This is a genomic window from Halomonas elongata DSM 2581, from assembly GCF_000196875.2.
GTDB lineage: Bacteria > Pseudomonadota > Gammaproteobacteria > Pseudomonadales > Halomonadaceae > Halomonas > Halomonas elongata.
Map to the genome: position 1 here is coordinate 2,037,753 of NC_014532.2, position 230,686 is coordinate 2,268,438.

Here is a 230,686-nt window from a genome sequence, read left to right on the forward strand (position 1 = left end):
AGGGTTACCATTACCGCCATTTCTTCGGCCAGGACCGCCACGCCCGGGAGCAGTTCCGCGACCACCCGGCCTACGCCCGCACAGTGCGCTTCTGCGACCACTGGGACCAGGCGAGTTTCGATCCCGGCTACGACACCCTGCCGCTCGAGCATTTCGTGCCCATGGTCGAGCGCGTCCTGAGCCGTCCGCCCTTCGGCGGCCTGCCCGACCCGATCGAGGAGAACGAGCCCCGATGACTTGTGCCCAGCGACTGATCCAGCTCCTCGAGGCCTACGGCGTCGACACCGCCTTCGGCATCCCCGGCGTGCATACCATCGAACTGTACCGCGCCCTGGGCGAGAGCCGGCTGCGCCATGTCACGCCGCGTCACGAACAGGGAGCCGGCTTCATGGCCGACGGCCATGCCCGGGCGAGCGGCAAGCCCGCCGCCTGCTTCATCATCACCGGCCCCGGCATGACCAACATCGCCACCGCCATGGGTCAGGCCCTGGCCGACTCGGTACCCATGCTGGTGATCTCCAGCGTCAACCAGCGCGCCAGCCTGGGGCGCGGCCAGGGGCGCTTGCACGAGATGCCCCACCAGCGCGAGACACTGGCCGGCGTCAGCGTGTTCAGCCACACCCTGCACGACCCCGAGGCACTGCCCGAGGTGCTGGCCCGCGCCTTCTCGATATTCGACAGCGCCCGTCCCGGCCCCGTGCATATCGAGATCCCCCTGGACGTGATGGGCGCCCCGGTATCCGATGCCCCCGTCACACCGACCCGCACCTACCCGCCGGCACCGGCTCCCGAGGCATTGACCAAGGCCGCCGAATGGCTCGGCGCCGCAGCTCGTCCGCTGGTGCTGCTCGGTGGCGGCACCGCCGATGCCCCGGACGCCGCCCGCGCCCTGGTCGAACGACTCGACGCCCCGGCGTTCACCACCATCAACGCCAAGGGCGTACTGGGACTCGACCATCCGCTGGATCTGGGCGCCACCGCCAGCCTGCCCGCCGCCCGCCGGCTGGCCCGCGAAGCCGACGTGGTACTGGCCATCGGCACGGAGCTCGGCGAGACCGACTATGACCTGGTCTTCGACGGCGGCTTCGTCCTCGACGGCCGCCTGATCCGGGTCGATATCGATCCCCAGCAGCTCGGTCGCAACCAGGCCGCCGACCTGGCCCTGCTCGCCGAAGCCGGCCAGGCCATGACGGCCCTGACCGAACGACTGCCCGAATCAGCAGGACGCGACGGCGCCGCTCGCGCCGAGGCCGTGCATCGGGAACTGGCTCTCGCCGAGGATCCCGAGCTCGTCCCCTACGCACCGCTCTTCACCACCTTGCGCCAGGCCCTGCCCGAGGCCATTGTCGTCGGCGACTCCACCGGCCCCGTCTATGCCGGCAACTTCCTGGCTTCACTGCCGGCACCGCGTCGCTGGTTCAACGCCGCCACCGGCTTCGGCACCCTCGGCTACGGCCTGCCCGCCGCCCTCGGTGCGGCGCTGGCCTGTCCCGATCGGCCGGTGGTCGCCCTGGTCGGTGACGGCGGGTTGCAGTTCGTGCTCGGCGAACTGGGCACCGCCCGCGACCTGGGCCGCCCCGTCGCGGTAGTGATCTGGAACAACGACGGCTATGACGAGATACGCCGCTACATGGCCGCAAGCGAGATACCCAAGCTCGGTGTCGACCTGGCCGCCCCCGACTTCCAGGCCCTGGCACAGGCTTTCGCCTGCCGCTACCGCCGCATCGCCGACCCGGCCACGCTTGGCGAGGCCCTGTCCAGCCTCAACGACACCACATCGCCACTGATCGTCGAGGTCGACGCCGCCGGCTGGGCCGACTCACTTTAGCGACCCGAACGCCCCGATCCTTTCCCTCTGAGGTGGAGATGGTTTTCATCTCCTCCCGGCAATCAGGAAGGCGCTGATTTATGTTGCGAGCGAAGAGAGGCTGGCCGCCGCCGGAACAGAAAAACCGCAGTTTACACGGGCGTAAATGAGGATTTTGAGTACCGCCGGCGGCCAGGATATCGAGCGCAGCAATAAATCAGTGTTTTCCAAGGAGACCTCCGAGATATGACGACCAAGATCCCCATCACCCTGACGCTGCTCGCCGGCCTGACCCTGGCCGGCCCCGCCACCGCTGCCGATCGCGACGACGAACTCCGCCTGGTCGTGCCACCCTGGCCCGGCGTGACCGTCAAGAGCGAGATCTTCGCACAGCTGATCGAACCGCTGGGATACACCACCAGCAAGCAGCAGCTCAGTTCGACGGTCGGCTACAACACCCTGCAGACCGGCGACAGCGACGCCTTTCTCGCCGGCTGGATGCCGGCCCAGCAGGAAAGCTACGACGCCGCCATGCAGGCCGGCGCCATCGTCGATCTGGGCAACAACGTCAACGGCGCCCGCATGGGCTTCGCGGTGCCGAGCTACGTCTACGAGGCGGGCATCACCAGCGCCGAACAACTGGCCGACCCCGAAGTGGCCGAGCGGTTCGACAAGACCGTCTACAGCATCGAGAGCGGCTCCACCGTCACCGACATGCTGAACAAGGCCATCGAGGCCGACACCTACGGGCTGGGCGACTGGAAGGCCATGTCCTCATCCACGCCCGGCATGCTCAGCGAGGTCGAAGCCGCCGTGGACGAGGATCGCTGGATCCTCTTCTACGGCTGGACGCCCCACTGGATGGTGCCGGAGTACGACACCCGCATCCTCGACGACCCGGAAGGCGTCTACGGCCCCGACAATGGCCGCAGCGACGTCAAGACCATCGTTGCCAAGTCCTACGCCGAAGCCAATCCCAACCTGACACGACTGCTCGACCAGTTCGTGCTCAGTGCCGACGAACAGAGCGACTTCATCCGCGAATACAGCCTCGAGGAACGCGAGCTGGAGGCCGTGGCCCATGACTGGCTGGTCTCGCACCCCGAGCGGATCGCCGAATTCCTCGAAAGCGTCAAAACCCGCGACGGCGGCAATGCGCTCGACGCCGTGGAGGCCAGCCTGTGACCACGCACCGCGACGAGGAAGCCATTCAGCGCCGCGACCTGGCCGCCGCCTATCGGCTGGTCGCGCTGGACGGCATGGACGACGGTATCTCGACGCATATCTCGGCGCGCCTGCCCGGCGAGCGCTTTCTGCTCAATGCCTTCGGCCTGCGCTTCGACGAGGTACGTGCCGACAATCTGGTCACCGTCGATGCCAGCGGCGACATTCTCGACGACCCGACCGGGCTCGGCATCAATCCCGCCGGCTTCACCATCCATAGCGCCATCCACGCGGCGCGCCCCGAGATCGATTGCGTGCTGCATACCCACACGGTGGCTGGAGTAGCCGTTTCCTGCCTCGAGGAAGGGCTGTTGCCGCTGAACCAGTGGGCGATGCAGTTCCACGAGCGCCTCGGCTATCACGACTACGAAGGCATCGCCCTGGACCTCGACGAGCGGCAACGACTGACCGCCCATCTCGGCGACCACATGGCGATGCTGCTGCGCCAGCACGGCTTGCTGAGCTGCGGTCGCAGCGTGGGCGAAGCCTTCCTGCGCATGCGCGACCTGGAGCGCAGTTGCCAGGCTCAACTGGCCGCCCAGGGCACCGGCCGCCCCCTGCGCCAGGCCAGCCCCGAGCTTTGCGAGCATGTCGCCCGCCAGTACGAGGCCTGGGCCGCCAGCCCGCAAGGCACCGACCTCGCCTGGCAGGCCGAGCTGCGCCGGCTGCCAGCCGAAGACACCCTCTCTCAGGCCATTCAGTGAGACTGCCATGCGTTATTCACGACTGACCGATCGCATCGCCGGCGAAGGTGCCGCCGCCTGGAACATCCACTACCGCGCCCTGGCGCGGCAGGAAGCCGGCGAGGACATCACCGTGCTGTCGGTGGGCGATCCCGATTTCGACACCCCGACGCCGATCGTCGAAAGCGCTGTGGCCAGCATGCGGGGCGGCGCGACGCACTACGCCGACGTCCAGGGCAAGCACAGCCTGCGCGAGGCCATCGTCGAGCGCTACCGCCGGCATGGCGTCGAGGCCGATCCCGAGCGTGTCATCGTCATGGCCGGGGCTCAGTGCGGCCTCTATGCCGTCGCCCAGTGCCTGCTCGATCCCGGCGACGAAGTGATCGTGCCCGAACCCTGCTACGTCACCTACGAAGCCGTACTGCGCTCCACCGACGCGACCATGGTGCGCATCCCGCTGCGCAGCGATGCCGGCTTCCGCCTCGACGCCGCCGACATCGAGGCGGCGATCACTCCGCGCACCCGGGCGATCATGCTCAACAGCCCGCACAACCCCACCGGGCAGCTCATCGACGCCGATACCTGGCACGCCATCGCCGAGCTGTGCCGTCGCCACGACCTGTGGCTGGTCTCCGACGAGGTCTACGCCAATCTGGTCTTCGAGGGAGAACACCAGTGCGCCGCCGCCCTGCCCGGCCTGGAAGACCGCAGCGTGGTGATCGACAGCCTCTCCAAGTCACACGCCATGACCGGCTGGCGACTGGGTTGGGTCCTCGGCCCCCGGGAACTGATCGCGCACCTCGGCAACCTGGCGCTGAGCATGCTCTACGGCTGCCCGGACTTCATCCAGGACGCCGCCCGGGATGCCCTGACCCGGGAGATCCCGGAACTCCAGGCCATGCACGAAAGCTACCGGGCCCGGCGTGACGCCGTCTGCGCGGCCCTGGCGGATTGCCCGGCCGTGGAGGTCATTCCCCCGGCGGCCGGCATGTTCCTGATGGTCGACATACGCGCCACCGGCCTGTCGTCCCAGGCCTTCGCCGACCGGCTGCTCGACGAACACGGCGTCTCGGTGCTCTCCGGAGAGGCCTTCGGCCCCTCCGCCGCCGGCTTCGTCCGGCTGAGCCTGACCGTCGATGAAGCCCGCCTGACCGACGCCTGCCGACGCCTGGCCCGCTGTGCCGAAACGGCACGCGACACGGCCGGCACCCTTTCCACCGTTCAATGAGTCGCCTATGACATCATCGCTCGACGATCACACTCCGACCGCCACCGCCGCCCCGGCGGTGCAGGCGCGCCACCTCGTCAAACGCTACGGCGACCTCGAGGTGCTGCGCGATGTCTCCCTCGAGGTCCCCGAGGGCAGCGTCACCTCCATCATCGGCGCCAGCGGGTCCGGCAAGAGTACCCTGCTGCGCTGCCTCAACCTGCTGGAACGCCCCGACCAGGGCGACCTGGCGATTGCGGATGAGGCGATCCGTTTCGACCGCAATCCCCAGGGCGACGTCGTCGGTCTGGACCGGCGCCAGCTGCAACGGCTGCGCGCCAAGGTCAGCATGGTCTTCCAGCAATTCAACCTGTGGCCGCACTTCAGCGTGCTCGGCAATGTCATTGAGCCCCCGATGCGGGTGCAGGGGCTCTCGCGCCGACGCGCCACCGAGGTGGCCGAGCATTATCTGGCCCGCGTCGGCATGGCCGACAAGCGCGACGCCTACCCGGCCTTCCTTTCCGGCGGCCAGCAGCAGCGCGTGGCCATTGCCCGTGCGCTCGCCATGGAGCCACGCCTGCTGTTGTTCGACGAACCGACCTCGGCCCTGGATCCGGAACGCGTCAACGAAGTGCTCGGCGTGATCCGCGGCCTGGCCGACGAAGGCCGCACCATGGTGCTGGTCACCCACGAGATGGCCTTCGCCCGGGAAGTTTCCGATCAGGTGGTGTTTCTCGACCGCGGCGTCATCGGCGTCGCCGGCACCCCCGAAGAGGTCTTCGACGATCCGCGCTGCCAGCGCTTCGCCGCGCCGGCCGCCTGATCCGCCTTCCCTTTCCAACAATGAGCAAGGAGAACACCATGCAACGCGCCCTCATCCCCGCCATCGCCCTTTCCATCGCCACTCTCGGCGGTGCCGCCCAGGCCGCCGAGCCGCTGCAGATCGGTATTTCCGCCGAACCCTACCCGCCCTTCACCTACACCTCGTCCGAAGGCGAATGGACCGGTTTCGAAGTGGAGCTTGGCCTGGCCATCTGCGAGGCCATGGAAGCCGAGTGCGAAATCCAGCCCACCGGCTGGAGCGGCATCATCCCCTCGCTCAAGGCCGGGCGCATCGACATGATCATGAACTCCATGTCGATCACCGAAGCCCGCCAGAAGGTCATCGACTTCAGCGATCCCTACTACTTCACTCCCGGTGCCTATGTCGCCGCCGACGACCTGGAACTGAGCCTGCCCGAAGGGCTGGACGGCCTGGTGCTGGGCGTGCAGAGCGCCACCACCAACGCCACCTATGCCCGACGCGCCCTGCGCGACACCGGTGTCGACACCCGTCTCTACGACCAGGCCGAGCAGGTCAACCGTGACCTGCTCTCCGGTCGCCTGGACGTGATCCTGGCCGACGAGATCGCCATGAACGAACTGGTCGAGCGCGACGAGGCCGAAGGCTTCGAGATCAAGGGCACCGCCCCGCATCACGAGGCCTACGGCGAAGGTGTCGGCATCGGTATTCGCCAGGGCGACAGCGAGCTGAAGGCCAACCTCAACGCGGCCATCGAACGGGTCCAGCAGGACGGCACCTGCAGCTCGCTCTCCGAGGAGTACTTCGGCACCGACATCTGCACTGGCTAAGCTTCGCCGCTACCCGCGCGATCCGAGCCGCCGGACAGCGACATCGCCCCGGCGGCTTCGCCATGTCATCACAAGCGAGGCACCGACCACGCCACCGGACGGAGATCCACCGATCCGGCGTTGAGTCGGCGCCTTACAAGGTGCTTTCGACCATGAACAACCATTCTCAAGAAGGATTGGCCGACTGGGCCGGCCCCATCCTCCAGGGCGCCCTGACGACCCTGGAGATCGCCGTGCTGGCCTATGCCATCGGCCTCGCACTGGGCCTGCTCGGCGCCAGCGCGCGTCTCAGTCCCTGGGCGCCGCTACGCGGCCTGGCCACGCTCTACTCCACGGCGGTGCGAGCCGTGCCCGAGCTGCTGCTGATCATCCTGCTCTACTATGCCGGCTCCCAGGCACTCACCGCCGTGACCAATGCCATGGGCTTTTCCGGCCAGGTGGCCATCAACGGCTTCGTGACCGCCGTGGGTGTGCTGGCCTTCGTTCAGGGGGCCTACATGACCGAGGTGCTGCGCGGCGCCATCCTGGCCATTCCACGTGGCCAGCTCGAGGCTGCCGATGCCTTCGGCTTCTCGACCTGGGCGCGCTTCCGGCGCATCGTCGTGCCCGCCATGCTGCCCAATGCCCTGCCGGGCATGTCGAATCTCTGGTTGATCCTGATCAAGGATACCGCCCTGATCAGCGTCATCGGCTACAGCGAGCTGTTCTTTACCATCCAGCAGGCAGCCTCCAGCACCCGTGCCCATTTCCTGTTCTACGCCGCCGCCGGCGTCATCTATCTGGCGATGACGTTGTCGTCCACGGCGCTGTTTGCGCGCCTGGAACGCCGCCTGCGTCGCGGCCAGCCGACCACCGAGGAGGCCTGACATGGACTTTTCCTGGCTTGGCGATCCTTTCTATCAGGAATACCTGATCGAAGGCTTCATCAACACCCTGTGGCTGATCGCCGTGTCCGCGATCGGCGGCCTCGCGCTGGCCGTGCTCGTCGCCATTGCTCGTCTCAAGGGACCCCGCCCCCTGGCGCTGGCCGTTCAGGGCTTCACGATCGTGATGCGCGGCACGCCGTTGCTGGTGCAACTATTCTTCTTCTACTACGGCGTGGGGCGATTGCTCGAGGGCATCCCCGGCATCCAGGACAGCGTCATCTGGCCGCTGCTGCGCGATCCCTTCTTCTACGGCGCCCTGACCTTCATCCTCAGCGTCGGCGCCTATTCCGGCGAGGTCCTGCGCGGCGCCCTGCTGAGCGTGCCGCCGGGCGAGCGCGAGGCCGGCCGCGCCTTCGGCCTGACGCCCCTGCAGGTCTTCACGCGCCTCTGGCTGCCCCGCGCCATCCAGCTATGCCTGCCGACCCTGACCGGCGAGATGATCCTGCTGCTCAAGTCTGTGCCGCTGGTCTCGACCATCGCCCTGATGGACCTGCTGCAGGCCGCCAACCTCATCCGCGACGAGACCTTCCTGGTATACGAGCCCCTGCTGTTGATCGGCGGCATCTACCTGGCCATGACGCTGGTGCTCACCCTGGTGCTGCGTCAGGTGGAACGTCACTTCCCCGGCATGCAGCCCGAGCGTGGCCGGGGATGGCTGCCTCGACGCCTCCCGCACAGTCAGAGAGAAGCCTCATGAATAAACTGACACGCCACTTCATCGACAACGCCTGGGTGGCAAGCCGTGCCACGCAATGCCTGGACGTCATCGATCCCTACCGCGAGACGCGCATCGCCGAGGTCACCGCCGGCGATCCCGCGGACGTGGATGACGCCGTGGCCGCCGCCCGTCGCGCCTTGCCCGGCTGGCGCGACCTCTCGGGCGAGCATCGTGGTGCCTTCATCGACGCCATCGCCGAGGCGCTCGAGGCGCGCCGTACCTCGCTGGTCGAGCTTTCCAGCCGCAACAACGGCAAGCCGCGAGCCGAAGCCGATCAGGATCTGGCCGACGCCATCGCCTGCTACCGTTACTACGCTGGCCAGGCACGGGCACTGGACGCGCGCCAGGGCGAGACAGTCGACACCGGCGAAACGGGGCTGGTGTCGCGTCGCTACCAGGACCCGGTCGGCGTGGCCGGCTTGATCACGCCCTGGAACTTTCCGCTGGTCAGCAGCGCCTGGAAGCTCGCCCCGGCGCTCGCCGCCGGCTGCACGGTGGTCTTCAAGCCCTCCGAAGTCACCCCGCTGCCCGAGCAGGCACTGGCCGAGATCGCCCTCGAGATAGGACTGCCGTCCGGCGTCTTCAATCTGCTCCACGGCGATGGACGCGGTGTCGGCGCAGCGCTGACCGCCCATCCCGGAGTCGACAAGCTGTCCTTCACCGGCAGCAACCCGGTGGGCGAGGCGGTGATGGCCGCTGCCGCCCGGGGAACGCGCAACGTCTCCCTGGAACTCGGCGGCAAGTCACCGATCCTGGTCACCGAGGATGCCGATCCGGCTCTGGCCACCGAGCTGGTATTGGCGGGGTTTGCCTACAACGCCGGCCAGATGTGCTCGGCCACCTCGCGGCTGCTGGTCCACGAAAGCGTGGCCGACGAACTGCACGCCCGACTGGACGCCGCCATCGCCGGGCTCGTCGCCGGCGATCCGCACGCCCCGTCCACTACCCTGGGCCCGCTGGTCAACGCCGCTCAGCGCGAGCGGGTGGAGGAATACCTGGCAACGGCCGAAGCCGAAGGGCTCGACCCCACCGCAAGGGCCCCGATCGCCCTGCCCGAGCACGGGCATTTCGTCGCCCCCAGGGTGTATCGGGACGTACCGGTCACCAGCCGCCTGTGGCAGGAAGAGATCTTCGGCCCGGTGCTGTGCACCCGTACCGTCAAGAACGACGACGAGGCGGTGACACTGGCCAACGACAGCGCCTTCGGCCTGGCCGCCACCGTGGTCGCCGGCACCACCGAGCGCGCCGAAGCGCTGGCCGGGCGACTCACCTCCGGCAACGTCTGGTGCAACACCCATCAGGTGGCCCCGCCGGGACTCGGCTGGGGCGGCATGAAGGGCAGCGGCATCGGCCGCGAACTGGGTCGAGCGGGGCTCGACGCCTACCTGGAGACCCGCTACGTCACCCGGCCTAGCTGAGAGCAGCGGCGCTTCGCCCGCTGAACGGACCGTCATGACGGCGGTCCGTTCATGGCGGACACGGCCTCCGGCGAGACCGGAATCGTCGGACCGGCCTTCAGCTCCTCAATGCCATCCATCCTGCTGCGATCACACGGGACGCTCCGCAAATTGCGGTAGATCATCATGAATCTCATCCCAGTTCGCCTTGCTGCCCACGAAGATATGGGCCACTTTTTCCAGGTCCGCATCATCATCCAGAGTTCCCACCCTAAGCCGCAGGACATCAGGCATCGACGAGCGCTGGCTATAGATCGGAGAGCCGCAATTCGAGCAGAAATACCGCCTGGCATCCTCTGAAGACGCGTGGCTCTTCAGTAGCTCGCTGCCCGCCTTCAACGTGAAGTCCGAGGCCTGGATTGCGGCATTGAGCGCAAAGGCGGTTCCATTCGATTTACGACATTTCTGGCAGTGGCAATACATCGCTTGGCCGAGAGGCCCCATCACTTCGTATTGAATCCCCCCGCACAAGCAACTTCCCTTTAGTCCCATTGCTCCTCTCCTTGAATGAAAAAACAAGCCGACAACATTACTCTCGCTTCCCACCTGCACCAACAGTCTCTCCGGTAGAGACATCCTGATGCCTCATCCGCGAGAATCACCCACCGAGGCGTCTCGACTATTTCGACCTGAGCGTTTGCCCAGCATGCCGCTGCCGATCAGTGCGCCGCCGCAGATCAGCAGCGCGGCCAGCAACAGGGTCGGGCTGGGCGCGGCCAGGCCGGCGGCGATCAGCACCAGGGTCGAGCACAGCGGCGTGGCATAGGACAACAGCCCCAGCAGGCGTACCTGGCCGCGCTTCATGCCGATATCCCAGGTGAAGAAGGCACTGCCCACCGGCCCTAGCCCCAGGGCCAGGATCGCCCACAGGTTGGCGCCTTCCGGCCATCCCGTGGGTTCCCAGGCCAGATGGCAGACGAATGCCAGCGCCGCGGCACCGAGACAGTTCCAGGCCACCGCCGTGGTGGGAATCCGCGCCAGCAGCCTGGACGCCACCGAATAGCCGCTCCAGATGAAGGCCGCCAGAAGCGCTACCAGGTAGCCCGGGGTGTACTCGCCGGACCAGTCGAATCCGTCGGGACCGACCAGCAGCGCCGCGCCAATGAATCCGCACACGCCGCCCACCAGATGAATGCCACGCAGGCGCTCACCCGGCAGCAGCCAGCCGGCCAGGATCACGATCAGCAGCGGCCACAGATAGCTGATCAGCCCGGCGTTGGCCGCCGGCGCGTTCTGCTGGGCGATGAAGTAACACAGGTGATAGCCGAACAGCCCGCCCACGCCCAGCAGCCAGCCCGCCGGCGGCTGACGGAAGGCCTCGGCCAGGGCACGCTTCTCGCCACGCAGCAGGAACACCAGCAGCGCCAAGACGCCGGCCAGGCCGAAGCACAGCGCGGTCAGCAGGAAGGGCGGCACCGGGCCGGCCCATTGAGTGAACAGCGCCAGCGTCGCCCAGCTCAGCACGGTACTGGCGCCCCACAGGGTGGCGCGGCGCGCCTCGGCGGGGGAAACAGCCGACATGTCGATTCTCCATTCGGGGTCGGCTGGGCAGTATGAAGGGCGAAGAAGGCTAAGACTTGTCGATTTCGGTCATCGGCGCCACCACGCCAGTCAACAACGCAAGACGGATAAGAACGACGCCCCGTGCCGGCAGGCGCTCAGGAGGACGACGCCTCGTCCATCCGCGCCTTCAGCAGCTGCATCTGCCGACGATAGTCGTTGGTGATCTCGCGCGCCTGCACCGGGTTGTTCACCACCTTGGGCGTGATCAGCACGATCAGCTCGGTGCGGTCGCGGTCGCGGGCCTCGCTGCCGAACAGCCGGCCCAGCCCCGGGATCGAGGACAGCCCCGGCACCCGGGTCTCCGACTCGGCGTTGTTCTGCTGGATCAGCCCGCCGAGCAGCACCGTCTGGCCGCTCTGCACCGCCACCTGCGTGGACACCGCCCGGGTCGAGATGCGCGGGTTCGACGCCGTCGAGCCGGCCGCGTTGTCGTCGGCATCGCTGACCTGTTGCTGGATGTCCATGTAGACCAGCCCGCCCGGATTGATGCGCGGCACCACGTCCAGGATCACCCCCGTCTGCACGTACTCGACGCTGCTCAGCGTGGTGTCGGCGTCCGCCGTGTTGACGGTGGTCTGATTGACCGGGATGTTGTCGCCGACCTGGATCTGCGCCTGCTGGTTGTTGAGCACCACCAGCGACGGCGCGGAGAGCACCTGGGTCAGCCCGCGGGTCTGCAGCGCGCGCAGCGCCACCTGCAGGTTGTCGCCGACGAAGGAGTAGAACATCGAGCTGCCACCCAGCGAGACGCCCCCCGCGCCCAGCGCCCCCTGGCTGCCGCTGGCGTTGGCCACCGACGGGTTCGAGGCGTTGCCGGCGAGCTGCCCCAGGTACCACTGCACGCCCTGATTGAGGGCGCCGGTCAGCCTGACCTCGAGGATGCGCGTCTCGATCTGCACCTGGCGCGGCGGCTGATCCAGCCGCTCGATGGCGGACTCGATCTCCTTCCACTGCGCCGGACGGGCACGCACCAGTAGCTGGTTGCTGCTCTCCTGGGCCGTGATGCGCGTCGACGCCGCCATCTCGCCGCTCGCGCCGCCGAGGCGGCCGTCGCCTCCGCCCTGCCGGCCGGGCGTGGCGCCCGGCGCCGACTCCGCGTCCGCATCCATCCCGGCTCCGCCGAGGCCGGCACCGGCCGCACCGCCGTCGCCCCCGTTCAGCGACATCAGGTCGGTGGTCTCGAGCCCCGGCGCGACCTCGGCCGCGTCCTGCGACGCATCGGACCGCTCGGCGGACCGGCCGGAGCCGTAGATCTGGCGCAGGTAGCCGGCGAGCTCCGATGCCTTGAGGTTGCGCACGTCGTAGACGTGCAGCTGAGGCTCGTTGCCGCCGCCCTCGTCGATGGCACGGATCCAGCTGCCGACCTCACTCAGGTAGTCGGGCTGCGAGGAGATGGCGATGATCGAGTTGGTGCGTTCGTTGGGCAGGAACCTGACCATGCCGGACAGCGGCATCCCGCCGCCCTCACCGAACACCTGGCGCAGCTGCGGCATCAAAGACGCCACCGAGGCGTGCTCCAGGCCGTAGACGCCGATCGACATGCCCTTGAGCCAGTCCACGTCGAAGGTGTCGATGGTGTCCTGGTAGTTCGCCAGCTCCTGCGGCGTGCCGGCCAGGCCGATGAGGTTCCGCGCCGAGTCCACCAGCAGGAAGGCATCGTCGCGCACGAAGGGCTCGAGCAGCGTCTGCATCTGGGTGGCATCGATGTAGTCGAGCGGATAGAGCCGCGCCGACAGCCCCGCCGGCGGATGGCTGATCGGCAGCTCGGGCACCAGCTTGCCGGCCACGGCCTGGCTGGCGGGCAGGATCTGGTAGCGATCGCCCTGGCGGATCATGGCGTTGTCGGTCCACGACAGCAGCGTCTCGAGGATCGACAGTGCCTCCCGCTCGCCCACCGGGCTCGAGGTGGAGAAGCTGACGGTGCCCTCCACCCCCTGCGCGATGCTGTAACTCTCGCCGAGCAGGTCGCCGAGCACCGAATTGATGACCGCCTCGATGGGCTGGTCGGTGAAGTTGAGGACGATCTCCCCCGCCTCGCCGTCGGCCGACGCGCGGGTGGCGTCCGCGCCGGTCGACGCGGACGCCGCCGGCACCGGGCGGCCGGCGCCCTCGATGATGCGCTGACGGGGCGACGTGCCGGCGGGCTCGGTATCGTCTTCGGCGGGCGCCGCCGGCTGGGGCGCCGGATCTGCGGCCCCGCGCAGCGCCTCACGGAGCAGGTCGGGATCGGCGCTCATCGGCTGTGAGGTCGTCGTGCAGGCGCTCAGGGAGAGCGCGATCGCCACGCCGCACAGCGAGGCGCACAGCGGGCGAACCGTTCGTATCGAGGGTCGCGTGAGGGTCATGATGTTCGGGTCCACGGTAAAGGAAGCAAGGGAAAGAAGCAGGACGTCGGCGCCGGTGGCTTGGCATAAGAGCCGGCGCCGCTCAAGGCGGTCTACAAGGGCTCGGGGCTTTTCATGTGCGCTCAGGGCTGTTCCATAGGCGCTCAGGGCTGTCCGGTATCCGGCAGCCGCACGGCCTCGCCCTCGTCGGGCGCCGGCAACCGCGGCATGGCGAGCGTCAGGGTCCGGGTGCGCTCGCCTCGCCGGAAGGTGGCGGCGCGGGCGGTCAGCCGGGCGAGGGTCCAGCCGCCCGGCAGCGCATCGCCCGCCGCCAGGCGGCGGCGCGTCGCCCCCGGCCCGCGCAGATAGGCCCAGCGCGTCTCGCCGTCGAGCACCACGCCGGTCAGCGTCAGGTCCGGCAGCGGATCGCGCGCCGGGATCCGGGCCTGGCGGTCAGGCCGCCGGTCCGGGCTGAACAGCGGATGCTGCCAGGTCGCGGCGAGCCGCACATCCGACGGCGGTGGCGGCGGCTCGGCAGCCGTCGTCGCGGGCGGCGGCGGAGCCGGCTCGGCGGCCAGCCAGTGCGGCGCGACCGGGGCGGTCAGCCGCCAGATCAACGCCGCGAGCGCCAGGCCGTTCAGGGCCACCGCCGCCAGCATCGTGGCGCGAAGCCTCATGCGCCCTCCTCCCGCGCGTCGGCCCGCGCCATGTAGCCCCGTACCAGCAGCTGCACCTCCAGCCGACCGGGACCACCACGGTCGGGAGCGTCCGAGCGACGACGGAGGCTCAGCCGGTCGATGAACAGCGCCGGCTGGCCGGCCTCCAGGGCCTTCAGCACCCGGGCCAGCGGCTCGATGGCGCACTCGAGCGTCAGCCCCGCCTTCACCGGCCGGAAGGCGTCGTCCTCGGCCGGTGTCGAGGGCGCGATGGGCGTTCGTCGGGCGACCTCGCAGCCGGGCCCGACCGTCGCCTGGGCCTCGACACGCTCGAGCACCAGCCGCATCAGCTCCGCCGCCGCGCCGTTGGGGTCCTCGCCCGGCAGCAGGCCATCGCGCCCGGCCGACGCGTGGCGCAGGCGCTCGAGCGTCTCGCTCAGCGCCTCACCCTGGGCGATCACACCGGCGTAGCGCGCCTGACGCTGCCGGAGGGTCTCGGCCTCCTGCGCCATGTCGTGCAGCGGGTCGACCAGCATCGCCTCCACCAGGGCCCAGGCGCCCCAGGCCAGAAGCGCCAGCAGGCTCAGCGCCGCGATCCGGCGTTCTCGCCTAGTCAGGGCTCGCATCGCCTCTTCCTCCTCCGGTCGATGGGTCGGCGGTCTCGCTCGCGACCAGCCGGGCGCCGATCGAAAAGCGCTCCTGGCCGGTCGCGTCGTCGGTCTGGATGACGCCCTGGAAGCGCACCCGCGTCAGGCTCGAACAGCCCTCGAGTCGCTGGACCAGCCCGCCGGCCCGAGCGCTCTGGCCGGAGACGCTCACCCGGTCGATGTCTTCCACCTCCAGCCGCTCGAGCCAGCTATCGTCCCCCAGGCAGGCGGTGAGCTCGGCGAGCAGCCCGCTCAGCATGGGGCGGCTCGCCTTGCGCTCCGCCAGGTAGCGAGAGGCGCCGGCGGTGTCGGCCAGCGACCGCCGCAGCCGCTGCACCCGGCTAACCTCGTCGCGCTGCGCGTCGACGGTGGCCCGCATGGCCTCCAGCGCCGCATGGCACTGGTGCAGATGCACCCCGACCAGCCCCAGCGCCAGCGCCATGACGCCGGCCCACAGCCAGCGTTCGAGCCGGGCCGAGTGCCCCCGCCCGGCGCGCGTCCCGGGCGGCAGCAGGTCGAGCCCCAGGCGTTCGCCGTCGCGATTCGTCGCGTCCAGCGCGCAGAGCCTCACGCCCCGCGCCCGGCACTGCGCCAGCATGGCCTCGAGCCGATCCTTCGCCAGCGCGACCAGCTCGACCTCGGCGCCAGCGGCCGAACGCTCCACGACCCGGGCGACGAAGTGCACCTCGTCCGGCGCGTACGGCAGGTAGCGGTCCAACTCGTAGCGCAGCACCCTGGCGAGATGGCGCGTCGCCTCCCGCGGCAGCATGAGCCGCTGGCGCATGACCTGATCCGCGTCCAGCACCAGCACCGCCGGCCGCGTGCGGTCGAAGGCCTCCGGCAGCGGCCAGGCGAGGCGCTGCACCGATTCGCGACGGCTCAGCCGCCGGGCGACGGCCGCCGGCAGCATCCCGGCCAACTCCGCCAGCCAGACGCGCCACCAGTGCCGCGCGAGGCTGTGGCACCAGCGCGTCCGCCATCGCTCGCGCCACTCGCCGAGCGCGTCGGTCATGCGGCGCAGGGCCGCGCTCATTCCTGCCATCTCAATACTCGATAGGGTTGGGTGCCGGCCGACGACGGCCGCAGCAGCAGCGTGACGGCCAGATGCGAGCGGAAGCCGCCCGCCAGGGTCGCCCGGACGTCGACGGTCAGGATCTGCCCCGCCCGCGCGGCCGCGCCCTCGACACTCGGCAGGTCCAGCGCGCTCACCAGCGCCGGCGGCGCCAGCGCCGGGTCCGGGCGCGGCATGCCGGACCACACGGTGATCAGCGGCCGCACGCAGCGATAGCGCGCGTAGGTCATGCCCGGCAGCGAGCGAAAGGCCTCCAGCAGGCGCAGGGGCTGGCGGTCGCGGCGCCGCATCAGGGCTGCGACCGTGTCGGCCGCGGCCCCCTCCCCGGTGCCGCAGGCGTTCAGCAGGCGGCGCACGTCGCTCGCCGGGGCGGCGTTGAGGTCGAGCTTGCCGCGCTCGCTGCGCACCCTGACGGCCAGCTCGCTGTCGTCGAAGGTCAGCCGGTGAAGCTCGCCATCCGGCCGCCAGCGGCGGGGCCCGCGCTCGAGCAGGCCGGCCACGGCCCGGGTCAGCCCGGCCTCCGCCGCCAGCGCCGCCCGGGTCTGGTGGCGCTGCCACAGCGCCTGCTTCTGCTGCAGCTGCACCGACACCGCCAGGCTGCCGAGCAGGGTGCTGGCCAGGGCGATCACCCACAGCACGAGGATGAGCGCCGCGCCGCGCTGCGAGCGCCTCATCCTGCCGCCCCGCCCGAGAGGTCCAGCCGCAGGTCGACCCGCTGGGTGATCCAGCGCGCGCCGCCGCTCAGGCGAAGGTCGATGCGCACGGCCCGGGGCAGCCGCCGCGGCCAGGGCCAGTCGTCGCGCCAGCCGGTGGGCTCGCCCAGCGGCGAGCGTCCGCGGTAGGTGAAATGCACGTCCTCGACGCCCTCGAGCAACCGCTGCGGCTCGCCCCAGGGCTCGAGCCGTTCGCCGACGAGCCGGGCCAGCGTCACCGTGAGGCGCCGGTCGGCGAACATCAGGCGCTGGCGACGGATGCCGCCGCCCAGCGAGCTGGGCAGCGGCGCGTAGAAGGTCATCGAGCGAGGCGCACCGCGGAAGCTGCCGGCCTCGTTCGACCCGGCCTCGCCCGCGCCACCGTCCTCGGCCCGCAGGGGCACCGTCTGGCTCAGCGAGTGGCGCAGGAAGCGCCGGGCGGCGCGGATCTCGTCGATCCGCTCGCTCTTGCGCTCGGCCTGGGCCACGGTGTGGCGGGCCGTCACCAGCGAGGTGCCCACCAGCCCCAGCATCAGGCCCAGCAGCACGATGACGACCAGCATCTCCAGCAGCGTGAATCCGGCCTCGCGCCTCACGGCGTCGCCTCCCGACCGCGCAGGCGCAACGTGGCGTAATGCGCCCGGCGCCGGCCGTCGACGACGTCGAGGTCCAGGCGATAGAGCACAGTGCCGGCCGGCGCCGACGGCTGCGGCGTGACCTCGAGCGTCCAGGCCAGCCCGTCCCAGCGGCCCTGCTCTCGCCCGGGCGTCAGGCGGCGGTCGTCGAACGCGTCCATCAGCGAGCGCGCCGCCGCATCGAGCCGTTCGTGGCCGGCGACCCGGGACAGTGAACGCGTGCTCTGCCCGAAGGCGCCGAACAGCACCGAGGCGGCGATGGCCAGCAGCACCAGCGCCGCCAGCATCTCCAGCAGGGTGAAACCGCGCGCCCGGCTCATGGCAGCTCGCTCAGCCGCACGCGGCCGGTCAGCCAGGCGACGTCGATGCGCCAGCGCCGGGCGTCGCGCTCGATCACGATGTGGCCGCCGCTGGCCGCGCCGTCGGGATAGAAGGCAAAGGCCGCCCCCAGTGCCCTGGCGGTGTGCAGCCGCAGGACGACGTCCTCGGGCCATGACACGGGATCCGCGCCCGGCGCCGACAGTCGACGCCCGGCCAGGTCGAAGGTCGCCCGCACCGGACGGCCGGTCGCGATGGCTTCCACCCGGGCCCCACGCAGGCCGGCCACCAGCCCGGACAGCAGGCGACGCTCCTGCGACGCCTGCAGGCCCCGGTCGAGGCCGATGGCCAGGACGGCCGCCGCGACGCCGATCAGCACGATGACCACGAGCAGTTCGAGCAGCGTGAAGCCGCGCGCCCGACGCGCGGGCCCGTCATGCCAGGGAGTGGAGACCATCGGTCTGCCTCACTCCCAGTTGCCGACATCGGCACTGAAGCCCTCGCCGCCGGGCGCGCCGTCCTGACCGTAGAAGATCAGGTCAAACGAACCGTGCTCGCCGGGGAAGCGGTAGCCGAAGGCGTGGCCGAACGGGTCGCGCAGGTCCGACGCCTTGGCGTAGGGCCCCATCCACTGCGCGTTCCCCTCGGGGGCGTGCAGCAGCTGATCGAGGTTCGCGGGCGGTGCGCCCATGTCCAGCGCATAGCTCTCGATCTTCATGCTCAGGCTGGCCAGCTGGGCCTTGCCGGCGCCGTACTTGCCCTTGTCGACGTTGCCGCCGACCTGCCTGACGACGATGGTGGCGATGACGCCCAGCAGCACGATGACGGCGAGCATCTCGAGCAGGGTGAAACCGGACTGGCGTGTCGGGCGGCGATGGGGCGATGGCATGGGGCGTTCCTCTATCGAAGTGAACATCAGGGATGGGCGAAACGAGCATCGGGCTGGGGGCGAAACGAGCGTCAGATATGGCTCGTCAGGCTCATCAGCGGGAGCATGATCGCGAACATGATCACCGCGACCAGCACGGTCATGACGAGAGTGAGCGTCGGCACCAGGGCCGCGAGCAGACGCTCGATGGTGCGCCGGGTCTCGACGTCGAACGTCTCGGCGACCTTATTGAGCATCTCGGCGAGCGTGCCCGAATGCTCGCCGACGTCGATCATCTGCACCGCCAGCTCGGGCAGCAGAGGTGGCGTCTCCAGTGCGGCGGCGAACCGCTCGCCGCCCTTGACCGCCTCGGTGGCCCGCTGCAGGTGATCGCGGATGGCGTGATTGACGCCGACGTCGCGGGCGATGGCCAGCGCCGAGAGCAGCGTGACGCCATTGCCCAGCAGCGTGCCGAGGGTGCGCGCCAGTCGCGCGGTCTCCAGGCGCTGGATCAGCGGCCCCAGTCCCCGCAGGCGCAGCAGCCATCGGTCCTGGGCCAGCCGCGTCTGCGGCCGACGCCGCGCGGCCAGCAGCAGCGTTGGCAGCCCGACCAGCGCCAGCAGCACCACCAGTCCCCAGTCGTTGAGGAAGCCGCTGGTCGCCAGGATGGCGCGGGTCACCGACGGCAGGGGCACGCCGAGATCGCGGAAGATCGGCACGAACTGCGGCACCACATAGGTAAGCAGCAGCGCGACGGAGCCGATCACGCCAACCACCAGGAACAGCGGGTAGATCATCGCGTTGATCACCTCGCCCCGCAGGTTCTGGCTGCGCTCGAGATCGTCGCCGAGCTGCGCCAGGGTCTCGTCGAGCACGCCGCTGGCCTCCCCCGCCCGCACCAGGCTGACGTAGAACGGCGAGAAGGTCTCGGCGTGTCGCGCCAGGGCGGCGGAGATCGGACGGCCAGCCTTGACGTCGTCGCGCAGTGCCTCGAGCAACGCCCGAGGGCGTGCCCCGCGCAGTTGGCGGTGCAGCGTCGTCAGCGCCTTGTCAAGCGGCTGGCCGGCGGCGATGAGCGTGGCGAGCTGCTGGGTGAAGCGGACACGCTCGGCAGGCGTGAAGGCGCTGGGGCGCCGGCGCTCGCCGAACAGGCGAGCGCCGCGCTTGAGGTCGAGCACCAGCAGGCCCTGCCCCTGGAGCTCGCGCGCCGCAGCGGCCTCGTCGGCGGCCTCGAGCCGGCCACGGTGCTGGCGGCCGTCGCCGTCCAGCGCCTGATACAGGAAGGTCGGCATGCTCACTCCCCGCTCGTCACGCGCAGGACCTCATCGAGCGAGGTGACGCCGGCCAGGGCCTGGCGCAGGCCATCCTCGTGGAGCGTGACCAGCCCCTTCTCGCGGGCGGCGGCCTCCAGCGTCGCGGCATCGGCGTGGCCCATCAGCAGGCCCCGCAGCGCCTCGTCCATGGTCAGCAGCTCGGTGATGGCGCTGCGGCCGCGGTAGCCGCCGCCCTCGGCGTCCGGATCGGGGCGGTAGAGCATGATCGGGCGCTCGTCGGTGTAGCGATCGAGGCGGTGGCGCCGGATCAGCTCCTTCGGAGCTTCGAAGGCGATGCGGGTCGCCGGGTCGAGCCGGCGCACCAGCCGCTGGGCCAGGATGCCCTGCAGCGTCGACGCCAGCAGGTAGCGCTCCATGCCCATGTCGAGCAGCCGGGTGATGCTGGCCGCGGCGCTGTTGGTGTGCAGCGTCGAGAGCACCAGGTGGCCGGTCAGTGACGACTGGATGGCGATGCGCGAGGTCTCCAGGTCGCGCATCTCGCCGATCATGATCACGTCGGGGTCCTGGCGCACGATCGAGCGCAGCGCCTGAGCGAACCCGAGCCCGATGGCCGGCTTGACCTGGATCTGATTGATGCCCGGCAGCTGGTACTCCACCGGGTCCTCCACGGTAATGATCTTGCGCTCCTCGGTGTTCAGCCCCGAGAGCGCGGTGTAGAGCGTGGTCGTCTTGCCCGAGCCGGTCGGCCCGGTCACCAGGAAGACGCCGTGGGGGCGCGCCATCATCCGTTCGATCCGCGCTCGCGTCTCGCCGACGATGCCCAGGCTTTCGAAGTCGAGGCTGACGGTCTCCCGGTCGAGCAGGCGCATCACCACGGACTCGCCGAAGCCGGTCGGCACCGTCGAGACGCGCAGGTCCAGCTCGCGGCCCTGGAGGCGGATCATGATGCGGCCGTCCTGGGGCAGGCGGCGCTCGGCGATGTCCAGCCGCGCCAGGATCTTCAGGCGCGAGATGACCGCCGCGGCGTGGCCCGCCGGCGGCGTCTCGCCCTCCGTCAGCACCCCATCGACCCGATAGCGGATCCGCAGCCGATCCTCGAAGGGCTCGACGTGGATGTCCGACGCCCGCCGGTCGACGGCCTGCTGCAGCATGAGGTTGACCAGCCGGATGACGGGCGCCTCGGAGGCCATGTCCTTGAGCTGCTCGATGTCGTCCTCGGTGGCCGGGCCGACCTCGAGCGAGGCGTCCTGCGCCTCCGCGGCCTGGCGATCCTCGCCGTGGACCCGGTCGATCAGCGCGTCCAGCTCGTCGTCGGTGGCCAGGCTCACCTCGAGCGGCCTCTGGACCCGGTAGGCCACCGCCTCGAGGCCGGGCACCGAGACCGGCACCCCGGCGACGACCCGCAGGGCCTGGCCCGCCTCGTCCACCGCGACGACCCCGTGATGGCGGGCGAAGCGCATCGAGCCGACGGGCGAGGCCTCGGCGGCCGCCCCCCCGTCGCACCAGCGCGGCAGCCCGCTCAGGGCGGCGTAGGCCGCGACCATCTCCGCGCTCTTTACCGCGCCGAGGCGCAGCAGCGTCCTGAGCCGCCCGACCTCGCCGTCGCCCCGGGACGCCTCCAGCCGCCGGGCCCGCTCGATGTCGGTCGCCGCGAGCGCACCGGTCTCTCGCAACCGGTCGCAGATCGCCTGCGTCGATGGAATGTCTGGAAGCATGGGAACACCACCCGAGACGCGCGTGGCTTCGCGACGAGCCGGCGAAGAACGCATGAACGAAATATTCGGTAAAAGCTGGAGCCTTCAGGGCGAAACGCCTCGAGCTTTTCACGACATTGATGCCGTGTTTTACGCCAGGCTTCGAGCGAAAAGGCGTCGCCATCACTTCGGCCACTCAGCAAGCATCGCCACTCGGCGCCAGAAGCTGTCTCCGAATGGCGTCACTCGAAATTGTCGAGATTGTCGACTCGCCTTCGGGGCCTTGGCGTCCGAAAGGCGAACATCCCTCAGGGATGCGCGGCACGTTAACACTCGTTAACCCTAACGGCAACTCGGTTTTAGTAACGCCATGCACACGCCGCAATAAAGGCCATAATACAGAAATATTTTCTTTAAAGATGACAAAAACAGTAAATTATTCCAAATCATACAGAGAACGACCATCGACGCGTCGCCGCAGAGGGCCTCATGCCCACCGACGCCGGCCATGATGCCGGCGGTCGACATCGCTAAAACCTAATTCGTATTAAGATCTTGATTTTTTCGGTTTGACGCTGAAGACTCTCGCCCAATCATGCCCCCTTTCTGGGGAGCATGATGAAAAATCATGACACCGTTGAGGGAATAATCTATGAAAAAGGTGCTACCCATCATCACTCTGTCGGTGATGATATCGACACCCGTTATGGCCAACCCTGGCCAGGAAAGCGAGCATGCCCACCAGGAAAACTGGCAGGAGGCCAGGGCGCATTATCAGGAAAAGAGGGATCGGATCTCCGGCGCCGACCGGCTGCCGAAACGCGACACGCCGCGGGACAACGCCTTTCTCGACGCCCCGGTGGACACCAGCGATTCGCCCGACCTGTCGTCGGACAACGTCTGCACCGAGTGCGATCTCTACAACGACGCCAGCCGCGACTGAAAGGATGCGACCCGTGACAACGACCGGAAAGACGCTGGGCCTCGGCCTCGTGGCGCTCGGCGCCCTGCAACCCGTGATCTCCCAGGCCGAGGAGGCCCCGACGGAATGGCAGCGCGTGGAGGCGCGCGTCGGCTCGATCCTCGACAACATGAGCCTGTCGGAGAAGATCAACTACACCGGCGTGGATGACGGCCACATGTTTCCGCGCCTCGACAAGTGGGGCATCGAGGGCACCGTCGCCTACGACTCCTCGCTGGGCGTCCACGTCAACAACGCCACCTTCGGCGCGCAGTTCCCGTCGCTGACGGCGCTGTCCGCCACCTGGAACATTGACCGCGCCGAGCAGTACGGCCTGGCCATCGGCTACGAGACCCGCCTGTCCGGCGGCCAGCAGATGCTCTCGCCCTCGGTGAACCTGTACCGCACGCCGTTCGGCGGCCGCGCCGCCGAGAATATCAGCGGCGAGGACCCCTTCCTCGGCGCGGTGATGGCCCCGGCCGTGGTCAACGGCATCCAGGCCCAGGGCATCCAGGCCAGCGGCAAGCACTACCTGGCCAACGAGCAGGAAGCCAACCGCCAGAACGTCGACATCCACGTCGACGAGCGCACGCTGCGCGAGCTCTACCTGCCGGGCTTCGAGTCGATGGTCAAGAACGCGGACATCGCCTCGATCATGTGCGGGTTCAACAAGATCAACGGCGACTACGCCTGCGAGAACCACCACCTGATCACGGACATCCTGAAGGGCGAATGGGGCTATCAGGGCTCGGTGATCTCCGACTTCAACGCCATCCACGACCCGCTCAAGGGCGCCTGGGCCGGCACCGACCTCGACATGCCGACAGGCCTGCAGTTCACCGAAGAGAAGCTGATGCCGCTGCTGTGGAGCGGCCAGCTGACCGAGGACGTCATCGACGACAAGGTACGGCGCAACCTGCGCGCGGTCATCAAGTACGACTTCCAGGAGAACATGAACACCGCGCAGCCGCTGGAGCATCCGGAATACGGCGCGCGCTCGGCGCTGGACACGGCGCGTGAAGGCATCGTGCTGCTGCGCAACGAGGACAACCGTCACGGCCAGCCGCTGCTGCCGCTGGACCGCGACGCCAAGATCGCCGTGATCGGCAACATCGCCGACGAGGCGCCGCCCACCCCGTTCGGCACGGCAAACGCCACGCCGGAGACCTACATCTCCGAGCTGGCCGGCCTGCGCCAGCTGGCCGAGCGCTCCTCTCGGGTGACCTACCTCTCGAGCATGAGCCTCGATCCGGAGACCGCCGAGTGGCACCTGCCGGGCGACAAGCCGAACCATGCCGGCGAGCGCGGCGTGAAGGCCGAGTACTTCGACAACGCCACGCTGTCCGGCGAACCGGCGGAGACGCGCGTCGAGCCGGGCGTGAACCTGAACTGGATGACCGGCACCAACGAGACCAGCACGGGCAGCACCTCGCTCTCCGACGTCTCGACCACCGCCGGCGACTTCTCGGCCCGTTTCACCACCACCATCGAACCGACCACCACCGGCCGCCAGGTCTTCAAGGTGCGTGCGGACGGCCCCTACAAGCTGTGGGTCGACGGTGAGCTGGTGCTGGAGAGCGACGGCGTGCCGTACTCCTCCGACGTGGTCAACGCGCTGGTGACCTCCGGTCAGACCCAGCGGCTTCGCGCCGGCCGCTCGTACGACGTCAGGCTCGAGTACCGCCGCCTGCAGGACAACTTCACCGCGGTGCTGGGCGGCCTGACCGGCGTCCAGATGAGCTGGGCCGCCATGCAGCCGCCGCACAACCTGGCACGCTACGATGCCGTGGTGGTCGCGGTGGGCAACACCAACGAGAACGAGGGCGAGGCCTCCGACCACGACTACGCGCTGCCCGACCAGCAAGCCGAGCAGATCGCCAACGTGGCCAGCGCCAACCCCAACACCGTGGTGGTGATGCACGGCGGCGGCATCTCGGACATGACGCCCTGGATCGACCGGGTCGGCGCGGCCCTGCAGGTCTGGAACCCGGGCCAGCAGGCCGGGCAGGCGCTGGCCGAGATCCTGTATGGCGAGGTGAATCCGTCCGGCAAGCTGCCGATGACCATCGATCGCGACATCAAGGACAACCCGAGCTATGCGTCCTACCCGGACCCGGCACTCTACCGTGGCGAGGACGCCCTGACCGAGATGGATTACAGCGAAGGCCTCTACGTGGGCTACCGCGGCTATGATGAGAAGTCGGCCACGCCGCTGTTCCCGTTCGGCTTCGGACTGTCCTACACCACCTTCGACTATGCCGACCTGCAGCTGTCGTCCAACGTGATGACGCCGGGCAACACCATCGACGTGTCGTTCACCCTGACCAACACCGGCGATCGCGCCGGCTTCGAGGTGGCCCAGCTCTACGTGCAGCCGCTGGACCCCAAGGCCGACCGTCCGGTGAAGGAGCTCAAGGGCTTCACCAAGGTGTACCTCGAGCCCGGAGAGAGCCGGACGGCGAGCATCCCGATCGATGCCCGCTCGCTGGCCTACTACACCCAGCGCACCGACAGCTGGGACGTGGATGCGGGCGACTACCGCATCCGCGTGGGCGGAAGCTCCGTGGACCTGCCCCTGAACCGGACGCTCACCACCCTGATGGACCAGCAGCTGACGACGCGCGACAGCAACCCGCTGCCGGCGCCGGTGCAGCAGGCCGTCCAGGTCGACCCCAGCCAGACCTACTGAGGCCGACCCCGCCGCCCGGATCGCCGGGCGGCGGGTGGAGCGGGCGCGTCACGCGCCCGCTCCCTCGCGCCGGATGGCCTCGGCCAGCCGGCGCAGATAGCCGTCGAAGACGGCGACCGCGTCCACCTCCCCCTGGCTGCGCAGCCACTGAATCTGCAACCCGTCCATCACCGCAAACATCTCGGTCACGACGGCGTCGACGTCGACGTCCGACCGCACCTCCCCCACCTCGATCAGCTGGCGCAGATGCCCCCGCGCGTGGTCATGGGTCAGCGCGAACTTCTCCTGCTGCCAGACATGCGCCGGATGCTCGCTGGACAGGCTCTCGACGTTGATCCGCATCGCCGCCTGGCACTCCTGGCGGCTCTCGACGCTGAAGCGCAGGCTCATGACGGCGAAGGCCACGAAGCCGTCGAGCGTCGGCGCCATCTCCAGCGCGGCGAACTTCTCCGTCACCCGTCGATCGCGCCGCGCCAGCAGCGCCTCGAGCAACGCCGTCTTGTTGGGGAAGTGATGCAGCAGCCCGACCGGGGTGATACCCACGCGCTCGGCGACGCGGCGCATCGAGGCGGCCTCGTAGCCGTGCTCGGCGAACACCGCCGTGGCGGCGTCGAGCAGCGCCTCCCGGCGCTTCTCCCCCTTCGGGGCGCGCCGGCGGCGGACCGGCCTGTCGTGGGACGTTTCGTATTCGACATCGGACATGGCGAGCGCTCCGGAGGTCTGTGATTACGGAAAGGATGTCAGGAAAGGCTGCGTGCATCGGGCGAGGCGCCAGCGCCGGTATCGGCGACGGTCGGCCGGGCCGGACGCGCCCGGCGCACCAACAGGGTCGCGGTGGCGATCGACGCCAGGGCGACCAGCGCATGGCCGCCCCACATGCCGAGCACCACGCCGCTGGCGCCGAACCGCTCGGCCCCCGCCAGCACGAAGGGCACCGTGCCCACCGAGGCGCGCAGCCAGGAGAAGAGGGTGATCCACCAGGCCCGGTCGAGGGTGATGAACACCGAGACGGCGATGAAGTCGAGGCCGATCACCAGCCAGGCGCCGGCCCCGACACGGCACAGCGTCTCGAACAGTGCCCGGGCCGGCGCGGAGAGCACGAATGCCTCGGCCAGCGCTGGCGCCGCCACCAGCAGCACCGCCCAGACGACGAGGCCGTGCACCACGACCAGCCTGACCGCCGCCATCACCGAGGCCCGGCCCGGGCCCGGATCGTCCCCGAGCAGATGGCGCGAGAACACCGGCACCAGCGCGCTCGGCAGCGCGAAGTAGAGGCAGTAGGCGACCTGCAGCACCCGATCCATCAGCGCCATGCCGGCCATGGCGGACACGCCGAACGCGGCCAGCTGGCCCAGCATGAAGGTGATGGCGAGCGGCATGGCCAGGTTCCCCAGCGTGTAGGGCAGGCTGATGCGGACGATCCGGCGGGCGAACCCCGCCATGGCGCGCCGATGGAGCTTGAGGTGCAGCCGCATCGCCAGGCCGACGCGCCGCTTCACCACCCACAGCCCCGCCGCGCCGCCGGCCGCGGCGGCCAGCAGCCCCGCCGTCCCGGCGCCCGGCAGCGCGAGATCCAGGCCGAGGATCAGCAGCGGGTCCAGCACGGCGAGCGTGCCGGCCGCCACCAGCAGCACGGCGAGCGCCCGGCGGCTGTCGCCCAGCGCCCGCAGCAGCTGCGCGCAGGCCTGGGTCAGCGCCATCGCCACCGACGACGCCAGCATCAGCCACAGGAAGGGCCGCGTCCCGCCGCCCGAGGCGGACGCGTCGCCCAGCCAGCCGACGATGGGATCGAGGAAGCGCCACTCGACGAGCGCCACCGCCCCGGACACGCCCACCGCGACGACCAGCAGCTGCGCGGCCAGGGCCGGCACCAGCCGCGTGCCGCCGGCCTCGACGCGCCGGGTGATGACGCGCCCGCCGGCCACGACGATGCCCGTCACCACGATGGAATTGATGAACATCAGCGTCTTGGCCACGCCCACGGCGGCGAGCATCGCCTCGTCGTGGAGCCGCGACACATAGGTAAGCGTCAGGATGTCGGTAAGGAACAACGCCAGCAGGCTCAGCGCGCTGGTGATGGACATCTCGAGCACGTCGCGGCCGATCGAGGCTCGCAGCTCGGGGGGAGAATCGTTCATGCGCAGGCGGACACGAAAGGAGGAAGCCGGTCGGCGAGCCCGGACCGTCTGCGACGCCGCGCCGGGTCGCCGCGCGAGGGCGCGATGATAGCAAGTTTCGCCGCCGCGACGCACGGCACCCCGACGACGACACCCCATCCAGCCGGTCGAACAGGAGGCGGGGCTGGAAGAGACCCGACACTATCTGGCGCTTCGTGAGGACAAGGACGACGATGAAACACTGAACCGCTTCCGAGACTGGTTCCTGGCCCAGGTCCAGGACTGAGACGCCACCCCATCACCGACGTCACGACATCCGGAAAGGTCAACGGGCCGCGTTCACACAGCGCCACGCGCTCGGCGTCTGCCCCTGCCAGCGCCGGAAGTGGCGGCTGAACTGGGCGCCGTCGGCGAAGCCGCACTGCAAGGCGACATCGGTGATCGAGGCATCGCTGGCGATCAGCAGCCGCTCGGCCTGCGCCAGCCGCTGCCGGGTGAGCCACTGCCAGGGCGTCAGGCCGGTGATCCCGGAGAGACTGCGGCGCAACTGCCGCTCGGAAAGATGCGCGGCTTCGGCCAGGGTGGCCAGGCTCCAGGGAGCGGCCAGGTCGGCCTCGACGACGCGAGTCAGCCGCGCCAGGTTGAAACGCGGCCCTGCCAGCAGCGGCGCGTCCGCCATCCGCGCCAGCAGGCCTTGATCGTTTCCACCCTGCACTTCCGCCACGGGAAGCTTCAGGAAGCGAATCCGCTCGAACAGCGCATCCAGGGCATCATCGCCCACTGCCATGTCCAGCACACGGCAGCGGTTGGCCGCCTCGATACCCAGATAATGGTGTGTGGCACCGGCGGGTATCACGCAGACGCTACCGGGCACCACGGCCGCCCCACGCCCTTCGACTTCCACGTCGACCCTGCCGGCCAGACCGACCAGCAACTGGTGGAAGCCATGGGTATCGCTGAGACACTCCAGCGGATAGGAGCGCTCCTCGCCACTTGCCACACCCACCATATCGGTCCCCCTGCCGGACAGCCATCGACGATGCCAGTATGCCGACGCGCCGGCATATCGTCGACGCCGTCCGGCTCGTTATACTCGCACCACAGTATGTGACATATACGCCGCCCCGAAACCTTGCGGGACCCGGGACCATCACGAAGGAGAGAAGGATGTTCGACAAACTCATGGCCGCGGTGGGCATCGGCAACGCCCGCGTGGACACCATGCTCGACAGTGACACCGCCGAGGCGGGCGGCGTCCTCAAGGGCGAAATCCATATTCATGGCGGCGAAGTGAGTCAGGATCTGGATGCCCTGGTACTGGATCTGGCCAGCGAAGCCATCAAGGAAGTCGACGACAAGAAAGTTCATCTGCCGCACTCCTGGGCGACATTGCGCCTCTCGGAGGCGATGACCATCGAGCCCGGCGAGCATCGTACCCTGCCCTTCGAACTGCCCCTGCCGCTGCTCTCCCCGCTATCGGTGGGCCGACAACATCCCAAGACCTGGGTAGCCACCCGGGCGGATATCGCCATGGCGCTGGACCCCCGCGACAAGGATCCGCTGCGCATTCTGCCAGGCCCCGTGCAGCGCGCCGTCTTCGAGGCCATGGAACAACTCGGCTTGGCGATGATCTCCGCCCCGCTTGAGTTGTCACGCAAGAATCCCGCCACCGGCTGCCTTCAGGAATTCGAGTTCAAGCCCACCGCGGGGAGCCACTTCAAGCATCTGGACGAGGCGGAAATTGCCTTCCTGCCCCCGTCTCGCGGCGGCGAGGGGCTGGACCTGCTGATCCAGCGCGACACGCGTGCCACCGGGCTCGGTTCATTGCTCTCCGAGATGGCCGGGACCGACGAGCGTTTCACGCGCCTCCCCCTCGAGGGCAATGAGACGACCGAAACGCTACGCCAAAAACTGGAGAGCGTCCTCACCTGACCTCGCTCATCGCCGGGTCAGACGGGGTTCCGCCAGACCCGGCGTTGCCACCTCGAGCGCCAGCAGGCTGCCCGCCAGCGGGTGTCGACGAAGCGCCTCTTCGTCCATGTCCTGGGTCGCGGTGGTGATATAGAGGGTTCGCAGATCGGCACCGCCGAAGGCCACCATCGTCGGGTTCGGGCACGGCACGGGGTATTGCGCCACGAGTCGCCCCTCGGGATCGAAACGCGCCACCTGGCCGCCGCCGTACAGCGCACTCCAATAGTGGCCGTCGCGGTCCACCGCGGCGCCGTCGGGCACGCCGGGCAAGTCGTGTGCCGCCAGGTCGACCCAGACCTCGCCTACGCCGATCTCGCCGGTCGCGGCATCGAAAGCATGGCGCATTACCTGGCGCGACGGTGAATCCGTGTGGTACAGCCAGCGACCATCCGGGCTGAACGCCAGGCCATTGGAAATGCGCAGCTCGAGCTTGGTGGCGACCAGGCGCTCATCTTCGAGACGGTACAGGGAGGCACCTCCCGACTCGGGATTCAGGGTACCGACCCAGAAGCGCCCTGCCGGATCGCAACGCCCATCGTTGAAGCGGTTGCCCTGGTCGCGGCCCCATTCGGGGTTGGGCGTCCCCAGCTCCCGGCGCTCGCCGGACGGCAGCGCCAGGTGCGTCAAGCCGGGAGCGGTGGCCACCAGCAGCCCCTCTCCGGTCAGTGCCACGCAACCGATCGTATGCTCGAAATCGTGCCGCCGCGGCGCTTGCCGGGAATCCGGCGACCAGGCATAGACATGGCCGCGATTGATATCGACCCAGTACAACACTTGGTCCTCGGCGGACCAGACCGGGCTCTCGCCCAGGCTCATGTCGAGCTCGAAGGCGACGTCCACGACATTCACTGGCGTTGTCATCGTTCTATCCATTCATCTCACCAAAAGTGACGCGATTATCCTTGCTCGGCAGCGCACCATCCAGGCCGCCCCCGACGACAAAAAACCACCCCGGCGTCATCAACGTCGGGGTGGGCACTTGATCCAGGAACCAGGCACTGTCCGAAACTAGGCGCGGCTGCGTCTCGTCTGCTTCCAGCGATCAAACAGCACCGCCAGCAGCAGGATGGCGCCACGTACCAGATACTGATAGAAGGTCGGCACGTTGAGCAGCCCCATGGCGTTCTGCACGCAGCCCATGATCAGCACCCCGACCAGCACGCCGGTGATCGAGGCGATCCCGCCGGAAAGCGCCACGCCGCCGAGCACACAGGCCGAGATCACGGCCAGCTCCAGGCCCAGCGAGGTGTTGGGGTCACCCAGCCCCATGCGCGAGGTCAGCAGGACCCCGGCGATGCCCGCGACCACGCCTTGCAGCCCGAAGACGATGATCTTCAGGCGCCGCACGTTGACCCCCGCCAGCGCCGCGGCTTCGGCATTGCCGCCGGTGGCAAGCACGTTGCGGCCGAAGGAGGTCATGTTGAGCAGCACGCCGAAGACCACGAAGCAGCCGATCATGGTCCACACCGGCAGGGTGAGGCCGAGGAAGGAGGCGCTGCCAAGCTCGAAGAAGGCCGGCACGGTGATCATCACCGCATCGCCACCCGACGTGATGTAGGCCAGCCCACGCACGAACTCCATGGCCGCCAGGGTGGCGATCAACGAATTGATGCCGAAACGCGCCACCACGAAGCCGTTGAAGGCACCCACCGCACCGCCGGCGGCCACGCCGCCCAGCACACCGATCACCACGCTACCGGAGGCAGAGGTAACCACGGCGGCCACCACCCCGGCGAAGGCCACGATCGAGGCAACCGACAGATCGACCTCGCCGAGTGCCAGCACCATCATCATGGTGGTGGAAATGGTACCGATCAGGGTTACCGACAGCAGCAGCCCGACCATGTTGCGACCGGTCAGGAAGTCGGGAATCATCACCGACAGCCCGATGAACAGCAGCGCGAAGATGGCAAACAGGCCCGAGGTGTCCAGCAGAGTGCGCAATGGCTTGGCCAGCCCCTGGCGTCCCTCGGGAAGGGGCGATTGGACACTATCGCCCTGGGCAGTCTTTTGGGTTGTCATGGAAGTCTCTCTCCAGCGTTATTCTCGTCAAGGGCCTCAGGCCGGCAGCGCCAGGCCCAGCAAGCGTTCCGGCGTGGCCTCGTCACGGGGCACGATGTCGACCAGCTCGCCGTCGCGCATCACACCGATGCGGTCACAGATGGCGCTGATCTCCGCCAGGTCGCTGGAGATCACCACCACGCCCTTGTTGTCCTCGGCCAGGTCGTACAACAGCGAGTAGATGTCGCGGCGGGCGCCGACATCGATACCGCGCGTCGGCTCGTCCATGACGAACAGTTCGATGCGTTCCGATAGCCAGCGCCCCAGGATCACCTTCTGCTGGTTGCCGCCGGACAGGTTGCTGATGCGGGTACGCGGCCCCGGCGTCTTGATGCTGAGCCGAGAGATGTAATCCTCGGTATTGGCCAACTCGCGACGCGGGTTGCGGAAGCCACCAAACCGCTTGAAGAAGCGCCGGCAACTGATGTTGAGGTTGTCGGTCACGCTGGCGATGGGAAAGATGCCCTGGGACTTGCGGTCCTCGGGGCACATGGCGATGCCGGCGCGGATCGCCTCGCCCGGTGAAGCAAAACGCCGCGCTTGGCCGTCGATTCTCACCTGCCCCTCGTCCGGCGATTCAACGCCGCACACCAGCCGCATCAACTCGCTGCGCCCCGCGCCGACCAACCCGAACAGGCCGAACACCTCACCTCGGTGCACCGTGAAGTTGATCGGCGCATTCACGCCCCGCCCCCGCAGGCTGTCGACCTCCATCAGGACATCGCCAGTGGCACGCGGCCGGTAACCATAGACATCGTCGATGTCGCGACCGACCATCTCGCTGACCAGAGTGTCGTGATCGAGCTTCGCCATGCTCTCGTGGGTGCGGATATGCTTGCCATCGCGGAACACCGTCACGGCATCGCACATCTCGAACACCTCTTCCATGCGATGCGTGACATAGAGCACGACCCGCCCCTCGTCGCGCAGCCGCTGGACGATGCGCTTGAGCTGCCGGGTCTCCTGCACCGAGAGGCTGCTGGTGGGCTCGTCGAAGGCGATCACCCGGGCATCGCGCAGCAACGCCCGACCGATCTCGATCATCTGCTGCTGACCGATGGACAGATCGCGCACCTTGGTGGCGGGATGCACAGAGGTCTCGCCCAACTCGGCGAGAATCTCCCGGGCACGTGCGTAGAGTCGGCGGCGATCGAGCATGCCGCGTCGTTCCGGCAACTGGCCGAGCAGCAGGTTCTCCGCCACCGAAAGGTTCGGCGACAGGGTCAACTCCTGGTAGATGATGGCGATGCCCTCGGCCAGTGCCTCGCGGGCATTGGCGAAGACATGCCGCTCTCCGTCCAGCCAGAGGGCACCCTCGCTGACCCGATTGACCCCGCTCAGCACCTTGAGCAGGGTCGACTTGCCGGCACCGTTCTCCCCCATCAGGGCGTGTACCTCGCCGGCCCGGGCAGAGAAGCTCACCCCGTCCAGCGCCTTGACCCCGGGAAACTCGACCGTCACGTTCTCCACGCTCAGGTAGGCGTCGGCGGCTCCGCCGACGTCCTCCTGCGCGACCGCCGCGGCACTGTCAGAGACCGAGCTCATCGCGCACCGCCTCCCAGTTGTCACGGGTCATCAGAGTGCCGGTGGTTTCGGTATTGGCCTTCGGCTTCTCACCCTCGGTGACCCAGGTGTAGAGGTTCTCCGCCGTCTGACGGCCATGCATGGTGGAGCTGACCGCCACGGTACCGTGGAAGCCGGTCGGCTTCTCCCGGGAAAATTCGGCAAAGGCCGCGCCGGAACCATTGATACCGACCCCGATCACGTCCTCGGCGGTCAGGCCGTACTGCTCGGAAGCCCGCACGCCACCCAGTACGCTCTCCTCGTTGAGGGCGTAGATCACCCAATGCTCGTAATCGCCATTCTTGGAGAAGACCGGCGAAGCTGCCGAGAAAGCACTGGAGGTGTCGGTGTTCTGCTGGGGAGCATCCAGGATATTGTCTTCCTGGAAGCCACGCTCGAGCAGGGCCTTGGTGGCACCGTCGGTGCGTTCCTTGGCCGTGGGCAGTTCATAGTTGGTGATGCGCAACGCCGCGACCTCTTCGGGATCCCAGCCGCGGGCCTCCATCTCGTCGGCGATGGCATTGCCGACCTGCTGGCCGATCTTGTAGCCCGACATGCCGAGATGCGGCACCGACTCCATGGGCTCGCCATCGGCCTTGACGAAACGATCGTCCACGGTCACCACCTTCATGCCGTATTGCTCGGCACGATTCATGATGGCCGGCCCCAAGCGTACGTCGGGCGGGCAAATGACGAACCCCTGGGCCCCCTGCGAATTGAGATTGTCGATGGCGCTGAGCACCTCCTGGCCGTCTTCGCCGGCCAGCCTGACCACCTCGAAGCCTTTCTCTTCGCCCAGCCGGGTGGCGGCATCCTGTTCGTTGATGAACCAGGCCTGTTCGGGCTTCTTGACGATGAAGCCCAGCTTGACGTCGTCCTGAGCCTGCGTCAGTGGCGACAGGGCCAGGCAGACACCGAACGTGAGGGGAGCAAGGATGGGAAAACGGGACATGGACGTCTCTCCTTTCGCCCTGGGAGGGCACTTGTTGTTGTAACGTGTCATGGAAGATGTCTCCGGCCTTATCATGCCTAGTGCCGGATGAGCCTCTACCCTATGCTGTCGCAACATAACCATCCAATGCGCGTATAATCAGCGTTTGATATCAACTTATATATCACTTTCGCGACAAGGGCCGGACCACCGCGGCCGGCAGCATCACGGGGCGGGCCCCGCTGCGACTAAAGTGTGCCACCCAAGGCCAACGACGCATGCGACGACGCCCCGGTAGAGGGCCCTACCGGGGCGTCGATGGCTGAGGGAGTGAAGATTTGCCTCCAGCGTCTTGCTGGACAGCGCCTACCCCTTGACGCCCGAGGAGATCATCACCGCCTCCGTCACCTTCTTCTGAAAGATCAGGTAGGCAATCGCGACAGGTGCCGCACCAAGCAGAGCCACTGCCATGACCCTTGCGTAGCTGACGCCAAATGTATCCCTGACCTGGGTGATACCCACCGGAATCGTCATCATGTCTTCCGAGGTGATGACGAGAAAAGGCCAGAAGAACTGGTTCCATGCCATGATGAAGGTGATGATTGCCAGCGCAGTGGTAATCCCCCAATTGAGTGGCAGATAGACCTTGAACAAAAGCGTGTATTCTCCCCCTCCATCGAGCAGCACCGCCTCACGCATCTCCTTGGGCACGGCATCGAAGAACTGCTTGTAGACGATGATGACGACCGGAACGATGAGCTGCGGCAGTATGATACCCGCCCAGGTGTTGACAAGCCCCATATCGTTCATCAGTACGAACTGGGTGACAACGAGTGCCTGGGTGGGAATCATGAAGCTGGCCATCACCACCCCATAGAGTATCCGACGGCCGGGAAAGCGCATCTGCGAAAGCGCGTAGGCACACATCATCCCCGAGATGAGTACCAGTACGGTGATGATCAGTGAGGTCCCGATCGAGTTGACGTACCATGTCAGGATACTGGTATTGAAAATCGACTCGACATAAGCCGTCAGGTTGAACATGTCAGGCAGAATGCCGGCGTTCTCACTTACCACATGGTCTTCATCGCGAATCGATGTGACAAAGGCCCAATAAAGGGGAAAAATCCAGATCGCGGCACCAATCAGCGTAATCGCCAGAAGAATCTTGTTCTCGAGCCATCGTATACTCAGATTAGAACCCCACCTCTTGGACGTAGCCAGTGCCGTATCGGCACGTTCGCTGCCTTGCATCCTTTGCACATTCATTTACGCCCCCCCATTCTCAGAAGTTGAAACTGCAGAACCGAGACGACCATGATGACGACGAACAGCACCAGCGCCACCGCTGAAGCATAACCGCCGTTATTAAGCTGAAAGGCTTCGCGATAGACCATCATCAACAGGACATACGACGAATTGAATGGACCACCACCGCTCAGCAGATACACCTGATCGAACAACTTGAGCTGCAAGATCAACTGGAGCGTCATGACCAAGGCGGTAACCGGCCATAGCAAGGGCCAGGTCACTTTCATGAACAACTGACGTCGAGAGGCCCCATCAAGCGACGCGGCTTCATAGAGCTCCTTGGGAATATTGCGCAGCCCCGCGATAAACAGCAGAACATTGAAACCGTTGGTCCACCAGATAGTGACGACTGCAATTGTAGGCATTACCCATGCAGGCTGTTTAAAGACAGCCACCGGCTCACCGACAAAATACTCTATAACCGGTTGAAGGATGCCGAACTGAAAATCAAGCATCCATGCCCATATCTGGGTTACCACCGAGACTGGAAGAATATAAGGAAGAAAAAAAGTCGCCAGAACAAGTGCCTGCATCCTTCCCGACAGCCGATTGACAGCTATCGCGATAGCCAGAGCAATCACCGTCGTGGGAATGACCGTCAGAAGGACAAAATAGCCATTGTTCTTGAGTGACGTATAGAAGAGGTTGTCTGTCAGCAGTTGTCGGTAATTTTCCAACCCCACCCACTCACCGGAGCCGATCAACGGCGCATTGGTGAAGCTAAGCTCTACCACGCGGATCATGGGATAGAGAAACACAAGACCAAAGATCAGGACAAAGGGTGCAATGAGCGTCATCGCCACCGCAATGTGCCTGCGTCTATTTGTTATCATAGCCAATGTTAATACTCCCCTTGAGCTTCTGTTCCGCGCCATCAATGTCGGCGCGGAACACGCACCACACTCATTAGTCGCGCAATGATTGAAGCTCGCTCTTCATTTGCTCGGCAGCCTGCTCAGGCGAGAGAAAGCCATGAATCGCCGGCGCTATGTTGTTGAGCGCCGCATCATAGACCGGCGAGGCAACACCGGCGATACTGGAACGAGGATCATAAGCGGCAATATCCACGAGCGAGGAATAAGTGGCATTGGGCTCCATCTGTCGGAACTCATCGCTTTCAGCGACAGGCGTATAAGCTGGGATATGACCGGCACGAGCCCAATCAATGGCTTGCTTTTCCATCCAGCCAATAACCGTCATCACGGCTTCACGCTTTTCTTCCGACATCTTTTCGTCACCCTGGATGGGAATGGCGAAGGCATGGCTATCGGCCCATACCGCCTCTTCATCCAACAGGGTCGGTACCTGCACAGCACCCCATTCAAATCCAAGTGTTCCGGCCTTCTCCATATCGATCATTGTGGGTACCTCCCACACGCCATTGACCTGGAAAGCCGATTTACCCGATGTAAATAGTGCTACGGAAGCTTCATATTCGGCATTCTCGGGCTGGTAACCGTTATCCCCCCAGCCCTGCATGATCTCGATTGCCTGTACGGCCTTGTCGAAGTTGTCGCCGGGCAACACCTCACCGTTCTCGATGAAGGCTCCTCCTTGCTGGCTGAGAAGCGTATAGAACATGCGCCAGACACCGCCAGGCCCCCCGGTCTGATATGAGAGTGGAGGCTGTGCCCCATTGTCCTGAGCAACCTTCAAAGCGTTATTGAAGTCGTCGAGACTCTCGATGCCTGTTAGCTCTCCATCATCATCGAGATATTCGGTCCCCTCGAGATAGCTCTTGTTGTAGTAGAGAACCACCGAGTGGATATCAAAGGGGACGGCATACAATGTACCCTCTTCATCAGATGCCGCCTTTGACGCCCGCTCAAAGAAATCACCACGTGACAGGCCAGCGGTTTCGAGGTCCGAATCGGTAATCGGCGTCAGAACGCCTTCGGAAAGAGCTCGAGGCAGGCGAGAGAGGTGATAGGTCACTACATCCGGCCCTTGGCCCACTGCAGCGGCCGTACGTACCTTGGTATAGAATGGCACCCCCCATTCGGATGTCGTACCATTTATCGTAATATCGGGGTGCTCTTCATTGAACTGGTCGATCAATGCTTTCATCCTCACACCATCTCCACCAGCGAAGAAATCCCACCAAACGACTTCCGTTTCCGCCAGCACTGGAGATGCAATGGAAGATGCCGCCGCGGCAATCAATATGGATTTAAATACTTTCATACGTCCTCCGTTGTAATAATTTATTGCTACCCGACTAGCCCAGGCATGCACATTACGAAAGTGGCCATCTTTTACCGCAAACGCTTTCCTTGCTTTGAAAAGACCATAACATCCTTGGAATCCGCCCAAACTTGAACGGACTCTCGTGCATGAAGTGCCCTCTCCCCGCGACGTTCAATCACGACCTCCTGGCCACCAGCCAGCCGTGTATACAAGTAGGCAACGCCACCGAGGTTCTCGGTCAATTCGACAGTGGAGGTAAAACCTCCCTCACGCATATGTAAATGCTCGGGCCTGATCCCCAACGTCACCGTCTGTCCTTCCTCGATCACACTCTGCGTGATATCCGCCTCGAGTGATTGACCGTTGGTTCCCTCGATCTCGGCCACGATGCCATTCACAGTTTTCCTGGTGACAACGGCGGAGAGGAAATTCATGGCGGGGGAGCCAATGAACCCGGCAACGAACTGGTTGGCGGGGTCATCATAAAGTTCGAGCGGTGGCCCAGCCTGTTGAACCACGCCGTCACGTAGAACAAAAATCTTGTCGGCCAACGTCATCGCTTCGACCTGATCGTGAGTCACATAGATCATGGTCGCTCCAATTTTCTGATGGAGTCGCGATAACTCGAGCCGCATCTGGACTCGTAATTCAGCATCGAGATTGGACAGCGGCTCATCAAACAGGAACACTTTAGGCTGGCGAACGATGGCCCGACCAATAGCTACACGTTGACGTTGACCGCCCGAAAGCTCGGACGGTTTCTTGTCCAGATGTCCTTCAAGCTTGAGAATATCGGCGGCTGCCCGGACCTGCTCGATCACCCTTTGCTTGGGAGTACGCGCCAGCCGCAAACTAAACGCCATGTTCTCGAAGACACTCAAGTGTGGATACAACGCATAGGACTGGAAAACCATCGAGACTTCACGCTTGGCCGGCTCAACCTGAGTAATGTCCCGCCCTTCGATATCGATGGCACCTCCACTCGTCTCCTCGAGTCCCGCAATCATGCGCAGCAGAGTCGACTTCCCACACCCGGAAGGCCCGACAAAAACAGCGAACTCCCCTTTTGAGATATCCATCGAAACATCATTGATGATCCGGTCATCACCAAAAGATTTATCAACAGAATGAAGACGAACTCCGCTCATGATCTTGCTCCTCGTCCCACGTCGAGCCGTACAACATGATAAGACAACGGTGAAAGCTTACCCCTTACCTGACAACCCTCGACGCCAACCCCTACCCCATCAAAGGGTGAAACGGCAGACGGCTTGTTCGGCCCATTTGTCTCCCGCAAATCAAACCCTTCCATCACCTTGTGCTCGATCACCCGTGCCGCATCGAAGCCATAAAGTGATAAATCGAGATCAGCAGTTTCTTCCAGGTGGCGATTCACCAGGAACAATGTAACCTTCTCACTCTTTTCATCATGCACTGCGGCAACATCGAGATAGTTCACATCATCAGCCACACTGCAATCATAGGTAGGCCCATCGACGGAGACATTTAGCGCTACTCCTCGCCCATACAGAGATGCGAATTGATAGGGATAATAAATTGTCTGACACCAGGCAATCCCACCCTTTTCAGCACGAATCGGGGCAATGACGTTGACGAGCTGGGCAATACAGGCAATGCGAACCCGGTCACTGCGTCGAATAAACTCATTCAGCAGGCCGGCGACGAATAATGCGTCCTCGAAATTGTAGTCCTCTTCAAGAAGATCGGGCGCTTCTGGCCAATCCCATGTTTGCCAGCGTCTTGAGTCCTCTTCACGCTGGTGATACCAGACATTCCACTCGTCGAAGCAGATATAGATATCGTTCTTGGCACGTTTCTTGGCCTTAACGAAATCTATGACGCCACCAATAGCCTGTATATAACGCCCTGTTTCCTCGATCTTCCCGAAGTAGTTAAGGGTATCGTTGCTCGAGTTACCAAAGTACTTATGCAGAGATATGTAATCCACATTTTCGTAGCACTCTTCGAGAACCTCACGCTCCCAATCGGGATAGGTCGGCATCTCATCATTGGATGAGCCACATACGATTGCCTCGATGTTCCCGTTGATTGCCTTGAGCGCCTTGGACGTCTCATTGGCAAGATGGCCGTATTCTCTGGCATTCTTTTGACCAACCTGCCAGGGACCATCCATTTCATTTCCCAGGCACCACATCCTGACATCATATGGCTTGTTTACGTCATGGCTTCGGCGAAGATCCGACCAGTAAGTCCCTGAGGGATGGAGTACATATTCAGCAAAATTCCGGGCATCTTCCAATCCTCTCGAGCCAAGGTTAACGGCAAGCATCATATCGATACCAGCCATCTCGGCCCATTGCGCAAACTCATTGATACCAACCTGATTGGTTTCCTTTGACCGCCAGGCCAGATCGAGACGAACGGGACGCTGATCCTTGGGCCCTACACCATCTTCCCACCGGTATGCTGAAACGAAATTTCCACCCGGATAGCGAATCGCCGGGATATTGAGAGCACGCACCAGCTCGAGAACATCCAGGCGAAACCCGTTTGAATCGGCTTCGGGGTGGCCGGGTTCATAGATCCCCGAATAGATTGCGCGCCCCATGTGTTCGATGAACGCTGAATAGAGCCGATCATCGATAGTACTGATCTTGAAGTCCCGGTGCAGCGATGCACGAATGAGCATAAAGCCCCTCCAGTGGCAACATTCAATTCAGGTCTCACGCGGCCCGCTCACACCGTCGGTTCCACGCACATGTTGTTATCTTCTCAGCCTCCATTACTACAGACTTACGACATAACCATCCAATAGCCTTATCGTTAGAAACTGATATCGATACATGTATCGATCACGGAAGAAGCACCGAAACAATGAGGTCAGCATCACCATGGAAATCACCACGCTGCGACTAAAGTTTATCGGTATACCTATGACTCTTTTTAACATGAAAGAATGCCTTGCAAAGAAAAAAGCCCGAGCTGTGGAAGACACAGAACTCGGGCTATAACAAGCACCTTAAACTCCCCACCATTAGTAACTTAAGAAGACTATAATAGTGGAGAAATACGGTGCTTTCTTGACAAGCCTGGGTTAAAAATAATACTTGAAGCGCAGTCGACCACCGTAGCGATCGGCGTCTCCACCATCGCTATCCTTCTGATCGATCTTGCTATAATAGGCCCCAAGATAGATATCCAGATTATCGATACCCATTACCTGGGCAAAGCGGTATGAAGTGTACAGAGTGTCGGAAGTATAGGTACCAGGCATGCTGACCACTTCAGCGCTTTCCTTGACGCTGTCGATATCGTTACGCGCGTGGATATAACCCAGGCCGAAATCATGCCACAGAGCATTGAGGCCCAGCGTCAGGTTTTCCTCCTCATGGGCATCCAGGTACGCCAGATTGGCATTGACGCTGAAATCGTCCAGAGAGTAGGAAAGCCGCGTACCATAGCCAGTACGGTCACTGATATCCTCGCCACGTTCATCGACGATGGCATCATCGACAACGTTGGTTTCCACCCCTGCGGCCAGTGTCCAGGGTCCTGGGGACCAGGCCATTACCGGTCGTACGATGAAGGAGTTCTTGGCATCGTTCTCGGGGTCGATGGCATAGCCGTGATACGTGTCGCTTGCAAAAAGGTTGGTGCGATCGCCAAACAGGGTCGAGATCTCGGCATAGAAGTCGCCGCGCGTCTGGCTGAGCAGTACCTGGCCGGAGTCTCCGCCACGACCGCGCCCTTCCTTGGCCTGATAGATGTAACCGTGGCCATCAGAGTACAGATCATTGGCGGTATCACCGCTGTATTCGACGAACACATCCTGGCCTAGCGGAAAAAGATCGAAGGCTTCGAAGCGCCCCACCTTGAGCTCCAGGCCGTTATCGCGATTACCAAGAGCCAGCCAGGCATCATCGACTCCCATACCACCGTCGGTGCCGACCAGAGGCTGCACCTTGAAGCGAGCGTAGTTCTGACCGCTGGTATGCTCACCGGCGGCCTCGAGCAGGATGCGTCCGGTCTGATTATATTCGTCGTTGTTTTCGAACTCCCCCTCCAGAAAGATCGGCCCTTCCTGGGAGTTCTGAGCATTGATATCAAGCTCAACATCGCCGCCAAAGGTTAATTTCCCCGACTCATACTCATGGACCACATCAGCAAATGCTGAATTTGCCAAAAGAACGGACAGAACTCCAACACATGGTTTTAATTGTATTTTCACTAGATACCTCTTTTATCGATTAGATTTGTTACATCCCCTGGATGATCCATATCCACAGCACTCCTTTCAGCTAGATTTCTTCAAACCACCTCCTTACGCTTATCAAGGACATAACTTCCCCATGAGGGGCAACCAAGCCCCTCAAAAAAGAGAAAATTATTTTTATCCGCACTCAACAAACCCACGCGTCGAGCCAACCGGGCAGGCTAACCTTGAACCTCGTGGTTCAAGGTGTCATCGCCGTAGTGGGTAGTAAGTAGTGGGTAGTGGACCGTGCACTGAGCTTAAAAGTCAGTTTGAAGTCGTCTCAGATTCGCCGGTCGTCGAGTTGGTAGAAAAAACGTACCGGGTCTGGCTTTGGTAGGTTTCCCCTGGCTGCAGCAACGTCGAAGGGAAATCAGGCTGATTGGGAGAGTCCGGGAAGTGCTGAGTTTCCAGGGCCAGGCCGAAGCGATGGCCGTAGGTCGTACCTCCCTTGCCGGTCAAGGAGCCATCGAGGAAGTTACCCGAGTAGAACTGGAGACCGGGCTCGGTAGTGAGCACTTCCATCACCCGACCACTGTGTTCTGCCTCCAGGCGAGCCGCTGTCACCAGCTCGTTCTCGTCCAGACCATCCCGGTCGAGCACGAAGTTGTGATCATAGCCCTTCCCTCTGGCCAGTTGGGTATTGTCGGCTTCGATGCGCTCGCCGATGGCCGTGGGCTTCCGGAAGTCAAAAGGAGTCTGCGCCACGGAGCGCAGTTCGCCGGTCGGGATCAGTCCCTCATCTACTGGTGTAAAGGCATCGGCATTGATCGTCAGGCGGTGATCGAGAATATCGTCGCCGTCGGCTCGTTCGCCGGTCACGCCATCGAGATTGAAGTAACTGTGCTGGGTGAGATTGACGGGTGTGGTGGCGTCGGAGGTGGCCTCATAGTCGACGATCACGGCATTGTCATCACTCAGCGTATAGCGAACCCGGGCCTGCAGTTCACCCGGATAGCCCTGATCCCCATCGGGGCTGGTCAGCGTCAGGATCAATCCCACGCCCCGCTCGTCCTCGACGGTTTCGGCCTTCCAGAGGCGTCGATCGAATCCTCGATCGCCACCATGCAGGTGGTTGTCGCCGTCATTAGTGGGCAAGGTATGCACCTTGCCGTCGAGGGAGAACTTACCACCGGCGATACGGTTCCCATAGCGTCCGATCAACGCCCCGAAATAGGGATTGGCCTGACGATAGGTCTCGGACAGATAGCCCTCCAATCGATCGAATCCCAACACGACGTCCTCGAATTCACCCTCGGCATCCGGCACCTCGAGGGCAACGATGATCCCTCCGTAAGGCGTCACGGAAAGGCGTGCTCCCTGAGCATTGGTCAGGGTATACAGCGCCACCTCGCTACCATCCGGCAGGGTACCGAAAGCGCCTTGTTCGATATTTCGCTGCTGCTCCATTCCCGTTACGTCCTGCTTTGTCTCCTGAGCGAAAGCGATACCGGCCACCAGCGGCAAGGCTGCCAGCAAGGCCCATGCTCCGTTTCGAATTTCGGCTCCTGAGCCACGTGCTGTCGAGGTACTTGGGAAGCGGTCGAATGCGATCATTTGTTGTTGTCTCCTTCCTGTAACATCCCACGGAATGTCGACCACATTAGACAGACGAGACATTAACCGCTAATAATGACTTATCGAGCCATTCATATACATTTGGTTATCACAATATGACACGTCGCTCCGCCATGGGTGAGTTGCCACCCGACTGGTTTCTCAAGGTAAGACTAAAGTTACGCCATCTGCAGTTGTTCCTGGCCCTGGACGACCACCGCAACCTGCATCGTGCGGCCGCCAGCCTTTCCATGAGCCAGCCCGCCGCCTCGAAGCTGCTCGGCGAGCTGGAGGAACGCCTGGGCGTGCGCCTGTTCGAGCGCCACTCGCGAGGCGTCGAGCCCAACTGGTATGGCGAGGTGGCGGTGCGCCATGCCCGCAATATCCTCTCCTCACTGCAACAGACCGGCGATGAACTCAATGCCCTCAATGCCGGCAATGCCGGTGCGGTCTCCGTGGGCACCGTGATGGCACCGGCGGTGACCCTGCTCTCCCGGGCTCTGGAGCGCGTTCATCGCCAGTTACCGGGGCTCAAGGTCAACGTCGATGTGGATGTCAGTCCGGCCCTGGTGCCCAGGCTGCTGGAGGGCGAGCTCGACATGGTCATCTCGCGCATTCCCGCAGGCTTCGACCCTGGTCACTTCGTCTTCGAGGAGATCGGCGAGGAAGCCATCAGCGTGGTGTGCCGCCGCGAACATCCCCTGGCGGATGTAGCCTCGCCGACGCTTGCCGAGATGACGGCCTACCCCTGGTCGCTCCAGCCACCGGGGGCCCTGATGCGTCAGCGTGTCGACCATCTCCTGATGTATCACGACCTGTCACCGCCGACGCGCATCATCAACACTTCGGACGTTCTGGTATCGCTGGCCCTGGTGGCCAACTCCGACACCCTGACCGTCACCAGTCGCGAAGTCGCCGAGCTGCTCTGCGACCCGCAGCGTTTTCGGGTGCTGCCCACAGAAGAGGCCTTGAGCGTCCAGCCCTATGGCCTCATCACCCTCCGCCAGAAGCGTCTCTCTCCCGGTGCCGCCGCCTTGACCACCCTGCTGCGCGAGGTGATCGCCGAGGGCTGGGCCGGATCGCCCTAGGCACTGTCCGAAAAGTGCCTACGCTCGGTTATACGACGTTGAAAATCCGCTCAAATGCTCATTTACTCCTTGAACGGTGCCACCGCTTCCCGATGCCCCAACATCATGGCATCCGCCACGTGCCGTAGCGGCGTGATATCCACATCGCTGCGTCCCGTGGTCAGCAGTTCGTGGAAGTGGGCATAAAGCTCCGGATATTCGCGCTCCGGCTCGTCGACCGCCACCTCGCCATCGAGCACCAGGCGACGTCCGCCACCCGACAGCTCGAGCCGCCCTTCTTCTGTCGTGATAGTCATCTCCCAGCGGGGCGGATCCTCATGGCGGAAATCGAAATCCGCGTCGAGAGGCACACCCGTGCCATCGCGCAGATGCAGCCTGGCGGCAATCGGCGTCTGGCAGTTCTCGGGCACTTCGAGCCTGGCTTGCTTCAGGAAGAAAGCGGTATCGAACAGCTGGGTGACGATCGACAAGGCATTGATACCGGGATCGAACACGCCCATGCCGCCGGCTTCCCAGAGCCAGGTCTGACCGGGATGCCAGACCCTGACGTCTTCGTGCCAGACGATCTCGATTCCCGTGACCCGGCGCTCGCTCAGCCACTGCCGGGCCAGCGGCACGGCGGGGGCGAAGCGCGAATGCCAGGCGGCAAAGAGCACGCTGCCACGCGCTTCGGCCAGGGCCTTCAGGTCCTCGACTTCGGCGAGGGTCGCCCCGGGTGGCTTCTCGAGCAAGACGGCCTTGCCATCTTCCAGTGCCTGGCGGGCCAGGCCATGGCGCAGGTGGGCCGGTGTGCAGATAGCCACGGCATCCAGCGACGGCTCCTCGGATAGCATCGCCTCCAGCGATGCATAACCGGGCACGCCCTCGAGCGACGTATGTGGATCGGCCGCGGCGACGAGCTCGAGACCCGGCGTGGCCTGAATGGCGGCGAGGTGCTGGTCGCGAACGATTTTGCCGGCACCGACCAGCCCCAGGCGAAATGAAGACATGAAACCTCCTGACCGACGAATGGAATAGGGTTTGCCAGATGCGGCCTGAACGTCGACGAGCGACGCTCAGACCGGGCAAACATCAGCGAAGAAGAAGCGCAGTTTACAAAAGGTAAATGGGCTTTGTGAGTTGAGGCTTGACGCCGTCATTACCGGGCGCCGTCGCTTTTCGTACAGACCTAGTGATTGTCGCGGGGCGGGCTGAGCCGCGCTACATCCCGATAGCCAGGCGCACCGCGCAGCGTCATGCCATCCGCCAGCGGCTCGACCAGCGTGCGCTGGATTTCCTGCCAGGGCGTCTGATGCGCCGGAAAGTCATAGCCACCGGCAGCCTCGAGACGCTCGCGACGCTTGGCCAGCTCGCTTTCGTCCACCTGCAGAGTCACTTCGCCGCGCCCCAGGTCGACGCGCAACCGATCGCCGGTCTCGAGCAATGCCAAGGGACCGCCGGTGGCGGCTTCAGGCGAGGCATTGAGGATCGAGGGCGATCCCGACGTGCCCGACTGACGACCGTCACCGAGGCACGGCAGCGACTCGATGCCCTGGCGAATCAAGGCCGCCGGCGGCTGCATGTTGACCACTTCGGCACCGCCGGGATGGCCCACCGGCCCCGCCCCGCGCATCACCAGGATGGTGCGCTCGTCGATGCCGAGCGCCGGGTCGTCGATGCGGGCGTGATAGTCCTCCGAACCGTCGAACACCACCACCTTGCCCTCGAAGGCCTCGGGATCATCGGGATCCTCGAGGAAGCGCCGGCGAAAATCGGTGGAAATCACGCTGGTCTTCATCAGTGCCGAGTCGAACAGGTTGCCCTTGAGGTTCAGGAAGCCCGCCTTCTCCACCAACGAATTGTCGAAACGCCGAATGACCTCGGTATCCTGAGTCTCGCGTCCCGCGACGTTGTCGGCCAGGCTCCGGCCGTTGGCGGTCAGGGCGTCGCCGTGGATCAAGTCATTGGACAGCAGTTCGGCGATCACTGCCGGCACGCCCCCGGCGCGATGGAATTCCTCGCCGAGATAGGCGCCCGCCGGCATCACGTTGGCCAGCAGCGGCACCGCATGACCGAGACGTTGCCAGTCGTCGTTGTCGAGCGCGACGCCGGCATGGCGTGCGATGGCGTTGACATGCACGGGCGCATTGGAGGAGCCACCCAGCGCAGAGCAGGTCACGATGGCGTTCTCGAAGGCTTCCCGGGTCAGGATGTCGCTCGGTCGCAGATCCTCCCAGACCATGTCGACGACGCGCTCGCCGGTCTGATAGGCGACCATGGCCCGCTCCTTGTAGGGGCCGGGAATCATCGCCGAGCCGGGCAGGCTCATGCCCAGCGCCTCGGCCATGGAGTTCATGGTCGAGGCCGTGCCCATGGTGTTGCAGTGCCCCACGGAAGGCGCGGACTCGGCAATTCTCGACAGAAAGTCGGGATAGTCGATGTCGCCGGCGGCCAGGCGCTTGCGCATCTCCCAGACGATGGTGCCGGAGCCCACCCGCTCCGCGCCGTGCCAGCCGTTGAGCATCGGCCCACCGGACAGCACGATGGCCGGGATATTCACCGTGGCCGCGGCCATCAGGCAGGCCGGAGTGGTCTTGTCGCAGCCGGTAGTCAGCACCACGCCGTCCAGCGGGTAGCCGTGCAGCACCTCGACCAGCCCGAGATAGGCCAGGTTGCGATCCAGCGCGGCCGTGGGCCGACGCACATTCTCATGGATAGGATGCAACGGGAACTCGAACGGCACCCCACCGGCGGCACGAATCCCGTCCTTGACGCGCTTGACCAGCTCGACGTGATGGCGATTGCAGGGCGTCAGGTCGGAGCCCGACTGGGCGATGCCGATGATCGGTCGTCCAGAGGTCAGTTCCTCCAGCGTCATGCCGTAGTTCATGTAGCGCTCGATGCACAGCGCCGTGGTGCCCGGATGCTCGGGATTGTCGAACCAGTCGCGCGAACGCAGCTGGTCTGGAGTGATCTTGTGAATAGTCATTGAAGGTCTCGTCAGCGACTGATCTCAGTCATTGGATCAGCACAATGTATTCGGAAACCCCGCGCCCCCTGCGATAGGCCAGCCCCCGTCAGTCGTGATACAGCACACTGCGCCCGCCATCGATCCTCGAGCAGGTCGCATCGATGAAGGGAGTCTCGTCTGAGGCCAGGAAGACCGCCGTCATGGCCACTTCTCGGGTGTCCCAAACTCCCCGGTGGCAGCGGACCCCCAGCTGCCGCCTCGCGAGCCAAGCACCACGGCGTCCATCGGATTACCACGAATTGCCTCCTCGCGTGTGCCGACACGCACCGAGGAACCCGGGCCACGAGAGTAACGGCTTCTCCTTTTCTAGTATATACATACAAAAGTATATGTTGAACAAATGACGGTAATGCTCAACATTTAAATTCGAATATCATAACTAACAAATGGATAACTAGAATGGCCATACACAAGCGCAACCACAATCGTGCTGCTCTAGAACTCACCAGGAACACAGCCTCCCGGTGGGCCGTGGGCGCCGCGGCGGCGTTCGCCAGCACGCTGGCACTAGCAGACGCCACTGCAGCAGGAAACGACTCGCCACCCTTTATCGTGCCGCCTGTCATGGTGTCAGGAAGTTCGATTCCTTCCCCTCCCGAGGGAAGGAGCATCGAGCGCGTCGAAGTCAGCGGTGACGCCCGTTATGAGAAGGGGAAGCTCCAGTCGAGTGGCGATGCACCCCGGGAGATCAGCCTGGCGGTGACGCTCGCCGATACGGCGGACGGCGACATGACCACCCGCCGCTATACCACTACTTTACTGCCCGCTGACTCGAGCCACGAGCTCTTGGCATTTGACCGCACACCGACCAGCTCATCGGAAGCCAACAACGCCGATATCGCCCTGAGCATGCACTTGGCGCTCGACGGAGAGCCGCTTTTTCATAACTACGGCATCTTTTTTCCCGAGGTCTCCGAAACGCCACCGCCGCTGGGCACCCATGACGAGATTCTGCACAGCCTTCGCGACCCGCATCTCGCCTATCTGGCAGACGGCAACTTCGGCATCATGGCCACCCGTACGGCGCGAGGTGGAGGCAGCGACGGCTCACAGGCTTCGTCGGTGCTGCTGGCGGTATCAGACGATTTGCTCGATTATCGAGAACTCGGACTGCTGGACCTGGGCGTGACTGACGGCGTCAACGACCCTGCCTTTGCCTATCACTCGGCGCTCGATCGCTATGTGATTACCTGGCGAAACGATGCGGGTACCGAGTACCACGCAAGCTTCGACGCATTTTCACCCGAGGCGGAGGTATCACCTCCCCAGCGCGGCAAGGTAACGCTGCCAGGGCGTGTCGCCAACAGCGATATCGCTGACTTCCAAAGCGGCAGCCGAACACCGATTACCCGCGAGGTCGCGGAGCAACTCACCACCCGTTTCGAGCCCATCCGGAACCTTGGCGCGAGGTTACCATCGCCCCTCCATGTCGAGCTCGATACGACCTTCGACGCTAAAGCGCTACCGGCACGCATCCTTCTGGACTACAGCGATGGTTCCACCAACTCGCTGGCCGTCGAGTGGGATGACGCCGACATCAATAACATTACCACTCAAACACCCGGGCGCTATCGCGTCCACGGCACACTCAAACAAGAGATATTTCCCACTCCGCTGGCAGATGAGCGGGCCGACCCCATGATCGTGCCCTTTGCTTTCGAGGGAAATGATTACTTTCTGATGGTCGCCACTAAAGACCTCAACCTGGACCCCATCAACAACGATGGCGAGCCAACCGGTATGCCGCTGCGTATGGCGCCCTCCATCAGTGCGCTGGCGGATACCCATGGCGGAGACGACCTCGAGGTGGATATCCTCTCGGCGGGTACGCTGGATGCCGAGGGCAATCCCATGACCGGCTGTTTCTGGGCACCGGAGATGCACCACATCGATAACCGCCTGTCGATTCTCTTCATGCCCTGCTACGACGGAGAGGATGGCCAGCCCGACATGTGGACCGGCCGCGCCAGTATTGTTCAACTCAAGCAAAATGACCAAGGCGAGCCTCTCGATCCACGCAATCCAGCCAACTGGACTACCGCCGAACAGGTCGTCCGGGCCGATGGATCCTTGCTCAACCCGCTGCAGGGCATCTCTCTGGACATGACCTTTTTCATCGATGAAGGGCAAGCCTACTACGCCTGGCAAATGCTCGGAGCGGTATATATCGCCACCATGGATCCTGATGATCCTACCCGCCTGACCAGCGAACCGACACGCATCATCGCCCCCCATTACGCCTGGGAGAACACCATTGCCGAAGGCCCCAACGTTTTCATCCGCGACGGTATCGTCAACATGCTCTATTCAGGCTCACTGGTAGGTGACACCTATGCCACCGGGCTGGCCAGAGCCACCTCGGGGGACGATTTGACCGACCCCGCCAGCTGGGAGCGCCTCAACTATCCCGTCCACAAGTCAGAACCCTACAACGGTGAATTCCTGCTCGGCACAGGCCACGGTGCCTGGTCGTACGATGCCGATGGAAACCAGATTTACGTCTTTCACGTGCGTACAGACCATCAGGACCTGGGCGGTCGAGATACCTTCGTGCAGCGCGTTCACTGGACCCAGCAGGGGCTGCCCCGCTTCAACATCGAAACAGAACATGAGCTAGCCCCGCAGTTCCGCGAAATCGCTATCGACGTAGTAGTGGGCGAACCCCAGGAGTCAACGGCACCTGGCAGTACGACATCATCTCAATAAACCGCTAGGTTCTTCGCAGATCACAGGGTTTGAGGCAAGGCGGGATATAGAGAGAGAAACGACGGTAAATCCGAGAAAACGTCAGCCCTATGGACGGCCACCGGATAGGTGGCCGTTTCCGACTCGATAAGCGGGTATCTCAGCTCGACTCTTTAGCGAAGAAAGGCACGGCGCCAGTTGAACCGGGCGTTGGGGGCACTAGTCAGCGTCCACCAGCTCGCTTTGGTAGTTGCCCAGCGCCGCGGAATCCACGGTCGGCCAGCCATCCGACCATTCGACCTCGGCAATTTTGAGCTTCTGCAGGCCCTGATCGGCTGCGTCGTAGGCGTGAAAGACCAGATAGTCCTGGTCATCAAAGCGGTAGATACTGTTGTGGCCGACGCCATACCACTCATCGTTACCTTCCAGAATGACCGTGCCACCGCCGGCGGCCATGTCTATGCCCTGCCGGTCCACGTAGGGCCCCTGAACGTTTTCGGAGCGCCCCACGGCCATGTGGTAGGTGCTGTCTTTCCCCTGGCAGCATTTGCCGTAGGAGACGAAGAGGTAATAATAATCGTCGTGCTGGAAAATAAACGGTGCTTCGATGTCGGCGGGACCGGCGTGATCATCCGGAATAAAAGCCGGTCGCTCCCGCTTGGCCAACGAGTACCACTGCTGCGGCTCGGCCAACTCAGTCATGTTGTCAGCGAGCTGCACCAGCTTGATGCCGCCCCAGAACGAGCCAAAGCTCATCCAGGGCGTATCCTGCTCGTCCACGATGATGTGCGGGTCGATGGCGTTCCACAGATCGCGGTTGGGCACCGACTGCAGCACGACGCCCTGATCCCGCCACGCATAGTCTGGGCTATCGGCGTCCAGCGTTGTGTTGGTCGCGACACCAATGGCCGATGTATTGCGGCCAAACGCCGACACCGAGTAGTAAAGGTAGAACCGACCGTCGCGCTCGATGATATCCGGTGCCCACAGATGACCAGCAAAGTCGGGCACCACCTCGCGGGCCCAGTCGGGCTCGGGGTCGAAGACGTGGCCATCGAGCTGCCACCGCTGCCGATCCGGTGAGCGGTAGATGGTGATCCCGGGCCCGGTGGAGAACAGGTAGTAGGTGCCCTGCTCCTCGGCCATTACCGGATCATGAATGCTCACCTCGGGCAGCTCATCGGCCACCGCAGCCAGGCTCATGGCGCCGCAAAGCGCAGCAGCACCGCTCAACGATATCAACCTTGCGGCTCCGGCCTGATAGCGCTGTTCGAACATCATCACTGCTCCCTTCACGGCCCCGTGTTGCATCAATTGATCTTGTGTTGCTCTACATACGGCGATCTCAGTGAGAGTGGCGCGGCACGTCGGCACCCCGGCAGCCCACCAGGAAGTCGAAGTCGCAGCCTTCATCGGCCTGCAGCACGTGCTCGATGTAGAGCTGACGATATCCCCCGCTGCTGGCGATCTGACGCGAGGCCTGGGTGGGATCGTGCTCGGCCAGGCGCGCCTGGAGTTCCTCGTCGTCGATGTCCAGGTGCAGCTTGCCGGCGTAGGCATCCAGCTCGACCCAGTCACCATTGCGCACTGCCGCCAACGGCCCTCCGGCCGCCGCCTCGGGAGCCACGTGGAGCACCACGGTACCGTAGGCCGTGCCGCTCATGCGCGCATCCGAGATCCGCACCATGTCGGTGACGCCCTGTTCGAGCAGCTTGGCCGGCAGGCCCATGTTGCCCACTTCGGCCATGCCGTGATAACCACGCGGCCCGCAATGCTTCATCACCAGCACGCTGTCGGCGTCCACGTCCAGGTCGGGGTCATTGATGCGCGCCTTGTAGTCGTCGAAGTCCTCGAACACCACAGCACGCCCACGGTGTGTCATCAGCTCGGGGGTCGCCGCCGACGGCTTGAGCACCGCGCCCTTGGGGGCCAGGTTGCCGTGCAGCACGCACATGCCGCCATCCTCGACCAGCGGGTTGTCGAGCGGCCGGATCACCTCGTCGTTGTACTGCGGCGCTTCGACGACGTTGTCCCACAGCGTCTTGCCGTTGACGGTCAGCGCATCCTTGTTCGGCAAGCGATCGGCCTCGCCCAGGCGACGCAGCACGGCGGGCAGTCCGCCGGCATAATAGAACTCCTCCATCAGGAAGCGCCCGGAGGGCTGCAGGTCCACCAGCGTGGGCGTGCCACGACCGATGCGCGTCCAGTCGTCCAACGCCAGGTCGACGCCGATGCGCCCGGCAATGGCCTTGAGGTGAATCACCGCGTTGGTGGAACCGCCGATCGCCGCATTGGTGCGAATGGCGTTCTCGAAGGCTCCTCGCGTCAGAACCTTCGAGAGGCGCAGATCCTCGTCGACCATTTCGACGATGCGATTGCCCGACAGGTGAGCCAGCACATAGCGACGCGAATCCACCGCCGGGATGGCGGCGTTGTGCGGCAGCGACACGCCCAGCGACTCGGCCATGCAGGCCATGGTCGAAGCCGTGCCCATGGTGTTGCAGGTGCCTGCCGAACGCGACATGCCCGCCTCGGCGGCCATGAAGTCGTGCATCGAGATCTTGCCAGCCTTGACCTCTTCGGAAAGGCGCCAGACCACCGTGCCCGAGCCGATGTCGCGCCCTTCCTGCTTGCCGTTGAGCATCGGCCCACCGGTAACCACGATCGTCGGGATGTCACAGCTCGCCGCGCCCATCAACAGCGCCGGCGTGGTCTTGTCGCAGCCGACCAGCAGCACCACGGCGTCGATCGGATTGCCGCGAATCGCCTCCTCGACGTCCATGCTCGCCAGGTTGCGGGTGAACATCGCCGTCGGGCGCAGATTGGATTCGCCATTGGAAAACACCGGGAACTCGACCGGATAACCGCCCGCTTCCAGGACTCCCTTCTTCACATGGTCGGCAATCTTGCGGAAGTGAGCGTTGCAGGGCGTCAGCTCCGACCAGGTATTGCAGATGCCGATGATCGGCTTGCCCTGGAATTCATGGTCGGGGATGCCCTGGTTCTTCATCCAACTGCGATACATGAAGCCATTCTTGTCGGCGGTACCGAACCACTCGGCACTGCGCAGCTTCGGCTTGCTGGAAGTCTTCGATGACGACATTGAGGTGACTCCTCGCGGCATTCCTGGGCGATGGGCCGGGCCCACCGATGATGTGACATGGACACTACGACGAGGCGCGCCAAAAGTACACACATACGAAAGTATATGTTGAACATATCTGAGTCATGAGCAACATTTCCCCTGCCCGTTGAACAGCAATGGGCATGCACCCGACACCCCAAGCTCCAGCACGAACGTCAACAACAACCTCCCTCAACGGAGAGATTCGATGCCACACCTGACCCCTAAACTGCTCCTGGGCGCCTCCGCCCTGCTGCTGAGCGTCACCGGCGCCCATGCCGCTGAGTACGAGTGGACCTTCCAGGCCTCGGAAACCGCCGGCGAACCGAGTTTCAAGGTCAAGCAGGAGTGGGCCGAACGCATCGGCACCATGACCGATGGCCGCGTCCAGATCGAATTGCTGCCCATCAATGCCGTGGTCGGCCCCACCGAAACGCTGCAGGCCGTCAGCTCCGGCATCCTGCAGGGCCACATGACCGATCCGAGTTACTTCTCCGGCCAGAACCCCGCCTTCGGCATGCTGGGCAACCTGGTCGGCGCCTGGAACGATCCCTACGACTTTCTGGAGTTCATGAAACAGGGCGGCGGCGAAGAGCTCTACAACGAACTCTCCGAGCCCTATGGCAGCCACTTGATCGGTGCTGCCACCTTCCCGCTCGAGTCCGTTCCCTCCACGGTGCCCATCGAAAGCCTCGAGGATTTCGAAGGCCTCAAGATCCGTGCCCCCCAGGGCATGGTCTACAACATCTTCGAGCGTATCGGCGCCACGCCGGTCAACCTGCCGGGCTCCGAGGTCTACACCGGCCTGGAAAAGGGCGTGATCGATGCCGCCGATTCCACGGTGCTGTCCAACAACGACGCCCAGGGGCTGCACGCCTTCGCCCCCTACCCGCTCTACCCGGGCTTCCACTCCATGCCGATGATCGCCGTGTCGATCAACAAGGACATCTGGGATGGCCTGCCCGAAGACCTGCAGACCACGCTCGAGACGGCCTTCGACGCCATGGCGTATGACCTGATCGCCCGCCTCAAGGAACAGGACATCGAGACCCTCGCCAAGCTTCGCGAGAATCCCGATGTGCATCCCTTCGACCTGCCGGCGGAAGAGCGCAAGAAGTTCCGCCAGGCCGCCGAACAGGAATGGAAGGAATGGGCCGGTCGCAACGAAATGACCCAGAAGGTCTACGACGCCGCGACCAGCTTCCTCAAAGCACGCGGACAGCTCTAAGGGCGCGCGCAGGAAAACGCTCGGCGGGGCTTGCCCCGCACTCCCGGGCCGGCCTCGCCGGCCCCTTGTCATTGTCACCACACCGCCCGACAACGTCGGCACGGAGTCAAGATGTCATCCACCCATGAGGACGCCGGCGGCCCTCCGACCGCCACGCCGCACGAGACGCCTCCCGACCCGGTACGCACTGCTTTCGACCGTGGCGTGGTGGCCTGTGGTCGCCTTGCCGCCTGGCTGGTGTTCGTCGCCATGGCGATCAGCGTCTATGAGGTGATCATGCGCTATGCCTTCGCCTCGCCCACCTCCTGGGTCCACGAGACGGTGGTCATGCTGGTCGCCGTGAGCTTCGCCTTCGGCGGCCCGGCGGCCCTGGCCAGCAATCGCCACATTCGCGTCAAGGTGCTCTACGACAGCGTCGGCCCGGTCGCCCGCCTGTGGCTCGACCGCTTCAACGATCTGGTGGCCTTCCTGTTCTGCGCCGGGATGACCTACGCCGCCTACACCATGTTCTGGGACGCCTCGCACAACCCGCTGGGCGAGTGGCAGCTGGAGCGTTCGGGCACCTCCTGGAACCCGCCGTTCCCGGCCTTCGTCAAGGGCGTGATCCTGCTGGCCCTGGCCATCATGTGCGTGCAGTCGCTGCTGCACCTGATTCAATCGCTGCGCGGCAAGCCCGCGCCCAAGGTCGACGACACGGAGGGCACGGCCTGATGGAAATCGCCGACGCTACCCTGTTGATGGTTGCGGCCATCTTCGCGCTGCTGGTGACCGGCCTGCCGCTGGCCTTCATCACCGGCTTGATCGCGCTCGTGTTCACCTTCGGCTGGTTCGGGGCCAGTGCCCTGCCGCTGGTCACCAGCCGCGTCTATGGCTTCGTCACCGAATATTCGCTGGTGGCGGTGCCAATGTTCGTGTTGATGGCCTCGCTGCTCGACCGATCGGGGATCGCCAAGGACCTGTTCAACGCCATGCGGGTCTTCGCCGGCCGCCTGCCCGGTGGCGTGGCGGTACAGACCATCGTGGTGGCCTTCTTCCTGGCGGCGCTGTCCGGGATCATCGGCGGCGAGATCGTGCTGCTGGGCATCCTGGCATTGCCGCAGATGCTGCGCCTGGGCTACGACAAGCACCTGTCGATCGGCGTGGTCTGCGCCGGCGGGGCGCTGGGCACCATGATGCCGCCGTCGATCGTGCTGATCATCTATGGCCTGATCGCCAGTGTCTCGATCGCCGATCTGTTCACCGCGGCCATCACCCCGGCGGTGATCCTGATGATCAGCTACATCGGCTATGTGCTGGTGCGCTGCCTGCGCAATCCCGCCATGGGGCCGCCGATGAGCGACGCCGACCGCGAGGAGGGCTTCGCCAACCGCTGGCAGGCGCTCAAGGCGATCGTCGTGCCGGGGCTGATCGCCGTGATGGTGCTGGGCTCGATCTATGGCGGCGTGGCCTCGGTGACCGAGGCGGCGGCCATGGGCGTGTTCGGCGTGCTGCTGGCGGTGGTGCTGCGCGGCGAGTTCTCGTTCAAGACCATGCACGAGAGCCTGGGCCAGACGCTGACCACCTGCGGCATGATCATCTGGATCGGCATCGGCGCCGCCGCGCTGGTCGGGGTCTACAACCTGATGGGCGGCAACCGCTTCATCTCGGGCATGATCATGGGCCTCGACGTGGCGCCGATCGTGATCCTGCTGGTGATGATGGCGATCCTGCTGGTGCTGGGCATGTTCCTCGACTGGATCGGCGTGGCCATGCTGACCCTGCCGATCTTCGTGCCGATCGTCGAGCAACTGGGCTACAGCCCGATCTGGTTCGGCATCCTGTTCGCGGTGAACATGCAGGTGTCCTTCCTGTCGCCACCGTTCGGCCCGGCCGCCTTCTACCTGAAAGGGGTGGCGCCGCCGGAAGTGAGCCTCAAGGACATCTTCGTCTCGGTGCTGCCCTTCATCGCCCTGCAGCTGTGCGTGCTGTTCGCGCTGCTGTTCTGGCCGAATCTGGCCATGTGGCTGGTGAACTAGGCGCCCCCTAAACCCAATAACGCCAAGGAATAAGGAAACAAGACAATGACGACGCGACGCCTGACCTACCTGGAAAAAGTAGGATTCGGCAGCGGGGACATGGCGATCAACATCGTGATTTCCTCGATGTTTCTGATCATCTCGTTCTTCTATACGGACATCTTTGGCCTGAAGCCGAGCCACATGGGGATTCTCTTTCTCGTGGCTCGCCTGGTGGACGCCATCACCGATCCGCTGATGGGGATCGTCACCGACAAGTTCAACAGCAAGCGCGGGCGCTACCGGCCGTATTTCCTGATCTTTTCGGTCCCCTTCGGCATTTCCGTGCTGCTGCTGTTCACCACACCGGACTGGAGCTATAACGCCAAGCTGGTGTGGGCCTATTCCACCTATCTGTTCGTCACCCTGATGTTCACGGCCGTGACGATTCCCTACATTTCGTTGATCGGCGTGCTGACGCCCGATCCCCAGGATCGGCTCTCCGCCAATGGTTATCGTCTCTTCTTCGCCAAGATCGCGGCCTTTCTCGTCACCATCATCGTGCCCAAGCTGGCCGAATACGTGGGCAGCGAGAGCCTCCAGTTCGGCTACCAGTTTGCCATGGGACTGATGGGCGGACTGGCCACCCTGCTCTTCCTGTTCTGCTATTCCACCACCACCGAACGGGTTCAGCACACCATCGAGGACAAGCCACTGCGTTCGCAGCTGCGCATCCTGAAAAAGAACGATCAATGGCTGATACTCTGCGCCGTCTGCTTCACCGGCACCCTGGGCTATGTCATGCGCAGTTCGGTGGCCGCCTACTATGCCAAGTATTACCTGGGCGCCGATGCCACCATGCTGTCGGCCTTTCTGACCACCGGGGTCAGCGCGGCGATACTGGCCATGGTCGCCTCGACATGGCTGACCAAGCGCCACTGCAAGATCCAGCTTTTCCGCTGGAGCCAGTTGGCGGTCGGCGCCTTGAGCGTGCTGATGTTCGTCGCCGTCGGCCCGGGGGATATCGTCCTCGCCTTCGTGCTGTACTTTCTCATTTCCTTCATCGTCGACCTGCATGCTCCCGTCTTCTGGTCGGCGATCGCCGAATCCGTCGACTATGGCGAAGCCAAGACCGGGCAACGCGTCTCGGGCCTCGCCTTCGGCGGCATTTCCTTCTGCCAGAAGGCCGGCATGGGCGCGGCAGGCTTTCTCGTCGGCCAGCTGCTGACCTATTTCAACTACGAAGCCAACGTCGAGCAGAGCGCCTTCACCCTGACCGGCATCGCACTGATGCTCTCGATCATTCCCGGGCTGTTCCACACCCTGATGGGCAGCTTCATGTTCAAGTACCGCATCACCAACCGCTACTACAACGCCATGCAGGACGGCGAGCTGGACGATACGACTCCGGCGACCGTTGACGCCAGGACATCATGACACCAGCACGGCAACAGGAGAACGCAATGAGCAAGTCTCTTGCCCCCTTGATCGAACAACGGGCGGACCCTTTCATCCACCGCCACGACAACGGCTACTACTTCATCGCCTCGGTTCCCGCCTATGACAGGCTGGAGCTGCGTCACGCCACCACCATCGCCGGCCTCGCCGAGGCCGAGCCGGTCACCGTCTGGGAAAAGGAAGACAGCGGCCCGCTCAGCGAGCTGATCTGGGCCCCGGAACTTCACTACCATCAGGGCCGCTGGACCATCTATTTCGCCGCCGCGCCAAGCCGCGAGATTCGTGACGGTCTTTTCCAGCACCGCATGTATTGCATCGCCACCAGCGCCAGCGATCCCATGCAGGGCGAGTGGAGCCATCCCCGACAGATCGATACCGGTATCGACAGCTTCTGTCTCGATGGCACCGCCTTCCAGCATGACGGCGAGCTCTACTATGTCTGGGCGCAGAAGGAAGCCAGCATCCCGGGCAACACCAACCTCTACATTGCCCGGATGGCCACGCCGGAGACTCTCGACAGTCCGCCGGTCCGGCTTTCCATTCCCGAGTTCGACTGGGAAACGCGAGGCTTCATGGTCAATGAGGGCCCCGCCGTGCTGATTCGACACGGCCGCGTGCTGCTGACCTACTCGGCCAGCGCCACCGACGAGAACTATTGCATGGGACTGCTGTGGGCCGACCAGTCCGCCGACCTGCTGAACCCGGACAGCTGGAAGAAATCGGCCAGCCCCGTGTTCACCAGCGACCCGCAGCGCTCGGTATTCGGCCCCGGACACAACAGCTTCACCGTCGCCGAGGATGGCGTCACCGACATGCTGGTGTATCACGCCCGTACCTATACCGAAATCGTCGGCGATCCACTCTGGGATCCCAACCGCCACACCTACGTCAAACCCATTGCCTGGGACGCCGATGGGTTCCCTCGCTTCGGCCGGCCATCGCTGGTGGAAACCCCGGAAGACGAGGATGAACTGGCGGGTTGATAGCACCAATCTCGCCTATATGTACAACATTTGGAATTATTTATTGAACATGCCATCCTGTCCCGCATGCAGCAGCGGCGACACGCCGAGGAGAACGAACCGATGCGCCTGATCCAGTGCCTGCACGAAGACCGCCTGCACGCCGCCCTGGTGGAAACCGAAACGACGGTGCGGCTCGCCGATACCGATACCTATCATCTCGCCCGCGACGCCATGGCATCGGGCCGCTCACTTGCCGAAGTCGTCGAAGCGCGCCTGACCGACACTCGCCTGGATTATGCCGAGCTCATCGACACAGGACGCCTGATGCCGCCGCTCACGCACCCGGATCCGGCGCATTGCCTGGTCACCGGCACCGGCCTGACCCACCTGGGCAGCGCCGACGCCCGTTCGGCCATGCATGCCAAGACCCAGGCCAACGAGGAAGACCTCACCGACTCCATGCGCATGTTCAAGCTCGGCGTGGAGAACGGCAAACCCGACGCCGGCGAGGTGGGTGCCCAGCCCGAATGGTTCTACAAGGGCGACGGCGACTGCGTGGTGCCGCCCGAAGCGCCACTGCCCTCGCCGGCCTTCGCCCAGGATGGCGGCGAGGAACCGGAGCTGGCCGGCCTGTATCTCATCGATGACGACGGTCGTCCACGCCGTCTGGGGTTTGCCGTCGGCAATGAGTTCTCCGACCATGTCACCGAGCGCTTCAACTACCTGTGGCTGGCCCACTCCAAGCTGCGCGCCTGCAGCTTCGGACCGGAACTGCTCATCGGTTCGCTGCCCGGCCACCTCGAGGGGGTCAGCCGCATCACTCGCGATGGCGAGACACTGTGGCAAAAACCCTTCCTGACCGGCGAGGACAACATGGCCCACAGCCTGGCCAACCTCGAGCATCACCACTTCAAGTATCCGGGTTTCCGCCGTCCCGGCGACGTGCATGTGCACTTCTTCGGCACTGCCACGCTCAGCTTCGCCGACGGCATTCAGCCGCGCGAGGGCGATCGCTTCGAGATCGAGATTCCGGCCTTCGGCCGCGCCCTGCGCAATCCGCTGACCCAGGAGACAACCAACAACGACACGGACGTTTCACCGCTGTAGGTACCATCCAGGCACTTATCCAGCCAGGTCGCTGCAGGCACCTGAAAATGCCTGAACAGCGTCCCATCGTTACCCATGAAAGGAGTGACCATGACTATAGAAGGCACGCAACTCATTGGACGTGAAGCCGTTCTGGCCACGGGCGAGGCCTTCCACGCCATCGACCCTTCCACCGGCGAGACACTCCAGCCGGCCTTCCCCACCGGCGGCCAGGCCGAGGTCGAACGCGCCAGCGAACTGGCCCGGTCGGCCTTCGACAGCTACCGCGAAACGGGTCTCGAGGCCCGGGCGCGCTTTCTCGAGACGATCGCCGACAAGATCGAGGGCATCGGCGATGAACTGATCGAACGCGCCATGGCCGAGTCCGGCCTGCCGCGCGCACGCCTCGAGGGCGAGCGCGGCCGCACCTGCGGTCAGTTGCGCCTGTTCGCCAAGGTCGTGCGCGATGGTGAATGGCTCGACGTGCGCATCGACCCCGCGCTGCCCGAGCGCCAGCCCATGCCGCGGGTCGACCTGCGCCAGCGCCACGTGGCCCTGGGGCCGGTGGCCGTATTCGGCGCCAGCAACTTCCCGCTGGCCTTCTCGGTCGCCGGCGGCGACACCGCCTCGGCCCTGGCCGCCGGCTGCCCGGTGGTCGTCAAGGGACACCCCGCCCATCCCGGCACCTCGGAGCTGGTGGGCCGCGCCGTGCAGGCAGCAGTCGCCGAATGCCAGCTACCCGAGGGGGTCTTCTCCCTGCTCCAGGGTGCCGGTAACGAGATCGGCCAGGCGCTGGTCACGGATCCGAACATCAAGGCCGTGGGCTTCACCGGTTCACGGGCTGGCGGCACCGCCCTGGCACGCCTGGCGCAGAATCGCCCGGAACCGATCCCGGTCTACGCCGAGATGAGTAGCATCAACCCGGTCTTCCTGATGCCCGAGGCCCTCGAGGCGCGTGGCGAAGCACTCGCCGAAGGCTTCGTCGGCTCGCTCAACATGGGCGCTGGCCAGTTCTGCACCAACCCGGGGCTGGTGATCGGCATTCAGGGCGAAGCACTCGATGGCTTCCTGGCCACTGCCGCCAAGGCCGTCGAAGCCAGCGGCACCCAGACCATGCTGACGCCGGGCATCCGGGATGCCTATGACCGCGGCGTGGCGGCCCTGGCGTCCAGCGACAAGGCGCGCGAAGTGGCGCATGGACAATCCAGCGACGCCCCCAACCAGTGCCAGACAGGCCTGTTCGTGACCAAGGCCGAGGACTTCCTCGCCGACGAGACGCTGCAGGCAGAAGTCTTCGGTGCCACCTCGCTGGTGGTGAGCTGCGCCGACCAGGACGAGGTCAAGCGCGTCGCCGAGCATCTCGAGGGGCAGCTCACCGCGACCCTGCAGATGGACGATGCCGACGTCGACTTCGCCCGTGACCTGTTGCCGACCCTGGAGCGTCGTGCCGGTCGCGTGATGGTCAACGGCTGGCCCACCGGGGTCGAGGTATGTCATGCCATGGTGCATGGCGGCCCCTACCCGGCCACATCCGACTCGCGCACCACCTCGGTGGGCAGCGCGGCGATCCACCGCTTCCTGCGTCCGGTGTGCTACCAGAACCTGCCCCAGGCGTTGTTGCCCGAAGCCCTGCGCGATGGCAACCCGCACGGCGTCAGCCGACTGGTGGACGGCCAGCGCGAGCACTGAGCCGACGACAGAAACAGGCGGACTATCGGGTCGGCGGCACCATCGGGGCCGCCGACCCCATCACGCCGTTCTTCACAGGATGACACTCCCATGTCTCAGGACAATCGACTCCCCGACGATCAGCACCAGGCCCTGCTGGTCGGCCGGGTCTGGCGCGATACGCCGGAAGGTCCCGCGCTGGTGATCGTGCGCGACGGCCAGGTCATCGACGTCTCCGACTCGGTCGGCAACATGGCCGACCTGCTCGACCGCGACGACGCCGCGCGCTGGGCCGCCTCCGTCACGGGGCCGGTGCTGTGCGATGTCACGACCCTGCTCGACAACTCCGAGCGTTCGCCGCAACTCGCCCCGCATTTGCTGGCACCTTGCGACATCCAGGCCATCAAGGCATGTGGCGTCACCTTCGCCGTCAGCCTGCTCGAGCGCGTCATCGAGGAACAGGCCAGCGGTGATCCGGGCCGGGCCGCCGAACTGCGCGACGAGCTGCAACGGCTGATCGGTGGAGACCTGTCGCGGATCACCCCGGGCTCCGATGAGGCCATGGCCCTGCGCGACGAACTCAAGGCGCGTGGTGCCTGGTCGCAGTACATGGAAGTCGGTATCGGGCCGGACGCCGAGGTGTTCACCAAGGCACAGCCGCTCTCCTCGGTGGGTTTCGGTGCCTGGGTGGGCCTGCATCCGGCATCGCACTGGAACAACCCCGAACCCGAGATCGTGCTGGCCGTGAACGCGGCGGGCGTGCCGATCGGCGCCACCCTGGGCAATGACGTCAACCTGCGCGACATCGAAGGACGCAGCGCCCTGCTGCTGGGCAAGGCCAAGGACAACAACGCCTCCTGCGCCATCGGCCCCTTCATTCGCCTGTTCGACGAGCACTTCACCATGGACGACGTGCGTGGCGCCATGGTCGCACTGCGCATCGACGGCGAGGACGACGGCTTCCGGCTCGAGGACTCGAGCGACATGCGCGAGATCAGCCGCTCACCGGAGGAACTGGTCGGCCAGACCATCGGCGCCCATCACCAATATCCGGATGGCTTCATGCTGTTTCTCGGCACCATGTTCTCGCCGATCCAGGATCGGGACGGGCCAGGTCAGGGATTCACCCACCATCCGGGCGACATCGTGAGCATCGCGACGCCACGCCTCGGCACCCTGGTCAATCGCGTGGGACGAAGCGATCAATTGCCACCCTGGACCTACGGCATTCGGCGTTGGCTGGCCGATCAGCAAGGCTCGTCCACCCGCCGAGCATGAACAGCGTCGGAGACGCCGAATCGGCCATTTCCGACTGGATTGCAGCCATGCCAAACCTAGGCTAGGATCATCGCCATTTCTGCGGAGCCCGTCAGTGCCAGCAACCTCCCGCCCTTCGCGTGCACGTCCTTCCATCGCCGAATACCTCGCCGAAGCCATCTTCTCCGGCCGCTATCGACCCGGCGATTTCGTTCCCAAGGAAGTCGACCTGGCCCAGCAATTCAGCCTCAACCGCTCGGCGGTGCGCAGCGATCTGCGCATGCTGGTCGATGTCGGCATCATCGAACGCATTTCGGGGCATGGTTCCAAGGTTCGTGACTACGAGGCGTGGAACATCCTCGATGCGCAGGTCACCGACTGGATGACGCGCTATGCCGCGCCCAACCCCAGAATCCAGCGAGAAATCCTCGCCTTTCGCCTCGACGTCGAGCCCTATGTGGCGATGACCGCCGCCCGGCGCGCCACCGCCCGCGACCTGGTCGCCATCGAGGAAGCCTTCGACGGCATGGGCAAGCACCTCAACGATGCCTCCGGCGACCCCCAGCGACGCCTGCACAGCGAGTACGACGTTGCCTTTCACGTCGCCATCTTCAAGGCAACCCACAACATCGTCTGGGCCCAGCTATCACACATACTGCGCCCCTCGATCCATCTGCTGATCGAGACGTCGAACATCAGCGCCACCGACCCCGAGGCCAGTCTCGAACGACATCGCCAGGTCATGGAAAACATTCGCGCACGACGCCCCGCCGAAGCCTTCCGCGCCGCCCAGGCGGTCCTGGCGGGTACCGCCGCGGCGCTGGGCATCGAACCGGGAGAAGGCACCCTGGGCGGCCACACCTTGCCACCCGGCGATCGAGACTGAGGCGCCCCCGGGACCGGGGAAGCACGGAGGCCGGCCCCTCTGCTGGCCTCGTCCGTCATGACGACCGAATCCCGCCAGTGACTCCGCCTGGATGTCACCATTGTTCATTCGAGCAGCCACGAAAAAGCCGCCTGATGCATTGCACCAGGCGGCTGATTCTCGAAAACTGTTGGTGGAGCCTAGCGGGATCGAACCGCTGACCTCAACACTGCCAGTGTTGCGCTCTCCCAGCTGAGCTAAGGCCCCACATGTACTCGCCGTTGCGAGAACGAGGCGTATATTATTCATCGAAACGCGAATCGTCAACCCGGGAATCAGCAAAATGATAAAAAACGTTACCGAGGCGCCATCGCCAATTCCACTTAACCTCATGTTATGCCAAGGTATGCGCAATTCAACGCAGGCTGTTCGGCCAGGATCGCGTCTCTTGCAACGCGGGCCATACCCCCGCATTCCGTCCACTGTACTGTTAGGAGTTCCTTCTTGATCAGGGTTCTCGTCGCCGATGACCATCACTTGGTGAGGACCAGCATCGCCCATCTGCTGAATGACGAACCAGGCATCAGCGTGATCGGCGAAGCTGCCGATGGCGAGCAAGCCATCGGTCAGGCCCGCCAACTCAAGCCGGACGTCATTTTGATGGATATCCGCATGCCCGGCATAGGCGGCCTGGAGGCCACTCGCAAGATCACTCGCCTGACCAGTGACGTACGCATCCTGGTACTGACCGCCTTCATCGAAGAAGCCTTCGCCCAGCGACTGCTCGAGGCCGGCGCCCATGGCTTCATCAGCAAGGGATCTCAGCACGACGAGATGGTCCAGGCGATCCGCAGCGTCTTCGGCGGAAAGCGCTATATCAGTCCCGACATCGCCCAACGCCTGGTGCTGTTTCGCATCGACTCCAACGACAACCCCTTCGACCAGCTTTCCCAGCGCGAGCTCCAGGTGGCGATGATGATCGTCAACTGCCAGAAGGTCGCCGACATCGCCGACCGCATGTTCCTGAGCCCCAAGACCGTCAACACCTACCGCTACCGCATCTTCGAGAAACTCGACGTGCATTCCGACGTGGAGCTGACCCACCTGGCTCTGCGATACGGATTGGTGGACGGCTTCAGCGAGGTGGACTGACCCAGCCGGTAACGGGTCTGATCTGATAGGATAAAGGCCGTTTCATCCGTTACCGGCATCCCGATGAGCTTCGATTCTCGCCAGTTCCTCGACACCATCACCGAGTCCCCCGGGGTCTATCGCATGCTCGACGAGCAAGGCGAGACCCTCTACGTCGGCAAGGCCCGGCGGCTCAAGGCACGCCTGGCCAGCTACTTTCGCGGTACGCTCAACACCAAGACCCAGGCGTTGGTCTCGCGCATCGCCGACATTCAGGTCACGGTCACCAACAGCGAAACCGAGGCCCTGCTGCTCGAACAGACCCTGATCAAGGAGCAGCGTCCGCCCTATAACATCCTGCTGCGCGACGACAAGTCCTATCCTTTCGTCTTCGTCACCGACCGGCATCCCTATCCGGCGCTGGAATACAAGCGGGCGCGCACCCGGCATGGCGATGGCCGCTATCTCGGCCCCTACCCCAGCAGTGGCGCGGTGCGTGAAAGCCTCTCGCTGATGCAGAAGATCTTTCGCATCCGCAATTGCGAGGACAGTGTCTTCGCCCACCGCAGTCGCCCATGTCTGCAGTATCAGATCGGCCGTTGCAGCGCGCCTTGCGTGGGCTACATCGACGAGGACGACTACCGCCGCGACCTGGAACACGCCGTGCAATGCCTGGAAGGCAAGAGCGAGATGGTGACCCAGGAACTCACCCGGGACATGGAGGCCGCCAGCCAGGCCCTTGATTTTGAGGAAGCGGCCCGCCTGCGCGACCAGATCCAGCAACTGCGCCAGCTTCAACAACGCCAGTTCGTCGACACCGGCAGCGGCGACGCCGATATCTTCGCCCTGGCAAGCCGCCCCGGCGCCCTGTGCATCTCGGTACTCTCGGTGCGCGGCGGTCGCTTGCTGGGCGCACGCCACCACACGCCGAGCAATGGTCTCGACCTGACGCCCGACACGCTGCTCGGCGATTTCATCAGCCAGTACTATCTCGGCCAGGCGCGCGAGATTCCCGCCGAGATCATCACCAGCCATGCGCTAACCGATACCGATCTGATCGCCCGGGCCCTGGAAACACGCGCCGGGAAACGCGTGCGTGTCACCGCACGGGTACGCGGTCACCGGGCTCAATGGCAGGAACTCGCGCGCACCAACGCCGAACAGCAGTTGTCCTCCCAATTGGCCAGCCAGAGCCAGCTCGCGCAACGCTTCGCCGCCCTGGGCGATGCCCTGTCGCTCGAACGGGTACCGGCCCGCCTCGAATGCTTCGATATCAGCCACAGCCATGGCGAGGCCACGGTGGCCTCCTGCGTGGTCTTCGACGCCAACGGTCCTCGCAAGTCCGATTACCGACGCTTCAACATCAAGAATATCGAAGCCGGCGACGACTACGCCGCCATGCGCCAGGCCCTGACGCGACGTTTCAAGCGGCTCAAGGACGGCGAGGGAGAAGCGCCCGACCTGCTGATCGTCGATGGCGGCAAGGGCCAGCTCAACATGGCCCGGGAGGTCTTCGCCGAACTCGGCGTCGAAGGCGTCGGCCTCATCGGCGTGGCCAAGGGCACGACTCGCAAGGCAGGCCTCGAAACACTATTCATCGAGACCCCTGACCGCACCCTGGATCTCGACACTTCCTCACCGGCCCTGCACCTGTTGCAGCATATCCGCGATGAGTCGCACCGCTTCGCCATCACCGGACACCGCACCCGGCGCGACAAGGCCCGACGAACATCGACGCTCCAGGACATTCCCGGGGTCGGGCCTCGTCGACGACGCGAGCTGCTGCGCTTCTTCGGTGGCCTGCAGGGTGTCAGGCAAGCCAGCCGCGAGGAACTCGCACGGGTTCCCGGCATCAGCGCGACACTCGCCGAGTCGATTCATCGCGCCTTGCATGGATGAGTGACGGCAAGGCGGATAGAATGGACGGGTTTTTTCCGGCATCTCCCCTTCAAGGCAAGGACCGCAGCTCCGATGAACATACCCAATCTCCTGACGTTGGCCAGAATCATCTTCATTCCGCTGCTGGTGGTGTTCTTCTACCTGCCCTTCTCGTGGAGCATGCCAGTGGCCGCCGTCCTCTTTGCCCTGGCTTCGGTGACCGACTGGCTGGACGGCTTTCTGGCGCGCCGTTGGGACCAGTCGACGCCGTTCGGCGCCTTCCTCGACCCGGTTGCCGACAAGCTGATGGTCGCGGTGGCCCTGGCGTTGCTGATCGAGCGCTACGACGCCAGTTGGCTGACCCTGCCGGCACTGGTGATCATCGGTCGCGAAATCGTCATTTCGGCATTGCGCGAATGGATGGCCGAGATGGGCAAGCGCGGCAAGGTGGCGGTCTCCTGGATCGGCAAGCTCAAGACCACGCTTCAGATGGTCGCCCTGCTGCTGCTGCTGGCCTTCGCACCGGGCACCCCCATCGCCATACTGGGCGTCGTCACGCTGTATGTGGCCGCGCTGCTGACGCTCTGGTCGATGGTCCAGTACCTGCGTGCCGCCTGGCCGCATCTGACTCGCTCGATGTAAGGGCGTCACGGAAAAGCGTTTGACAGTCACCAACTTATCCGTATAATGCGTCCTCGAGTCGAGCGGGAATAGCTCAGTGGTAGAGCATCGCCTTGCCAAGGCGAGGGTCGCGAGTTCGAATCTCGTTTCCCGCTCCATTCCTCGAGAATGGCAAGACTCCAAGAGGCTGGATGGCAGAGTGGTTATGCAGCGGACTGCAACTCCGTGTACGCCGGTTCGATTCCGACTCCAGCCTCCATTTCCCCTTCCCCGTATCATCTATCCAATCTGATCGACCCCCGCCCGGATGGCGAAATTGGTAGACGCAAGGGACTTAAAATCCCTCGGTGGCAACACCGTGTCGGTTCGAGTCCGACTCCGGGCACCAGACCGCTGATCGAGATTGTCTGACGTGTGTCCTCGAGAGCCCTGTCTCGTGCAGTTCTGGTATGCCCTGCTCCTCGAGAATGACACCGTGTTTGCTCAAGCCACCACCACGTGGTTGGCACCCGACTGTCCCTTTTGGTCCTCGGAGTACAAGAGCAAGCCATGAAGCGCTCCCAGATCAAGAAGCGCCCAACGTCTGATACCACCCTGGCCCAGCTCGAGTCGGAAGCCACTGAATATCGGGGGGCAAGACGGCCAGTGCCTACGAAGCCCGGGGAAATAGCCCATAGCTTTGCGGACAGACCCACCAGTCACACCTGCATGCCTAGCCTTTCCTCCCCGGCACGAGACACACATGAAAAAGCCCGCCTGATAAGGCGGGCCAGAGCATGAATAAAGTAACCGAACTGTCTTATTGCGTTCCGTTACGCTATCCGAGATTTCATTGCCATATCCTCGATACCCAAGCGTTCACGCAGGTACTGGGGTACCAAGCGACGTGACGAGATACGGTGACGAGGCATCTCCACGATTCGCGTCTCGATGCCATAGAGCGCCACGTATTCACTGTAGTTGCTGAATGCCTGGCGATCGACATAGTCGATGTAGGTTTCGGCCTCGGTGCCATTGGCAATCACCACCTCATGAGTATTCGTCTCGATGTGATAATAGGTGATCGCTGCAGGCATTTCACTCCACGGCAGGTAATCGATCGTGTCGTGATTGACCAGCACCCCCGCATTGATCACCAGGCCATCGATAATGACACCGTGGTTGGCTGTGAGGATGAGATCCTGATTGGGCTGCCCAGGCGCCAGAGCCCCTTCTTTGATCCGCACCGGCGTTTGCCCACCCGCAAAGAGACGATGAACGGACTGGCGACCGATCCACTTCACCGGCACCACCTCGCCACTGGCAGTTAACACCGGATCACCGATCGACAGCGACTCCACAGGTACCTCGCCATCGGGGGTAGCGATCATCGTTCCTGCGGCAAAGCAATTATGCGTATAGGTGCCACCTGAGAGATAAGTGTCCTGATTGGCTTTGAACTCCTCGAACTCGGCCTGCGTCATCTCGATACTGGCATTCACCTGGGTCGCAGTTACACCATCCCCTTGCGTGATATGCAAGGAGCCATCATGGTAGGCATCATCGGCGGTTGCGCCATCCAGGCTCCAGTCCCCACTACCGATATTGAGTTCATCCCCCGCCTGTATGTTATTGACGTCAAAGCTGGCGCTGTCCAGTAGCCCCACATCCGGTTGATTGAAGGTGAAGGACCCTTGTCCAGCCTCCGAATAATTGATGGTATAACTGTTTAGAGGATCACTTAGTGTGTCGAGAGTAGAGCCATCAAGCGTTATGTGGCTTGCACCCTCAATGTTGTAGGTGAAACTATTGAGCTGACTGGCATCCAGCAGATCCATGTCCATCGTCAAGTCACCACCGTTGGTGGCAGTGAAGGTGGGAGTCGAGCCAGCTTCAATGCTTGAAACTGAAGTGACTGTGGCAGTCACACCATCGACGATCAACTCCCCGCTTCCTAGTACGCCAATCTCGACGGTGTATTCCTGGTCTGGATCTCCATCGCTGTCCGAAATGGTTCTTGTTTCGTCATCACCCAAGTCAAACTGCAGAAGCGTAGCCATATAGCTCCCCCTTCTCAGAGTCAAATCTTGTAAATTATTGTTCGTCTTGCTGCGTCACATCACACACTATTCTGTGGAATGCGACTATCAACCTAGCACAGAAACCTTAGTTTTCTACAAGAGACCACCACGCAATTAACGAAAATCAAAAACCAAAACTCATGAGCACAAAAAACCGCCCTCAGGCTTTCAAGACAGCCGAAAACAAGACCTTATCGCTTATCTCTAGATCAAATAAAGAGCATGTTTTTTCAAGATAGACACGAGAACTGCATTGTCAAGCCACACATTAAATAAAAGTTACCTGAATTAACAATGCAAAAATTAAAACCCTAAATACTGAAAAAGTAAAAATGCGCTTATTTTACAACCGTTAATTTAGCCATGAATCAATAAGCTTATGAGACATAAAACACCGAGAACAAAAACAATTCCCATCTCCAGGATACCGCAAAAACAAAAGCCTGACGCGGACGCCAGGCAAACAAATCAGGGCAGCCATGAAGGATGGCTTCATGACATGAACAAGGTTGTACAAGGAAGGCTAATTACGCAAATTAACGAAACCTGATAGAATCACATCAATATAGAATAAAAAAGGTGGCGCTCATATAGCCAGCCACCTTATCCCTATCCTTAATTCACGCATCTGTTTTCCGGCATGCTCCTAGATGCACAGCGCCCCTGCCTCCCTAGGATAAGGCGGAAAGAACACTCCATCACCTCGAGCAGGATGGTGACCATTTCCCAGCTCGATAAGAGGCTCTGGATCAAGGCGAGCCGACTGGCAACTACAACCGATGATGGGTCAAGCAAGCCCCCTCACCCCGGAACCTTGCAGTTAAACATTCGTGGTCCATTGTGAGTGCGTCGTCCCCGATGTGATCATTGCCGTGGCGAGAGCCGACGGCATACACTGCCCAAAGAACACAATGACGCCAAGATTGCCGCCATGCTCGACATACCCACGACCAAACGCGTGGCGCTCGAACCGCAAACCGGTGAAGCCCTGCGTACTGCCTGCAGCTACGCTTCAGATCCTACCCATGCCGCGATGGAGTTGGCCGCCTCCCTCCGACATGCGCACCTGAGTGCCGTATTGTTTTTCTGCAGCACCGAATATCCACTGGAAGCACTCGGCGAGGCATTGCAGAACGTCTTCAGCGATGTGCCGGTAAGTGGCTGCACCACAGCCGGCGAGATCACGCCACATGGCTACAGCCGTGGCGGGATCGTGGCGATCGGCTTCGACCGACGCCATTGTGCTGTCTCCCAGGCGCTGATCGACGATCTGGAACATTTCGACTTGATCCGCGCTCAACGCCTTACCGACACTCTGCTCAATGACTGCCGCCAGCAGGCGGTGGCGCCAACCGGCGGCCACAGTTTCGCGCTTACCTTGCTCGATGGTCTCTCGAGCAACGAAGAGCAGGTATTGGCGACACTGGATGCAGCCTTGGGCAGCATCCCCAGCTTTGGAGGCTCCGCCGGCGACGATAATCGATTGGCACATACGCACGTCTTTCATCGAGGGCGCTTCCATGATCAGGCGGCAGTGGTGGTGATGATCAATACCGCACTGCCATTCGAGGTGTTCAGTACCCATCACCTGCGCCCGCGCCACGAGAAGCTGGTAGTGACACGTGCCGACTGCAGCCAGCGTACCGTCTGTGAGCTCAACGCCGCACCAGCGGCTGAAGAATACGCCCGCCTGGTGGGGTGCGACATCAGGGATCTCGGCGAGTCGGTCTTTGCTCGTCACCCTCTGGCCGTGCGGATCGGCGACGCCTATTACGTACGCTCCATCCAGCGGGTCAATCCCGACGACAGCCTGACCTTCTTCTGTGCCGTGGAGAATGGCATCGTGCTCACCGCGATGCAGCCGGCACCGCTCCTTGACGATCTGAATGCCGTATTCGATGGATTGACCGAGCGCTTGGGACCACCAACGCTGATCATCGGCTGCGACTGTTTCCTGCGTCGATTGGAAATCGAGGCACTGGACGAGTTGGCAGAGGCGTCACAGCTACTGAGCCGACAGAAAGTGGTCGGCTTCAATACCTACGGGGAACAGCACCATGGCATGCACATCAACCAGACCTTCACCGGGGTGGCTATTGGACACCCCCGGTCGCCAGGTGGAGTCTGAGCCGGCGGCTACCCCACGGGAAAGCGAGCTGCTCGCCGAAAACGACCGGTTACGACGCATCTGCAATGCGCTGATCGAACGCGTCGAATCGAGCGGAGCGGCAAGCGGCGCCCCCTATACCGCCTTCGAACATACGGTACTGCTCGCCGAACAGGTTCGCGAGCGCACCGAGACGCTGCACCACACCCTCGACGAACTCGGCCAGGTCAACACTCAACTACGCGATGAGATCAGCAGTCGGGTGAACATTGAAGAGCGCCTGCGCGAGGCCAAGCAAGACGCCGAGACGGCCAACTTGTCGAAGACCAAGTTTCTGGCTGCAGTCAGTCATGACCTGTTACAGCCTCTCAACGCCGCACGCCTGTTCACCAGTGCATTGGCCGACCATGAAGTACCCGAGGCATCGCGCACCCTGGTCGGCCAGATCAGCCGCTCGCTCAAGGACGTCGAGACACTCCTGGGCACGCTGGTCGACATCTCTCGCCTCGACGCCGGAGTACTCAAACCCGATATCGCCCCCTTCGCTGCCGGCGAGCTGCTCGATGCACTAGCGGAGGAATATCACCAGGTCGCGGCGTCCCAAGGCCTGACACTGCACTATGTACCTTGCAATGTGGTAATCGACTCCGATCTGCAGCTGCTGGCACGGGTAGTGCGCAACTTCCTCACCAACGCCATCCGTTACACCCGGCACGGCCGTGTGCTGCTGGGCTGCCGGCGACGTCCGCAGGGACTCGAAATCATTGTCGGCGATACCGGCCCGGGCATCGATGCCGGTCAACGCGAGGCGATCTTCCAGGAATTCCGCCGCGCCGATACCCGCGATGAAGGCCGGGAGCGAGGCCTGGGCCTGGGTCTGGCGATCGTCGACCGCATCGCTACCATGCTTTCTCATCCGCTGACACTGCACTCGGTGCCGGGGCACGGTTCATCGTTCTCGGTGCTGGTACCCTATGGCCAGTTGGCGGCAGAGCCAGTGACGCGGGCCCCGTCCGGAACACTGCCCGTCGACGAACGATTGGCAGGCATACGAGTGTGGGTGATCGACAACGACCCGACGATACTCGACGGCATGCAAGCGCTGCTCGGGGGATGGGGATGCCAAGTAGTCACCGCTGTGTCGCTCGACGCGTTAAGTCGAGCGACCGAAGATCAGGACGCCATTGGAGCGGATCTCTTGATTGTTGACTACCACCTGGACCAGCCGGGACCCAACGGCCTGAGTGTGGCACAGAAGCTATGCGAGACGTGGCCGTCGCTGTCGGTTCTGTTGGTCACCGCCAACCACGACGCAGCCATCACGGCTCGCTCCAGGGAACTGGGATATGGCTGCCTGCTCAAACCGGTCAAACCACTACGGCTGAAGATGCAGTTGCTCAACCTGCTCGAGCGTTGAGCCATCATGCCCTCCTATCCCAGCTCCCCTACTTCCTTCCGGGCCCCGTTCCGCGCCGGCACGATGATCCATGCTGATTCTTGGACATGCCGTGCAGATCCAACCTCATCTCTGTGCCAGTCCTCGCCCGCCAGCTATCTAATGAAAGAGCCCTGTCTCAGGGCCTAGTCTTTTCACCGCCATCAACGCGGCTGACGCATCGGTTGGGAGTGAAAAGCAAGGTCGTGCTCTCGGGCAGCGAGGATCGCCTGAATTCGGCTGTTGACACCAAGTTTATTAAGGATCGCCGATACATGAGTCTTGACGGTGGTTTCGGCAATGTTCAACTCACGAGCGATCTGTTTGTTGGAGTCACCGCAGGTCATGCGTTCAAGCACCTGCAGTTGCTTGGCAGTGAGCTGTGCCAGTGCTGAGCTCTCGAGATCGGCGGCCGGCTCGCAGCGTGAGGAGGCAACCGGGGTGGGTGGGCGGCGCAGGATGTCCGCCGGCAGATACATCTGTCCCTCGAGCACTTGCTGCAAGGCGGCTATCAAATCGTCACGTGGCGTCGACTTGGGGATGTAGCCCACAGCCCCCAGCCGAATAGCCTCAAGAACGGTCTCCCGGCCCTGTTCGGCGGAGATGATCGCGACCGGCAGCCCGGGCAAGGCCTCACGCAACTGCTGCAGTCCGGCCAGTTCTTGGGCATCGGGTAGCCCAAGATCAAGCAACAGCAAGTCCAGCTCGTCATGGCTTTCTGCCTGACGAACCGCTGCGGCCAGACTGTCGGCCTCCAGTACACGACTGCCTGGCAGAGCGGCGGCAATCGCTCCAACCATGGCATCGCGAAACATTGGGTGGTCGTCGGCAACCAGCAGAGTGTGCATCGCTCGGGCTTCCTCATCCGGCCTCCTACTGAAGGAGGAGGCTCTCTCCTGCCACGGAAGTATGTCGTATTACCGGAACGTGACCAAGACTCTCTGTGGCGATACCCACAATGATAACGTTCATTACAGGAGCACAACCATGATCTACGCCAATCCCGGTACGCCCGATGCCCTGATCAATTTCGACGCGCGTTACGGCAACTATATCGGGGGCGAGTTCGTGCCGCCGGTGCAGGGGCGTTATTTCGACAACGTCAGCCCGGTCAACGGCGAGGTGATCTGCGAGATCCCCCGTTCCGGTGCCGAGGACATCGAGCTTGCCCTCGACGCGGCCCACGCCGCCGCTCCCGACTGGGGACGAACCTCCGCCACCGAACGTGCCAACCTGCTGCTGAAGATCGCCCAGCGCATCGAGGATAACCTCGAGATGCTTGCCGTCGCCGAAACCTGGGACAACGGCAAGGCGGTGCGCGAGACGCTCAACGCCGATCTTCCCCTGGCCGTCGACCACTTCCGCTATTTCGCCGGCTGCATTCGCGCCCAGGAAGGCACGGCGGCCGATATCGACGCCAACACCGTGGCCTATCACTTCCATGAGCCGCTGGGAGTGGTGGGACAGATCATTCCCTGGAACTTTCCACTGCTGATGGCCACCTGGAAGCTGGCCCCGGCGCTGGCCGCCGGCAACTGCGTGGTCCTCAAGCCCGCCGAACAGACTCCGGCCTCGATCCTCGTGCTGATGAAATTGATCGGCGACCTGCTGCCTGCCGGCGTGGTCAATGTGGTCAACGGCTATGGCGCCGAGGCCGGCGAGGCACTGGCGACCAGCAAGCGCATCGCCAAGATCGCCTTCACCGGCTCCACGCCGGTGGGCTCGCACATCCTCAAATGCGCCGCCGCCAATATCATTCCTTCCACCGTGGAGCTGGGCGGCAAGTCGCCCAACATCTACTTCGCCGACATCATGCAGGCCGAGCCCGAGTTCATCGACAAGGCAGTCGAGGGGCTGGTGCTGGCTTTCCTCAATCAGGGCGAGGTGTGTACCTGCCCGAGCCGGGCGCTGATCCAGGAGTCGATGTACGACGACTTCATGGCCCGGGTGGTCGAGCGCACCAAGGCGATCAAGCGCGGCAATCCGCTGGATACTGACGTCCAGGTCGGTGCCCAGGCCTCCCAGGAGCAGTTCGACAAGATCATGTCCTACATGGATGTCGCCCGCGAGGAAGGCGCCGAGTTCCTTACCGGCGGTGACCGCGAAAGCTTCGATCCCGCCTACGACAAGGGCTATTACATCCAGCCGACCTTGCTCAAGGGGCACAACAAGATGCGTGTCTTCCAGGAGGAAATCTTCGGCCCGGTGGTCGGGGTGACGACCTTCAAGGACGAAGCCGAGGCGCTGGCCATCGCCAACGATACCGAGTTCGGCCTGGGGGCCGGGGTGTGGAGTCGCGACATCAACGTGGCCTTCCGCATGGGACGCGGCATCCAGGCCGGCCGGGTTTGGACCAACTGCTACCACCAGTATCCGGCACATGCCGCCTTCGGGGGCTACAAGAAGTCCGGCGTCGGTCGCGAGACCCACAAGATGGCCCTTGAGCACTATCAGCAGACCAAGAACCTGCTGGTCAGCTACGACACCAATCCGCTCGGTTTCTTCTGAGACAACGGCCTCACACCCCCAAAGCCTGCCGGGGCTGGCCAAGGATCATAGTCGATCGGTGCCAGGCCTGGCGGGCCCCGCCCCTGACAGCAGAGGAGACACACAGTGGACAGCACAATGAAATCCGCCGTCGTTCGGACCTTCCGCGAACCGCTGGTCATCGAGGAAGTCCCGGTACCGCGTCCCGGCCCTGGCGAGATTCTGGTCAAAGTCGCCGCTTCAGGCGTCTGCCATACCGATCTTCACGCAGCCCGTGGCGATTGGCCGGTGAAGCCGGAACCGCCTTTCATTCCCGGCCACGAAGGTGTCGGTCACGTGGTCGCCGTAGGTAGAGGGGTCCAGCACGTCAAGGAAGGAGATCGGGTCGGGGTACCCTGGCTATACTCTACCTGCGGGCACTGCGAGCACTGCCTCGGTGGTTGGGAGACGTTGTGCGAATCTCAGCAGAATACTGGATATTCGGTCAACGGTGGCTTTGCCGAATATACCCTGGCCCAAGCAGACTACGTCGGGAAGCTGCCCGACAACGTCGGCTTCGTCGAGATCGCCCCAGTGCTGTGTGCTGGAGTCACCGTCTATAAAGGCCTGAAAATGACCGACACCCGACCGGGGCAATGGGTGGTGATTTCCGGTATCGGTGGCTTGGGCCACATGGCAGTGCAGTACGCCCGGGCTATGGGATTGAATGTCGCCGCAGTTGACGTCGACGATGCCAAGCTCGCACTCGCCGAGCGGCTGGGGGCAACGATCACCGTCAACGCCATGCAAACCGACCCCGCCCGTTACCTCAAGCAGACGATCGGCGGCGCTCATGGGGCACTCGTCACTGCGGTATCGCCCAAAGCCTTCGAGCAGGCGCTGGGCATGATCCGTCGTGGCGGCACCGTGGCTCTCAACGGCCTGCCGCCGGGCGATTTCCCCCTGCCGATCTTTGACATGGTGCTCAATGGTATCACTGTGCGTGGTTCGATCGTCGGTACCCGGCTCGATCTCCAGGAGGCGCTGGACTTCGCCGGTGAAGGGAAGGTCCAGGCCACGGTGAAAACCGAAAAACTTGAAAATATCAATACGGTGTTCGACCAAATGACTCAGGGACACATCGAGGGACGCATCGTTCTCGACCTGGCAGGCTAAACCCTCCGGCGGAAACACTTCTGATCCGCCACATTGCCACCCATCGGGCAAGACATTTCCTGATGGGTGGTACTTTTTTGCCGATGGCGATTGGCACCAAGGCGATCGCTTGCGAGGAATGCCAGCACCAGGGAACACCCTCCCTCGACCATGCAACCCTACTCAGGCCGATACCCCACCTCGATATGCGTCTGCCCCGACAGCCGATAGATCGCAACATGCTCATGCAATGCTAGTGCCTTCATCCAGCGTCGAAAGTCGGATGGCGTGATATCTTCCGGCATACCTTTGGCAAAGGTGACGTCATCCTCAGCCGCCCGATATAACGTGAATCCGTCCAACCGATCTTGATAGAAGGCTGCGACGTCCTCTACGGCATCGGAGGTAGTCATCATGACGACAGGCACCGCTTCATCTCCAAGCGGTTCATCATCAAGACCAGGCATTCTGCTCATGTCCTGGTGGTGTGCCGTCAGTTCGTGGTTCGGATATAACGGGAGTGCCACCTTGTCCTGCGTAGCTTCGGCGTCCTGAGCCATGACGGCCTGAGCGTCCTCGAGGCCACGCATCGCCTCCTCGGGGGAAGAAGGGGAATGTGACGCGCCCTCGGCGTGGGTCTGGCACGACTGTAACTCGGCCTCCGATACGCCAGTGCGCTGTCGGGTCTGGCGACCGATGCAATCGCCAAAGGCGGCCATATGCTCTTGCTCTGCTGGGTAGAAGTGTTCCGCACAGGCTTGCACCACCTCCTCCGCGAGGCGTCCACATCGGGACGTCTCGACGCCCAGGCAGGAAGCCTGCTCCCCCTCCGCACAGGACTGTGTCAACTGTTCCCTGACTCGCTCGAGCCCCTGTTCACGGTCGATCGCGTAGGCGGGCACTGCCGTAATCACTCCAAATGCCAGGAGCAACAAGTATCTGCTTACCATCATGATTCAACACTCCTTATCGAGGCACCTCCCCGGACATGGAAGGCGATACAGGTGACAGCCACGAGAAAGTCCGTTCCAGAAAGGCACGGCCATGGCTCCGCTGCCAGACACCATGGGCCATGATGACTTTCTCGGGATCGTAAGCGAGCAGGCGGTGGATCGCGGCTCGCGCGACACTCCGGCGGATGGTGGACCACCGCACCTCGAGCGGGGCCTTCGGCGCCGCCTCGGTGATGCTCCACAGGCGGGCAATCAGCCGCTGCCACGGCGCCCAATGGCGCGCCAGGAAGTCACGGCTCAAGGCTTCGCTCAGATCGGCCAGCAGGACCGTACGAGATGGCCGATGGAAGAAGATCATCTCCTCAAGCAAGGGCGAACCGCGAAACTGGACGTGCTCGATGGTGCCACGCCAGGCAAGCGGTGGCATGTCGTCCAGGACGCCATCGAAGCGCAGGTCACGGCATTTCCGGACCGTTGACGGCAAGCCCCAAAGCTTGGCTGCCGGAAAGGCCACCCGCCATTCCTCCAGACCTAGATGATGAAGCTTGTTGGGGCTGACCAGATGCGCCACCGGCCCCAACCCCGACACCTCGGCCATCAGTTCGTCATCCAAGGGAATGGGCGACCATACCCATAACGTTCCATCTGGCAGGCGCACGATCACGCTGCGAGTGGGATAGGGAAATCCGTAAAAACTGACAATGGGGCCGTCCACTATCCAGATACCGTCGTCTACCTGTTCCAGCCGAGCCGCTCGAGGCATCGCTATTCTCCGCGTTTTCGGTATGAGGCATTCGGCCGCCAACTGTCCCATGGGGCGCGGCAGGCTTATCGGGACGGTCAAGGCGGTATCCAGCCTCCTCTGACCTCCAACCGTCATACCGTGTCAAACATGACCGTCGACAACGACTAACAACTCAGCGGTGGAATCACCCAAGGAGCGGATTCTATGAGGCCGCTGAGCGTCGAAATGCAGCGCATCCCCAGTATTGAGCGTGACACGTTCCGTCATGAAGTCGATTTCCACCTGCCCACGATGCACAAACAGGAACTCTTCACCCATGTGTTCCTTGAAAGCCGAATGGTTGAATTCGGTGTTCGGGTAGAGCATGAACGGAAGCAACTGATGTTCACTCACCCTTCTGGCCAACGACGCATAGGACAAACCGTCATTGTCATGGGTCAAGGTCCCGCGCTGCTCGGCACGCACGATGCTATAGCTCTGCTGTGTACCAGGCTCATCAGAGAACAGCTCCTCGACCTGGACGTTCAACGCCTTGGCCAATTTGAGCGCTGCGGCTATCGATGGGTTATTCAGCCCCCGTTCGACCTTCGACAGGTAGCTCTTGCTTAGCCCAGTCCCTTCCGCCAGAGCCTCCAATGTCACACCAAGTTTTTTCCTCAATAATTTCAATCGCATAGACGTCGCACTACCAAGCACTCTCAATTTCTGTTTGCGCATGACACATTGTGTCATATACGCTCCGATGTGTCATCAAGCTATAGCCTCACCTAGCAAGAAGCAGCACCTCGGCTTCACCACTCGCAGCGATAAGGACATGTTATGACGACCATGCAGACACCCAAAGATGAACTGGTCCGCAACGCTGAAAAGCAAATGAGGACCGGCCTCAGTGATAATACCTGGACCGACACCCAAAAACTGGCCTTGACCTGCCGGATCCTCTTCGACGGTGGGCACGACTCGGGACTCGCCGGCCAGATCACGGCTCGCGGCCCCCAGCCTGGAACCTATTACACCCAACGTCTTGGATTGGGGTTCGACGAGATCAGCGCCAACAACCTGTTGCTGGTAGACGAAGACCTCAATGTCCTTGAAGGAAACGGCATTCCTAATCCAGCGAATCGCTTCCATAGCTGGGTTTATCGAGCTCGTAACGATGTGAACTGCATCATCCATACGCATCCATTGCATATTGCAGCCCTATCGATGCTCGAAGTGCCGCTGGCTGTGTCACACATGGATATATGCCCACTCTTTGAAGACTGCGCCTTTCTCGAGAGTTGGCCAGGCGTGCCAGTGGGCAACGAGGAAGGCGAGATCATCTCTGAGGCCTTGGGCGATAAGCGCGCCATCCTGCTGGCCCACCACGGACAGCTGTCCACCGGGCAGTCGATCGAGGAGGCCTGCGTTATCGCCATGTTGATTGAACGCGCCGCCAAGCTACAGCTCTTGGCGATGTCGGCTGGCGAGATCCGCTCCATCCCGCCAGAGCTGGGCCGCGAAGCCCACGACTGGATTTCAAAGCCCAAACGCCATGGCGCCGCTTTCAACTATTACGCACGCCGAGCCTTGCGTCAGCACAGTGATTGTTTGAGTTGATCTATCACGAAGCTCTTGCCCTCCACTTTTTCGAATCCAGAGGAACCCACGATGTCTGCACAGGCCATTCACGGTATCATCGGTTACACCATTACTCCCTTTGATGCAGAGGGGCATCTCGACTTACCGGCTCTCGGCCATTCTATCGAGCGGCTGATCGAAGGCGGCGTTCACGCAATCGCACCTCTAGGCAGTACCGGCGAAGGAGCCTACCTCACTGAACAGGAGTGGGAGGCCGTAGCGAAATTCACGCTGACTCAAGTCAATCAACGTGTTCCTACGATTGTCAGCGTCTCCGATCTGACCACCGCAGGTACACTACGCCGTGCCCGATTTGCCGAAGAGCACGGTGCCGATGCCGTCATGGTACTGCCGATCTCTTATTGGAAGCTCAGTGAAGAGGAGATCTTTGAGCATTACCGTGCTGTGGGCGATCAGCTCGGCATTCCCATCATGCTCTATAACAACCCCGGGACCAGCGGAATCGACATGTCCGTCGATCTGATCATGCGCATCGTCAACTCGGTGGACAACGTGACCATGGTTAAAGAGAGCACGGGGGATATTCAGCGAATGCATCAGTTGCATCTGCGTTCACAGGGACAACTGCCCTTCTACAACGGCTGTAATCCCTTGGCCCTGGAAGCGTTTGTTGCCGGAGCAAAGGGGTGGTGTACTGCTGCCCCCAATCTCATTCCAGAACTGAACTGCCAGCTGTACACGGCCACAAGCGAAGGGCAACTGGACAAGGCAAAAGCCCTATTTTACCGGCAGCTGCCCCTGTTGGACTTCATCCTGCGTGGTGGCCTGCCCAGCACGATAAAGGCTGGCCTGCGCCTGACGGGAATTGAAGCCGGAGCCCCGAGACGACCGTTGAGCGCACTGAATGCCGAGGAATGTCGTCAGCTACAAGGGATGCTCAATGACCTGCATTGAAAGGCGACCTGCATTAGGGCAGCACCAGCTGCCCAGCAGGCATCCGCGAGAAAGAAACTAACCTTCCTGACCACCCGACATGTTCCCCATGTGTCCCGCCCCGCGGGGCACTACTCTGTCCAACAGCCGATTAGAGTACCGTCCTGCTCCCTATCATACTTATTCCTATTGACAGTTTCTCAATATGCCACAACACGGAGACGCCCCCAAATCGAGAAGTGATCATCGGGGGCGAAACTTTGTGGGGAGCAAGAAATGCTTAATACACTCTAACTGCCCAAGCGGCAGAAGACATGCTAGGTCGTTTCAGCCTCAAAGGCTGACATATCAATACCGAGCCGCTGACGCAAGACAAGCGGGAGCATGCGTCTCGCCGAGATCCTATGAGATGGCATTTCGACGATTCGAGTCTCAATGCCATATAAAGCAACGTACTCGGCATAGTTATCGAATGCTCGACGGTCGACATAATCGATGTAGGTTTCGGCTTCGATACCGTTGGCCAAAATCACCTCATGTTTCTCCGTCTCGATATGGTAATAAGTAACTAGTTCACCAAGTTCATCCCATGGCATATAGTCAATGGAGCCACCATTAACCAGCGCTGCAGCGTTAATCACCAGACCATCGACTACCAAACCATGACCAGCGGTGACCACCAAATCACGGTGCGGCTTGCCTTCACCTAGTGCTCTAGCCCGAATGCGTACCGGCTGGCGATCCGGAGCGGCCGTGGCATTGCTTACTGTATTGCGGCCAACCCACTTGATAGTGATGGTTTCGCCGCTGGCCGTCAGGATGCTATCGCCAATTGCCAACGTCTCAACGGCGACCTCACCTTCGGGGGTGTCAATTAGCGTGCCGGCAGCAAAACAGTGAACCGTATTGCCACTCGCTATCTTTTCTAGCATCTCTTGGATGTTAGACTGTTCTTCTTCGCTATCATATCTCCAGTTAAGAGAACGGTCGGCCAGATTACTAGCTATACTCTCTATTTTTCCCTGAACCTCAGCGCTCCGTGACTCATTTGCAATGTCTCCCGCCTTATCATATAACCTGGATAGCTGCATAACATTATCATAATCTGACTGGTAGTCCTGACCGTTAATACCACCATCAAATTCATTTACTTTATCTAGCCAATCATTTGGACTTCCAGGATTTTTCGGGTCTAAATCTTCAATTTTGATCACTTTCACACCCCAAACAAACGTTCGACTCAAGTAAGCGGCAGCCGCTCTCACCTTCATCCGACCGCTCCCAACAACTTCGCCTCGCGAATGCGATAAGCAAAGTTTTCCCTTGCCCCTTGGTCGGGCACTTCAATCGTAATAAAAAAAATAAGATTGTGAGGTCACAATGACCTCAAAATCGGACACACTGAAATCAAATCAAGACATCGCCCATATCCTCTGCTATGAGCGCATAGCTGATGCCTTTAACTTAGAACACAGGGAAGAAGGGTCTTATAAAACTTTGGATGTTTAGAGAATGCTTGCAACCATGCCGAACGAGATTGACTTATTGGTGACACCTGGGTTTAGCTCTCTTGAGATGGCTGGATTCTTATCTGCACTTAGTGTCGCAAATAAATACATGCTTAGCAATGGGCCTATAGAAGCCTACAGGTTCCGCATCATCTCTTATGAAGAAGGAATTGTCCCCTCTGATTCCGTCATGTGCGTATCGGCACAGAGCATAAACAATGCAGGGGAAGGATCCGACACCTTGGTTATTGCTGGGTCAAAGGATCACCATGAAAGCTTGCTCATTAACCCATATTCCTTTGGCTCCATAAAAACAACTTTTCCTAGAGCCAAACGAATAGCTGCATTGCTATCAGGAACCCCCTCGCCTACAAAGGAGTTTAATCTCCAAGAAAACAAGCCCAGCCAAACAAAAAACAACTTCGCCAACATTTCTTCTCATGTAGAGCTTGAATATGACTCACCCCAACTCAAGGAAGATAAGATATGGACATCTTACAGCCTGAGCTCAGCGATCGAAATTGCTTTAAAGCTTATCGCCATGGACTATGGCGATGACATGGCAAATAAAATAAAAAAATCAACTTCAATCTACAAGTATGACTTGGGTGGTATACCCCACAGTCCAGGCCGCGCCCTGGCCAGCGAAAAATCCACGAAAATCAGGGAAATACGAGAGCATATTGAGAGGAACCTTGATAAGGAACTAACAGTAGAAAATATTGCCAAGCGACATGCCATGAGCACCAGGAACCTAAACAGAATATTCAGTAAAGAAGTTGGCATTTCACCATCAATGTACATTGAGTTCCGCAGACTAGAAAAAGCTATCAACTTGATCATGGAAACAAATCTTCCTTTGAAAACCATTGCTTTCAAAAGCGGCTTCTCATCTAGCCAAAAAATGCGTAGATCATTTATCAAACATACCTCAATGACTCCTGGAAACTACCGGAAAAGTTATCATGCAGAAAACCAGCCTGACAAACCTCTCACTAACCCATTCGTGAGAGGTGAGCAATAAATGCATGTAGGTACATATATGGTAGATCGAGAATATGGTCAGTTACCCCTAAGAGGGAGCCTCACACGTGAACGGGTACGGTGAAGAGGCATCTTCGCCGCCTTGACAAGCATGGCGCAGACGAGCTCCAGGAATTGCGGGATTCCGACAGCAACATCTCGCCCCACCATGAGCCTGTATGGTGGGGACTTTAGGCCCGGATTCTCAATACTTTCTACAACATGGCCACACCCTCTGAGGATCTCTTTTCATCATCAGCATCAGCGCTGCATACAGGCAGACCAAACTCCTGAAATGCGGACCGAGCCGGCATACGATAATAGTTCCGACCGAGTAACTGATTGATGATGGTGGCATTGCGATACGCACCAAGCCCCAGATCGGGGGAGCCTACTCCATGTTGAAAGATCTCGGCATTCTGGATGAATACCCGTCCCGTTGATCCATCCCGACGGCGTGCGGTGAAGTCCGCCTCGACGATGGCATCCCCATGGGCATCGGTTTCCAGGATCGTCGACTTCAGCTCATCGAACCATTGCGGCCAGGCATGCCGGTAGCCTGTCGCCGCGACGATGGCATCACTCTCGACTGAAACGGTCTGATTCAGAGGCCCATGGCGCAGCGTGATCCGTAGCCTGTCCGAAGCCGTCTCCTCGACAGAAGTGACCTCGCAGTTCGCGGCCAGAGACAGGCCTGGGTCGCGCCCTCCGACCGAACGCTCGTACATCAGGTCAAAGACCTCGGCAATCGTCGAGAAGCTGATCCCCTTGTAGAGCAATCCTTGCCCCTCCACAATCTCGCGCCGCTTCTCGCGTGGAATGTCGTGGAAGTAACTCATGTATGCCGGAGTGAAGCACTCCTGCCCAAGTTTCGAATGCTCCATAGGATGGAAACCGGCTGAACGGGTAATCCAGCGCACCGCAGCACCGGCCTCGATCATTTCCGGGGTCAGCGCACGATAGAGCGCCAGAACACACTCGGCGGCACTCTGGCCCGAGCCCACCACCGTGACCTGACGGCATTTTGAAAGTTGCTCCTGCCAGTCGGCAAACATGGCTGAATGGATGAGGGGCGCCGACGTATGCGCTCTTGCCCATTGTGGAAGCCACGGAACCGTTCCGACTCCGATCGCAAGATGACGACTGCGGTAACGACGAAATTCTCCTGTAGTCAGCCGACTCTCAATGACGAAGGTATCAGAGCTTGCATCATGGCTTACGGAGGACACCTCCTCACCGAAACGGCAGGAAGAAAGCTGCCGGGATACCCACCGGCAGTAATGGTCATATTCTTCGCGCGGAATATGAAAGCTTTCATGGTAATAGAATTGGTAAAGCCGATCATGAACATGCAGATAATTGAGAAAACTCAGAGGGTTCGAGGGATCGGCCATGGTCACGAGGTCAGCCATAAAAGGGACCTGCAAAGTCGTACCCGGCAGCATCATGCCTTCATGCCAGCGAAAGTCGCCCTTTCGCTCCAGAAACAGGCTTCTGATACTCGAATGGGGAGCCAGCAGTGCCGCCAGCCCCAGGTTGAAGGGGCCAATGCCAACCCCTGCCAGGTCAAGTGGTTCTATATCCATCGTCCAGCTCCTTGTATGCATGCCCACAGCCAGAATTGCGACACGGCCGATTGCCGGTGAACTGACACTTCTCACCCCAGTCTCTCGACCGGAAAGTTTATTCCTCCAAGCAACCGGGCTGAGTGACCGGAGCCCGATCAAGCAACTGTGTGACGTCACCGGCATTGCGGCAGCGCGCCAGCAGTTGGGGCGATAACGTGACCGAGAATGCTTCTTCCAGCCGCGACGCGACGGTACGTAGGTGCTGTGGCCGCAAGCCGGCTTCGATGAAGTCGGAATGCGCTCCAAGGCCCGCGTCGGGAGCAAGCCCCAGTACATTGCGATAGATCGAGAGAACCTCGCCGGCTCGCGTCTCTTCCGTGACGGCCACTGCCGGCTGGTGTCCAGGTTCAGACTCAGCGCCGAGCAGCAGGCTGCGGGCATACCGGCGATCCGGCTTGCCGTTGGCTGAAAGCGGTATGCGGGGCACGGGCACAAAACGTGCCGGCACGTGTGACTGCGGCAAGTGCTGCCGCGCATGGTCGCGCAACTGGGCACTCGACAACTCGGCCCCATCTTCGGCAACGTAAATCACGCCAATGTTGCTGTCGCCCTGCCTCTCCTCGCCGTAGTTCACGGCCAGCACATGCCGAATGGCAGCATGGTGGAGCAATGCATTCTCGATATCTGGCAACGATACGCGCACACCGCGTATCTTGACGTAGCCATCGACACGGCTATCGAAGACGAGAACCCCATCACGACGAAACCGACCTCGATCGCCGGTGCGGAAGGCACGCACGCTATTACCTTTGTCATCCTGAATCGTCACGAAGTCGTTGTGCGTAAGACGTCCATTCTCGAGATAGCCAAGCGCGACATTGACACCGACCGTATGAATTCTCCCAGCCACCCCAACAGGACAATGCTCACCACGGTCGTCGAGCAGGAAATGGGCATTGCCGGGCAATGCTGTGCCATAAGGAATGGCGGCAACATCCTCGGCACCGATGTTGTACCAGATGCTCCAGATGGTTGTTTCAGTCGGCCCACCCAGGGAGACAAGGCGGGCCGCGGGAAGATATCGACGTAAATCGGCAATGACAGCCGGCTTGATGTAATCGCCACCTTGGGCAATCAGCCTCAGGCTCTGTAGTCCATTGCCCCGTCGACAGGAAAGCAGCATCTCGAGAATCGAAGGGACCGAGCACCACAGGGTGACACCATGCTGCTCGATCAGCCGATTCCAGCGCATTGCATCCTTCTCTTCTCCTGGCTCGGGAAGGACGAGGGTTGCCCCGGCAGCCAGGCTGCCCAGGATATCGAAAACCGACATGTCATGATGCAAGGGAGTGACGGAGATGAAGACATCGTCGGCCGTAACCTCCCATTCATCGAGCGTGCAGCCAATGACGTTCGCCGTGGCCCTGTTGGTCAAGACCACGCATTTCGGTTTCCCCGTGGTGCCCGACGTATAAAGATAGAAGGCTGGCTCCTCGCTCACAGACAGCGCTTCCCAGTCGAGGCACCCAATGAACGGCTCGGCAGCCAGGAGCTCTTGCGGCGATACGCTAGCCTGCCCTGTCTCCAGGCCCTCCGGCGCCACGACAAGACGCGGGAGGCAATTCGACAGTAGATAGTCGAGCCGGTCGGGTGGTGAAGCCGCGTCGATCGGCACCCATACCAGGCCCAGCAAGGCGCAGGCGAGTGTGACCGCTGTATGTTCCGGGCCACGATGCAGGCAGATGGCCACGACCTCGCCCTGCTTCAGCCCCCTCGCCTGCATGGCCGCCATGATACGACTCACCATGCCGCCCAGCTCGGAATAGCCGATATGACGATCACCGCTGATGATGGCCGTGCGGTGATTCCCCTCAGTAAGGATGTTGGCGGCGATCGACGGGAGAAACCGTCCGTGCTGCCGGTCCGCCTCGATGGCATTGAAATGATAGTGTCGAGTATCGATGATCGAGCGAGTCTCACACGTCAGGCAGCCCGCTGCTGATACGGCGTGAAAGGCCTTCTCCAGAGCCGTGAGAATATCGCTCACCATTTCGCCTTCCAGGGCTTCACAGGCGTAGTCGATGTCGAATACCAGGGCTCCCTCGGCATTGCAGGAGAAGCGGATATCCATGGCCACCTGGGGCGTCTGGGTCAGGCCTGTATGCAAGCGCATCGCACTGTCCTTGCCCGCCACTGGCCATGACAGGCCATTGGTGACGACAACAGGCAGGGTTGGCGCTACCCCCATCCGTTCGAACAGTTCCCGGGCGATATCGATACCGGAGTACGCCAGGTGTTCCAGCCCCTCGAGGATGTCATGCTGCAGGCTGGACGCCCGCTCTTCGAAGCCACCCTGCCCGGGTCTCCAGTGGACGGCAATGAAACTCGAGTGATTGGCATAGGATCCAGCATTCCCGGGCGCAACGGGGATCCCCGCGCAGAGGTCACCTTCGTCGAGCCAATGAGAGAGCACTTCGAAGACCAGTGCCATGATGACCGAGTTCTTGAACAACCCCTGGTGGGTACCGCTCTTCGACACTGCCCTGAAGACTTCGGGGGGTAACACACGGCTCTGACGCTCGAAACGGCTACTGGTGATCCGGTCGAGAGGACGGCGCCAGGGCAAACAAGGCGGAGCGGTCACGGGCGCGAGTTTCGCCTTCCAGTAAGCCATGTCATCTTCCCGCCGCGACTTGCCGTCCTCCTTGCCTCCAGCAACGGCTGGCCGAACGGGGCGCTCGCCCTCGAAGAGCTCTCGCATCAAGGCAGCAATGGACCAACCATCGAGGATCAAGGCATCGAAGCGCGTAAAGACGACCAGGTTATCCCCACCATCCTCCTCTGGCAGATGGAAGATGGTCACATTCCAGGGTGCAGCATGCTCAAGATCGAATAGCGCGTGCGTATAGCTGTCACGCCGGGCGTCGATATGCTGCAGAGCGTCCTGACGGGACATGCCACCGAGATCGATTTCTTCCAGGTTGAGGCGTGGTTCGTCGTCGACCCATTGGGTAAGCCGCCTGGCATCGATCCGGGTCCGCAACGCAGCATGTTGCCGTACCATATCGGCAAGGCGCTGGCGCAATACATCGGCAGCCAGTTGACCGCGGTACTCCCTGAACTCTTGCATGGCGACACCGCCAAGCGGCTGGCTCTTCCCTCTCCCCAGCAGGTAGGCCTGCTGCAATGAAGTCAGCGGCAATGCTTCCGAGCTTTCAGACTTACCCGTCATGACGACCTCTCCTTCGGTAACCACCCTGTTCCGGTGGAAGGATTCATCGAGTTTCCTTTCTCCGTCAGCAATCCCGCACACCAGGGAGGTAAACCGATTGAAAGCGGCGTTAACCCAGTGTTCGGGAAGCGCGTCCAGTCGGATGTCCCAATTGATGAGAATGCCGCCATCGACCGCAGCCACCTGAGCATCCAGCGCAACCTGCGGTCCTTGCGAGATGGTCCAGCCCATCGTTCCCAGGCTTCTCCGCACCCGCTCCGATAGCAGCTCGCCCTGGGGCAGATCCATGGCAGCGGTAAAGACGATGGGTGCAAGCTGAGGACTGCCATGGTGGCGAGACAGGTCTCGCATGACATTCACGCCGGCATAGGAAGAATGCGTCAACAAAGCGTTCAACTGCTCCGCGAGCCCTCGGCAAAGACCCGCCGGTGTATCCGCCTGATCGAGATCGACATCGAGAATCAACACATTCGAGAACTCTCCGACAGTTCGCTCGACGCCGGCGATGGTCGGTGCTCGCCAGAACATCGGGACATTGAGCCGAAAGCGCCGATCACCGGTCGACTGTCCCAGGCTGATCGCGAGCAATCCCAGCATCAATGCTGCCTGGGTCACCTGATGCTCACCAGCCAGCCGGCGCAGCGCCGCACGCTGCCCCGGCCCAAGCCAGCAAGCCAGACGTGTACTGCGAGGCTCCTCCGGAGGCATGTCATGAAGTGGCAGCGATGGCGCCGGAGATATTGATTCCAGTCGTCTGCTCCACCATTGGCGGTCCCGCTTGACCGCGACCCGATGATCGTCGCTGGCACGCATGCTGTCGTGCCATTCAAAGAAAGTCGGCGGTGACGCCACTTCCTTCTCAGGGTTCTCATAGAAACCCGCGAGATCCTCCATCAGCAGACAGAAGCTGGAAGGATCGATGGCAATCATGTCCGTATCCACATGCAGGCGCGTAGCCCCTTCGGGCAACAGACTGATGGAAAACCGGGCTGCCTGGCCATGCAACAGATCGAGCTTCTGGTGCGACCATTCATGCCGCTTGGATTCCAGCCGCTGCTCGACCTCCGAACGAGGCAGGTCGCGAAAATCGTCCACCTCCAGCAGCCCCCTAGGGCTGGCTCCACTCACCCTCTGCTGCCCTTCGGCAGTCACGCATAGCCTCAGCATCGGGTGAAGGCCGTATAGGCGCCCGAGCGCAGACCTCAAGCCCTCGACATCGACATGATGGCCATCCAGCTCGACATAGAGATGCGCTGCGACACCACCCATGAAGGCTGAATTGTGGCGGCCCGACCAACAGGCAGCCTGCATTGGAGTCAGTTCTCGCATCACTAAATCGCATTTGACAATCAAAATCATTTACATTTATAAACTCATTCACAGGGAGCCGTCAACGTCAACGTAGGCCTGCCGTCAGCGAGGCTGCTGGAAACACAACCGAATCTGCCAAAAGGGATCGACTCATGAGCGAGTACAAAGCGGTAGCTGCCGCCACCTTCAAGAGGCAGAACTGTTCCAGCAGCCACTCCTTTATGCGTCTAAGGAATAAAAGCGTGTCTTTCCTCCATGACACGCTTCTCGAGGAAAGGGGTAAGGACAAGGTCGACAAGCCATGCTCCAGCCCCAGCGCGAGTCATGACAGGCCTTCAACCAAGTACAGGAAGAGACAGGTTCAGAGCATCTGCCATGGAGTCCATGACCTGGCCTGATCTTGAAGGGAAAACTGACCTCTTCTGACTACACGGAGGCATGACCCCGTCATGTCGTAAGTACCTATCCAGAAGGAAGTAACAATGACCCTATCCATCGAGGACCACGGCAAGCTCGACGAATTCTGGGCCTACTGTGTGAAGAATCAGTATTTCAATATTGGATACCCGGAGTCCGCAGACTTCGACTACACCATCCTGGAGCGGTTCTTGAGATTTTCCCTCAACAACTGCGGCGACTGGTCGGAATATTGTAACTACCTTCTCAATTCCTTCAGCTTCGAAAAGGAAGTCATGGAGTACTTCGCCAACCTCTTCGCCATTCCTTTCGAAGAGAGCTGGGGCTATGTGACCAATGGGGGAACTGAAGGCAACATGTTCGGGTGCTACCTGGCAAGAGAAATATTTCCTGAAGGAACCCTTTATTTTTCCGGAGACACTCACTACTCCGTATCCAAGATAGCACGCCTTCTACGTATGAAGGCTAAAGCCATAAAATCAAAGCCTGATGGCGAGATAGACTACGATAACCTCATCAGCAGCATCTCTCTTGATGGCGAGAAGAACCCAATTATCTTCGCCAACATCGGCACAACCCTGAAGGGTGCTGTCGATGACATTTCCATCATACAGGAACGATTGAGCCAGGCCGGAATAGAGCGAGACAACTACTATATACATGCCGACGCGGCACTCAGCGGAATGATTCTCCCATTCACGGATAACCCACAGCCTTTCAGCTTTGCGGATGGCGTAGATTCGATTTCCGTTTCTGGCCACAAGATGATCGGATCCCCCATCCCCTGTGGGGTCGTCGTTGCTAAGCAGAGGCATGTTTCTCTTATCACCTCCAGAGTCGACTATATCCTGGCCGACGACAAGACGATCAGTGGTTCACGCAATGGACACACACCCTTGATGATGTGGACGGCAATGCGGAGCCACTCATTCTCCGATTGGCGAAACCGCATTACCCGCTGTCTGGACCTGGCCCAGCATGCCGTTGATTGCTTCCGTCAGAAAGGTATCAATGCCTGGCGACACAGAAACTCTATTACTGTCGTCTTTCCCAAACCGTCCGATGCATTATGCAAGAAACATTGCTTGGCTGCTTCCGGAGATATCGCCCACCTGATCACTACAGGCCACCATCATGACACCCATAAAATTGACACCTTGATCAGCGATATTGTGGCAGAAATTTGCCATCACCAGACCTCAGACGTGCAGGATAAAATCGAATCAACCAGCAATCATTCCTGGGCAGGAACTGCCTTCTGATCGACACTATTTTTTACGCAGACACATAGAGGCCACCCACCATGTTCAAAATGAAAACGAAACAACAACAGCAGAAACCGAAAAAATGGATCAACAAACTCCACACAACCGGATAGATCACCACCAAAAACAAAATCTCACTTCAAGCATCATGATGAATTTTCAAGATCATTCAACCGGAACTAAAAAATGTCTTTAATGCATCGCACGCCCCATCGCTCAAAAAATTCTCATGGAACGACTTTAACCAATACTTTTTTCATCCCCTGTGTGGCACTTTTCGCAGGGCATGCCATAGCCCAGGACGGTGAAGATTCCAGCAATGCAACAAAGCTGGACACCATTGTCGTCACGGGCGAGAAGATGGAAAGATCATTGCACCGGACCGCCAGTAGTGTATCTGTCATCACCGCTGATGATGTCGAGAGCGAGCCACAGGCACAAACGGTTCCCGATATTCTGGATGGCGTACCGAATATACTGTACACAAGCAAGACAGACGCACCGATAATTCGAGGCGTTGACACCAAAGGGCCTGTTAGAGCAGGGAATGCCTATCTGTCCAAACCGGTTCCACGAGCGACAATCAGTGTAGATGGCCGCTATCTCAGCTCGGCCGAATACGGCATCGGCGCCGCCACGCTGTGGGATGTCGACTCGATCGAAGTCTTCCGCGGGCCGCAGACTACCAGCCAGGGAGCCAATAGTATCGCAGGCGCCATTGTCATTAACACCAAGGATCCGACGTTCACCCCTGAATGGGGAGGCCAGCTATTATATGGTAGCGAAAACAAGCAACGTGCCTCCTTCGTCGCATCTGGACCACTGTCTGATGACTTCGCTGCACGTCTCGCCCTCGACTATAGCGGACGAGATACTTTCGTCTCCTACACCAACCCCGAGTTTACGGCGCACGACAAGGATCTGGATTTCGAGAATTTCAACGCACGACTCAAGGCTCTCTGGCAACCACTCGATATCCCCGGGATCGAAGCGAAATTCACCTTTTCTCACACGGAAGTTGATCGTCCATCAAGCGAACCTGTATCGAAACCATACAAGGATCATAATAGCGAAACCCTTTATGTAGACACTCAAGAGACGGTAAGCGACACAGCCATACTCGATCTTGACTATGATTTCGGCAATGATGTGCGCATCAGCAACCAGCTTCAATATTCTTCAGGGGAGTTTAATTTCTACTTCTCTCCACCGTTTTCCGGAACTGCGTCCCGGGACTTTGACAACATATCCAACGAGCTGCGCCTTAATTTCGGCAGCACGGAATCGGAATTCAGTGGTTTCTCCGGAGTTTACTATTCACACGAGAACTCCAAGAACAAGCTTGACAATAGTCTAGGATGGACCGATGCCGATATCACACAGGATAGCCTCGGTATTTTTTCCGAAGTTTCGTGGAGATTCATCGACGACTGGACGCTGACAGGTGGGCTACGCTACCAGCGTGACCGTATACAGCATGAAGGTATTGCAAGCTATGTTCCAGATGTCGATTATGCCTATGACGAAACCTTTGATGCGGTGCTTCCCAAAGTCTCCCTTGCCTACGATATCTCGGACGATGTCACCGTGGGTGCGTTGATCAGCAAAGGGTATGTTCCGGGTGGAACGGGTGTCGATTTCTCAGGAGGAAAATACTACACCTTCAATGAAGAAACCGCTTGGAACTATGAACTCTTCACTCGAGCAAACTTTCTCGATGATCGTCTCTTCCTCTCCAGCAACCTCTTCTATACAGTCTACGAAGACTCGCAACGTTCCGTCACCGATTACACTGACGATGGCCGGAGGAGCTCGATAATCGTCAATGGGGATGAAGCAAAAGCCTACGGCCTCGAGATGAATACTGACTATCAGGCAACGGATGCCCTTCGTCTGCATGCTGGACTTGGTCTCTTGAAAACAAACGTCAGTGAGTTCAATGACTCTCGAGGCTCAGAATTCGTTGACAATGAGTTTTCCCAATCTCCCGGCTACATGTTCAATATTGGCGCCGCATGGGATATCAATTCACAGTTCCGTCTGAGTGGGGACATCCGTCATACGGATGGTTATTTCTCGACCGATGATAACGACCCGAGCCTTCATGTCGATTCCTACACCCTTGCCAATGCCAAGTTGACGCACTACCTGACCGACAATATCGAGCTCTTCGCTTATGTCGACAACATCTGGGATGAAGATGCTCCGACGCAGAAATTCACCGACCGCTCTGCCGGGGTTTCTGCCTATATCGTATCTCCTCGTGAATTCGGGGTAGGGCTGAAAGCCAGCTTCTGATACAGCGATGCCGGCTATTTTCTTCCTTTTGTGGAGAAGTGGCCGGTATACCGTAGCCCAGTTTCCAGCCCACAGGACTCCTGTTACTCCTTCGCCCCCCTTTAATTTGGAACCCGCACCGATGATGGAAAATCAGCCAGAGAGCCAACCAGATTCCAGACTTTCCAACCATGAAGAATATATCTGGATGCAACAACAGAGCCCCGACAGCTCGTTGAGCGAGTTGCGCGCATGGAAACTAGGCGACAAGGTCGAACTATCCCGACTGCTGCAAGCCCTCCAGACACTGACGCAGCATTACCCCGAGCTCGATGCCCGCTACCGCTTCCGTGATGATGGCGAGCTGGTCAAGACGTACGCCGCCTCCACCAGCCCCAGAGTCGATCTCCGACAGGCACACACAACCTCGGACATGGCGCGTCAACTTGTGGAATGGCAGGAGGTTCATTGGGACCTCGAGAGAGTTCCTCCTTTCAAGGCAGCGATCATCCATTGCAATGAAGACGTCATCCTGGCACTTGCTGCCCACAAGATCCTGGCTGAAAGCTGGTGCGTTTCCCGCATTCTGCAGACAGTGTCCGGGCTCTACCTGGATGAGCCTCTTGCTTCTGCCCGACACGTCCTGCCTGCCGAACGGGTACCGGCGCTCCCTTCGAGCGTGGCGCCCATCCAGTGGTCTCGCAATGCCTCAGGGCATGCCATCCAGAGTCTCCAGACACCCTTGGTGCCTCTCGGCAGAGCCCGGTATCTGGCCCTGAAATACAAGGTCTCTCTATCGACACATGAAATCCCCCTTGCCCCTATCGCCAGCGAGGGAGTGGATATCACGACGCTCCGGGTCATCATTGCCACGCATTTTGCCCGCTTCATCGCCGAAACGGGACAACATGAAACGATCGGCTTGAGCCTGATCACTCCTGGGGGAACTCATCGGCTGACACTTCGCCCTGGCGATGGTGACGTGCTGGCACACCGCACGATAATGGAAACGATCAAAGGGCATGCCTCCTCCATCTCGGAACCTGATGATGCCCTGCCCTGGATCGAGATCAACCTGACCGGAGGCCTGACAAGCCCTGATGGCATCATCGATCAGGAACTGCTGATTCCCACCCGCGAGGCTCATACCGACTTCATGCTTGCCATCATGCCTGACCATGGGTCATCCATTGACCTCGTCCTTACCACCGGCCAGGCGGTTTCCTCGCATGCGGGCGTATTCCTCCTCGATCGCTTCCTTTGCCGATTGGCATCAGGAGAACCATCCGTGTCGGGCCTGGATACGCAGCCAGCTACCAGTGCCGAAGACACAAGAGAAGACGTCGCCGACCGGCTGGATATCGCCATGATTATTCTGGAGGAGTTTCGCACTACACTCGGCGCCCCCGAAATGCAGCAGGATGATGATTTCTTCGACTTTGGCGGCCACTCTCTGCTGGCAACACGCATCATCGGCCGTCTACTGGATTCGCACGGATTGGAAGTCAATTTCAATGACTTCTTCGACGCTCCTTCGGCAGAAGCGCTTGCCGCTCGGATATCGGTGACGAGAGCTGACTGCAGCCCCTCTCCTTCTCCCCCCCAGACTGTCGCTTCTTCCAAGGCTCCTCTCGCGCTGGCCCAGACCTCGTTATGGAAGGCCTATGCCGCTCACGACTTTGGCACTATCTTCAACCTTCCCTTCGGGCTGGAGTTTTTGGACGCCGTTGACGAGAGCCTGTTCGAACAGGCCTTCAGGGATGTGCTCAAGCGGCATGCAGGCCTGCGTACCCTGTTCTACCAGCAAGACGGCAGGACATGGCAGCAGGCCATTTCCATCTCGGAACTGGCCGATTATCGCTGGTTCTGGACCAGCCGCGAAAGCCAGGGCATCACCCTGCAGGACGAGGCTTCACACCGCTTCGATCTAGCGAGCGAGCTGCCGCTCCGCGTCCGTTTCCTGCGCGACTCGAAAACCGGGAATCAGGTTCTGTCACTGCTCGTTCATCACATGGCGATTGACGAGTGGTCTCTCAATACCGTGATAGACGACTTGCGACATGCCTATCTTGCTCGCAGCTCGGGCAGCGAACCCCTCTGGACAAGACCGGCTCCACCCTTCCACGACTTTGCCCATCAGCAGCACACCGCGGGAGTCGATCCAGGCCATCTTCAATACTGGAAGGACCGACTGGCCGGAGCCAACTCCCAACTGCAACTTTTCAGTGGAGATAAGCCGGAGGAGACCGAAACCGCCTCCCTGGCGGCGGACTGGATCGAACAGCCACTCACGCAGGAAATCAGCAATCGGCTCTATGCCATTGCGCGACACCACAACGTTTCGCTGTTCAATGTCATCTATACCGCCATTGCACTGACATTGCACAGCATCGGGCAGTCACGGGACATCGTCATCGGTACCTCCGCTTCGGGACGCACCGACCCGACGTTTTACGAGACGGTCGGCTACTTCACCACTATGGTCGCCCACCGGATCTCGGTGACGCCCGAAATGCCGATCGCCAGGCTACTCGACAACATTCAGCACCAGATCGGCGAGTCGATGGCCTATGCAGATGTACCAATCGACCTCATTCAACAGGCGCTAGGCATGGCAGAGGGTGATGGCCTGCCGTTCGAAGCCTATGTGCAGATCCACGCCAAGAATGCCCTGAATGGCTCCCTTGCCACCGCAGATGGAGAAACCATCAGGTACCGCCAGATCGATCCAGACAAGAGCGAGTCGATGTTCGACCTTCAGTTCGAAATCATGGAGGACAATATCGAAGGCGAAAATCACCTGCGCTTGGTGATCACCTATAACGCTGACCGCTACCACAAGGAGCAGGCCGAAAAGCTCGGTGCCACCATCCGCAAGACGCTCTCCTTCTTCGCCGAGCATGAGTTGCTGAATGCGCCGGTCAGCGAAGTGACCCTATGAACAGGTGACGACGTATGATGCCTGCCAGCCTGCCCTCCAAGGCATGGCTGGCAGGCAAACCAGTTACTACAGAATGGCCCTCGCGCTGCCTGGATCCGCTACCGGCGACCGATGCAGGCTCAGCCGCGGTAAGCCTTGAGAACATCATCCATGATGATGTTGAGTGGCGTAATGCTGGCCCCGGTGACATACCAGGCTTCCGGGTCGACGAAGATCACGCGATCATTCTTCCACGCCTTGGTTTCGCGCAGAAGCGGGTTCGCCAGACTCTCGGCATTCAGCACGGGGCGATGCTCCATCACGGCGGTACGATCAATGACGAAAAGGATGTCGGGATCGGATTCCTGAATGAACTCGCTCGAGATCGGCTGGCCATGTAGTCCTGTTTCAGGTGAGGTACTGGCTGGCTTGACGCCTAGAGTGTCAAATACGAAGCCATAACGCGAATTGACACCGAAGGAAGCAAAGGTGCCATTGTTGTGCATCACCACGAGGGCTTTTTCCGGACGTCCTTCCGTGACGTTCCTCACCTCCTCAGCCTTCTCCTCGAGCTCCTCGCCTTTTTCCCTTGCCAACTCCTGCTTGCCAAAGATCCTTCCCAGTGTCATCAGGTGGTCCCTGATCACCTCAATATACCCACTCTGGCTGTTACGATAGTCGACATCGAAGTGAAGCACCGGAGAAAACTGACTTATTTCATCATAATGATTCGCCTGGAGGGACGTCATCAATACCAGGTCAGGATGAAGCTCATAAACCTTCTCGATATTGGGTTTGACGATGAACCCCAGATCCATGACATCCGGATCATTCTTGTACTGGGACAGGAAATCAGGCACGAAATCCTTGGGAGCTCCCGCCACCTCGACGCCAAGCTGGTCCAGAAAGTCGAGTTCGTTCATATCGAGAACAGCAACGCGTTCTGGCCGCTCCTCGATCACCGTCTTCCCCAGGCTATGCTCGATAGTCATCGGACTGAAGGCACCAGAGGGATCGGTATGTTCCTCATCTTTCCCTGCCTGAGCGACACCAGGTGCCAGGGACAGCATGGCAACGGCCAGCGCAGCCGCTCGTCCACCACTCTTGATATTCTCGATCATCGTATTTCTCCTCTCGGGGTGAAGTAATTGCACAGACGTCCATTGCCATTGCTCAGGATCTCGAAATCCAGCGAATAAAGGTCGCGAAGCCTTTCCTTGGTCACGACATCATCGACGCAACCAGAAAAATGGATACTCCCTTCCTTCATCGCGACAATATGATCGGAATAGTTGGCGGCGAAGTTGATGTCATGGATGACCGTTACCACGGTTCTTCCATGGTCATCACACAGGCAGCGCAGGGCGCGCATGATCTGTACCTCATGCCGCATGTCGAGATTGTTCAATGGCTCGTCCAGCAACAGATATTCCGTCTGCTGAGCGATGGTCATGGCCAAGAAGGCCATCTGGCGCTGGCCACCACTCAACTCATCGATATAGGCTCGCCTCAGTGGGGCGAGCGACAAGAACTCGATGGCCTCATCGACGATGTACTGATCCTCACCGGTCAGGACACCTCGGTTATAGGGAAAGCGCCCGAAGGCGACGAGCTCCTCGACCCGCAGACGCAGGTTGAAGTCAGGTGACTGGCGCAAGGTGGCAACACGCTTGGCGTAATCGGCAATCTTGATACCCTTGACGCTCTCGCCATGCAGGCGGATATCCCCTCCGCTTGGCTCGAGGAGCCGAGCCATCAGCATCAGCAACGTCGACTTTCCAGCGCCATTGGGGCCAATGAGCGAAGTCAGACAGCCTGATGGGAAGCGAGTCTCGACCCCGGACAGTACCACCTTGTCGCCATAACGCTTGTGCAGGTTGGTGATCGTGATCATACGGTTCCTCGAGTGCGAACCATGAGCATAAGAAAGTAGGTACCACAGACCAGATTGATCAGGATTCCAATCGTGGTCTTGTAGTTGAAAACGTGTTCCACCATGAGCTGGGCGATGATGAACATGCCCGTGGCAATGGCACATCCCATCGGCAACAGGACCCGATGCCGTGGTGATCGGGCCAGCGCATAGGTGATATTGGCGACGAATATGCCCATGAAGGCCGTGGGGCCGATCAGGCTGGTCGAAACGGCCACGAGAACCGCAATCAAGGCCAGGTAGAGCTTTACCTTGGCCTGATAGTCCACCCCCAGGGAAATGGCCTGGTCACGGCCCAGAGCAATCACATCGAGCACCGGCAGGTCCTTGCGCCCCACCACGCACACGACCGCTACAAGAATGGCGGAATAAAGCAGGCGTTCAGGCTCCACCCGTTCGAAGGATAGCTGAGCGAAACCCTGAAAGATCGCGAACTCTCCGGGACTGATTCTGAGCTGGATGAACTGGGTGAAGGTACTGATCACCATGGTCAGGACAAGCCCGACCAGCAACAGAAAGAAGACGTTGTTCTTTCCCTGCCGGAACAACCATCGATGAATGGCCCAGGAGTACACCAGCATCAGTAGAATGGAAATGAAATAATTGGCGTTCTTGCCCAGTACCACCAGGCTCGAGACTCCCATCGTCAAGATCAGCAGAGACTGCAGCAGCAGATAGACAGCCTCATAGCCCATTATCGCTGGTGTCAGAATTCTGTTGCCGGCAATGGTCTGAAACATGATCGATGACAGCGCAACACAAACGCCACCAATGAGCATGGCAGCGAGTCGGGACAGGCGCTTGGGAATGATGTAGTCCAGGTCAAGGCCGGAGTTCACCAGCACAAAGGTCGCTGCCAGGATGACAAGCACGCCCCATACGAAAATCCGGTTATCCCACCGCATTATCTATTTTTCCAGATGATCAGTATCAGAAACATGAGCCCACCTATGCCTCCTGCCGTGAGCCCGATCGGAACTTCGAAGGGATAGATCAGCAGTCGACCGAAAATATCGCAGGCGACCAGGAGAGTAGCGCCCCCCAAGGCGACGATGGGCAGGGTTCGACCGAGATTGTCGCCGTAATAGAGCACGACGAGATTCGGCACCACCAGGCCGACGAAGGGAATGGCGCCGACCGTGATCACCGTAGCGGCCACGGTAGTCGAGACCAGCAGCAAGCCCAGAGTCACGGTCCCCGAATAACTCAGGCCGAGGCTGGTAGCCATGCTCTCGCCCATGCCCAACAGCGTGAAGCGATGCGCAAAGGCATAGGTCACGATGACGACCGGCAGTATCAGGTAGATGATCTCGTAGTGGCCTGCCACGACGCGGGAGAAATCCCCCATCAGCCAGCCCTGCATGCTTTGCAGAATGTTATTGCTGTAGGCGTAGAATTCGGCGGCAGCACTGAGAACGGCCCCGAACATCAACCCGATCACGGGCACCAGGACCATGTTCTTGAACTTGATCCGCCGAATGATGGTCACGTAGACCAAACTCGCCACGAAGCAGAAGGCCAGTGCGAACAGCATCCGGCCCAGCGGGCCCATGGCCGGCGCCAGGGTCAAGGCCACCAGGATCCCCATCTTGGCCGCATCGAGCCCACCGGAAGTAGCCGGCTCGACGAAACGGTTGCGCACCACTTGCTGGAGGATGACCCCACAGGTCGAGAGCCCGATACCGGCCAATACCAGGGCGGCAAGCCGTGGCAAGCGACTTGCCGTCAGTGTCAGCCAGGCATCGTCGGACATCGACAGCAACTGCACCAGGCTGACCTGCTTCACTCCCACCAGCAGCGAGACAAGGCAAAGCAGCACGAAGCAGAGCGACAACCCCCACCGCATCACGAGGTTGAACCTTCCACCACCCCGGCCACCGGCTGAATACGCCAGCCCTTGGCGGCCCTACGCTGCTGCAGGAATCGCGCATAGGGTCCGCCGCTGGCCTGCAGCTCGGCATGCGAGCCACGTTCGGCGACCTTGCCGTCATCCAGCACCAGGATCTGATCCGCCATTTCCACGGTCGACAATTGATGGGCAATGACGATCAGAGTCCGCTCCCCACGCAGTCGCTCCAGGGTGTCGACGATGACTCGCTGGTTCTCGACGTCCAGCGCGGCCGTCGCTTCGTCAATCAGCAGAATGGGCGCATCCTTGATCAAGGCGCGAGCAATCGAGATGCGCTGGCGCTCGCCACCGGAGAGTCGCGCGCCCCCCTCGCCGACAGTCGTCTCCAGTCCCTCCGGCAGGCGCGCGATGATTTCATCGACGCCGGCCAGTCGGGCCACCTCCATCAGCTCGGCGTCACTGGCCTCAGGACGACCGAGGCGAATGTTATCGGCAATGCTGCCCTGGAACAGGTAGCTGTCCTGAAAAATCTGGCTGATCTGACCGGCCAACGCCTCGCTGGAGATCTCTCGCACATCCACACCTCCCACCGATACGCTGCCGCCGCCGACATCGAAGAAACGGGCAATCAACCGCACCAGGGTGGTCTTGCCCGAACCGGAAGCCCCGACCAGCGCCGTCATGCTGCCCGGCTCGACACGCAGGCTGACACCACTGAGTACTTCGGGCTGCTCCGGCGCATAGCCGAAATGCACATCGCGCAGCTCGACCGAAGCATCGCGGGGAGCTTGCGGCCTGACCGCCTCCGGCAAGGGAGATGCCGACAGGATCCGGCCCACGGCATCGAGTTGATTGCGTGCACCACGCAGTGCTTCACCATACCCGGCCAGGTCCAGCAGCGGTTCGCTGAAGCGGTTGGCCAGAATCAGCGCCACGACCAGCGCAATGGCGGACGTCGGCTCCACCACCGCTCCCGGCTGAGCGCTCAACCCCAGGACGGCCGTGACCAGTAGTGCCGCAAAGACGGCCTGAATGACCCAGGTGTTGAGTACCACAGAGACCATCGACAGTCGGATGAGCCGAATGCCGGCACGGTGCTGACGTTCGATGGCCTGCTCCAGAAAGCGCATGCCACCTCCCTCGCCATTGAAGGCCCGCAGCACCGACTGCGCTTGGGCGAACTCCACCACACGCCCGCTGGTCTGCGCCGAACTATGATGATAATCGGCATCCGCCTGGCGCCCCAGGCGAGCGGCAAGCAGGAAGACAGCTGCCAACAGGGGCAGCGCCAGCAAGGCGATCAACCCCATCTGCCAGTGCAATCCGAAGAGCGCTACCACAATCACCAGCGGCGTCACAGCTCCGCTGATGACGGGCGTGAAGACATGCGCCGGCAACTGGGCCACTTCCATCAGGCCATGGGTGACGACATGGTTCAGCCGCGTCGTGTTATCCGGCGTGAACCAGCCAACTGGCAGGCTTGCGACATGGTCGCCGAGGCGTTGACGGGCCCCTTGCAGCACAGCAATACCGACACCGATACCGGCCTTTTCCACCTGCCGCCGCCACCACCAACTGGCCACCACGCCCACGACCAATACGATCAGCCACCCTGCGGCGCCAGCGCCATCCCCGGCCAGCAATCGGCTCAACACGGGTACCACGGCCACGATGCTCAAACCGCTCAGCACTCCATAGAGCACAGCCATCCCGACATAGCGACGAAAGACCGGAAGGTCCTCGCCCAGTAGCTTCATGAAAACCTTCATCATGCCTGCACCGCCTGTTGTTCCCTGCTCTCGTAACCACCCGACCGCCACAGCTGTGCATAACGCCCGTTACGCGCAAGCAACCCGGCGTGATCGCCCTGCTCAAGAATGCTGCCGTCCTCGATCACAATGATCCGGTCGGCATGCATGACGGTATCCAGCCGATGCGCGATCACCATCAGGGTGCGCCTCCGGGCAAAGCGCGACAGGGCCTCCTGCACGGCAGCCTCGCTCTCGGCATCAGCCGCCGCGGTCGCTTCATCGAGCACCAGCAACGGTGGGTCGAGCAGCACGGCCCTGGCAATGCTGACACGCTGCTCCTCGCCCCCCGACAACAGGGCGTCTTCACCAATCACCGAATCGTAGCCCCGCGGCAATTCCAGGATGCGCTCATGGATATTCGCGGCACGGGCTGCGGCTTCAATCTCTTCCTCGCTGGCCGACGGCCTGCCCAGGGCGATGTTCTCGCGCAGGCTGGCATGGATCAGGCGCACTTCCTGCAGCACGAAGCCGATGTGCCGGTACAGCTCGAGCGACTCGATATGACGCATATCGGCTCCCCCAAGGGTGATACGCCCTTCACTCGGATCGAAGAAGCGCAGCAGCAACCGGGCCAGCGTCGACTTGCCGGCCCCCGACGCACCGACAACAGCGGTTACCGTGCCCGGCTCCAGCGTGAAGCTGACATTCGAGATCACCCTGTTCTGGCCATCATAGGCATACCCGACCTCTTCGAAGCGCACTTCAGTACTCGCCGGGTGCTGCCGTTCCTCGGGTGAGAGCTGCTCCAGGGTGGGCGTTTCGAGCAGCGCCTGGACTCGCTGAGCCGCCCCCGTAGCATTGGCGACGCCATGCTCAAGAAATCCCAGCAGCATCAAGGGGGCAGAGATGCCAGGTGCCACCAGGGCGAACGGCAACACCGTCAGCGGATCTATCCAGCCCAAGAGAACGAACAAGGTGCCGGACATCAGAACCATCCCCAATACCGTGACCGGCGCAATCAAGGCATTGGCATTGGCCAGTGGCGCCACCAGCGGTTGGGTGAAATTGAGAAAGGCCCGCAGGAATTCATCAACCGCTTCACGGTAACGACTGTGCGCCTTGCCGCTCGCACCGAATGCCTTGACGACGGGAATGCCGTTGATGAACTCGACCACGGCGTTGTTGATCATCGTCTGGCCGGCCACGAAGTCGCGCATGCGCTCTTCACTGATGGACTTCTTGGCCGAACCGAAGATCAGGTAGTAGAAGGGGAACGGCAGCAACGACAAGATCGCCATGCGCCAATCGAGCAGGAACAGGTAAAGCACCGAGATGCCGATCGCACCGGCGCAGCGCCCCAGGGTCGTGTAGTAATGTGCGGTCAGCTCGTGTAGCGCACCGATGTCATCCTGGATGACCTGCTTGACCTCACCCGAAGCTCGCGTCGTGAACCAGCCCAAGGGAACCTGTGCCAGGCGCTTCGCCAGCGACTGGCGCAGATGGCGGGTCAGCCGGTTGTCGGCCAGGTGCACCAGGAACTCGCTGAGGGTCACCAGCGCCAGCCCCAGGAAGAGACAGACGAGACTGATGATGGCTGTCCACCAGAGTTCGCCGCGTACCGACGCCTCCATGTAGGCCGTCGATGTTCCGACCTCGCTGCCCCCCAGCATCAGGGTCGCAATATGCGCAATACCCGCCAGAGGCACCAGTGTCAGCATCGCTCCTGCAGCCGCCATCATGACGGCAACGACCAACCACCCCCGAATCGGGCGCAGCAGTCGACGGATGGGGTTGGATTGCTTTTCTCTACTCACTGTCACCTCGTCGCTCATCGCGTGTCCACGGTCCCTGTGGCTCGCCGCCCCTTTCAGCAGCGTCAACGGGCTTGTTCATTGGCACTCCCTCGCAGTGCAGTCGGTTCCGAAAGCAGGAAATGGCATGCCTCGCGGCATAGAAAGCCACCAGTTCGGCAATCAGGTCAGCGAGCCCTCACCGATCTAAAACGCCGACATCATCGGATGGGCACCGGACGTGTGGCTCATTCTCCATTTCCTCGCCTCCCCTTCCCCATTCCTCCTTCCTCATCCGCCCTGGAGCAGTTTTTCGCCCCAGGAGGATTGACAGGGCAGAGGACTCAGACTCTATTATTGAAAAACAATGATAACAATTATCATTTAATTTCCAATTTGAGGCAACAGCGATGCCACGGACACATGACGATGCCACGCGGTTACAGTTCGTCTCCCCGGAAAGAGGCCTCCATGCTTCGGGTGTGATGGCACGGATCACAGCGCCCGCCTGGGAGGGGTGGCAACCAGATGGCGACTTTCAGCACGCCATTCGCTCTACCATGGAACTGGCCCAACAGGCCGGCCAGCAGGCACCGATCGTCATGGGGGCGATCCCCTTCGATACGCGCCAGCCGTCTTGTCTCTATGTTCCCCGCCACTACGAGTGGAGAGAGCCGACACCATTGCCGGCAGATACGGGAGACAACGCCTCGGCCTCACTCGCCGAGGCCTCTGACATACCGCAGGAAGCGGCATTCAAGCAGGCCGTACGCCAGGCTATCGCCAATTTCCAGCACAGCGACATCCGCAAGGCGGTCCTGTCACGCATCCTCGAGTTGCGCTTATCCAACGCGGTGAATATCGACCAGCTGCTCATGCGCCTGCGTCGCCAGAACCCCGGGGGTTATCAGTTCCGTGTCCCCATGGCCGATGGCGCCACCCTGGTTGGCGTCAGCCCGGAGCTGCTGCTGCGCAAGGAAGGCACGGCCATCAGGTCCAATCCCCTGGCCGGTTCGGCCAAGCGTCAGGCCGATGACGAGCAGGATCGTGCAATGGCAGAACGCTTGCTGGCATCGGCCAAGGATCATCACGAGCATCGGCTGGTGATCGAGGAGATACGCCAGGTCCTCGGCCCCTGCTGCACCAGCCTGGACATTCCCGAATCGCCTTCGCTCATCGGCACCTCGGCGCTTTGGCACCTTTCCTCCAATCTCGAAGGGCGCATCGCGGATCCTGCCACCACGGCCCTGCAGCTGGCCTGCCGCTTGCATCCGACCCCTGCCGTATGCGGCTATCCCACCGAGTCTGCACGCAAGTTGATCGACCTGGTCGAGCCCTTCGATCGCGGCCTGTTCACCGGCATGGTGGGCTGGTGCGATGCCGAGGGTAACGGGGAGTGGGCCGTGACCATCCGCTGCGGCAGCATCAAGCACGACACCATTCGCCTGTTCGCCGGTGCCGGTATCGTCGAAGCCTCACAGCCCGATGCCGAATGGGCCGAGATCCAGGCCAAGCTGGGCACCATGCTCAATGCTTTCGGCCTCGATGCCTCGCAACTTGCCACACACTCCTGGTGTGACCGGCCCGCAGATGAGGTGGTGTCATGACGCTGCCCTTCACGCCCTGGCCCGACGAGATGGCCCGACACTATCGCCAGCAGGGCTACTGGATCGACGCCCCCTTGACCCGTGGTGTGGCATACCAGGCACACGAACGCCCCGATGCCATCGCACTGATCTGTGGCGAGCGCCAGTTGAGCTATGCCGAACTCGATCGGCGTGCCGCCTGCCTGGCGGCCAATCTCACCGCCCGAGGACTGGGCAAGGGAGATACGGCTCTGGTCCAGTTGCCCAATGTCGCCGAGTTCTACCTGGTATTCCTGGCACTGCTCAAGGCCGGTATCGCCCCGGTCAATGCACTCTTCAGCCATCGCCAACTGGAGTTGAGCGCCTACGCCCGCCAGGTGCAACCGCGCCTGGTCGTCGCCGCCCGTCAGCATGAACTGTTTGCCAATGACGACTTCCTGAGTGAGCTGCATCGGCTGTCCCCCCACCTCTCTGCCACCCTGCTGCTGGGAGCCTCCGACCGCGAGACGAGTCTCGAACACTGGCTGGAAGCCCCTTCCGAGACGGGCTGGCAGGAAAGCCACACGGCTCCCGACGAGGTTGCCTTCTTCCAGCTGTCCGGCGGCAGTACCGGCACACCCAAGCTGATCCCCCGGACACATAACGATTACGACTACAGCGTTCGTGCAAGCGCCGACATTTGTGGTCTCTCCACCGAAACGCGATTTCTCTGCGCCTTGCCCGCGGGCCACAACTTTCCCATGAGCTCTCCAGGGGCTCTCGGCGTCTTCCATGCAGGAGGTTGCGTGGTCATGGCTCCCAACCCTGAACCCCTCGGTTGCTTCGAGCTGATCGAACGCCATGCCGTCGACATGGTGGCCCTGGTCCCTCCAGCCGTAGCGCTCTGGCTGCAGGCAGCTCCCATGCATGCCAAGGCGTTGCGCTCGCTACGGCTGCTGCAGGTCGGTGGTGCCAGCTTTGCCGAGGCCACGGCCCGGCGTGTTCCCGAGGTGCTGGGCTGTCGCCTGCAGCAGGTCTTCGGTATGGCCGAGGGCCTCGTCAACTACACCCGTCTGGATGATGACGATGACCTCGTTTTCACCACCCAGGGGCGACCGATCAGTCCCGCTGACGAAGTCCGGGTAGTCGACGAACAGGGCGTCGAGGTGGACGACGGTGAGACCGGCATGCTCGCGGTACGCGGTCCCTATACCTTCCGCGGCTATTACAACAGTCCCGAGCACAATGCCCAGGTATTCGACGCCGATGGCTTTTACTACTCGGGTGACCTGGTACAGCGCATGCCAGGGGGGTACCTGCGCGTGGTTGGACGCATCAAGGATCAGATCAACCGGGGCGGCGAGAAGATTGCCGCCGAGGAGATCGAAAACCTGTTGCTGCGGCATTCCGACATCACCCATGCGGCCCTGGTTGCCATGCAGGATCCCCTGATGGGGGAAAAGAGCTGCGCCTTCCTCGTCGGCTCTGCCGAGCTGCGTCCTCCAGCTCTGCGTCAGTACCTGCGTGCCCAGGGAGTGGCCGAATACAAGCTGCCTGACCGGTTCCGCTTCCTCGATGCCCTGCCCGTCACGGCCATCGGCAAGATCGACAAGCAGCAGTTGCGCAAGCAACTGGCATCCACCACCACTTCACCCTCGCATTGAGAGAACACCATGGCCATTCCACACCTGCCCGACTACCCACTACCGACAGCCAGCGACCTCCCTGACAATCGTGCCGCCTGGCAAGCCGAGGCATCACGCTCCGTCCTGCTGATCCATGATATGCAGGAACATTTCATCGGCTTCTATGGCGATGACAGCCTTCTGGTCCAGCGCCTGATCGAGAATATCGTTCGCCTGCGCGACTGGTGCCACGAACAAGGCATTCCAGTGGTCTATACGGCCCAACCAAGTGACCAGCCACCGTCAGACCGCGCCCTGCTCAACGACTTCTGGGGTCCGGGCCTGACCGAGGCCGATCCTGGCCGACAGGCCATCGTCTCCGCCCTGACGCCAGCCGAAGGCGAGACCGTACTGACCAAATGGCGCTATAGCGCCTTCCAGCGCTCCGAGTTGCGCACGCTGATGCAGGAGTGGGGACGCGACCAGTTGCTGATCACTGGCGTCTATGCCCACATCGGCTGCCTGGCAACCGCCCTCGAAGCCTTCATGGTCGATATTCAGGCCTTCATGGTCGGCGATGCCGTGGCTGACTTTTCCGCCGAAGAACATCACATGGCCCTGAACTATGTAGCGTCACGCTGTGGTTGCGTGACGGCCCTCGGCGATCTGGTCGGCGATACCAGCAACCAGCCAAGCCGTGACTGGCTCAGACACCGCGTCACTCGACTGATCGATGGGGATGTCACTGCGGTGGCGGCCGACGAGAACCTGCTGGACTATGGCCTGGATTCGCTTCAAGTCATGAACCTGGTCGCCGAGCTCAAGACATTAGGGGTGACACTAAGCTTCGAGGAATTGACCCGCACTCCCACGCTCGAGGCCTGGTGGACGCTGATCGAGCAGAAACGCCTTGCCGCCTGACGGAGCACCGGGAATGGAAGAATCAAGATTTCGTCACAAGCGCGTGCTGGTTACCGGTGCCGCCAGCGGCATCGGTCGGCGCATTGCCGAACGCTTCCACGCGGAGGAAGCCGAGGTCATCGGGCTCGATCTCTGTATCGAAGAGCAGGAAACGCCCTTCCGCCTGCTCCAGCTGGATATCTCCGATGCCCATCAGGTGGCCACGACCTGCGCCCAACTGCAGGAGGAGTGTGCCGAACTCGATGTACTGGTCAACGCCGCTGGAACCTTGCGTCTGGGTGATACCGAGTCTCTGACGCTGGATGACTGGCATAGCTGTCTCGACGTCAACGCCAGTGGCGTGTTTTACCTGATGCGCCAATGGATCCCGCAGTTCAAGCGCCAGCGTAGCGGTGCCGTGATCAATATCGCCTCCAACGCCGCTCATGTACCGCGCATGGGCATGACAGCCTATTGCGCTTCCAAGGCTGCGCTGGCCAGCCTCAGCCACTGCGTGGGGCTCGAGTTGGCGCCTTACGGTGTCCGCTGCAACCTGGTCTCGCCCGGTTCTACCGATACCCCCATGCTGCGCGGCATGTGGCAGACTCCGGATGACTGCAAGCTTACGCTTCAGGGGCTCCCCGAACGCTACAAGCTGGGCATCCCCTTGGGCAAGCTCGCCACCCCGGACGACATCGCCACTGCAGTCCTCTTCCTGGCTTCTGACCAGGCAGGACACATCACCCTGCAGGATCTGGTGATCGACGGCGGGGCGACTCTCGGTGCCTGATACCATCATGTCGGCCGGCATGCCGAAGGCGTCGAGAGCGCCCCTAGTACGTGATTGGGCTATTCGGGCATGCATCGTCAGTGCGTTCCGGCACCACCGCCTCGGCCTCGACAGCGATCAGCCATTCCGGTTCGGGAAGGCCGTACACTATCAGCCATGAGGCAGCCGGCGGAGCAGCCAGGAAGCGATGCCGCAACACCTCGATCACCGCCTGTTGGTCATAGCGCGCGCACTCGGTCAGATAGATCCTCAACATGACCACATGGGAAAGAGTGCCGTCGAGACTCGACAAGAGACGCTCGACATTGTCCAGTGCCGCCTCGGTCTGCTTGGTCAGATCGGGGCCAGCCAAATTGGCCTCGGCATCGACCCCTGCTTGGCTGGAAATCAGTACCCGACAGCCTCCCTGGACCAGCACGGCCTGGCTGTGACCATCGACCAGAGTATCGGTCAGATCGGACGGATTCAGGGGCTCGCGCCTCACTCCAGACATCACTATCTCCTTGTATGCAGAACTAGAGGGCAATTTCATTCACCTTCGCCATTGGACAGCCGGAACCGTAACCCGGGTTCTGCCCGCTCGGCCGTGATACGCCAGCCGTGCGCCGCCGCAATCTCCTGGCAAATCGACAACCCCAGCCCTGCCCCGTGATCTCGCCGATGCGCGCCCCGCCAGAATCGCTCAGATAACAATGAAAGCTGGGCCTCATCGACGCCAGGCCCCCTGTCCCGCACAGTGACCGTCTCGCCCAGGATCTCAACACCGACGACTGTCTTGGCGGGTGCATGCTGAATAGCGTTCTCCAACAGATTCTTCAGCAAGGTAAAACAGGCCGAACGATCCGCTTTCCACGTCGCATTGCCAACAGCACGCACCTCCAAATGCACATCGGCAGCCTCCGCCATGCGCCCCAGGAAAGCAGCGACCTCCCGGGCTACTTCTTGCATCGGGACATCGGCGAAATGGTAGTTATGCATCTCGCTTGCTTCCGCCAGTCGCAGGAGCTGCTGCACCTGGCGTGACATGTACTCTACATCGCTCAACAGCGAGTCGCGGTCGTTCCTGCCATCGTCTCGTAACTCGATTTGCGCACGCATCAACGCCAGTGGCGTCTTCAATTCATGCGCCGCCTGGCCAAGAAATTCCTGCTGTACTCGATAGCCTCGTTCGAGACGTTCCAGGGCACGGTTGAAACTCTCCACGAGTGGGGCGATCTCCGAAGGAATCGCTTCCGTCTTCAGTCGAGCATCAATGGAGTGCGGAGAAATCGCCGATGCGGATTCCGAGACATCCCGTAACGGCTTGAGGGTATAGCGCAAAGTGATGTAGGCACATAAACCGAAGGCAATGAACAGGACACCGCCGAATATCATGACGCCCGCAACCACGTACGGGAAGGCAGCGCGATGGAGGAGATCCACGAACCTGGCACTGGCCGCAAACTGCAGATACCACGTTTTCCCTGCATGCTCGAGGGGCTCCGTGGCGCCATGAAAGGTGTTGCCCTCGTGTTCGAAGGTGAAAGTGCCGCGCTCCAACCAGAGAAGATCACCTTCAGCCGGCCAGAACGCCTCTCCCGCACTCGAGAAAACAGCCACGTCCCCCGATTCATCCAGAATCCGATATGCCGTTTCGCGCAGCGGGCCTTTGAACAACCAAGCGAGCTCGTTCAGGCGGTGCGAGTCGATCCCTACGGGCCTGTCATTGCTGTCGAACATGATATCGTCCACTAGCCCCTCAGCAGCATCGACCAGGTCCATTCGCGCCAGTACGTTACTCTGAAGCAGCACGACCACAGCAATTACCAGCAGCATGATGCTGAGCACCATTCCCGCCACATAGGCCAGCAGCACCTTCAGACTGATGCTATTCGGAGGCATCATCTTCACGAAGCACATACCCCAACCCTTTGACGTTGACGATTCGCTGGCACGAACCGATGGCGAGCAGCTTACGGCGTATGCGATGCAGTGCCACATCCAGGGCGTTCGGCGTGACCGCCTCACTCAGCCCCCAGGCCGCCGCTTCCAGCGCGCTGCGACGTACAACCTCTTCATGCTTGTCCAGGAGCAACTGCATGATATGCAGTTCCGACGGGGCAAGGGTGACGCATTCATCGTCGCAACATAATGCACCGGCCTCGGGACGCAGCATCAGATCGCCGCGACAGGAGTCCAGCGAATGGAACGTCACAGGGCGGCGCAGCAATGCCCGGACACGCGCCACCATCTCGTCCATGGCAAACGGCTTGGGCAAATAGTCATCGGCTCCAGCGTCGAGCCCCTCCACGCGGTCATGCAATGCATCGCGCGCCGTCAACACGAGGCAAGGCACACCAAGGTCGGCGTTGCGCACTTTCTGCAGCAAGATGAGCCCATCCCCGTCCGGCAACCCCCGGTCAAGAACCAGCGCTTGATAGGACATCTGCTGGACGGCAGCCCATGCGGTGTCGATGCGATCGACAACATCGACAGCTATTCCGGCAGCCATCAGCCCTTTGCACATCAGTTGGGCCAGTCGGTCGTGGTCCTCGACCAGGAGTATTCGGCTCATCAGAAATGGTAAATATATCCAAGAAATACGCTATTGGAGGTCGAGCGGTCCACCAGCGGGCTATCCTGAATCTCGTCCGCCAGACTCGTTACTTCCACATCCATGAGGATCGAATGCCGACTATTGAACCTGTAAACCCCACGCACGCCGAGTTCGGCGCTGACGCCAGATTCCCCTGTATAGCCGGGACGGTCGAGGCGAACCTCATCATCGCGAACACCGAAATAGTAATCGACAGCCTTCTCATCCTGCCATTTCGCCCCTGCACGCGGAGTGAGCAGCATGTGCTCGCCGACATGCCATGTTCTCTCCAGGCCTAGATTGACACTTTGGCCATCGCTGTTTCCCGATGCATCGGCGAGCCACTCGACGCTGGCATCAACGAAATCGCTGCTCCACTCCAGCCTGGCCCCCGCCCAGAAGCCACCCTTGCGCTCGCTCATGCCATCGAGGATTGGGGCGTCGTCTTCCTCGTAGCCACTGCCGTCGTACTTGCCGACGATACCGAAATTGAGTTGTTGAGCGTCGTTGATGTCGACACTCGGCAGCTTGAATTCGATCTGCGGGCCAAATAGATGAATGTACCGGTTCTCGAACTCAAGCAACGGTATTGGCGTGTTTTCCCGATCGATATCGGTATAAGGCTCCTGCTCGCTCATGATGCCGAGCCCCAGAGCCCAGGATGTGGTCGACGCCCCCGCACCGGACGGCTCACCGGCCACGGCCGTGAACGACATGCAGGAACCAGCGGCCATCACGGAAAGAGCGGCCATACGCAGGGCGTAACCCGGGGAAGTCGAGGTCGATGGATGCGATAGCGGCATGGGGAACTCCTCACATTGGGTGAAAGGAAGCTTCACTATCGCAGCCGCTCACTTACTGAGAACTTACCGAAACCCTCGATCGTCGCGATTCTCGGCAAGTACTCTGTAAGACGCGTTGCCGGGAAGCCCCACCCCATGCCAGAGAAGTCGACATTCACCGAACAAGAACCTAACTAGGCTCGAGTGATGAGGCAGTGAACACGATGAGCAGTGCCAGAAGGCCCAGAATCCCGAAGGCATAGTGCAACGTGACAAAGTGTGCCACAAAGCCGATCAATGGCGGCCCGAGCAACATGCCGCCGTAGCCCAGGGTCGCCACACTGGCAATGGCAATGCCAGGTGGTGTATCGGAATCGTTGGCCGCACGCGAAAAGGCCAGCGGCATGATGAGAGCGTAACCGATACCAAGGAAGAAGAAACCAAGCAGCGCTACCATGAAATTGGCAGGAAGCACAGCCAGAAGCACACCGATGGATGCGGAACATCCCGCGAAGCGTGCGGCGCTCACCGGGCCCAACCAGGCAATCACGCCGCTGCCGATCAACCGCATGATGACCATCGCCATCGAGAATACGGCGTACCCGATCGCTCCCTGGGCCATAGTTGCCGATGTGACGGTGACTAGAAACACTGCGCTCCAATCGGCAACGGCACCTTCACCGAGAGAGGAACAAAAGGCAATGATCCCGACCCAAAGCAGGATGCCATGGGGCAATGGGAAGCGCTTTGTGCCCGCCGGACGCGGCCTCGTCTCGGATTGCCAGCCAATGTTCGCGAGCCAGATCGTGCTCACGGACATCACGGTACCGATGAGCGCAAAGTGCGCAAGCAGCGACAAGTCCAGCCTGACTGCCATATAGCCCACAGCCGCACCGACTCCAGCGCCCAGGCTCCACATGGCATGAAACGACGACATGACCGGCTTTTCGATGAAACGCTCCGCCTCGCCTCCCCAGCTGTTCATCGTGACATCCATGGCGCCATGACCGGCACCGAACAGAAACAGCGCAGCGGCAGTCATCCAGAGGTTGAATGCACAAGCGATCATCATCAGAGCAAGGGTATAGGCGACAGCGATAGCAAGTGTGGTGCGCGCAGCACCGAAGGCATCCGAGGCCCTGCCAGCCAGAGGAAACGAGATCAGGGCGCCGGCAGCCAGCACGAGCAATAGCAAGCCAAGTCGTACACCATCCAGATCATGATGCGACGCTACCGTAGGAATGCGCGAGGCCCAGGAACCGAATAGTCCGCCGTTGAGAAAGAACATGGCGGCCACGGCAAGCCAGGCTCTCCGAAGGCTAAACATGAAGGACCTCCAGAGCCGAACTGCCGAATACCCCCTCTTCCTCGGCATCGGTGATCAGACAATCGATATCCTCGAGCGCGATTGCCCTATGCCGAGCGCGTCGCCCGACCTTCTCGCGTGAGGCCAGCACCAAGGTTCTCTTGGCCGCTCGGGACATGGCGTGCTTGAGATGCGCCTCTTGGAAATCATCAACACTCAGCCCAAATTCTGCATCCAGGCCACAAGCGCCGAGTACGGCAACGTCCGCGTAAAGGCTGGCGGCGGCCAGCAGGGCCGAATCACCGACATTGACGCCGCCGCGTACGCTCAACTGGCCTCCCAACATGAAGACATCGACACCATTTTTCTGGCATGCCACCGCAACCCATGGAGAAGGTGTCATCACCAGCAACCCCGGCTTCGGCTGTAGCCTCTCGGCGAGCGAAAGTACCGTGGTCCCGCCATCGAGTAATAGAGTGTCAGCATCGTCAATCGACTTCGAGGCCCGCTCGGCAATGGCATCGAGGGCCCGTTGATGAACGGTGATCCGATGCTGCAGAGGAGCCGCGGCCGGAGCGGTGGAAACCGCACCACCCCGGACCCGCTGTGCCTTTCCCTGTCGTTCGAGAGCAATGATGTCTCGGCGAATGGTGTCCAGTGACACGCCGAACTCCACGGCAAGGTCCTGCGCGACAAGTTGCTCGCCATTGGCAAGCCTGGCCATTAGCTGCTGCTGCCGGGTTTCCGGGACGTTTAGCATTATGTCTCCCATGCATGGAAATGCAGTATATTGCAATATCATGCAATTTTTAGCATCTCCATGCATGAAGCGCCAGAGACCTGGATGGCAGTCAGCAGTCATGACGGCATTCAACTGCTCGGAACCGACCCGGCATAGAAGTCGATCATCCGACTGGTGGACGAGCACCCTCTCGACCCAGGCATCACGGATCTGTTACTGACGGGTAGTAAGCAATACGCAGGCCTGATCGATGTCAGCCATCCAGATCCGCGGCAAGCGCCACCGTTTTCTGCTCCTCCAACAGGCGAAGCCGTTCGCTGAGGGCTTGCCTGATGGATGTATAGGCGGTGCTTCCCAGCGCCAGGCGGAACGGGGGCGTCTCGGCGTCTGCCGCCACGATGATGGCATCGACCGTCTTGGCGGCATCCCCCTTGATGGCAAAATCACCGGACGCCACCGCTCGTCGGACTTCGCCGGCCGGCGTATCTTCATAGCAGGCAAGGGGGTGGGCATGATCCAATCCGGCAGCGAAGTTGGTGCCAGTCGGTCCCGGCTCGATGATCAAGCAATCGATGCCGAACGGTGCGACCTCCTTGGCGACGGATTCCACGAATCCTTCGATACCCCACTTCGTCGCATGGTAGAGACTGAAGTTCGGATAGGCGATCTGCCCTCCTTCCGACGAGACTTGAACGATGCGACCGCCCCCCTGCTCCCGCAAATGTGGAAGAGCGGCACGAATGAGCTGAATCGACCCCGTAAGGTTGGTGGCGATCTGGCGCTCAATCTGTGCGTCGCTCACTTCTTCACCAGCGCCGAAGAGACCATAACCGGCATTGCTGACCACGACGTCAATACGCCCCATACGTTCGAAGGCTTCCTGCATGACGGTTCTAATTGCCTTGGTGTCCGTCACATCGAGGGTGAGCGCATGCAGTCGATCACCATGACGCTGGAGCAACTCATCGAGTACGCCAGACTGTCGTAGCGTAGCGACCACACGGTCGCCGCGTTCGAGCAGCCGCTCGGTGAGAAGGCGGCCAAGGCCGGTGGATGTACCTGTGATAAGCCAAGTCTTGGACACGAGAAATCTCCTAAATCGTTCATCACATGTTGCAAGACAAAGGCTATGGCAGTATCACTGTTTAAAGAATACCCAACAATTGGCATGAAGAAGTGAAAACTATTCACCAATGAGCAAGCCATCGCTAACTGACCTCAAGGCCTTCCAGGCAGTGGCCGAACACTGCAGTTTTCGCCGGGCAGCCGACCTACTGGGCGTCAGTCGTTCTTCTCTCAGCCACACTGTACGTTCCCTCGAACAAAGACTAGGCACGAGACTGCTGCACCGAACCACACGTAGCGTATCCTTGACCGAAAGCGGTGAGCGCTTGCTACGGCGTTTGAAACCCTTGTTGAGCGATTTGGACACAGTCCTGGAAGAAGCATCGAGCTCCGAAGGAAGAATCACGGGCAAGTTGCGCATCAACGGTAGCGAAGGAGCGATTCGCCTGTTACTGCAAACCGTCGTGCCACGCTATCTCGCCCTTCATGATGGCGTTGAACTCGATCTCGTGGCCGAGGGACGGCTCGTTGACATTGTCGGACAGGGTTTTGATGCAGGTGTCAGGCTGAGAGAGGCCGTCCCTCAGGATATGATCGCCATCCCAGTAGGACGCGATATGCGCTTTCTTGCCGTTGCCTCACCTCGCTATCTGCGTGGTCGGACGGCACCCGAGACACCGGATGACCTGGCCACCCACCAATGCATAAGGCAGAGGTTGCCGAGTGGCAAGCTCTACCGCTGGGAGTTCCATCGGAATGGCCAGGACGTGGCGGTCGATGTACCCGGCGCCCTGACCCTGGATAGCAGTCAACTGATGGTAGAGGCTGCAACGGATGGTCTGGGTATTGCCTATGTGCCTGAACCCTACGTACAGGCCCATCTGAACGAGGGGAAGCTGGTCACCGTGCTCGAAGCCTGGTGCCCACCCATTCCAGGCCTGTTTCTCTACTACCCCAACAATCGACATGTGCCACCAAGCCTGCGGGCTTTCGTCGATCTACTGCGAGAGCTGCAAATGTAGTATTCGCCGTGTCGAGACTCGAACGTCTTCGCATTGATGCCTCGAGCCACCTTCCAGAGCCAGGAAAAGTACATGAGCGTAGCGCCACTTGACCGACTGATGACAAGAGGCCAGATCGACTGGCCAGAGGAAGTGGCCTACGCCACATGCGATCCACAAGTCACGCATTCCCCTCTTTTCCCCGTCGAGGAAGCCGCTATCGCGAACGCGGTAGAGAAGCGTCGGAGGGAATTCACGGCAGGTCGCTCCGCCGCACACACCGTGCAAGAGAAGCTTGGCTTCCCTCCCACGGCAATTCCGATGGGCGAGGATCGTGCACCGATCTGGCCTGCTGGGATGGTCGGCAGCCTCTCCCATACCGCAGATGCCTGCATCGCGGTGGGGGCCCTGTCACATCGTGTCCAGGCCCTCGGCGTCGATGTCGAAAGCTTGGCTCCTCTTGAAAGCAGGCTTCGCCCCTACATTGCCAACCACAGGGAGCTCGCCTGTATGGATAGCCCTCCCGGCCTGGCGGCCTTGCAGATCTTTTCAATGAAAGAAGCCGCCTACAAGGCCCAGTATCTTCTCAGCCAGACGTTTTGCGACTTCGATACCCTGGAAGTCGTGCCAGAAGGTCTGCGCTTTCGTCACTCGGTCCCTCCCTTTGCTCGAGGCACCATACTGCCCATCCGACAGTGGGCGGGATTCGGCCTGTGCCTGTCGCTCTGCCTGTTGAAAAGGCCCGCCTAGAGCAACGCTCCAGCGGGCCTCGCAACCGGAAAACCGGGAAGGGATGAAAGTTCTCGTCTAGCCGACAGGCGACGTGACCCGAGGCATCGGCACGCCCAGATACGACAGGTAATTCGCCAGTTCCTCTCGGGCAAACACCGGCTCCACGATACCGCTGCCCTCGAGGAAGTGCTTGGTATTGCGACAATCCCAGAGGTAGGTGTTCTGGTACAGCTCCACCGTGGACTGGTCATCGTACATGGTATCAGTGAACAGACTCAGCAGCGGATAAAGTGGTGCCCTGGAGTCACGTTCCCACTGCGCCTTCCATTGCGCATAGGGCAACACCTGAAAGCGGTAGCCGAAAAACTCTTCCAGCCGATGGAAGAATTCCTTGAGCGTCAGGTTGTTGTCGTCTTCGTGCGTCAGATTGAATTTGTGATTCAACCCTGCCGGGTTGCGAGATATATGCGCAATCGCCGCCGTCATGTAGTCGACGCTGGTCAGCCCCTCTCGCAGCGCTTCCAGGTCCGGAATACTGCGATGCGCCACGCAGGTTTGTACCAGACGCCCCCACCACTGGTAATCCGCACAGACTCCCCGAGCACTGTGATAGGTGGCGTAGCCCAGCCGGAAGGTCATCAACGGCAGGCCGCGCTGGGCCGCCTGATCGGCCATCTTTTCCATGACCCATTTGCTGCGTACATAGCCGATGTCGGTGATGACCGCGTCCAGGTTCTGGTCGATGTCATCATCCTCGTACATTACACGCTTGCCAGTGTGCAGGTGGCCCCAGCTGTATACGGAGATGGTGGAGAGTAGCATCAGTGGCTTCGTGCGCCTGGCAGCGGCAAAGCGCAGCAATTCCAGCAGCCCCTGGACATTGTCACGTTTCATGTACGAATAGGGCTGGATGAAATTGACCGCGCTGGCGGAATGGTAAATTACGTCCACCACCTCGGCGAGCTCATCATAATGCATCTCCGTCAGCCCTAACCCTGGTTCCGACAGGTCGGCCCGATAGAGTTCGACGCGATCCCGGTCTGCCTTGGAAAGCGTGATGCCGTAACGGATCAGGATCTCATCCAGGCGTCGCCATGGATCCGCCCCCGAACGGGCACGTACTGGGCAGTGAATGTGTGCATCGGTGGTGGCAAGCAGATCGGTCAGCAAATGGGCGCCGACGAAGCCGGTGACACCAGTGAGCAGGATGTGGCGCGGACGCGCCAGAGAATCCGTCGCCTGCCACGCCGAGAACTCCAGGTCGTCGGGCAGGCTGGCATCTTCGCGCAATGGGTGAATCCGCTCCCGGTCCAGCGAGGACTGAGGTTGGTCATTGCCCCGCCGCTCATCCAGCAACAAGGCCAGCGACGCAACGGTATCGTGTTCGAAAAGATCGCGGATCCAGACCTGAACGGACAGTCGTTCACGTACATCCTGCATCAAGCGAGCAGCCAGCAATGAATGACCTCCGACATCGAAGAATCGGTCGGTGCGGCCGAAGCGACGGTGCTCGAGTACTCTTGCCCAGGCATCGGCAATGTCACGTTCCGTCTGGCTGGCATATGTCGATTCCGGCGTGCTCTCCTGAGCGTCGTTGTCAGGGTCGCCTGTCAGCTGTCGGTATCTTTGCAGCAAGGCCTGCTTGTCCGTCTTGCCATTGGCATTGAGCGGCAGTGCATCGAGTTGCAGGATGGCCGACGGTGCCATGTAGTCCGGCAAGGTTTCCAGCATCCCATGGCGCAGTTCGGTTTCCGCCGACGTCTGTTGCCCATCGAGCACGATGAAGGCCAGCAGTTGCCGCTCGCCCTCGGTCTCCGTCTCGGAGGCCAGAACGACCGCCTCGCCCACTCCGGCCTGTGCATGCAACGCCTCTTCCACTTCGGCCAGTTCCACCCGGTTACCGCGGATCTTCACCTGGTCGTCCAGGCGCCCCAGAAACTGAAGGCGTCCATCCGGAAGCCGACGGGCCATGTCGCCCGTTCGGTACAAGCGCTGTCGCCATCGAGGATGAATGATGAATTTTTCCCGTGTCAGAGGCTCGTTGTATAGATATCCCCGCGCCAGGTTGTCGCCGCCGATGAAGATTTCTCCCGCCTCCCCATCAGGCACCGGCGCCAGGCTTTCATCGAGCAAGTAGATATCGCTGCCTGCCATGGGGTGGCCGATGGAGGGTCGATCATCCGTCTCGGAACCGGGCACACGATGGCAAGTAGCGAAAATGGTGGCCTCTGCCGGCCCATAGCAATCCACCAACTGGTACGGCAAGTGCCCGGTGGCCGGCGGGAGCAGCTTTTCCCCGGCCGTGAACAGGTGGGTCAATGTCAGTTCCGACGGCTGGGAGCGGGCAGTGATCGCCGGCACCAGTGCCGTGGGCACGAAGGCATGCGAAAGACGCTGACGAGCGAAGAACGCCAACAGCTGATCGGGATCCAGGCGTGTTTCCTCGTCAGGCAGAACCAGCGAGCCCCCAGCCATCAGCATCGATGCAATTTCCAGTTGCGCTACATCAAAGCCGGTACCGGCCATCAATGTGGAACGACTTTCTGACGTCACTTCCAGGTTGTCGTTGTGGCAGGCAACCACCCGCTCGAACGCATGGTGCTCCACCATGACCCCCTTGGGGTTGCCGGTGGTACCCGACGTGAAGATCACATAGGCCAGATCCTGGGAAGAAGGCAGGCTATGAGGCCTGTCATCGCGGTCTGGCATGTCATCGATAGCATGCACAGGGAAAGGAGCATCAACCGGATGGACACTACAGGCCGCCAACGCGAAGGGAGCGCCGCTTTGCGTCAGGATCCGTCGTTGCCGCTGAGAGGGATAGCGAATGTCCACCGGTATATAGCCTGCCCCGCTCTTCATGACGCCGAGAATGGCCACCACGTAGCGGTAGGTGCGATCACATATCAAGGGAACAAGATCTCCCTTGCCCACCCCCTGTTCACGCAAGAACGACGCTACGGCATCGCTCCGACGATCCAGCTCACCGTAGGTGAGACTGGAAGCAGAATCGGATACAGCCTCCCGATTCGGAAAACACTCGGCATTCATCAAGAAATGGTGCAGTACGGTTTCGCAATGTGTCATTACGCATGTTTCCTTTACGGTTCATGAATGTGGTCACGGTACTCTTCACTAAAACGAAATACCCTTGTCGCAACATTGGATGCGACATGGCCGGACAGAGTGAAAAATGAAGACAGAACTGCTGTATCCGTCACTCGAACGTCCATGGGCCAGAGAACCCAATAGCCCTCTGGTCAGCGAGCGGACAACATGCTTCCCTAAAGATCTCTGCCTATTGCCGAAAGGAAATCTCGAGAACCTTCAAACCTTTCTTTTCATCTAAAGAAAGCACACCCACAAACCTAGCACACACATCAGGAACACTTGATTTCCAATGCAGAAAAATAGTGTCTATTTGTAATCAAAGGAAAACCCAAAAAACATTGAAAGATATATATATCTTATCAAGCACCCAGTGATCGATCATCTTTCCCCATCGGAGATGCCAAGCCGGGCGCCAGCGCTCGCTCGACTGCTCTCGACACGCGACTCCAACAGCTTGGCAGATTACCGATATGTACTGCTTGTCAACTGAACGGCATGTTCCGGCATGCAGGCATGACGCACCATCATCGCGCAGACCATGCCTTAAATATCAATAAGTTACTTAGAACACCATAGAAAGGACGTCCACGCGACACGGAGAACAATCGGCCGTGGAGAATTGCTCCGGCAAGGATGAAGAGTTCACAGCCCAGTGTCATAACCCTGAGGTAGAGAACCCCACTTGCAACAAGATACCCAAGGCCAGAAAGATGTAACTGACCAGTCCCAGGAACATCAAGGAGCCAAAGACCAGGGTCTTGATGACACGCCTATGATGCGACAATTTCCATGCCAACGACAGGCAGACCACGAACATGGGAAGCAGGAGAAGAAACAGAGTAAATTCAAACATTCGATCCCTTCTATACATGTCAGTCCGGCGACAATACACCCGGCAAGAAAGCCGTTCGAGTTAATGCAACGACAACAAACGACTTTCTAACAGATTTTCAGCAGATTCCATACTGATAAAAACCTGTTGAGATACAAGTCAATCTCATCCTATAGCGAAGAAAACACTGCCACCCCAGAAACATTGCGAAAAGTATCTACGCACGTTCATACGACATTGGAAACCCGATAAAACACTCATTTACTGCTTCGTTGACACATCGCAATGCCCGTTGACCACCATCTAGCCCAACCAGGATAACGGGTGATGGCGAATGGCCGCGCCCACGATATAGGCAAACACCAGCACGGCCAGCAAGGCGGCGACCGCACGCTGCAATGGAGTGCGGCCACGCTTGATGGCAATGGTCCCCAGCCCGATGTAGACCACCAGGCCGATGAGCTTGGCGGCCAGCCAGGGATGCTGATGTGGCCAGAAGCGCAGCAGCACCATCAGCCAGACCCCGAAGGCCAACAGAGCGGTATCGATCAGGTGAGGAAGGATACGCACCCACTTTTTCTGCAAGTGCGCTGATGCCGTCACCGACCACCAGGCTCTCAATACGAACAGGGCCAGACTCAAGACGGCCATCGTCATGTGCAGATGCTTGATCAGCCAATAAAGCGACATGCTCCCTCCGTCATCCCGGCTTGCCATCGGCTCGCGGCCTTGCCAGCAGCACGGTGTAATGCCACACGAAGAGCGCAAACGCCAGCACCCAGCACAGCGCGCTCAGGCTCAATGTCCACTGCATCACCTGTGGCCACAGCACCGGGATCAGGGTACGCAGCATCGTCGCCAGCCCCAGAGCCTCCAGCGCCACATCCATCCCCGGCAGGGTCTCGATCGGCCGACCGGTATGCCCCAGGGAGACACGCGCCATCATGGCCATCATCATGGTCCCCATACCGCCCACCGTGATGGCATGCAGCGCCAGCGACGGTGCGAGCAGTTTCAGTGCCGCCAATCCCCACATCGCCAGCCCCACGCACATCAGGGCATAGCTGAGGTGAAGCCCCCACAGCAGGGGTTCATGCAGGCAGCGCCTGCCGTCCCAACGGGTCAGTCGCAGCGCATTGAGTCCCGCCGCCAGCAGCGCAACACTAGCCCAGCCCCTGTCGGGCAAAGCGACCGCAAAGCTTGCCAGTTGCAGGCATACCAGCAGCACGACCACGCCTATGGCGGAAGCCTCCAGCCACTTCAGGCGCGCTACCTGTGTGCGTTCCAGCCGCCGGGCCGTGAAGAACGGAATGACTCGACCGCCCAGCACTACCATCAGCAGCACGATCAACAGGACCGTCAGGTGAGCGGCATCCCGGATCATCGAGGCATCGCCCCGCAGCATTCCCAGATGCATCAGGACGTTGGCCAGAAACAGCACGCCGAGTACCGGCACAAAGATCAGGTTGCGCCATTGCCGTGCACCAAGCACCGGTCGCGCCATTACCAGCATCACCGCCGGCAGCAGAGCCAGGTCCACCAGCGCCGGTATGAGGGCAGCCCCTTCGGGCGGAAACGCCAGGATGAGCCGGCCAGCAAGCCACAATGCCACCAGCCCTGCCAGCGGCCATCCATGCACACCTCGTCGACCGGTCCATGTCTGCACGGCGGTGAGCAGAAAGCCGATCACGATGGCCATGCCGAAACCGAACAGCATCTCATGCTGATGCCACCACAGCAGGCCTCCATACGGCTCGAGCAGGATCCCTCCCTGCAAGAAGGCCCCCCAGATCACCATCGCCACCAGACTGAAGACCGCCCCCAGAAGGAAGAAAGGCCGAAAGGCCAACTGCAAAAGAGGCATGTCGCTGACCCGGGCGAGCGAAATCGACCGGGTGGAATTCTTGGCCATAATCGTTTTTCCCCTGCGTCGCGCCGCCGTTTATCGTTTTTGGTTCTGAACCGGCAGTACTCGAACGTCCCGTCGGTCAGATAGTGCGCGAGAACCTCTGCTGCCCACTCTCCAGATAGGCGTCGAAAGCCATCGCCAGGTTGCGCATCATCAAGCGACCGGCCGGGAGTACCGTCAGCGCGTCGTCGCGCAGCTCGATCAGTCCGTCGGCGGCAGGCTCCACCAGCCGCTCCAGGGCTTCGGCGAAGTAGTCGCCAAAGTCGATTCCATGACGCGCTTCCAGATTCGGGATATCGACGAGCCCCTGACACATCAGCCCATGAATCACGTCGCCACGCAGCCGGTCATCGTCATTCAGGCAATAGCCGCGCTTCACCGGCAACCGGCCGTCCTCCAGGCGTTGCCGGTACTGGGCAATGTCCTTGACGTTCTGGCTGTAGGTATCGCCGATCCTGCCGATGGCGGTAATGCCCAGCCCCACCAGGTCGCAATCGGCATGGGTCGAGTAGCCCTGGAAGTTGCGTTGCAGGGTGCCATTCTGACGTGCCTGGCAAAGCTCGTCCCCGGGCAGGGCGAAGTGGTCCATGCCGATATAGTCGTAGCCCGCACCGCAAAGCCGCTCGATGGTCAGCTCCAGCAGTTCCAGCTTGCGCTCCGGCGGAGGCATGTCAGCGGGACGAATCAGGCGCTGGGCCTTGAAGTGCTCCGGCAGATGCGCATAGCTGTAGGCGGCGATACGGTCCGGGCGCAGCGCGATGAGCTTGGCCAGGGTGGCATCGAAGCTGGACCGGGTCTGCCGCGGCAGGCCGTAGATCAAATCGACACTGAGCGAATCGAAACCCGCCTCACGGGCCGCCGCCATCAAGGCCGCCACCTGCTCCTCCCCCTGCACGCGATTGACCGCGCGCTGCACCTCGATATCGAAGTCCTGCACGCCGAGGCTGAGGCGGTTGAAGCCCAGGCCACGCAATGCGCTGACCTGCTCCGGCGTCACGGTGCGGGGATCCACTTCGATCGAGAATTCGCGCTCGCCTTCCGGGGCAAAATGAAAGGCATTGTCCAGCGCCGTCAGCAATGCCACCAACTGAGCATGACTCAAATAGGTCGGCGTACCGCCTCCCAGATGCAGTTGCGTCATGCGCCGCTCGTCGTCGAACAAGGCGCCCTGCACTTCGATCTCGCGGATCAGCCAGCCCAGATATTCGGCGGCACGCTGGGTATTGTGGGTAATGATCTTGTTGCAGGCGCAGTAATAGCAAAGGCTCTTGCAGAACGGAATGTGCACATAAGCCGACAATGGCTTGGGCGACGCTGCCCGGTTGCTGCGTGCGGCGGCAGCACGGTAGTCGTCCTCGGCGAAGACCTCGCTGAACTGCGGCGCGGTAGGATACGACGTATAGCGCGGCCCCGGCCGGTCATACTTTTCCACCAGACGACGATCGAACAGTAAATCGTGCGGCATGACAGACAACGCCTTGTGAGTGGGAGTGATGGACAACCAGGCACCCTATGACACAACTATCATCGCGCCTGGTCCTGCCCCTGGATAGCGGTCGGCGCGCGTCAAATTGACTCGCCTCGCCCTTCAATAGCGCCTGGCCCCCTACTGCATCAATACACGATCGACATCCTCATCGAGTTCGATACCCTTCACGCCGATCTCGGCCACCAGCGCCAGCAGGTAGTGGCGCAGGGCACGCCGCGAGGCCTGTTCGCGCAGGCAGTGACGCACTCGATCGACGACCCTTTCGAAGGCCGGCTCGCGGCCCTCGACACGCCGGTCGATGACCACCACGTGCCAACCATAGCGCGAGGCCAATGGCCGGTCGTGGAGGCCCACGGGCAAGTGCTGCAGGGCACGGTCGAGCTCGGGCACCGTCTGGCCGGGTTGCAGCCAGCCCAGCTCACCGCCCTGATCCTTCGAGGGGCAGGCGGAGTGGCGCTGGGCGAGTTCGGTAAAGCGCTCCGGATGTTCGGTCAACTGCTCGATGAGCCGCCTTCCCTGCCGATAGCCGGCGTCACGCGCTTCGGCATCGTCCGGCGCTGCCGCCAACAGCACATGGCGCACCTCGAGACGGGTCGGCTCACGGAACCGCTCGGGATGGGCCGCGTGAAAGCGTCGGCAATCCGCCTCGGTGGGCTCGGGTACCTCGAGTTCGCGATCCAGCAAGGCGGCGATGGCCGCTTCGCTGTCGTCCTGCGAATCCCCCGCCAGCCCCAGATGCTCGGCCCGCTGGCACAGCAGCTCGCGCACCACCAGCGCCCGGGCAGCCTTGAAGTGGGCGTCGCCAGCGCTGTCGGCCGGGTGATATTGCATCTCGCGGGCGATCTCGTCCTCCTCGATCAGCGTCTCGCCGACCCGGATGGAGGACGCCGTCGCGCCTCCGGGAAGCTGCTCGATAGCGATCTCTTGCATGGTCGTGTCTCCCGGAAATATCGGTCAGGCCCGGCGGCGAACGATCTGGTAGCGCCGGGCGATGTAGCCCAGCGGTGCGCTCCAGACGTGCACCAGGCGGGTGAAGGGGAAGACCAGGACGATGGTCAGGCCGACGAAGATATGCAGCTTGTAGATCCAGCCGATACCGACCAGATAGTCCGCGGCACCGCCCTGGAAGAAGACGATGGCCTGAGCCCAGTGGGCGAGCCGGAGCATCACGCCGCCATCCAGGTGGCCCAGCGCCGGGATGATGGTGAGCAGCCCGAGAGTCACCTGCACCACCAGCAGCAGGATGATGACGGTGTCCATGAGGCTCGACGAGGCCTTGACCCGGGCATTGGTCAGGCGTCGCCAGGCCAGCATGGCGCCGCCGACCAGGCACATCACCCCGGCGATACCGCCCACCAGAATGGCGATCACCTGCTTGGTGCCGGCACTCATGAAGGGTGCATAGACCCAGTGCGGCGTCAGCAGGCCGACCAGGTGGCCGAAGAAGATCACCAGGATGCCGATGTGAAAGAGGTTGCTGGCCAGGCGCATGCGACTCGACGACAGCATCTGGCTGGAGCCGGTCTTCCAGGTGTACTGGCCGTGATCGAAACGCAGCAGGCTGCCGATGAGGAAGACACTGCCGGCGAGATAGGGGTAGAGCCCGAACAGCAGGGTGTGGAAATAGCTCATGACGGATCTCCTTGTGGCCGTGCGGACGGGTCGAGAACCCGCACCGCCTCGCTGTGCGTCGCCCGCTTGCGTTCGGCGAGCCGCCGCCCCTCGGCGGACTGCAGGGCACAGTCCTGGTCGGATTCGGCGGAGAAACGCACTGCCTCCTCTTCCCAGACCGCATCCAGCGCCTCGGGGGTGTTATCGGGTGCTTCCTGCTTCACCGTTTCGCGATGCGCATCGACATCGCCCTCGGCACCGATCAGCCCCAGCAGCGCCAAAGGCACCAGGGCGTGGTCGGCCTCGCGCTCCTCCAGACGAGCGGTGAGCCGCGCCAGAATATGGCGGATCTCGCCCAGCCAGCGGCCGATATCGGCCTCCGGGCGGGTGGAAAGGTACTCCAGGAACAACGGCAGGTAGTCCGGCAGCTCGCGGGCATCGAGCTCGAAGCCCGCAGCGCGATACTCGCCCAGCAGGTCGACCATGGCCTGGCCCCGGTCACGGGATTCGCCGTGGACATGCTCGAACAACAACAGCGAGGTGTTGCGACCGCGGTCGAACAGCGCCACGTACTCGGCCTGCAGGTCGAGGAGATCGGCATCCCGCAATCGCCGGCACCAGTCCTTCAGGGAAGTTCGCAGCGCCGGTCGCCAGCGCCGTTCGGCATCGAGGATCGCGATCATCTCCGGTGCGGCGGCCTGAAGCTCCCCGGTGGGGTAATCGAGCAGCCTGGCCAGCACACGCAGGCTGCGCATGCCGCCCGCCGGATCAGGGTATGACATCGCCGCTTCAGCCATGACGACTCTCCTCGGTCTGCGCATGGGGATCAAAGACCTCCACCGGCTGGACCAGGGTGGTCGTCTGCCGGCGGCCGCCGAACAGGCCGGCATCACTGTCACCGCCCTGGCAGCCATCGCCGAAGCTGAAGCCACAGCCACCGCGTTCGCCGAAGGCCTCGGTGGCCAGCTCGCGGTGGCTGGTGGGAATCACGAAGCGATCCTCGTAGTTGGCAATGGCCAGGTAGCGGTACATCTCCTCCACCTGGGCTTCGCTCAACTCGACCTCGTCGAGCACCTCGTTTCTCGCCTCGCCTTCCACATGCTTGCCACGCATGTAGACGCGCATCGCCATCAGCCGCTTGAGGGCCAGCACCACGGGCTCCTCCTCGCCGGCGGAAAGCATGTTGGCCAGGTACTGCACCGGGATGCGCAGCGACTCGATCTTCGGCAGCACGCCGTCGTACTCGACCTGGCCCGCCTCGGCGGCGGACTGGATCGGCGACAGCGGCGGCACGTACCAGACCATCGGCAAAGTGCGGTACTCGGGGTGCAACGGCAGTGCCAGGCCCCAGTCCATGGCCAGCTTGTAGACCGGCGAGGCCTGGGCGGCGGCGATGACGTTGTCGGCGATGCCGTCCTTCTTCGCCTGGGCGATCACCTCCGGGTCGTGAGGGTCGAGGAAGATCTGGCGCTGGCGATGGTAGAGATCGCGCTCGTCGACGGCACTGGCCACTTCCTCGATGCAGTCGGCATCGTAGAGCAGCACGCCCAGATAGCGGATACGCCCCACGCAGGTTTCGGAGCAGACCGTGGGCTGGCCGGCTTCGATGCGCGGATAGCAGAAGATGCACTTCTCGGACTTGCCGCTCTTCCAGTTGTAATAGATCTTCTTGTAGGGGCATCCGGAGATGCACATCCGCCAGCCACGGCACTTGTCCTGATCGATCAGCACGATGCCGTCCTCCTCGCGCTTGTAGATCGCCCCGCTCGGGCAACTCGCCACGCAAGTGGGGTTCAGGCAGTGCTCGCACAGCCGCGGCAGATACATCATGAAGGTGTTTTCGAACTGGCCGTAGATATCGGCCTGTACCTGTTCGAAGTTGGCATCGCGGCGCCGCTTGGCGAATTCGGTGCCGAGAATCTCCTCCCAGTTGGGCCCCCACTCGATCTTGCTCATGCGCTGGCCCGAGATCAGCGAGCGCGGCCGCGCAATGGGCTGGTGCTCGCCCTGCTTGGCATTGTGCAGTCGCTCGTAGTCGAAGGTGAACGGCTCGTAATAGTCGTCGATCTCCGGCAGGTCGGGGTTGGCGAAGATGTTCGCCAGCACCCGCCACTTGCCGCCGATGCGCGGTTCGATGCGGCCATCCTGACGACGCAACCAGCCGCCCTTCCACTTGTTCTGGTTCTCCCATTCCTTGGGATAGCCGATGCCGGGCTTGGTCTCGACGTTGTTGAACCAGGCGTACTCCATGCCCTCGCGACTGGTCCAGACGTTCTTGCAGGTCACCGAACAGGTGTGACACCCGATGCACTTGTCGAGGTTGAGCACCATGCCGACTTGCGAGCGAATCTTCATTTCACGGCCTCCTGCTGGTAGTCGTTGCCTTCGCCGTCCAGCCAGTCGATGTGCTTCATCTTGCGCACCAGCACGAACTCGTCGCGGTTGGAACCGACAGTGCCGTAGTAGTTGAAGCCGTAGGCAAGCTGCGCATAGCCACCGATCATGTGGGTCGGCTTGGGACACACCCGGGTGACCGAGTTATGGATGCCGCCACGGGTGCCGGAGATCTCGGAGCCCGGCACGTTCACGTTGCGCTCCTGGGCGTGGTACATCATCACCATGCCGTTCTTGACCCGCTGGCTGACCACCGCCCGGGCGGCGATGGAACCGTTGACGTTGTACAGCTCGATCCAGTCGTTGTCCTCGATGCCGATCTCGGCGGCGTCGTCCTCGGAGAGCCAGACCACCGGCCCGCCGCGGTTCAGCGTCAGCATCAGCAGGTTGTCGGAATAGGTGGAGTGGATCCCCCACTTCTGGTGAGGCGTGATGAAGTTCAACGCCTTGCTCGGGAAGCCGTTGTCGGCCGGCGGTTCGACGTACTTCGCCGCCTTGGTGTTGATCGGCGGGCGATAGACCAGCAGGCTCTCGCCGAAGGCGCGCATCCAGGCATGATCCTGGTAGAACTGCTGGCGACCGCTGACGGTGCGCCATGGAATCAGTTCATGAACGTTGGTGTAGCCGGCGTTGTAGGAAACGTGCTCGTCCTCGAGCCCCGACCAGGTGGGACTGGAGATAATCTTGCGCGGCTGGGCGACGATGTCGCGGAAGCGGATCTTCTCCTCTTCCTTGTTGACGGCCAGATGGCTGTGGTCGCGCCCGGTGATCTTCGACAGCGCCCCCCAGGCCTTCACCGCCACCTGACCGTTGGTCTCCGGGGCGAGCGTCAGCACGGTCTCGGCGGCATCGATGGCGCTCTCGATGCAGGGGCGTCCCTTGGCCGGGCCCTCGAGCTTGCGCCGGTTCAGTTTTCCGAGCAGTTCGACTTCCTTGTCGGTGTTCCAGCTGATTCCCTTGCCGCCGTTGCCGAGCGCTTCCAGCGCCGGGCCGAGCGAGGTGAAACGCTCATAGGTGGCCGGGTAGTCACGCTTGACCTCGATCAACGCCGGCAGGGTCTTGCCGGGTACCGGCTCGCACTCGCCGCGCTTCCAGTCACGCACTTCGATCTGGCCAAGCTCCCCGGGAGAATCGTGCTGCAATGGCAGGGTGACCAGATCGGTCTCCTTGCCCAGATGTCCCACACAGACCCGGGAAAAAGCCTTGGCGATGCCCTTGTAGATCTCCCAGTCGCTGCGCGACTCCCAGGCCGGGTCGGTGGCCGCGGTCAGCGGGTGGATGAAGGGATGCATGTCGGAGGTGTTGAGATCGTCCTTCTCGTACCAGGTCGCCGTGGGCAGCACGATGTCCGAGTAGAGACAGGTGGTCGACATCCGGAAGTCCAGGGTCACCAGCAGGTCGAGCTTGCCCTCGGGTGCCGTGTCGTGCCACTTCACCTCTTCGGGCTTGGTACCGCCCTCCTCGCCCAGATCCTTGCCCTGAAGGCCGTTGCGGGTGCCCAGCAGATACTTGAGCATGTATTCGTGGCCCTTGCCCGAACTGCCCAGCAGATTGGAGCGCCAGATGAACATGTTGCGCGGGAAGTTCTGGGGGGCGTCGGGGTCCTCGGCGGCGAATGCCAGCTCGCCGCTCTTCAAGCGCTCGACGACATAGTCGGCCGTGGACTGCCCCGCCTCGGCGGCGGATTTGGCCAGGTGCAGAGGATTGGTCGCGAGCTGCGGCGCGGATGGCAGCCAGCCCATGCGCTCGGCGCGCACGTTGAAGTCGATCAGGCTGCCCTGGTAATCGGCCGGGTTGGCCAGCGGCGAGAGGATCTCCTTGATCTCGAGCTTCTCGTAGCGCCACTGCGAGGAATGGTTGTAGAAGAAGGAAGTGGAGTTCATGTGCCGCGGCGGGCGGGTCCAGTCCAGGCCGAAGGCCAGCGGCAGCCAGCCGGTCTGCGGGCGCAGCTTCTCCTGACCCACATAGTGGGCCCAGCCGCCGCCGCTCTGACCGATGCAGCCACACATCACCAGCATGTTGATCAGGCCACGGTAGTTCATGTCCATGTGGTACCAGTGGTTCATGCCGGCACCGACGATGATCATCGAACGTCCACGGGTCTTGTCGGCGTTGTCGGCAAACTCGCGGGCGATGCGCGCTGCCTGCTCTGCGGGCACGCCGGTGATCTTCTCCTGCCAGGCCGGCGTATAGGGACGGACCTGATCGTAGGTGGTGGCGCCGTCGTCGTCGCCCTCCTGACCGAAGCCACGATCGATACCGTAGTTGGCGCACATCAGGTCGTACACGGTGACCGCCAGCACCTCGCTGCCGTCGGCCTTCTTGAGACGCTTGGCGGGCAGGCAATGGAACAGCAGCTCGTCGCTGCCGCCTTCGTTGGCAACATGCGTGAAGTGCTCGTGGGCGATGCCGCCGAAGTAGGGAAAGGCCACCCGAGCCACCTCGTCATGGTGCTCGGCCAGGGTCAGCAGCGGCTTGATCTCCGCGCCCTCGGCATCGCGCGACTCGAGGTTCCACTTGCCCTTTTCGTGTGCCTCGTCGCCGTTCTTTTCACCCCAGCGGAAGCCGATGGAGCCGTGCGGCACCACCAATTGGTCGCGGGTCTCGTCCCAGGCCAGGGTCTTCCACTCGGGATTGTTGTCCTGCCCCAGGCTGGCCTCGAAGTCACTGGCGCGCATCTGGCGCCCCGGCGCATAGCTGCCGTCCTCGCGAGGCTCGAGCTCGACCAGCAAGGGCATGTCGGTGTAGCGCCGTACATAGTCGGTGAAGTAGGCGCTGGGCTTGTCGAGGTGGAACTCCTTGAGGATGACATGGCCCATGGCCATGGCCAGGGCGGCATCGGTGCCCTGCTTGGCAGAAAGCCACTCGTCGGTGAGCTTGGAGACCTCGGCATAGTCCGGCGTGATGGAAACGGTCTTGGTGCCCTTGTAGCGCACCTCGGTGAAGAAGTGCGCATCCGGGGTACGCGTCTGGGGCACATTGGAACCCCAGGCGATGATATAGCCCGAGTTGTACCAGTCGGCGGACTCCGGCACATCGGTCTGCTCGCCCCAGGTCTGGGGGCTCGCCGGCGGCAGGTCGCAGTACCAGTCGTAGAAGCTCATGCATACGCCACCGATCAGCGACAGATAGCGGCTGCCGGCGGCATAGCTGACCATCGACATGGCAGGGATCGGCGAAAAACCGATGATGCGATCCGGGCCGTACTGCTTGGCGGTGTAGACGTTGGAGGCGGCGATCAACTCGTTGAGCTCGTCCCAGTCGGCGCGCACGAAGCCCCCCATGCCACGGGCCTGCTTGTAGCGCCGGGCGCGCTCCGGATCCTCGACGATCGTCGCCCAGGCCTCGACCGGGTCACGCTGTTCGGCCAACGCCTCGCGCCACAGCTCGAGCAGCGGCTTGCGGATCAACGGGTGCTTCAGGCGATTGGCGCTGTACAGGTACCAGGAGTAGCTGGCCCCACGCGGGCAGCCACGTGGCTCATGATTGGGCAGGTCGGGCCGGGTGCGCGGATAATCGGTCTGCTGGGTCTCCCAGGTGACCAGGCCGTTCTTGACGTAGATTTTCCAACTGCATGAGCCGGTGCAGTTCACCCCGTGGGTCGATCGCACGATCTTGTCGTGCTGCCAGCGCTGACGATAGCCCTTCTCCCAGCCCCGAGTCTCCTCGCGAAGCTCTCCATGACCCTGGGAGAAGGGAACTCGGGCCTTGCGAAAGAAATTCAGCCGATCAATGAAATGGCTCATGGTGGCTCTCCAGGCTCCTCGAAATCTGCATGACCGCCGGGATCCGCCCGTTCATGGGTTGTCCGGCCCTCCCAGCGTGGTCATCGTGGGTAAGGATTCTGGGCGATCAAAACGCCGATTACTGCCTGGTTACCCCTATATCGTCCGCTTCTACCTCCAAGGTGATACGCGTCGCCTCCTCCATCGGCACATGAATGAAGGACGTCCGCGTCAGTATCGAAAAAGAGCCCCAGGGGCACGCCTGATAGGGAAGCGCCAATCAACTAGGCTGTGTTTTGAAAAGTCGATGAGCGATGATTTTTAACGCCGTATAACCGAGCACAGGCACTTTTCGAACATGCCTAGGCCTCGTCTGAAAAGTCGACGAGCGAAGGTTAGACAAGGCGAAAATTTGCGAAAATGCGGAGTTTACAAGGAGTAAATGAGCATTTGAGCGGATTTTCAACGCCGTATAACCGAGCGTAGGCGCTTTTCAGACAGTGCCTAAGGTATAGTGGCGCCCATCGCTCAAGCGTCCTCTGGAGCCCCGATGAAACTGTTACAGCGCTCTCTGGCGGCCCGCATCACGGCTTCGTTGCTGGCGATCAGCGCCATGGCGTTGATCAGCATCGCCGTGACCACCTGGATCGCCAGCGGCAGTCGAGGGGATGCCGCCACCATCAACTGGGCCGGGTCGCTGCGCATGAACACCTACCAGGTGGTCACCGCCCTGCAGCGCTACCAGCATCAGCCCGATGCCGCACAGCGCCAGCATGTCGCGGATATGATGGAGCGTTTCACCGAGCGACTGGGCAACCCGCAACCGATCGACTCCCTGCGGATATCCGAAAAGCACCCAATACGCACTCACTACCAGCAACTCGAACGTCACTGGCAGAACCGGCTGGCTCCACGGATCGCCGCCACCATCGACGGCGATACCGAGATTGACCCGCTTCTCTCCGAGCTGGAACGCCAGGTGGACGACATCGATCAGATGGTTTCGCTGCTCGAGCAGCACAGTTACACCAAACTCCAGCGCCTCGCGACGCTACAGCTATTCTTCCTGGCGTTGACGGCCGTGGTCGTCGCCATCGCCCTCTACGACATTCGCCACCACCTTGTGCGCCCGCTGCGCCAACTGGTAGTACTGGCGCGCGAGACCAGCCGGCACAATTTCAACCATCGCAGTCACTTGCAGGGCGATGACGAACTGGCCCTGCTCGGCCGGGCCCTGGACAGCATGGCCGAGGAGCTTGGCACCAGTTATGCCGAGCTTCAGGACCGGGTATCACGCAAGAAGCAGGAGCTGGCCCGCAGCAACGCTGCCATGCAGATCCTGCATGATGGTAGCCGGGCCCTCTATGGAGGTGGCAACGACCTATGTACCAGCGCCGCCCCCATGTTGCGCCGTCTGGAGGAACTGCTCGAGATTGGCCCGATCGGGTTATCGCTGCATGATCCCTTCGATCATCGCGAAGTGCCCATTCTCGTCACCCATTCGCCATCCCGGCCGGCCTACTGCCGCGATCACGACTGCAATGCCTGTCTGCTCGATCCCAGTCCCGAGATATTCACCGCAGAGGGCCGCGAAGGACTCGAGCGTCTTCTGCTGCCCGTGAGCGTCGGCACCACGCTGCTCGGGACCCTCGAAGTTTATTATTCCGCCGACCTCGGGCTCACCGACAGCACTCGACGCCTGCTCAATGCCCTCTCCGATCAACTGGCCACGGCCGTCTATCTGCAGCGACGCATCGAGCAGCAACAACAGGTGACGCTGATGAACGAGCGGACCATCATCGCCCGTGAGCTGCACGACTCCCTCGCCCAGTCGCTGTCCTACCTGAAGATCCAGGTCGCCCGCCTGGAGCGCATGCAGTCCAAGGGCCTGTCCCGGGAGGATCAGGCGCCGGTGTTCGACGAGCTGCGCACCGGGCTGGACAGCGCCTACCGCCAGTTGCGCGAGCTGCTCACGACCTTCCGGCTGCGCTTCGACAGCCCGGGCCTGCAGAGCAGTCTGAGCCAGACTGCCGCAGAGTTCAGCGAACGCCTGGGCTTTGCGGTGGAATTCGATTTCGACGTACCGCCGCAACTGCTCAACCCCAACGAAGAAATCCACGTGTTGCAGATCGTCCGCGAGGCACTGGCCAACATCCTCAAGCATGCCCGTGCCCACTGGGCCCGCATCAGTGTACGTTTCGTCGAGGCTCACCTGAGGGTCGTCATCGAGGACGATGGCGTCGGCCTGGAAAGCGATACCTCTCCCCCCATGCACCATGGCCTGGTGATCATGCGCGATCGTGCCGACACCCTGGGAGGCAATCTCCAGGTGCGCAGGCGCGATGTCGGCGGTACCCTCGTAGCCCTCGATTTCACCCCACAGACGGCTCGGCTGATTGCCCAGCAGACAGCCTGAGCGTCGCCGGCCAGCCAGAGATTCGCCAGATGACTCAGTCCCACGACACCGCCAGCATCCTGATCATCGACGACCACCCGTTGCTTCGACGCGGCGTCCTCCAGTTACTCGAGCTCGAGGACGACCTGGTTCTCGTCGGCGAGGCGGGTACGCCCGCCGAAGGCCTGCGCCTGGCCGACGAACGCGACCCCGACCTGATCCTGCTCGATCTCAACATGCCCGACATGGACGGTATCGAGACCCTCAAGCGACTGCGCGCCAACGAGTTCGCCGGGCGCATCGTGATCTTCACCGTTTCCGATCACGAGGAAGACGTGGTCGCCGCCCTGCACGCCGGCGCCGATGGCTACTTGCTCAAGGACATGGACCCGGACGACATGGTCCACCAGCTACGCCAGGCGGCGCTGGGCCGCATGGTGATCAGCGACAGCCTGGCCTCGCTGCTCGCCGAGGCATTGCGCAATCAGAAAGGCCAGTCTACCGCTCCGGACATTCATAGCCTGACCCAGCGCGAGAGGGAGATCCTGCGCGAACTGGCCGCAGGGCTGTCCAACAAGCTGATCGCCCGCCGACTCGATATCACCGAAGGCACGGTCAAGGTGCACGTCAAGCATCTGCTCAAGAAGCTCAACCTGCGCTCACGGGTCGAAGCGGCCGTATGGGCCGTACAGGAAGGCATTGGCAGATAAGGGGAAATACCTCCGATGATCCGACCCGCTCTCCCGGCCTGTCCCGTAACGCCGACATGTCATCCAACTCCTTGATCCAGCGGAAAAACGACGCCTTCCACCTCTACTCCCAAGGAGGTACTTGGCTGATTTCACGGCGTTTTTGACGCATTTCTCCATCGCCATCCCCGGCGTATCTTTCCCGACAAAGCCCCTCACGGGGCCCATCGTGAATATCAGGGGGAAATGCGCCATGGACCGAGAGCGTGTCGACGCTGTCCGCCGTGCAGACGAGCACGGCCTTCCACCGAGGGAAGGCAGACCCAACGCCGATATCGAGCACTGGGATGTCGAGGATGCGGCTTTCTGGGAGACCTACGGGAGTCGGGTCGCCAATCGTAATCTGTGGATTTCCATACCCAGCCTGGCGATGGGGTTCGCCATCTGGATGATGTGGGGCATGATCACCACGCAGATGCAGAACCTGGGCTTCCCCTTCACGGTGGACCAGCTCTTCACCTTGACCGCCATCAGCGGCCTTTCCGGCGCCACCCTGCGAATCCCCGCTTCCTTCATGATCCGCATCGCCGGCGGCCGCAACACCATCTTCCTGACCACCGCCCTGCTGATGATCCCCGCCCTGGGCACCGGTCTCGCCCTGATGAACCCGCAGACGCCCTTCTGGGTCTTTCAGGCCCTGGCCCTGCTCTCGGGCATCGGCGGCGGCAACTTCGCCTGTTCCATGAGCAACATCTCGACCTTCTTTCCGAAAGCGCAGCAAGGCTATGCGCTGGGCATGAATGCCGGACTGGGCAACTTCGGCGTCACCACCATGCAGATCCTGATCCCCCTGGTGATGACCGTGGGCCTGTTCGGCGCCCTCGCCGGCGCTCCCATGCCGCTGCAAAGCGCCAGCGGAACGCTCATCGGTCGTATCGAAGCCGGTACCGATGCCTGGATACAGAACGCCGCCCTGATCTGGCTGGTATTTCTGATTCCCCTGGCCCTCGCCTGCTGGTTCGGCATGAACAACCTGCGCACCATCACCCCGCAGCCAGGCAATCCCGCTTCGGCCTTCGGCAAGATACTCGGCTTCTATGGCGTGGGCATCGTCACCTCGGTGGTGGGTGTACTGACCCTGGGCTGGATCAGCATGTGGATCGCCCTGCCGGTCACCATCCTGCTGACGCTCGCCGCACTGCGCTCGCTGCCCGGCGATATCAAGCCGGCCATCCAGAAACAGTTCTCCATCTTCTCGAACAAGCACACCTGGTCGATGACGGTGCTCTACATCCTCACCTTCGGCACCTTCATCGGCTTTTCCGCCGCCTTGCCGCTCTCCATCAACGTCATCTTCGGCAACATGATGGACGTGGCCGCCGATGGCAGCCTGATCCGAGTGCCCAACCCGGATGCCCCCAGCGCCCTGACCTGGTCCTGGATGGGTGCCTTCGTGGGCGCCTTGATTCGCCCGGTGGGCGGCTGGATATCGGACAAGGTCGGCGGCTCCATCGTCACCCAGATCGTCTCTGCGATCATGGTGGTGGCCTCCATCGCAGCCGGCTACGTGATGATGCTGGCCTACAACGCCACCGATCCGAACCAGTATTTCTGGATATTCCTGGCACTGTTCATCGTGATGTTCGCGGCCAGCGGCATCGGCAACGGCTCCACCTTCCGCAGCATCGGCGTGATCTTCGATACCCAGCAGAAAGGTCCGGTACTGGGCTGGAGTTCGGCGATCGCCGCCTATGGAGCCTTCATCGCTCCGCAAGTGATCGGCGGGCAGATCAAGGCCGGCACTCCGGAACTCGCCATGTACGGCTTCGCCGTTTTCTATGCGCTCTGTCTGGTGGTGAACTGGTGGTTCTATCTGCGCCGCAACGCCTACGTGAAGAACCCCTGACCTCGGCATCATGACGACAACTGCAGATTGCAGTGCCCAACTCTCAGGTAGGAGAAACAGGCAATGGCCTCCCATCGCTTCAAGCAGAATTCGATTCTGGTGGCCAATACATTCGCCTTCACCATGTGTTTCATGGTGTGGACGATGTTCGGCGAAATCGGCGTACCCATCGCCGAGCAACTCGATCTCAATGGCACCCAGTTCGGCATCCTCACCGCAGTTCCCATCCTGACGGGGTCGCTGAGCCGTCTCCCCCTTGGCGCCATGACCGACCGCTACGGTGGCCGCCCGGTATTTCTTGGCGTGCTGATCGTCGCCTTGCCCGCCATCTGGTTGATCCAGTTCGCCACGCAGTACTGGCAACTGCTGGCCCTGGGCGCCTGCATCGGCCTGGTCGGCGGTAACTTCTCGGTAGGCATCACCTATACCGCCAAGTGGTTCGAAAAGGACCGCCAGGGCCTGGCCATGGGCATCTTCGGCGCCGGCAACGCCGGTGCCGCCGTCACCAAGTACATCGCGCCCACGGTGATCATCATGCTGGGCTGGCAATCGGTGCCCAACATCTATGCGGCGATCATGCTGATCACCATCCTGCTGTTCTGGTTCTTCACCTATAGCGACCCGTCCCATCGGCGCTCCCAGGGAACATCGCTACGCACGCAGTTGAAAGTGCTCAACGATCCCAGGGTATGGAAATACTGCCAGTATTACTCGGTGGTGTTCGGTGGTTACGTGGGAGTCTCGCTGTGGCTGACCCGTTACTACATGAACGAGTATGGCCTGGGCATCCAGTTAGCGGCGGTGATCGCCACCGTCTTCGTGCTGCCCTCCGGCGTGATTCGCGCCTTCGGCGGCTGGCTTTCCGACCGTTTCGGTGCTCACACCGTCACCTGGACCTGCATGTGGGCCAGCCTGATCGCCCTTTTCATCATGTCCTACCCGGCCACCCACTACAGCGTACAGGCCGCTGGTGGCCAGGGTACCGTGGAATTCGGCTTCGGCATCCCGGTATGGCTGTTCACGGCGGCGCTGTTCGTGGTGGGTATCGCCTGGGGCATCGGCAAGGCCTCGGTGTTCAAGTACCTATCCAACGAGTACGACGAAAACCTGGGCCTCGTCTCCGGTATCGTCGGGCTGGCCGGCGGACTGGGCGGCTTCCTTCTGCCGATCATGTTCGGGGCCCTGGTCGATCTCACCGGCGTGGCCACCACGGTGTGGATGCTCTGCTTCGGCGTGACCCTGGTCTCCATCATCTGGATGTGGTGGACCGAGCGCCGGGTTCCCATCCTGACGCGCGAAGAAGAACCCAACCCTTCAGCCACTCGCTAACGGGAGCCCGAACATGAAGATAACCTCAATCATCCTCCTGCCTATCACACGCACCGCTGGCTGGAAGGAACTGCAGCAGCGCAGGCCTTCCATCCCCACGCTGGCCTGGTGCCTGGTACTGCCCATGTCGTTGCTGCCACCGATACTGCTCTACTACGCCGGCACCCATTATGGTGATGATTTCATGGCCGGCTTCGGCGACCGCCAGTGGCGCTTCATCACCACCATCCTGTTCCTCGCCGAGCTGCTGACCTTCTTCGTCATGGGCTGGCTGATCCACGCCGTGGTCAATGCAACGCGCGAGCTATCGATCGACTACCAGAACGCCTACTTGCTGGCCGCCCTGGCACCGCTGCCGATGTGGTCCGCCTCGATACTGCTGCTGATTCCCAGCCTGCTGCTCAATGTCATCGCGGAATTGGGAGCCCTGGCCCTTTCCTGCAGCCTGATCTATCACGGCCTGCAGGCACTCTGCGAGCGACGCAGCAACGATGTGGTCACCATGTCCGCCACCTACACCGTCATGGCCGCGGGGGTCCTCGCCTGGGGGGTATTACTGGGCATCATCCTGGCCTTTTAAATGATAGAACGACACCGGCCAGACATTCACGTCTGGCCGGGTCTTGAGATGCTTTCCCTTCAGCTAGCTCAGGCGCTCCTGCAGGTCGCGACCTTCTCCCCTTCGGTCCATCGGCAATATGAGATTGCCGCTACATGTAAAAACATTCAGAACACCTGAACGAGCTTTCCGGCACCCTGGATCTCAATATCTATCACCCTGTCCCCAACATTTTCCCACAACATCCCCCATCATCAATGAACCATCTATCACATCCACCTCCCCCAACCTCTCACTCACCAGAAAACACAAACCTTAAACATACACAACATTTGCTTTCACCAATTTATTGACATAACAAATGGCTCTATATAGGTTCAAAAAAACATCATCGCCTTGTCCAACAAGGACAGCAATCACTAAAAATCAATCACCGAATATCAATAAAAACAACCGCCACGCCAACAATTTACCAAATCTCTATAGAGGGCGACATGACAAATCACAGGTTCAAGCACGACGAGCATGAAAGCGAAATACGCGACACAGGATATCCATTCCATATCACTCAAGAGGAAGATCGAGAGCTCCGCCGAAAAGCGGCAAGCGCCATTCCTTCACCGGTCATCAGTCAGGCGTCCTCCTTCGACGAATACGTCCAGCAACTGATGATTCCCCCTGTGGTCATGGATATGGCGCGCAAGGCCGAAAACATGCGGTTGTCGCCCTGGGAGATAGCGGCAATGCGCAAGCATCTCGCACCGGCCAAACATCACGACAAGAATATTGGTCTACTACGTAAAATTCTTCACAAGAAAGCCAAGGCTGACCCGAGCCACCCACCCTATATCCGTGTTGCCTGCACCGGGAAAAGTCAGTACGACTATCTCGCCGAGGCTGATGGCCATATACATAAACCCGTACACCACAAGAAAGGTGATGTCGGCTCCCCGGTAGTGCTTGAGATCTGGCCGGCCCAGCATTATTCGCCGATTCATTCACACGGGGAAACGACCGGCATCGTCTTCTGCCTTGCAGGTCAACTGGACGTCATGCTCTATGGCTCTCTGGACGGCAACGCTGAAAAACTCGGCCTGACCACTCTTACCCCTGGCCAATGTGCGTGGCTATCGAAGGACACCTACCCTGTTCATCGAGTCTACTGCCCACTAAACGGGGGAGAAGAAAAAACTGGCCCCGGTTTCATCAACTCCACCGAGGAGTTCGGTGCCAGCTTTCATGTTTACCTCAATGAAGACGAAACACCCATGATGCCCCATGATGAAGAGGAACATCATGACGATGACGAGACAAATCAGTCCCATTCCAGGAATGCCTTCAACTTCATAAAAGATGAAAACAATGAAAAAGGGACGTTCAAGACACATTCCGACTTGTCGTGGCATGTCCTGCGTCGCGTCCTGGCGGAGACCGACCTCACCTGAGGCGGTCACATGCATCATTGTCGGTAGATCGAATGAGTCCTGGTGGCTAGCCTGACCTTTTAGAACGACCAACTCCCCTTCCAGACGCCTAATTGAAAAACACCGGCCAGACATCCATGTCTGGCCGGTGTTCGGGGGGAGCTATACGTTCAACAACGGGCTCAGGCGGTCTTGGCAACCGACATCACGTCCTCGATACCCAGGCGCTCACGCAGGGCCAGGGGCAGCAGACGACGCGAGGAGATACGGTGGCGGGGCATCTCGACGACGCGCGTCTCGATACCGTAGAGCGCCACGTACTCGGCATAGTTGTCGAAGGCCTGACGGTCGACATAGTCGACGTAAGTCTCGGCCTCGGTGCCGTTGGCGAGAATCACCTCGTGAGAGTCCGTCTCGATGTGGTAGTAGGTCACCGCGTCGGGCAGTTCAGAGCCCGGCACGTAATCGATGGTGTCGTGGTTGACCAGCGCACCGGCGTTGATCACCAGGTCATCGAGAATGACACCGTGGCTGGCGGTAAGCACGAGGTCCTGATTGGGGACGCCGGCGGCCAGGGCACTTTCACGGATCCGCACGGGGGAATAGTTGCCGGCCGCGGCCAGTCGACGGATGGTTTGGCGGCCGATCCACTTCACCGGCACCTGCTCGCCACTGGCGGTCATCACCAGATCGCCGATCGACAGCGTCTCAACGGCAGCTTCGCCGTCAGGCGTGCTAATCATCGTGCCTGCCGCGAAGCAGACTGGATATGTAAACTTGCCGCCGGAGAGATAGGCATCAGGATCCTTCAGGAACTCATCGTACTCTTCCTGCGTCATCTCGATAGAGGCACCAGTTCTACCCGTGATGTCATTGCCATATGTCAGATGCAACTTGCCATCTCTGTAAGCGTCATCCCAGCCGAACCAGCCTTGATCCGGGCTCCAGTTGCCGCCACCGAGGTTGAGCTCATCGCCCGCTGTCATTCCCTTGACGTTGAACTGATAGGAATCGAGAAGGGCGATAGTGGGCTTTTCGAAGGTAAAGCTGCCAGTACCGTCGCCGGAGAACTCGACGTTATACGAGCTGAGAATATTGCCTACGCTCAAAGCGCCCGCATCAAACGTAATGCTACTATTGTCTCCAACGCCAAAGTTCATGCTATTGAGAACGCCTAGTTTCCCAATACCTTGATCAATCGTCAGGTTAGCGCCATTGATGGCATTGAAAGTAGCAGAAGACCCAGCCTGAACGGAGGCAATACCGTCGACTCTGGTTTCGATACCATCGACGGTCAGTGTCGATGAGCCAAGAGCGGAAATCTCGAGAGTGCTGCCTTCCGCCGCATCTCCCTCTCCAATCGTAACGTGCTGGCTCCCTCCGAGATCAATCTTCATTCCGGCCATATTCAACCCCCCACAATTGTGAAATATAATTAATAAAACACGACCTGAGAAATCAATAACTCAGGATTGCGGAGAATGGCCCACTCTCTTATAGATCTTCAACTGACTTAACAATAATTCATCTTCAACAAAACTTTAAAGAAGACTCCAACCCTTTAAATCACAACAATTTTCCGAACTATTTAACAAAATTTCATTTTCCTTATCATCAAACCAACTCTCCTGATCGGCACACTCCTGCTACGCATCCAACTCGAAGCCCCCTCTTTTCCAGTCAGGAACTTGACACTTGGAATGGGATTGCAAAGGAAAATGATTTAAATACCTGCGCGGGCAAATCGCCGTGCTATCAGCTACCATCCGTGGCGGCACCCTGCGGGCCCGTCTAGAAACGGTTCAAGTTCGCTCCTGACGAATTTGTGCGCGGTTCTGGTGCGTCAGCCCGATCGCAAACTCGCCCAACTCGATACGTTGCCCAAAAGGTCAACTCTTCCCGAGTAAGAAAGTCAGAATCCAAGGGGTAAAGTCCGCCTTCCGGCGACGAACCTCAAAAGTGCCGGACCATCGCGAGGACGCCACTCTCCCTCATAGTGCCCCTAACGCCGTACCGATTCTCGGCAGTGCGTTCTCGAGTCCCACACGTCTCGTACTTTCCCCTGATGCCCTTGCGGACTACTCTGCATCAAGCCGCCCATGAGATGTGGCCTGAATTCAGTAAACGCAGGGAAACGACATGAAGCCATGGATTGCTGGCACACTCTGCCTGGTGCTGGGGGTGAGTGTGCATGTCAATGGACAGGGCATGGACCGCACCGGACAACAGTGCGAAAGGGTTTCCAACCTTGCCGCACAAGTGATGGAGCGCCGCCAGTTGGGCACCTCCAAGGAGCACGTACGGGAACAGCTCGGCCAGGCACCCGCGACTCACCACCTGATCGAGGCGGCCTTCGATCAACCTCGATACCACACTCAAATCATGCAGGATCGAGCCCGACAGGATTTCGCGCTCTCCTTTTACCGAAGCTGCATCCAACGCCAGGGGTCATGAACGGCGTCGGTGAGCGGATTCCGGGATGGCTTCCATGGTACAATGAGGCGCAATTCGCCACTGCGACTCTATAACTCCATGATTTTCAAGAGAATTGCATGAGAAGTCCAGCCCCGCTCCATCCTGGGCCAGGGCATCGACGGGTCTTGATGATCGAGATCCTGTGTTCCGTCGAGCAACGTAACAGGCTGGCCTCACCATGATCTTGGCGCGACTGCGCGACCCCTATTTCACGCATCGCCACCGCCGTACACTCCACGTCATGCGTGTCGCCCTGGCACTCTGCATCACGTTCGGCATCATCCAGCTCTTCACCATTCCGCACAGTGGCTGGGCCCTGGTCAGCACCGTGATGGTAATGGGCAACCTGCCGCACATCGGCGGCGTACTCGACAAGGGGCGACAGCGCCTGCTCGGCACCATCCTCGGTGCCCTCTGGGGGCTATCGCTCATTCTGCTGCCCGAGCACATTGCCATCCTGATGCCACTCGGCAGCCTGCTCGGGATCGCCTTCGTCACCTGGTTCACCTTCAGCAAGCGCTACGGCTATGGCGGCTTGATGTTCGCCATCACTCTGCTGCTGGTGGTCGGCGACGGCACCCATGATCTCAGCGTGGCCCTGTGGCGCAGTTTCGATGTCCTGCTGGGCACCCTGGTCGGCATTGTCGTCACCATGCTGGTCATGCCGCACAAGGCCACCGACATGCTGCGCTTCATGCTGGCCGACCATCTGGACCACATGGCCCGGCTATTTCATGCTCATACTTCGGCCACCTCGGCGCCGGACCTGGATACCCGCGAGTTGCTCAAGCGCTGCAGTGGCCTGTTGATCCAGCAGCGCGGCCTGGTCGACGCCATTCATCGCGAACGTCGCCTGCGGCGTGGCGAGCTCGATGACCTCATCTCCCTGCAGCGCCGAATGCTCTCCACCATTGAGCTGCTGCTGGAAACCCACTGGAACACCCGGGCCGGCCATGAGCGCATCGACGCCATGCAGGGCCTGCGGGACCAGCAGCATACGCTGGCGCGAAACCTCGGCACCCTGGCCTTCCAGGTTCGCACCGGGCATCCGGTCGATGTCGACATCGCCCCTTTCGACCTGCAACGCCACGCGGAGCTCGCCGGCAGCGCCTATGGAGAAGATGGCCGCAAGCTATTCAGTCCCAGTGGCTACCTGTGGCTCAATCGCGAATTGGCTCGCCTGAACAGTGCATTGATCGAACGCCTCGGCGACCTGGAACGCCTCCCCAGCCGCCGTCTACGCAAGCGTGCCCAGCGCCATGGCCTGCAGGCCCCGTACCGGGACCAGGACCGCACGCCCCATCAAGGAGAGTCGGATGACCGAGAGCCATCATGACGTGCTGATCATCGGCGGCGGCGCCGCCGGCCTGGCACTGGCGCTGGAGATCGCCGATCACCGCCCCGTGACCCTCTTGCAGCCCAGCCCGGATGCCCGCGGGGCCAGTCGCTGGGCCCAGGGCGGCATCGCCGCCGTCCTCGCACCCAGCGACGATGTCGAGGCTCATGTCGCCGACACCCTGGTGGCGGGAGACGGCCTCTGTGATGAAGCCGCCGTGCGCTTCACCGTGGATCAGGGCCCGGCCGCCATCGAATGGCTGCTTTCGCTCGGCGTGCCCTTCACCCCCGATCCCGATCCGAACGCCGGCTATCCTTATCACCTGACCCAGGAAGGTGGTCATGGCGCCCGCCGCATCATTCACGCCGACGATGCCACCGGCCGGGCGGTGATCGAGACCCTGGAAAGCCATGTCGGTGCACATCCCGACATCAGGCTGCGCCACGACCTGAGCGCCATCGAACTGATCGCCGATACCGCCGGCCATTGCCGGGGAGCCCGCTGTCTCGACGAGGCCGGCAACCTTCACGCCCTGATGGCCAGGGATACCGTGCTCGCCACCGGCGGCGCCAGCGGCCTGTATCGCCATACCACCAGCCCCCACCCCGCCAGCGGCGAGGGCATGATGATGGCCGCCGAGCTCGGCGCGGAGCTGATGAACCTGGAATTCCAGCAGTTCCACCCCACCTGTCTCTATGATCCCGAGGGCGCGCCCTTCCTGATCAGCGAAGCGGTCCGTGGCGAAGGCGGCTATCTGCTCGGGGGTGATGGCCAACGCTTCATGCCGGACATCGACCCCAGGGCCGAACTCGCGCCACGGGATATCGTCGCCCGAGCCATCGACGGCGAAATGCAACGCAGCGGCATGGACCACGTCTGGCTGGATATCCGCCACCTGGGCGAAGAAGCGATTCGCCACCACTTCCCCACCATCCATGCCCATTGCGCCTCGCGCGGCCTCGATATCGCCCGCTCGCCGATCCCGGTGGTGCCCGCCGCGCACTATAGCTGCGGCGGGGTCAGTACCGACCTCACGGGCGCCACCACGGTGCCCCGCCTGTATGCCATCGGCGAGGTCGCCTGTACCGGCCTGCACGGCGCCAACCGCATGGCCAGCAATTCCTTGCTGGAATGCCTGGCCTTCGCCCGTGGCTGCGCGCGTCGCCTGGCCGAGGAAACGGCCGAAAGTGGAGCGCTCCTGGTCGAACGCACGCCAGGAACACGGCCGGTCTCTCGCGAGCTGATCGCCGAGCTGCGTGAGGCCATGCGCGGCGTGATGAGTGCCAAGGTCGCCATCGTTCGCCACGACGCCGGCCTCGACGAAGCCGCCGGCACGCTGGCCGGACTCAGCGAACGCCTCGCCCCTCACCTGGCCGAAGCAGCACCCGACGCCGATGCCGCCAGCCTCTGGCATGCATTGCGCTTGGCAAGGTTGACCGTCGCCTGCGCACGGGCACGCCGCGAATCCCGCGGCCTGCATCACAACCCCGACTGCCCGCTGCATGCCGATGCCACACCGACGCCCTCGCGCATTCATCTGAATGCGTTACAGACGCCCTGAGGCCACGCTCAGCCGGACGACAACAGGGCACGACGCAACTCCCGCAACCTGGCCGGATCGGCGCTGTCCGGCCATAGCCAGAGGCGCCGCCGGCCAACACGCAGCCCGATCAGCCACGGGCCGAGATAATCGCAACGCAGATCGATGTCACGCCACTCGTCATGCCGGCCGTCACGCCAGCTCCAGTGCGGTGGAGCATCATCGCGTGGCGTGAACCGCAGCTCCCCGCGCGGCGCACACTGCGCGACACGCACCAGCACGCCGATGACGACCAGCGCACCGACTGCGGCCAGCCAGGCCGGTGCCCACCAGCCCAGCACCCCGACCACACCGACACCCAGGCCGGTGTGGAGACCCAGCGACAGCCTAGAGGCCGCGATAGGAATCGTTACCGGTGCTCTCGGCATGCTCGACGATCATCTTGACGATACGCCGGCGCTCGGGCTCCTCGGGCCAGTCGCGACGCATCAGCCAGAAGAACAGGTCCTGATCCTCCTCGCCGATCAAGGCGCGATACGCCGCCTGATCCCGCTCGTCGAGGTCGTCATAGCGTTGTTCGAGAAAGGGAACCAACAGCAGATCGAGCTCCCACATACCGCGCCGGGAATGCCAATACAGTCGCTTGCGCTGGGCGCTTGCGGCGGACGCATCATCGTTCAAGGTCGGCCTCGTTGCATCGAATGAGTGTCTCGACAGTATACCCGAGGCACGCCAGCGCGAGCAGTAGAGCGAAGCGCAACGAGGAAAGCGCAACCGGAATATCGCCCGTGGTTCGTGGCGATTATCGCCTGTTCGTCTTCCCTGCTTGTGGCTAAGGTTGTAGTGCGTTGTTTTATCGAGAATTGCACAGTATGCTGAGGCAAACAATTGACTCGGCCCAGGTCGACCCCGCCGGGCATCACGGAGAGAGCCGATGACCAAGTCCGAATTGATCGAACAGATTGCCATGCGACAGCCGGAGCTGTCGGTCAAGGATGTGGAAACCGCCGTTCGCATGATACTCGACGACATCACCGGCACCCTGGCCAATGGTGGCCGGGTGGAAATCCGTGGTTTCGGCAGCTTCTCGTTGCATTACCGCGAACCGCGCACCGGTCGTAACCCCAAAACCGGTGACCCGGTCGCGCTGAGTGGCAAGTTCGTGCCACACTTCAAACCCGGCAAGGAGCTGCGCGAGCAGGTCGATGCCAGTCGCGCCCTTGGCTACTGAACACCGGCCATTGCCCGGCTGACCACTCTCAACCATACGACACGGGAACTAGCACATGCGTTGGCTAAAAGGCCTGATCATGGCCATCATCCTGCTGGTGGTGTTGCTGGTCGGCATCCTGTTTGCCGTCAATAACCAGCAGGCCCTGCCCCTCAACCTGATCTGGGTCGAACTGCCCGCGGCCTCGTTGTCCGTCTGGCTGCTGGCCTCACTGGCCATCGGCGTGCTGCTCGGCATGCTGGCCATGAGCGGCGTCTACCTGCGTCTGCGAGCCCTGCTGACCCGCGCACAGCGTCACAACCAGCAGCAGCGCAAGGAACTCGACCGGCTGCGTATCCAGGAGATGAAGGAACTCCCCTGACATGCCCGACGTTCTGCTGCTAGCCCTGTTGTTGGCAGCGGTCGCCATCGGATGGTGGCTGGGCCGCCGTGAACGCCGAGGCACCAGCGCGACGGGATCGTCGCCCACCCTGGCCCGCGATTACTTCGTCGGGCTCAACTACCTGCTCAACGATCAGCAGGATCGAGCCATCGAGACCTTCATCGGTGCCCTCGAGGTCAACAGCGACACCATCGAAACCCACATCGCCCTGGGCAACCTGTTCCGCAGCCGTGGCGAGGCCGACCGCGCCGTGAAGGTTCACCAGAACCTTCTCGCTCGCCCGACCCTGTCCGGCAATCAGGGCGATCGCGTCCAGTTGGAGCTTTCCCGCGACTTCCTTCACCTGGGACTGCTGGATCGCGCCGAGCGCCTGTTGCAGGGGCTCATCAAGGAAGCTCATGACGACGAGCTATGCCAGTCGGCCAAGCGCCTGCTGGTCGATCTGCTGGAACGCGAAGGGGAATGGCAGGCCGCCCTGGACGTCGCCCTGCCGTCGCTGGTCCGCCAGCATGAAGACATTCGCCGCGCCGCCGCGCACTGGTTATGCGAACTGGCCGATCAGGAACGTCATTCGGCAAGCCCCGTGCTGGCCCGGCGCCATCTCAAGCAGGCCTTGTCCACCGACGGACGTTGCGTGCGCGCCAACCTGCTGCTCGCCGAGATGGCCCTGGATACCGGCCAGTACCGGCCGGCCATTCGTTTCCTGAGCCGGATACCGGACCAGGACAAGGCCTTCGTGCCGACCATGCTGGAGCCCCTGAGCCGCGCCTACCGGCTGCTGGACGACGAAACCGGTCTCATCCGACAGCTCGAGTCACTGCTGGACCAGGCCCCCTACACCAGCGTGATCATTCTGCTGGCCGAAAGCCTGCGTCGCCATCACGGTGACGCACACGCCGCCCTCGAGCTGGTGGGGCAACAGCTCAATCGCGAGCCCAGCCTGGGCGCCGTCGATTACCTGATGCGGCTCTATCGCCAGGACACCGACACCGACGACGAACGCATCGAGCTCTTGCAGCACCATACCGACACCCTGCTCAAGGCCCTGCCTCGCCACCGCTGCCGTCGCTGCGGCTTCAGCGGCGAGCAGCTTCACTGGCAGTGCCCGAGGTGCCGGAGCTGGGGAACCACCAAGCCGATCACCGGCATCGAAGGCGAGTAGTCCCCGTCATCCCTGTGCCAGTTCGCGCTCGATGTCCGACAGGGCGGCCATGGGATCGCTGGCCTGGGTGACCGGCCGCCCCACCACCAGATGCGTACTTCCCGCCGCCATGGCGGATGCCGGCGTCATGATGCGGCGCTGATCGTCGGCCGCGGCCGTGGCCGGCCGGATGCCAGGCGTCACCTTGAGGAAGGCGTCGCCACATGTCTCGCGCAACCGCTCGGCCTCCATGGAAGAGCAGACCACGCCATCCAGGCCACAGTCCTTGGCCAGCGTTGCCAACCGCATCACCTGCTGTTCGGTAGAGGCCGTGACACCCACCTCGGCCAGGTCCCGTTCTTCCATGCTGGTCAGCACCGTCACCGCGATCAGGTGTGTCGACAGCGCATGCTGCTCGAGCCGCTCACGTGCGGCCTCCATCATCCGACGACCACCGGCAGCATGCACATTGACCATCCACACCCCCTGCTCGGCAGCGGCCTGCACGGCACCCGCCACGGTGTTGGGAATGTCGTGAAACTTGAGATCGAGAAACACCTCGAAGCCACGCCCGTGCAACGCCTCCAGCACATCGGGACCACTGCGGGTGAACAGTTCCTTGCCCACCTTGAGCCGGCAACGCGTCGGATCGAGCCGATCAGCCATGCACAGGGCGGCATCCAGCGAGGTGTAGTCGAGCGCGATGATCAGGGGTGAAGCGGTTGACACGAACGAACTCCTGGGCGGTTGGGTGATTCAGGGCAGTATATCAGTCATCTACCTCGACGCACTTGGTCGATCTCGCGCGCCTCGTGTCCTCGATCACCGCGTCAGCTTTCCCGCATCTGCCTACGCCCGCGCCGGGCTGACGGCACTAGCTTGAAGACGGGCACATCGCCTGCCCATGCCAACGACTCAAGGTTCCCATCCACGAATTCCACAAGGAGGTCGGCATGCCTACCGACATCAAGGGACTGACCGCCGGCCTTGGCCTGGCACTGCTTCTGGGCATTGCACAGCCGGTACTGGCCGAGGACACCACCGACGCATCCACCGCCGATTCCACGTCGGCATCCGAGAACATGGCCCAGATCGCGCCTATCGACATCAATACCGCGGATGCCGCCCTGCTCGCTGAACTACCGGGCATCGGCGACGTCAAGGCCACCGCCATCGTCGAGGAGCGCGACGCCAATGGCCCCTTCGAGAACGCCGACGACCTGACCCGAGTCAAGGGAATCGGCTCGGCGACCGTCGAGGCCCTAGCAGATGAAGTGACCCATTGACCGAATGATCGTTGATAGCCGAACGATCGTCTCCTGTGCCGACGCCATCGACATGGTGGCGTCGGCACGACATTTACAGCCGCAGCCCTCCATCGCACTCCAGGATCCGGCCGGTAAAGTAGTCATTCTCGAAGATGAAGGCCACGCTTTCGGCGATATCCTCCGGCTGCCCCAGACGCTTCAGGGGCACGCCCGAGGTGATTCGCTCCAGCATGTCCTGGCGTATCGAAGCGGTCATCTCGGTCTCGATGAAGCCCGGCGCCACGCCGCCGACACGGATGCCATGACGCGCCAGCTCACCGGCCCAGGTAACGGTCAATGCCGCCACCCCGGCCTTGGCCGCCGAATAATTGCTCTGCCCCCGGTTGCCCGCCCGGGAAATACTCGAAATATTGACGATCACGCCTTCACGTCCTGACTCGATCATGCGCGCCGCCGCTTCACGCCCGCACAGGAAGACGCCGGTCAGGTTCACATCGATGACGCTCTGCCATTGCGACAGCGACATGGTGCTCTCGACCTGGCCATCCCGGGCCTTGACCAGCATGCCATCGCGCACGATGCCGGCATTGTTGACCAGACCGTCGATATGGCCGAGCGAGGATGAGATGGCGGAAAACGCCTCGCGAACCGAATCCTCATCGGCCACATCGGTCACGAACCCCTGGGCCTTGATGCCGGCGTGATCCAGGCTGCCCAGGGCCTCGTCGAGACGCTCGCCGTCCCTGTCGAGCAATGCCTGGATCGCACCCCGGCGTCCCAGCCGTTCGGCCATTGCCAGGCCCAGTCCCTGGGCACCACCGGTAATGGCGATGACCCTGTTGTCGAGTTGCATGCCTGTCCTCCGGATATTGTCCTGATAGCGAATGAATGAAGATCGAAAGCCGAGTCTACGCTGTCCACCGGGCTGCGCCACCCTCCCTTGGCATCAGGCTGGGTCAGCTTGATTTTTCCGCTCACGCCCCCATGTCGTGGTCAATCGCCATATTGGAGTCATCATGCCTTTTCTTGTCATCTTCACCGTTTTCGCCCTGCTCGACTTCATTCTGCTGTTTTCGATCGGCAGCCAGATCGGGCTGCTGACCACTCTGGCCCTGGTACTGGGCACCGGCTTCATCGGCCTTCACCTGATCCGCCGCGAGGGAGTGGCCACCTTTGCCCGGGCACAGGAGCGCATGGCCCGGGGCGAAGTGCCATCCGGCGAGTTGCTGACCGGTGCCGCCCTGATCTTCGGCGGCGCCCTGCTGATGGCGCCGGGCTTCCTGTCCGACGCACTGGGCTTCATGTGCCTGATTCCCGACGCACGGCGGCTGATGGGCAAGCTGCTCGGCTGGCTCGGCCTGCGCATGGGCGGCGTTCACGTCCAGGGCGCCAGCTATCGGTCACACGCCAGTACCAGCGCCAACGCCGATGCCGACTGGCAACAGGCCGATTCCCGGCAACGCGAGACACGCGACACCAGTCGTCAGGACAATGACGCCAGCCCGCTGGAAGGCGATTTCATCGGTCGCGACGAGCATCGTCGGTATTGAGAAATTTTTTATCGACGGGGGCTTGAAAGGTGAACAGCCAACCCCACTTATCCGACAGCATCGAGTTTCGACTCCGGTTTTCCGGAGTCATTCACACGGAAGGCGAAGGTCGCCTTCACCCTGCGGGTCGCCCCGCGGGTGGATGATTCAACCGCCGTGGCAGCGACGCCCGGCACAGCAACCATCAGGAGAACGTGAGCAATGAACATCCGTCCCTTGCACGATCGCGTCGTCATTCGTCGCGTTGAAGAAGAGCAAAAGACCGCAGGCGGCATCGTGCTCCCGGGCAGTGCCCAGGAAAAGCCGACACGGGGCGAAGTGCTCGCCGTCGGTAACGGCCGGATTCTGGAAAGCGGCGATGTCCGTCCGCTCGACGTCAAGGTCGGCGACACCGTGATCTTCAAGGAAGGCTTCGGCGTCGAGAAGCAGAAAGTCGACGGCGAAGAAGTACTGATCATGAGCGAATCCGACATCCTGGCCGTCGTCGAAGGCTGAACCGCGACGCCGTATACGCTCGAATTCTGACGTTCACGAACTCACAGGAAGCATACGAAAATGGCAGCGAAACAAGTCAAGTTCTCCAGTGATGCACGCACTCGCATGGCCAAGGGTGTCGATACCCTGGCCAATGCCGTCAAGGCGACCCTGGGCCCGAAAGGCCGCAACGTGGTGCTGGAAAAGTCCTTCGGCGCGCCGACCGTGACCAAGGACGGCGTCTCCGTGGCCAAGGAAATCGAACTCAAGGACAAGTTCGAGAACATGGGCGCCCAGATGGTCAAGGAAGTCGCTTCCAAGACTTCTGATGTTGCTGGCGACGGCACCACCACCGCCACCGTGCTGGCCCAGTCCATCGTCACCGAAGGCCTGAAGGGCGTCATCGCTGGCATGAACCCGATGGACCTGAAGCGTGGCATCGACCAGGCCGTCGACGCCGCCGTCAAGGAAATCGGCGCGCTGTCCGTGCCGTGCACCGACTCCAGCGCCATCGCCCAGGTCGGCACCATCTCCGCCAACGGCGACAAGCGCATCGGCCAGATCATCGCCGACGCCATGGAGAAGGTCGGCAAGGAAGGCGTCATCACCGTCGACGAAGGTCGCGGCTTCGATGACGAGCTGGATGTCGTGGAAGGTATGCAGTTCGACCGCGGCTACCTCTCGCCGTACTTCGTGACCAACCAGGACACCATGGCCGTGGAACTGGAAGACCCGTTCATCCTGCTGGTGGACAAGAAGGTCTCCAACATCCGCGAACTGCTGCCGACTCTGGAAGCCGTCGCCAAGGCCGGCAAGCCGCTGGTCATCATCGCCGAGGACATCGAGGGCGAAGCCCTGGCAACCCTGGTGGTGAACAACATGCGTGGCATCGTCAAGGTCGCCGCCGCCAAGGCGCCCGGCTTCGGTGATCGTCGCAAGGCCATGCTCCAGGACATCGCCATCCTCACCGGTGGCACCGTGATTTCCGAGGAAGTGGGTCTGGACCTCGAGCAGACCACTCTGGACCACCTGGGTACCGCCAAGCGCGTGACCATGTCCAAGGAAAACACCACCATCATCGATGGTGCTGGCCAGGACAGTGACATCGAGGCTCGCGTCAGCCAGATCCGCGCCCAGATCGAAGAGACTTCCTCCGACTACGATCGCGAGAAGCTCCAGGAGCGCGTCGCCAAGCTGGCCGGCGGTGTGGCCGTGATCCGCGTCGGTGCCGCCACCGAAGTGGAGATGAAGGAGAAGAAGGCCCGCGTCGAAGACGCCCTGCACTCCACCCGCGCCGCTGTCGAGGAAGGCGTGGTGCCCGGCGGTGGTACCGCCCTGATCCGTGTGCTGACCAAGATCGCCGACCTCAAGGGCGAGAACGAGGACCAGACCCACGGCATCGCCATCGCCGTGCGCGCCATGGAAGCCCCGCTGCGTCAGATCGTCACCAACGCCGGTCAGGAAGCTTCCGTGATCCTGAACCGCGTCAAGGACGGTGAAGGCAACTTCGGCTACAACGCCCAGACCGGCGAGTTCGGCGACCTGTTCGAAATGGGTGTGCTGGACCCGGCCAAGGTCACTCGCAGCGCCGTGCAGTCCGCTGGTTCCATCGCCGGCCTGATGATCACCACCGAGTGCATGATCGCCGACGATCCGGACGAGCAGGAGTCCGGTGGCGGCGACATGGGTGGCATGGGCGGTATGGGAGGCATGGGCGGCATGATGTAAGCCGACCTCCTTCCAGGCTCAGCCTGAGACAGACCCCCGCCGGGAGACCGGCGGGGGTTTCTTTATGCGAGAAAGAAGTAGGAAGAAGGAAGAGAGAAGACAGACAATGTAGAATCTCCGCCAATATGTAACACGCTCGCTTCTCTTCCCTCTTAGCCCTTACGTCTTTGATCTATGTTGTCGAACATCCGCATCGTTCTCGTCCAGACCTACCACCCCGGTAACATCGGCGCCTCGGCGCGGGCCATGAAGACCATGGGACTCACCGATCTGGTACTGGTCAATCCCCGCTGTTTCCCCGATCCCGAGGCCTCCAGGCTCGCCGCTGGGGCCGAGGACGTCGTCGACCAGGCTCGCGTCGTCACCTCGCTGAGCGAAGCGGTAGCCGACTGCGTGCAGGTGGTGGGCGCCAGCGCACGGCTGCGCAGCTATCCTTTGCCCCACTACGACGAACCCGCGGAGATGGCCACCAGCCTGGTCGACAATGCACGGGAAGCGCCCGTGGCACTGGTCTTCGGACGCGAGCGGTTCGGCCTGACCAACGATGAGATTCGTGACTGCAGCCACCAGGTCAGCATTCCCGCCAACCCGGACTACGGCGTGCTCAACCTGTCCCAGGCCGTACAGGTTCTGGCCTACGAGACCTTCGGCGCCTGGCGTCGCCTCCCCGACAGCGACTATCAGCACCCTCGTCACGCCTCGGTCCCCTTGCCCACCCGCCAGCAGCTCGGCCACTTTCATGACCATCTCTCGCGAGTCATGCAGGCCAGCGGCTTCATCACCCAGCCCCATGCCCGCACCGAGGAACAGTTGCGCGCCCTGTTCGACCGCGCCCAACCCACGAGGCGCGATATCTCGCTGCTGCGCGGTTTGCTGAGCTCTCTGGAGGAAGGCATTCAGGACGAGTGAGCCACGGTCAACGAATCGTCATCCAAGCGACACCTCGCTGTCATTTCCGTACGCGATAGTGATCCTGCCCGAGGACGGGACGAGGCAAGGGACACTGCCACTGTCGTGCCAGGGACGCTAAGGGGCAGGACGCCCCTCAAGGAAATCGGCATCAGGACGATGCCCAGGGAGGACGAGGATAACTCGCCACGGTGGCCGTCACCGTGGCGTTTTTCTTTGGCCTTCACGCTCTTAGGCCTTCACGGGCGTCAACCACTCCGCATATCCCTCCAGACCATCGCCGAGTTCACCGCGAGTCACGCGTCGATACAGCGCCTGAAGACGGGCGGTGAAGGAACTCTCGTCGATCGGATGCGACGGGGACGGAGCCCCGACCAGGGCCCCGATATGCCGACCGTCCAGCTCCCGCAACGGTAGAATCTCCGCCGCGGTCCCCGTCACGAAAGCCTCGTCGGCGGTGTAGACTTCATCGCGGGTGATACGCCTCTCCACCACCTCGACGCCCATGACATCCCGCGCCAGGCGGATCACGCTGTCACGGGTGATGCCCTGCAGACAGGATGTGGTCTGCGGGGTATGCAGGACGCCATCGCGCAGCAGGAAGACGTTGGCCGCCGAGGCCTCGGCCACATATCCCTCGGTATCGAGCATCAGGGTCTCGTCGAAGCCGGCCTTCACGGCACTGTTCAACGCCATGATCGAATTCACGTAATTGCCGTTGGTCTTGGCACGGCAAGCGCTGACATTGACGTGATGCCGCGCCCAGGACGAAGTGATCGCCCGCAGTCCGATGGCGGCCGCCTCGGGAGAGATATAGGCGCCCAGATCCCAGGCCGCGACCATCACATGCGTCGTCAGCCCCTTGGCACGTAGCCCCAGCCCCTCGGCCCCCAGGAACACCGTGGGTTTCAGGTAGGCATCCTGCAGCCCGTTGCGTATCAGGCATTGGCGCTGGGCCTCGATCAGGGCTTCGGCATCGAACGCCAACGGAATGTCGAGGATATGGGCGCTGTCGAGCAGCCGGCGCGTATGCTCGGCGACCCGAAAGAGCTGCGTGCCGGACGCCCCGGCATAGGCACGCACGCCTTCGAAGCATCCCATGCCATAGTGCAGGCTGTGGGTCAGCAGGTGTGTGGTGGCCTCCCGCCAGGGAAGCCACTCGCCATCCAGCCACAACCAGCCATCGCGATCGTACAGCGGGGTCATGCCACTCTCTCCTCAAGACCCACCGGCGGCAAACCAGCGGGCGCACCAGTCATCGATCATGCCGCGCTGATGGGGCTGCAGTGCCTGATAGCCCCAGGCGGCGATCTCGTCATTCTGCGGGTCGGGTACCGAGGTCGTGCTGCCGCACAGCGCCTGTATCACGGCATGGCCACAGAACGGCACATAGCCTTCCGAGTAGCCGCCCTCGTGGACCATCACCAGTCGCCCGTCGCAGAGGCGTTCGGTCAGCGCCACGAGCTCTCGGGTCATCTCGCCGAAGGCCCGGCTGTTGAGCATCATCTTGCCCAGCGGGTCCTTGGCGCAGGCATCATAGCCGCAGGCCACCACCACAAGATCCGGCGCAAAGGCCTCGATGGCCGGCAGCACCAGCGAGCGCATGGCGTACTCATAGGCACCTAGGCCACAGCCGGGCGGCAACGGCAGGTTGAGATTGGCCCCCAGCCCGGGGCCTTTCCCCTGCTCCTCGAAGGCGCCGGTCTCCAACGGATAATTACCGTCCTGGTGCACCGATACGGTCAGCACCTCGGGATCGGCATAGAAAGCGGCCTGCTGGCCATTGCCGTGATGCACGTCCCAGTCGAGAATGACCACCCGACGAACCAGGCCCAGCGCCCGGGCCCGCATGACCGCCACCGGGATATTGCCCAGCAGGCAGAAGCCCCGGCCACGGTCGGCTTCGGCATGGTGACCCGGCGGGCGGCACAGGGCATAGGCATTGCTCAGTCGACCACGCGCCACCGCCTCCACGGCGGCAACGGCCAGGCCCACCGACTGTCGAGCCGCCGCCAGGCTGCCAGGCAGGTAAGGCGCCCCCTCGCCGGCATCGCCGCCCCGCTCGCGGTCCCCGGCCTCGAGCCGGTCGAGATAGGCCCCGGTGTGGAAGCGCCGTAAGTCCTCGATCTCGACCGGGCCCGCCTTGCGGACCTCGAGTTCATCGATCAGCCCCGAGACTTCCAGCAGGTTCTTCAAGCGTCGCTTGCTCTCGGGGCTCTCGGAAGCCGGCTGGGGCTGGCGATAGTCACCGAGCGAAGCGAAGACACCGATGGCCCCCGGGTCATGCCAGAAGCAGCGCTCGTGCCAGAAGAACCCCGTACTCACTCGGCCTCCCCTCTCCGGCATTCCCACACCTCGATAGCCGCCGCCAGGTCCTCCAGCGATGCCCCTACCGACTTGAATACCGTGATCGCCTCGGGTCCGCTGCGCCCGGCCTTGTGCCCTGCAAGCAGCTCGGCGAGCTCGGCACGGATATCCTCGAACGCAAAGGCACCCTCGTCGACGGCCTGATGGATGTCACCGGCCTCGCCACGCGCCCCGGCATAGGTATCCACGAAGACTTCCCCGCGTCTCAGGCACTCGCCATCGGTCTCGCGCATGCTGGGCTTGAAGGCGCCGATCAGGTCGAGATGCGTACCTGGCGTCAGCCAGTCGCCATGCACCAGCGGATCGCTGGAAAGCGTCACGCAACTGATCAGGTCGGCATCGCCGCATGCCGCCTGCAGATCGCTCACCGCCTCGGTGTCGAAGCGGTCGGCATACGCCTCGGCCAGCCGGCGCGCCTTGTCCGGCTGGCGCCCCCAGACGCGAACGCGGCGGATGGGCCGCACCGAGGCATGCGCCTCGATGACCATCGGCGCCAGCTTGCCGGTGCCTACCACCAGCAGCGTTTCGGCGTCCTCACGGGCCAGTTCGCGGGCGGCCAGTGCCGATGCGGCGGCGGTGCGCCGGCGCGTCAGCTCGCTGCCGTCGATACAGGCCAGCGGCTGCCCATGGTCGCCCTCGCTGAGCAGGTAGACGCCGGCGATCGCCGGCAGGCCATGCGCAGCGTTCTGGGGGAAGACATTGACCATCTTCACCCCGATGTAGCCGTCCTGCTCCCAGGCCGGCATCAGCAACAGCGTGGCCTCGCCGTCGCGACGCTGCATGGCATGGTGATGGCGCGGAGGCGACTCCACGCCACGTCGGAACGTCTCGGCCAACCGCTCCACCAGTGCCGGCCAGGCCAGGCTGGAAGCGACTTCCCCGGCGTCGATGATGCGCATATCACTCCTCCGGCAGTGCCGCCACGACCATGATCTCGACCTTCCATTCGGGCTTGGCAAGCTTAGCTTCCACCGCCGCACGCACCGGCGGCCGCCCCGGGGTCACCCAGGCGTCCCAGGCGGCGTTCATGTCGGCGAACTCGGCCATGTCGTTCACCCAGATCTGCGCCGATACCAGATGCTCCTTCGAGGTACCGGCCCGGCCGAGAAGCTCGTCGATGCGCGCCAGAACCTGCTCGGTCTGGCCGCGCATGTCGGCGCCGGCATCCGCGGGTACCTGGCCGGCCAGGTAGACGGTGCCGTTGTGAATGGCGATCTGGCTCATGCGGGCATTGCTGTCGTAATGGGTCAGGCTCATGACGTGTCTCTCACAGTGAAGGCGGCGCCACTCAGGCACCGGTGAAGCCGGCCATGAAAGCGGCCAGATTGTGACTCAGATAATCGGTGGGATACCCCCCCTCCTGCACCAGCACCGTGGGCAGATCGAGCTCGGCGAGCCGACGGCCCACCGCCGTGAAATCCTCGCGTTCCAGGGCCAGACCCGCCAGCGGATCGGCCTTGTGGGCATCGAGCCCGAGCGCCACCACCACGGCCTGGGGCGCGTAGTCGGCGAGCCGCTCGAGCAGCGTCTCCAGGCCATCGAGGAAGGCCGCGCCGTCACTGCCCAGGGGCAGCGGCAGGTTGACGTTGGCCCCCTCGCCCTCTCCCTCGCCGGTCTCGTCGGCTCCGCCCCAGAAGAACGGATAGAAGTCCGCCGGGTCGGCATGCAGCGAGCCGGTCCAGACATCGCGGCGCGCGTAGAAAATGTCCTGGGTGCCGTTGCCGTGATGCAGGTCCACATCGACGATGGCCACCCGCGCGAAACTCTCGCGTAACACCGTGGCGGCCAGGGCGGCGTTATTGAGGAAGCAGAACCCCCCGGCGCGCTCCGGGCCGGCATGATGTCCCGGCGGCCGGCACAGGGCATAGGCATGGTGCTCGCTGCCGCTGACCGACTCGGCCGCGGCCTGGGCGGTAGCCGCACTGGCCAGGATGCCGGCGAAGCTGTCGGCGGTGATCGGACAGGCCATGTCATGCAGGTGCCAGCCTGCCTGGCCAACCGGATGACGCGGATAATGGTGGCCCCCGCCGCAGGGATGCACATTGGGTGCGACGATCTCGGCGGCATCCGGCAATGCCTGCCAACGGGCGTGAATGGTCGCCAGGAAGTCGAGATAGCGCGGCGCATGAATCCGCGCCAGGCGCGTCTTCAGCCGTTCACTGTCGACGCCACCAGGGGCGGTCAGCGAAAGCCCGACCTCGGCCAGGCCCTGCGCCAGCAATTCGGCGCGCACCGGTCCTTCCGGGGAAGGCGCCGGACGCCCTCGCAGCAGGAAGTGCTCCGGCGCGTGACGTTCCTGGTCAGGATGATAGAAAAGCCTCATGCGCAGCGTCCTTGTAGCGCCCCTCAGTCAAGCAGCGAGGGAATCCAGGTGGAAAGGAACGGGAAAGCGGCCAGCAGCAGCACCACGCCGATGAAGGCGCAGTAGAACGGCAGCGAGGCCAGGATCGCCCGTTCATAGGGCACCTCGGCGATGCGTGCCGCCGTCATCAATGTCATGCCCACCGGTGGCGTGACGTTGGCGATGTTCAGCGTAACGATCATGACGATGGCGAAATGCAGCGGATCGAACCCCAGCGACACCATGGCCGGCACCACCACCGGACCGATCACCACCAATGCCGGCAGCACGTCCATCACCGTGCCGAGCACGATCAACAGCAGGCACACCAGCATGATCTGCACGAAGGGTACGTCGCTCAGCGTGGTGATGAGCGTCGCCGCCTCCCGGGCGATGCCGGAGCGCGTCACGAACCAACCGAGTACCGCCGAGGTCGCCAGCAGGAAGAACACCACCCCGGAGAACTTCACCGTGGTCACCAGGGCGTGCCAGATCTTCGTGAGCGTCAGGTTGCGGTAGAAGACCACGCCGATGAAGATCGCATAGACGGCCGCGAACCCAGAGGCCTCGGTGATGGTCGTCATGCCCGAGAGAATGCCACCGAGGATGATCAAGGGCACCAGCATGGCCGGCAGCGCCGAGAAGAACGCCAGGACGGCCACCCGGATCGGCGTGCCGGCCTGCTTGGGATACCCCCGCAGCCAGGCCAGCACGATACTGGTCAGCAGCAGTGCCAGGGTCATGAGCACACCGGGCAGAATGCCACCGGCAAACAGGTCGATCACCGAGATGTCGCGCAGCAGGGTTGCATAGACCACCATCACCACACTGGGCGGGATGATCGGCCCGATGATCGACGAACAGGCCGTGATGGCGGCGGCATATTCGGCGTCGTACCCCTGCTTTTTCATCTCGGGGATCATGATCTTGCCGATCGCCACGGTGTCGGTGATGGCCGCTCCGGTCAGGCCGGCGAAGAACAGCGAGACCGTGACGTTGACATGCGACAGGGCCCCGCGAATGCGTCCGAACAGGGCATTGTTGAAGGCGATCAACTTATGGGTCAGCCCGCCCTGGTTCATCAGCTCGGCGGTGAAGATGAAGTACGGCACGGCGATCAGCATGTAGCCGGAGACACCGGAGAACATGCGATCAGCGATGATGCCGACCAGGCGCTCTCCCCCCAGCGAGTAGACACCGGCGACACCCGAGATCGCCATGACCACGGCGACCGGCGCACCAATCAGCAGAACGACGACAAAGGCGATGATGGCGGGCGTCATGAGCGGGATTCCTCGTCCTGGCCGTGGATCACCTCCTCGATCACCGCGGCCTCGTCGGTGAAATGCTCCAGCAGGCTGAAGCCATGTACCAGATGCAACAGGAAGATGACGCCGGCCAGCGGCACGGCAATGGCCGTCCACTTGCGCGAAATCTGGATGGCATCCGACACCATGTAGATCTGGGTCGCATTGCGGAAGAAATCCCAGCCGTACCAGATCACCAGCAGCGCGAAGAAGGCGATCACCACCAGGGTGAGCGCGGCGGCGACCTTGACCAGCGCCTCGGGCAGCACCCGCATCAGCAGTGTCATGGCCACGTGCTCACCGGCGTGCAGGGCAATGGTCGACGACAGCATGCCGATCCACGGCAAGAACAGCCTGGCCAGCGAATAGGTCCAGCTCAGGGCCCCGCCGGTGAACAGGGTATACACAAAGCCCGTGAAGGAAATGGCCAGCATGCCGAGGATGCAGACCACGCAGATCACGATGGCGACCTGGTTGACGGCATCGCTGAGACGACGAGCCTGGGTCAGTAGCGACATGATCGATATCCGGATGAACGCTCGCGGAAAGAAGCGGGCAGTGACGGCATCCTGCCCCGCCACTGCTCCCCACACGCATATCGCGCCTTACTGGCCGTAACGCTGGAAGGCCTCGTCCGGCAACGAATCACGCAGCGCATCGACCTTGGCCAGCATGTCCTCGACCAATTGCTTGTCGGCACCGAAATCCTCGACGATCCATTTCTTCCAGGCCGGTCGGGCGATCTCGGCCATCCGCTGGCGTTCTTCGGTAGGCATGATGTAGCACTCCTCGAACAACTGGCAGGACTTCTGCCAACTGGCCGTGGCGAGCATCGCCGAAGCGCCGTGGCTCAACTCCACCGCTTCCCGGGCCGCATCGGTGACGATGCGCTGGTACTCCTCGGGCAACTCCTGGAACCAGGTCTCGCTGACCACCCAGGACGCACTGTTGTAGACGTGGCCGGTCAGGGTGGTGTAATCGGTCACCTCATCCAGGCCATAGGTGGTATTGATCACCGGTGCGTTGAACTGGCCATCGGCCAGGCCGGTTTCCAGCGCAGTGATCAGCTCGCCCCAGGGCAGCGGCGTGGCCGAGGCGCCCAGCGCCTTCATGGTGGCCACGTGAGCGGGGTTTTCCTCGGTGCGGATATTGAGCCCCTCGAGATCCTCGACGGTCTTGATCAGATGCTCGTTGTTGGTGAAGGCCACGAAGCCGCCACCATCATCGAAGGTCCCCAGATAACGCATGTCGGCCGCCTCGATGGCGCCGGACATGAAGTCCGCGAACCACTGGCTGTCGAAGAAGGCCCAGGCCTGGCGCCAGTTGTCGAACAGGAAAGGTGCGGTGACCACCTGGTAGTCCCCGTAGAAAGAGGACATCGCCCCGGAGGTCAGCACGCTCGACTGCAGGGCGCGTCCGCCGGACTGTACCTGCGAGCCGGTCTCCACCTCGGAGCCCATCTGGCCACCGCCGAAGATATTGACGGCCAGATCGCCATCGGTGCGCGACTCGACCAGTTCCTTGAAGTGCACCAGGGCCGGATAGATGCTGTTGTTCTCGAGATTCTCGGGAATCAGGGTGGCAATGGCCATCTCGTGAGACTGGGCCTGCGCCTGGGTGCCGGCCATGGCCAATGGCAAGGCGGCAAGCGCCGCCAGGCGGGCAAGAGGTTTCCGCTGCATCGTATCGTCCTCGCGTCTTTGCTGTTGTTATCGTCCGCCGGGGCCGACGCCCGCGGCGAACCGCTATACAGCAATGTAGAAAGCGATACGACATCGCGCTTGCCTGCGAATGAGAAATCCTTGCCCCAGGCTCGCGACTCTCAGTTCAAGCGCCGCTCGCTCGACGGCGATGCATCGAAGGCCCGCCGATAAGCCCGCGAGAAACTGCCCTGATCGCGGAACCCCACCAGCGCCGCGATCTGCCCGAGACTCAGGACACTGTGATTGACCAGTGTGCGGGCATGTTCGAGGCGTCGCTGCTGGACATAAGCCAGGGGCGTCATGCCGATGCATTCGCGAAAACGGGCATGGAAATGCCCGACGCTCAGCGCACACTGGGCGGCCAGGTGCTCGACGTGGATCGCCTCGGCCAGGTGACGGTCGATCCAGTCATCCAGCCGTGCCATGTCGAGCCGGCCATCGCGCCCCGCCACGTACGCCTCGCCTTGCGCGGACAACGCTTGCGACTCGAGGTGCAGATAAAGCGCCCGCAGCAGCAAGGCGGCGATCTCGCTGTGCAGGGCCGGACAATGCTCGAGTTGCTGCATCAGACTCTCGGCCAGCCGATTCAACTGTGGCGGCACGCCGAAGAAACGAGGACGCTCGAACAGGCGCTCGATTTCACCGGCATCGCGCAGTACCGGCAGGCTGGCGACGGGGATATCCAGCACGAAGGTGCGGTTTCGCCCATCGCCCAGGTACTCATGATGATGGGCACAGGGAATCAGGCAGCCCCGGCTGCCGGTGATTCGCTCGCCTTTGCCTTCGATGGAAAGCTCGGTGGCGCCCCGGGTGGCCAGGATCAGCTGATGGTGCCCATGCACATGGGCCACATGTTCGCGTGCGAGATTGGTGGCGCGCAGATCGATCAGCGACATCGCGCGGTCCTCAGCATGATGGTGGTGAGCACATGCTCACCATGACGCCAGGCCACGAGCAGTGCAAGCGGCCCGGGCCAACCCGAGTCAACGCTCGGCAGCCGGCGTCATCGCAATTGGGGCCGCACCGAAAAAACGCCCTGCCCGGAACCGGCAAATCGGAAAAAAACCCCACTGGCCAACCCGCGGTTCTTTGCTATTGTCGGCGTTTTACAGCACTGGCTTCATATTCCCAGTCATCCCCAACACAAGGAGCACGCCGATGGGCTTCACCTCTCTGCCGGAGACGGTTCCCACCACCATGTCGGCCATGCTGCTGACCGGCCATGGCGATGTCGACAAGCTGGTCTTTCGTCAGGACGTGGCCACACCTCGGCCCGCCGCCGGTGAGGTACTGGTCAAGGTGACCGCCACGGCCAAGAACAACACCGACCGCAAGGCGCGCGAGGGTCTCTACCCCACCAAGGACAAGGGCGAGGTGGCGTCCTTCGCCATGGGCGGCTCACCGACCCTGACCTTTCCGCGCATCCAGGGCGCCGACGTGGTCGGCCAGGTGGTGGCCGTGGGCGACGGCGTCGATGCCTCGCGCCTCGGCGAGCGCGGCCTGCTGGACTTCAACCTCTACGCCGACGAGCGACGCGACATCAACCTGACGCCGGACTACTACGGCCATGGCGCCGATGGCGGCTACGCCGAGTACATCGCCGTGCCGTCCGACCAGTTCCATCATGTGCCCAATCCCGAGCTGAGCGACGCCGAGCTGGCCGCCATGGGCATGTGCTCGTACCAGACGGCCTATCACATGATGACCTCGGCGGGCATCAAGGCCGGAGAACGTGTCCTGGTCACCGGCGCCAGCGGCGGCGTGGGCACCGCCCTGATCCAGCTATGCCGGATCGTCGGCGCCGTGCCCTATGCCCTGAGCCAGCGCGACAAGGCCCAGGCCCTGCTGAACCTCGGTGCCGAGGCGGTACTCGACCGCTCCGACATGAGCGACTTTACCGAGCAGGTCAAGGCCGTGACCGGCGGCGCCCCCATCGACGCGGTCATGGACCTGGTCGGCGGCGAGATGACCGACCGCTTCATCGACACCATGATCTTCGACATGAATGCCCGCGCCAGCTACCCACGGCTCTCCATCGCCGGTGCCAGCGGCGGCAACGTCAGCGAGATCATGTGGACGCGCATCTATCTCTACCAGGTGCAGATCTTCGGCGTTTCCCACGGCACCCGCGAGGAAGCCGAACAGCTGGTCGCCTGGATTCGCGACGGCCAGCTCAAGCCCGTACTGCACGCCGCCTTCAAGCTCTCCGAGTTGCACGAGGCCGAGCGCTACTTCGTCAATCGCGGCAGCAACTATCTGGGCAAGATCGTCATCGTGCCGGACAGCGAATGGGCGCAGCACGGCGCCCCCCATGCCCTCGAGGGACAGCAATGAGCCAGACACCCAGGCCCCAGGAACTCAGCATTCGCCTGATGGACACCCATGCCGGCGGTGACGTCAGCCGCATCGTGCTCGGCGGCATCACACCCCTGCCGGGCGACACCGTGCGAGCGCAGATGGAATACCTGCGCGACGACGCCGACGGGCTGCGCAAGCTGCTTCTCGAAGAACCCTATGGCATTCCCGAGATGTCGGTGGACCTGATCGTGCCGGCCAGCGACGCCCGGGCCGAAGCCGGCTACATCATCATGGAGGTGATGGGCTATCCCATCTACTCCGGCTCCAACACCATCTGCACCGCCACAGCAGTGCTCGAAGCCGGCCTGGTCCCCAAGCAGGAGGGACGGCAACGCTTCATGCTGGAAGCCCCCGCCGGACTGGTCCAGATCGAGGCGCTGGTCGAGAACGGCGTGGTCGAAGCCATCACCTGCGAGGGACTGCCCAGCTACATCGACACCTACAAGGCCAGCCTCCACGTCCCCTCGATAGGCGATGTGACCTACAGCGTGGCCTACAGCGGTGGTTTCTACGCCCTGGTCGACGCCACTGAACTGGGCTTCATGCTGGTCGCGGAAGAAGAACGCCGCCTCGCCGAATGCGCCCACAAGATCGTCGAGGCGATCCAGGCCGAGCGCGGCTTCTCCCATTACACCCTGGGCGACGTCGGCCCCCTGCCCTTCCTGCACTTCATGGGGCCGGTGGAACAGGTCGCCGACGACTTCTACCGCTCTCGCTCGGCGACTTACGTCCATCCCGGCGTGATCTGCCGCAGCACCACCGGTACCGGCACCTCGGCCCGCCTGGCACTCATGAACCATGAAGGCCGCATTCAGCCGGGCGACAAGCTCGAGACGGTCTCCCTGCGCGAAACCGGCTTCATCGGCGAGTTCACCGGCACCCACCAGGAAGGCACCCACCAGGTCGTGGACAACACCATCACCGGCAAGGCCTTCGTGCTGGCGCACTCCGATATCGTCGTCAATCCCGATGATCCCATGGTGCGCGACGGCAGCGTGTACCATATCCTCGGCTCGCCCGACGCCCCCCGGGGCTGAACGCGACCGCGCCGGCCCGAGGCCGGCGCGGTGGTGCAGGGACTGACGGCCGAGCGGCTAGGCCCGTTCGGCCTCGGCGGCCTCGAGCTCGCGCATCTGCTCCTCGATGACCACCAGGTCCAGGCTCTCCAGCTCCTTGAGGACCCGGTCGAAGCGCAGCTGGTGGGGTTCGCGCGGATAGACGTTCGCCTCGTAGCCCGACTCGCCCAGGGTCTCGAAGAAGTTCTGGAACAGCCCCGGCGTCAGGAAGCCCATGAAGCGGGTGAAGGGGCAGGCCATCCGATAGGCGTGGATCGCCCCGGCCGGCACGGAGGCGAAGTCGCCGGGCGATAGCGTGACCCGCGAGCGGTTGACGATCATGTCCAGCGCGCCGTCGACGCAGAAGAAGTTCTCAGTGTGCAGGTTGTGGTAGTGGCGCGGGATCATCTCCGACTCCGGGCCCTGGCTCATGACCACGAAGAACTTGCCGCCGGTGTTCTCCTGGCTCGCCAGCAGGGCGAAATACTCCGGGCCGCCCACGAACTTGCGGCCCTCGTCAGCCGCCAGGGTGTAGGGCACGGTGTCCTCGGGCAGCGTCGCCCGGGTGATGGCCCGGGCCGGCAGCTCCGGGAACATCTCGTCGGCGAAGGCGATGTCGCCGGCCCGCTCGGCGGCGGCCATGCGCTCGCGGTCCCAGGCCACCTCGGCGTCGTCGGGCTGAACGTGGCAGTCGGTGGGTTCGCCCAGCGCGCGGATGGCCGCCAGCGCCTCGGTGCCCGCGTACCACACCATCATCTTGGTGCGATGCGCGCAGAAGCGGAATCCATGCTCGGAGCCCTCCGGCACGCTGGCGAAGTCGCCCTTCTTCATGACGAAGCGCTCGCCATCGAGCCACAGCTCGGCCTCGCCGTCCAGCAGGTAGAGCGCCACATGAGTCTGCGCGTGGCGATGCACCGGCTGGCCGGCGCCCTTGCCGCCGGTGACGGTGGCCATCTCGAACATGTCGCCGGAATCGGCGGCTCGGGCCAGGACGTTGACCACGGTGCCCGCCACCAGGTAGCGCTCGCTGCGATCGGCGCGCAGGTAGTAAGGCTGCTTGTGGCCGGGCAGGCGATCCTCCGGCGTCACCTGCTGGATCCGGGCCGTGATCGTGCGGCCCTTGGCCAGCAGCGCCTCCGGCGTCTCGGCATGGGGCACGATCCGGTCATAGACGGATGCGGGCAGCACGGTATCCGCCTCGAAAACGGGCCAGGGGTAGGTATCGTTCATGGTGTCGACTCCATCGGGTCAGGGGATGTCGTGAAAGCGGGAAACGGGCGAGGCAGGACGGTGCCGCGCGGCCCGCCTCGTCAGTTGATCTGCAGGCTGTCCAGCGACGCCAGGAAGTCCAGGCGCGCCCGGCCGGGCTCCGGCCCGAGGCGCTCGCCGTCGTCCGTCACGTGCAGCAGCGTCTCGTCGTCCGGCCAGTAGGCCGGCCAGGGGCGCTGGCCGTCCGCCGTGGGCTGGCCGGATCGGGCGAAGGCGACCCAGCGCCGGCGCAGGGCCTCGGCGGTCGCCCCGGCGCCCGCCGGCAGCGCGTTGCCGAAGACGTAGGGAATGTCGTCGGTGTGCACGGCGCCCAGGGCGTCGCCTCGCGCGCCGGGCGGCACGTAGGCGAACTCGTAGCGGTAGGTGGCGTGCCCGTTCGCCGCATGGGCGCGGGCAACGCGCCGCGTGCCGAGGGTCACGAACAGGTCCGTCGCCAGCCGGGCCGCGCGGGCGTAATCGCTCTGCTCGGGGTCGAGGAAGGCCTGCGCCTGCCGCCAGCGCGCCGGCCCCATGGCGTCGATCACCCGCAGGCTGAAGCCGGGCGGGAAGAAGCCGGCCTCGTGGTCGGTGCCGCCGATCAGCAGCGGGACCGGCGCGACGCGGCCCTGCGCGAAGGCCTCGTACAGGCCGCACGGCACGACGTCCCCGTCGATGAACGGCATGGTGTCGGTCTTGTCCTGCGGGCCGGTGCCCAGCACCGTCTCCAGCGGCAGTGCGCGGAGGCCCGCCGCGTCGGGCGTGGCGAGCCCGGCGTTCGCCGCGAAGGCCTCGGCGATGCCGGCCATCCGCGCCCGGTCGAACTCGGGCAAGTCGATGGCCCCGGACTGCACGATCGCCCTGTCGAACAGGTCGCGCGCCCGCGGAGAGGCCATCAGGTAGAGCACCGAGCTGCCACCGGCGGATTCGCCGAACAGGGTGACGTTGTCGGGATCGCCGCCGAAGGCGCCGATGTGGCGCCGCACGAAGCGCAGCGCCTCGCACTGATCGAGCAGGCCGAAATTGCCGGCGCTGTCGCCGTCCTCCTGCCAGGCCGGATGGGCCAGGAAGCCCAGGCGGCCGAGCCGGTAGTTGAGCGTGACCACCACCACGCCCTCGCGGGCCAGGACATCGCCGTTGTAGAGCGGCAGGCTGGACCCGCCGATGCGGAACCCGCCGCCGTGCAGCCAGACCATGACCGGATAGGCACGCTCGCCGGCATCGGCCGGCGCCCAGACGTTGAGATAGAGGCAGTCCTCGCTCGTCGAAGCGGGCTCGACGTTCTGCTCGCCCATGGCCGGCAGGTAGGGCTGCGCGCAGTCCGGGCCGAAGCGGCCCAGGTTGCGCACCGTCTCTCCCGCCGGCAGCGGCCGCGGCGCCCGCCAGCGCCAGGCGCCGACCGGCGGCCGGGCATAGGGGATGCCGAGGTAGGCGACGACGCCGTCGCGGGCCTCGCCCTCGAGCGCGAGGGCATCCGTGGCGAGCGTGACCGGGCGGACGAGCGCATCCGACGCCGTGGGGGAAGCCGACGCGAGAAACGCCGACGCTTGAGCTTTGCGCATGAGTCACCTCCTGCGCACAGGGTAAGCGCGATTTTTTGATTCAAAAAATCAAATACTCGCTTTCATCCATCGAAACATTCGATCAGAATGCCGCCATGAACCCGAAAACCACCCTGGATCACTGGAACGTCTTCAAGACCGTGGTCGAGCAGGGCAGCTTCCACAAAGCCGCCGAACACCTGGAGCGCAGCCAGTCCACCGTCAGCTACGCCGTCAGGAAGCTGCAGGAGCAGCTCGGCGCCTCGCTGATCGAGATCCGCGGGCGCAAGGCCGTGCTGACGCCGATCGGCGAGCTGCTGCTCGAGGACGGCAAGGCCATCGTGGAGGGCATGCTGCAGATCGAGGGGCGCGCCCGCTCGCTGGCCCAGGGCCATGAGCTCAGGGTCCGGCTGTGCGTCGAGAGCTGCGTGCCCCGACGCTGGGTCCTCGACGCACTGCCGGAGTTCCGGGCGCGGTTCCCCAACACCCTGCTCGACGTGGAGTTCCTGACGCCGCCGGCGCTGCTGAACCGCTTCCACGCCCGCCGGGCCGAGCTCTATCTGCTGAGCCGCCTGCCGCCCGACGACATCGGCGACGAGCTGTGCCGGATCCGGCTGGCCTGCGTGGCCAGCCCCGCGCATCCGCTGGCGCGCCAGCCGCATCCGCTCTCGCGCAAGGACCTGGCCCTGTCGCAGGTCATCCGCTGCGAGGACGCCGACGAGGCCGACGCCCGGGACGGCGCCCGCGACCGCTTCACCTCGGCCGTCATCTGGCGGTTCAACCGCTACGACGCGGCGATCGAGGCCATCCGCGAGGGGCTGGGCTACGGCTGGGTGCCCGAATGCATGATCCGGGACGAGCTCGCCGACGGCCGGCTGGTGCCCCTCCGGCTGGCCGAGGGCGGCCGGCGCAGCCTTCCGCTGCAGCTGCTGCACCGCAACCGCCACGGCGCCGGCCCCGCCACCCTGCACCTGGCCGAGGCGCTGACGAGCGCGCTGGGCCCGCCCGACGCCCCCGCCTCATAGGAGATCCGCCCGTGCAGACCGTGCTGATCCTGCTGGACGTCCAGAACCTGTACTACACCGCTCGCCACACCTACCGTCGCAATGTCGACTACAACGCCCTGTGGGCCAGCGCCACCCGGAACCGCCAGGTGACCCACGCCTTCGCCTACGCCATCGACCGCGGTGACGAAAAGCAGCGCCAGTTCCAGAACATACTGCGCGCGATCGGCTTCGAGGTGCGCCTCAAGCCCTTCATCCAGCGGGCCGATGGTTCGGCCAAGGGTGACTGGGACGTCGGCATCACGCTGGACGCCATCGAGCATGCCGCCGAGGTGGACGTAGTCGTGCTGGCGTCCGGAGATGGCGACTTCGCCCTGCTGGCCGACAGGCTGCGACGCAATCACGGTGTCGAGGTGGAGGTCTACGGCGTACCGGCCCTCACCGCCGATGCCTTGATCCGCTCGGCCTCGCGTTTCATTCCCATCGAGGGCGAGTTGCTGCTGGGCGCGGCGACGCGATAGTCAGGGGCGTCTCGTGCAGAAACCGGTCGGAAGCGTCTACACTGCACTGCAACATGCAGCGTTCGACCGGAGGGAACATGCCGCAGGAACGCAAACGCATCAATCTGGCCCTTCAGGGAGGCGGTTCCCACGGGGCGCTGACCTGGGGCGTGCTGGACCGCCTGCTGGAAGACGAACGCCTGGTGATAGACGGCATCAGCGGCACCAGCGCGGGTGCCATGAATGCCGTGGTGCTGGCCGACGGCCTCCACCGCAACGGTCGGGACGGCGCCCGCGATGCCCTGCACACCTTCTGGGAGGCGGTGAGCGCCACGGCACGTTTCTCCCCCTTCCAGCGGGGCTTCATGGACAGACTGATGGGCCACGACAGCCTGGACCACTCGCCGAGCTACCTGCTCTTCGAAGGTCTGACCCGGCTGGTCTCGCCCTCGCACCTCAATCCCATGGGCCTCAACCCCCTGCGCGAACTCGTCGAACGCCAGATCGACTTCGAGCGGGTCAATGCCTGTGACCAGATCAAGATCTTCGTTACCGCCACCAACGTACGCACCGGACGCGCAACGATCTTCCGCCAGCCCGGCCTTTCGGTCGATACGCTGATGGCCTCGGCCTGCCTGCCCTCGCTATTTCCCGCCGTGGAGATCGACGGCGAGGCCTATTGGGATGGTGGATTCAGCGGCAACCCGGCGCTCTATCCCCTGGTCGACGACCAGGACTGCCGCGACCTGGTGGTGGTACAGGTCAACCCGCTCGTGCGCCAGCAACTGCCCGACTGTGCCCGGGATGTCATCAACCGCATCAACGAGATCACCTTCAACTCCAGCCTGATCAAGGAGTTGCGTAGCATCCAGCTATTGCACCGCCTCATCGAGGCCGAAGGCCTGGAGCTCGAAAACTATCGCGCCATGCGCCTGCACCTAATTCATACCGCGCAGGATGTCGAATCACTCGGCGCGTCGAGCAAGATGAATGCCGAATGGCGCTTCATCTCGCAGCTTCACGAACTGGGCCGGCACTGGGCCGACCAATGGCTGGAAGAGCATTTCGAGGCCATCGGCCAGCGTTCCACCTTCGACCTGGACACCGTCTTCGACGATACCTTTCGCCCGCTCGGACGTTCCGATCAGGCATTTCCGGAGGCAGCGTCGCGCTCCTGACGACGTCATGCCTTCAGGCCCAGGCGTCGGGCCAAGCGGTGCAGATTGCCCGGATCCATGCCCAGTGACCGGGCCGTCGCCGCCCAATTGCCATCGTGCTCGCTCAAGCTGGCCTGGATGTGGCGCCGCTGGAACGCCTCGGTCGCCTCCTTCAGCGGCAATGACGGTTCACCGGGGCGCTCGGCATCGGCCAACGCATCCCCTGCCCCCTCGGCCAGCGTCCTTCCAGCCTCGTTAGGCAGGTCGAGATGCTCGCGTGTGATCAGGGCCACCGACTGACGGCGATCGTTGCCAGTCGGAGTATCTCGCTCCCCCAGGGCGCGCAACGCCGCCCGGGCCAGGGTGTGTTCGAGCTCGCGGACATTGCCCGGCCAATGCCAGGCCAGCAGCGCCGCTTCGGCTTCCGCCTCCAGCCGCAGATTGTTGAGTCCCAGGCGAACCCTGTTGATCTCGAGGAAATGGCCGACCAGCAGCGGGATATCCTCGGGTCGTTCGCGCAAGGGCGGCACATACAGGGGGAAGGCACTCAGCCGATGATAGAGATCCGCACGGAATCGGCCGGCGTCGGCTTCGGCATTGAGATCGCGGTTGGTGACCGCGATGACCCGCACATCGACCTTGCGCGGCGTCTCGCAACCCAGCGGCTGAATCTCCCCTTCCTGCAGGACGCGCAGCAGCTTGGGCTGAAGCGCCAGGGGCAACTCACCGATCTCGTCGAGCATCAGGGTGCCGCCATCCGCCATCTCGAAATGCCCGCGTCGATCCTCGGTCGCCCCCGAGAAGGCACCTCGCCGATGGCCGAACAACTCGCTTTCGATCAGGCTCTCCGACAAGGCGGCGCAATTGACCTGCACCAATGGCCCTTGATGCCGACGCGAACGACGATGCAGGGCGCGTACCGCCAGTTCCTTGCCAACCCCCGTTTCCCCGTGCAGAAGCACGCTCATGTCGGTGGGCGCCACCAGGTCGATGGCATCGTCGAGCTGACGCATGGCGCGGCTGTTCCAGCGCCAGTTGACCTCGGTGGGCCGATCCTGGGCCAGGGCCTCGTTGAGACGGGTACGCGTGGTTCGCAAGCGCTCGGCCAGGCACAGGCAAGTCCCCAGCAACCGCGCAATGCTCAACAGTTGCTCGTCATCGAGGCCGTCCAGACGCCCGGGCTCGAGCGCGTCCAGCGTCAATAGTCCGATCAGGCGGTCATCGTCGCGCAGCGCAACGCCGAGACAATCGTGAACCTCGCTGAGGTCCTCGTCGATCAAGCCATCGAAGGGGTCCGGCAGCGGGCTGTCATGAGGAAACCGGCATACGCCGGGATGGCTGGCGATCGCCGCGAGCCGGGGATGGTCCTGCAAGGCGAAGTGCCGTCCGCGGACCTCGTCATCGAGGCCCAGCAACGCCACCGGACGCAAGGCGTCCCCGTCCATCACCATCAAGGTGCTGGCATCGGCGGGGAAATCCCCCACCAGGGCCCGCAGCAGGTTGGCCCAGTACATATCGGAGGCCTCTCCCTCCGACAGCCGAGCCAGGAGAGTTCGCAGTGCCTTGAGAAATTCCGTCATTCGTTACCTTCCCCGCTTTCCTGACGACCTTCTCGACGACCTTCTCGACGACTTTCTTGACGACTTCTCCCACTACGGACCAAGGAGAGGTTCAGAGAAGAGCTGTCATAACGACACTCATAGTGTCATATCGACTATTGTCATTGGAACAACACAGGACGGAACCATGATCCCCTCGATGTTTCCTTCTGGAGGAAGGCCAAAAAACTATATTAATAACAGATAGTTGCGAAACCCATGTGGCGAAGTGTCGCAATGACAATAACATGGAACGCGCCTTGCTCATTCATGGTGTCATTCACCATATTCCGGAGAGAGGCTTACGGCCATGCTGACAAGCACCCAGGAACGCATCATCGAAGCGACTGCTCCCGTCGTTGCCGAACATCTCACCACCATCACCCAGCATTTCTATCCCTTGATGTTCGAGCGCTATCCCGAAGTCGCGCCGCTCTTCAACCAGACCCACCAGGCCACTGGCGGCCAACCGCGCGCCCTGGCCAGCTCGGTGCTGGCATATGTCCAGCTACGCAAGAACCCGGCCCAGGCTCGCCATGCCCTGGAAACCGTGGTCAACAAGCACGTATCGCTGGATATCCAACCTGACCAGTATCCGATCGTCGGTGAATGCCTGATGGCCGCCATCGGCGACGTCCTGGGCGAAGCCGTCACCGAAGAGGTCGCCGATGCCTGGGGCGCACTGTATCAGGAGCTGGCCGATCTGCTGATCGACCTAGAGAGCCAACGCTATCGCGAATTCGCCGAGGCCCCCGGCGGCTGGCGCGGAGCCAGGTCCTTCCGTATCGCCGACATCCGTCAGGAAAGCGCCGTCATTCGCTCCTTCGTTCTGGAACCCGAAGATGGCCAGCCCGTTGCCGACTTCCGCCCCGGCCAGTTCATCGGTGTTCGCCTCACTATCGACGACAAGCCGGTCTATCGGCACTACAGCCTGTCGGCCTTCCCCAATGGCCGCAGCTACCGGATCTCCATCAAGCGCGAAGCCGACGGCGTCGTCAGCCGCCATTTCCATGACGTGCTGAACATCGGCGACCGCATCGAGCTGCTGCCACCCGCCGGCGATCTGACCCTGCCGGAAGAAGGACACGACCCGCTCATGCTGCTCAGCGGCGGCGTCGGCCAGACCCCCATGCTGTCGCTGCTGCGCCAGGCCCTGGAACAGGGGCGGCAGGTCGTCTACCTGCATGCGGCGCTGGACGAGGACCATCATGCATTCGGCAACGACGTGCAGGCCCTGGCTCGCGACTATCCCGATCAACTGCGGGTGGTCACCGTCTACGAACAAGCTGACGATGCCAGCCATGTCGACCATATCGGGCGTGTGGACCGTGAGCTGATCGCCCGCTACCTCCCTGCCGGCGCGCCTCACTGCTATTACGTCGGGCCGCAGGGCTTCATGGTCGCCGTCGACCAAATCCTGCAATCCCTGGGGGTTCCCGCAGAACGCCGCCATTTCGAGCACTTCGGGCCCTCGCGCGCGCTCGAGGCCGCCTGACGCCCCACCAGCCTCACCCGGATAGTCGCCACCCGGCGGCTATCCGGCCTCCGCTCGCTTCACAAGCCTCACGACGCCTACAGCGAATGCTCTTCCTTGCGATGCTGCAGAGGCGCCGTGCCGAAGTAGCGCTTATAGTCACGACTGAACTGCGAGACGCTGCGATAGCCCACCGCCAGGGCCGCCTGGTTCACGTTGCAGCTCTTCTGGGCCAGCAGTTGTTGAGCCTTGAGCAGTCGTAATCGCTTCAAGTACTGCAGCGGCGAAGCCTGCACGATTTCCTTGAAATGCTGATGGAAAGTCGACGGGCTCATGTTCGCCTGACGGGCCAGTTCCTCCACCGACACCTCTTCCGCATAGTGGGCATGCAGCCGCGACAGTACCTGGACGATGCGCGAGTAGTGTCCCTGATGCAGCACCAGGGCACGCAGTGCCGGCCCCTGCTGGCCGCGCAGGGCCTCGAACACCACGTCGCGCACGCGCGCCTCTCCCATGGCGGCCGTCTCGGCGGGGTCGTGCAGGCTCCGCAACAAGCGCTCCACCGCCCCATGCATGCCATCGGTCATCGACACCGATGCCATGGGCACCGGCGACGCTTCATTCTTGCCACCTCCATCACGGTCGTCGATACCTTCACCGCTCGCTGTCACCAGCTCGCCGAGCAGCGCCGGCTCGAGATGTACCGCCACGCCCAGCAAGGGAGCCTCCGGGGAAGCATGGGTTTCGCACTCGAACGGCAACGGCAGCGTCTGTACCAGGTATTGACCGGGGCCATAGTGAATCTCCCGATCTCCCAGATAGCCGATCTTGTACCCCTGGGCCACGATGATCAGGCTCGGCTCGTAGATCATCGGCGTACGACCGCTCGGCCGGTGCATGGCCATCAACGACACCGCCGACAGCCGGGTCGGGGTATAACCGTCACCCTCGACCAACGGTGCCAACAGCTCGATGAGTGAACCGGTACTGGCTTGCGTGACATGCATTCTGACGTCCTTCCTCCATGCCGGGGCCCGTCGGGCATTCCCTCGGACCCCATTCATCGAAGCGCGATGCGACTCGTAGAAAATAGCAAAAATGCGAGAGAAACACGGCTTCCTGACGAGACCGCTCCACACCATGATGATGGCTCATCATTTCAGGACGATATGATGGCGGCAAGAGCGCAACCATGACATGGCACGACACCACCTTTCGGAGAAACGGGCAAAAAATCCGGAGAAACGTCGGTCCCCAAGCTCCCTTGCCGCTTCCATAATGCTCCCAACCTCGCACCGCGCGGGGATCACTGACCGACAGGAGAGCCATTCATGAGTCAGACTCGTGCCTATGCGGCCCATGCGGCCGACCAACCTCTGGCCCCTTTCACCTTCGAACGCCGTCAGCCGCGACCGGACGACGTCGCCATCGAGATTCTCTACTGCGGCGTCTGCCACAGTGACCTGCACTTCGCCCGCAACGACTGGGGCATGACACGCTTCCCCATCGTACCCGGCCACGAGATCGTCGGCCGCGTCACCGCCGTGGGTGACGAAGTCAGCCGCTTCCAGGTCGGCGACATGGTCGGCGTCGGCTGCATGGTCGACTCCTGCCGCCACTGCCAGCCCTGCCAGGATGGCGTCGAGCAGTTCTGCCTCGAAGGCTTCACCATGACCTACGGCAGCGACGACCGCCAGGACGGCACCATGACCCAGGGCGGCTATTCGGACAGCGTCGTGGTCAGCGAGCACTTCGTGCTGCGCATGCCCGAAGGGCTCGACCCGGCCGCCGCCGCCCCGATCCTCTGCGCCGGCATCACCACCTATTCGCCGCTCAAGCACTATGGCGTCAAGGCCGGCCACAAGGTCGGAGTGATCGGCATGGGTGGCCTCGGCCACATGGGCGTCAAGCTGGCCAAGGCGCTGGGTGCCGAAGTGACCGTCTTCACCCGTTCCGAAGCCAAGGTCGAGGAAGCCCGCCGTCACGGTGCCGACCACGTGGTGGTCTCCACCGATCAGGCACAGATGGACGCGGTCGCCGAGACCTATGACTTCATGCTCGACACCGTACCGGTCCAGCATGACCTCAATCCCTATCTGGCCTCTCTGAAGTACGACGGCACCCACATCCTGGTCGGCCTGCTCGATCCCATCGAACCGGCCATCGAAGGCTTCAACCTGGTCTTCAAGCGTCGCGTTCTGGCCGGCTCGCTGATCGGCGGCATTCCCGAGACCCAGGAGCTGCTCGACTTCTGCGCCGAGCACGACATCACCTGCGATATCGAGACCATCGACATCCAGGACATCAACACTGCCTATGAGCGCATGGAAAAGGGTGACGTCCGCTACCGCTTCGTCATCGACATGGCCTCACTGAAGAATGAAACTGCCGACTGACGGCTTACGCCCGCCGGGGAACTCCCTCGGCGGGCCATACCTTCCTGCCACGACCACCGCCTTCGCTTTCGCCCGCCCGCCGGTCATGACCGCGAGAGCACCACCCTCCGAGCCCTTCCTCCACTGACGTCTCCTCGCACGAGCCTCCCTCCTGCACCAACGCCATCGCGGCAGGATACTGCCATACTGATCAGGCAACTCGACTGAATACTCCAGCGACGAAAATGGAGGTATCGATCATGAAGTACGAGGGAAGCTGCCATTGCGGTCAGGTATCGTTCGAGGTGAAAGGTGAACTGGAGAAGGTCATGGAGTGCAATTGCTCGCACTGCAGCCGCAAGGGTTATCTTCTCTGGTTCGTGCCACTCGCTGACTTCACGCTGAACAGCGCCGAGTCCGAGTTGTCCACGTATACCTTCAACAAGCACGTCATCAAGCACCATTTCTGCCCGAAATGCGGCTGTGCGCCGTTCGGGTTTGGTACCGACCGTTCAGGTGCTGAAACAGCAGCTATCAACGTGCGCTGTCTGGAAGGTGTGGAACTGTCGGATCTGGAAAGAATTCCAGTCGATGGCCGTTCTTTGTAGGCACGTATGTCCCATTGCCTTCATGCCCCCAGCTCCTGCACTTCATCCAGATCCGCATGGACGACGACGCGATCCTGGTCGTCCAGCAGATGACGTGCACTGCGATTGAGCACGTCCACGTTGAGCAACAACTCGCCGCATGCCACTTCGTAGCGAACGACGTTGCCCAGCAGCCGTCGGCGACGGATGATGCCGTGGCAGCCGGGCCCCGCGTTGGGGGGCAGTTCGGCTGACTTGACGGGATCACGCCCCTGCGCAACGAGATAGAGCGCCTCGGGGCGCAGCGCCACCTGGCCTTGCTCGCCATGGTGCCCCAGCAGCGGCCTCGCCTGCCGGGCATCGAGCAGGTTGTAGTGCCCCATGAACCCTGCGGCATGTCGACCGACGGGACGGGTGTACAACTGCTCGGCATCACCCTGCTGGAGGATCCGCCCCTGGTGCATCAGGAAGATGCGATCCGATAGCATCATCGCTTCCTCCTGGTCATGGGTCACGAACAGCGTCGTCAGTCCCAGCGTCTTCTGGATGTCGCGAATCTGGTCGCGTAGATGCCGGCGAATTCGAGCATCCAGCGCCGACAACGGCTCGTCCATCAGCAGGATCTGCGGCTCCACCACCAACGCCCTGGCCAACGCCACTCGCTGGCACTGTCCGCCGGAAAGCTGGTGAGGATACTTGTCGGCATGCGCCTCGAGCTCAACCAGTCTCAGCACCTCCTCGACCCGATGCCGGCGGGCTTCGCGCTCCACCCGCTGCATGCGCAGCCCAAAGGCGACGTTATCGGCGACCCGCATGTTGGGAAACAGGGCATAGTGCTGGAAGACCATGCCGATGCCCCGCTTGCGGGGCGGGAGATGGGTGATGTCTTCCCCGGCGATTCGCACGCTGCCCCGATCCAGCGCGGTCAGCCCGGCGATGCTGCGCAGCAGGGTCGACTTGCCGCATCCGGAAGGCCCCAGCAAGGTGATGAACTCGCCCTGGGCGATATCCGCCTGGATATCCTGGAAGACCCGGGTGGCGCCGAACGCCTTGGCCAGCCCCTCCAGTTGCAGATAATCCGAGCGCGGAGGATTGACGGCATCCACGACGTCACGCGCCGACGTCGCCTCCCCGCGGCTCTGCGAGTTGAAGGGCATGGATGCAGGCCCCTCCTTGTAGACCGGGGAGCCCATGGCTGTTGACGGCATCATGAGGCAGACTCCTTGGCAAGGTCCTGGCCCGACTGACGATTGCCCAGCCAGGTCAACACGAGAGTGAAAGCAAACAGGGTGACCACCAGGGCACTGGTGAAATGGCCGCTGGCGCCACGCATATTGTTGAGATACACCTGCAGGGTCTCGAAGCGCGTCCCCACCAGCAGGTTGGCAAAGACGAACTCGCCGACCAGGAAGGAAAACGACAGGAAGATCGCGATCTGCACGCCGACCCGGATATTGGGCAACACCACCAGGAAGAAGGCCTGCAACGGGCCGGCTCCCAGCAAGCGTGCCGCATCCATCAGCGAGACCACATCGATGGCCCGCAGGCTGTTGGCAATGGCGCGATACATGAACGGCAGCACGATGGTGAAGTAGGTCGGAATCAGGATCCATGGCGTGCCCACCAGGGGTAGCGGCCCGCCGGCATAGAGTTGCAACAGCCCCACCGACGAGACCACCGGCGGTACGGCAAAGGGCATCAGGATCAAGCCATTCATCCAGCTATCCAGTCGTGGATAGCGGGTCTGGGCCAGGAAGGCCACCGGCAGGATCAGCACCAGGGACAGGGCCAGCGCACCCACGGCCACCAGCAGCGAGCGCACGAAGGCAGCCTGGAAGCGTGGCGTGGTCCATAGCTCGAGGAACCACTTCAGGGTCAGCGAATCCGGCAACAGGCTGGCCCCCCAGTGTCCGGCCAGGGCATAGCCCAGCGTCACCACCAGCGGCAAGGCCAGGACGACGAACACCCCGCCCACCACCAGCCTGTGAGGGTCGAGCCGCCAGCGGCGCCTCACGCTACCGGACGGCACCGAAGCAATCGTGGCAGTATCAGCGCTCTGCGACATGGTAGCTCCTGCGAAGTAGCCACTGCTGGATCAGGGTGACCATGGCCAGCAGCAGCACGAGAATCAGCGCCAGCGCACTGGCCAGATTGGGCTGCAGGAAGAGATCCCCCGACACCAGGTTGGCGATACGAATGGTCATCAGGTTGTAGCTGGTGTTGACCAGGGCATAGACCGTTGCGTAAGCCCCCATGGCATTGGCGATCAGAATGGTCAGGGTGCCCAGCAGGGCCGGCCACAACACCGGCAGGCCGATATGCCGCCAGTAGGCAAGACGCCCCGCGCCCAGCAGGCTGGCCGCTTCCTGCCACTCCGTGCGCAAGCCCGCCAACGCCGGAAACAACAGCAACACCCCCAGCGGAATCTGGAACCAGGTGTAAATGATGATCAGACCCGCCTTCGAATAGAGGTTGAAATCCTCGATGATTCCCAGGCGCTGCAGGGCCAGGGTCAACACACCATTGGCCCCCATCAGGATGATGAAGGCGAAGGCCAGTGGTACGCCGGCGAAATTGCTGGTCATGTTGGTGAAGGCCACCATCCAGCGACGTAGAGGCCCTCGTGTATGGGCGAGGCTATGGCAGGTCAGCCCCGCAATGGCCAGGCCGAGCAGGCTGGACACCAATGAGATTTCCAGGCTGCGCCCGATGGCCTGGCGAAAGAAGGGTGACACCGCTATCTCGTGGAAATGCCCCAGGCCCCAGCCTTCGTCCACGCGGAACGCGCTGATCGCGACCCACGCCAGCGGGGCCAACTGGAAGGCCGTGAATACCACCACGAAAGGCAGCAACCACAACAAGGCCGGCGAGGCAGAGCGAAGCCCTTTCATGAGACGCCCTCCTCCTGGGCAAGCAATTCGCTCTGCAACGGCTTGCCATGATCCAGTCCCATCAAGGTGGCCAGGGTCCCGCACAGGCGCCCCTGCTCGATGAGGGAAACCGGACGGTGGGAGAACGCCTCGCCCAACGTCCACAGCGGCACACGACGCTCTTCTTCCAGCGTGCCCGAGTGGGAACGGTCGGCATTCATGCCGTGATCGGCGGTCACCATCACCTGATAGCCCGCCTCCAGCCAGCGCGGCAGATAGTCGGACAGCGCGATATCGGCGTGGCGCGCCGCGTTGCGATACTGGGGCGAATCGCCACCATAGCGGTGCCCGGTATCATCGATGTTCATGCTGTGCACCAGCAGGAAATCCGGATCGTTCAGTTGACGGAGCATCTCGGCATCGCTGAACAGATGGTCGTCCGGATAGTGATCCTGCCAATAGAAGAGCCCGGCCTGGATGGCGGCATCCGGCGCTTGCCGAAACCGGTGCCGCGTGCGATCGAAGGGAGCCTCGAGGTAAAGCTCGCTCACCCAATGATAGGCCGCGGCCGCCGTGCGCTTGCCTTGCCGGGTAGCCAGGTCAAACAGGCTGGTGCCATGGGAACGGCGCACCACATCGTTGTTGACCACTCCGGAATCGACGGGACGATCTCCGGTCAACAGGCACTCGTAAAGCGGCCGCGACATGGCCGGCAATTCGCAGTCCAGCGTGTAGTAACGCCCCCGGCCCGCCTCGCAGAGCGCATTGAGATAGCCCATGGCATGGTGACCGACGAGGTGGTTGAGCCCGTCGAGCACAATGAGTATCACGCGGTGTGACATGGTAACTCCAGGCCGCTACCCGGCACGGATAGCGGCAACGGTGACATGACGGGTTACTGCTGATGGATCAGCACCTGGGACTGCCACTGACGAGGCAGCTCGCGGGCACTCTGCTCCCAGGCCGCAAAGTCCTGGATCGGCCGAGCGTTGGCGTACTGCTCGTTGGGCAGCAACTTGTCGGCGATCTCGCCGGGCATCTCCAGGTGCTCGACCCGGATCGGGCGTGCATAGCCCTCTGCCAGGTTGAGCTGCCCCTGGTCGGAGAGGATGAATTCACGGGCCAGCTTGGCCGCATTGGGATGCGCCGCATGCCGGTTGATGATGGTGGCGTAGCCCGAAGTCACCGACGCATCGGAGGGAATCACCACCTCGAAGGCATCCGGGTTGATCTGGTCACGGTAGTTCAGGGCATTGAAGTCCCACATCAACGCGACCTCGATCTCGCCCTTCTCGAGATTGGCAATGCTGGGATCGGCCAGCGACAGGCGCCCCTGGCGGGCCAGTTCGGCGAAAACCTCGAGGCCGGGTGCCAGGTCTGCCTCGCTGCCATCGTTGGCATAGGCAGCGGCCAGCAAGGCGTTATTGGCCTGAGATGCCTGCCCCACAGCACCAACCGCAACCATATAGTCACCTTCGCCGAGATCGGCGAACGAGCCGGGACGCTGGTCTTCCGGCACCAGTTCCTTGTTGATCATGAAAGCGATGGTACCGGTATAACCGAGCATCCAGTGCCCGTCCTCATCCTTGGCCCAGTCGGGAATCTCTTCCCAGGTGCTCGGCTTGTATGGCTGAGTGACACCCTGCTCCACCGCGATGGGACCGAACGCGAATCCCACATCCCCGATATCGGCCGTGGCATTCTCGCCCTCGGCCTTGAACTTGGCCACCTCCTCGGCCGAGCTCATGTCGGTATCCATGTGCTCCAGGCCATACTCGGTCTTCAGGTCGTGCCAGGTATCCTTCCAGTTGGCCCAGGAGTCCGGCATCCCGACACTGTCGACACGCCCTTCCTGCTGGGCGGCCTCGATGAGGGCCGTCAGATCCGACGGATCGGCCTGGACACTACCGGCCATGAGAGTGGCACCCAGGGCACAGCCCAGAGCCAGACGAGGAAGGGGCAAGCGACGCGGCAGCATGGTGTGGCTCCTTGCAAGAATCGTGAGAGGCAAATCTTCGCCTGGTCTAGTTCAGGCAGTGGCAAGGAGGACTCTAGAGACGCTTTATGACGCCACGGTGTCAGATACGTGGCAGCCACGTTGCGCATGACAACAGGGCATTTCATCCTGCTGAAACAGAAAGGCCGCTAGACTGAGATGGAAAGATTCACGTCATGAACCACGCAAGCTGAACTAGACCAAGAAACCATCTCGAGATCTCATGCCTTCAATGCCAGCAGCTTCCGCAAACCCGCTTCGCTCATCAGACATGCCCGCCAGTCAGCAAGCCCATGACCTGCGGATGACATTGTGGGAACTGCTGACCCAGCACACCCTGCGCCCCGGTGACCGCTTGCCCTCCGAGCGGCAACTGCTGGAGTACCTGAACACGACGCGAATCACCCTGCGCGAGGCGCTTTCACAACTGGAAGCCGAGGGACGCATCTACCGGGAAAGCCGCCGCGGCTGGTTCCTCTCTCCCCCACGCCTGCGCTACGACCTGCTCGCCGGTCTGCCCTTCCACGAGATGGTCGAATCGCAACGGCGCCGCGCCGCCACCGAGCTGCTGGAAGCCAGTGAAACGGCCGCCTCGACGACGGTCGCCAGGCGCTTGGGCATGGCGGAAGGAACGCCGGTCTACCGCATCGTCAGAGCCAGAAGCATCGACGGTCGTCGAGTGCTCTATGTCGAACATCACCTCAGGGTCGACTGCTTTCCCGGCATCCTCGCGTTCGACCTTGCCGCCTGCTCGCTGACCGAACTCTATCGGCGGGAATACGCCATCCGGGTCAGCCGCGTCAGCTTCGAACTGGGATCCACGGTGCTGGGCAATCAAGCCGCCGCCGCCCTGTACGCCGCGCCGGGCAGCCCGGTGCAACGCATCACCCGCATCAACCATGACCAGAACGGCCGTATGGTGGATTGCGACGACGAATACTGGCGACACGACGCCATCGAACTCACCCTGAGCGCCGCGCCGCAATCCTGAGCGATAACATCAGGCAGGCGCGTTGCTCCCCTGCACCCTAGCTACCATGCTGCGTAGACCGAGGTGATCCAGTCCAGGAAGACCCGCACGCGGGGCGATAGCTGACGTCGCTGAGGATAGACCGCGTGCAGCGGCAGCGTCGGTTTGGGCCACTCAGGAAGGACCTCCACGAGCTCTCCCCGCTCGATCAGGGGCGCGACATGAAAGCGTGGCAGTTGAATCATGCCGCATCCCTGGCGAGCACTCTCCACATAGGTCGAGGCATCGTTGACCGTGATCCAGCCACCGACCTCGAAAGCCCGGGAACGGCCATCCACGATCACATCCAGAGTGCTGTCCACCGCATTGTTGCCAGAGAAGAAATTAACCACCTGGTGCTTGTGAAGCTCGTCGGGATGACGCGGATACCCGGCGCTCTCCAGGTATGCCGGGCTGGCACAGATCGTCTGGGGCATTTCGGCAAGCTTGCGGGCGACCAGGCTGGAATCCGCCGGGGCTCCGGAGCGCAGCGCACAATCCACTCCCTCTCCCACCAGATCCACGAACCGGTCCCCGCTGGTCAGAATCAGCTCCAAGCGCGGATAGCGGCGATGGAACTCCTGAATGCGCGGCAACACGATCAGCCGGGCCTGGGCGCCATGCATCTCGACACGCAAGACACCGTCGGGATTATCGGCGACCGGCTTCAGGGCCGCCTCGGCATCCTCCAGCTCCGCCAGGAGACGCACGCAACGCTCATGGAATGCCTTGCCCTCGGGGGTGGGACGTACCTGCCGCGTCGTGCGTTCCAGCAGGCGTACACCCAACCGGCTTTCCATCCGCTGAATGGCCAGGGTGGCGGTCGCTCGGGGAATATCGAGCCCGTTGGCTGCCTTGGTGAAGCTACCGCTCTCCACGATGCGCACGAAAAGGGTCATCGCCTCGAACCGATCCATACGAATTGTTTTTCCTGGCTGAATAGTCTTTGCAGATTAGCTGATTTATTCGCGTGAATGGAATGCCAATACTGGGCAGCGTCAACCCAACGAGGAACGGATCAATGACCGACACAACGCAGCAAGTCGCACTGGTGACCGGAGCTTCCCGTGGCATCGGCCGTGCCATCGCCCTCAAGCTCGCCGAGGATGGTTTCGCCGTCGTGGTGAACTATGCCGGCAATGCCGAACTGGCAAACCAGACCGTGACCGAGATCGAAGCGAACGGTGGCCGCGGAGTGGCACTACAGGCCGATATCGGCGATTCGGCGTCCGTCATTCGGCTTTTCGACCAAGCACTGGAAGCGTTCGGACGCCTCGACGTCGTGGTCAACAATGCCGGCACCCTGCAGATGGCGAACATCACCACCGACAATGTCGAGGTCCTCGACCGTACGCTCGCCACCAACCTCCGCGGCAGTTGGCTGGTGATGGCCAAGGCCGCCGAAACATTGCGCGAGGGTGGGCGCATCATCGCCCTGTCATCGAGCGTGCTGGCGAAATCCTTCCCCGCCTACGGTGCCTACATTGCCAGCAAAGCCGGTGTCGAGGGGCTGATCAAGGTGCTGGCCAATGAACTGCGCGGGCGCAACATCACCGTCAACGGCGTGGCACCCGGCCCCGTGGCCACCGAGCTGTTCTTCGAAGGCAAGAGCGACGAGCAGGTCGCCTCGATCGCTGCCATGGCCCCGCTTGAGCGCCTGGGACAACCGGAGGAAATTGCCGATGCCGTCGCCTTCCTGGCCGGGCCGCAAGGCGGCTGGATCAATGGGCAGGTGCTACGCGCCAACGGCGGTTTCTCCTGATGCAGCCAGGGGCGTGATCAGGGCCTCGGTACCACGAGCGGTTACCGAGGCTCTCGACGTTCAGCGCTGGGTATTTTGCTGGTCTGACGAGCTTTCCGACGAGGCTGCGTCGGGGCGCTCAACGAAACGAACGTTCTTGGTGGGCGCATGCGCGTAGGCGTTGACGTCTTCGGGCTCGGCGGTGTAGCTGTCCTCATAGCCTGGCACCGACTGGGCCATCAGGTCGGGGCGGCTGCCCCAGGGAGCGGCATTCACCTTCTCGTGATGCTCATCGCGAAGGCGCTTCAGCTCCTTCTCGTCCACCTTGGCGTAGAGATCACGCCAATAGGTGGCCGGGCGACCACGCTTGCCAGCCTCGTCATAGGCCCGAGTGGTCGGGTCGAGATGACGAAACGGCTCGAGCCGGGGAATGTCCGGCAGCGGCTGGCTGACGTCCATGAAGCGGCTCAGCATGTCCCACATGGCATAACGCTCGGCGATGCTGCCGGTATCAGTGGGAAAGGTGAATTCCAACGGCAGGCCGCTACGCTTGTCCTTGCTGAACTGCGGATAGCGGTGGCGCACCTTGAGGGTATGGCGCTGGTTGCCCTTCATGTCCGCCGCCATCTCGATAAAGGCATCGAACTCGTAGAAGGGAAAGTTGCCCTGAAAGCTCTTGACCAGGCCGGAACGGCGGCAGAAGGCGACATCGTCCGACCAGTTCTGGTTGCTCTTGTAGAAACGAATACCCTGAGTCTCGTAGAGTCTTCTCAGCAACGTAGAAACACCGCAAACCCCAGCAACACTCAACGGAATAACAAGCATGGAAAAGGAGAAGCCGTTCTTAGGCCAAAACAGTTCCGCAAAAACCTCCACCCCTAAGACGACTAACGCCGCGCCTAAAAAAAACCACCCTCCCCCTATGCGCCCCCCCGGCCCAATAAAGCTAAGAAGGTGCGTCCAGAAAACGAACCAGAAACGAAAGAAACGATAGATCAGGCTGATATCTTCATCGACAAACTGCGACCAGCGTAACTCGTTGATCATCGAATAGTCGTGAAAATCCTTCTCCCCCATGTACTTGAAGTGACGGTACCAGGCTTCTGAATACTCATATTCATACTCTGAAGGATTCACGCCGATATAGTGCCCCCACGGTAGGCGCGCCATATCGAAGGCGTCACCCAGTTTACCGAGCTTGCCCTTGGGGGGCGGCGCCTGGCAAGGGATACGATCCGCCGTGAAGGCCGTCTCCTCGTATCCTTCCGGCTGCACAGCGTCCGTCATATCCTGCCTCCTTGCTTGTTCCAGCGCCAGGTCAGGCTCGCCGGCTGCGCCAACAGACTGACCCGGTCGTTCAATTCTCGATGTTTCCGCTCGGCGGAGTCCCAGTACTCGATAGTCCCCTCGCCCTCGACGTCTTCCAGGCTCAGCCGTACCAGAGATTCCCCCCGATGATAGGCATTCTGAAACTCGGGCTCATGGCGGAAGCTCCCATGATTGTCCGCGAGCCAGTCGGCGGGCACATCGCCAAACCCCGGCACCGAGGGCACGCCCATGCGCTGCCACTGATCGGGTAACCGCAGACCAAGGTATCGTACCTTGTCATCGTCAGGGTCTCGCTGATCGATTTCCACCAGCAGCCGACGCCGATCCATGGGCGCATACTGATAGGTGAACCGCCTATCCGGTACTGGAGCCGAATAATCGGCCATCAGATTGGGGATGGGCAAGGAGAACTCACCGAACTGCAAGGCGGGGCAGGTCATGCGAATGGCGATATCACAGTCGCGAAACTGGGGATTGATATCGATCAGGTCCTGGGGCGTCACCAGTTCAAACTGGGCCTGGAAGAGCCCCTGCAATAGCTGGAAATATGCTGCTTCGGGCGACGCCGAGCGGAGAGAGGCAAGGTAATCGCGCTTGTCCACCTGATGCACATCATCTTCAGTATTCTCGGTAAGTCCCTCGAGTCGGCCACCCAACTCATCCTGCTCATGCCCAAAGGGCCCATAGCGCACCCAGAGGGAAAAGCGGTCGTCACGACTGTTGGTCGCCATGACCTGGCAGACCAGCGCCACCCCAAGGCTGACCAGCATCACCGGAACCGGCCGTGGCGTACCTACCAGGCCCATCAAACCATTCAGGAAACGATTACGAACCAGTTGCATCCTGGCGGCGTTCGCCAGCCCCTGGCCATAGCCGGAGCCTACATAGCTACCCACGGCAATCGCGCCACTGGCACCTCCCTTCCACGCAGCCGAATGCTTCAAACCTTTCTGATAATCCTGATAAGCATCGATAGCCACCAAGGTCGCGGTCAAGAGTCCTGCTGCAAATGCAACAGCCCCACGATACTGTCCCGCCTCACCCATGGCCCTTTGCCAAGCTTCATTTGTAATAAAGCTTCTATCCAGGTGCTGATTAATCCTAACGGCCCATCCCCAGCGCACATTGGCTAACTTAAGGCCCTGTGCAGTCAGCAGGGATGCATCTATAACCGCACTGCCAAACTTGGCACGGTTTAATTCAGTCTCTTCCTCGCGAAAATCACGGAAGCTTTTACCAACATTCCATAGTTCCAGCACCACCAGACCCGACCAAAGCCCTATATAGCCGCTCTGGGTCCAGCGATAGGCCTGCTCGCTTGTCACCTGCCCCGACACCCGATGCGGCTGAGCGGCGGCGGAAGAACTGGCCACCGCTTCGCCCAGCAGGACATTTTTTGCCGAAGCTGCCCGGAGGGCAACGCCCCCCTGAGCCAGTTCCTCGAACATCGGACGGACCTCATCGGGTAGCATCATCACGATACGCTCCCCCTGATAGGTCACCCGAATGGGCAGGCCGCCCATCATCGCCCCCTTGAGATCGGCGAGGTCCGAGGCCAAAATCAGTGAGATTCGCTGTTCACCCAGCTTGAGGCGCGACCAGACATTGAGCAAATGCGGTGATACTCTGGTTGCCACGGATTCCATGCCATTCAAAGCCATGCGGAACTCGCTCATCCCGGGCGCGAGACCGCCAGACTCCTCGTCGAGACGCTGCTGGTGGGCGATCAGCGCATCGCCGGTGGGTGTGGCCACCTTGCTCGCCTGATCGGCCACTGCGGTGCCACCCTGAGTGATCTTCGCCAGGTCGCGGGCATAAGCCGCGCCCCAGTCGTCCTCTTCCCGATTTTCGGGCGCGAACAGCAGATAGGCCAGGGGGTGGGAGGCCTCTATGAACAAGGCATCGAGCGTCCGACGACATGACGATGGCGCCTGCAGCGCCTCGGCCTCTTCTGGTGTGGCCTTGGGGTCAAGGCAGTCCATGCCCGCCTTCAGCGGCTCGAGACTACGTGACAACCAGTCATAAGGCTCGAGGTGATTGAGATCGTCGAAAAGCATGGCATCGCGCAGTGCAGCACCGAAGGCTCCTGGCGACTCATCCTCGAGCATCTCGACCAGCGATGTCAGTCGCTCGTCCATGCGCAGGCGAGTCAGACGACGTTCCTCTTCCTTGGTCAAACGAGCGAACAGGCTCTCCCGGGAGCGGTCGAGGCGTCTATCGAACCACTCATCGAGGTAGACCGGATTCTCCTGGCCATCGGGACCGTTTGGCATGAAGCAGTTGGCCAGCACCAGTTCCGCCGACTTGCCGTGAGGGTGGTATTTCATCCCCTCGGAGAGCACCCAGAGCAGTTCCTGGCTCGCCTGGATATCGTCGATCAGTTGATCGACCGCCTGCTTGGGATCGCGCAGGAAAATCGCGCACAACTGCTGATCCTTGAGTGGAGCGAGGATGTCCTCGCCGGCGGATGGTGCTGGGATCAGCTCAAGCAGCGAGTCATCCGCGCGATCCTCGTCGCTGCGGCGAACGTTGTTCCACTGCTGTACCAGGGTCGATCTCAGGGCCGGGGCGAAGTCCCGCTGGCGGCGCCGCATATCGATTTCCGGCGCCGACGCCTCTTGCTCATCGGACTCGAAGAAGGCCCGCTCTGCCTGCAACTGCTGGACAAGCCCCGCCCATCGCTCGCCCGAGACATCTTCCAGATAGTCGCGAGCGCTGCCCCTGGCCTGCTCGTAGAGCGGGTCGCGATCGCGCATGGGCGGCAGCCATTCCAGGGCTGCCTTGCCCTGCGTCTCATCGCGTTCCATCTCCAGGCCATACTGGTAGTGGTTACGCAGGTTGCCGTCCAGCATGGCCGCCACGGCGGTGGTGTTCAGTGGCAACGGCTGGGAACGCTGCTCAATGCGTGTCGGCTCGGCTTCGAGTTCGATGACATGCGCCCAGGGCCAGGGGTGGTCCGAATAGGCCAGGCGCACGTCCGCAGTCTCGCCACCCAGGCGCAACGGCAGGTGCAGGTTTGAAAGCTCTGGTCCGGTATAGTCGCGGACCACCGGAACCTCACCCTGTCGGCGATAGCCCGCCACATCACTGTCGACGAAGACCGGAGCCTTGCCCGGCTCGACACGGATGGCCAGCTCGCGGATCAAGCGTCCATTGAGGAACACATACAGGAAGCCACCGCGGCAGGGACCGGCGGCGATCTCTTCGTGATCCAGATACTGCATCGGCACGCAGGACACCATCAGGTGATGCTGGAAGTCCCGTTGCTTGGGGACGAGTCCGGTCTCGGTGACTCCCCCCTCGGGCAACAGTTCGACCTCGATGTCACCGACGCATTGCACCAGGCGGACATCGGACAGTTCATCTTCCTGATACTCGGCGGCAGTCTCGACGATGGGCCCGTAGCGCCCCTCGGAGGCCTCCCCTTCACTCAGTGACTCGACCTGTTGATCCTGCCGATAGAGGGCATAGGTATTCTGGCCGTTATCGGTATGGCGGCCGGTAATCTCGAGATAAAGCTTTCGGGGCCGGCAGGCGTGATTCGGTGGCATTCCCTGTTTCCTCATTCCCTGATGACCTGGCTAGGCACTCGATGCCAGCCGGTACATGCGATCGCGAAATTCGCTGAGTGACGAAGCCTCACGCTGGGCATTCACCAATGCTGCAACTCCTGCTCGTGCTGACTGCCGACGCTCGGCCACGCCATGCCAGTACTTTTCCATGTCACGCCACAAAGCGGAGATACCGTCATCATCCTCATGCAACCCATGACGATCCAAGGCATCGGCCAGCACCGGCATGAGGCGTGTCAGTCGTTGAATGCCGGACAACCGCTCCACCATTTCCGCCTCAACCTGAAGCGGCAAGCGGATATTGCCCACCTCGGTCTGGTTCATCGCCACGGACTCGAACAACCACCCGCTCCGGCAACGACAGACAGGCCAATGCCAGCGTGCCTCGCCACCCAGCATGGCGGCCCGGCTGGCTTGACCAAGCCCGCCCTCTCCCAGCAGCAGGTGCAACGCCATCGGCTCATGAAAGCGCAATAGCCCCTGTCCCTCCGGCTCCAGTCGTGCCGTGACGAAACCGGCCAGGTGAGCCCGAAGCTCATCGATCGGCAAGGGCGTATCGATGATCACCGCGGCCAGCTCACGCCAGGCGTCCAGCCGCTCGGCCAGGAAGTCCGGCACCTCTGTCACGTCCAACAGGACCGGGCCGGCATTCTTCAAGGCATCGTACGTCGTTCCCTCGTAGAGCCAGCGAAACTCGGGAGACTCTACTGCCTCATAAAAACGACGCAACACCTCGTACTCTGGCAGGCTGGCGGTTTCCACCAGCCAATAACGCCGGCCGGCCGACTCAGGAATCCCCAACGAATAGCGCATCGGCTCGCCTAGCTACGGCACGGGCAGTCAGCCAGCGGGCAACTGCCATCGGTCTGTTTCTGGCAGAGCTGCACGACACTAGCCTCCTCAGCCGATGCCGACAGCAAGGCCTCGTGAGTGATGGGCTGGATCGCCTCATGCGTTTCCTCACCCGCTTCCCCCGGCAATATCGGCGCCTGGGCACTCTGCCCGGTGCCCGAGCCGGGGCTGCCGCCGGAGTTGATCTTCACGCTCGGCCCGTTGATGGTCACGCCGCTGGGGTCGAGCTTCAGGAAGCTGCCACCGGCCTTGAGGGTGATCTCGGCGCCGGCTTCGACCACCACCTTCATGCCGGCCTTGTGGTGCACTTCGCTGCCGGCCTCGACGAGTTGGGCGCGACCGATCTTCTCGTGACGGGTCTGGCCCACGTTGAGGTGGTCGTCGCCATCAATCTGGGTACGCCGCTCGCCATGCACGGTGAGGTGGTCGTCACGGTCGAGTTCGCTCACCCGGTCGCGCTTGACGGCCAGATGGCTGTCGCGGCGGATTTCCTCGGTGCGGTCGTTCTCGGTGAGCAGCTCCAGGTCCTTCTGCGCGTGCACCCAGATCTGTTCCTGGTCGTGCTGGTCCTCGAAGCGCAGTTCGTTGAAGCCCTCGCCCTGGTGGGTCTGGGTACGCAGCACGGTGCGCGTCTTGTGCGCCGGCAGCTCGTAGGGCGGCGTATTCACCGCGTGGTAGGTGCGTCCGGTAATGATCGGCTGGTCGGGGTCGCCTTCCAGGAAGGAGACGATCACCTCGTGGCCGATGCGCGGAATCGCCATCATGCCGTAGCCGCCGCCGGCCCAGCCCTGGCTGACGCGCAGCCAGGCACTGGCGGTTTCATTGGGCTCGGCATAGCGGTCCCAGGGGAACTGGCAGCGCACCCGGCCGTGAGCGTCGCAGTGAATCTCCTCGCCCTCGGGGCCCACCACGAAGGCCACCTGAGGGCCGTCGACCCGCGGCTTGGGCTCGGGCGCGGGCCGCCAGGCGGTGTCGTCCGGGGTCAGCGTCAGGGTGTTGTGGTAACGGGTCATGCCGTCGGCCTGGGCGGCGTCCTCGCCCAGTGCCTGGGGCTGTTCGCCCGCGTGGACCACCTTGACGACCTGCCAGCCGCGGTTGAGCTCGCTGACGTCGTGGTCGGCCAGGGTGAAGCGCGTGCCCGGGGCCAGCTCGGGCAGGTCGCTCTCGCCGGCCAGGGTCAGGGCGTCGTGGCGCAGGTGCTCCAGCCGGTGGCGGGTGAAGGCCTGGCCCGAGGCGTCGGCCTTGTAGCGGCCCGGGTAGTCGTAGTGTTCGTAGTCGCCCCGCTGGCTGTGCTGCTCCAGCCCGTCGCCCTGGCGCTCGTGCAGTTGCGCGTAGGCCGGGCGCTTGAAGCTGTAGTCCTTGAGCTGGGCCCGGGCCGGGCGCACCCGGGCAGTCTGGGTCAGCCGGCGCAGGTGACGCTGCGGCGCGGTGCCGCCGGCGCGATGGTGGTAGGGGCGCTCGCCGAGCCCGGTGAGCACCTGGGGATCGTCGGCGAACACCAGCCGATGGGCGCCGAGGTCGCCATCCTCGAACTCATGGAAGTAGAACAACCCTTCCTCGGCGGCCAGGCGCTCGACGAAGGCCAGGTCGGTCTCGCGGTACTGCACGCAGTACTCGCGCTCGGCGGGCTCGCGGGTCACCGCGAAGGCCACGTCGGTCAGGCCGCGTTCCTCGCACAGGGTGTTGAGGATGGTCAGCGGCGAGACGCGCTGGAAGATCCGCGAGTTCTGGCGCAACGAGAGCCGCCACAGCGAGGGGCGGATCACGACCTCGTAGTGGCTGCGCCGATGGCCGCGGTCGCCGCGACCGAATTCGGCGACGATGCCGTGAACCCGTCGCTGGGCCACGCCGTCCTGCCACACGGTGAGGCTCGCCGGGCGGTCGAGCAGCGCTTCCGGCGAGAGGTCGACGGCGCGGCTGGCAAAGCGCACGTGAAGATGAAACGGCGACGACAGCGCCTCTTCATGGGTGAAGTCGACCACCGCCAGGTCGGCCTCACCGGCGCCGGTCAGGCTCAGGGTGAACTGCAGTCCGCTGCGATCGGCCATCTCAGCTACCCTCCCCGCTGGAGGAGCCGATCACCACGCCGCCGCAGTCCACGGCATCGCCGGTGAGCGCCACCGGCTTGCCATCGACCAGGATGCTGCCCGAGCCGCCGGCAATGGCGCGCGGGTGGGGGCCATGATCCGGCTTGTCGTGAGGCGCCAGAGGGTCACCCTGACGAGCCACCGGCTTGCCGTCGATCATCACCGTGGGGCTGCCGGCGGTCACCGGCGTGGGGGGGAAACCCTCGTGGTCGGTGCCGAGATCCCCCAGCAATACGAACTTGCGTCCCATGCGTCGTCCTCCTGCCGCTGCGCGTCGCCGTTCAGGCGCCGCTTGTGCGTTCGCGTTGGTCGTTCCACTGCGCCGGGGCCTCGAAGCTGGCCACACCACCGGCGTCCACGTGCATGCGCTTGAAACCCGCCGCCTCGAGACTCGCCGGAGCGGCGCCCTTGAGTGGCAGCCGGGTCTGCAGCGGCGTGCCACGGAATTCGCGCCGGGCGGCCATCAGCAGCCGGGCGCCGTGACCGCGACCCTGCCACTCCGGGGCGATGAAGAAGAAGCGCAGTTGCCAGGCGGCCTCGTCGTCCCGCCGGCATACCAGCAGCATGCCGAGCACCGGCCCGTCGCCGTGGCGCAGGGCCAGCAGCCGGCCCTGCCAGTGGGCTACCCGGTCCGCCTCGCGCTGCAGCCAGAGACCACGATGGACCACGAACTCGAGCGAGCGGCGCAGGGTCTCGAGACGGGTCTCGTCGCGCAGCACCCAGGGGGAGAGTCCCTCCCCCTCGGCGCGTCGGGCAGCCCCGAGAAGCAGCCCGATGTCATCCGTGCAGGCCTCGACCAGCTCCGGTGCCGGATCTCGCTTCACGGGCTCGACGGCGGGCGCTTCGGCTGGCTCGGTCGAACTCGCGCCCAGCCAGCGTTTAAGCGTCGTCAGCATCGTCCGGCCCTCCTGCTGCGTAGAGGGTCGTGGGCAGGTTGAAGCCCGCCACCAGCGACCGGGTGAAGGGATTGCGGGATCCATCGGCGGTCAGCCGGTAACGCATGCTGCCACCATCGACCTCGAAGCTGAGCTCCAGCTCGCGCTCGCCGGTGCCGGTCAACTGGGCCTCGTCGAGCAGCCGGAACCAGGCCCAGGGACCGTCGCGACGCAGGGTGCGCGGCGAATGGTTGACCTCGCTCGGCACCAGGGTGACCCGGCTTTCGTTGCTCTCACGCAGGCCGTTGGGCCAGATCATCGGCACCCGCCGGCTGGGGCCGTGGGCATAGTCGATCAACTGGCCGTCGACGCTGATCACCCCGCGACGCTTGTCGGCACTGAGGCTCAGCGGCTCGAGGCTGAAGGCCACGTCGAGCACACCGTCGCGGTTGAGATAGGCCTCGCGGATACGCTCGGCGCGCTGCACGGCATCGAGCACTCCCTGGCGCAACAGCGAGTCGCCCCCGTCGGTGCGCAGGGCCTCCGGCGCGCCCTCGATGAAAGGCTTGAGGTTGCGCTGATAGAAGGCATCGAGAATGCCGTCCGGGGCAAAGAAGTCCTCGAAGTCGGCCAGCGCCACCTCGCGGGAGGCCTGGGGCGCCAGCGGATAGCGGCCGGCAAGGTCCTGCTGGAAGGGTCTCACGACCTCATCCACCCACTGGTGCTCCAGGTGTCGAACCGCGCTGGCCATCAGCAATTGCCAACTCTGGTCGGCCAGGCTCTCGAGCATGCCACTCACCGGCGCCGGGACGTCCTCGGCAATGCGCTTGAGGCGGGCGATGGGATCCTCGCCCTTCAGGGAAATGCGGTCGCGGGCCAGTAGGAAGGCGCGCTGACCACGCTCGTCGGCTTCATCGACCTGGCGCAGGTAGTCGCGCAGGTCACCGATGGCAGACTTGATCTCGTCGAGCTTGGAGGGATTGTCGCCCCGCTCTTCGCTGAGCTCGTTGAGCGCGGCGAAGTGACGCTCGATCTCGCTGGCCAGCTGGTAGCGCGGCGATTTCTTCAGGGCCGCTCGGGCGGCCTCGTCGTCCGCCGGCAGTTCCGGATAGAGCCGGGTCTGGTCGGCGACCTCGCCAAGCAGGCGATCCAGCGGGCGACTGGCGCTGAGCAGGCCGTCGGCGACCACCACCGCCTGATGGATATCGGGCAGCGGCACCATGCGGATGTCGGCCAGCGCCTCGCGCCAGGTGACGTGATAGTCGCTGATATAGCGCTCGCGCAGGGCTTCCTGAAGCTGACGGTGGTCGGCTTCGCTGAAGTCGATGTCGTCCCGCTGGCCGAGCACCCAGGTATCGACCAGCGCCAGCTCGGTGGCCTGGTCGAGCTGGTCGAGGAAGTAATCCTCGAAGCCATTGCGCGTCAGCAGGCCGGGAATGCGCACCAGCTCAGGATTGTCATCGCGGGCCATGAACACCAGGCTGAAGCTCGAACCGACGCTCGAGCGCAGATCCAGCGGTGCGGCGCGATGTTCATCGATACCGGACTTGAGCGAGGCATATACTCGCTCGGCCATCGGCTGGCGGGCGAGTTCCTGCTGGGCGGCCTCGATGCTGCCATCGAGCGGCGCCATGGCCTGACGAGCGCCGGACTGGCCGGCCTCGGCGTGGCCTGCCAGGTCGGTGTAAGCCAGGGCGTAATCGAGATGCGCCAGCAGGCGACGCTGGACTTCGCCGCGACCGGGGAAGGCCTCCTGCCAGCGATCCTCCATGAAGTCATGGACGCGCTGAGGCTGACGACCGCTGGCGTCGGACATCATGCGCAGGATACGCAGCAGCGCCAGCTTCTCGTTGCTGCCCTCCGGTGCCCGGTTCATGTCGTCCATGATGCCGATCATCAGCGCCGGCAGGAATTGCTCCTCGAGCAACCTCAGGTAACCATTGTCGATCTCGACGCCCAGCTCGTGTCCCTGATAGAGGCCCATATCAGCCAGCAGCCAGGGCCGCGAGCGGTAATCGCCGAATTCCTGCGTGGCGCTGAGCAGGCGGTCCAGCGGCTCGAGCAGCGCATAGCCGGTAGGATCGTCGTTCTGCCAGTCGCTCGGGCGCACGGCGAGAAAGGCCTCGGCCTTGTCTTCCACGGCCGCCAGGGCCTTGGAATTCTTCTCGTAGAAGTGGTACCAGCCACCGACTAGGGCAGCGCCGACGAACAGACAGCCCAGTGCACTGGCACGACGGATACGACGTCGACGCCGTGCCGCCCGGGCATTGTCGCCGGCCAGCCCCGACTCAGGATAGATGATGCGCTCGAACAGCTCTTCGGTGAAGTACAGTGCCGAGCGTGTCGCCCGATGGGCCGCCTGCACACCGTCGGTCATCCCGTAGCGCCGTGCCGCGGCATCGACGAAGGGATCTTCCGGCACGCCTTGCTGATAGACCGAGGTGAAGTAGGCCCCGCGTACCAGCGCCGCCGTGGAGAAACGGTCACTGGACAACGCTTCACCGAGGAAGCCAAGCAGTACGTCGCGCAAGCCGGCGAGCTGTCGCACGAAGCGGAATACCGCCTCGCGCTCATCACGATCACGGCACTCGACGAGCAGGGTCGGCAGCGTCTGGTTGAGACGCTCGAGCATGTCGTCGTAACCCTCGGCGAACTCCTCCTCCCAACGGCCGGGACGCTCGAGGGAAGCAGCGGAGAACGTGAAGCCGAGCGGTGCCCGTCGGGCGGCCCGGGAGTAGTGACGGAAGAAGTCGTCGAACCCGTGCAGCAGGTCCATCTTGCTAAAGGTGACATAGACCGGCAGTCGGCTGCCGTGGCGCTCCATCAACTCGCGCAGCCGGGCGCGCAGCAGCGAGGCGTAGGCCTTGCGTACCGCCACTTCGGCGTCGCTGAGCCGCGCCAGGTCGAGCACCAGCACCACGCCGTCCAGCGGACGACGCGAACGATGGCGCTCGAGCCAGTCGACGAAGTGGTCCCATAGCCGACTCTCGAGTTCCGCCGGCTGACCGCCCTGCAGGGCCCCCTGGGTCAGCAGCTCGCCGTCGGGATCGATCAGCACTGCCTTGTCGCCGATCCACCAGTCGAAGCCCAGTCGCCCGCGCTTGCCCTGTCCGGAGGCCTTCATCACGTGGGTCAGGGAGAAGTTCTGCCCCGAGCGGTTGATCAGGCTGGTCTTGCCGGCGTTCTCGACGCCCATCACCAGATACCAGGGCAGCTTGTATCGAGCGTTGGCGCCACCGCCCAGGCTGTCGGTCAGTTCGAGGAGCGTGGCATTGAGGCTTTCCTCCTGGCGCTCGAGCTGGCCCAGCACCGGATCGACCTGGCGCTGCTCTTCCTGGCGACGCTCGTCATCGAGGGTGCGCAGGCGTCGCGCCAGGCGGATGCCCCACACCACCGCCACCACCCCGGCCAACGCCAGGCTGGCCAGCAGGCGGTTGACCCAGGGCCCCAACGGCCGTCCCCCGAATGCCTGCCACTGCGGCCCCAGCCACCAGATCGCCACCAACAGGGCGATGACCAGCAGCCACCACAGCCAGATGCCCAGACGCTTCAGCCCCCGAGCCCTGTTCGCGTGTCCCCGCGCCTGGTTGAGCTGGCTGTCCGCCTGGGCCATGCCTGGCACCCAGCGACTCAGCCTGGCCTTCACTCGTCTCCACATGTGCCTTGCTCCCTCATCCCTTCAATTCCGTCACATCGTCGTGATTCATGTCCCGAGCGCCGCCGACAGCCGCACCGGCAGTGCCGGTTCCCAGCGTTCCAGCTCGAGGCTCGCCACGACATCATGCAATGCCTGATAGTGCTGCCGGGCCAGGGCAACGAGCCCGGCCTCGTGCAACAGGTCGGCGCTGGCCAGGCGCCAGTAGACTTCCTCGCGGGGCGACCCCGAGGCCGCCAGGCCTTCGTCGAGTACCCCCAGCGCCGGCGCCAGCCCCTCCTCGGCAAGCCGTTCGCGGGCCGTCTCGAGGCCGGCCTGCCAAGGGTCGCCGTCACCCATCGGGGCCACGGGCGAGCCGGGACCGGAGGTCTCCGCCAGCCAGGTCTGCGTTTCCGCATCGAGGAAGGCGGTGCCGTCACTGAAGGTCAGCGCCTCGATACCCGGTAGACGATCAACGAAACGGGCCGTCTCTTCGCGAATCGCCTCGGCGCAACGGGGATGCTCGAGTCGCCGGGCCACCTCGGCACTCAGCCGGTGCCCCTCCAGCCAATAGGGACTCAACGCCAGGCTGTTCTCGATGCGCTGCCAGTCCTCGAGCGTCGGTCGGCCTGTCGCGACCTCGCGATACTCCGTGACCCGATCGGCAGATACCGGCGCCAGCTCGGTACGCTGGCCATCGCGCGTCATCGGCAACCCCTGGATGGCGTGCCAGACTGCATGCCGGCGCAGTCGATAGCCGAGCGCCTCGCCCGGCGACTGCTCATTGAGGAAGTCGGCCATCTTGAGCAATGCCTGGCGGTTGCCGCGCTCATTGCCGGCCTCGAGCCGTGCCTCCGGCGCGCGGGGTGCTTCGGTGTCGGCCTCCCGGGGAGGCGTTGCCGCACCGGCCGTATCGGTGCCGGACGCGCTCGTCCCCGAAGATGTCGCTGTCGTTGGCTCCGACGCCGAGGGCGTGGCCTGCTCCAGCAGACGGGTCAGATCGGCCAGCGGCTCATCCGGCAGCTCATGGTCGGCGGCCCGGTCGCGCAGTCGCGCCAGTCCCTCACGGCAGGCCGCATGTTCCTCGGCAGCCCCCAGGAAGTTCAGAGAACCGGCCAGCTTCAGTGCGCGCTGGGCGAACTGCTGAAACAGCTTCGGCCGAGCCCGCTTGCCACGCGGCCCGGCGAAGGGGTAAGCCTCGACCCACCAGCCATCCAGGGCACCGACCAGCAGTTCCAGTGACAGCGCGAAGCGCACCGGATCGGCGTCGTGCTGCAGGCAATGCAGCAGGTGGCCGAGTACCTTGAGATCCTTGCCGTGTTCGGCAAGCAGCCGCGCGGCCCGCGTCTCGGCACCGGCCCAGTCGACCTCGCCATGCTGCAGCGAGCCGACTTTCATCATCTCCTCGTCGAGCCAGTCATAGTCCTCGTGCGAGGTCACCGGCTCGCCGACTCCCTCGGCGAGAGGCGCGAGCAATGGCTCGAGCTGGTTGGATTGGGTGATGCGCATGATCCTCCTCGCTACCAGCGGCACTGGGTGCGCAGCGGCTCGATCGCCGTGCGCCAGCCTTCGAGATCGAAACGTAGCCCGTCGAGGGCGGCCTGTTCGCTGCCCAGTTGCAGCCGCTCGCTGCCGAGCAAACGCTTCAGGGTGCCGATGGCCGGCAGCCCTCGCCCGCCGCTGACCACATGGCCCTCGTCCAGCACCCGCCAGGTCTGTTCGAGGTCAACGCCATCGCCGTGCAGCGTAAGCGACACTCGCGAGGCCTCGAGGGGCTCGTTCAGGTGCAGCTGGAAGCGGGTGATGGCGTCGTCACAGCTGATCACCAGCAGCGGGCGAGGCGGTACCGTGCCCAGCGCCGGCGCACTCATCAGCACCGTGTCGGGGGTCTCGCGTACCAGCACGCCGACATCCCCGTCGCCCCGCTCAGCCTCCTGGTCGGCAACGGCTTGCCACAGCGGCGAGCGCGCTCCTTCCGATGCCTCCGCCGCGGGACGCTCACGGAACAGCGCGTCGTAGCATTCGAGCCGCCCCAGCCGGGAAGGCTGCTCGGCGCAGGCTTCGGCCGCCGACAACCGGGGATCCTGGTCCTCGGCCAGAGCCGGAGACAGTCCGGCGACCAACACCAGGGCCAAGCCGGCCAGCGGGCGCAAGCCGGGAAGAAGATCGATCGCGTTCATGGGCTATCCAATTGGAGCTGTCGACACTTGTGGGCCAGAGTGCGCTTGGGCAGGCCCAGACTCTCGGCAGCCAGGGTGCGGTTACCGTCGAAACGGGCCAGCCGCTGGCGGATCAACGTCGCCTCGTAGTCGCGCAGCGCTCGGCGCAGATCGAAGACCTCTCCACCACCAGGCTCGCCTCCAGTACCGGGATCGAGGCTGGCCTCTCCGCCCTGGGGCGACTCGCCCGCCGCGTCCTCGGCACCCGGCAAGGCACTGGCAACGGGCAGTGCCTCGGGGGCGAGGCTTTCGCCATCACGGGTCATGGCGCAGGCATAGTCGATGAGGTTTCTGAGCTCACGCACATTGCCGGGGAAGTCGCGGTCGTCGAGCGCACGCAGCACGGCACGACCGAGGCCGATGTCCTCGCGACCCTCGCGCCGACAGAAATCGTCGATGAAGGCCTGGGCCAGCACGGGGATATCCTCGCGTCGCTCACGCAGCGCGGGCAGCGTGAGCGGGAACTGGCCGAGCCGGTAGTAGAGGTCGGCACGGAAGCTGCCTTCGCGAATGCGACGATGCAGCGGTTGATGGGTCGCTGCCACCAGGCGCAGGTCGACCCGTCGCTCGCGGTCACCGCCCAGCGGTCGATAACGTCCCGTCTCCAGCACACGCAACAGCTTGGCCTGTAGTGCCAGCGGCATGTCGCCGATCTCGTCGAGGAACAGGGTGCCGCCATCGGCCTCGCCGAACAGCCCCTCGCGGTCACGCTCGGCGCCGGAGAAAGCTCCCCGTACATGGCCGAACAGCTCGGCCTCGAGCAGACTCTCGGGGATCGCCGCGCAGTTGACCGCCAGGAAAGGGCCTTCGTGGCGCGCCGAGACCTCGTGGATACCACGCGCCACCAGTTCCTTGCCGGTACCGGTTTCGCCTTGCAGCAACACCGCCAGGTTGGTCTCGGCGGCACGCACCAACTGATCGCGCAACGTGCGGATGGCCGGCGACTCACCGAGAATGCGTCGCCCGAGACGTTCGCTGAGGGTGCGCCGGCGTGCGCCGTCATTGAGTTCGGCCAGCGAGTCACGCAGCCTGGCCTGGTCACGGCGTTCGTCATGCTGGCGGACCAGCCAGGCCCAGAGACGACACAGCAGCGCTTCGAAGGCCAGATAGTCGTCGCACTCGATCAGCGCCTCGACGCGCTCGGCGGGCCCTGCGACGGCCAGCACGCCGAGCCATTCGCGCTTGCCGTCGCAGGCGCGCAGTGGGCGAACCACCAGCCGCCAGGCCGCGGGCAGCCCGGCCGTCGCTGCCTGAAAGGCCTCGTGGTCCAGCCGCGTACGGGCCTCGCCGAGCCCCAGGGCAAGCGGCCGGCCATTGCGGATGGCATGAGCATAGGGATGGCGGAAGTCGTCGCAGGCCAGGCTCGGCGCCTCGCCCTCCTCTTCCAGCCAACGACCGCTAGCGTCCAGGGCGAGACAACGTACCCAGGGCAGCGCCAGGCGCTCGCGCAACAGCGAAACGCTGCGCCGCCGCAGCTCGGCAGGCGAGCCGCCCTCGACCAGCCGCAGCGCCTCGGCCATGCCAGCCAGCGCCGGGACCGGTGCGAGCGTCTTCGTCTCGTCGCGCACGCCGTCGCCTCTCACGTCACCCGACCTCCGCGGTGAAGCCGTGCTCATCCACGCCGAGCGCAACCCGGGCCACCGGCTCCTGGCGTGCCATGCACTCGAGCAGCGCCCGCGACACCGGCGGCAACAGCTCACCGTCGATTATCGATTCGAGCATCCGGGCCCCATTCTCGCTGCGCGTGGCCCGGGCACAGATGGCCTCGGCCAGCGTCGGCTCCAGCACCACCTCGGCCTGGCGATGGCGGTCGCGAATGCGCCCGGCCAGGGTCTCGAGCTTGGCGGAGACGATATCGTGGAGAATGTCCCGCGACAGCGGCAGGTAGGGCACTACCTCCATGCGCGCCAGCAGCGCCGGCTTGAAGAAGTCGGCCAGCACTGGATAGAGCGCCGCATCCATGGCCTCGTGGTCGTCGGCATGGCGCACCACGGCCTCGTAACCGAGATTCGAGGTCATGAAGAACAACACGTTGCGGCAATCGATGACGCGCCCTTCCCCATCGGCCAGTTCGCCCTTGTCGAAGGCCTGGTAGAAGAGGTTGAGCACGTCCGGATGGGCCTTCTCGACTTCATCGAGCAGCACCACCGAATAGGGCCGCTGGCGAATCGCCTCGGTCAGCAAACCACCCTCGCCGAAGCCCACGTAACCGGGCGGTGAGCCGATCAACCGCGAGACGGTGTGCTTCTCCTGATACTCCGACATGTTGATGGTGGTCAGGAACTGGCGGCCACCGTAGAGACTCTCGGCGATCTGCACCACGGTCTCGGTCTTGCCTACCCCACTGGGTCCGACCAGCAGGAAGGCCCCCAGCGGACGGCCGGGGCGACGCAGGTCGGCGCGGGCGGTGAGCAGATGGCGGTGCAGGCGCTCGATGGCCGTGTCCTGGCCCTTGATCAGCCGTCCCAGTTCATCCGGCAGCTCGGTGAGTCGCGCCAGCTCATCGCGAGTCATGCGCTCCACCGGCACGCCGGTCCAGTCGCCGATCACCTGGGCGACCTGGGCCTCCTCGACACTGGCATTGACCAGGGAAAACTCGCGTTGCAGCTCGGCAAGGCGCGCTTCGTGCCCGGCCAGCTCCGCTGTCCGCCGTTCGCGTGTCTCGGCGGCGTCGCTCTCATCGTCGTCGCCTTCGTCATCGAGCAGTTCGCGATGCAGCGTCAGGATGGCATCGACGCAATCGCGCTGCTCGCGCCAGGCAGCCTCCAGGGTCTCGCGTTCCTCGTCCAGCCGGGCCAGACGTTCGGCCAGGGCATCGCGCCGGGTGGCATCGGGGGTGCGGCCCAGCAGCGCCTCGCGTTCGAGCTGGTCGTGCTCGCGCTGGGCGGCCAACTGCTCGCTCATCAGATGGCTGAGTCGGCGTGGCGGCGTATCCAGCGCCTGGGCCAGCCGGGTACCGGCGGTGTCGAGAACGTCGATGGCCTTGTCCGGCAACTGGCGTCCAGCCAGGTAGCGCGCCGAGAGTTCGGCGGCGGCACGCAGACCGCTGTCGCCGATCAACACACCATGGGTCGACTCGTAGACGTCCCGCAGGCCACGCAGGATCACCAGCGCCTGTTCGACGTCCGGCTCACCCAGGGCAACCGGCTGGAAACGCCGCGACAGCGCCGGATCCTTCTCGATGTGCTTCTTGTATTCGCGCCAGGTCGTGGCGGCGATGGTGCGCAACTCACCACGCGCCAATGCCGGCTTGAGCAGGTTGGCAGCATCGGCACCACCTTCCGGATTGCCGGCGCCGATCAGCGTGTGGGCCTCGTCGATGAACAGCAGCGTCGGGACAGCGGCCTCCTTGACCTCTTCGATCACCGCCTTGAGGCGCTTCTCGAACTCGCCCTTGACCGAGGCCCCGGCCTGCAGGGCGCCGAGGTCCAGCGACACCAGCTCGACGCCGGCCAGCGCCGAAGGCACGCGACCCTCGACGATGCGTGATGCCAGCCCCTCGACCACGGCGCTCTTGCCGACCCCGGCGTCGCCCACCACGATGGGATTGTTCTTGCGGCGCCGGCCCAGGATATCGAGCATCTGGTCGATCTCGGGGTCGCGGCACAGTACCGGGTCGAGCTCGCCGCGACGCGCCTGCTCGGTCAGCGAGGTGGCAAAGCGTGCCAGGGCGCTGTCATCGCCGGCCGCTCCACCGGCGCGAGCCGGCTGCACGTCCTCGGCCACGGCGGCCTCGGCGGAGTCGCGGGTCAGCCGGACGAAGTCGCGACGCAACCGCTCGCGATTGATCCCGGAAAGCAGCCGCTCGCCCTGTGGCCCCAGGTAACGGCCGGCATGATGCAGCAGAGCGGTGAAGATCACCCCGGTGCGCAGTTCGCGATGCTCGAGTTCGGTACTCGCCAGCAGCCAGGCGTCCTGCAGCAGCTCGACCAGCAACGGCGAGAAACTCGGCGTGGCCACTTCCAGGTCGCGGGGCGGTCGGGCGTCTTCGGTGAGTGCACGGCGCAGCGCCTCCGGCTCGATCGCCTCGGCATCGAGGAGCACCCGCAGGTCACACAACGGCTGGTCAAGGTAGGCCAGCAGCAGATGGGAAACGCCTACCTCGGGCGCCTGCTGTTCGGCGCACAGTGCCGCAGCCCCTTCCAGTCCCTGGCGGGCGATGGCGTTGAGTCGGCCGATCAGTGCCGGAAGCTCTACCCTGAGCATAGTCTCTCCCTCGGTGTTGCCGTAGATTACGAGTTGATGATGCGTTCCAGCACCAGGCCGACCTGATCGGCCTGGTGCTCCAGCGACAAGGAAAAGCCGGCGTAGGCCACCACCATGGTCAGCGCAAAGAGCGCGAAGATACCCCACAGGGGCAGGCCGTCGCCCTGGCGACGCGCATCGGCGAGCACATTGTCCAGCGGGCGGGTCAGGCCCTCTTCGCCGGGCTCGTCGAGGGCCACCAGTTGGTCGCCCAGTTCGCGCAGCACCTGCTCGTATTCCTCGCGGCCATGGGGCATGACCTTGTAGCGGCCCTCGAAGCCCAGGCACAGGCACAGATAGATGAAGGCCAGCAGGTCACGGTAGCGACGTGGCTCCTGGCGCAGCCGGCCGAGGATCGAGAAGACTTTCTCGCCACCCCAGGTCTCGTTGTGGAAACGCGTCAGCAACGAGTGACCGGCCCACTGGCTCTGCTGGCCCCAGTCGGTGCTCATCACCGCCTCGTCGATGAAGGAACACAGCACATAGCGGTAAGCCAGCAGGGTCGGCCGGTCATAGCCCTGCTCGGTGAGCTCGACCTCGATGGCGGCGATCTCGTCGACCACCTGGCGGTATAGGCGCTCGATGTCGTCGAGCCGGTCGAGCTGGCGGACCCGCACCACCATGCCCAGCAGCGAACCGGCAGCGTCCACCAGCGGATTGAGGTTATGGCCACGCAAGCGGAACCAGTAATCCTCATCGGCATCGAGATGGTCGGCGTCGCTGTGGATCAGCCGTTCCAGACCCTGGATATCGATGCTGTCCTCATGGCGACGGGCGTCGTCGTGGGTGGCGAGTTCGTTCATGGCTTAGCTCCTGATCGCCCAGAACTGCATTTCCAGTCCCGGGAAGTCACCGGCAACGTGGAAGGCGAAGCCGCTGGCGCCGCGCAGCATGCTCCAGGCCTCGCTCTGGCGGTCGAGACGGAAGTAGGTGTAACCGGCATGGAACGGCAACTGGCGCGGCGCCACCGGCAGAGGCTCGAGCGGGATGCCCGGCAACTGCAGGCTGATGAGGTCGCGAATACGCTCGACGCTGGCCACCTTGGTCTGCTGCACGAACAGCTTGCGCAAGCGTTCCGGCGGCAGGTCCGCACGCACTGCCAGGATGAAGTCGGCATCGTCGAGCAGGCTGTGATCGGCCAGGGTGGCAACCTTGAGCCCGAAGCGGCGCGACTGCAGCTGGATGGCCATGGCGCGCGGCTCGAGCACGGTGGACAGCGACTGGCGCAGGCTCTGCATCAGCGGCCGGAAAGCGGCCTCCGGCCGGTCATGGTCATAGGCCGGAAATTCCGGAGGCAGCCGTGACTCGGCGGTGAAGGTGGTCAGTTCGCAACAAACCTCGAGCATGTCGGCGTAGAGCCGCTCGGGATGCAGGTGACCGAGTCGTGCCAGGTGCTGAAAACGCGGCTGGGCACGGTTGAGCGACTGCAGCAGCATGAAGTCGGCGACGTCGGCGACTCCGGATTGATTGGGAGTGGCCAACCGCTGGGCCAGATTGCGGGCCCGTTCGCGCATCAAGCCGGCCATTTCGCCGACGAAACGCTGCAACACCGGCGCCGCCTGGACATTGAGCAGGGTCGGCAGGAACGCCTCGTCGAGCACCAGGCTGCCATCCGGACGTCGCTCGAGGATCCGTGCCACCGCCAGACAGGCGTAGGCGCTGCGGTCTTCCTGCTCGAGCAGCAGCCGCGGGGCGACACGCGCCAGGTCGAGATCGGCCAGGTCGCCGGCCCGAGAGTGCAGGTCGCGCACGCCACGCGTTTCGGCACGGTAGCGAGACGGCAGCGACGAGGTCTCCCAGCTCACTTCGGCCACACCATCGGTTGCCAGCGGCACGCCCAGGTAGACCACCTGATTGGCCACCGAGGCATCGGCGATCTCCAGCGCCGGGGGCTCCAGGTCGTCGTCGGGCAGACGGAAGGGAGTGCCATCGGGGAGCACGCCACTGGCCTGGCTGAGAGCGATGCGCCCGAAGCTCAGATACTCGGTATTGAGCGTCAGGGTCAGGAAACCGTGCAGGTGGCCACCGACGCCGCGCAGACGGGTGTCGATCAGCCCTTCCAGACTGCGCTGCTGCTGCTGGAAGTGCTGGGGCTTGATGAACAGCCCTTCACTCCAGACCACGGGATTGCGACTGGCCATCAGGTTTCCTTCCTCAGCGCGGCCTCGCGCTTCAGCAGATGTACCAGCAGGTGGTAGTCGCGTCCGCGATCATCGATATCCACCACCTTCTTCCACTGCGCCTGGTTGGGGTTGGAGTAGAAGGCGATGATGCCGATGTAGCGGGTGTCCTCTTCTACCTCGAACGGTTCGTAGAACTTGAACTGGCCGGGCAGCAGAGTGAAGTCGTCATGGGTCAGGTAGTTGGTGCCGAGCGCCTCTTCGAGGTCCTCCTGCAACTGGCGATGATCGGCCGACATCAGCATCGAGTCGTCCTTGAGCTGCAGGATCTGGAAGCGCAGAGGCGTACCCTCGCCTTGGGCGTTGGGGTTCATGCTGGGCGCGGCCAGCATGCTCAGATCGACCCGTGACGGACGATCCTCCGGATATCCCACCGGGATCGAAGGGTCCTTCAGTACCTGGAAAGTCTTGCCGGTGGCCTCGAAAGTGGAGGCACATCCAGCCAGCGCCAGGAGCATGCTGCCGAGTGCCAGGCACCGCATCAGCGACGCGGCCCCGGCCCGCCGGGGGATCATGCGTCCTCCCGCTGCTGGCGACGCACCGACTGGTCGTAGGCCTGTTCGAAGACTTCCCAGAACAGCTTCTCGAAGCCCTGCTGCCGACCCGAGTTGAGCTCCTGGTAGTAGTGGCGATACATCTCCCAGGCCCAGCCGCCTTCGTCATCACCCTGGCGACCTGCACCGCGATAGGCATGAAAGCGCTTGAGCAAGGCATCCGGCGAGAAGGCATCGAGAATCGACTTGAGCGCCGTCCCGATGGCTTCCTCCACCGCGGCCTGGTGCTGTTGCTGGTGTTCGAGGCATTCGGTCACCGCCGCCGGCGCCGAGAGATGCACCGGGCTGCGCTGGGCCGCAAACAGTGTCGTCAGTGTCTGCTCATAGGGTTGCCCCAGGCGCAGCGGGTTGTCCTCGATGGGCTGCAGGCGACGGTCGCGCAGCGGATAACGGCTACCGTCGTGGGCCTGGTGCAGTGCCAGCAGGCCTTCCACGGTGGCCTTGAGGGTGCGCCCCGCCTCTTCGAGAAAGGCGTGCTGCTCGGCACTGTCACGGAAGCGCAACTCGCCGCCCAGGGTCTGCAGCAACGGTGAGGCGCCGACGTGGCCGACCTCTCCTGTTGGCTCGTCTTGCCAGCGCTCTTCGAGTTGCTCGCCGACCGAGCGTTCCAGATCGTTCAGCAGGTGTTCATTCATGTCGGGGTCCTCGTAACCTCGTTGCCTTGGTGCGGCCGGCGCACCAGCGGTAGCGCCCTGCCCGTCCAGGGCATCGAGCAGTTCGTGATGATCGTCCTCGCCGGCGATGGTCTCGTCGGCCAGCGCGGCCATGGGATCCTGATGACGTTGCGCCGATGAAACCTCGCCCAGTGCCTCCAGCGGGTCATGCTGGGGCCGCGTCACGACGGCGGTGGCCGACACCGGCTCGGCGCCCTCCAGCGTCTCGTGTTCCTCGTCGACCAGGGTTGCCAGTGGCTGCACACCGGCGACAGCGGCCTGACGGTCGCCCATGTGCACCCGCAGCCAGTATTCCCCTACCTGCAACTCATCACCGTCGCGCAGCGCCACACGGCGCTCGCGACCGATCGGCAGAGTCGCGCGGTTGACGAAGGTCTGGCCACAGCGGTCGATCAGGCAGAAACGACCGTCCAGGCGCTGGATCTCGGCATGGCCGGGGCGTACCCGGTTGGCGTGATCCTGCAGCAGCCAGTCGTCGGACGATCCGCTGCCCAGGGTTCCGCCCTCGGCCGGAAAGACGTGGCTGCTGGTCGAGCGGCCCTCGAGCCGTTCACTGTTGGTGACCACCAGAGTGATGGCCTGCTGCTGGGGAAACGTCTCGTTCATGGGTTCACCGTGTCATCTGAATGCGCACCCGGCGTCGCTGGGCCGCCGTGCCTGCCTCGGGCTTGACGAAGGTCGTCCAGCCCAGTTGGCAACTGCCTCCTTCGCCCAGGCGCATGGGCTTCACGTCGCGCTCCAGGAGCTCGAGTTCCAGGTCATAGGCCAGAGGCTCACGCAGCACGAATTCCATCAGGGTAAGCAGCGCCTGATGGTCGCGACCGTCGGGCAGGAAATCGCGGAAACGGGTCAAGTCCAGGCCGCGCATACGAAGTGCGAACTTGCCGCTGATATCGTCGACCCAGCCGCCGGCGACCATATCCTGGCCCAATGTGGAACCGCTCAGGCCGCTACGAGTGCGCTGGTCCGATGGAATCTCGACCCGCCGGTGCACCCAGGGCTCGATCTCGACGCCGTCGAGATCGAAGCAGTGGCCGACGATGCCCGCTACCACATCCGGCGAGCGCGAACGGCCAGCCAGCAGACCGGCATAGGCCAGCATCTTGCTCCAGTTGATCGGCGTCTCGCCGCGCAACCGCTCATCGGCCAACCCGACCAGGGAGAAGATTGCCGCCGAGAAACCGTCCTCGGCCCCGTCCTGGTAACGCACATGGTGGCGATACTTGCGCCAGCCGCGATGCAGAAGCGATAGCACCCGGTGGTTGAAGAGATTCAGGAAGTCCCCGGCCGCGCCTTCGCGATGCGCCTCGGCATGGGCCATGGCCTCCAGGTAGTAACCCGGCAATGGCGACTGGGCCCCCTGGAGCCCCAGGAAACTGACGCGCATGGTGTAACGCTCGGCATCCTGGGGCTCCAGGGCGATAATGTCGCTGCCCGGAAAGCCCAACGAGGCCGACGCCTCGAAACGCACTCGCTCGGCGGCAGGATCGGCCTCCCGATCTCCTTCCAGATCGTCGCCGTAGTGCCGGTGAAGCAATTCCACCAGTTGATAGAAGTCGTAGCGCCGGGCCCCGTCGACCAGGGGGGCGAGCGCTACATCAGGGGCTGCTGGCCTGACTGCAAGGTCCATGCGTAGCGCTCGCGGTTGTGAAGGTTGGTGACGTGCAACTCGTGGAAGGAGTTGATGCTGGCGTACAGCGAGAAGAACCGGGACAGCACGCTGGCGAACAGGAAGAGACTCCCCTCGTCGCCGAAGGCTTCCTGATCCAGGGTCATCTCGGAGCGCAGCCCGCGTACTGGCAGGCCACGGTAAAGCCGGTCCACCGGCTCGGTCTTGATATCGATGATGCCGGCCAGGCGCTTCTGGGCGATGCGCTCGGCCTGGCGGTCGACCAGCGCCCGGAAGTCGTAGACCCGCAGCACCGACCGCAGGGCGTCGCGGTCGAGCAATGACAGGTAATTCAGCGACAGATTGGAAATCAGCGTCCACAGCAGACTGCCGTCCAGGGTCGGTCGCATGGTCGGGGTCGGCCGGATGATATTGCGAAACTCGGCAAAGGCCGGACTATCCTCGGTGGGCACGCAGATATCGCCGACCGTCAGCCGCTCGGGCAGTTCGCGATTGCTGCAGGTCAGGCGCAGCGAGATGGTCTCGCGCAGCCCCAGACAAGCCTGCTCGTCGCCACGCACGAAGGCGATGTCGTGGTCGAAACCGTCGCCACGCAGGCTGTCGCGCACACGCACCCGGTAGTAGCGCGCTTCACGCCCCCGATCGCGCTCGATCTGGTGCTCGAAACTCTCGAAAGGCACGTATCGGCGAGGCTCTCCGCGGATGCGCCCACTCTCGCTCTCCAGCCATCCCTCCACATCATCGACGCTGAACACCTCGTAATGCGACGGGAAGCGGCTGCTGGGACGGATACGATATTCGCTGCGCTCGCCACTGAGGTCCACCGGGTCGGCGTCATGGGCGAAGAGGTTGATCGCCGGCGTGCAGTACAGCGCCAGGCTGTCGTCCCCTACCCGGGCATCCGCCGGCAGGGTACGCGAGAAGGTGAAGCGCAACGTCATCCGCTCGGCCAGACGCGCCGGCAGGTAATCGCCCAGGCGCTGCAGGTCGAAGAACTGGAAGGCCTCGGGGAAGCACAGGTATTCCTGCAGGATGCGATAGCCCTGGTAGACGTTGCGCGGATACGGCAGCAGCGCATCCTCGGCAGCGAAGCCCACCGGCGCCAACAGGTGCGTGGGCAGCGGCAGGCGCAGGCCGTCGACTTCCAGTTCGATACCGGCCAGGTAGTGGCTCATCCACAGATAAAGGGTACGGGCCGTGTAGCCATTGCCGCCCAGGTGCAGGCGCAGGTCGCCCACGCCCAGGGCATCGAGGGGCTGATCGCTGTGCACCGCCAGATCCAGCTCGACCACCGAGGCCTCACGGGAATGGTGCGCCGTGACCCCATCGTGGGCCAGTGGGTAGAGCGTCAGCTCGTGGCAGGTACGAAAACTGCAAGCCGTACCCTCGACCTCGCGGCTGGCCAGGCTGGTACCACGAGGTACGGTCTGGGCGCCGCTCAGCCCGTGCCAGTGCGGGGTGAATTGCATCACCGTCATGCTCGGCACCGGCCGCAGGTAGTTGGGCCACAACATGCCGATCAACGAGTGAGTCAGCTCGGGGAACTCGTCATCGACCTTCTCCCGCAACCGGCCCGACAGGAAGGCGAAGCCCTCGAGCAGGCGCTCGACATCGGGATCGGTGCTCTGCTCGGACAGAAAACGGCTGAGTCCGGGATTGCCCTCGGCAAACTCCCGCCCCTGACGCTTCAGAAAGTCCAGTTCGTCCCGGTAGTAGCGGTTCAGCATGTCGGTCTCAGTTCAGGCACTGGTAGCGCTTGTCGTTGAGCAGCAGGTCGATGGTGGTCTGGGTCGAATCATGCCCCAGGTCCAGAGTGGCCTGGACCTGGAAGCGCAACTGCAACGGGGTACCCTCGTTGGGCAGTGTCTCGACCTGAACGCGACTCACCCGCGGCTCGAAGCGCTCGATGCACTCGCGTATGGCACGCTCGACCTTGAGTTCGAGGTCAAGCACACCGAGCGTGGCGTCATTGAAGTCGAGCAGACCCAGCTCCGGGGCACATTCGCTGTGCCCCGGATGGCTGTTGAGCAGGTCGACCAGGTGTCGCTTGATGGAGGCCAGGGTGGCCTCGACTGCTTCGTCGCCCTCCGGTGCCGGACGCGCCGGCGACGACAGGCGCTCGAACAACCGAGCACCGAGCAGTCCGCTTCGATCCCTGAAAGCGGTCATGGACTCAATCCTTGTCGAGACGGCCCACCAGCGACAGTTCGAAGTTGGCACCCATGTACTTGAAATGCGGGCGTACTGCCAGCGACACCTGGTACCAGCCCGGATCGCCTTCCACGTCGGAGACCTGCACCGAGGCGGCACGCAGCGGGCGTCGGCTACGCACATCGGCGGGCGGATTCTCCTGATCTGCGACGTACTGGCGGATCCAGGTGTTGAGTTCACGCTCGAGATCCTGGCGCTCCTTCCAGGAGCCTATCTGTTCGCGCTGCAGCACCTTGATGTAGTGAGCCAGGCGATTGACGATGAACAGATAAGGCAACTGGGTGCCGAGCTTGTAGTTGGTCTCGGCCTCGCGCCCTTCGGGCGTGTTGGGGAAGGACTTGGGCTTCTGCACCGAGTTGGCGGAAAAGAAGGCGGCGTTGTCACTGCCCTTGCGCATGGTCAGCGAGATGAAACCTTCCTCGGCCATCTCGAACTCGCGACGGTCGGTAATCAACACCTCGGTGGGAATCTTGTTCTGCACCTGACCCAACGCTTCATAGGTGTGCATCGGCAGATTCTCCACTGCCCCGCCGCTCTGCGGACCAATGATGTTCGGGCACCAACGATACTTGGCAAAGCTGTCGTTCAGGCGCTCTGCGAGCAGGTAGGCGGTATTGCCCCACAGGTAATCGTCGTGGCTCTCGCTGACCGACTCCTGGTAATGGAAGGACTTGACCGGATTCTCTACCGGATCGTAGGGCGTGCGCAGCAGGAAGCGCGGCGCCGTCAGCCCCAGGTAGCGAGCATCCTCGGACTCGCGCAGATTGCGCCAGCGGGCGTATTTCGGCCCTTCGAAGATCGCCTTGAAGTCCTTGATGTTGGGCAGCTCCTCGAAGCTGTCGATGCCGAAGAAGCTCGGCGCCACCGAGGACAGGAAGGGTGCGTGGGACATCGCCCCGACCGAGGCAGCATACTGCAGCAACTTGATGTCCGGGCCCGAGGGCGTGAAATCGTAATGCCCGATCATCGCCGCCACCGGCTCGCCGCCGAACTGGCCATACTCGGCGGCATAGACATGCTGATAGAGCCCGCTCTGGCTGATCTCGGAGGCGAACTCGAAGTCCTCGAGCAACTCCTCCTTGGTGGCATGCAGCACGTTGAGCTTGATGTTCTCGCGGAAATCGGTGCGATCGACCAACAACTTGAGGCCACGCCAGGCCGATTCCAGATGCTGGAACTCCTGATCGTGGAGAATCTCGTCGACTTGGTGACCGATCTTGCGATCCAGCTCGACGATCATGCGATCGACGACCGACTTGTTGACCTGCTGCTGACCGTCATCGCTCTTGAGCAGCTCACTGATGAAAGCTGCGACCCCCTGCTTGGCCACGTCGTAGCCTTCATCAGCAGGAGCCATACGTGTCTTGGCCATCACCTGATCAAGCAGGGAGACGTCTTCGGTGCTCTCGGTAGCCTGGCTCTGAGCCTGGGATTGGGTAGATTCGGTCATGATGCGTGCCTCGCCTCCATGCAGGAAAAATCAGGAATCGCTCGAGGGGGATTCGCTGTCGAGAAGTTCGAGCTCGTTCAACAGCTGGTCCCGGGTCTCGGGACTCTCAATCAAGGCCTGCAGGCGTTCCCGGAAGGCCGGCACGTTGCCGAGGGGCCCCTTGAGAGCCACCAGCGCCTCGCGCAGCTCGACCAGCTTGCGCAGCTCAGGCACCTGGCGCGCCACGCTGTCTGGCGCGAAGTCCTGCAGAGAGTTGAACTGCAGATCGACCCCCAGTTCGCGGGCCTCATCTTCATCACCTTCCTCGAGACGGTTCGGCACGCTGGTCCGCAGCCCGAGACCAGCCTCGCGCATCACGGACTGGAAGTTGTCCTTGTTCACCGAGACGGCTTCGCGCTCCTCGATGGGAGTCTCTTCGACGCCGCCCTTGAAATCACCGACCACCAGAAGCTTCTGGGGCAGTTCGGTGTCGGCCTGCTTATCTCCGGTGGCGGGAACGTACTTGATATTGATGCGCTCTTTGGGCGCAACGGACCCTTCCTTGGACATGGCGAACCTTCTCTCTGCAAATGATGACTCGATTCGGGCTTGCCCGACCGCCCTCCCCGAACCTGCTGGATCGGAGCAAACGATCGCGACAAACGTGCCTCAGCCCGTCAAACGGCGAGGAGTGGGCCGGTCAACCGACCCGTTGAAAGCCCGCGAGCATAACACCCATCGCCTCGCTGTAGAATGCCATATCAAAAGCCGGCGGAATGTAAAACAACATTATCTAATACACACCCCACCTCAACAAATGTCACCAAAATCTTCCAATATCAGCGAATTTGAAGGGATCATTGCACGGACCCATACCCCCGATTGCCCTTGTAGGAAATATCGTACAAAAGAAAAATGAAATCACTTACACAAAGAAATTCTGCGGCAGGTCATGAAGTGCTACCTCCACTACAGCGCGCCCATTCCCCTGGCCCGAACCATACGGGCGACACCGCAACCTTGGCTTACGCCATGGAAGTGGGCCGCTGCTCCCGATATACCGCCATCTCTACCTGCCCAAGCCTGGGAGTCAGCAGACACCGCTGTTGTTGCCAGGGATAATCCATCTGGGCCTTGAGCAAGGCGGCCCCCTCTCCCTCCTTCCAGGCCTCGATATCGAGATCGCGCCAATAGCGCGGATCACGCCCCGTCTTGCGGTCGTGCTCCGCCGTCACGGGGTCGCAATCCCGGAATGGCTCCAGGCGAGGCACATCGGGAAGGGGCTGAGAGACATCCATGTAACGCTGCAGCATGTCCCACTGAGCATGGACTTCCTGCTTGTGCGCCACCGTCTGGCTGAACGAGGTATGGTGGAACTCCGTCCCTGTATAGCGATGCACCAGCATCAGCTTGTAGAACACCCCGCCGCGCTGGACCACACGTTCGACATAGCCATCAAATTCAATAAAAGGGGCTACAAGGGGAGTTTTCTTCTTCCCTTGGGCCATGCTTACACGGCCAGTTTGGCGGTTGAATTCGCTACACCTATCCTCGGTGTAGCGGTCGAACCAGCGATGCAGCAAGGCGCGAAGAGGATGAAATAGCCACACGATAAAGTTCATAACAATTTGAGATGAATAGACAGCTACCACGATAGCGGCAAAAGAACCAAGCAGTGCCATAAAAACTGTTACAAAAGCGCCAAGAGCTTCCCTACCAAACAATAGTGGTGGAATATTGATTGTTGAATACCAAACAATGCCTAGCAAAGTCATGAGCCAAATAACGGGCACGGCCATGAGAAGAATGGACAATCCCATCTGACTCTTAAGAAACCGAATCCGCTCATGGCTCCACCACCAATCCTGAGACTTATAAAACTCCGGGGGCTGTTTCTCCTGATACTGAACAACCCCGGCATCATCACAGAGTTGCTGGTAAGGTTCGATGTCGGCGTAGTCACCAAACGGCAACAGGTCTTCTCCCATCCGCTCACGAAGCTTGGGAGACTCAGGCAGCGGCGGAATGGCCGCAGCGCGATAGGCATCCTCGGCATAGGAAGTTTGCTGCAGACTCATAGCCGAACCTCCACCTCGGTGATCGACCAAAATACATGGCCTCTACCATCGCCAGCCTCAGCGGCTTGCTCCAAGTATGGCTGCACCTCGATCTATTCATGCTGCTCTAAAGACGCCTGCCCCGCCCTTGGCAGTCCGAACCAAGGGCTCGAGGGCAGAAGCCGACAGAGGACATACCAGCCATGCCAAGACCAGCATCGCAGAGGGCCATGAGCATCGCATTTTAGAAGCCAAAACGCGGGGGAAAGTTGGATAGAGGTGGCTGCTTATGTAGCCATTCATCGGCTATAGATTTTGCTTCTTCACGCTGTTCATCTGTTACTTGGTCGCGACGAAGCCGCATACTTCTCTCTGATGACGGGCCACCTACTTCTTCATTAATGGCATATAGAATTGCCCAGCCTATAACAGGCTTTTTTTCAGTATTGCAGCGAGGTGCATCATCAGGATCCAGGTAGCAATTTGCTAGCCATTTACGGCCGTTAAGATCTCCGCCCTCGGATGATTTTACCGTCCACTCCCATGCTTCTTCATACCTTTCAAGATTGCTTAGAACAGCAGACAACGCATCCATCGCCGGCACATAGCCCTGCTCAGCGGCCTTTCTAAACCATTCCTCGGCAGCCTCCAAACGCCTGGACTCCAAGAAGTACCAGCCCTGGCCACCACGAATATTCATGCCTAGCCGCGTCTGGGCTTCGGGATTGCCCGCTTCCGCCGCTTTTTCCAGCCAGTCGACGCCCTCACCTCTATCGTCCATCAGGCGGTAGACATGGTAGAGCGCCAGCATGGCGTCAGTATCACCGGCCTCAGCCCTGGGCAAGGTCTCGGCCAGGGCTTTCTCGCGCCAGCCCTCGGCGTCCTCCGGACACTCATCACCGGCGATGCAGGCACCGCCCTCGAAAAGCCGCAACATGGCATAGGGATCGCCCTGTTCGGCTGCCTTCAGATACCAGTTCATGGCTTTAAGCGTCATTCCGCCCATCTTCTGGCGTCGCTCTGCCTCGCCCATGTAGTACATGGCCTCCACATCGCCGGCCTCGGCGGCTTGTTCCAAATACGGCAAGGCTCTTGTCGACTCACCGATATTATAGAGCTGCATGCCTTCGTCCTTGGCAGCCTGAACCTCAGGCTCAAGTGCGGCGGCGATGCCGGGAAGAGTCAGCAATATAATGGTGAAAAGATGGTGGGCAAGGCGCATCCTTACGACTCCCGGTAGGTTACATGTGTGCCAGCCGGTGTTGTCACCAGATGGCAGTGGACATCGACATTCTCCCCTAGCCGTTTCGCAATATCCTTATAGTTGCTCCTAGCATCCCTAGCATCAAGGTTACCTGAAGAGTTATCTATTCTCATAAACTGATCCAGTCGATAGCGGTTCTCACAATAGGCCTGCCCTCGAGCGGAGCTACTTACACCATCATTCTCGCTGTCCTCGGCACCAGCATATTCACCATCCGCCGACATCCTGGCCACGGCCTTCTCGAACAATCGCTGGGCGGCGCTGCGACGATAAAGTCCATCGCGATGCCCCTGTTCGATCCACTCCAGGCATTGGGCAATGGCGATCTGCTGCAGATCGATGGCATCGTCGTACTCGTCTCCCTTTATGTAGCTCCATAGGCTCGGCCGGGTGGCCAACACGTTCAGCAGTGGTCCCAAGGCTTCTGGAGGCAGGTGCTGCACCCAAGCAGAAAGTTGCGATGACAGCTCGGAGTTCCCTGAGGCATCGACAATGGCAAAGGCGATAACCCCAGCGCGGTCACTCTGGGTCAGCTGGTTGTAGAGTCGACGAATGCCGTCCCTGCCTCGAGCGGCCAACAGCCCCACGTCCAGCAACGTGGTAGTGGCCAGATAGGTCAGCTGACTGATGCTCTCGAAGGCATCCTGGTCGACCCAGTCGACGAAGCCATAGTCATTGTCGCGCAGGGCCTGGCCGATCATCATCAGCCAGAGGTCCAGTTGCTGAAGGTCGAGTTCGACGGCGACCTTCCCGCCCACCGAGACGCCGGCGAATACCTTGGCCTTGGCATAGGCCACGAACCGGCCATTACGAAGCCCCAGCCGGAATCCGAGGTCGGCCCCGATGCCCAGGCCGACCTCCCCACCCAGCAGGGCCTGGCCGAGGGTGCGCCACTGATCCAGGTCACGGTGCTGTGTCTTGAGGCTGAGCCAATCCTGGTCGGCCAGCTGTGGCAGTTGACGGGTGATATCCTCGGGCGGCAGCCAGCGCATCTCACACTGGGACTGCAGCCCGAGCGTTGCCCCAGCGAAAGCCTTGAGGGTCGCCCCTTCGGCCTCTCGCTGCGCCCAATCGACGCCGGTCAACTGCAAGCCGTTCTCGTTGAACGCCAGGCCGGTTTCGGCACCCAAGGCCACGCTGGCACCGGCGAAGCCCTTGGCCACCAGCTCCATGCGGATGGAGTAGCATCCCATGCTGCGCCTTTCTCCATTACGGTTGGCCAGGATCGCGTAGAAGGGAACGGCCTCATCCTCCCCCGGAAGATGCAGGGTGCCCAGGCTGATTTCGCCACGGGCAAGGCTCCAGGTGCCCTTGACCTCCCACTGGAAGCCGGCCTTCACCCCAGCACCATGATCCTGCCCGGCCTGCCAGCCATCACCCTGGCTTTCCAGGGTTCCCTGCCGTTTTTTCTCGGCACCCAACTGTCCACCGCCGCTGCTCTCTACCTTGACGTCGAACAGCTCCAGACTGCCGTCGCGCTCGAGCAGCGTCAGTGATTCGTCGAAATCATGGGATAGCGCCTGATTCAGCTCCCCGTGAGGCATCCCGACCAGGCGCAGCATCTGCGCCTGAGCACTGGCGTCGAAGAGACGCAGAGTCTCGCGAGCCGGGCCGGTGAACAGCATGCGCTGCAGGGCCTCGCCCCATTGCGACTTGGCGTTGCCCTCCTGCAACGAGGCGACCTCATGGCCCTCATCGTCGAGATACTGAAAGAAGGCTTCGGGCCGGAAGAAACCAAGCCCCTCATCGAACCACTCGGCCCGCCGCTCGATCTTCTTGCAACCTTGACCTTCCATCCACTGAGACAAGGCGGTTTCAGGCGCTTCCCATAGCGTGGCAGGCAGCGCACCATCCGCCTCTAGCTGGCGGCCCAGTGCCCGTCGCTCGTCCTCACTCATGTCTCGCTGGAGCTGGTGCAGACTGAGATGGCTCAGTGCACGCGCCCCCTGCGGCGAGCTGAACTCGCGCAACGGGAAATCCTTGCGCACCAGCACGTCGATGCTCTGCTTCTCGTAGCCCAGCGCATGGCGTTGATCCTCGAGGTCGGCCTGCCAGAACAGCACACGCTGGGGCTGCATGGCCGCCACCGCCTGACGGGCCGTGGCGTAAAGCGCGTCGAGCTGTGAGGTCCGGCGCTCGAAGCGGCGCCGCTCCTGGGCGAAGAGGTGCATCGGCAAAGCGGCGTTGCCGGCGGTGGCGGTCGCCCACTCCTCCAGCCTGGCCTCGACGTCGTCGTAGATCTCCACCGCTTCCTTGAGCAGACGGTTGTAGTGATTGAAGGCATCGATGCCGGGATCGAGCCCCGCTCGCGAGGTCCTGAGTGCAGGATCCGCCAGCGCCCACTCGGGAGTCGCGATACCCAGCGTCGCCAGTGCCACGATACTGTCCCGATAGGCCTGGAGATCTTCGCTCATCAGTTCGACGCGCTCGGAGAAGTAGTCGACGAGCGCCGTGCAGCGGGATGAGTCCTTGGGGGACATGCTTTCGCAGTCGGCGAGGAAGGCCTGGTATTCCTTGAGGGCTTCCTGAAGCGGCAGCAGCTCGCCAGGCTGATTCACGGAGATGGCGTCGCCCACGACCCTCGCTCGACAGCGGCGGTAGGTCTCCAGAGCCTCGGTGATATCGTCTTCCCAGGGCCCGTAATAGCGCCCCCCATCGATGACGTAGCCTTGCGCCTCTGCCCTTTCGCTACCCTTGCGATAGAGAGCATCCAGCTCCTCGACCAGCCGCGTTTCCTCGGGATGTTGCGCCCGCTCATGGAAGTAGACTGCCGAGACGATCAGTGGAGCCCCCCAGAACCAAGGATTCTCGGTCAGCCGTTCGTGCTCGGTCACGCGACGAGCGGCATCGACTTCGGTCTCTTCGGTAAGTTCGGCCAGGCGGCTCAATACATCACGGCAGTGCTGCCGCTCGGCCTCATCGAGGAAGTTTTCCGGGCGTGCCGGAAGAAAACACTCCATCAGGCCGGCATCGTCGTTCAAATGGATCTGCCGCGCTTCCGGATCTTCCTCTTCGATCCACCCCGCCAATTCGTCCGCCGCCTCGTGCAATGACTCGGCGACGCTCTCCGTCAATAGCCAGAAGGTGCCGGTACCGGTCAGGTAGAGAATATCGGCCCAGGCATCGTCTTCACAGGGATGCGAGGTGGCATCCTGTATTTCTCCGCCTGCCGGGGGCGGTGGTTCGAAAAGCGGCAACTGAAGCACTTTGCACTCTAGAGACGAGGAGGCAGCGGAAGACTCCTCCGCGATCCAGTCACCGGGCTTGGGCCGACCGAACGAGTCCGCCGTTTGATCGTTATCGCTGATCACATCGTCCATGCGTGCGTATCCCTATCCTGTGCCTGAAGCGTCCCCATCAGTTCGCGAAGGGCCTTGACCTTGCGCCAGGCCGGCTGGTTCTTGCCGAGTATCTCGCGGCTTTCCTCACGCTCGCGCCATTCCGCCCGCTGCACGTACGGCAGCAGGCTCTCCAGATGACGGGCCCGGGTGATGCCGTGGCGGTTGAGCATGGCCAGCCCCTCCAAGCAGGTGGCGTCGACCTCGTCCAGTCGAACCCCGAGCCGCTCAGCCAGGAACCAGGCCTGGGGCGCCACCTTCAGTGCCGCCTCCATGTCAGGCGTCAAGCGTAAAGGGGTGTCCGGGGCCTCACGGCTCTCGATGCTTTGCCAAACCTGCCAATGCCCCTGGGGTGTGGGGGTAGAGAGCTCGCCGAGCGGTGCGAGCATTCGAGCCAGCATCACGAGTTCGGCACTGCCCAATAGAGCCGTCAGCGCCACCGGATCCTGCAGATTGATCAACGACTGGCCACCCTGAGGATCCGCCCACACGAACAGGCCCCGCAGATGCTCGACCAGATCGGAGAAGGTAACCGTCGAGGACGGCTGACAGCACCAGCCCAGACGGCGCTCCCGGCACAATGCCTCACCGACACGCCAGGCATCACTATCGGCCTCGAGTCGTACGCACCAGGGGCTGGCCTCCAGCAGCGGGGAAAGCGGCGTGGCGGCAAAGAGCGGAACATGTTCCTGGGTGCCCTCGTGCCCCAGCAGCTCGCGGCAAGCCTCGGTAGCGCGGCGCTGATCGAGAACCAGCATGATGGGCCGGTCCGGCGCCAGCCAGGCCTCGGGCTCACCGCTGACTCGGGCCCGCTCGGGCAGTCGCGCTAGCCACCCAGACATGGACAATCCTCTCGACTGCACTGGGTGTCGCTGATCTTGCCGCACAGGGGCATCAACGCCGCTTCCGCGAGCTGGTAGTCACGCAGTTTAGGTAGCGCAGTGGGGGCAATCGCCTCGTGCACTTCCGGTTCGGCATGCCCCGGCAACAGCGGTGCCTGGGCGCCCTGCCCCGTGCCGCTGCCGGGACTGCCGCCGGCATTTACCTTCACGCCGGGGCCGTTGACGGTGACACCGCCACCATCGATCTTGAGAAAACTGCCGCCGGCCTTGAGGGTCAGCTCGCTGCCTGCCTCCAGCACCACCTTCTGGCCGGCCTTGATGTGCAGTTCGCGGCCGCTTTCGGTGAGCCAGGCCTGGCCTGCGCTCAGATGCAGGCTGCCATCGATGGTCAGGTGCTGGGCGCCATCGCTTTTCTCGCGCCGTTCGCCATGCACGGTGAGGTGGTCGTCACGATCGAGTTCGCTCACCCGGTCGCGCTTGACGGCCAGGTGACTGTCGCGGCGGATTTCCTCGGTGCGGTCGTTCTCGGTGAGCAGCTCCAGGTCCTTCTGGGCGTGCACCCAGATCTGTTCCTGGTCGTGCTGGTCCTCGAAGCGCAGTTCGTTGAAGCCCTCGCCCTGGTGGGTCTGGGTACGCAGCACGGTGCGCGTCTTGTGCGCCGGCAGCTCATAGGGCGGCGTATTCACCGCGTGGTAGGTGCGTCCGGTAATGATCGGCTGGTCGGGGTCGCCTTCCAGGAAGGAGACGATCACCTCGTGGCCGATGCGCGGAATCGCCATCATGCCGTAGCCGCCGCCGGCCCAGCCCTGGCTGACGCGCAGCCAGGCACTGGCGGTTTCATTGGGCTCGGCATAGCGGTCCCAGGGGAACTGGCAGCGCACCCGGCCGTGGGCGTCGCAGTGAATCTCCTCGCCCTCGGGGCCCACCACGAAGGCCACCTGGGGGCCGTCGACCCGCGGCTTGGGCTCGGGCGCGGGCCGCCAGGCAGTGTCGTCCGGGGTCAGCGTCAGGGTGTTGTGGTAACGGGTCATGCCGTCGGCCTGGACGGCGTCCTCGCCCAGTGCCTGGGGCTGTTCGCCCTGGTGGACCACCTTGACGACCTGCCAGCCGCGGTTGAGCTCGCTGACGTCGTGGTCGGCCAGGGTGAAGCGCGTGCCCGGGGCCAGCTCGGGCAGGTCGCTCTCGCCGGCCAGGGTCAGGGCGTCGTGGCGCAGGTGCTCCAGCCGGTGGCGGGTAAAGGCCTGGCCCGAGGCGTCGGCCTTGTAGCGGCCCGGGTAGTCGTAGTGTTCGTAGTCGCCCCGCTGGCTGTGCTGCTCCAGCCCGTCGCCCTGGCGCTCGTGCAGTTGCGCGTAGGCCGGGCGCTTGAAGCTGTAGTCCTTGAGCTGGGCCCGGGCCGGGCGCACCCGGGCGGTCTGGGTCAGCCGGCGCAGGTGACGCTGCGGCGCGGTGCCGCCGGCGCGATGGTGGTAGGGACGCTCGCCGAGCCCGGTGAGCACCTGGGGATCGTCGGCGAACACCAGCCGATGAGCACCGAGGTCGCCATCCTCGAACTCATGGAAGTAGAACAGCCCTTCCTCGGCGGCCAGGCGCTCGACGAACGCCAGGTCGGTCTCGCGGTACTGCACGCAGTACTCGCGCTCGGCGGGCTCGCGGGTCACCGCGAAGGCCACGTCGGTCAGGCCGCGTTCCTCACACAGGGTGTTGAGGATGGTCAGCGGCGAGACGCGCTGGAAGATCCGCGAGTTCTGGCGCAACGAGAGCCGCCACAGCGAGGGGCGGATCACGACCTCGTAGTGGCTGCGCCGATGGCCGCGGTCGCCGCGACCGAACTCGGCGACGATGCCGTGAACCCGCCGCTGGGCCACGCCGTCCTGCCACACGGTGAGGCTCGCCGGGCGGTCGAGCAGCGCTTCCGGCGAGAGGTCGACGGCGCGGCTGGCAAAGCGCACATGAAGATGAAACGGCGACGACAGCGCCTCTTCATGGGTGAAGTCGACCACCGCCAGGTCGGCCTCACCGGCGCCGGTCAGGCTCAGGGTGAACTGCAGTCCGTTAGCCTGGGTCATGGCATCCCTCCTGGAGGCCGAATCCGTTCCTGGGTTCGCCGACGCGGCATGGTCGGCAGGACAGGTAGGTTACGCGAGTACATCGCCGAGGCAAGTCGTCGGCGGCATGCGTAAGTGATCGCTTACAATACAGCCAAGCAAACACTTACACATGCCGCCGCCAGGGCCGGAACCCTGGCGGCGAAAACGGTGCCCGCCGGGCGCGAGCATTGGCAGGGGCACCGCCTGTGGCGCGGCGTCTTAGCCTTCGATCGGGGCGCGCCAGTCGTCGGAACCGGAAGTGCCGGCGACGGTGTGCTCCCAGTCGATCTTGCGGTAGGCCAGGGAGACGTCCATCAGCTGAGTGAACTCGGCGCTGTTGGCGTCCTGAGCATGGGGCATGCGCAGGTTGATGTCGACGATGGTGGCATCGGTCAGGGCGGTGGTGAAGAAGTGCTCCTGCTTGCCTTCTACGGAGGTGCGGTACCACTTCAGCTCGACCGTGGGCAGCATCTCACCGGACGCCAGGGCGTTGTACAGCAGCGGCACGGCCTTGTTCAGGGCCACGGTGAAGATGAACGGCTTGTGAGCACGCTGACCGGACGGCTGACCGGACTGCGGATCCGTCGGCACAGTGACGATGTGCTTGAATTCCTGGACGAGCATCTCGTCTTCATGGCCTTCGACGTAGATGTTGCCCACGGATTCGGGCGTGAAGGCGCCAGCGGTGATGTTGCCCTGAGTCTGGCCTTCGATGCTGATATAACATGGGGTTGGCATGAGTCGCTTCCTTGACGATGAATTCGAAAAATCTTGCGCAAATGTCCAGCGGACACCCCATCCAAGGCACTTTATGTACCAAAAACAAAAATATCCAACTCAATCAAAGGGATACATGAAAACGGCACGGCATAACGTCAAGTGATCGAGCAAGAACTTGCCTGAAAGCGGGCAAGAAGTTGCCCGGCGGGCAAGATCTTGCCTGCCCCGCCCCTCTTGCTCCAGATGAATATCGAGATGCCTCGGGCCGGTTCAACTCGCCAAACGCAAACGCGTCATCAAGTCGGAGAGCGCTTCCTCGAGTTCCAGTTCGGGCACGGCCTGGCGCAGGGTGATATGGGCGTCCGGCTGGAATCGCTGCGGGTCGTCGACGACCTCCTGGAAGGCATTGACCACCTCGACCAGCATCGACGGTTCCCCATCGACCTGCATGGCACCATGCACCAGCAGCGCCATGTCGCGGCTACCCTTCACGCGGCGCCAGCGCTGGGCAGTGCCGACCAGCTTGCGGCCGGCGATGCGCACGTTGAAGCGACCATCGCAATAGGCACCGGCCACCTCGCCGAGATCCGCCTCGGCCACGCCCAGGGAGGCCAACCAGTCACACCAGGGGTCGCCCAGGCGATGATAGCCCCACTCGAGATGCGCCGCCGAACTGCGTACCTCGCAGCGCACCACCAGAGCCAGGTTGACCACCATCGGCCCCTGAGGCACCGGCGTACCTCCGGTGGCACGGAACAGCACCGGCCAGCCCTGCCCTTCCAGGCGTGACCGCGCCTCGTCAAAGCCTTCGAGACGAGCGTGACGACGCGGCATCACCAGAGCCCGGTCATACGGCGACCATGCCAGGCACTCCAGATGGCTCTCGCCCCGACACACCGCCTCCAGCAACGCCTCTTCGGCGGCGAGGCCCTCTTGCACCGAGGGGCGGTACAGAACCGTGTCGCTCGTCATCATATCGCTCGCTCCAGGGTGAAGCGCCCAGCTTACGTCGTCGCTTGCATGTGGCGCCATCGTTCCACAGGCAAATTGCTGCTATCCGCAGGGTCCGAGCTCACCACCTTGGTCGAACCTCACCCCCCATGACCTTTACGTTAACGTAAACCTGTCTTAGTCTTGGCATCATCACCTCGATGAATGATCGGGTGCGCCTCGTGGCGCGCCATCAGACCAGCGGAGTTCACCATGCACGCGCCCTACCAGCCCCTCGACTTCGGTCTCGATGACGAACTGAACATGCTGCGCGACCAGGTTCACGCCTTCGCCCGCGATGAGATCGCACCGCGCGCCGCCGAGATCGACGCGAAAAACGAGTTCCCCGACGACCTCTGGCAGAAGTTCGGCGACATGGGCCTGCTCGGCATCACCGTGCCCGAGGAGGACGGCGGCAGCGGCATGGGCTATCTCGCCCACTGCATCGCCATGGAAGAGATCTCGCGGGCCAGCGCCTCGGTGGCGCTCTCCTACGGCGCCCATTCCAACCTCTGCGTTAACCAGATCAAGCTCAACGGCAATGCGCAGCAGAAAGCCAGGTACCTGCCCGGCCTGATCAGCGGGGAACACGTCGGGGCACTGGCCATGTCCGAGCCCGGCGCCGGTTCCGACGTGGTCTCCATGAAGCTCAAGGCCGAGAAGCGCGGTGACCGCTATGTGCTCAACGGCAACAAGATGTGGATCACCAACGGTCCCGATGCCGACGTGCTGGTGGTCTACGCCAAGACCGACCCGGACGCCGGCTCCAAGGGCATTACCGCTTTCATCATCGAGAAAGGATTCGCCGGCTTTTCCACGGCACAGAAGCTCGACAAGCTGGGCATGCGCGGCTCCAACACCTGCGAGCTGGTGTTCGAGGACTGCGAAGTGCCCGAGGAGAACGTCCTCGGCGAGGTGAACAAGGGCGCCCGGGTGCTGATGAGCGGCCTCGACTTCGAGCGTACCGTGCTGGCCGCCGGACCGATCGGCATCATGCAGGCGGCCATGGACGTGGTGGTGCCCTACCTTCACGAACGCAAGCAATTCGGCCAGTCCATCGGCGAGTTCCAGTTGGTGCAGGGCAAGGTGGCCGACATGTACACCACCCTGAATGCCTGCCGGGCCTATCTGTACGCCGTCGCCGGCGCCTGCGACCGTGGCCGCACCTCACGCAAGGATGCCGCCGGGGTGATCCTCTATTGCGCCGAAAAGGCCACCCAGATGGCACTCGACGCCATCCAGCTTCTCGGCGGCAACGGCTATATCAACGAATACCCCACCGGGCGATTGCTGCGCGACGCCAAGCTCTACGAGATCGGCGCCGGCACCAGCGAGATCCGCCGGATGTTGATCGGCCGCGAGATATTCAGCGAATCGGCGTAACCCCAGCCACGAGTAACGAGCCACGGGCTACGAGCAGCTCGAAGCTCGTCAGAGGATATTCCATGGCAGTGCTAACGACACAGATCAATCCGCGCAGCGAGGGTTTCCAGACCAACGAGGCGTCGATGCGCGCCGAGGTGGGCCGGTTGCGCGAGCTGACCGCGGCGATCCACCAGGGTGGCGGCGAGAAGGCTCGCGCCCGACATGAGTCGCGCGGCAAGCTGTTCGTCCGCGACCGTATCGATCACCTGCTCGACGAGGGCTCGCCCTTCCTCGAGTTCTCGGCGCTGGCCGCCCATGAGGTCTATGACAGTCCGGTGCCCGCCGCCGGTGTGGTCACCGGCATCGGCCGGGTCTCCGGCGTGGAATGCGTGATCGTCGCCAACGACGCCACGGTCAAGGGCGGCACTTACTTCCCGCTGACCGTGAAGAAGCACCTGCGCGCCCAGGAGATCGCCCGCAAGCATCGCCTGCCCTGCCTCTATCTGGTGGATTCCGGCGGTGCCTACCTGCCGTGCCAGGACGAGGTCTTCCCCGACCGCGACCATTTCGGGCGCATCTTCTATAACCAGACCACCCTCTCCGCCGAGGGCATTCCGCAGATCGCCGTGGTCATGGGCTCGTGCACCGCCGGCGGCGCCTATGTGCCGGCCATGGCCGACGAGTCGATCATCGTCCGCGAGCAGGGCACCATCTTCCTCGGTGGTCCGCCGCTGGTGAAGGCCGCCACGGGCGAGTCGATCAGCGCCGAGGACCTGGGCGGCGCCGATGTTCACGCCAAGGTCAGCGGCGTCGCCGATCACTACGCCGAGAACGACGCCCACGCCCTGCAACTGGCGCGACGCTGCGTGGCTCGGCTCAACTGGCAGAAGCGCGGTCAACTGGCCATGGCCGAACCCAGGCCGCCGCGCCTCGACCCCGAGGAGCTCTACGGCATCGTCGGCACCGATCTCAAGAAGCCCTTCGAGGTTCGCGAAGTGATCGGTCGCATCGTCGACGACTCCGCCTTCGACGAATTCAAGCGCACCTACGGCGACACCCTGGTCACCGGCTTTGCGCATATCCACGGCCACCCGGTGGGCATCGTCGCCAACAACGGCGTGCTGTTCTCGGAATCCGCCGTGAAGGGCGCGCATTTCATCGAGCTGTGCGCCCAACGCAAGATCCCGTTGGTCTTTCTGCAGAACATCACCGGCTTCATGGTCGGCTCCAAGTACGAGCACGAAGGCATCGCCAAGCATGGCGCCAAGCTGGTCACCGCCGTGGCCTGCGCCCGCGTGCCCAAGTTCACCGTACTGATCGGCGGCAGCTTCGGCGCCGGCAACTACGGCATGTGCGGCCGTGCCTTCGAGCCCAATCTGCTGTTCATGTGGCCCAACGCGCGCATCTCGGTGATGGGCGGCGAACAGGCGGCCGGCGTGCTGGCCCAGGTCAAGCGCGAGCAGCTGGAGCGCGAGGGGCGCGAATGGTCCGCCGAAGAGGAAGCTGCCTTCAAGCAGCCGACCCGCGACCAGTACGAGCACCAGGGCCACCCCTACTACGCCAGTGCGCGACTCTGGGACGACGGCGTCATCGACCCGGCCCAGACCCGCGACGTGCTCGGCCTCTCGCTCGCCGCCGCCATGAACGCCGAGATTGAGGACACGAAGTTCGGCGTGTTCAGGATGTAGGCGCGCTTCGCGTGGAGCCGTAAGCCGTAAGCCGTAAGCCGTAAGCCGTAAGCCGTAAGCCAAAATGCTGCCACCAAGCAAGCAACGGAAGAGGGTTTTCTTAAAGCTTAAAGCTTATAGCTTACAGCTCTCCGAATCGGCCACCGCACAAGAGATAACCACCATGGCAACCATAGACACCTTTTCCCGACTGACGATCGACCCCCGCGGCGTTGCGTGGCTGACGCTGGATCGCCCTGATGTGCTCAACGCTTTCGACGATGCCTTGATCGGTGAGCTCAACGGGCATCTTCAGCATGTTCGGGAGGCCGCCGAGCGTGGCGAGATTCGCCTGCTGGTGCTGGGTTCCGAAGGCAAGCATTTCTCCGCCGGGGCGGATCTGGGTTGGATGAAGCGCATGGTCGACTACGACCTCGAGGACAATCTGGCCGACTCCCGCCAGCTTGCGGCGCTGATGCACGGGCTCGACACCCTGCCCTGCCCCACGCTCTGCCGGGTGCAGGGTGCGGCCTTCGGTGGTGCCGTGGGCCTGGCCGCCTGCTGCGATATCGTCATCGCCTCGGAGAAGGCTCGCTTCTGCCTTTCCGAGGTCAAGATCGGCCTCTCGCCGGCGGTGATCAGCCCCTATGTGCAACGCGCCCTGGGCGAGCGGCAGATGCGCCGCTACGCGCTGACCGCCGAGGTCATCGATGCTTCCACCGCCGAGGCCCTGGGGCTCGCGCACCGTGTGGTCGAGCCGGATGCCCTGGATGAGGCGGTCGACGCCATGGTCGAGACGCTGCTCGCCACCTCGCCGCAATCCAGCCGCGCCACCAAGGCGCTGCTCGCCGAGGTTGCACGCGAGCCCGACAGTGCCGCGACCCGCGAGCGCACCTGCCGAGTGATCGCCGAGCTGCGCGTCAGCGACGAGGGCCAGGAAGGCCTGGCCAGTTTCTTCGACAAGCGCCGCCCCCGTTGGGCGCCCGAACCACCCTCCACCACGGAGCGCTCCTCATGAGCCACGCTTTCGATACCCTGCTGGTGGCCAACCGCGGTGAGATCGCCTGCCGCGTGATGCGCACTGCCCGCCGCATGGGCCTGCGCACCGTGGCCGTCTATTCCGACGCCGATGCCGGCGCCCGCCATGTGCGCGAGGCCGATGAAGCCGTGCGCCTCGGCCCGGCCGCCGCCCAGGCCAGCTATCTCGACATCCAGGCAGTGATCGCCGCCGCCCGGCGCACCGGCGCCGGTGCCGTACATCCCGGCTACGGCTTCCTCTCCGAGAACGGCGATTTCGTCGCGGCCCTGGCCGAGGCCGACATCACCTTCGTTGGCCCGCCTGCCTCGGCCATCGCCGCCATGGGCGACAAGTCCGCCGCCAAGGCACGTATGCATGACGCCGGCGTACCGCTGGTGCCCGGCTACCACGGCGACGACCAGGACGACGCCCTGCTCAAGGCCGAGGCTGACCGCATCGGCTACCCCGTATTGCTCAAGGCCAGCGCCGGCGGTGGCGGCAAGGGCATGCGCGTGGTGGAATCCGCCGAGGCCTTCCAGGCCGCGCTGGACGGCTGCCGTCGTGAATCCCGCGCCGCCTTCGGCGACGATCGCATGCTGATCGAGAAATACCTGACCCAGCCGCGCCACGTCGAGGTGCAGGTGTTCTGCGACAGCCAGGGCAACGGCGTTTATCTCTTCGAGCGCGACTGCAGCGTGCAGCGCCGCCACCAGAAGGTGCTGGAAGAAGCCCCCGCCCCGGGCATGACCGAGGCCCTGCGCCGCGAGATGGGCGAAGCCGCCGTACGCGCCGCCCGCGAGATCGGCTATGTGGGCGCCGGCACGGTCGAGTTCCTGCTGGATGCGGATCACAGCTTCTTCTTCATGGAAATGAACACCCGCCTTCAGGTCGAGCATCCCGTGACCGAGATGATCACCGGTCAGGACCTCGTCGAATGGCAACTGCGCGTCGCCATGGGCGAGCCCTTGCCGCTGAGCCAGGACGAGTTGACCATCACCGGCCACAGCTTCGAGGCACGTCTCTACGCCGAAGACCCGGCGCAGGACTTCCTGCCCGCCACCGGCACCCTGAACCGCTTCGAGCTGGATCTCGCCGGCGCCGGGCTCGAGCCGGCCCAGGTACGCCTGGACAGCGGCGTGGCCAGCGGCGATGCCGTCTCCATGCACTACGATCCGATGCTGGCCAAGCTGATCGTCCACGGCGATGACCGCGAACAGGCGCTCGCCACCCTCAACCGCGCCCTGGCTGCCCTCGATATCCAGGGCGTGACCACCAACCGCGACTTCCTGCAACGCCTGGCGACACACCCCGCCTTTCGCGCCGCCGAGCTGGACACCCGCTTCATCGAACACCACGAAGCGGAACTGTTCGCGCCGCGACACTATACGGCCGAAGAATACGCCAGCGCCGCCCTGGTCGGCCTCCACCAGCTCGGGCAGGAACGCGAAAGCGACTCACCCTGGGACCGCCACGACGGCTTCCGGCTCAACGCCGAGCACACCATCCGCATCGCCCTCTGCGACCCGGACCGAATCGACGACGAAGACGCCCTGGTCATCGTCGAGGGCAAGCGAGCGGCTCCCGGCGCCCCCTGGCGCCTGCGCATCGGCGACCAAGCCTTCGACGCCACCCTGCAACCGCTCGATGGCGACGCCGTGGCGGTAACCCTGGACGGCCATCGCCGACGCCTGCAGACTCGACTGGTCGACAACAACCTGGTGGTGATGGTCGATCCGCGGCGCGAGACCCGACTGTTATGGCGACGCATCGACGCCATCGACCACGGCCACCACGAGGCCGAATCCACCCTCACCGCGCCCATGCACGGCACCGTTGTCACCCTGCTGGTGCAACCCGGCGAACGTGTCGAGAAAGGCATGGCGCTGATGGTCATGGAAGCCATGAAGATGGAACACACTCTGACCGCCCCCGCCGACGGCCAGGTCGAAAGCTTCCACTTCCAGGCCGGCGACACCGTGGGACAAGGCGATGTATTGCTGGAGTTCGCAGCCGTTGGGGACAGCGGTGAATAACACCAAGCAAGCGGCGACGGGGACAGCTCGCAGAGGGGGCGCTGTCACCGGGAAAGCTTCGATCAAGTGCTATAGCGCCAACTGGTCTTAGACACAAGGCAGGAGGTTATCCGTGGGATTCCCAAAGCAAGTCCGCCTCGTCGAGGTAGCCCCCCGCGACGGGCTACAGAACGAACCCGAGGCCATCGCCACCGACACCAAACTCGAGCTGATCGACCGCCTCGCCGATGCCGGCCTGCGACATATCGAAGCCGCCAGCTTCGTCTCTCCCAAGTGGGTGCCGCAGATGGCCGATCACCGCGAAGTGATGACCGGCCTCAAGCGCCGCCCCGGCATCACCTACTCTGCCCTCACCCCCAACCTCAAGGGGCTCGAGGCAGCACTGGAATGCGGTGTTGAAGAAGTCGCGGTGTTCGGCGCCGCCAGTGAGGCCTTCTCGCACAAGAACATCAACTGCTCCATCGCCGAATCCCTGGAACGCTTCGCCCCGGTGCTGGAACGCGCGCAACAGGCCGGCATCCGCGTGCGCGGCTATGTTTCCTGCGTGCTCGGCTGCCCCTACGAAGGCGAGATCGCCCCTGCCAAGGTCGCGGAGGTCGCCAAGGCCCTGTTCGAGATGGGCTGCTTCGAGGTCTCGCTGGGTGACACCATCGGCACCGGGACCCCGCTCAAGGCCAAGCGCATGCTCGAGGCCACAGCCCGCGACGTTCCCATGGACAAGCTCGCCGCCCACTTCCACGACACCTACGGCCAGGCACTCGCCAACCTCTACGCCGTGCTCGAGGAAGGCATCGCCGTGATCGACAGCTCCGTCGCCGGCCTGGGTGGCTGCCCCTATGCCAAGGGCGCCGCCGGCAACGTCGCCAGCGAAGACGTCGTCTACCTGCTCAACGGCCTGGGCATCGACAGCGACGTCGACCTCGAAAAGCTCGCCACCACCGGCGACTGGATCACCCAGGCCATCGGCCGACCCAACCGATCCAAGGTGAGTGTGGCCCTCGCTGCCAGGTAACCACGCCCCACAACGCAAAGCCCCCGAGCCGGGTGTCCGGCTCGGGGGCTTTTGTCAGGTATTGCACTTGGTCACAAAAACCGTTCTCCCCTCAAGGTCCAAACGGCGCTGACCAACAACGGTAAGTCCTTGAACGATCGCTTCACACGGGCAGGTGAGCGCAAGCCCAACGGCCGCCTTCCATTCGATCAAGCATGTCGGCCCCATGGCATAGAACACCGCTTAAAGCCAGAAAGGCCACCAAAATCTGCCTGAGCCTGAGGTGCTGAGCCCGATGGAGCGTCTACGGTGTCACAAAAACAAACAGGCCTGCTTGTTTTTTTATTAAGGGCTGACTAGTCTTCAAAAGCCGCCCTTCGGCAAGCACCCCGTAAGTCCCAACAACAATGCATGGCCGACCATCGGCCCGGGAGACAAAATGATTCTCAAGCGAAGCCACCTGTCCCTGGCAATCGCCGCCGCCGTGATGCTGCCCGCCCTAGCCACCAGCGCCCAGGCCGAAACCTCGTTCATCGCCAATTCCTTCTACGACCAGCAGCATCCGCATTCGAAGTACGGCTACATCGAGTGGGCCAACACCGTGCGCGAGCTGTCCGATGGCGAACTCGACCCGGAAGTCTACACCGGCACCGTGCTGCTCGCCCCTCGCGCCAGTCTGCAGGGCATCCAGGACGGCATCGTCCAGGTGGCCCATCACGCCGCGGTCTACACGCCCTCGGAAATGCCGGTCGCCAATGCCGTGCAGGAGCTGGGCTTCAACTTCGATGA

The 230,686-nt window shown here is 62.8% G+C and carries 187 protein-coding genes, 4 tRNA genes and 2 pseudogenes (2 of these 193 only partly in view); 80 read left to right on the forward strand and 113 right to left on the reverse strand.

Going from position 1 to position 230,686, the window contains the following annotated elements; genetic code table 11:
* From HELO_RS09685 to HELO_RS09730, 10 genes are all read left to right on the forward strand, one after another.
* Positions 1-236, forward strand: partial view of an HD domain-containing protein gene (locus tag HELO_RS09685; protein ID WP_013332516.1) — the end only. Its footprint begins 352 nt before the window's first position; only the last 236 of its 588 coding nucleotides appear in the window; its start codon lies beyond the left edge, outside the window; it ends in the stop codon at positions 234-236.
* Positions 233-1,828, forward strand: coding sequence for a 5-guanidino-2-oxopentanoate decarboxylase (locus HELO_RS09690; protein ID WP_013332517.1), 1,596 nt, complete (start codon positions 233-235; stop codon positions 1,826-1,828). Before HELO_RS09685 ends, HELO_RS09690 begins: the two co-directional genes overlap by 4 nt.
* Positions 1,829-2,053: 225 nt before the next feature.
* The gene (locus HELO_RS09695; protein ID WP_013332518.1) at positions 2,054-2,992 is read left to right on the forward strand and encodes an ABC transporter substrate-binding protein; all 939 of its coding nucleotides are present in this window, start codon (positions 2,054-2,056) and stop codon (positions 2,990-2,992) included.
* Positions 2,989-3,735, forward strand: a complete 747-nt coding sequence (locus HELO_RS09700) for a class II aldolase/adducin family protein (protein ID WP_013332519.1) — start codon at positions 2,989-2,991, stop codon at positions 3,733-3,735. The genes HELO_RS09695 and HELO_RS09700 overlap by 4 nt, the downstream gene beginning before the upstream one ends.
* Before the next feature lie 7 nt (positions 3,736-3,742).
* Complete coding sequence (locus tag HELO_RS09705; RefSeq protein ID WP_013332520.1) at positions 3,743-4,942, forward strand: pyridoxal phosphate-dependent aminotransferase; 1,200 nt, start codon at positions 3,743-3,745, stop codon at positions 4,940-4,942.
* 7 nt (positions 4,943-4,949) lie between these two features.
* The gene (locus HELO_RS09710; RefSeq protein ID WP_013332521.1) at positions 4,950-5,744 is read left to right on the forward strand and encodes an ABC transporter ATP-binding protein; all 795 of its coding nucleotides are present in this window, start codon (positions 4,950-4,952) and stop codon (positions 5,742-5,744) included.
* Positions 5,745-5,782: 38 nt separating this feature from the next.
* A complete protein-coding gene (locus tag HELO_RS09715; protein ID WP_041602058.1) occupies positions 5,783-6,553 on the forward strand; it encodes a transporter substrate-binding domain-containing protein in 771 nt (256 codons plus the stop codon).
* A 152-nt stretch (positions 6,554-6,705) separates the two neighbouring features.
* The gene (locus HELO_RS09720) at positions 6,706-7,419 is read left to right on the forward strand and encodes an ABC transporter permease (protein WP_013332523.1); all 714 of its coding nucleotides are present in this window, start codon (positions 6,706-6,708) and stop codon (positions 7,417-7,419) included.
* A gap of 1 nt (position 7,420) precedes the next feature.
* Positions 7,421-8,176, forward strand: a complete 756-nt coding sequence (locus tag HELO_RS09725; protein WP_041602059.1) for an ABC transporter permease — start codon at positions 7,421-7,423, stop codon at positions 8,174-8,176.
* On the forward strand, positions 8,173-9,615 hold the full coding sequence (locus tag HELO_RS09730) for an aldehyde dehydrogenase family protein (RefSeq protein WP_041602060.1): 1,443 nt from the start codon (positions 8,173-8,175) through the stop codon (positions 9,613-9,615). Before HELO_RS09725 ends, HELO_RS09730 begins: the two co-directional genes overlap by 4 nt.
* 129 nt (positions 9,616-9,744) lie before the next feature.
* On the opposite strand, the gene HELO_RS09735 is transcribed toward HELO_RS09730, so the two are convergent.
* The 13 genes from HELO_RS09735 to HELO_RS09795 all read right to left on the reverse strand — a co-directional run bounded on the left by HELO_RS09735 (position 9,745) and on the right by HELO_RS09795 (position 21,163).
* Complete coding sequence (locus HELO_RS09735; RefSeq protein WP_041602061.1) at positions 9,745-10,146, reverse strand: GFA family protein; 402 nt, start codon at positions 10,144-10,146, stop codon at positions 9,745-9,747.
* A 93-nt stretch (positions 10,147-10,239) separates the two neighbouring features.
* The gene (yddG, locus tag HELO_RS09740) at positions 10,240-11,175 is read right to left on the reverse strand and encodes an aromatic amino acid exporter YddG (protein WP_013332525.1); all 936 of its coding nucleotides are present in this window, start codon (positions 11,173-11,175) and stop codon (positions 10,240-10,242) included.
* A 137-nt stretch (positions 11,176-11,312) separates the two neighbouring features.
* Positions 11,313-13,562, reverse strand: a complete 2,250-nt coding sequence (gspD, locus tag HELO_RS09745) for a type II secretion system secretin GspD (RefSeq protein WP_013332526.1) — start codon at positions 13,560-13,562, stop codon at positions 11,313-11,315.
* Positions 13,563-13,705: 143 nt separating this feature from the next.
* Positions 13,706-14,218, reverse strand: coding sequence for a type II secretion system protein N (locus HELO_RS09750; protein WP_013332527.1), 513 nt, complete (start codon positions 14,216-14,218; stop codon positions 13,706-13,708).
* Entirely contained in the window at positions 14,215-14,823 is a 609-nt protein-coding gene (gspM, locus tag HELO_RS09755; protein WP_013332528.1) for a type II secretion system protein GspM, read from the reverse strand. Before gspM ends, HELO_RS09750 begins: the two co-directional genes overlap by 4 nt.
* Positions 14,807-15,877: a type II secretion system protein GspL gene (locus HELO_RS09760; protein WP_041602062.1), complete on the reverse strand. Its 1,071-nt coding sequence runs from the start codon at positions 15,875-15,877 to the stop codon at positions 14,807-14,809. Before HELO_RS09760 ends, gspM begins: the two co-directional genes overlap by 17 nt.
* Positions 15,874-16,590 carry a type II secretion system minor pseudopilin gene (locus HELO_RS09765; protein ID WP_013332530.1) on the reverse strand — a complete coding sequence of 239 codons (717 nt, stop codon included), beginning with the start codon at positions 16,588-16,590 and terminating at the stop codon, positions 15,874-15,876. The genes HELO_RS09760 and HELO_RS09765 overlap by 4 nt, the downstream gene beginning before the upstream one ends.
* Positions 16,587-17,204 carry a type II secretion system protein GspJ gene (locus HELO_RS09770; RefSeq protein ID WP_013332531.1) on the reverse strand — a complete coding sequence of 206 codons (618 nt, stop codon included), beginning with the start codon at positions 17,202-17,204 and terminating at the stop codon, positions 16,587-16,589. The genes HELO_RS09765 and HELO_RS09770 overlap by 4 nt, the downstream gene beginning before the upstream one ends.
* On the reverse strand, positions 17,201-17,563 hold the full coding sequence (locus HELO_RS09775) for a prepilin-type N-terminal cleavage/methylation domain-containing protein (protein WP_041602063.1): 363 nt from the start codon (positions 17,561-17,563) through the stop codon (positions 17,201-17,203). The genes HELO_RS09770 and HELO_RS09775 overlap by 4 nt, the downstream gene beginning before the upstream one ends.
* A complete protein-coding gene (locus HELO_RS09780) occupies positions 17,560-18,018 on the reverse strand; it encodes a GspH/FimT family pseudopilin (RefSeq protein ID WP_013332532.1) in 459 nt (152 codons plus the stop codon). Before HELO_RS09780 ends, HELO_RS09775 begins: the two co-directional genes overlap by 4 nt.
* Before the next feature lie 9 nt (positions 18,019-18,027).
* The gene (gene gspG, locus HELO_RS09785) at positions 18,028-18,450 is read right to left on the reverse strand and encodes a type II secretion system major pseudopilin GspG (protein WP_013332533.1); all 423 of its coding nucleotides are present in this window, start codon (positions 18,448-18,450) and stop codon (positions 18,028-18,030) included.
* 71 nt (positions 18,451-18,521) lie between these two features.
* Complete coding sequence (locus HELO_RS09790) at positions 18,522-19,721, reverse strand: type II secretion system F family protein (protein ID WP_013332534.1); 1,200 nt, start codon at positions 19,719-19,721, stop codon at positions 18,522-18,524.
* 2 nt (positions 19,722-19,723) lie between these two features.
* The gene (locus tag HELO_RS09795; RefSeq protein WP_405512273.1) at positions 19,724-21,163 is read right to left on the reverse strand and encodes a GspE/PulE family protein; all 1,440 of its coding nucleotides are present in this window, start codon (positions 21,161-21,163) and stop codon (positions 19,724-19,726) included.
* An 886-nt stretch (positions 21,164-22,049) separates the two neighbouring features.
* Between HELO_RS09795 and HELO_RS09800 the strand changes: the two genes are divergently transcribed.
* Together HELO_RS09800 and HELO_RS09805 are read left to right on the forward strand one after the other, a co-directional pair.
* Positions 22,050-22,340: a hypothetical protein gene (locus tag HELO_RS09800; RefSeq protein ID WP_041602064.1), complete on the forward strand. Its 291-nt coding sequence runs from the start codon at positions 22,050-22,052 to the stop codon at positions 22,338-22,340.
* Positions 22,341-22,353: 13 nt separating this feature from the next.
* On the forward strand, positions 22,354-25,047 hold the full coding sequence (locus tag HELO_RS09805; protein WP_198410702.1) for a beta-glucosidase: 2,694 nt from the start codon (positions 22,354-22,356) through the stop codon (positions 25,045-25,047).
* Between the two features lie 48 nt (positions 25,048-25,095).
* Here the strand turns inward: HELO_RS09805 and HELO_RS09810 are convergent, their stop codons facing one another.
* From HELO_RS09810 to HELO_RS09825, 3 genes are all read right to left on the reverse strand, one after another.
* Positions 25,096-25,749 (reverse strand): TetR/AcrR family transcriptional regulator, encoded by a 654-nt coding sequence (locus HELO_RS09810; RefSeq protein ID WP_041602065.1) that lies wholly within the window; start codon positions 25,747-25,749, stop codon positions 25,096-25,098.
* Between the two features lie 38 nt (positions 25,750-25,787).
* Positions 25,788-27,185 carry an MATE family efflux transporter gene (locus HELO_RS09815; protein ID WP_109637656.1) on the reverse strand — a complete coding sequence of 466 codons (1,398 nt, stop codon included), beginning with the start codon at positions 27,183-27,185 and terminating at the stop codon, positions 25,788-25,790.
* A 304-nt stretch (positions 27,186-27,489) separates the two neighbouring features.
* Positions 27,490-28,173 (reverse strand): helix-turn-helix transcriptional regulator, encoded by a 684-nt coding sequence (locus HELO_RS09825; RefSeq protein ID WP_013332538.1) that lies wholly within the window; start codon positions 28,171-28,173, stop codon positions 27,490-27,492.
* Positions 28,174-28,331: 158 nt separating this feature from the next.
* On the opposite strand from HELO_RS09825, the gene HELO_RS09830 reads away from it, so the two are divergent.
* On the forward strand, positions 28,332-29,096 hold the full coding sequence (locus tag HELO_RS09830; RefSeq protein ID WP_013332539.1) for a sporulation protein: 765 nt from the start codon (positions 28,332-28,334) through the stop codon (positions 29,094-29,096).
* Between the two features lie 6 nt (positions 29,097-29,102).
* On the opposite strand, the gene HELO_RS09835 is transcribed toward HELO_RS09830, so the two are convergent.
* From HELO_RS09835 to HELO_RS09885, 11 genes are all read right to left on the reverse strand, one after another.
* Positions 29,103-29,996 (reverse strand): SMP-30/gluconolactonase/LRE family protein, encoded by an 894-nt coding sequence (locus tag HELO_RS09835; RefSeq protein ID WP_041602066.1) that lies wholly within the window; start codon positions 29,994-29,996, stop codon positions 29,103-29,105.
* A gap of 147 nt (positions 29,997-30,143) precedes the next feature.
* Positions 30,144-31,157 carry an L-arabinose ABC transporter permease AraH gene (gene araH / locus HELO_RS09840; RefSeq protein ID WP_013332541.1) on the reverse strand — a complete coding sequence of 338 codons (1,014 nt, stop codon included), beginning with the start codon at positions 31,155-31,157 and terminating at the stop codon, positions 30,144-30,146.
* Between the two features lie 36 nt (positions 31,158-31,193).
* Positions 31,194-32,741, reverse strand: a complete 1,548-nt coding sequence (gene araG / locus HELO_RS09845; RefSeq protein ID WP_013332542.1) for an L-arabinose ABC transporter ATP-binding protein AraG — start codon at positions 32,739-32,741, stop codon at positions 31,194-31,196.
* Entirely contained in the window at positions 32,725-33,711 is a 987-nt protein-coding gene (locus HELO_RS09850) for an arabinose ABC transporter substrate-binding protein (protein ID WP_049786214.1), read from the reverse strand. Before HELO_RS09850 ends, araG begins: the two co-directional genes overlap by 17 nt.
* A gap of 345 nt (positions 33,712-34,056) precedes the next feature.
* Complete coding sequence (locus HELO_RS09855) at positions 34,057-34,944, reverse strand: carbohydrate ABC transporter permease (RefSeq protein ID WP_198410703.1); 888 nt, start codon at positions 34,942-34,944, stop codon at positions 34,057-34,059.
* A gap of 11 nt (positions 34,945-34,955) precedes the next feature.
* On the reverse strand, positions 34,956-35,798 hold the full coding sequence (locus tag HELO_RS09860; protein WP_223248600.1) for a carbohydrate ABC transporter permease: 843 nt from the start codon (positions 35,796-35,798) through the stop codon (positions 34,956-34,958).
* A gap of 109 nt (positions 35,799-35,907) precedes the next feature.
* A complete protein-coding gene (locus HELO_RS09865) occupies positions 35,908-37,185 on the reverse strand; it encodes an extracellular solute-binding protein (protein ID WP_013332546.1) in 1,278 nt (425 codons plus the stop codon).
* Between the two features lie 71 nt (positions 37,186-37,256).
* Positions 37,257-38,336 (reverse strand): ABC transporter ATP-binding protein, encoded by a 1,080-nt coding sequence (locus HELO_RS09870; RefSeq protein WP_013332547.1) that lies wholly within the window; start codon positions 38,334-38,336, stop codon positions 37,257-37,259.
* The gene (gene arfA, locus HELO_RS09875; protein ID WP_013332548.1) at positions 38,333-39,859 is read right to left on the reverse strand and encodes an arabinosylfuranosidase ArfA; all 1,527 of its coding nucleotides are present in this window, start codon (positions 39,857-39,859) and stop codon (positions 38,333-38,335) included. Before arfA ends, HELO_RS09870 begins: the two co-directional genes overlap by 4 nt.
* A gap of 405 nt (positions 39,860-40,264) precedes the next feature.
* Entirely contained in the window at positions 40,265-41,398 is a 1,134-nt protein-coding gene (locus HELO_RS09880; protein WP_013332549.1) for a carbohydrate porin, read from the reverse strand.
* Between the two features lie 291 nt (positions 41,399-41,689).
* The gene (locus HELO_RS09885) at positions 41,690-42,832 is read right to left on the reverse strand and encodes an aldose epimerase family protein (protein ID WP_109637435.1); all 1,143 of its coding nucleotides are present in this window, start codon (positions 42,830-42,832) and stop codon (positions 41,690-41,692) included.
* A 281-nt stretch (positions 42,833-43,113) separates the two neighbouring features.
* On the opposite strand from HELO_RS09885, the gene HELO_RS09890 reads away from it, so the two are divergent.
* Entirely contained in the window at positions 43,114-44,067 is a 954-nt protein-coding gene (locus HELO_RS09890; RefSeq protein ID WP_041602517.1) for a LysR family transcriptional regulator, read from the forward strand.
* A 62-nt stretch (positions 44,068-44,129) separates the two neighbouring features.
* Here HELO_RS09890 and HELO_RS09895 read toward each other — a convergent pair whose 3' ends face one another.
* Complete coding sequence (locus tag HELO_RS09895; protein ID WP_013332552.1) at positions 44,130-45,056, reverse strand: Gfo/Idh/MocA family protein; 927 nt, start codon at positions 45,054-45,056, stop codon at positions 44,130-44,132.
* A 179-nt stretch (positions 45,057-45,235) separates the two neighbouring features.
* Positions 45,236-47,035, reverse strand: coding sequence for an IlvD/Edd family dehydratase (locus tag HELO_RS09900; RefSeq protein ID WP_013332553.1), 1,800 nt, complete (start codon positions 47,033-47,035; stop codon positions 45,236-45,238).
* 441 nt (positions 47,036-47,476) lie between these two features.
* Here HELO_RS09900 and HELO_RS09910 point away from each other — a divergent pair, with 441 nt between their 5' ends.
* Positions 47,477-49,783, forward strand: coding sequence for a family 43 glycosylhydrolase (locus HELO_RS09910; RefSeq protein WP_013332554.1), 2,307 nt, complete (start codon positions 47,477-47,479; stop codon positions 49,781-49,783).
* Between the two features lie 198 nt (positions 49,784-49,981).
* Here the strand turns inward: HELO_RS09910 and HELO_RS09915 are convergent, their stop codons facing one another.
* The gene (locus HELO_RS09915) at positions 49,982-51,043 is read right to left on the reverse strand and encodes an arabinan endo-1,5-alpha-L-arabinosidase (protein WP_109637437.1); all 1,062 of its coding nucleotides are present in this window, start codon (positions 51,041-51,043) and stop codon (positions 49,982-49,984) included.
* A 64-nt stretch (positions 51,044-51,107) separates the two neighbouring features.
* Positions 51,108-52,865 (reverse strand): IlvD/Edd family dehydratase, encoded by a 1,758-nt coding sequence (locus HELO_RS09920; RefSeq protein WP_013332556.1) that lies wholly within the window; start codon positions 52,863-52,865, stop codon positions 51,108-51,110.
* 229 nt (positions 52,866-53,094) lie between these two features.
* Here HELO_RS09920 and HELO_RS09925 point away from each other — a divergent pair, with 229 nt between their 5' ends.
* The 9 genes from HELO_RS09925 to HELO_RS09965 all read left to right on the forward strand — a co-directional run bounded on the left by HELO_RS09925 (position 53,095) and on the right by HELO_RS09965 (position 63,428).
* On the forward strand, positions 53,095-54,114 hold the full coding sequence (locus tag HELO_RS09925; RefSeq protein ID WP_013332557.1) for a TRAP transporter substrate-binding protein: 1,020 nt from the start codon (positions 53,095-53,097) through the stop codon (positions 54,112-54,114).
* A 111-nt stretch (positions 54,115-54,225) separates the two neighbouring features.
* Positions 54,226-54,825, forward strand: a complete 600-nt coding sequence (locus tag HELO_RS09930) for a TRAP transporter small permease subunit (protein WP_013332558.1) — start codon at positions 54,226-54,228, stop codon at positions 54,823-54,825.
* Entirely contained in the window at positions 54,825-56,129 is a 1,305-nt protein-coding gene (locus HELO_RS09935) for a TRAP transporter large permease (protein ID WP_013332559.1), read from the forward strand. Before HELO_RS09930 ends, HELO_RS09935 begins: the two co-directional genes overlap by 1 nt.
* A gap of 45 nt (positions 56,130-56,174) precedes the next feature.
* The gene (locus tag HELO_RS09940; RefSeq protein ID WP_013332560.1) at positions 56,175-57,545 is read left to right on the forward strand and encodes an MFS transporter; all 1,371 of its coding nucleotides are present in this window, start codon (positions 56,175-56,177) and stop codon (positions 57,543-57,545) included.
* A gap of 26 nt (positions 57,546-57,571) precedes the next feature.
* The gene (locus tag HELO_RS09945; RefSeq protein ID WP_013332561.1) at positions 57,572-58,549 is read left to right on the forward strand and encodes a glycoside hydrolase family 43 protein; all 978 of its coding nucleotides are present in this window, start codon (positions 57,572-57,574) and stop codon (positions 58,547-58,549) included.
* A 102-nt stretch (positions 58,550-58,651) separates the two neighbouring features.
* A complete protein-coding gene (gene araD1, locus HELO_RS09950; protein WP_013332562.1) occupies positions 58,652-59,638 on the forward strand; it encodes an AraD1 family protein in 987 nt (328 codons plus the stop codon).
* Positions 59,639-59,728: 90 nt separating this feature from the next.
* Entirely contained in the window at positions 59,729-61,306 is a 1,578-nt protein-coding gene (locus HELO_RS09955) for an aldehyde dehydrogenase (NADP(+)) (RefSeq protein ID WP_013332563.1), read from the forward strand.
* A gap of 90 nt (positions 61,307-61,396) precedes the next feature.
* Positions 61,397-62,563: a fumarylacetoacetate hydrolase family protein gene (locus HELO_RS09960; protein WP_013332564.1), complete on the forward strand. Its 1,167-nt coding sequence runs from the start codon at positions 61,397-61,399 to the stop codon at positions 62,561-62,563.
* A 94-nt stretch (positions 62,564-62,657) separates the two neighbouring features.
* The gene (locus HELO_RS09965) at positions 62,658-63,428 is read left to right on the forward strand and encodes a FadR/GntR family transcriptional regulator (protein ID WP_013332565.1); all 771 of its coding nucleotides are present in this window, start codon (positions 62,658-62,660) and stop codon (positions 63,426-63,428) included.
* A gap of 170 nt (positions 63,429-63,598) precedes the next feature.
* Here HELO_RS09965 and HELO_RS09970 read toward each other — a convergent pair.
* A tRNA-Ala gene (locus tag HELO_RS09970) sits at positions 63,599-63,674 on the reverse strand.
* A 237-nt stretch (positions 63,675-63,911) separates the two neighbouring features.
* Between HELO_RS09970 and uvrY the strand changes: the two genes are divergently transcribed.
* From uvrY to HELO_RS10000, 6 genes are all read left to right on the forward strand, one after another.
* A complete protein-coding gene (gene uvrY, locus HELO_RS09975; protein ID WP_041602068.1) occupies positions 63,912-64,559 on the forward strand; it encodes a UvrY/SirA/GacA family response regulator transcription factor in 648 nt (215 codons plus the stop codon).
* Between the two features lie 63 nt (positions 64,560-64,622).
* A complete protein-coding gene (gene uvrC / locus HELO_RS09980) occupies positions 64,623-66,437 on the forward strand; it encodes an excinuclease ABC subunit UvrC (RefSeq protein WP_013332567.1) in 1,815 nt (604 codons plus the stop codon).
* A 72-nt stretch (positions 66,438-66,509) separates the two neighbouring features.
* On the forward strand, positions 66,510-67,058 hold the full coding sequence (pgsA, locus tag HELO_RS09985) for a CDP-diacylglycerol--glycerol-3-phosphate 3-phosphatidyltransferase (protein WP_013332568.1): 549 nt from the start codon (positions 66,510-66,512) through the stop codon (positions 67,056-67,058).
* 62 nt (positions 67,059-67,120) lie between these two features.
* A tRNA-Gly gene (locus HELO_RS09990) sits at positions 67,121-67,195 on the forward strand.
* 27 nt (positions 67,196-67,222) lie between these two features.
* Positions 67,223-67,296, forward strand: a tRNA-Cys gene (locus HELO_RS09995).
* A 42-nt stretch (positions 67,297-67,338) separates the two neighbouring features.
* Positions 67,339-67,425, forward strand: a tRNA-Leu gene (locus HELO_RS10000).
* Between the two features lie 424 nt (positions 67,426-67,849).
* Here HELO_RS10000 and HELO_RS10010 read toward each other — a convergent pair.
* Positions 67,850-69,076, reverse strand: coding sequence for a Hint domain-containing protein (locus HELO_RS10010; protein ID WP_013332569.1), 1,227 nt, complete (start codon positions 69,074-69,076; stop codon positions 67,850-67,852).
* A gap of 952 nt (positions 69,077-70,028) precedes the next feature.
* Between HELO_RS10010 and nosP the strand changes: the two genes are divergently transcribed.
* Both nosP and HELO_RS10020 read left to right on the forward strand, forming a co-directional pair.
* Positions 70,029-71,225: a nitric oxide-sensing protein NosP gene (nosP, locus tag HELO_RS10015; protein WP_049786218.1), complete on the forward strand. Its 1,197-nt coding sequence runs from the start codon at positions 70,029-70,031 to the stop codon at positions 71,223-71,225.
* On the forward strand, positions 71,155-72,621 hold the full coding sequence (locus HELO_RS10020) for a hybrid sensor histidine kinase/response regulator (RefSeq protein ID WP_013332571.1): 1,467 nt from the start codon (positions 71,155-71,157) through the stop codon (positions 72,619-72,621). The genes nosP and HELO_RS10020 overlap by 71 nt, the downstream gene beginning before the upstream one ends.
* Positions 72,622-72,803: 182 nt before the next feature.
* On the opposite strand, the gene HELO_RS10025 is transcribed toward HELO_RS10020, so the two are convergent.
* Positions 72,804-73,487, reverse strand: coding sequence for a LuxR C-terminal-related transcriptional regulator (locus HELO_RS10025; RefSeq protein ID WP_013332572.1), 684 nt, complete (start codon positions 73,485-73,487; stop codon positions 72,804-72,806).
* Between the two features lie 139 nt (positions 73,488-73,626).
* Here HELO_RS10025 and exaC point away from each other — a divergent pair, with 139 nt between their 5' ends.
* Together exaC and adhP are read left to right on the forward strand one after the other, a co-directional pair.
* Complete coding sequence (gene exaC / locus HELO_RS10030) at positions 73,627-75,147, forward strand: acetaldehyde dehydrogenase ExaC (RefSeq protein WP_013332573.1); 1,521 nt, start codon at positions 73,627-73,629, stop codon at positions 75,145-75,147.
* A 117-nt stretch (positions 75,148-75,264) separates the two neighbouring features.
* Positions 75,265-76,281, forward strand: a complete 1,017-nt coding sequence (gene adhP / locus HELO_RS10035; RefSeq protein ID WP_223248527.1) for an alcohol dehydrogenase AdhP — start codon at positions 75,265-75,267, stop codon at positions 76,279-76,281.
* 158 nt (positions 76,282-76,439) lie between these two features.
* Here adhP and HELO_RS10040 read toward each other — a convergent pair whose 3' ends face one another.
* The 3 genes from HELO_RS10040 to HELO_RS10050 form a co-directional block, all read right to left on the reverse strand.
* Positions 76,440-77,213, reverse strand: a complete 774-nt coding sequence (locus HELO_RS10040) for a response regulator (RefSeq protein ID WP_013332575.1) — start codon at positions 77,211-77,213, stop codon at positions 76,440-76,442.
* 13 nt (positions 77,214-77,226) lie between these two features.
* Positions 77,227-77,976, reverse strand: coding sequence for a DUF4336 domain-containing protein (locus HELO_RS10045; protein ID WP_013332576.1), 750 nt, complete (start codon positions 77,974-77,976; stop codon positions 77,227-77,229).
* Positions 77,977-78,099: 123 nt separating this feature from the next.
* Positions 78,100-78,675 carry a helix-turn-helix domain-containing protein gene (locus HELO_RS10050; protein WP_049786295.1) on the reverse strand — a complete coding sequence of 192 codons (576 nt, stop codon included), beginning with the start codon at positions 78,673-78,675 and terminating at the stop codon, positions 78,100-78,102.
* 102 nt (positions 78,676-78,777) lie between these two features.
* Between HELO_RS10050 and HELO_RS10055 the strand changes: the two genes are divergently transcribed.
* On the forward strand, positions 78,778-79,557 hold the full coding sequence (locus HELO_RS10055) for an aldolase (protein WP_013332578.1): 780 nt from the start codon (positions 78,778-78,780) through the stop codon (positions 79,555-79,557).
* 51 nt (positions 79,558-79,608) lie between these two features.
* On the forward strand, positions 79,609-80,493 hold the full coding sequence (locus HELO_RS10060) for a dihydrodipicolinate synthase family protein (protein WP_013332579.1): 885 nt from the start codon (positions 79,609-79,611) through the stop codon (positions 80,491-80,493).
* Between the two features lie 296 nt (positions 80,494-80,789).
* Here HELO_RS10060 and HELO_RS10065 read toward each other — a convergent pair whose 3' ends face one another.
* The gene (locus HELO_RS10065; protein ID WP_109637440.1) at positions 80,790-81,743 is read right to left on the reverse strand and encodes a Hint domain-containing protein; all 954 of its coding nucleotides are present in this window, start codon (positions 81,741-81,743) and stop codon (positions 80,790-80,792) included.
* A 241-nt stretch (positions 81,744-81,984) separates the two neighbouring features.
* Between HELO_RS10065 and HELO_RS10070 the strand changes: the two genes are divergently transcribed.
* A complete protein-coding gene (locus HELO_RS10070) occupies positions 81,985-83,004 on the forward strand; it encodes a GlxA family transcriptional regulator (protein WP_109637442.1) in 1,020 nt (339 codons plus the stop codon).
* A 214-nt stretch (positions 83,005-83,218) separates the two neighbouring features.
* Here HELO_RS10070 and basC read toward each other — a convergent pair whose 3' ends face one another.
* Complete coding sequence (gene basC / locus HELO_RS10075; RefSeq protein WP_013332580.1) at positions 83,219-84,589, reverse strand: putative histamine N-monooxygenase; 1,371 nt, start codon at positions 84,587-84,589, stop codon at positions 83,219-83,221.
* A 97-nt stretch (positions 84,590-84,686) separates the two neighbouring features.
* Entirely contained in the window at positions 84,687-89,132 is a 4,446-nt protein-coding gene (locus HELO_RS10080) for an amino acid adenylation domain-containing protein (protein ID WP_041602525.1), read from the reverse strand.
* Between the two features lie 464 nt (positions 89,133-89,596).
* On the opposite strand from HELO_RS10080, the gene HELO_RS10090 reads away from it, so the two are divergent.
* The 3 genes from HELO_RS10090 (at position 89,597) to HELO_RS10100 (ending at position 96,014) form a co-directional block, all read left to right on the forward strand.
* Entirely contained in the window at positions 89,597-90,793 is a 1,197-nt protein-coding gene (locus HELO_RS10090) for a histidine decarboxylase (RefSeq protein WP_013332582.1), read from the forward strand.
* Between the two features lie 189 nt (positions 90,794-90,982).
* Positions 90,983-93,094 carry a TonB-dependent receptor gene (locus tag HELO_RS10095; RefSeq protein WP_013332583.1) on the forward strand — a complete coding sequence of 704 codons (2,112 nt, stop codon included), beginning with the start codon at positions 90,983-90,985 and terminating at the stop codon, positions 93,092-93,094.
* 121 nt (positions 93,095-93,215) lie between these two features.
* Positions 93,216-96,014 (forward strand): condensation domain-containing protein, encoded by a 2,799-nt coding sequence (locus tag HELO_RS10100; protein ID WP_162301212.1) that lies wholly within the window; start codon positions 93,216-93,218, stop codon positions 96,012-96,014.
* A gap of 119 nt (positions 96,015-96,133) precedes the next feature.
* Here HELO_RS10100 and HELO_RS10105 read toward each other — a convergent pair whose 3' ends face one another.
* The 6 genes from HELO_RS10105 to HELO_RS10130 are packed head-to-tail and all read right to left on the reverse strand — an operon-like array spanning position 96,134 to position 103,340.
* The gene (locus HELO_RS10105; protein ID WP_013332585.1) at positions 96,134-97,114 is read right to left on the reverse strand and encodes a siderophore ABC transporter substrate-binding protein; all 981 of its coding nucleotides are present in this window, start codon (positions 97,112-97,114) and stop codon (positions 96,134-96,136) included.
* Positions 97,111-97,887 carry an iron ABC transporter ATP-binding protein gene (locus HELO_RS10110; protein WP_013332586.1) on the reverse strand — a complete coding sequence of 259 codons (777 nt, stop codon included), beginning with the start codon at positions 97,885-97,887 and terminating at the stop codon, positions 97,111-97,113. Before HELO_RS10110 ends, HELO_RS10105 begins: the two co-directional genes overlap by 4 nt.
* Complete coding sequence (locus HELO_RS10115) at positions 97,884-98,831, reverse strand: iron chelate uptake ABC transporter family permease subunit (protein WP_013332587.1); 948 nt, start codon at positions 98,829-98,831, stop codon at positions 97,884-97,886. Before HELO_RS10115 ends, HELO_RS10110 begins: the two co-directional genes overlap by 4 nt.
* A complete protein-coding gene (locus tag HELO_RS10120) occupies positions 98,831-99,772 on the reverse strand; it encodes an ABC transporter permease (RefSeq protein ID WP_013332588.1) in 942 nt (313 codons plus the stop codon). Before HELO_RS10120 ends, HELO_RS10115 begins: the two co-directional genes overlap by 1 nt.
* Complete coding sequence (locus HELO_RS10125; RefSeq protein WP_041602072.1) at positions 99,772-101,547, reverse strand: ABC transporter ATP-binding protein; 1,776 nt, start codon at positions 101,545-101,547, stop codon at positions 99,772-99,774. The genes HELO_RS10120 and HELO_RS10125 overlap by 1 nt, the downstream gene beginning before the upstream one ends.
* Complete coding sequence (locus HELO_RS10130) at positions 101,544-103,340, reverse strand: ABC transporter ATP-binding protein (RefSeq protein WP_198410704.1); 1,797 nt, start codon at positions 103,338-103,340, stop codon at positions 101,544-101,546. The genes HELO_RS10125 and HELO_RS10130 overlap by 4 nt, the downstream gene beginning before the upstream one ends.
* A 461-nt stretch (positions 103,341-103,801) precedes the next feature.
* Here HELO_RS10130 and HELO_RS10135 point away from each other — a divergent pair, with 461 nt between their 5' ends.
* The 4 genes from HELO_RS10135 to dhbA are packed head-to-tail and all read left to right on the forward strand — an operon-like array spanning position 103,802 to position 108,196.
* Entirely contained in the window at positions 103,802-104,923 is a 1,122-nt protein-coding gene (locus HELO_RS10135; RefSeq protein WP_198410705.1) for an isochorismate synthase, read from the forward strand.
* Entirely contained in the window at positions 104,920-106,545 is a 1,626-nt protein-coding gene (locus HELO_RS10140; RefSeq protein ID WP_013332592.1) for a (2,3-dihydroxybenzoyl)adenylate synthase, read from the forward strand. Before HELO_RS10135 ends, HELO_RS10140 begins: the two co-directional genes overlap by 4 nt.
* A 9-nt stretch (positions 106,546-106,554) precedes the next feature.
* Positions 106,555-107,427, forward strand: coding sequence for an isochorismatase family protein (locus HELO_RS10145; protein ID WP_013332593.1), 873 nt, complete (start codon positions 106,555-106,557; stop codon positions 107,425-107,427).
* Positions 107,428-107,440: 13 nt separating this feature from the next.
* Complete coding sequence (gene dhbA, locus HELO_RS10150; RefSeq protein WP_013332594.1) at positions 107,441-108,196, forward strand: 2,3-dihydro-2,3-dihydroxybenzoate dehydrogenase; 756 nt, start codon at positions 107,441-107,443, stop codon at positions 108,194-108,196.
* Positions 108,197-108,239: 43 nt separating this feature from the next.
* Here dhbA and HELO_RS10155 read toward each other — a convergent pair whose 3' ends face one another.
* The 7 genes from HELO_RS10155 to HELO_RS10185 form a co-directional block, all read right to left on the reverse strand.
* Entirely contained in the window at positions 108,240-108,689 is a 450-nt protein-coding gene (locus tag HELO_RS10155) for a Rid family hydrolase (RefSeq protein WP_013332595.1), read from the reverse strand.
* A gap of 35 nt (positions 108,690-108,724) precedes the next feature.
* On the reverse strand, positions 108,725-110,095 hold the full coding sequence (locus tag HELO_RS10160) for an ATP-binding protein (RefSeq protein ID WP_013332596.1): 1,371 nt from the start codon (positions 110,093-110,095) through the stop codon (positions 108,725-108,727).
* Positions 110,064-110,750, reverse strand: coding sequence for a response regulator transcription factor (locus HELO_RS10165; RefSeq protein ID WP_013332597.1), 687 nt, complete (start codon positions 110,748-110,750; stop codon positions 110,064-110,066). The genes HELO_RS10160 and HELO_RS10165 overlap by 32 nt, the downstream gene beginning before the upstream one ends.
* Positions 110,750-111,574, reverse strand: a complete 825-nt coding sequence (locus HELO_RS10170; protein ID WP_013332598.1) for a MipA/OmpV family protein — start codon at positions 111,572-111,574, stop codon at positions 110,750-110,752. The genes HELO_RS10165 and HELO_RS10170 overlap by 1 nt, the downstream gene beginning before the upstream one ends.
* Before the next feature lie 169 nt (positions 111,575-111,743).
* Entirely contained in the window at positions 111,744-112,880 is a 1,137-nt protein-coding gene (locus HELO_RS10175; RefSeq protein WP_013332599.1) for an MFS transporter, read from the reverse strand.
* Positions 112,873-113,619 carry a DeoR/GlpR family DNA-binding transcription regulator gene (locus tag HELO_RS10180; RefSeq protein WP_162301213.1) on the reverse strand — a complete coding sequence of 249 codons (747 nt, stop codon included), beginning with the start codon at positions 113,617-113,619 and terminating at the stop codon, positions 112,873-112,875. Before HELO_RS10180 ends, HELO_RS10175 begins: the two co-directional genes overlap by 8 nt.
* A 235-nt stretch (positions 113,620-113,854) precedes the next feature.
* A complete protein-coding gene (locus HELO_RS10185; protein ID WP_013332600.1) occupies positions 113,855-114,685 on the reverse strand; it encodes an SDR family oxidoreductase in 831 nt (276 codons plus the stop codon).
* A gap of 109 nt (positions 114,686-114,794) precedes the next feature.
* Here HELO_RS10185 and HELO_RS10190 point away from each other — a divergent pair, with 109 nt between their 5' ends.
* Positions 114,795-115,688, forward strand: coding sequence for a LysR family transcriptional regulator (locus tag HELO_RS10190; RefSeq protein WP_041602073.1), 894 nt, complete (start codon positions 114,795-114,797; stop codon positions 115,686-115,688).
* 72 nt (positions 115,689-115,760) lie between these two features.
* The gene (locus HELO_RS10195) at positions 115,761-116,417 is read left to right on the forward strand and encodes a 4'-phosphopantetheinyl transferase family protein (RefSeq protein WP_049786221.1); all 657 of its coding nucleotides are present in this window, start codon (positions 115,761-115,763) and stop codon (positions 116,415-116,417) included.
* A 57-nt stretch (positions 116,418-116,474) separates the two neighbouring features.
* Here HELO_RS10195 and HELO_RS10200 read toward each other — a convergent pair whose 3' ends face one another.
* The 9 genes from HELO_RS10200 to HELO_RS10245 form a co-directional block, all read right to left on the reverse strand.
* Positions 116,475-119,486 carry an amino acid adenylation domain-containing protein gene (locus HELO_RS10200; RefSeq protein WP_013332602.1) on the reverse strand — a complete coding sequence of 1,004 codons (3,012 nt, stop codon included), beginning with the start codon at positions 119,484-119,486 and terminating at the stop codon, positions 116,475-116,477.
* 1,159 nt (positions 119,487-120,645) lie between these two features.
* Complete coding sequence (locus tag HELO_RS10210) at positions 120,646-121,032, reverse strand: SirB2 family protein (RefSeq protein WP_013332603.1); 387 nt, start codon at positions 121,030-121,032, stop codon at positions 120,646-120,648.
* 10 nt (positions 121,033-121,042) lie between these two features.
* Positions 121,043-122,254: an NnrS family protein gene (locus HELO_RS10215; protein ID WP_013332604.1), complete on the reverse strand. Its 1,212-nt coding sequence runs from the start codon at positions 122,252-122,254 to the stop codon at positions 121,043-121,045.
* Between the two features lie 76 nt (positions 122,255-122,330).
* A complete protein-coding gene (hemN, locus tag HELO_RS10220; protein WP_041602075.1) occupies positions 122,331-123,716 on the reverse strand; it encodes an oxygen-independent coproporphyrinogen III oxidase in 1,386 nt (461 codons plus the stop codon).
* A gap of 141 nt (positions 123,717-123,857) precedes the next feature.
* Positions 123,858-124,670, reverse strand: a complete 813-nt coding sequence (locus HELO_RS10225) for a peptidylprolyl isomerase (protein WP_013332606.1) — start codon at positions 124,668-124,670, stop codon at positions 123,858-123,860.
* A gap of 24 nt (positions 124,671-124,694) precedes the next feature.
* Positions 124,695-125,372 (reverse strand): respiratory nitrate reductase subunit gamma, encoded by a 678-nt coding sequence (gene narI, locus HELO_RS10230; RefSeq protein WP_013332607.1) that lies wholly within the window; start codon positions 125,370-125,372, stop codon positions 124,695-124,697.
* A complete protein-coding gene (gene narJ, locus HELO_RS10235; RefSeq protein WP_013332608.1) occupies positions 125,369-126,148 on the reverse strand; it encodes a nitrate reductase molybdenum cofactor assembly chaperone in 780 nt (259 codons plus the stop codon). Before narJ ends, narI begins: the two co-directional genes overlap by 4 nt.
* A complete protein-coding gene (narH, locus tag HELO_RS10240; RefSeq protein ID WP_013332609.1) occupies positions 126,141-127,706 on the reverse strand; it encodes a nitrate reductase subunit beta in 1,566 nt (521 codons plus the stop codon). Before narH ends, narJ begins: the two co-directional genes overlap by 8 nt.
* Positions 127,703-131,491, reverse strand: a complete 3,789-nt coding sequence (locus HELO_RS10245; RefSeq protein ID WP_013332610.1) for a nitrate reductase subunit alpha — start codon at positions 131,489-131,491, stop codon at positions 127,703-127,705. Before HELO_RS10245 ends, narH begins: the two co-directional genes overlap by 4 nt.
* Positions 131,492-132,020: 529 nt before the next feature.
* On the opposite strand from HELO_RS10245, the gene HELO_RS10250 reads away from it, so the two are divergent.
* The 6 genes from HELO_RS10250 (at position 132,021) to HELO_RS19170 (ending at position 139,793) form a co-directional block, all read left to right on the forward strand.
* A complete protein-coding gene (locus HELO_RS10250; RefSeq protein WP_013332611.1) occupies positions 132,021-133,886 on the forward strand; it encodes a type IV pili methyl-accepting chemotaxis transducer N-terminal domain-containing protein in 1,866 nt (621 codons plus the stop codon).
* Positions 133,887-133,915: 29 nt separating this feature from the next.
* Positions 133,916-134,575, forward strand: coding sequence for a two-component system response regulator NarL (gene narL, locus HELO_RS10255; protein WP_013332612.1), 660 nt, complete (start codon positions 133,916-133,918; stop codon positions 134,573-134,575).
* Between the two features lie 232 nt (positions 134,576-134,807).
* Entirely contained in the window at positions 134,808-136,460 is a 1,653-nt protein-coding gene (locus tag HELO_RS10260; protein ID WP_013332613.1) for an MFS transporter, read from the forward strand.
* 63 nt (positions 136,461-136,523) lie between these two features.
* Positions 136,524-137,789: an MFS transporter gene (locus tag HELO_RS10265; RefSeq protein WP_013332614.1), complete on the forward strand. Its 1,266-nt coding sequence runs from the start codon at positions 136,524-136,526 to the stop codon at positions 137,787-137,789.
* Positions 137,790-137,802: 13 nt separating this feature from the next.
* Positions 137,803-138,369, forward strand: a complete 567-nt coding sequence (locus HELO_RS10270; RefSeq protein ID WP_013332615.1) for a YIP1 family protein — start codon at positions 137,803-137,805, stop codon at positions 138,367-138,369.
* A 473-nt stretch (positions 138,370-138,842) separates the two neighbouring features.
* The gene (locus HELO_RS19170) at positions 138,843-139,793 is read left to right on the forward strand and encodes a cupin domain-containing protein (protein ID WP_013332616.1); all 951 of its coding nucleotides are present in this window, start codon (positions 138,843-138,845) and stop codon (positions 139,791-139,793) included.
* Between the two features lie 161 nt (positions 139,794-139,954).
* Here HELO_RS19170 and HELO_RS10285 read toward each other — a convergent pair whose 3' ends face one another.
* Complete coding sequence (locus HELO_RS10285) at positions 139,955-141,178, reverse strand: Hint domain-containing protein (RefSeq protein WP_013332617.1); 1,224 nt, start codon at positions 141,176-141,178, stop codon at positions 139,955-139,957.
* Positions 141,179-141,911: 733 nt separating this feature from the next.
* Here HELO_RS10285 and HELO_RS10290 point away from each other — a divergent pair.
* The 3 genes from HELO_RS10290 to nadB all read left to right on the forward strand — a co-directional run bounded on the left by HELO_RS10290 (position 141,912) and on the right by nadB (position 145,144).
* Positions 141,912-142,226, forward strand: a complete 315-nt coding sequence (locus HELO_RS10290; RefSeq protein WP_013332618.1) for a hypothetical protein — start codon at positions 141,912-141,914, stop codon at positions 142,224-142,226.
* Positions 142,227-142,425: 199 nt separating this feature from the next.
* Complete coding sequence (locus HELO_RS10295; RefSeq protein ID WP_013332619.1) at positions 142,426-143,583, forward strand: FUSC family protein; 1,158 nt, start codon at positions 142,426-142,428, stop codon at positions 143,581-143,583.
* The gene (gene nadB, locus HELO_RS10300) at positions 143,564-145,144 is read left to right on the forward strand and encodes an L-aspartate oxidase (RefSeq protein ID WP_013332620.1); all 1,581 of its coding nucleotides are present in this window, start codon (positions 143,564-143,566) and stop codon (positions 145,142-145,144) included. Before HELO_RS10295 ends, nadB begins: the two co-directional genes overlap by 20 nt.
* An 8-nt stretch (positions 145,145-145,152) precedes the next feature.
* On the opposite strand, the gene HELO_RS10305 is transcribed toward nadB, so the two are convergent.
* Entirely contained in the window at positions 145,153-145,551 is a 399-nt protein-coding gene (locus tag HELO_RS10305; protein ID WP_013332621.1) for a protein YgfX, read from the reverse strand.
* Entirely contained in the window at positions 145,511-145,804 is a 294-nt protein-coding gene (locus tag HELO_RS10310) for an FAD assembly factor SdhE (RefSeq protein WP_041602078.1), read from the reverse strand. Before HELO_RS10310 ends, HELO_RS10305 begins: the two co-directional genes overlap by 41 nt.
* Positions 145,805-146,048: 244 nt before the next feature.
* Between HELO_RS10310 and HELO_RS10315 the strand changes: the two are divergent.
* The 3 genes and pseudogenes from HELO_RS10315 to lapB all read left to right on the forward strand — a co-directional run.
* Positions 146,049-146,354 (forward strand): annotated as a pseudogene (locus HELO_RS10315) (integration host factor subunit beta); the annotation flags it as partial.
* 55 nt (positions 146,355-146,409) lie between these two features.
* Entirely contained in the window at positions 146,410-146,715 is a 306-nt protein-coding gene (locus HELO_RS10320; protein WP_013332624.1) for a lipopolysaccharide assembly protein LapA domain-containing protein, read from the forward strand.
* Position 146,716: 1 nt separating this feature from the next.
* The gene (lapB, locus tag HELO_RS10325) at positions 146,717-147,898 is read left to right on the forward strand and encodes a lipopolysaccharide assembly protein LapB (protein ID WP_013332625.1); all 1,182 of its coding nucleotides are present in this window, start codon (positions 146,717-146,719) and stop codon (positions 147,896-147,898) included.
* A 6-nt stretch (positions 147,899-147,904) separates the two neighbouring features.
* On the opposite strand, the gene pyrF is transcribed toward lapB, so the two are convergent.
* Positions 147,905-148,606: an orotidine-5'-phosphate decarboxylase gene (pyrF, locus tag HELO_RS10330; protein WP_013332626.1), complete on the reverse strand. Its 702-nt coding sequence runs from the start codon at positions 148,604-148,606 to the stop codon at positions 147,905-147,907.
* Positions 148,607-148,830: 224 nt separating this feature from the next.
* Here pyrF and HELO_RS10335 point away from each other — a divergent pair, with 224 nt between their 5' ends.
* The gene (locus HELO_RS10335; protein WP_013332627.1) at positions 148,831-149,163 is read left to right on the forward strand and encodes a ComEA family DNA-binding protein; all 333 of its coding nucleotides are present in this window, start codon (positions 148,831-148,833) and stop codon (positions 149,161-149,163) included.
* 73 nt (positions 149,164-149,236) lie between these two features.
* On the opposite strand, the gene HELO_RS10340 is transcribed toward HELO_RS10335, so the two are convergent.
* Positions 149,237-149,998, reverse strand: coding sequence for an SDR family oxidoreductase (locus tag HELO_RS10340; RefSeq protein ID WP_013332628.1), 762 nt, complete (start codon positions 149,996-149,998; stop codon positions 149,237-149,239).
* Between the two features lie 163 nt (positions 149,999-150,161).
* On the opposite strand from HELO_RS10340, the gene HELO_RS10345 reads away from it, so the two are divergent.
* From HELO_RS10345 to HELO_RS10360, 4 genes are all read left to right on the forward strand, one after another.
* Complete coding sequence (locus HELO_RS10345) at positions 150,162-150,695, forward strand: FxsA family protein (RefSeq protein WP_013332629.1); 534 nt, start codon at positions 150,162-150,164, stop codon at positions 150,693-150,695.
* 201 nt (positions 150,696-150,896) lie between these two features.
* Positions 150,897-151,190: a co-chaperone GroES gene (locus HELO_RS10350; protein ID WP_013332630.1), complete on the forward strand. Its 294-nt coding sequence runs from the start codon at positions 150,897-150,899 to the stop codon at positions 151,188-151,190.
* A 60-nt stretch (positions 151,191-151,250) separates the two neighbouring features.
* Positions 151,251-152,897, forward strand: a complete 1,647-nt coding sequence (gene groL / locus HELO_RS10355) for a chaperonin GroEL (RefSeq protein WP_013332631.1) — start codon at positions 151,251-151,253, stop codon at positions 152,895-152,897.
* A 174-nt stretch (positions 152,898-153,071) separates the two neighbouring features.
* Positions 153,072-153,806, forward strand: coding sequence for an RNA methyltransferase (locus HELO_RS10360; RefSeq protein ID WP_013332632.1), 735 nt, complete (start codon positions 153,072-153,074; stop codon positions 153,804-153,806).
* A 231-nt stretch (positions 153,807-154,037) separates the two neighbouring features.
* On the opposite strand, the gene HELO_RS10365 is transcribed toward HELO_RS10360, so the two are convergent.
* The 9 genes from HELO_RS10365 to HELO_RS10405 form a co-directional block, all read right to left on the reverse strand.
* Positions 154,038-155,012 carry a branched-chain amino acid transaminase gene (locus HELO_RS10365; protein WP_013332633.1) on the reverse strand — a complete coding sequence of 325 codons (975 nt, stop codon included), beginning with the start codon at positions 155,010-155,012 and terminating at the stop codon, positions 154,038-154,040.
* Between the two features lie 12 nt (positions 155,013-155,024).
* Positions 155,025-156,152, reverse strand: a complete 1,128-nt coding sequence (locus HELO_RS10370; protein ID WP_013332634.1) for a class II histone deacetylase — start codon at positions 156,150-156,152, stop codon at positions 155,025-155,027.
* Positions 156,128-157,072, reverse strand: coding sequence for an ornithine cyclodeaminase family protein (locus tag HELO_RS10375; protein ID WP_013332635.1), 945 nt, complete (start codon positions 157,070-157,072; stop codon positions 156,128-156,130). Before HELO_RS10375 ends, HELO_RS10370 begins: the two co-directional genes overlap by 25 nt.
* Before the next feature lies 1 nt (position 157,073).
* Positions 157,074-157,430 (reverse strand): RidA family protein, encoded by a 357-nt coding sequence (locus tag HELO_RS10380; protein WP_013332636.1) that lies wholly within the window; start codon positions 157,428-157,430, stop codon positions 157,074-157,076.
* Between the two features lie 31 nt (positions 157,431-157,461).
* On the reverse strand, positions 157,462-158,496 hold the full coding sequence (locus tag HELO_RS10385) for a histone deacetylase family protein (protein ID WP_013332637.1): 1,035 nt from the start codon (positions 158,494-158,496) through the stop codon (positions 157,462-157,464).
* A 23-nt stretch (positions 158,497-158,519) separates the two neighbouring features.
* A complete protein-coding gene (locus tag HELO_RS10390; RefSeq protein WP_013332638.1) occupies positions 158,520-159,797 on the reverse strand; it encodes a TRAP transporter large permease in 1,278 nt (425 codons plus the stop codon).
* Positions 159,794-160,339, reverse strand: coding sequence for a TRAP transporter small permease (locus HELO_RS10395; RefSeq protein WP_013332639.1), 546 nt, complete (start codon positions 160,337-160,339; stop codon positions 159,794-159,796). Before HELO_RS10395 ends, HELO_RS10390 begins: the two co-directional genes overlap by 4 nt.
* 87 nt (positions 160,340-160,426) lie before the next feature.
* Positions 160,427-161,503 carry a TRAP transporter substrate-binding protein gene (locus HELO_RS10400; protein ID WP_013332640.1) on the reverse strand — a complete coding sequence of 359 codons (1,077 nt, stop codon included), beginning with the start codon at positions 161,501-161,503 and terminating at the stop codon, positions 160,427-160,429.
* Between the two features lie 140 nt (positions 161,504-161,643).
* Entirely contained in the window at positions 161,644-162,420 is a 777-nt protein-coding gene (locus HELO_RS10405; RefSeq protein WP_013332641.1) for an AraC family transcriptional regulator, read from the reverse strand.
* 262 nt (positions 162,421-162,682) lie between these two features.
* Between HELO_RS10405 and HELO_RS10410 the strand changes: the two genes are divergently transcribed.
* Positions 162,683-163,858 carry a zinc-binding dehydrogenase gene (locus HELO_RS10410; protein ID WP_013332642.1) on the forward strand — a complete coding sequence of 392 codons (1,176 nt, stop codon included), beginning with the start codon at positions 162,683-162,685 and terminating at the stop codon, positions 163,856-163,858.
* Positions 163,855-164,919 (forward strand): proline racemase family protein, encoded by a 1,065-nt coding sequence (locus HELO_RS10415; protein ID WP_013332643.1) that lies wholly within the window; start codon positions 163,855-163,857, stop codon positions 164,917-164,919. The genes HELO_RS10410 and HELO_RS10415 overlap by 4 nt, the downstream gene beginning before the upstream one ends.
* A 57-nt stretch (positions 164,920-164,976) precedes the next feature.
* On the opposite strand, the gene HELO_RS10420 is transcribed toward HELO_RS10415, so the two are convergent.
* Together HELO_RS10420 and HELO_RS10425 are read right to left on the reverse strand one after the other, a co-directional pair.
* Positions 164,977-166,167, reverse strand: coding sequence for a quercetin 2,3-dioxygenase (locus tag HELO_RS10420; protein WP_013332644.1), 1,191 nt, complete (start codon positions 166,165-166,167; stop codon positions 164,977-164,979).
* Positions 166,168-166,247: 80 nt separating this feature from the next.
* Complete coding sequence (locus tag HELO_RS10425) at positions 166,248-167,744, reverse strand: carboxylesterase/lipase family protein (protein WP_013332645.1); 1,497 nt, start codon at positions 167,742-167,744, stop codon at positions 166,248-166,250.
* Between the two features lie 35 nt (positions 167,745-167,779).
* On the opposite strand from HELO_RS10425, the gene HELO_RS10430 reads away from it, so the two are divergent.
* The 3 genes from HELO_RS10430 to HELO_RS10440 all read left to right on the forward strand — a co-directional run bounded on the left by HELO_RS10430 (position 167,780) and on the right by HELO_RS10440 (position 170,405).
* Positions 167,780-168,748, forward strand: a complete 969-nt coding sequence (locus HELO_RS10430) for a LysR family transcriptional regulator (protein ID WP_013332646.1) — start codon at positions 167,780-167,782, stop codon at positions 168,746-168,748.
* Between the two features lie 11 nt (positions 168,749-168,759).
* The gene (locus tag HELO_RS10435; protein ID WP_041602079.1) at positions 168,760-169,248 is read left to right on the forward strand and encodes a LabA-like NYN domain-containing protein; all 489 of its coding nucleotides are present in this window, start codon (positions 168,760-168,762) and stop codon (positions 169,246-169,248) included.
* Positions 169,249-169,325: 77 nt separating this feature from the next.
* A complete protein-coding gene (locus HELO_RS10440) occupies positions 169,326-170,405 on the forward strand; it encodes a patatin-like phospholipase family protein (protein WP_013332647.1) in 1,080 nt (359 codons plus the stop codon).
* A 5-nt stretch (positions 170,406-170,410) separates the two neighbouring features.
* On the opposite strand, the gene norR is transcribed toward HELO_RS10440, so the two are convergent.
* A complete protein-coding gene (gene norR, locus HELO_RS10445) occupies positions 170,411-171,964 on the reverse strand; it encodes a nitric oxide reductase transcriptional regulator NorR (protein WP_013332648.1) in 1,554 nt (517 codons plus the stop codon).
* Between the two features lie 328 nt (positions 171,965-172,292).
* Between norR and hmpA the strand changes: the two genes are divergently transcribed.
* Positions 172,293-173,477, forward strand: coding sequence for an NO-inducible flavohemoprotein (gene hmpA, locus HELO_RS10450; protein WP_013332649.1), 1,185 nt, complete (start codon positions 172,293-172,295; stop codon positions 173,475-173,477).
* 77 nt (positions 173,478-173,554) lie between these two features.
* On the opposite strand, the gene HELO_RS10455 is transcribed toward hmpA, so the two are convergent.
* The gene (locus HELO_RS10455; RefSeq protein ID WP_013332650.1) at positions 173,555-174,463 is read right to left on the reverse strand and encodes an AraC family transcriptional regulator; all 909 of its coding nucleotides are present in this window, start codon (positions 174,461-174,463) and stop codon (positions 173,555-173,557) included.
* 324 nt (positions 174,464-174,787) lie between these two features.
* Between HELO_RS10455 and HELO_RS10460 the strand changes: the two genes are divergently transcribed.
* Positions 174,788-175,852 carry an NAD(P)-dependent alcohol dehydrogenase gene (locus HELO_RS10460; RefSeq protein WP_013332651.1) on the forward strand — a complete coding sequence of 355 codons (1,065 nt, stop codon included), beginning with the start codon at positions 174,788-174,790 and terminating at the stop codon, positions 175,850-175,852.
* 239 nt (positions 175,853-176,091) lie between these two features.
* A complete protein-coding gene (locus HELO_RS10465) occupies positions 176,092-176,439 on the forward strand; it encodes a GFA family protein (RefSeq protein ID WP_041602080.1) in 348 nt (115 codons plus the stop codon).
* Positions 176,440-176,459: 20 nt separating this feature from the next.
* Here HELO_RS10465 and HELO_RS10470 read toward each other — a convergent pair whose 3' ends face one another.
* The 5 genes from HELO_RS10470 to HELO_RS10490 are packed head-to-tail and all read right to left on the reverse strand — an operon-like array spanning position 176,460 to position 181,266.
* Positions 176,460-177,629: an ABC transporter ATP-binding protein gene (locus tag HELO_RS10470; protein WP_013332652.1), complete on the reverse strand. Its 1,170-nt coding sequence runs from the start codon at positions 177,627-177,629 to the stop codon at positions 176,460-176,462.
* Positions 177,626-178,483, reverse strand: coding sequence for an ABC transporter permease (locus tag HELO_RS10475; RefSeq protein ID WP_013332653.1), 858 nt, complete (start codon positions 178,481-178,483; stop codon positions 177,626-177,628). Before HELO_RS10475 ends, HELO_RS10470 begins: the two co-directional genes overlap by 4 nt.
* On the reverse strand, positions 178,467-179,309 hold the full coding sequence (locus tag HELO_RS10480; protein WP_013332654.1) for an ABC transporter permease: 843 nt from the start codon (positions 179,307-179,309) through the stop codon (positions 178,467-178,469). The genes HELO_RS10475 and HELO_RS10480 overlap by 17 nt, the downstream gene beginning before the upstream one ends.
* Complete coding sequence (locus HELO_RS10485; RefSeq protein WP_013332655.1) at positions 179,306-180,130, reverse strand: alkaline phosphatase family protein; 825 nt, start codon at positions 180,128-180,130, stop codon at positions 179,306-179,308. Before HELO_RS10485 ends, HELO_RS10480 begins: the two co-directional genes overlap by 4 nt.
* 53 nt (positions 180,131-180,183) lie before the next feature.
* Positions 180,184-181,266: an ABC transporter substrate-binding protein gene (locus HELO_RS10490; protein ID WP_013332656.1), complete on the reverse strand. Its 1,083-nt coding sequence runs from the start codon at positions 181,264-181,266 to the stop codon at positions 180,184-180,186.
* A 322-nt stretch (positions 181,267-181,588) separates the two neighbouring features.
* On the opposite strand from HELO_RS10490, the gene HELO_RS10495 reads away from it, so the two are divergent.
* On the forward strand, positions 181,589-182,275 hold the full coding sequence (locus HELO_RS10495) for a UTRA domain-containing protein (protein WP_223248611.1): 687 nt from the start codon (positions 181,589-181,591) through the stop codon (positions 182,273-182,275).
* Positions 182,276-182,316: 41 nt separating this feature from the next.
* Here the strand turns inward: HELO_RS10495 and HELO_RS10500 are convergent, their stop codons facing one another.
* Positions 182,317-183,210, reverse strand: a complete 894-nt coding sequence (locus HELO_RS10500) for a LysR family transcriptional regulator (RefSeq protein WP_013332658.1) — start codon at positions 183,208-183,210, stop codon at positions 182,317-182,319.
* Between the two features lie 104 nt (positions 183,211-183,314).
* Between HELO_RS10500 and HELO_RS10505 the strand changes: the two genes are divergently transcribed.
* The gene (locus HELO_RS10505) at positions 183,315-184,055 is read left to right on the forward strand and encodes an SDR family oxidoreductase (RefSeq protein WP_013332659.1); all 741 of its coding nucleotides are present in this window, start codon (positions 183,315-183,317) and stop codon (positions 184,053-184,055) included.
* A gap of 60 nt (positions 184,056-184,115) precedes the next feature.
* On the opposite strand, the gene HELO_RS19175 is transcribed toward HELO_RS10505, so the two are convergent.
* From HELO_RS19175 to HELO_RS10640, 27 genes are all read right to left on the reverse strand, one after another.
* Positions 184,116-185,321 carry a hypothetical protein gene (locus tag HELO_RS19175; RefSeq protein ID WP_013332660.1) on the reverse strand — a complete coding sequence of 402 codons (1,206 nt, stop codon included), beginning with the start codon at positions 185,319-185,321 and terminating at the stop codon, positions 184,116-184,118.
* Complete coding sequence (locus HELO_RS10515; RefSeq protein ID WP_013332661.1) at positions 185,318-188,914, reverse strand: hypothetical protein; 3,597 nt, start codon at positions 188,912-188,914, stop codon at positions 185,318-185,320. Before HELO_RS10515 ends, HELO_RS19175 begins: the two co-directional genes overlap by 4 nt.
* Before the next feature lie 30 nt (positions 188,915-188,944).
* Positions 188,945-189,748 carry a DUF4123 domain-containing protein gene (locus tag HELO_RS10520; protein WP_013332662.1) on the reverse strand — a complete coding sequence of 268 codons (804 nt, stop codon included), beginning with the start codon at positions 189,746-189,748 and terminating at the stop codon, positions 188,945-188,947.
* An 8-nt stretch (positions 189,749-189,756) separates the two neighbouring features.
* A complete protein-coding gene (locus HELO_RS10525) occupies positions 189,757-191,835 on the reverse strand; it encodes a type VI secretion system Vgr family protein (RefSeq protein WP_013332663.1) in 2,079 nt (692 codons plus the stop codon).
* Between the two features lies 1 nt (position 191,836).
* Positions 191,837-192,124 (reverse strand): type VI secretion system PAAR protein, encoded by a 288-nt coding sequence (locus tag HELO_RS10530; RefSeq protein WP_013332664.1) that lies wholly within the window; start codon positions 192,122-192,124, stop codon positions 191,837-191,839.
* A gap of 31 nt (positions 192,125-192,155) precedes the next feature.
* The gene (locus HELO_RS10535; protein ID WP_013332665.1) at positions 192,156-192,770 is read right to left on the reverse strand and encodes a GNAT family N-acetyltransferase; all 615 of its coding nucleotides are present in this window, start codon (positions 192,768-192,770) and stop codon (positions 192,156-192,158) included.
* Positions 192,754-196,407, reverse strand: a complete 3,654-nt coding sequence (gene tssM / locus HELO_RS10540; protein ID WP_013332666.1) for a type VI secretion system membrane subunit TssM — start codon at positions 196,405-196,407, stop codon at positions 192,754-192,756. The genes HELO_RS10535 and tssM overlap by 17 nt, the downstream gene beginning before the upstream one ends.
* Positions 196,408-196,452: 45 nt before the next feature.
* The gene (gene tssA, locus HELO_RS10545; protein WP_013332667.1) at positions 196,453-197,892 is read right to left on the reverse strand and encodes a type VI secretion system protein TssA; all 1,440 of its coding nucleotides are present in this window, start codon (positions 197,890-197,892) and stop codon (positions 196,453-196,455) included.
* A gap of 11 nt (positions 197,893-197,903) precedes the next feature.
* A complete protein-coding gene (vasI, locus tag HELO_RS10550) occupies positions 197,904-198,563 on the reverse strand; it encodes a type VI secretion system-associated protein VasI (RefSeq protein WP_013332668.1) in 660 nt (219 codons plus the stop codon).
* A complete protein-coding gene (locus tag HELO_RS10555) occupies positions 198,560-200,170 on the reverse strand; it encodes a sigma-54 interaction domain-containing protein (protein WP_232519592.1) in 1,611 nt (536 codons plus the stop codon). Before HELO_RS10555 ends, vasI begins: the two co-directional genes overlap by 4 nt.
* Positions 200,171-200,186: 16 nt before the next feature.
* The gene (gene tssH / locus HELO_RS10560) at positions 200,187-202,808 is read right to left on the reverse strand and encodes a type VI secretion system ATPase TssH (RefSeq protein WP_013332670.1); all 2,622 of its coding nucleotides are present in this window, start codon (positions 202,806-202,808) and stop codon (positions 200,187-200,189) included.
* A gap of 26 nt (positions 202,809-202,834) precedes the next feature.
* Positions 202,835-203,650 (reverse strand): type IVB secretion system protein IcmH/DotU, encoded by an 816-nt coding sequence (icmH, locus tag HELO_RS10565; protein WP_013332671.1) that lies wholly within the window; start codon positions 203,648-203,650, stop codon positions 202,835-202,837.
* 3 nt (positions 203,651-203,653) lie between these two features.
* Entirely contained in the window at positions 203,654-204,988 is a 1,335-nt protein-coding gene (tssK, locus tag HELO_RS10570; protein ID WP_013332672.1) for a type VI secretion system baseplate subunit TssK, read from the reverse strand.
* Positions 204,988-205,542, reverse strand: coding sequence for a type VI secretion system lipoprotein TssJ (tssJ, locus tag HELO_RS10575; protein ID WP_013332673.1), 555 nt, complete (start codon positions 205,540-205,542; stop codon positions 204,988-204,990). The genes tssK and tssJ overlap by 1 nt, the downstream gene beginning before the upstream one ends.
* Entirely contained in the window at positions 205,539-206,861 is a 1,323-nt protein-coding gene (tagH, locus tag HELO_RS10580) for a type VI secretion system-associated FHA domain protein TagH (protein ID WP_013332674.1), read from the reverse strand. Before tagH ends, tssJ begins: the two co-directional genes overlap by 4 nt.
* A gap of 4 nt (positions 206,862-206,865) precedes the next feature.
* Entirely contained in the window at positions 206,866-207,885 is a 1,020-nt protein-coding gene (tssG, locus tag HELO_RS10585) for a type VI secretion system baseplate subunit TssG (RefSeq protein ID WP_013332675.1), read from the reverse strand.
* Positions 207,849-209,612 (reverse strand): type VI secretion system baseplate subunit TssF, encoded by a 1,764-nt coding sequence (gene tssF, locus HELO_RS10590; RefSeq protein ID WP_013332676.1) that lies wholly within the window; start codon positions 209,610-209,612, stop codon positions 207,849-207,851. The genes tssG and tssF overlap by 37 nt, the downstream gene beginning before the upstream one ends.
* Before the next feature lie 7 nt (positions 209,613-209,619).
* Positions 209,620-210,054, reverse strand: a complete 435-nt coding sequence (tssE, locus tag HELO_RS10595; RefSeq protein ID WP_013332677.1) for a type VI secretion system baseplate subunit TssE — start codon at positions 210,052-210,054, stop codon at positions 209,620-209,622.
* Positions 210,055-210,058: 4 nt separating this feature from the next.
* A complete protein-coding gene (gene tssC, locus HELO_RS10600; protein WP_013332678.1) occupies positions 210,059-211,546 on the reverse strand; it encodes a type VI secretion system contractile sheath large subunit in 1,488 nt (495 codons plus the stop codon).
* A gap of 30 nt (positions 211,547-211,576) precedes the next feature.
* A complete protein-coding gene (gene tssB, locus HELO_RS10605; protein ID WP_013332679.1) occupies positions 211,577-212,095 on the reverse strand; it encodes a type VI secretion system contractile sheath small subunit in 519 nt (172 codons plus the stop codon).
* Positions 212,096-212,550: 455 nt separating this feature from the next.
* Positions 212,551-213,603, reverse strand: coding sequence for a hypothetical protein (locus tag HELO_RS10610; protein ID WP_013332680.1), 1,053 nt, complete (start codon positions 213,601-213,603; stop codon positions 212,551-212,553).
* A gap of 223 nt (positions 213,604-213,826) precedes the next feature.
* Complete coding sequence (locus HELO_RS10615; protein ID WP_013332681.1) at positions 213,827-214,804, reverse strand: tetratricopeptide repeat protein; 978 nt, start codon at positions 214,802-214,804, stop codon at positions 213,827-213,829.
* Between the two features lie 2 nt (positions 214,805-214,806).
* Positions 214,807-218,166, reverse strand: coding sequence for a hypothetical protein (locus HELO_RS10620; RefSeq protein WP_013332682.1), 3,360 nt, complete (start codon positions 218,164-218,166; stop codon positions 214,807-214,809).
* The gene (locus tag HELO_RS10625) at positions 218,154-219,026 is read right to left on the reverse strand and encodes a DUF4123 domain-containing protein (RefSeq protein WP_013332683.1); all 873 of its coding nucleotides are present in this window, start codon (positions 219,024-219,026) and stop codon (positions 218,154-218,156) included. Before HELO_RS10625 ends, HELO_RS10620 begins: the two co-directional genes overlap by 13 nt.
* Positions 219,011-221,092: a type VI secretion system Vgr family protein gene (locus HELO_RS10630; protein WP_109637448.1), complete on the reverse strand. Its 2,082-nt coding sequence runs from the start codon at positions 221,090-221,092 to the stop codon at positions 219,011-219,013. The genes HELO_RS10625 and HELO_RS10630 overlap by 16 nt, the downstream gene beginning before the upstream one ends.
* A gap of 240 nt (positions 221,093-221,332) precedes the next feature.
* Complete coding sequence (locus HELO_RS10635; protein ID WP_013332685.1) at positions 221,333-221,851, reverse strand: Hcp family type VI secretion system effector; 519 nt, start codon at positions 221,849-221,851, stop codon at positions 221,333-221,335.
* 252 nt (positions 221,852-222,103) lie between these two features.
* Entirely contained in the window at positions 222,104-222,808 is a 705-nt protein-coding gene (locus HELO_RS10640; RefSeq protein WP_013332686.1) for a lipoyl protein ligase domain-containing protein, read from the reverse strand.
* A 228-nt stretch (positions 222,809-223,036) separates the two neighbouring features.
* Between HELO_RS10640 and HELO_RS10645 the strand changes: the two genes are divergently transcribed.
* The 7 genes and pseudogenes from HELO_RS10645 to HELO_RS10675 all read left to right on the forward strand — a co-directional run.
* Positions 223,037-224,206 carry an isovaleryl-CoA dehydrogenase gene (locus HELO_RS10645; RefSeq protein ID WP_013332687.1) on the forward strand — a complete coding sequence of 390 codons (1,170 nt, stop codon included), beginning with the start codon at positions 223,037-223,039 and terminating at the stop codon, positions 224,204-224,206.
* A gap of 62 nt (positions 224,207-224,268) precedes the next feature.
* Positions 224,269-225,876: a carboxyl transferase domain-containing protein gene (locus HELO_RS10650; protein ID WP_013332688.1), complete on the forward strand. Its 1,608-nt coding sequence runs from the start codon at positions 224,269-224,271 to the stop codon at positions 225,874-225,876.
* Between the two features lie 163 nt (positions 225,877-226,039).
* Positions 226,040-226,873, forward strand: coding sequence for an enoyl-CoA hydratase-related protein (locus tag HELO_RS10655; protein ID WP_041602082.1), 834 nt, complete (start codon positions 226,040-226,042; stop codon positions 226,871-226,873).
* Complete coding sequence (locus HELO_RS10660) at positions 226,870-228,906, forward strand: acetyl/propionyl/methylcrotonyl-CoA carboxylase subunit alpha (protein WP_013332690.1); 2,037 nt, start codon at positions 226,870-226,872, stop codon at positions 228,904-228,906. Before HELO_RS10655 ends, HELO_RS10660 begins: the two co-directional genes overlap by 4 nt.
* Before the next feature lie 112 nt (positions 228,907-229,018).
* Positions 229,019-229,918 (forward strand): hydroxymethylglutaryl-CoA lyase, encoded by a 900-nt coding sequence (locus HELO_RS10665; protein WP_013332691.1) that lies wholly within the window; start codon positions 229,019-229,021, stop codon positions 229,916-229,918.
* Positions 229,919-230,011: 93 nt separating this feature from the next.
* Positions 230,012-230,158 (forward strand): annotated as a pseudogene (locus HELO_RS19350) (IS481 family transposase); the annotation flags it as partial.
* A gap of 178 nt (positions 230,159-230,336) precedes the next feature.
* Positions 230,337-230,686: the 5' portion of a C4-dicarboxylate TRAP transporter substrate-binding protein gene (locus HELO_RS10675; RefSeq protein ID WP_013332692.1), read on the forward strand. Its footprint extends 790 nt past the window's final position; 350 of the gene's 1,140 nt are visible here — the first part of the coding sequence; it begins with the start codon at positions 230,337-230,339; its stop codon lies beyond the right edge, outside the window.

Excerpts from the sequence above, each read along its gene's own strand:
- HELO_RS09690 (WP_013332517.1), top strand. The coding sequence starts at position 233 with ATGACTTGTGCCCAGCGACTGATCCAGCTCCTCGAGGCCTACGGCGTC.
- HELO_RS09695 (WP_013332518.1), top strand. The coding sequence starts at position 2,054 with ATGACGACCAAGATCCCCATCACCCTGACGCTGCTCGCCGGCCTGACC.
- HELO_RS09705 (WP_013332520.1), top strand. The coding sequence starts at position 3,743 with ATGCGTTATTCACGACTGACCGATCGCATCGCCGGCGAAGGTGCCGCC.
- HELO_RS09710 (WP_013332521.1), top strand. The coding sequence starts at position 4,950 with ATGACATCATCGCTCGACGATCACACTCCGACCGCCACCGCCGCCCCG.
- HELO_RS09715 (WP_041602058.1), top strand. The coding sequence starts at position 5,783 with ATGCAACGCGCCCTCATCCCCGCCATCGCCCTTTCCATCGCCACTCTC.
- HELO_RS09720 (WP_013332523.1), top strand. The coding sequence starts at position 6,706 with ATGAACAACCATTCTCAAGAAGGATTGGCCGACTGGGCCGGCCCCATC.
- HELO_RS09725 (WP_041602059.1), top strand. The coding sequence starts at position 7,421 with ATGGACTTTTCCTGGCTTGGCGATCCTTTCTATCAGGAATACCTGATC.
- HELO_RS09730 (WP_041602060.1), top strand. The coding sequence starts at position 8,173 with ATGAATAAACTGACACGCCACTTCATCGACAACGCCTGGGTGGCAAGC.
- HELO_RS09735 (WP_041602061.1), bottom strand. The coding sequence starts at position 10,146 with ATGGGACTAAAGGGAAGTTGCTTGTGCGGGGGGATTCAATACGAAGTG.
- yddG (WP_013332525.1), bottom strand. The coding sequence starts at position 11,175 with ATGTCGGCTGTTTCCCCCGCCGAGGCGCGCCGCGCCACCCTGTGGGGC.
- gspD (WP_013332526.1), bottom strand. The coding sequence starts at position 13,562 with ATGACCCTCACGCGACCCTCGATACGAACGGTTCGCCCGCTGTGCGCC.
- HELO_RS09750 (WP_013332527.1), bottom strand. The coding sequence starts at position 14,218 with ATGAGGCTTCGCGCCACGATGCTGGCGGCGGTGGCCCTGAACGGCCTG.
- gspM (WP_013332528.1), bottom strand. The coding sequence starts at position 14,823 with ATGCGAGCCCTGACTAGGCGAGAACGCCGGATCGCGGCGCTGAGCCTG.
- HELO_RS09760 (WP_041602062.1), bottom strand. The coding sequence starts at position 15,877 with ATGAGCGCGGCCCTGCGCCGCATGACCGACGCGCTCGGCGAGTGGCGC.
- HELO_RS09765 (WP_013332530.1), bottom strand. The coding sequence starts at position 16,590 with ATGAGGCGCTCGCAGCGCGGCGCGGCGCTCATCCTCGTGCTGTGGGTG.
- HELO_RS09775 (WP_041602063.1), bottom strand. The coding sequence starts at position 17,563 with ATGAGCCGGGCGCGCGGTTTCACCCTGCTGGAGATGCTGGCGGCGCTG.
- HELO_RS09780 (WP_013332532.1), bottom strand. The coding sequence starts at position 18,018 with ATGGTCTCCACTCCCTGGCATGACGGGCCCGCGCGTCGGGCGCGCGGC.
- gspG (WP_013332533.1), bottom strand. The coding sequence starts at position 18,450 with ATGCCATCGCCCCATCGCCGCCCGACACGCCAGTCCGGTTTCACCCTG.
- HELO_RS09790 (WP_013332534.1), bottom strand. The coding sequence starts at position 19,721 with ATGCCGACCTTCCTGTATCAGGCGCTGGACGGCGACGGCCGCCAGCAC.
- HELO_RS09795 (WP_405512273.1), bottom strand. The coding sequence starts at position 21,163 with ATGCGCTTCGCCCGCCATCACGGGGTCGTCGCGGTGGACGAGGCGGGC.
- HELO_RS09800 (WP_041602064.1), top strand. The coding sequence starts at position 22,050 with ATGAAAAAGGTGCTACCCATCATCACTCTGTCGGTGATGATATCGACA.
- HELO_RS09810 (WP_041602065.1), bottom strand. The coding sequence starts at position 25,749 with ATGTCCGATGTCGAATACGAAACGTCCCACGACAGGCCGGTCCGCCGC.
- HELO_RS09815 (WP_109637656.1), bottom strand. The coding sequence starts at position 27,185 with ATGAACGATTCTCCCCCCGAGCTGCGAGCCTCGATCGGCCGCGACGTG.
- HELO_RS09825 (WP_013332538.1), bottom strand. The coding sequence starts at position 28,173 with ATGGTGGGTGTGGCAAGTGGCGAGGAGCGCTCCTATCCGCTGGAGTGT.
- HELO_RS09830 (WP_013332539.1), top strand. The coding sequence starts at position 28,332 with ATGTTCGACAAACTCATGGCCGCGGTGGGCATCGGCAACGCCCGCGTG.
- HELO_RS09835 (WP_041602066.1), bottom strand. The coding sequence starts at position 29,996 with ATGACAACGCCAGTGAATGTCGTGGACGTCGCCTTCGAGCTCGACATG.
- araH (WP_013332541.1), bottom strand. The coding sequence starts at position 31,157 with ATGACAACCCAAAAGACTGCCCAGGGCGATAGTGTCCAATCGCCCCTT.
- araG (WP_013332542.1), bottom strand. The coding sequence starts at position 32,741 with ATGAGCTCGGTCTCTGACAGTGCCGCGGCGGTCGCGCAGGAGGACGTC.
- HELO_RS09850 (WP_049786214.1), bottom strand. The coding sequence starts at position 33,711 with ATGTCCCGTTTTCCCATCCTTGCTCCCCTCACGTTCGGTGTCTGCCTG.
- HELO_RS09855 (WP_198410703.1), bottom strand. The coding sequence starts at position 34,944 with ATGCAAGGCAGCGAACGTGCCGATACGGCACTGGCTACGTCCAAGAGG.
- HELO_RS09860 (WP_223248600.1), bottom strand. The coding sequence starts at position 35,798 with ATGACGCTCATTGCACCCTTTGTCCTGATCTTTGGTCTTGTGTTTCTC.
- HELO_RS09865 (WP_013332546.1), bottom strand. The coding sequence starts at position 37,185 with ATGAAAGTATTTAAATCCATATTGATTGCCGCGGCGGCATCTTCCATT.
- HELO_RS09870 (WP_013332547.1), bottom strand. The coding sequence starts at position 38,336 with ATGAGCGGAGTTCGTCTTCATTCTGTTGATAAATCTTTTGGTGATGAC.
- arfA (WP_013332548.1), bottom strand. The coding sequence starts at position 39,859 with ATGCTCATTCGTGCATCGCTGCACCGGGACTTCAAGATCAGTACTATC.
- HELO_RS09885 (WP_109637435.1), bottom strand. The coding sequence starts at position 42,832 with ATGGAGCAGCAGCGAAATATCGAACAAGGCGCTTTCGGTACCCTGCCG.
- HELO_RS09890 (WP_041602517.1), top strand. The coding sequence starts at position 43,114 with ATGGGTGAGTTGCCACCCGACTGGTTTCTCAAGGTAAGACTAAAGTTA.
- HELO_RS09895 (WP_013332552.1), bottom strand. The coding sequence starts at position 45,056 with ATGTCTTCATTTCGCCTGGGGCTGGTCGGTGCCGGCAAAATCGTTCGC.
- HELO_RS09900 (WP_013332553.1), bottom strand. The coding sequence starts at position 47,035 with ATGACTATTCACAAGATCACTCCAGACCAGCTGCGTTCGCGCGACTGG.
- HELO_RS09910 (WP_013332554.1), top strand. The coding sequence starts at position 47,477 with ATGGCCATACACAAGCGCAACCACAATCGTGCTGCTCTAGAACTCACC.
- HELO_RS09915 (WP_109637437.1), bottom strand. The coding sequence starts at position 51,043 with ATGATGTTCGAACAGCGCTATCAGGCCGGAGCCGCAAGGTTGATATCG.
- HELO_RS09920 (WP_013332556.1), bottom strand. The coding sequence starts at position 52,865 with ATGTCGTCATCGAAGACTTCCAGCAAGCCGAAGCTGCGCAGTGCCGAG.
- HELO_RS09925 (WP_013332557.1), top strand. The coding sequence starts at position 53,095 with ATGCCACACCTGACCCCTAAACTGCTCCTGGGCGCCTCCGCCCTGCTG.
- HELO_RS09930 (WP_013332558.1), top strand. The coding sequence starts at position 54,226 with ATGTCATCCACCCATGAGGACGCCGGCGGCCCTCCGACCGCCACGCCG.
- HELO_RS09935 (WP_013332559.1), top strand. The coding sequence starts at position 54,825 with ATGGAAATCGCCGACGCTACCCTGTTGATGGTTGCGGCCATCTTCGCG.
- HELO_RS09940 (WP_013332560.1), top strand. The coding sequence starts at position 56,175 with ATGACGACGCGACGCCTGACCTACCTGGAAAAAGTAGGATTCGGCAGC.
- HELO_RS09945 (WP_013332561.1), top strand. The coding sequence starts at position 57,572 with ATGAGCAAGTCTCTTGCCCCCTTGATCGAACAACGGGCGGACCCTTTC.
- araD1 (WP_013332562.1), top strand. The coding sequence starts at position 58,652 with ATGCGCCTGATCCAGTGCCTGCACGAAGACCGCCTGCACGCCGCCCTG.
- HELO_RS09955 (WP_013332563.1), top strand. The coding sequence starts at position 59,729 with ATGACTATAGAAGGCACGCAACTCATTGGACGTGAAGCCGTTCTGGCC.
- HELO_RS09960 (WP_013332564.1), top strand. The coding sequence starts at position 61,397 with ATGTCTCAGGACAATCGACTCCCCGACGATCAGCACCAGGCCCTGCTG.
- uvrC (WP_013332567.1), top strand. The coding sequence starts at position 64,623 with ATGAGCTTCGATTCTCGCCAGTTCCTCGACACCATCACCGAGTCCCCC.
- pgsA (WP_013332568.1), top strand. The coding sequence starts at position 66,510 with ATGAACATACCCAATCTCCTGACGTTGGCCAGAATCATCTTCATTCCG.
- HELO_RS10010 (WP_013332569.1), bottom strand. The coding sequence starts at position 69,076 with ATGGCTACGCTTCTGCAGTTTGACTTGGGTGATGACGAAACAAGAACC.
- nosP (WP_049786218.1), top strand. The coding sequence starts at position 70,029 with ATGCTCGACATACCCACGACCAAACGCGTGGCGCTCGAACCGCAAACC.
- HELO_RS10020 (WP_013332571.1), top strand. The coding sequence starts at position 71,155 with ATGGCATGCACATCAACCAGACCTTCACCGGGGTGGCTATTGGACACC.
- HELO_RS10025 (WP_013332572.1), bottom strand. The coding sequence starts at position 73,487 with ATGCACACTCTGCTGGTTGCCGACGACCACCCAATGTTTCGCGATGCC.
- exaC (WP_013332573.1), top strand. The coding sequence starts at position 73,627 with ATGATCTACGCCAATCCCGGTACGCCCGATGCCCTGATCAATTTCGAC.
- adhP (WP_223248527.1), top strand. The coding sequence starts at position 75,265 with ATGAAATCCGCCGTCGTTCGGACCTTCCGCGAACCGCTGGTCATCGAG.
- HELO_RS10040 (WP_013332575.1), bottom strand. The coding sequence starts at position 77,213 with ATGATGGTAAGCAGATACTTGTTGCTCCTGGCATTTGGAGTGATTACG.
- HELO_RS10045 (WP_013332576.1), bottom strand. The coding sequence starts at position 77,976 with ATGCCTCGAGCGGCTCGGCTGGAACAGGTAGACGACGGTATCTGGATA.
- HELO_RS10050 (WP_049786295.1), bottom strand. The coding sequence starts at position 78,675 with ATGCGCAAACAGAAATTGAGAGTGCTTGGTAGTGCGACGTCTATGCGA.
- HELO_RS10055 (WP_013332578.1), top strand. The coding sequence starts at position 78,778 with ATGACGACCATGCAGACACCCAAAGATGAACTGGTCCGCAACGCTGAA.
- HELO_RS10060 (WP_013332579.1), top strand. The coding sequence starts at position 79,609 with ATGTCTGCACAGGCCATTCACGGTATCATCGGTTACACCATTACTCCC.
- HELO_RS10065 (WP_109637440.1), bottom strand. The coding sequence starts at position 81,743 with ATGAAGGTGAGAGCGGCTGCCGCTTACTTGAGTCGAACGTTTGTTTGG.
- HELO_RS10070 (WP_109637442.1), top strand. The coding sequence starts at position 81,985 with ATGCTTGCAACCATGCCGAACGAGATTGACTTATTGGTGACACCTGGG.
- basC (WP_013332580.1), bottom strand. The coding sequence starts at position 84,589 with ATGGATATAGAACCACTTGACCTGGCAGGGGTTGGCATTGGCCCCTTC.
- HELO_RS10080 (WP_041602525.1), bottom strand. The coding sequence starts at position 89,132 with ATGCGAGAACTGACTCCAATGCAGGCTGCCTGTTGGTCGGGCCGCCAC.
- HELO_RS10090 (WP_013332582.1), top strand. The coding sequence starts at position 89,597 with ATGACCCTATCCATCGAGGACCACGGCAAGCTCGACGAATTCTGGGCC.
- HELO_RS10095 (WP_013332583.1), top strand. The coding sequence starts at position 90,983 with ATGTCTTTAATGCATCGCACGCCCCATCGCTCAAAAAATTCTCATGGA.
- HELO_RS10100 (WP_162301212.1), top strand. The coding sequence starts at position 93,216 with ATGATGGAAAATCAGCCAGAGAGCCAACCAGATTCCAGACTTTCCAAC.
- HELO_RS10105 (WP_013332585.1), bottom strand. The coding sequence starts at position 97,114 with ATGATCGAGAATATCAAGAGTGGTGGACGAGCGGCTGCGCTGGCCGTT.
- HELO_RS10110 (WP_013332586.1), bottom strand. The coding sequence starts at position 97,887 with ATGATCACGATCACCAACCTGCACAAGCGTTATGGCGACAAGGTGGTA.
- HELO_RS10115 (WP_013332587.1), bottom strand. The coding sequence starts at position 98,831 with ATGCGGTGGGATAACCGGATTTTCGTATGGGGCGTGCTTGTCATCCTG.
- HELO_RS10120 (WP_013332588.1), bottom strand. The coding sequence starts at position 99,772 with ATGCGGTGGGGGTTGTCGCTCTGCTTCGTGCTGCTTTGCCTTGTCTCG.
- HELO_RS10125 (WP_041602072.1), bottom strand. The coding sequence starts at position 101,547 with ATGATGAAGGTTTTCATGAAGCTACTGGGCGAGGACCTTCCGGTCTTT.
- HELO_RS10135 (WP_198410705.1), top strand. The coding sequence starts at position 103,802 with ATGGCACGGATCACAGCGCCCGCCTGGGAGGGGTGGCAACCAGATGGC.
- HELO_RS10140 (WP_013332592.1), top strand. The coding sequence starts at position 104,920 with ATGACGCTGCCCTTCACGCCCTGGCCCGACGAGATGGCCCGACACTAT.
- HELO_RS10145 (WP_013332593.1), top strand. The coding sequence starts at position 106,555 with ATGGCCATTCCACACCTGCCCGACTACCCACTACCGACAGCCAGCGAC.
- dhbA (WP_013332594.1), top strand. The coding sequence starts at position 107,441 with ATGGAAGAATCAAGATTTCGTCACAAGCGCGTGCTGGTTACCGGTGCC.
- HELO_RS10155 (WP_013332595.1), bottom strand. The coding sequence starts at position 108,689 with ATGTCTGGAGTGAGGCGCGAGCCCCTGAATCCGTCCGATCTGACCGAT.
- HELO_RS10160 (WP_013332596.1), bottom strand. The coding sequence starts at position 110,095 with ATGTGCTTCGTGAAGATGATGCCTCCGAATAGCATCAGTCTGAAGGTG.
- HELO_RS10165 (WP_013332597.1), bottom strand. The coding sequence starts at position 110,750 with ATGAGCCGAATACTCCTGGTCGAGGACCACGACCGACTGGCCCAACTG.
- HELO_RS10170 (WP_013332598.1), bottom strand. The coding sequence starts at position 111,574 with ATGCCGCTATCGCATCCATCGACCTCGACTTCCCCGGGTTACGCCCTG.
- HELO_RS10175 (WP_013332599.1), bottom strand. The coding sequence starts at position 112,880 with ATGTTTAGCCTTCGGAGAGCCTGGCTTGCCGTGGCCGCCATGTTCTTT.
- HELO_RS10180 (WP_162301213.1), bottom strand. The coding sequence starts at position 113,619 with ATGCTAAACGTCCCGGAAACCCGGCAGCAGCAGCTAATGGCCAGGCTT.
- HELO_RS10190 (WP_041602073.1), top strand. The coding sequence starts at position 114,795 with ATGAGCAAGCCATCGCTAACTGACCTCAAGGCCTTCCAGGCAGTGGCC.
- HELO_RS10195 (WP_049786221.1), top strand. The coding sequence starts at position 115,761 with ATGAGCGTAGCGCCACTTGACCGACTGATGACAAGAGGCCAGATCGAC.
- HELO_RS10200 (WP_013332602.1), bottom strand. The coding sequence starts at position 119,486 with ATGACACATTGCGAAACCGTACTGCACCATTTCTTGATGAATGCCGAG.
- HELO_RS10210 (WP_013332603.1), bottom strand. The coding sequence starts at position 121,032 with ATGTCGCTTTATTGGCTGATCAAGCATCTGCACATGACGATGGCCGTC.
- HELO_RS10215 (WP_013332604.1), bottom strand. The coding sequence starts at position 122,254 with ATGGCCAAGAATTCCACCCGGTCGATTTCGCTCGCCCGGGTCAGCGAC.
- hemN (WP_041602075.1), bottom strand. The coding sequence starts at position 123,716 with ATGCCGCACGATTTACTGTTCGATCGTCGTCTGGTGGAAAAGTATGAC.
- HELO_RS10225 (WP_013332606.1), bottom strand. The coding sequence starts at position 124,670 with ATGCAAGAGATCGCTATCGAGCAGCTTCCCGGAGGCGCGACGGCGTCC.
- narI (WP_013332607.1), bottom strand. The coding sequence starts at position 125,372 with ATGAGCTATTTCCACACCCTGCTGTTCGGGCTCTACCCCTATCTCGCC.
- narJ (WP_013332608.1), bottom strand. The coding sequence starts at position 126,148 with ATGGCTGAAGCGGCGATGTCATACCCTGATCCGGCGGGCGGCATGCGC.
- narH (WP_013332609.1), bottom strand. The coding sequence starts at position 127,706 with ATGAAGATTCGCTCGCAAGTCGGCATGGTGCTCAACCTCGACAAGTGC.
- HELO_RS10245 (WP_013332610.1), bottom strand. The coding sequence starts at position 131,491 with ATGAGCCATTTCATTGATCGGCTGAATTTCTTTCGCAAGGCCCGAGTT.
- HELO_RS10250 (WP_013332611.1), top strand. The coding sequence starts at position 132,021 with ATGAAACTGTTACAGCGCTCTCTGGCGGCCCGCATCACGGCTTCGTTG.
- narL (WP_013332612.1), top strand. The coding sequence starts at position 133,916 with ATGACTCAGTCCCACGACACCGCCAGCATCCTGATCATCGACGACCAC.
- HELO_RS10260 (WP_013332613.1), top strand. The coding sequence starts at position 134,808 with ATGGACCGAGAGCGTGTCGACGCTGTCCGCCGTGCAGACGAGCACGGC.
- HELO_RS10265 (WP_013332614.1), top strand. The coding sequence starts at position 136,524 with ATGGCCTCCCATCGCTTCAAGCAGAATTCGATTCTGGTGGCCAATACA.
- HELO_RS10270 (WP_013332615.1), top strand. The coding sequence starts at position 137,803 with ATGAAGATAACCTCAATCATCCTCCTGCCTATCACACGCACCGCTGGC.
- HELO_RS19170 (WP_013332616.1), top strand. The coding sequence starts at position 138,843 with ATGACAAATCACAGGTTCAAGCACGACGAGCATGAAAGCGAAATACGC.
- HELO_RS10285 (WP_013332617.1), bottom strand. The coding sequence starts at position 141,178 with ATGGCCGGAATGAAGATTGATCTCGGAGGGAGCCAGCACGTTACGATT.
- HELO_RS10290 (WP_013332618.1), top strand. The coding sequence starts at position 141,912 with ATGAAGCCATGGATTGCTGGCACACTCTGCCTGGTGCTGGGGGTGAGT.
- HELO_RS10295 (WP_013332619.1), top strand. The coding sequence starts at position 142,426 with ATGATCTTGGCGCGACTGCGCGACCCCTATTTCACGCATCGCCACCGC.
- nadB (WP_013332620.1), top strand. The coding sequence starts at position 143,564 with ATGACCGAGAGCCATCATGACGTGCTGATCATCGGCGGCGGCGCCGCC.
- HELO_RS10305 (WP_013332621.1), bottom strand. The coding sequence starts at position 145,551 with ATGCCGAGAGCACCGGTAACGATTCCTATCGCGGCCTCTAGGCTGTCG.
- HELO_RS10320 (WP_013332624.1), top strand. The coding sequence starts at position 146,410 with ATGCGTTGGCTAAAAGGCCTGATCATGGCCATCATCCTGCTGGTGGTG.
- lapB (WP_013332625.1), top strand. The coding sequence starts at position 146,717 with ATGCCCGACGTTCTGCTGCTAGCCCTGTTGTTGGCAGCGGTCGCCATC.
- HELO_RS10335 (WP_013332627.1), top strand. The coding sequence starts at position 148,831 with ATGCCTACCGACATCAAGGGACTGACCGCCGGCCTTGGCCTGGCACTG.
- HELO_RS10340 (WP_013332628.1), bottom strand. The coding sequence starts at position 149,998 with ATGCAACTCGACAACAGGGTCATCGCCATTACCGGTGGTGCCCAGGGA.
- HELO_RS10345 (WP_013332629.1), top strand. The coding sequence starts at position 150,162 with ATGCCTTTTCTTGTCATCTTCACCGTTTTCGCCCTGCTCGACTTCATT.
- HELO_RS10350 (WP_013332630.1), top strand. The coding sequence starts at position 150,897 with ATGAACATCCGTCCCTTGCACGATCGCGTCGTCATTCGTCGCGTTGAA.
- groL (WP_013332631.1), top strand. The coding sequence starts at position 151,251 with ATGGCAGCGAAACAAGTCAAGTTCTCCAGTGATGCACGCACTCGCATG.
- HELO_RS10360 (WP_013332632.1), top strand. The coding sequence starts at position 153,072 with ATGTTGTCGAACATCCGCATCGTTCTCGTCCAGACCTACCACCCCGGT.
- HELO_RS10365 (WP_013332633.1), bottom strand. The coding sequence starts at position 155,012 with ATGACCCCGCTGTACGATCGCGATGGCTGGTTGTGGCTGGATGGCGAG.
- HELO_RS10370 (WP_013332634.1), bottom strand. The coding sequence starts at position 156,152 with ATGCCGGAGAGGGGAGGCCGAGTGAGTACGGGGTTCTTCTGGCACGAG.
- HELO_RS10375 (WP_013332635.1), bottom strand. The coding sequence starts at position 157,072 with ATGCGCATCATCGACGCCGGGGAAGTCGCTTCCAGCCTGGCCTGGCCG.
- HELO_RS10380 (WP_013332636.1), bottom strand. The coding sequence starts at position 157,430 with ATGAGCCTGACCCATTACGACAGCAATGCCCGCATGAGCCAGATCGCC.
- HELO_RS10385 (WP_013332637.1), bottom strand. The coding sequence starts at position 158,496 with ATGAGGCTTTTCTATCATCCTGACCAGGAACGTCACGCGCCGGAGCAC.
- HELO_RS10390 (WP_013332638.1), bottom strand. The coding sequence starts at position 159,797 with ATGACGCCCGCCATCATCGCCTTTGTCGTCGTTCTGCTGATTGGTGCG.
- HELO_RS10395 (WP_013332639.1), bottom strand. The coding sequence starts at position 160,339 with ATGTCGCTACTGACCCAGGCTCGTCGTCTCAGCGATGCCGTCAACCAG.
- HELO_RS10400 (WP_013332640.1), bottom strand. The coding sequence starts at position 161,503 with ATGCAGCGGAAACCTCTTGCCCGCCTGGCGGCGCTTGCCGCCTTGCCA.
- HELO_RS10405 (WP_013332641.1), bottom strand. The coding sequence starts at position 162,420 with ATGTCGCTGATCGATCTGCGCGCCACCAATCTCGCACGCGAACATGTG.
- HELO_RS10410 (WP_013332642.1), top strand. The coding sequence starts at position 162,683 with ATGGGCTTCACCTCTCTGCCGGAGACGGTTCCCACCACCATGTCGGCC.
- HELO_RS10415 (WP_013332643.1), top strand. The coding sequence starts at position 163,855 with ATGAGCCAGACACCCAGGCCCCAGGAACTCAGCATTCGCCTGATGGAC.
- HELO_RS10420 (WP_013332644.1), bottom strand. The coding sequence starts at position 166,167 with ATGAACGATACCTACCCCTGGCCCGTTTTCGAGGCGGATACCGTGCTG.
- HELO_RS10425 (WP_013332645.1), bottom strand. The coding sequence starts at position 167,744 with ATGCGCAAAGCTCAAGCGTCGGCGTTTCTCGCGTCGGCTTCCCCCACG.
- HELO_RS10440 (WP_013332647.1), top strand. The coding sequence starts at position 169,326 with ATGCCGCAGGAACGCAAACGCATCAATCTGGCCCTTCAGGGAGGCGGT.
- norR (WP_013332648.1), bottom strand. The coding sequence starts at position 171,964 with ATGACGGAATTTCTCAAGGCACTGCGAACTCTCCTGGCTCGGCTGTCG.
- hmpA (WP_013332649.1), top strand. The coding sequence starts at position 172,293 with ATGCTGACAAGCACCCAGGAACGCATCATCGAAGCGACTGCTCCCGTC.
- HELO_RS10455 (WP_013332650.1), bottom strand. The coding sequence starts at position 174,463 with ATGCATGTCACGCAAGCCAGTACCGGTTCACTCATCGAGCTGTTGGCA.
- HELO_RS10460 (WP_013332651.1), top strand. The coding sequence starts at position 174,788 with ATGAGTCAGACTCGTGCCTATGCGGCCCATGCGGCCGACCAACCTCTG.
- HELO_RS10465 (WP_041602080.1), top strand. The coding sequence starts at position 176,092 with ATGAAGTACGAGGGAAGCTGCCATTGCGGTCAGGTATCGTTCGAGGTG.
- HELO_RS10470 (WP_013332652.1), bottom strand. The coding sequence starts at position 177,629 with ATGATGCCGTCAACAGCCATGGGCTCCCCGGTCTACAAGGAGGGGCCT.
- HELO_RS10475 (WP_013332653.1), bottom strand. The coding sequence starts at position 178,483 with ATGTCGCAGAGCGCTGATACTGCCACGATTGCTTCGGTGCCGTCCGGT.
- HELO_RS10480 (WP_013332654.1), bottom strand. The coding sequence starts at position 179,309 with ATGAAAGGGCTTCGCTCTGCCTCGCCGGCCTTGTTGTGGTTGCTGCCT.
- HELO_RS10485 (WP_013332655.1), bottom strand. The coding sequence starts at position 180,130 with ATGTCACACCGCGTGATACTCATTGTGCTCGACGGGCTCAACCACCTC.
- HELO_RS10490 (WP_013332656.1), bottom strand. The coding sequence starts at position 181,266 with ATGCTGCCGCGTCGCTTGCCCCTTCCTCGTCTGGCTCTGGGCTGTGCC.
- HELO_RS10495 (WP_223248611.1), top strand. The coding sequence starts at position 181,589 with ATGACATTGTGGGAACTGCTGACCCAGCACACCCTGCGCCCCGGTGAC.
- HELO_RS10500 (WP_013332658.1), bottom strand. The coding sequence starts at position 183,210 with ATGGATCGGTTCGAGGCGATGACCCTTTTCGTGCGCATCGTGGAGAGC.
- HELO_RS10505 (WP_013332659.1), top strand. The coding sequence starts at position 183,315 with ATGACCGACACAACGCAGCAAGTCGCACTGGTGACCGGAGCTTCCCGT.
- HELO_RS19175 (WP_013332660.1), bottom strand. The coding sequence starts at position 185,321 with ATGACGGACGCTGTGCAGCCGGAAGGATACGAGGAGACGGCCTTCACG.
- HELO_RS10515 (WP_013332661.1), bottom strand. The coding sequence starts at position 188,914 with ATGCCACCGAATCACGCCTGCCGGCCCCGAAAGCTTTATCTCGAGATT.
- HELO_RS10520 (WP_013332662.1), bottom strand. The coding sequence starts at position 189,748 with ATGCGCTATTCGTTGGGGATTCCTGAGTCGGCCGGCCGGCGTTATTGG.
- HELO_RS10525 (WP_013332663.1), bottom strand. The coding sequence starts at position 191,835 with ATGGCCGATCGCAGCGGACTGCAGTTCACCCTGAGCCTGACCGGCGCC.
- HELO_RS10530 (WP_013332664.1), bottom strand. The coding sequence starts at position 192,124 with ATGGGACGCAAGTTCGTATTGCTGGGGGATCTCGGCACCGACCACGAG.
- HELO_RS10535 (WP_013332665.1), bottom strand. The coding sequence starts at position 192,770 with ATGCTGACGACGCTTAAACGCTGGCTGGGCGCGAGTTCGACCGAGCCA.
- tssM (WP_013332666.1), bottom strand. The coding sequence starts at position 196,407 with ATGTGGAGACGAGTGAAGGCCAGGCTGAGTCGCTGGGTGCCAGGCATG.
- tssA (WP_013332667.1), bottom strand. The coding sequence starts at position 197,892 with ATGCGCATCACCCAATCCAACCAGCTCGAGCCATTGCTCGCGCCTCTC.
- vasI (WP_013332668.1), bottom strand. The coding sequence starts at position 198,563 with ATGAACGCGATCGATCTTCTTCCCGGCTTGCGCCCGCTGGCCGGCTTG.
- tssH (WP_013332670.1), bottom strand. The coding sequence starts at position 202,808 with ATGCTCAGGGTAGAGCTTCCGGCACTGATCGGCCGACTCAACGCCATC.
- icmH (WP_013332671.1), bottom strand. The coding sequence starts at position 203,650 with ATGAACGAACTCGCCACCCACGACGACGCCCGTCGCCATGAGGACAGC.
- tssK (WP_013332672.1), bottom strand. The coding sequence starts at position 204,988 with ATGGCCAGTCGCAATCCCGTGGTCTGGAGTGAAGGGCTGTTCATCAAG.
- tssJ (WP_013332673.1), bottom strand. The coding sequence starts at position 205,542 with ATGATCCCCCGGCGGGCCGGGGCCGCGTCGCTGATGCGGTGCCTGGCA.
- tagH (WP_013332674.1), bottom strand. The coding sequence starts at position 206,861 with ATGAACGAGACGTTTCCCCAGCAGCAGGCCATCACTCTGGTGGTCACC.
- tssG (WP_013332675.1), bottom strand. The coding sequence starts at position 207,885 with ATGGACCTTGCAGTCAGGCCAGCAGCCCCTGATGTAGCGCTCGCCCCC.
- tssF (WP_013332676.1), bottom strand. The coding sequence starts at position 209,612 with ATGCTGAACCGCTACTACCGGGACGAACTGGACTTTCTGAAGCGTCAG.
- tssE (WP_013332677.1), bottom strand. The coding sequence starts at position 210,054 with ATGACCGCTTTCAGGGATCGAAGCGGACTGCTCGGTGCTCGGTTGTTC.
- tssC (WP_013332678.1), bottom strand. The coding sequence starts at position 211,546 with ATGACCGAATCTACCCAATCCCAGGCTCAGAGCCAGGCTACCGAGAGC.
- tssB (WP_013332679.1), bottom strand. The coding sequence starts at position 212,095 with ATGTCCAAGGAAGGGTCCGTTGCGCCCAAAGAGCGCATCAATATCAAG.
- HELO_RS10610 (WP_013332680.1), bottom strand. The coding sequence starts at position 213,603 with ATGAGTCTGCAGCAAACTTCCTATGCCGAGGATGCCTATCGCGCTGCG.
- HELO_RS10615 (WP_013332681.1), bottom strand. The coding sequence starts at position 214,804 with ATGCGCCTTGCCCACCATCTTTTCACCATTATATTGCTGACTCTTCCC.
- HELO_RS10620 (WP_013332682.1), bottom strand. The coding sequence starts at position 218,166 with ATGGACGATGTGATCAGCGATAACGATCAAACGGCGGACTCGTTCGGT.
- HELO_RS10625 (WP_013332683.1), bottom strand. The coding sequence starts at position 219,026 with ATGTCTGGGTGGCTAGCGCGACTGCCCGAGCGGGCCCGAGTCAGCGGT.
- HELO_RS10630 (WP_109637448.1), bottom strand. The coding sequence starts at position 221,092 with ATGACCCAGGCTAACGGACTGCAGTTCACCCTGAGCCTGACCGGCGCC.
- HELO_RS10635 (WP_013332685.1), bottom strand. The coding sequence starts at position 221,851 with ATGCCAACCCCATGTTATATCAGCATCGAAGGCCAGACTCAGGGCAAC.
- HELO_RS10640 (WP_013332686.1), bottom strand. The coding sequence starts at position 222,808 with ATGATGACGAGCGACACGGTTCTGTACCGCCCCTCGGTGCAAGAGGGC.
- HELO_RS10645 (WP_013332687.1), top strand. The coding sequence starts at position 223,037 with ATGCACGCGCCCTACCAGCCCCTCGACTTCGGTCTCGATGACGAACTG.
- HELO_RS10650 (WP_013332688.1), top strand. The coding sequence starts at position 224,269 with ATGGCAGTGCTAACGACACAGATCAATCCGCGCAGCGAGGGTTTCCAG.
- HELO_RS10655 (WP_041602082.1), top strand. The coding sequence starts at position 226,040 with ATGGCAACCATAGACACCTTTTCCCGACTGACGATCGACCCCCGCGGC.
- HELO_RS10660 (WP_013332690.1), top strand. The coding sequence starts at position 226,870 with ATGAGCCACGCTTTCGATACCCTGCTGGTGGCCAACCGCGGTGAGATC.